The organism is Paucibacter soli, assembly GCF_037482845.1.
Classification (GTDB): Bacteria; Pseudomonadota; Gammaproteobacteria; order Burkholderiales; family Burkholderiaceae_C; genus Paucibacter_B; species Paucibacter_B soli.
The window spans coordinates 228595-454518 of sequence record NZ_JBBHJW010000002.1 but is presented as its reverse complement, the minus strand read 5'-3'; the positions used below and the strand labels follow the sequence as shown (position 1 = coordinate 454518).

The window sequence follows — 225924 nt, the reverse complement described above, 5'->3', positions numbered from 1 at the left end:
GAAGCTGTAGGGCTGCTGGTTGAAGATCAGGGTATCGCCGATGCTCTGACCCGCCCCCACCAGCTCGAACACCTTCTCGGCGCCATGGCTGGCCACGGTGTAGAGCTTGACATGGCCGGTCACCACCAGGTGCACCGCGTCGCAGGCGTCGCCGGCATGCAGCAGCATGGTGCCGCGCTCCAGCCGCAGCGCCGCCACGCCCTCGCGGGCCATACCCTGCAAGTCAGCGTCCGACAGGCCCGCAAACAGCGGCAACACGGCCAGGTAACGCGGCACATCAAATACAGCAGCAGGCATATGGGGCTCCCCGGTGGATGGCGGTTTCTATGGCCGCGATTCTTGCCATCCAGGTCCGCGCCGGGTTGATCCGGATCAAATGTCGAGGGCCGCTAGTTCTTCAGAACTACCTGGCCTCAGCCGCCGACCGATGAATGGCTGGCAAGGCGCTGCGCATCGAGGATGCGAATGTCGCGCTTGTCCACTTCGATCAGGCCCGCCGCCTCCAGCTCATGCAGCACGCGCGAGAAGTATTCGGGCGTGAGCGAGAGCCGCGAGGCCACCGTGGCCTTGCTGACCGGCAGCGAGACGGTGATGACCTCACCGCTGGCGCAGTCTTCAACCGGTTGGTCACGCAGCAGATAGCCGATCACACGCTGCACACCGCTGTGCAGGGCGTAGGCCTGCACATCGTGCACCAGACCATGCAGGCGACGCGAGATGCCGGCCAGCATACGCAGCGCGAAACGCGAGTCGGCCTCGATCTCGCGCAGCACCGCCTCCTTGCTGACGCTCAACACCAGGCTGTCGGTGAGCGCCTGGGCACCAATGATGTAGGGCTTGCCGGTGAACATGAGCGCCTCGGCAAAGCTGTGGCCGGGACCCAGCAGCTCGATCACCTTCTCCTGCCCAGCCGGTGAAATGGCAAACAGCTTGACCTGGCCGGTCACCGTGACATGAAATTCCTCGCAGGGCTGACCCACATGGAAGAGCGATTCGCCGCGCGTGTAACGCCGCAACTGGCAGCCCGTGGCCAGGCGTTGCAGCTCATGGGCACTGAGGTCGTTGAACAGCGGCAGGTTGGCGAGATATCGCGGCAGGTCGAACGCGCGCATGTCCATGGCAAGACTCCATCAAAGCTGGCGCATTGTCGGCCCGTATTTGCCGAGGCAAGCTTGATGTGTGTCAACGATCAACTGCGGCGCGTCAGGCGCGCATAGACCGCCGCCAGGCGCAGCGGCAGCTCGGCCGGCCGGCTCACCTGGGCCCAGCCCTGGCTGCCGAACAGATGCGGCAGATAGTCCTGCGCCTCCTCGTCGATGCTCAGACAGAATGGCGTGAGGCCGGCCTCGCGCGCCTCCTGCACCGCATGGCGGGTGTCCTCGATGCCCCAGCGCCCTTCGTAGACGTCGAGGTCATTGGGCTTGCCGTCGGTGAGTATCAAGAGCAGGCGCTGGCGCTCGGGGCGCTCCTGCAGGCGCTTGGCTGCCAGGCGTATGGCCGCGCCCATGCGGGTGTAGTAACCGGGCTTGATGGCACCCACGCGCGCCTGCACCGCAGGCTTCCAGGCCTCGTCGAAGCCCTTCAGGTGTTGCATGCGCACATGGCTGCGCCGCACCGAGCTGAAACCCAGCATCGCATAGGCGTCGCCCAGGCCGTGCAGGGCCTCGCCAAAGACGTAAAGGCTGTCGCGTATCACGTCGATGACGCGCGCCTCGTTGTTGACATGGGCATCGGTGGAGAGCGAGAGATCGGCCAGCAAGAGCGTCGCCAGGCTGCGCTCGCCGCGCTGGCGGCGCGCGTAGACGGCCGGGTCGCTGAGGCTTGGGCCGCCATCGCAGGCATCGCTGGCATGGCGCACCCAGGCATCCAGGTCGATGGCATCGCCATCGGCGCAGCCGCGCTGCCAGCGCGGCGCGGCGCGCAGCAGCTCAAGGCCACGGCGCACGCGGCGCGCGGTGGCACGCAGCGCAGGTGGCGGCACAAACCCTTGGGCCGGCGTCGCCACCAGGGTCTGCACGGCGCAATGCGCGGGTAGCAGGCGGCGCTGCTTCCAGTCCCATTCGGGCAGCTGCTCGCCGGGGCCCAGGGGGCGGTCGTCGGCGCTGGCGCTGGGCAGGTCGAGATCGAATTTGATGCGCGAGGCCGAGGTCTGCTGGCCGCGTGCCAGCGTCAGCTTTTCCATATCGTCGGCGGCGGCCTCCGACTGATCATCGTCTTCATCGTCGCTGCCGCGATCCACCGGCACATGCTCGCTCCAGGTCAGGATGGACTCGATCTTGGAGGGCAGCAGCAGCGGCGGGCGGTCGGAGCTTTGGCTCTGCTGGCGGGTGCGCCGGCGCGTGTTGTTACGCGGGCGCGGCTTGGCGCCGTCCTCACCCGCCCTGCCCTCGCCCTTCTCGCCGGCATCGGCGCGCGGCGCCGTGGCCGCGGCCTCCGACCAGGGCTCCAGCCACAGCCACACCGGCGCCAGCTGCATGCCGTCCAGCTCGATGCCGCTGAGCTTGCCCTCGGGCGAGCCGTCCAGGCCATGGCGCAGCACCGCCTGCAGCGCCTGTTCGGCACTTGCGGCCATGCCGTGCAGGCGCGCCGGGTCGGGGCGCTGGGCCAGGTGCGCGGCCAGCAGGCGCCGGTAGCTTGGGCGCAGGCCCGGGCAGCGCTCGAGCGCGCGCGCGGTGGCGGCACGGTTGGCGATCACCCAGGTGGCGCCGGGCTCGAAGGCCGCGGCCAGCGCCGCCAGCCAGAGATAGAGCTCCCGATTCAGGCCGGCGTCGTCGAACACATCGATCTGCGGCGGCAGCGCCAGTGTCTCGGCATCCAGGCGCGGACGCGCCGCCCGCTGGCCCGTGCCCGCGATGCGCTGCAGCCAGCCGCGCGGCCCACCCACGCGGGCCTGACCGGCCGGCACGACGCGCACCGCGCTGGCGCCGCCGGCGGCGCGGTAAAGCACCGCCGCGGCGCGCTGCACCGATTCCAGCGCCACCGCCTGCTCGGGATAGCCGCGGTAGGCCGCCCGGCTGATGAGGCGGTGCCATTGCTCGCCGACCCACTCTTCCATGGCTCAGTGCCTATTTTTTTGCTTGAGCGTCTCGCGCAGCGCATCCACGCCCACGGTCCACTCGAGGTTAGGGTTGGCGCCGCGCGGCGCATGCGAGCTTTCGCACTCGGTGACGCATTGCCCGCATTGCACGCAGGAGAACATCAGGCGCTTGATATTGCGCGGCTTCAGCCGCATCGGGCAGGCGACGTCGCAGGCCGCGCCCTCGGGCGCCTTGGCGGTGCTGCAGTCGCGGCAATCGCGCGCGCGCTCGCGCGTGAAGGCCACCACCAGAGCACGCGGGTTGGCCATCCAGGCCAGGCTCTGGAACAGGCCCACGGCGCAGCCGAAGCGGCAGAACAGATGGCGCGCCAGCAGCATTTCGGCGCTGAAGACCGCGCCGCCGATGAAGACGAAGCGCGCCTGGTTGGGCGTCAGCGTGCCATGCACGAGGCCGCCCCAGATCTGCGCCGGCGGCAACAGATAGGTCAGCAGGGTAATGGACCAGGCAAAGCCGAAGAACAGCCCGCTGAACAAGAACAACGGCCACCAGCCCCGGTGTCCCTGGGCATTGCGCTCGCGCTCCCAGAGGCTGTATTTGCCGGTGGCGCGGTGCAGCAGCTCGTTGAGGGTCTCGACCAGCGAGAAATGCGGACACAGCCAGCCGCAGTAGACACGGCCGTAGCGCCAGGCCAGGGTCATGAAACCCACCACGAAGAGCAGCGCCGGCAGGATGCCGCGCAAGAGGATGGACAGCGCCGCCTGGTTGGCCGTGATCTCGCCGCGCATGAAGGCGTCTATGCCCAGCGACCAGCGGAAGCCCAGGAACCAGAGCTGGGTCTCCTGCAGGTCGAAGCGCAACAGGTTCAGCGCCGGCGCCAGCAGGAACAGCGCGAAGAAGCCGAACTGGGTGAAACGCCGCAGGCGCTGCAGGCGGGCCATGCGGCCCGACTGTGCCTGTGCTGACTCGGCGAGCACGATCTCATGCATCGCCGACAACGGCCAATACAACCTCGGCCAGCGCCGCGGCGGTCTCGGCATCGTCGGTGAGTGCATCCACCACGGCGGCCCGGCAGGCCGCGCTGAGCGTCAGGCCGGCCACCGCCAGGCGTGCCGCCATCACCAGCAAGCGGGTGCTGGCGGTTTCTTCCAGATCATGCTCGGTGAGGCGGCGCAGCGCCTGCGCCAGCCGCACCAGGCGTGCCGCCTGCTCGGCCGTGCAGCCGCTCTCGGCGCGCACGATGCGCTGCTCCACTTCCGGTGCCGGATAGTCCAGGCTCAGCGCCACGAAGCGCTGGCGCGTGCTGGGCTTGAGCCCCTTGAGCAGGTTCTGGTAGCCGGGGTTGTAGCTGATCACCAGCATGAAGCCGGGTGCGGCGTCCAGCAGCTCGCCGGTGCGCTCGATGGGCAGCTGGCGGCGGTCGTCGGCCAGCGGGTGCAGCACCACGGTGGTGTCCTTGCGCGCCTCCACCACCTCGTCGAGGTAGAGGATCGCGCCCTGGCGCACCGCACGGGTGAGCGGGCCATCGCACCAGCGCGTATTGCCGCCTTCGATCAGGTGGCGGCCCACCAGGTCGGCGGCGCTGAGGTCGTCGTGGCAACTCACCGTCACCAGCGGGCGGCCCAGGCGCGCGGCCATATGCTCCACCAGCCGCGTCTTGCCGCAGCCGGTGGGCCCCTTGATCAAGAGGGGCAGGCGGCTGGCATGGGTCTGTTCGAAGAGCCGGCATTCATCGCCCTGTGAGGCGTAGAAGGGCAGCTCCTCGCGCAAGCCGCGCGCGCTCAGCATCTCCATCATGCAGCCCTCAGGCGGCCATTCGTCGTCGCCTCGTCGGCCTCATCGGCACCCTCGCCGATGAAGAAGCTGGCCAGATAGGTGAGCAGGCCGCACAGGAACATCACGCCACCGGCCACACGCACCCAGTAGAAGAAGCGCAGCTGGTCTTGCGTGGCCATGAAGCCCATCGCACCCTCGGTGGGCATGCGCTGCAGCCAGATCTGCAGGATGCCGGCGCCGGTCAGGGCCAGCACCATCACCGCCATACCGATGGTCATGATCCAGAAGCTCCACATCTCGACGGCCTGGGCACGGCGCGGATTGGCCTCACGGCCGCGCAGGATAGGCATGGCATAGCTGATCATCGCGATCACCACCAGCACATAGGCACCGTAGAAGGCCAGGTGGCCGTGCGCCGCGGTGATCTGGCTGCCGTGGGTGTAGTAGTTGACCGGGCTGAGCGTGTGGATGAAGCCCCACAGGCCGGCGCCCAGGAAGCCCATCACCGCGCAACCGACGGCCCACAGCACCGCTGCCTGGTTGGGATGCTCGCGCTTGCGACGCTGCACCATATTGAAGGCGAACAGGGTCATCATGAAGAAGGGAATCGGCTCCATCGCGCTGAACACGCTACCCACCCATTGCCAGTAGCCCGGCAGGCCGATGAAGAAGAAGTGGTGGCCGGTACCCAGGATGCCGGTGACCAGGGCCATGGTGATGATCAGGTACAGCCACTTGTCGATCACCTCACGGTCGACGCCGGTGGTCTTGATCAGCACGAAGGCCAAGAGCGCGCCCAGGATCAGCTCCCAGGTGCCTTCCACCCAGAGGTGGACGACGAACCACCAGTACATCTTGTCGCGCACCAGGTTGCTGGGGTTGACGAAGCTGAACAGGAACATCAGCGCCAGGCCCCACAAGCCCATCAGCAGCACCAGGGTGATCGCCGTCTTGCGGCCCTTCAACACCGTCATGCTGATGTTGAATAGGAAGGCCAGCGCCACCACCACGATGCCCAGCTTGGTCGGCAGGGGCTGCTCGAGGAACTCGCGCCCCATGGTGGCCAGCAGGTTGTTGCCGGTCATCTCGGCCAGCGTGGCGTAAGGCACCAGCAGATAGCCCAGGATGGTGGCGCCACCCGCGGCGAGGAAGACCCAGAACAGGATCTTGGCCAGCAGCGGGCTGTAAAGCTCGGTCTCGGCTTCTTCCGGCACCAGGTAATAGGCCGAGCCCATGAAGCCCATCAAGAGCCACACGATGAGCAGGTTCGTGTGCACCATGCGGGCGATGTTGAAGGGGATGGCCGGAAACACCAGGTCGCCGATCAGGTACTGCAGGCCCAGGGTCAGGCCGAACACGATCTGGCCCACGAAGAGTGCGATCGCGCCCATGAAATAGAGCTTGGCGACCGACTGCGATTTGAACTTGAGAGTGGCTGTTTTCATGTCTGTCTCTCCTCAACCTTCAATGTTCGGCGGCCACTTCTCGGTGTCCACGCCATTGGTCCATTTGAGGAACTCGACCAGGTCGTCGAGCTGCTTGTCGTCCAGATGGAAGTTGGGCATCTGGCGGCGGCCCGGCGCACCGGTGGGCTGGGCCTTGATCCAGGCCTTGATGAAGTCGGGCCCGCGGCGGGTGTAGACATTGCCCAGCTCGGGCGCGAAGTAGGCGCCCTCGCCCAGCAAGGTATGGCAACCGATGCAGTTGCGGGTTTCCCAGATATGCTTGCCACGCACCACGGCAGGCGTGATATCGGCGGATTTGGAGCGCTGCGGGATGCGTTGCTCGGTATCGAAGATCAGCACGGCAAACAGCAGCACGAAGAACAGCGAGCCACCGTAGAAGATATTGCGTGCCATCTGGCTGGTGAAGCCTCGGCTCATGGAATGCCTCCGACGTATAGAAAAAAGGAATGTGGGTAGCCTAGGGATTTGCTCGGGAATTTCCTTGAACCGGGATAAGGAAATGCCAACAGGCCTCGCGTCCAATCACATCCAACATGAATATCTCGAACTTTGAAGACCTGCTGCTGGCCGCGCGCCAGCAGCCCGAAGCCCAGCGCCTCTTGCTGGTGTTTGCCGGCGCCAGCCTCAGCCCCGAGGCCACGCCGGCCGAGCGCGCCGCCTTCGAGGCCGGCCATGGCGGCGAGCTGGAGCCGCTGATGTGCGTGGACAAGGACCCGGCCGAGCTGCAGGGCTTTGCCGCCCTGGCCGCCGAGGCCGAAGCCATGGGCCAGCCCTGGGTGCTGGTGTTCGCCGCCGCCCTCTCCGGCCCGGCCGACGCCGCGCGCGTCGACGCCGCGCTCAAGCGCATGGTGGAAAGCGTGCGCAGCGGGCAGCTAGGCAGTTTCATCCCCTTCGACCGGCAGGGGCAGGCGGTGCAGCTGGGCTGATGGAGGGGGCTGATCAGCCGCGCCGCAGCTCCAGCCCCGGCATGCGCTCGCGCAGCTGCGCCAGCAGCGCGGCATCGGGATAGTCGGGCGGCACCGGCGCGAGCGCTTCGCCCGCCACGCCATCGGGGCGCGCGATCTGCAGGGCCCAGCGGCGCACGCCGGTGCCGGCCAGTTGCTCGGCCAGTTGCCGCAGCGCCGCGCCATCGTGCAGGGCCGGATGGATGGTGCTGCGGCATTCATAGCTCAGGCCCGAGGCGGCCAGCAGGGCCAGGCTTTGCGCCACTGCGGCTTCGGCGCCGGGCACGCCGGTGATGCGCCGGTGCAGCGCCGCATCCGCCAGCGGCGCCTTGATGTCCAGCCCCACCCAGTCCAGCAAGGGCAGCAGCGTGGCCAGGCGCTCGGGATAGAGGCCGGCGGTATGCAGGCCGACCTTGAAACCGCGCGCGCGCACCTGCGCGGCGGCGCGCGGCAGGGCCGCGTCCAGCGTGGGTTCGCCGCCGCTGAACACCAGCGCGTCCAGCAGGCCGCGGCGCCGCTCCAGCCAGGCCAGCAGCTCGGTCCAGCCAAGCCGGCCCGGGCCGCGCGGCTGCAGCCCGGGGTTGTGGCAGTAGACGCAGCGCCAGGGGCAGCCCTGCAGAAACACCACCGCGGCGAGTTGGCCCGGATAGTCCAGGCTGCTGAAGGGCGTCAGCCCGGCCACCGCCGGCCCCATCGCCGGCGGCGATGGGGCGCTCAAGCCGCCGTCGCGGCCTGGCCGAGTGGCCGTTCCTGAAAGCACAGCCGCTCCTTGAATTCGCCCTGCTTGCCGGTGTTGAAGGATGCCACCGGCCGGTGGTAGCCCATCACGCGGGTCCAGATCTCGCAGCGCTGACGCTCGTGCTCCTGCAGCTCCGCATGGGTTGTCGTTGGGGTCATGTCTTGCCTCCTTGGCTAGGGTATGGAATTGAACTTCATCAGGCCGCCACCGCGGCCCGATGTTTGCGCGCCAGCGCCTCGGCGTCGCAATGTGGGCAGAACTCGTGGCGCCCGCTCAGATAGCCATGCGTGGGGCAGATCGAGAAGGTGGGCGTCACGGTGATATAGGGCAGCTTGAAACGCGACAGCGAGCGCCGCACCAGCTCGCGGCAGGCCGTGCTGCTGGAGAGCGCCTCGTTCATATACAGGTGCAGCACCGTGCCGCCGGTGTATTTGCGCTGCAGCTCGTCCTGGCGCTCGAGCGCCTCGAAGGGGTCGTCGGTGAAGCCCACCGGCAGCTGCGAGCTGTTGGTGTAGTAGGGCTGCTCGGACGTGCCGGCCTGCAGGATGCCGGGGAAGCGCCGCTTGTCTTCCTTGGCGAAGCGATAGGTCGTGCCCTCGGCCGGCGTGGCCTCGAGGTTGTAGAGATGGCCGGTCTGCTCCTGGAACTCGACCATGCGCGCGCGCACATGGTCCAGGAGGCGCACGGCCAGCGCATGGCCGGCGGGCGTGCTGATGTCGTCCGCATCGGCGCTGAAGTTGCGGATCATCTCGTTGATACCGTTCACGCCCAGGGTCGAGAAATGGTTGCGCAGCGTGCCCAGGTAGCGCTTGGTATAGGGGAACAGGCCCTCGTCCATGAGGCGCTGTATCAGCTTGCGCTTGATCTCCAGGCTGTCGCGCCCCAGCGCCAGCAGCTCGTCGAGGCGGCGCAGCAGGCCGGCCTCGTCGCCGGCGTGCAGATGCCCTAAGCGCGCGCAGTTGATCGTCACCACACCCAGCGAGCCGGTCTGCTCGGCCGAGCCGAACAGGCCGTTGCCACGCTTGAGCAGCTCGCGCAGATCCAGCTGCAGGCGGCAGCACATCGAGCGCACCATATTCGGCTGCAGCTCGGAATTGAGGAAGTTCTGGAAATACGGCAGGCCGTAGCGCGCCGTCATCTCGAACAGGGCCGTCGCGTTGGGGCTGTCCCAGTCGAAATCGGGCGTGATGTTGTAGGTCGGGATCGGAAAGGTGAAGGCCCTGCCCCTGGCATCGCCGGCCATCATCACCTCGATATAGGCACGGTTGATCAGGTCCATCTCGGCCTGCAGCTCGCCATAGCGAAACGGCAGCTCGCGCCCGGCGATCATCGGCACCTGCTCGCGCAGGTCCTCGGGGCAGGTCCAGTCGAAGGTCAGGTTGGTAAAAGGCGTCTGCGTGCCCCAGCGCGAGGGCACGTTGAGGTTGTAGACCAGTTCCTGCATGCACTGGCGCACCTGCTCGTAGCTGAGCCCATCCTGGCGCACATAGGGCGCCAGATAGGTGTCGAAGCTGGAAAAAGCCTGCGCCCCCGCCCACTCGTTCTGCAGCGTGCCCAGGAAATTGACGATCTGGCCTACCGCGCTGGAGAGATGGCGCGGCGGTGCCGATTCGACCTTGCCCGCCACACCGTTCAGCCCCTCGTTGAGCAGGGTGCGCAGCGACCAGCCGGCGCAGTAACCGCTGAGCATGTCGAGGTCGTGGATGTGCAGATCGGCCTCGCGATGCGCGCGCCCCACCGCGGGTGGGTAGACCTGGTCCAGCCAGTAGTTGGCCACCACCTTGCCGGAGACGTTCAGGATCAGCCCGCCCAGGCTCCAGCCCTGGTTGGCATTGGCCTTGATGCGCCAGTCGCGCTGCTGCAGGTATTCGTCCATGGTGGCCTGCACGTCCACCAGGGTCTGGCGCGCGCCGCGCAGCTGGCGGTGCTGCTCGCGGTACACCACATAGGCGCGCAGCGTGTGGCGCAGGCCGGCATCGAACAGCGCCGCCTCGACGGCATCCTGCACCTGCTCGATCTGCGGGCAGGCCAGCCCCTGCAGGCGCGGCAGCACCGCCGCCTGCGTCAGCTGCTGCGCGCGCTGCGCATCCAACTCGCCGGTGGCCGCGCCGGCGCGCGCCAGCGCGCTGGCAATCTTGGCCGCGTCGAAGGCGACGACGCGCCCGTCTCGTTTCATCAGCGCGCTAGGCTGCTGGGTCGCTTGAATGGACATGAAAAACCTATATCTAGTGTCAGGCCGGCAGGATAGACACTAGATATGTGGTCAACAAGACCTGACCCCGGCGATCTGCGCGGGCTTTGCGCCAGCGCAAAATGCGAGGGCGAACTCGGCAACCCTGCGACGGCCATGCAGGCAAAGCCCAGGGCGGGTGGCCGCTGCGGCCCGGATGCGGAGGCCCTCGCTGCGGTGCCGAGCATCGCAGCCGGCCCGAGCTTGCGCATCGCTCAAAGCGATGCGTCGAGCGCCGCAATTGGTCAACGCTGTGCGCCACTACTGCTGAACAGCTTCAAGGCAAGATTGACGATACACCCAGCACCAAGGAAGAACAGGTGCTGCTCGTGAAAGAGCTAAAGGCGGTCAAGAAGGACCTTCAACTGCAAAAGAAGGAACTCGCTGTACGCATGAAGGACATTCGCACCGTAGCACGTCAGCGGTCAGCGAGCGCGGCAACGTCCATTACGGCAATCCTTACTAATCGCAAATACACTGCTGCCGAGCGGCGAAGCATCGTTTACGCAAAGGAGCGTGCGCTGGCCCCTCACGAAGATGCGAAGGCAGCCATTGAGCGCCAGATTCTTGCTATGGAGCACGATATTCTTCGGGTCGAGTCATTTACCTGACGCGCACCGATTGTCGGCGGGCACACGATTGCATTGGACGATGACGGGAACCTGGCGGCGACACCTTTAGATCACTTGGCGGCATTCGCTCTGTCAAATGCATGTTGAATCGTTCCTCTACGCCTTCGGTGCAGCGGCGGTCTTGCCTCACTTTGATGAGTCAACTGCAAGAATTGGCCTTTCGGTGTCGCCGCCTCGCAGACTTGAGTGAGTGAAGAACGTGAGAGTGCTCGAACGGATCGCCATCGTTGCTTACCTGGCCGCGCTTGCGATCACCGGCGTAAAGGCGGCAGCGCAGCAGGAGAAGTGGCCAACGCAAGGCTGGCCCCGTTCCTCACCCGAAGCGCAAGGAATGGACTCGGAAGTCCTCGCCGAAGCATTCGACGAGATTCGCCGGCGCCAGATCGCGATTCACAGCCTAACGATCGTCCGCGATGGATACCTCGTGCTGGATGCGTACTTCTGGCCGTTCCAGGACAACCTCATGCACGACATGGCGTCGGTGACCAAGGGCGTCACCTCCACGCTCGTCGGCGTCGCCATCGGACAGCACAAGGTGAGCAGCGTGGCGCAAGCAATGATGGAGATTCTGGGCGCGCGGGCCACCGCCAAGCTCGACTCGCGCAAGACGCGCTTGACGGTGGAACACCTGCTCACGATGACATCCGGGCTCGACTGCCACCAGCAGCAGGGGGAGATCACTCTGACCCAGATGAGGAAGAGTCCAGATTGGATAGGGTTCATGTTTGATCTCCCGATGGTGGCCGAGCCCGGTAGCGTCTACGAGTACTGCTCCGGCGGCATGCACCTGCTCTCCGGGATCATCACCAAAGCGACCGGCGGGAGCGCGCTCGACTTCGCTCGGCGCACGTTGTTTGCTCCCCTCGGTATTGGCGACGCCGCGTGGCCGTCCGACTCCCAGGGGATTTCGCACGGCTGGGGCGACTTGCACCTTCAGCCTCGCGACATGGCGAAGATCGGCTATCTCTGGCTGCGAGGTGGCCAGTGGGAGGATCGGCAACTCGTTCCAACAGAGTGGATGCGAGCCGCCGTCCAGGCGCACGCTTACCCGGGGAGCAGCACAGCAACGGGGTACGGCTACGGTCTCTGGATCTATCCCGACAGGAGCCCGCCGATGTTCGAAGGACTCGGTCGAGGCGGGCAGCGCATAAGCGTCGTGCCGGCGAAGAACCTCGTTGTCGTGTTCACGGGAGGAGAGTTCGAGCCGGGCGACATCGGCCAGTTCATCGGCCGCGCAATCAAATCCGACCGCGCGTTGCCCGAGAACCCGGCAGGAGCGAGGCGACTCGCGAGTGTCGTACGGGCTGCGACGGAGCCGCCGGCTGCGCGACCGCTCACCCAAGCGCCGCTGTTGGCAGAGGTGATCTCGGGCCGCGCCTACGCGCTCGACGCGAATCCTTTCGACATCAGGTCGTTCTCGCTCACCTTTTCGGGGAGTGGTTCGGCCCAGTTCGAGTTGGAACTGGTTGACCGGCACGACGGACCCCGACCGATCGGCTTGGACGGCGTCCCCCGCGTTTCGCCCGATGGGCGATTCGGACTGCCGGTTGCAGCAAGCGGTGCATGGGAGAACGACAGCACGTTTATCCTCGACTACGACGAGGTGGGGAACATCAATAAACGCCGCTTCCGCCTGACCTTCGCCAATGAAGGGGCCTCCGTCGAACTCACCGACAGGTCCGAGCCGCTGGAAGCGGTGCGGTACCGCGGACGCGCACGCTAGTCGGCAGGCAGACTTCGTCGTGCCATATCAGCTTGAGGCCAGCATAGCGACCTCGGCGACCTCCTGCCGCATCGTTGGCAGCCATCGGCTTCGACCACTGACTGCCCGCTAGTCAGGCGAGTCAACATGACTTGCCGGGACGCTTACGCCGCCGGCTGATCTGGCGGTGTGGGACTTTGCCCGCCCCGCCGGCCAAGAGGTGTTCTGATGGCAGCTGCTTTCGACCGCGGCGACGTGGTGAGCGTGCCCTTGGACCCGGCGCGGGGCCACGAGCAGCGCGGCGCGCGGCCGGCGCTGGTGCTGACCACCAAGGCGTTCAATGTGCTCGGCGATGTGCTGGTGGGACCGATCACGCAGGGTGGCGATTTCGCTCGCTACGCCGGCTTCGCGGTCAGCTTGACCGGCACCGGCTGCAAGACGCAGGGCGTTGCCCTGGTCAACAAGATCCGCATGCTCGACCTAGCGGCCCGCAAGGCGCGCAAGGTCGAGCGTGTGCCTCACGAGGTCATCGACGACGCCATCGCGCGTCTGCTGGCCCTGTTGGGCGACTAAGGCAAGACGCAGGGCCGCCTCCTCGCAAAGCAACCCCGCCCCCCTCACCTCAACCTGAAACTCGCCACCAGCTCCGCCAGCTGCTGCGCCTGGTTGCGCAGGCTTTCGGCCGCGGCGGCGCTTTGTTCGACCAGGGCGGCGTTCTGCTGCGTCACCTGGTCGAGCTGGCCCACCGCCGCGCCCACCTGGGCAATGCCGCGCGACTGCTCGCCGCTGGCGTTGGCGATCTCGGCGATCAGGGTGCTGACGCGGCCCACCTCCTGCACGATGTCCTGCATCGCGCCGCCGGCCTGCTCGGCCAGGCGGTTGCCGTTCTCGACCTTGCTCTGGCTGTCGCCGATCAGCGACTTGATCTCTCGCGCCGCCTCGGCGCTGCGCTGCGCCAGGCTGCGCACCTCGCCCGCCACCACCGCGAAGCCCCGGCCCTGCTCGCCCGCGCGCGCCGCTTCCACGGCGGCGTTCAGCGCCAGGATGTTGGTCTGGAAGGCGATGCCGTCGATCACGCCAATGATCTCGGCAATGCGGTTGGAACTCTGCGAGATCGCCGCCATATTGCTGACCAGATCGCCCACCACGGCGCCGCCGCGGCCGGCCGCGGCGCTGGCGCTGTGGGCCAGCTCGTTGGCCTGGACGGCGGTCTGGGCGTTGTTGCGCACCGTGCTGGAGAGCTGCTCCATGGTGGCGGCGGTCTCTTCCAGATTGCTGGCCTGGGTCTCGGTACGCTGGCTCAGGTCGGCGTTGCCGGTGGCGATCTCGGCCGAGCCGGTGCTGATGCTCTCGCTGCTGTCGCGCACCTGGCCGACGATGGCGCGCAGGCTTTCGGTCATGCGGCCCAGTGCCTGCAGCAGCTGCGCCATCTCGTTGCGGCCCTGGGCCTGCAGCGTGGCGCTGAGGTCGCCCGCGGCGACGCGCTCGGCCAGCTCCAGGGCCTCACGCACCGGCGCGGTGATGGAGCGGCTCACCGCCCAGGCCAAGCTGCTCCCCATGGCGATGGCCAGCAGCGTGCCCAGCAGGCTCACCCACATCACCTTGCTGCTGCCGCGCTGTGCCGCGGCATAGTCCTTGGCGCCCTCGCTGACCTGCAGGCCCTGCAGCGCGTCCATGGCCTCCTGGGTCTGCTTGCCCAGCGGCACGATCTGGTTCGCATAGATCTGGCCGGACTGCTCGGCCGCGCCGGCCTTGACGGCATCGCGCGCGGCCAGCAGGCCGTCCTTGACGTAGCGCCCCCGCATCTCGACGAATTTGGCAGCCAGGCGCGCCTCCTCGGGCGTCATGCCGCTGTCCGCGTAGGCTTTCCAGGCCTTGCTGACCTGCTCGATATTGCCCTGCAAGACCGCGTTCAGCTCGTCCAGCTTGCCCGGCGCCTGCATCATCTCGGTGACCAACACGCGGTTTTGCAGCATCAGCGAATTGACCCGGGCGAGCTGTTGCAGCGGCACGGTGCGGTCTTCGTAGATCTGGCTGGTGCTGGCGGCGATCTCGCGCGCGCCCAGGGCACCCAGCACCGAAATGACGATCAGCAGCACCATCACGGTGCCAAAGCCCATGGCGAGTCGGACTCCGACTCTCAGGTTCTCGAACGAAAGCATCGCGACCTCCCGGACACCATCCTCAAACCGTGACCCCGGCATTGGGGTGCCGGCCAGTATAGGGATGGAGCTCCACACCGACCAGGGTTTCAGATCCTGCAAGCAAGATCTGACCCCGGCCTTGCGGGCCGCTCAGCCGGGCATGGAAAGGCGCTTCACCGCGCCGACGAAGCGCTGCAGGGTGGGCGACAGCACGCCGGGCGCCAACCGCAGGTCCAGCAGTTGGAAGCGGCCGCGCTCGGCCTGGGCGCAGGCCAGCGCCTCGACCAACTGGCCCACCGTGTGGACCTCGTAGCCGCGCCCGCCCATGCCGGCGGCCATGGCGGCGAAGTCCCAGGCACCGCGGTCGTTGTAGCGGCCCTCGGGTTCGAAGGTGCGCAGCATCTCCCAGCTGGCGTTGTTGAGCAGCAGCACGATGGGGTCGCAGCCCAGCGCGCGCGCGTTGCCCAGCTCCCAGCCCGTCATCTGGAAGGCGCCGTCGCCCACCAGCACCAGGGGCCGGCGGCCGGTGGCCACCTGCAGGCCCAATGCCGCCGGTACGCCATAGCCCATGGTGGCGTAGTAGCCGGGGGCGATCAGCTCGGTGGGCGCGAGGTCCATGGCGGTGAACAGGCAGTCGCCCATGTCGCAGGCCACCGGCATGGCACCATGCTTTTGCATCAGGGCATTGGCCGCCGCGGCGATCGCCGCCGGGGTGAGCGGCGCATCCGGCGCGGGCAGCTCGGGCGTGGCGCGCGCCGCCTCGATGAAGGGCTGGGGCGGGCGCGTCATCACGCGCAGCAGCAGCGCCTCCACCAGCTCCTTGATGGGCAACTCGCGATAGACATGGTGGCCCATCTCGACCTCGCCCTGCCAGACCCGGATGGCATGGCGGAAGTCGATGCGCTTGCGCGAGACGGCGAAATTGCTGTCGCTGACGATGGTGCCCAGCAGCAGCAAGGCGTCGGAGCCCTCCACCGCCTCGGTGAGCGCCGGATCGCCGGCCAGGCCCAGATAGCAGCCCAGATGTTGCACGCCGGAGTCCGCCAGCAGGCCGCGGCCCATCAAGGTGGTGGCCACCGGGATGTTGAGGCGGCGCGCCAGTTCGGCCACCTGGGCCTCGATGCCATAACGGCGGATCTCCACGCCCACCAGCAGCAGCGGATGGCGCGCCGCGCGCAGGCGCGCCAGCAGCTCGTCGGCGCAGGCGGCCAGGCGCTCGCGGTCCAGCGGCGGGGGCGGCAACTCGGGCGGCGCGGCACAGGCGCGCTCGGGCATGTCGCGCGGGATCTCCAGGTAGACCGGGCCGGCGCGGTGCAGCGCGCTGTCGAGCACGCGCGCGATCAGCGCCGGCGCGGTGACGGGGTCGTCGAGCCGGGCGCGGTCCACCGTCAGCTCCTCGAAGATGCGCCATTGCGAATCCAGCGCCTTCACCTGGTGGTGCAACAGCAGGCCGCTGGCCGCCTCGTGCGCGGCCGGTGCACCCGACAGCACCACCAGCGGCACGCGCTCGGCAAAGGCGTTGGCCACCGGGTTCACCATATTGAGCGCGCCCGCGCCATAGGTGACCGCGGCCACGCCCAGGCCGCCGCGCACGCGCGCCGCGGCATCGGCAGCAAAGCCCAGGCCCGGCTCATGCGATAGCGTGTGCAGGGGCAGGATGGCGGCGCGCTCGATGGCGCGAAACAGCGGCAGGGCAAAGTCGCCCGGGATGCCGAAGATCTCGGTGGCGCCACGCGCCTTCAACGCATGCAGCAGCTGTTCGGTGAGATTGGTCCACATCATGTCAGGCACGCACGGGCAGCAGCGGCCCGATGGCGTCGAGCGTGTTCTTCAGCATCAGCCCGTACTCGGTGTCGCCCTCCATCACCAGGGCGCGCTCGAAGAACAGGCGATCGGCGTCTTCCTCGCCGCGCAGCAGGCGCCACAGCGCCAGGCTGCGCGCGCGCACCGTGACGGCCGGTTGCGCGCCGCCGGCGGCGGGCATGAAGCCCCTGGGCCCCAGCAGCAGACGCACGCGCAGGCCGGGTTCCAGCAACTCCAGCTCCACCACGCGGCCGGCCAGCAGGCGGCGCTGCTCGGCGTCCAGGCGCGGCAGCAGCAGGCGGTCCAGCGCGCGCGCCGCCACGAAGGAAGGCGGCTGCAGCGGCAGGCGGCGCAGCAGCGCCTTCAGGTTGTGCGGCAGTTCAAACATGAGCCAAATCCTCTTGCACCATACCCGCCTGGCGGTGGGCAAATCCATTCACCAGCGCACCCGGCAGCGGCAGGGCCTGCAGCTCGGCGTGCGCTTCGGCGAGCGGCAGGCCGGCATGCAGCACCGCGTCGAACAGTTCAACGACGCGGGCGAAGCCCTGGCTGCAGGGCGAGAGCCGCAGCCGGTCGACGCCGGCGGCGCGCAAGGCCGCGCCTTCGCCGATCAGGCAATGCAGGGCCGCCGACTGAGTCGAGATGCCGTTCAGCACCAGGAAGGGCTGGCCCTCGGTGGTGGAGAGCAAGAGGCCGTCGGCATCGTCGCGGCAGCGGAATTCGCACTCGTCCTTGCTGAGGCGGTGGTGGCGGGCCGTGAAGCAGCGCGCCGAGAAGGCCAGCGGCATGCGGCCAAAGCCAAACACCTCGGTCTGGATCGCTCCACGCTGCCCCTGCACGCGGGCCTCGGGCGGGTTGATGCGGGCCACCGCGTCCAGCGCCAGTTCCAGCGGCGCCACCCAGGTGTCGGCGCCCAGGCCGGCATGCTCGACCAGGGCCACGCGGCTGTAGATGTTGAGGTGCGGGCCCAGGGTAAATGGCAGGCGCTCAGGCGACGCTTCAGACGACGTTTCAGGTACTTGGGCGAGACGCTGCAGCGCTGCGGCATCGCCCGCCTCGACCGCGAACTCGCCCTGCTCGGCAATGCGGCGCAGCTGGCGCAGCTCGGCCTCGGACATCAGCAGCGGCAGCGTGGCCAGGCGCACGCGCTTGCCGGCGCTGACGAGGTCACGCGCCAGCGCCAGCCAGTCCAGCAGGGTGAACTCGTTGCGCCGCGAGCAGGTCACCTCGCCCAGCACAAAGGTATCGGCCGGCCCCTCCGCCAGCTCGGCATAGGCCTGCAGCATGCTCGTGCGCGGCCACCAGTACTGCAGCGGCCCTATCGTCAGGCCCAGACGTTTTGTTGTTTCCATGATGGATCCCTTAGCGCCAAGGCCGCTCATACGCACCCAGGGTGCTTTGCTGGCCCTCGGCCCAGCGCGCCAGTTCGGCGCTCCAGGCGGGCGCCACGGCATAACGTGCACCCGACGCGGCCATGTCGATGGCCTGACGCCAGACCTTGGTGACACCCGCCACATAGCTGGGGCTGCGCTGCCGCCCCTCGATCTTGATGGCCTTGACGCCGGCCTCGATCAGCTGCGGCAGCAGCGCCAGCGTATTCAGGCTGGTGGGCTCCTCCAGCGCATAGTCGCGCTCGCCCTCCACCAGGAAGCGGCCCTTGCACAGCGTGGGGTAGCCGCGCGGCTCCTGCGGCGCGTAGCGGTCGATCAGCACGCCGGACAGGCGCGCATCCACGCCCTCGGGCCCTTCCAGCCATTGCACCGCCGCGGGTGGCGAGCACACGCCGGCGGTATTGGGCGACTGGCCGGTGACGTAGGACGAGAGCGCACAACGCCCCTCCACCATCACGCATAGGCTGCCGAAGCCGAACACCTCGATCTCCACCCCGGTGTGGCGTATCACATGCTGGACCTGGCTGAGCGTGAGCACGCGCGGCAGCACGGCGCGCTGGATGCCGTAGCGCTCACGGTAGAACTCGATCGCCTCGTAGCTGGTGGCCGAGGCCTGCACCGAGAGATGCAGGCGCAGCTCGGGGTGGTGCGCGCGGGCATAGGCCAGCACCGCGCTGTCGGCCACGATCAGCGCATCGGCGCCGAGTTCGGCGGCGCGGTCGACGGCGCGGCGCCAGGGCCCGTCATCGCGCGCATCGGCGTACGTGTTGAGCGCCATCAGCACCTGGCGGCCTCTGGCATGCGCATAGCTCACGCCCTCGCGCACCTGGGCATCGTCAAAATTCAGGCCGGCGAAATTGCGCGCGTTGGTGGCGTCCTTGAGCCCGAGGTAGACGGCATCGGCACCGGCGTCGATGGCCAGGGTGAGGGCTCGCAGCGAGCCGGCGGGGCAGACGAGATCGGGTTTGTGGTGGGTTGCGGGCGAGGCCATGAATCACAGGTAGTCGCCGCGGCGCGGCAAGGCTGTGAAATCTAGGCGCATGCCCGCGGCATGGTTTTGTGCTGTCTCAACAGCCCGACTTGCTCGCGATCAAGCGCGCCCTCACTGCCCGCTGAACAGGCCCCGTTCGCTGGCCCACACGGCCACCTGCACGCGCGAGCTGAGGTCGAGCTTGCGCAGGATGTGCTGCACATGGATCTTCACGGTGGTCTCGGCGATGTCGAGGGCGCGCGCGATCTCCTTGTTGCTGGCACCGCGCGCGATCTCGCGCAGGATGTCCTGCTCGCGCGGCGAGAGCGTGGCGAGGGCTGCATCGCGTTCGGCCTGGCCGCTGGCCGCCGCGCCCGCCGTCGGCGCGGCCACGCTGGCCTTGAAGGCGCGCACCAGCTTGTGCGTCATCTCGGGGCTGACCACCGATTCGCCGCACACCGCGCGGCGTATCGCCGCGGCGAGCTCCTGGCCGTCGATGGTCTTGAGCAGATAGCCCACCGCACCGGCGCGCAGCGCGGCCGCCAGGTCGTCCTCGTCCTCGCTGACGGTCAGCATGATGAAGCGCGTCTCGGGCGCGGCCTCCAGCAGGCCCGGCAGCAGATCGACGCCACGCACGCCCGGCATATGGTTGTCCAGCAGCATCACGTCGGGCCTGAGCGCGGCCACATGGCGCAGCGCCTCGCTGCCGTCGCTGGCCTCGCCCACCACGTCCAGCCCTTCCTCATGGGCCAGCAGGGCGGTGAGGCCGCGGCGGAACAGGCTGTGGTCATCGACCACCATGACGCGAATCTTCTCGGGCAGCTGGCTCATGCGCTTTCTCGTTGCGGTTCATGCGTGTCGGCCTGGCGCTCCTGGCGCGGCGGCAACAGCAGGCTGACCTGGGTGCCCTGGCCGGCCGAACTGCGGATCTCCAGGCGTGCGCCGATGCGGGCGGCGCGCTCGCGCATGATATGCAGGCCCACATGGGTTTCGTCGGCGGCATTGCCCGACACATCAAAGCCGGCACCATCATCCCAGACCTCGAAGCGCCATTGCGGCCCCGCCAGCACGCGCAACTCGACGCGGCGCGCACCGGCATGCTTGCGCACGTTGGACAGCGCTTCCTGCACGATGTGCAGCACCTGGATCTGCTCGTCGGGCGGCAAGGGCACACCTTGGCCGCTGACCACCAGGCGCGCCGTCAGGCCGCTCTGCAGCTCGAACTTGGAGAGCGTGGTGCGCAGCGCATGCTCGATGTCCTCATGGCCGGCGCGGGTGCGGAAGTGCAAGAGCAGCTCGCGCACATCGGCATAGCTCTCGCGCACGCCGGCATCGATCTCGCCCAGGGTGCGCTCCACTTCCTCGGCACGTTGCTTGGCCAGGGCACTGCGCAGCAGCTGCACCTGGATCTTCAGAAAGGCGAGCGACTGCGCGATCGAATCGTGCAGCTCCTGCGCCAGCAGATTGCGTTCCTCGCTGATCGCCATCTCACGGTCGCGCGCCGCCAGCCGCAGGTTCTCCAGCTGCGAGGCCACCTGGCCCACCAGGGCATCGAGCAGATGCCGCTCGGCGTCGGGGATGGGGCGCTCGCCGTAGAAGAACAGCTCCACCTCGCCATGGGTGCGCTGCTGGGTGCGCATGGGGATGGCGACCACGGTCTGGTAGCCGGCCGCCTCGCAATGCCGCAGCGTGCGCGGGCCCAGCTGGCGGATCGGAATGACGCGCGCACCCGGCGCGGTTTCGAGGTGCTCGCCGCAGGCGCATTCGCCCACGCGCACGCAATGCTCGGCATCGCGCATCTGCTGCGGCAGGCGCACCTGGCCCAGCAGCAGCAGGCGCTCGCCGTCCTCGGTGGCCAGGCGCACGGCGGCGGCGTCGGCCCCGGCGATGCGGCAGATCTTCTGCGCAAAGCTCTGCGCCAGCTCTTCCATGCTGTCGTGGTTCTGCGCGGCCAGCAGGGCCACGTCGTAGAGCGCGGCCAGGCGCTCGTTCTGCTGCGCCAGATTGGCGGTCTTGGCCGCCACCTTGGCCTCCAGGCCCGCATAGGAGCGCTGCAGGGCGTCGGCCATCTGGTTGAAGCCCTGGGCCAGGCTGGCGAACTCCTCGACCGAATTGCGCTCGTCGATGCGCTGCGAGAAGTCACGCGCCGCCATATTGGCCAGGCCGTCGCGCAGGCGCTGCAGCGGCCGCACGATCCACATCAGGGTGCCCGAGACGAACACCACCGAGGCCGCCGCCACCAGCACGACCAGCCCGAAACACAGCCCGCCCAGCAGCGCGGTGCGGGTGGCGATGGCATGCTCGATGGCCGAGACGAAGCCGTCCACCGTGGTGACGAAACGGTCGGCCTGCTGACGCAGCGCAGGCCCGCCCTGCTCCGCCAGCAGCTTTGCGCGCAGCGGTTGCCAGGCGCGTTCAACCTCGGCAAAGCGCTCGACGCAGGCCTCATTGTCGGGAATGAAGAGCGGGCGCGAGGGGTCGCCCTCGCGCAGATTGCGCACCATCGCGTCGAAGGCCGCGACGCCATCGGGCAGCTCGGCCTGGCCGCCAGTCTCGTGCGCCAGCGTCAGGCGGTAGGTCATCATGCGCATGCGCCCGGCCTCGTTGATCGCGCCGGCGCCGCCTTCCAGCTGCCAGGAAACCCAGACAGTGAAGGCGATCGAGGCCAGGGCCACCGTCAGAAAGGTGGTCTGGATCAGGGCGAGCTTGCCCGCCAGGCTACGTAGGAGCGTGCGCATGGCGACACCCTAAGGTGCCGCGCCGGCTTATGGCTTGACGAAGATCAAGCGAGGCTCAGTTGGAGGCAGCGGATGCCGGGGCCTCGGCATGCGGCGCGGCGACCTCGTGCTTCTCGCCACCCATGTCGATATTGCCGCCACTCTTGGTCAGCACGAACAGCGCCAGGGCGGCAAAGATCACGAAGGCGAGGAGCAGTTTCCACATGTCAGAGTTCCCGGCAAAGATTCATGGAGTCGATGCCGCATTCTTGCCGGGCTTGCTGACACCGGGCTGAGCGCGGCCGTCCGATGCCGTCTAGCTGCACATTAGGGTGCCGGTGCGGGGTCGGGGTTGGCCGGGCAATCCGTCGCACGACTGGCGTTGCTGCTGGTGCAGCGCTGATGCAAGGTGGTCGCCAGGCCGCCCACCGTCGGGCAGGAGCCACTGGTGGTCAGGTAGTAGTTCTGCTGATCCAGCGATTCCCGCACATTGCTGTAGGCCTGGACATTGCGCTGGTTGTCGCTCAGGCCATTGGTGGCCGCGTACTGGAACCGGCAGACCAGGTAGTTGCTGCCCGAGGCCATGCCGGCCAGGCGCACCGTGCCGGACCAGGCATCGCCCGCGCTCGCCACCTGCATCACGCACAGGTAGTACTTGTAGCCTGCGATGGCCGCCTGCGTGTTTTGATTGATCGCGTTGCCGAAGCTGCAGTCCACCGCGCCATGCGATGCCGTGCCCGTGAGTCCGCCGAAATTGAGACCGGTGACCGCAGAGTTGGAACCTGACACATAACCCGCCAGGATGTAGGCCGGGTAGTCGCTGCAGACTCCCAGCTGGGCCTCAGAGGCGATCATGTAGGGGCAACGCTTCACCACATAGCCCGAGTCATTGCTGAAGACGATTGCAAAATTGTTCAGAGGCACGGCACTGAAGCCATGCCCGAGGTCGGTCGCGGCAATCGGGATGTTCAGATTGCGGTTTTTAGGCCGTTTGATATTGCCGTTGCCCGGCAGTGGAAAACCCAGCGCCCCCGACAAGGCCGGATCGGTCTTGGCAATATAGGAGTTGAGCGTCACCGTCTTGGTTTCGCCGCTGCGATCGACCCAAGAAACCGCCACCTGGATGGTGCGCTGCGAATCGGCGCTGCTGCCACCCATGGTGACCTGCCGCGTAAAGGTCGCGTTGGAGCCCGTCGTTATCTCGTCCTTGTCGTTCGCCAGTGCATCCCAGGCCTCCTTGCCCGCACCGGTCTCGATCGAATTGAAGGCCCGCAGTTCCTCGATTTTCTCCTGCGCCAGCCTGGTCGCCTCGCTGCGCTGGCGCGCCAGATCGGCGTTGCGAGACATCGCCATCTGCATGCCCGCCAGGCCCAGCATGCAAAACGCCATGATCAGCAAGGCCACCAGCGCCTCGATCAGGGTAAAGCCCCGCTGCCTGGCCGTGGTCTGAAGCCGGTAGGTATTCATCATGAGGGTCTCCACTCACCAATCGCGCCAGCTGCCGGGCACGCGCACGATGGTGCCGTTATTCGCATTCAGGTTGTCCAGCACAGAAGGGTCGTACGCTGCCGTGCCGTTGCCGTTGTTCGAATAGGCCGCGCAACTGACGATGGCACCGTGGATATTTGCCGCACCGGTGCCGAGGTTGTTGTAGTCGGCCGAATTCGAGAACACCATGCCGTAGAGATCCCAGTTCCCGTTCACCTTCAGCGCATTGGGCGTCACGAACACCACGGGGTCGGCCGCCGTGCCCAGGCTGCCGTTGCCGCTCAACTGCACATCGGAGGTGAAGTAGAAGGCGCGTTTGCCCTGGTCGTAGGCCGTCGTCAACTGGTTCTTGCAATCGCTGGCACTGCCGCAGGAGAGCACCGTGGTATTCGGGGACGTCCGGTACTCATCCATGGTGGTACCGAAGTAGGCGTTGAACATGCGCGAATTGCTGCAGGTCGGATCGGCGCTGGCGAGGTCCGCCAGTGACTTGTCGGCACCGACCAGCGCATTGGCAGCGGGTTGGCCCGGAATGGTCGTGAGCGAGGTGCCCGGGCTGGTCGAGATCGTCGTGCCCGCGTTGACCAGCACGCCATTGGTTTCCACATCGTTGTTGACGATGTTGTAGGAGCCGCCGATGGCGCACGAGGTTCCGCAGGTGATGGGTCCGGCGGGTTTGCCAGGCAGCAAGGGGCTGGCCTTGAGCACCGCCCTGACCATCGCACTCGCGTCGGCGCTGCCAGTCTGCCCTTCGCGGCAGGCGTCGGACTGGGCCGTGCAGCCGTAAGAGCTGATTTGAACCGCACCCGGCTGACCCGCCACGGCCGCAAACACGACGGTGAAGCTCCGTTCGCTGGCCGAGCCAAGGCTGGCATTGCCGCTGGTCGGGCAACTGCAGGTCCATGCGCCGCCACTGCGCTTGCAGCCCGCAGTTACCCCGACCAAGGGCGTGAAGGTGGTGCCACTGGGAGCAAGGTAGCGTTTTCGAAACGTGGTCCCAGAACTGGTGGGAACGCAGGCGGTATCGATTTCCTTGGGGGTATTGAGCATGCCCAGCGCCCACTCCATGCCGCCCTCGGCGAGTTCCATGGCCTCGGTGGAACGAATCTGGTTGGCCGCGGTACGCTGCTCAAAAATCACATTGCGGTTCAGATAGAACACGACCAGTGACATGCTGAGCATCAGCGTCAAGGTGACCACCAGGGTGCCGACGCCGCGCTGTCGCGCATTCGATGATGGATGTTGCGTCATGCTTGCTATCCTCACGCCCCACTCAGGGCGGGCATTGGCCCGACATTTGATCGTTGCGAAGCCGCACGCTGGTGCGCAGCGTGCGAACCACGGTGCTGTCCAGCACCGAGCGCCCCGTCAGCACCAGGTCGTAGCGGCGCACCTTGACCTCGGGGCAGTTTGGCGTACCCGCGGCGCAATTCGTCGGGCAGCGGTAGCCAAGCGGGATGCTGGCCGGGCTGGCGTCGCTCAGACTGAGCGCGGTGATGGTGGTGTAGTTCGGATCGTTGAGCTTCTTCCAGGTATCTTTACCTGTCTGCATTTCGACCGTACCGTCCTCGCTGTTGCGCCTGAAACCGAAAATCTCGGCATCGCTCTTTGCATCCTTGAGAGCGTCGGACGCGTTGTCAGCGTCGCGCGAAAAGGAATAGACGATTTGCCCATCCGTTGCCGAACTGGCGGGCGCTACCGACGCATAGGGATTGGACGCCGCGGCCGCTCCGGCGCCGACGGCAAGCGTGCCCTTGATGGCATTGCCCCAATAGCCGGCGCGGCGCAGGTCGCGCGTGATCAGATCCGCGATATTGCGCAGATCCTGCTCCACACGGGCGTTCGCCACCACACGCCGACTCTGCGAGACATTGGTCGCGAACAGCGATATCGCACCGGCCGTCACCATCAGGCCCACCGCCAGCCCGATCATCAGCTCGACCAGGGAAATGCCACGCTCTGGTCGTGCGCGCTGGCTGGTCGACGATCGCGTCGTCATCGTCATGTTCAGCATGGCTTGGCACTCCCCATGAACGTGCCCGCGGCGACGCAGGTGCTCACGCGCCCGACCTCATCCACCGCAAGCCTGAGCCTTCCCGTGCTGCCTGCCGCACTGACGTCGATCGTGCCCGTTGCCGTGGCGCTGCCACGCAGGCTTTCAAACCGAATCGTCACGGCAGCGCTCAGGCTGGTACCGCTGGGCAGGGTCACCGTCTTCAGCATGGTGGCGCTGGGGACTCCGGTCAGAGTGTAGGAACTGCCATCCGCGCTGCTCACCAGGGTGACGTCTTCGCGGCGCCGGATGGACTCGGACCGGGCGTACTGCAGGTCGGTAGCCAGTTCGTTGGCCACACCTTCGACGCGCAGCCGCCTGAACATATCCACCGAACCCGGCACGGCGATCACCAGCAGGATCACGACCACGGCCACGGTCACCATCAGTTCGACCAGCGTCATGCCGCGGTTGCTGGTACGGCGCATCAGCGGCTCCAGCAGGCGGCAGGGGTATAGGCACCATTGCCGGCGGCAACCGTCAACGTCAGCGTGGTGCAGCCGCTGTCGGAGGCCTGGCTACCAAGGCCGGTGAAGGTCAGGGTGTAGCCGGTGGCGGCGACGCCGGAAAGCGCAAAGGAGTAATAGCCCCCGGCAGTGGGCGAGCTGATACTGAGCTGGGCCAGCGTCGCGTAGCTGCTGTTCTCGCTGCGCCAGCGTTCCTGCGCCTGCATAACCCGCGCCGCCATATCGACCGCATCGCTGCGGCGTCCCTTGCGCACCTGGGAGAGGTAGGAGGGTATGGCCACCGCGGCCAGGATGGCCACCACCGCCACCGTGATCATCAACTCGACCAGAGTGAAGCCGGCGACGCGCCGGTCTTGCGTAGAAGAAAAACTGTGCAACATCCACATGTCCCGTCAAAGCGTGGGTGAAACCGCCATCCGTGCAGCGAATTGTCGGCGTCCGCCGCCGGCGCGGCTGTGCATATGGCACGGACCGGACCGCCCAGGCGATGGATGGCCGGCAGGGCAGGACAAGCGGCGGCCCGCTGCTTAAGCTGTGCATCGGCCGGCGGGCCCGGCGCTTGAGCACCATCTGCCAGCGTGAACCATGAAAAAGGGGCAGCCTGAGCTGCCCCTCTTGTATTTGCCTGCAGCCTGGCTGCAGACGCGTCGCGTCGTTCAATCGTGCGCGTAGATATCCACGTCCTTGGTCTCGCGCACAAACAGCAGGCCGATCACCAGGGTCATGGCGGCCACGCCGATGGGGTACCAGAGGCCGTGGTAGATGTTGCCGTTCTGCGCCACCATCGCGAAGGTGATGGAGGGCAGCAGGCCACCGAACCAGCCATTGCCGATGTGGTAGGGCAGGCTCATCGAGGTGTAGCGGATGCGGGTCGGGAACAGTTCCACCAGCATGGCCGCGATCGGGCCGTAGACCATGGTCACGTACAGCACCAGCACGAACAGGATCGCGATCACCATCGGCTGGTTCACCTTGGCCGGATCGGCCTTGGCGGGATAGCCGGCGGCCTTCATCGCGTCGCCCAGTTCCTTCTTGAATGCGGCAATGCCCTTGGCGCTGGCTTCGTCGAACTTGTAGCCGCCGGCCATCAGCGTGGCGTTCAGGCCGTTGATGACCTTGTCGCCCACCTTCACCACCGCCACGCTGCCGGCCGGGCCGGGCAGTGTGTCGTAGCTGGCCGAGGACTGCGCCAGCGCGCGCTTGGCGATGTCGCAGGAGCTGGTGAAGTCCACCTCACGGGCGATCGGGCTGCCCTGGAAGGAGCAGGTGCTCATGTCGACCGTCAGCGAGATCTGCGCCGAGGCCTGCGCGCGGGCCAGATCCGGGTTGGCGGCGTTGGTGAGCGCCTTGAAGAGCGGGAAGTAGGTCACGCAGGCCAGCAGCAGGCCCGCCATGATGATGGGCTTGCGGCCGATCTTGTCGGACAGCGTGCCGAACACCACAAAGAAGGGCGTGCCCAGCAGCAACGAGACCGCCACCATGATGTTGGCGGTGGACGAGTCCACCTTCAACACGCTGGTCAGGAAGAACAGCGCATAGAACTGGCCCGAGTACCAGACCACGCCCTGGCCGGCCACCAGGCCGAACAGCGCCAGTGCCACGATCTTCAGGTTCTTCCATTGGCCGAAGGACTCGGACAGCGGTGCCTTGGAGGTCTTGCCCTCGCTCTTCATCTTCTGGAAGGCGGGCGACTCGTTCATCGACAGCCGGATCCACACGCTGATGGCCAGCAGCAGGATCGAGACGATGAAGGGCACGCGCCAGCCCCAGTCGGCGAAGGCCTGCTCACCGATCGCGGTGCGGGTGCCCAGAATCACCATCAGCGACAGGAACAGGCCCAGCGTGGCGGTGGTCTGGATCCAGGAGGTGTAGGCACCGCGCTTGCCCTGCGGGGCATGCTCGGCCACATAGGTGGCGGCGCCACCATATTCACCGCCCAGCGCCAGGCCCTGCAGCATGCGCAGGCCGATCAGGATCACCGGCGCGGCCGCACCTATGGTGGCATAGGACGGCAGCACGCCGACGATGAAGGTCGACAGACCCATGATCAGGATGGTCACCAGGAAGGTGTACTTGCGGCCGATCATGTCGCCCAGGCGGCCAAACACCAGTGCGCCGAAGGGGCGCACGATGAAGCCCGCGGCGAAGGCCAGCAGCGAGGCGATGAAGGCCGCCTGCGGGTCCAGGCCCGAGAAGAATTGCTTGGCAATGATCGGAGCCAGCGAACCGTAGAGGTAGAAGTCGTACCACTCAAACACCGTGCCGAGGGAAGAGGCGAAGATGACCTTCTTCTCTTCCGCCGTCATCGGCGTGTTGGTCGACACTGCAGCAGCAGTTGCCATGTGAGAAGTCTCCAAATGGTGAATCATGGAGAACCACCGCCCGGTGATCCTTGATGGCGACTGTGTGCCTCTCCTCTGACCCCTCTCTGACGCGGGACTGAACGCTGGCTGACGAAACCCGCAGCAACCCTAGGGCAATATTTCTCCATGCGAAATTTGAGCCCCATCAAGGGTAAGCACCGAGCGCGGCTCATGCCCAGGCGGCTTCCAGTCGCCGGCGCGGCACGAGTTCGCTTGCCACCAGCGCCGCCACCGCCAGCCCCAGATAGGCGAGCGCGCCCGCGGCCAGCGGATCCAAGGGGGTCAGGCCTTGCCATCCGACCATGAGCCATAGCACGCCGACGATCTCGCCCAGCTGCGCACCGCCGCTCCAGGCGCCCAGGCTGAGCAGCAAGGCCGGCAGGAACAGGCAGGCCGCCAGGCTGGCCAACAGCCAATCGATGCGGCCCAGCGCCAGCATGCCCAGCATGGCCCCGCTGCACAGCAACAGGCAGAGCAGGCAGCCCGCCAGCAGCAAGGCCCAGCGCTGCGAACGGGCACCCAGCGAACAGCTCCCCAGCAAGGCGCCCGCGCCATGCGCCGCGGCGCGGCCAGCCGCGGGCGCCAGCATCAGCGTGGCCCAGGCCAGGCTGGCCAGCATCACATCGTGCAGCGCCGCCGGCTGCCTCAGCCAGGCACCCGCGGCCAGCAGCCCCAGCGCGCCCAGCTGCCACCAGCGCGGCTGGCGCAGCAGCAGGCGCAGCTCGGCCCAGCCCAGGCAGGCCAGCGCCAGCGGCCCCGCAAGCAAGCGCTGCGCCCGCATGGCCGCCATGCCTGTGCCGCGCGGCGTTGCCGCGGCCAGCGGCGGCGCCGCGCGCTCGGGCGCATCGAGCCGATCGGCCCACCCGCCAGCCTGACGGCCATGGCCGACGGCGCGCGCATGCAGGCCGGCAGCCAGCAGCAGCAAGGCGCCCGCCGGCAGCAGGAACAGCCACTGCCGCAGCACCTGCGCGGCCGTCCAGCGCATGCCGGTCCACACAAACACCTGCTGAGCGTGCCTGGCATTGGTGAAACCGCCGCCCAGGGTGTAGCCCTGTGTCTTGGCCTGCGGCACTTGGGCGCGCAGCGTGGCCTGCATATCGGGCACCAGCACACCCATGCCCAGGGGTTCGGGCGCAGCACGCTCCGCGCTCATCACGGCCTGGCTCATCAAGAACACCAAGACAAGGAACACCAGCCCATTGCCCAGGGCGCCACGCAGCCAGGCCTGGCTCTCGAACACCAGGCTGAGGGCGGCCAGCAGCGTGGCCAGCGGCAGACACAGGACCACAAACGGCCCGAGCAGCGCCACCGTGGCCTGCCAGGCACTGCCCATGGGCAGGGTCTGCAGGCCGGCGGGCGGCACAAAGAACTGCTGCAGCAGCGCCATCGCCAGCATCACCAGCAGCATGCACAGCAAGAGCATCAGATGGCTGAGCCATTTGCCGGCCATATAGCGCAGCGCCCCCAGGCCGGTGCTGGCAAGAATGTCGGCCAGGCCCGAGGCAGCATCACGCTGCACGCCACCCTTGACCAGGAAGTAGCCGAACAGACTCATCATGGTGTTGAACACCAGCGCCATCTGTGCGCCCACCCAGGCCGCGTTGTGGGCGCCGCGCCAGCCGCCCACGGCCAGCATGATGTCGCCGCGCAGCACCAGGCCGGCGAGCGCGCCGCACAGCAGCAGCGCCAGCACGAAGCCGCGGCCGCGGCTGCGCTCGCGCCAGTCGGCCAGCGCCACCTGCCAGACCGGCGCCAGCCAGCTCCGCGCCCTCATGCCGCCTCCGCCTGGGCGGCGCGCGCCCGCGTGGCCGAGAGATAAGCGTCTTCCAGGTTCGGCTCGGCGGGGCGCGCGTCGATATGCGGCGCCACCGCGCTGATGACGCGCAGCTGCATGCCCTGCGGCCGCTTGAGCATGCCCGCCACCAGCCAGCGCCGGCGCAGCGCCTCCACGTCCTTGAAGGGCACGGTCCAGAGCCAGACCTGGCCCTGCAGCGCCAGCGCCAGCGATTCGGCCGAGTCGCGCGCGAGCAGGCGGCCGCCGGCCATCATCAGGATGTCTTCGGCGCTGGCCTCAAGGTCGGAGACGATGTGGGTGGAGAGCAGAATGATGCGGTCTTGCGCCAGCTCGGCCAGCAACTGGCGCAGCGCCGCCCGCTCGGCCAGATCCAGGCCCATGGTGGGCTCGTCCAGGATCAGCAGCTCGGGGTCGTTCAACAGCGCCTGGGCAATGCCGACGCGCTGGCGCATGCCGCCCGAATAGCCGCCCAGGGCCTGCTTGGCGCAATGCTGCAGATTCAGCAGCGCGAGCAGCTCGTCGATGCGCGCGCGGGCGCCGCGCGGCGACAGGCCCTTGGCCGCGGCCAGGTAGCCGAGGAACTCGATCGCATTGAGCTGCGGGTAGACGCCGAAGTCCTGCGGCAGATAGCCCAGCCGTTCGCGCAAGACCTGACCCCAGTGCAGGCCGGCGGTGGGCACGCGCTCGCCGCGCCAGTTGATCGTGCCGGCGCTGGGCGTGCTGAGCGTGGCCAGCATGCGCAGCAGCGTGGACTTGCCGGCGCCGTTGGGCCCCAGGATGCCGGTGATGCCGGGCCGCAGCGTGGCGCTGAAATCGCGCAGGCCCCACCGGCCGCCGGCGTACTGCTTGCCCAGGCCCTGCAGTTCCAGGCAGGGCGTGGACGGCTGCGCGCGCAGATGAAGATCGGAGGTCTGCATGACGATGGCTCCCAAACGAATGGAGCCATGCTAGGCAGGCAGCCTCCTCAAAGCCCGCGGCTTGCGACCAAATGCAGCAAGCCCCGCATGCGTTGCAGGCTGCGCTGCTTCACCGCCTCTCAGCCGCCTCGCCGGTGCAGCCTGAAATAGCCCACGATCTCGCTCAGGCGGCGCGCCTGCTGGCTCAAACCCGCCGCCGCGGCGGAAGACTCCTCCACCAGCGCGACATTGTGCTGGGTATGCGCATCCAGCTCGCTCAGCGCCATATTGACCTCGCCAATGCCGCGATCCACATGGCCCGAGCTGTGGCTCATCTCCAGGATCAGCGCGTTCACCGCCCGCACCTGTTCGGCCAGCTCCTTCATGCTGACGCCGGCCTCGCCCACCAGGGTGGAGCCATCCTCGACCTGGCTGACGCTGCTGGCGATCAGCGCGCTGATTTCCTGCGCCGCCGCCGCGCAACGCTGTGCCAGGTTGCGCACCTCGCTGGCGACCACCGCAAAGCCCTTGCCCTGCTCGCCCGCGCGGGCCGCCTCCACCGCGGCGTTGAGCGCCAGGATATTGGTCTGGAAGGCGATCGCATCGATCACCGAGGTGATTTCGGCGATGCGCTGGCTGCCCGTGCGTATGCCCTGCATGGTGTCCACCACCTGGCCCACCACCTCAGCGCTGCGGCTGGCGCTCTGCCCCACCGCCTCGGCCAGGCCACGGGCGCGCTGTGCCACATCGGTATTGCCGCGCACATCGCCGGCCATCTTGTCCATGGTGGCGGCGGTCTGCTGCAGGTTCGCCGACTGGCTCTCGGTACGTGCGCTTAGGTCCTGGTTGCCCATCGCGATCTGTTCGGAAGCGCTCGCCACCGAGCCCGAGGCGATGGCGATGTCGCCAATCACCTCGCGCAGCCTTTGCTGCATGCGGCTCATCGCCATCATCACGCTGTCGCCATAGCGATGCGGTGCCTCGATGTCGGCATGCAGCTCGCCGCGTGCAATCGACGCCGCAATATCGGCCACTTGCTCGGGCTCGCCGCCCAGGGCCCGGCTCAACCAGGCCACCACCCACTCCGATGCCAGCCAGCCGACCAGCAGGGTCGCCAGCATCAGTGCTGCCTGGATCCAGCGTGTGTGCTCGTAGCTCTGCTCGCCGCGCGCGAACTCCTGGGCAGCCACGTCTTCCTGCAGGCGTACCAGCGCATCCACGCGTTCGGCGATCGGATCCAGCGCCGGGTACATGCGCTGCGAGGTATAGGCGTGCAAGGCGGCCGCATCGCCGGCGTCCAGCAGCAGCTGCAACTCGTCCAGGCTGGCCTCGGCGCCGCGCATCGCCTGCTCGGTCTGGCGTGCCAGGCCAAGCTCATGTGCATCCATGGAGGTGGCCATATAGGCTTGCCACTCGCGCCCGACCGTCACGCGCGCCCGCTGCAGATTCTTGAGTGCCTGAGCACTGCTCAGGCCACCATGCGCGGCCTTGTGCGCGCTGTCGACGATCTGTACCGCATAGGCGTCCGCCACCGCCTTGAGTTGACGCAATGGCAGCACCCGGTCTTCATAGACGGTTCTGAGGCCCAGCTGCAGCTGATGCATGCGCAGCAGACCCACACCCATCGCCAGCAAGGTAAACACCGTCAAGGCGGCCGCGAACAAACGCATGCGCGCACGCATGCCCAGATTGATTGACATAACTTCTCCCTGTTGTGGCCCGCATGCTGACAGACGAACATGACATGCATCAAGGGAAAAGCCTTAAATCTTGGGCGCAAATTGCGCCCGACCCGTCAAAAAAACGTCATTTCCGCTGCAGGCCCATGGGTGCGGCGGCGGCAGCTTCCCAGCTGCCGCTCTCGAACCAGGCATCGCCGCGCAGGCAGGCCGCCACCATGGGCAGCGCGTCCAGCCCCCAGAACAGCCGGCCGTCGAGTTCCAGCGTGGGCACGCCGAACACGCCCGCCGCCAGCGCTGCGTCGGTGGCGCTGCGCAGCGCCTGCTTGACCGGCTCGCCCTCGGGGTCCTGCACCGGGGCCAGGTCTTGCCGCAGGGCGGCCAGGCGCTGCGGATCGTTGGGGTCGGCACCGGCGCCGCGCCAGACATGGCGGAAGATGCGCTCCACCACCAAACGGCTGGGCGTGCGGCCCGGCTCGGCGCTGGCCCAGGCCAGGCGCAACAGCGCCAGCGGATTGAAGGGATGCGGGGTCGGCAGCTGCATCGGAATCTGCAACTGGTGTGCGTGCCAGGCGATCTGCCGATAGGTCCAGGCGCGCTTGGCCGGGATCTCCGCCGGCCCCTTCTGGCCGCCGGCCTTGAGCAGCGCCGCGAACAGGATGGGCAGGTAATCGACGCTGTAGCTCTGGCCCGCCAGCGCCTCGGGCAGGTGCTCGAAGGCCAGCGCCGCATAGGGCGAGATCGGGTCGAAGTAAAAGCGGATGTGCTTCATAGGGGACGCTCACACATTGGGTTCGGCGGCGCTGTAGATGCCCTGCTCCACCAGCAGCGCGCGGCGCGGCGGCAGCTCGGCGAGGATGGCCAGGCGCGCCGCATCGTCGGCGCGCGACCAGGCGGCGATCTCGGCAATGGTGCGCGCGCAGCCCTCGCAAAAGCCGCTGGCCTCGTGCATGCGGCAGACATTGGTGCAGGGCGAGGCGACGCGTGCGGGCGACTCGTTCATCATCATGCCTGCACCACGTCGATGACCGGCGCGCCGGTGAGCCGCACCAACTCATCCGGGCTCATGCGAAACACGCCATTGGGATGACCGGCGGCGGCCCAGATCAGTTCGAAACGGAACAGCTCGCGGTCGATGAAGAGCAGCGGGGGCGCGGCATCGCCTGCCGGCGCAAAGCCCAGCGGCGAGACGCCACCGATCGAGAAGCCGGTGCGCGCCTTCACATAGTCGGCGTCCGCCCGGCCCAGCGGGCCGGTCAGCTCCTTGAGCCTCTTCTCGTCCACGCGCCGGTCACCCGAGGCGATCACCAGCACCGCCTGTTCGTCGGTCTTGCGGCGGAACACCACGCTCTTGGCAATCTGGCCCAGGCTCACGCCCAGCGCATCGGCGGCCTCTTGGGAGGTACGCGCGGCAACTTCCAGCCACAGCGGTGCATGGCCATGGCGGCGTTCGCGCAGAGCGGCGCCGACGCGCTGAAAGCCTTCGGGACGGGTACTGATATTCGGATCTTGCATGGATGGCATTCTGGCAGGCCTGGGCGGCCCCTGCCGGCGTCGGGCCAAGGCAGAATCGCTCCATGCAAGACGACGAGATTGCCCTACACCTGGAGCAAGCGCGCAAGTCCGGCGAGCTTCGCCAGGCCGAGAGTTTCGGCAAACCGCTGGACGAAGACTTCGGCTATCTGGAGACGCCAGAGGGCCTGCGCATGCCCTTCAAGATCCTCAAGAATGCCGGCTTCGTGCCCCCCGAGGTCGAGCGGCTGCGCGAACGCGCCGCCCTGGCCGATGCCCTGCGCGGCTGCGTCGATCCGGTCGAGAGCCAGGGATTGCAGCAGCGCTTGAGCGAACTCGAACAGGCCATCGCCCTGCGCCTGGAAGCGCTGCGCATCAGCGGCAGCCTTTGACAGGCGGTTAGCAGCCTGTCAGGGCCTGAGCGCGCCCCAGACCATCGCGAAAATGGTGCGTTCGGCTGCACCGAAATCCACCTCGTCCAGCGCCGCCTTGCCCAGCAGCATGGCGTACTGCGGGCCCAGGTCCGCATAGGCCTGGGTGCAGGACCAGATGCTGAACATCAGGTGGCGGAAGTCCAGCCGCGCCACGCGCCGCTCGCGCGCCCAGCGCTCGAAGGTCTGCACGTCCGCGTTCAGCGCCGGCAAGACCTGACCCTCGATCGCATCGCGAAAGCGCGGTGCGCCGGCCATCACCTCGCGCGCAAACACCTGCGAGCCGGCAGGCCGCTCGCGCGAGAAGCGCAGCTTGGCGGCGATGTAGTCGCGCAGCGCCGCCTGCGGGTCGGCGCCACCGACGATGCCGGCCATGCGCTCCAGCCACTCCTTCAACACCTCGTCCAGCACCACGCGATAGAGCGCCTCCTTGCTGGGGTAGTAGTACAGGAGGTTGTGGCGACTCAGTCCCAGGGCGGCAGCGATGTTCTCCAGCGAGGCCCCTTCGAAGCCGTATTGCGCGAACTGGCGCTCGGCCTCGCCGCGGATCTGGGCCTCTTTTTGCAGGCGCGCGGCACGCGGCGCGGTGGCGGGTTTGGCAGGGGCGGCGGACGCGTTGCTTGGCATGGCGCGGATTATCAGAGCGGCCACGGGCGGCGGCATGGCGCTAGGGGAATCTACCAGCTGGTTAGTTTTTACCAGTTGGTAAATCATTACCACGTCGGCTGCTGTTGTCGGCCCGCCCAGACCAGGGAGATCCCATGGAGTCGAGAAGCCCCAGCGGCATACAGGCCGCCCGCCTCAGCGAGGCCGAATACGCGCACAACTTTGCCGATGCGCATCCGCCACTGACGCGCCACCAGGCCCTCATCGAGGCCGAGCGCTGCTACTACTGTTTCGACGCGCCCTGCAGCACCGCCTGCCCCACCGGCATCGACATCCCCAGCTTCATCGCCCGCATCGCACAGGGCAACGAGCGCGGCGCGGCCGAGGCGATCCTGAGCGCCAACCCGCTGGGGGGCATGTGCGCCCGCGTCTGCCCCACCGAGATCCTGTGCGAGCAGGGCTGCGTGCGTCATGGCAATGAGAGCAAGCCGGTCGAGATCGGCCTGCTGCAGCGCTACGCCACCGACGCGTTCTTTGCCAAACCCGTTTCCTCGCAACACCCGCCGCTGTTCACGCGCGCCGCCGCCACTGGCAAGCGCGTGGCCGTGGTCGGCGCCGGGCCGGCCGGCCTGGCCGCCGCCCATGGCCTGGCGCGCGCCGGCCATGCGGTGACGCTGCTGGAGGCCCGCCCCAAGCTGGGCGGCCTGAACGAATACGGCCTGGCCAGCTACAAGACCACCGACGGCTTTGCGCAGCGGGAGGTGCAATGGCTGCTCTCCATCGGCGGCATCACGGCGCAGACCGGCCAGGCGCTGGGGCGCGAGTTCACCCTGCAAGACCTGACCCTGCAGTACGACGCCGTGTTCCTGGGCCTGGGCCTGGCGGGCGTGAACGCGCTGGGCGTGGCCGAGCCGGCGCTGGAGGGGCTCAGGAACGCGGTGGACTTCATCGCCGAGCTGCGCCAGGCCAAGCATCCCCGCGAGCTGGCGGTGGGCCAGCGCGTGCTGGTGATTGGCGGCGGCATGACGGCGGTGGATGCCGCGGTACAAAGCCGGCTGCTGGGGGCGCGCGAGGTCAGCATGGTGTACCGCCGCGGCCAGGCGCAGATGGGGGCATCGGCGCATGAGCAGCAATGGGCGCAGACGCGGGGCGTGACGCTGCGCACTTGGGCGCGGCCGCTGCAGGTCCTGGGTGAGCAAGGCCGCGTGACGGGCATGCGCTTTGCCGTCACCGCCGAGCGCGACGGCCGCCTGGTGGACACGGGCGAGCAGTTCGAGCTGGCCGCCGATATGGTGCTCAAGGCCATAGGCCAGCAGCTCATCTCTGAACCGCTCGCGCCGGCCATCGCCTTGCAGGACGGCCGCATCAAGACCGATGCCGATGGCCGCAGCAGCCACCCCAAGGTCTGGGCCGGCGGCGACTGCCGCCTCGGTGGGCGCGACCTCACGGTCGAAGCCGTGGAGCATGGCAAGCAGGCCGCTGCCTCCATCGATCAATTCCTGAGGGCTTGAACCATGGCCGACATCCGCAGCAATTTCCTGGGCATCCAAAGCCCCAATCCCTTCTGGCTCGCCTCGGCCCCGCCCACCGACAAGGAGATCAACGTCACGCGCGCCTTCGAGGCCGGCTGGGGCGGCGTGGTCTGGAAGACCCTGGGCGAGGATCCGCCGGTGGTGAACGTCAGCGGCCCGCGTTATGCGACGCTGATGAGTCAGGACCGGCGCGTCATCGGCCTCAACAATATCGAGCTGATCACCGACCGGCCGCTGCGCACCAATCTGGAGGAGATCCGCAGGGTCAAGCGCGCCTGGCCCGACCGCGCCATGATCGTCTCGCTGATGGTGCCCTGCACCGAGGCGAGCTGGAAGGCCATCCTGCCCTTGGTCGAGGACACCGGCGCTGACGGCATCGAGCTCAACTTCGGCTGCCCGCATGGCATGAGCGAGCGCGGCATGGGTTCGGCGGTGGGCCAGGTGCCCGAGTACATCCAGATGGTCACGGCCTGGTGCAAGCAGTACACAAGGCTGCCGGTGATCGTCAAGCTCACTCCCAATATCACCGATGTGCGCCAACCTGCGCGCGCCGCCAAGGCCGGCGGTGCCGACGCGGTTTCGCTCATCAACACCATCAACTCGGTGATGGGCGTGGACCTGGAGCGCATGCGCATGAACCCCAGCACCGATGGCTGGGGCTCGCATGGCGGCTACTGCGGGCCGGCGGTGAAACCGATTGCGCAAAACATGGTGGCCGAGATCGCGCGCGACCCCGCCACCGCCGGGCTGCCGATCTCGGGCATAGGCGGCATCGGCAACTGGCGCGACGCGGCCGAGTTCATCGCGCTGGGCTGCGGCACGGTGCAGGTCTGCACCGCCGCCATGGTCTATGGCTTCAAGATCGTGCAGGACATGTGCTCGGGCCTGGCCAACTTCATGGACGAAAAGGGCTACGCCAACATCGACGCGATGACGGGCCTGGCCGTCCCTTCGGTGAAGAACTGGAACCAGCTCAACCTCAACCATGTGGAAAAGGCCGTCATCAGGCAGGAGAGCTGCATCCAGTGCGGGCGCTGCCATGTGGTGTGCGAGGACACCTCGCACCAGGCCATCACCGCGGTGAAGGACGGCCGGCGCCATTTCGAGGTCAAGGAGGCCGACTGCGTGGGCTGCAATTTGTGCGTCTCGATCTGCCCGGTGCCCGACACCATCACGATGCGCGCCTTGGCGCCCGGCGAGATCGACGCGCGCAGCGGCGAGGCGGTGCGCGGCGGCTATGCCAACTGGACCACGCATCCCAACAACCCCATGAGAACGCCCGCCTGACAGGGTTATCCATATGGCGCCTCACGGCGCCCGGGCACAGAGTTTGCTCACCCTGAATACCCACACACGGAGTCAGCAGCATGGTCGAACAAAGAGCGAGCAGCAGCGAATTGTGGAACGAGGACCTGGCCCCCACCAGCGCTGCCCAGCGCACTTGGCGCTGGTACCACTTCGCCGCCCTGTGGGTGGGCATGGTGATGTGCATCCCGGCCTACACCCTGGCGGCCAGCCTGATCGACTCGGGCATGAGCTGGAGCCAGGCGGTGCTGACGGTGTTCCTGGGCAATCTGATCGTGCTGGTGCCCATGCTCTTGATCGGCCATGCCGGTGCCAAGTACGGCATCCCCTATGCGGTGCTGGCGCGCGCCTCCTTCGGCACCCGCGGCGCCAGGCTACCCGCCTTGTTGCGCGCGCTGGTGGCCTGCGGCTGGTACGGCATCCAGACCTGGTTCGGCGGCATGATGATCTACACCCTGGTGGGCGTGCTGATCGGCCAGCCGCTGGACGGCGAGAAACTGCCCGGCCTGGGCATCAACCTGGCGCAGCTGGGCTGTTTTCTGGCCTTCTGGGCGATGCAGTTCTACTACGTGGTGCATGGCATCGACGCGATCCGCAAGCTCGAGACCTACACGGCGCCGGTCAAGATCATCATCTGCTTTGTGCTGCTCTACTGGGCCTACGACAAGGCGGGTGGCTTCGGCCCCATCCTGGATCAGCCCTCGGCCTTTGTGGCCGGCGGCAAGAAGGCCGGCCAGTTCGCGGCGGTGTTCTGGCCCTCGCTGACCGCGATGGTGGGTTTCTGGGCCACGCTGGCGCTCAACATCCCCGACTTCACCCGCTTCGCCAAGTCGCAAGGCGACCAGATCGTCGGCCAGGCCATAGGCCTGCCCGCGCCCATGGGCCTGTTGGCCGCGTTGGCGGTGTTCGTGACCTCGGCCACCGTGGTGATCTACGGCAAGGCGATCTGGGACCCGGTGGACCTGGCCAGCCGCATGAGCGGCGCGGCGGTGCTGATCGCGCTGATCGTGCTGCTGATCGACACCGTGAGCGTCAACCTGGCGGCCAATCTGGTGGGCCCGGCCTACGACTTCTCCGCGCTGGCGCCGCGGGCCATCAGCTACAAGACCGGTGGCTACATCACCGCCGGCATCGCCATCCTGATGATGCCCTGGAAGATCCTGGAGTCCACCCAGGGCTATATCTTCACCTGGCTGATCGGCTACTCGGCCCTCTTGGGCCCGGTGGCGGGCATCCTGATCGTCGACTACTACCTGCTGCGCAAGACCCGGCTGGACGTGGCCCAGCTCTACCAGGAGCGTGGTGCTTACAGCTACGCCTGCGGCTGGAACTGGGCCGCGGTGGCCGCCTTCGTGCTGGGCGTGGCGCCCAATGTGCCGGGCTTTCTGAACGCCGCCTTCCCGGCCGCCTTCCCCGAGGTGGCGGAGGTCTTCAAACAGGTCTATACCTATGCCTGGTTCATCGGCCTGGCCATTGCCGCCCTGGTCTATCGCCTGGCGATGGTGGGCAAGGTCAACGAACATGGGCTGGCGCTCAAGCGCGCCTGACAAGGAGTCATTCATGGCTGCATTGCTGATACGTGGCGGCACCGTCGTCAACGCCGACCGTGAATTTGCTGCCGATGTGTTGTGCGTGGACGGCCGGATCGTCGCCGTGGGCGCGCGCGCGCAAGACCTGGCCCCGGCGGGCGCGGCAACGCTGGATGCCAGCGGCCAGTACCTGCTGCCCGGCGGCATCGACCCGCACACCCATATGCAGCTGCCCTTCATGGGCACGGTGACAATGGACGACTTCTTCAGCGGCACGGCGGCGGGCCTGGCCGGCGGCACCACCTCCATCATCGACTTCGTGATCCCGAATCCGCAGCAGCCCTTGATGGAGGCCTACCGGCAATGGCGCGGCTGGGCCGAGAAGTCGGCCGCCGACTACGGCTTTCACGTCGCCATCACCTGGTGGGGCGAGAGCGTGCATGCCGACATGGCCACCCTGGTGCAGCAGGAAGGCGTGAACAGCTTCAAGCACTTCATGGCCTACAAGAACGCCATCATGTGCGATGACGAGACCCTGGTGAACAGCTTCAAGCGTGCGCTGGAGTTGGGCGCCATGCCCACCGTGCATGCCGAGAACGGCGAGCTGGTCTATCTGCTGCAGCAGGAAATCGTTGCCAAGATGGGAATCAGCGGCCCCGAGGGTCATCCGCTCTCGCGCCCGCCCATGGTGGAGGGCGAGGCAGCGAATCGCGCCATCGCGATTGCCGAAGTGCTGGGCGTGCCGATCTATATCGTGCATGTCAGCTGCATCGAGGCCGCCGAGGCGATTGCGCGGGCACGTGCCCGCGGCCAGCGCGTCTATGGCGAGGTGCTGGCCGGCCATCTGCTGATCGACGACAGCGTCTACCGCCACCCCGATTTCGCCAGCGCCGCGGCCCATGTGATGAGCCCGCCCTTCCGACCCAAGATCCACCAGGAGTTTCTGTGGCGCGGCCTGCAGAGCGGCCAGCTGCACACCACCGCCACCGACCACTGCACCTTCTGCGCCGAGCAAAAGGCCGCCGGGCGCGAAAACTTCGCCAAGATCCCGAACGGCTGCGGCGGCATCGAGGAGCGCATGGCGGTGATCTGGGACGCCGGCGTCAACAGCGGCCGGCTCACGCCCAGTGAGTTCGTGGCCATCACCTCAAGCAACACCGCCAAGCTCTTCAATCTCTATCCCCGCAAGGGCTGCATCGCCGAGGGCGCCGACGCCGACCTGGTGCTGTGGGACCCGCAGGGTACCAAGACGATCTCGGCCAAGACGCAGTATTCCAAGGGCGACTTCAATATCTTCGAGGGCCGCCAGGTGCGCGGCATTCCCAGCCATACCGTCAGCCAGGGCCGCGTGGTCTACGCCCAGGGCGACTTGCGTGCCGAGCCCGGCGCCGGCCGCTACCTCAAGCGCCCCGCCTTCGGACCGAACTTCCAGGCTGCCAAGGCCAGGGCGCAAGACCTGGCCCCGGCGCCGGTGCCGCGTTGAGGAGCAAAGACATGGACAAGCTGCGCATCAACGGCGAGCGCCTCTGGGCCTCGCTGATGGAACTGGCCCAGATCGGCAAGACCGACAAGGGCGGCGTGTGCCGCCTGGCGCTGACCGAGTTGGATCGCCAGGGCCGCGACCTGGTGCTGCGCTGGGCGCGCGAGGCGGGCCTGACGGTGACGATAGACAAGATCGGCAATGCCTTCATGCGCCGACCGGGCCGCAACAACACCCTGCCCCCGGTGGTGACCGGCAGCCATATCGATACGCAACCCACCGGCGGCAAGTTCGACGGCAATTACGGCGTGCTGGCCGGGCTGGAGGTGGTGCGCACGCTCAACGAGCATGGCATAGCGACCGAGGCGCCGATCGAGGTGGCCTTCTGGACCAACGAGGAAGGCTCGCGCTTCGTGCCGGTGATGATGGGCTCGGGCGTGTTCGCCAAGGCCTTCACGCTCGAGCATGCCTATGCCGCCACCGATACCGAGGGCAAGAGCGTCAAGGACGAGCTGGAACGCATCGGCTATATCGGCCCCGAGGAACCCGGCGCCCACCCGATCGGCAGCTATTTCGAGACCCATATCGAGCAGGGGCCGGTGCTGGAGGATCACGATGTCACCATCGGCGTGGTGAGCGGCGTGCTGGGCATCAAGTGGTACGACTGCACCGTCACCGGCATGGAGGCCCATGCCGGCCCTACCCCGATGGCGCTGCGCAAGGATGCGCTGCAGGTGGCCACGCGGCTGATGCAGGACGTGGTGGCGGTGGCGCGCCGGCATCCGCCGCATGGCCGAGGGACGGTCGGAATGGTGCAGGTACACCCCAACAGCCGCAATGTGATACCGGGCCGCGTCAAGTTCAGCATCGACCTGCGCAATGCCAGCGACGCGCTGGTGGACGCGATGGATGCCGACATCCGTGCCTGCGCCCAGCGCATCAGCGCCGAGACCGGCCTGCCGATCCAGATCGAGCTGGTTTCGCATTACCCGGCCCAGCCCTTCCACCCCGACTGCATCGCGGCGGTGGCGCGCGCGGCCGAACGCCTGGGTTACTCGCACATGCCGGCCGTCTCGGGCGCCGGGCACGATGCCGTCTACATGGCGCGCCTGGCGCCGGCAGGCATGATTTTCATCCCCTGCAAGGACGGCATCAGCCACAACGAGATCGAGGACGCCAAGCCCGAACACATCACTGCGGGCTGCAACGTGCTGCTGCAGGCGATGCTGGAGCGGGCCGGCTGATCGTTCAGTCAGTCAGTCATGGCCATGGCCATGCCCGCGGCGGTGCTCGTGGCGGTGCTCCTGGCGATAGTTCTCACGCACCCAGTCATCGCGCACAAAGTAGACCGGGCGGTCGCAGGCGCCGTAGTGATGGCAGTGCCGCGGCCAGTGACGTACCTGCCACTCCGGCGCATAGATGTAGACCGGCCGGTAGCCCAGCTGCGCCGGCTGCACCACCACGGTCTGCGGGTAGTAGACGCGCGGCATCTGCTGCGCTCCGATCTCGATGCGCCCATAGACGCCTGGCTGGGCCAGCGTCAGGCTCAGGCCAAGCTCGGGCGCGCGCCCATACTCATGCGCCTGCGCATGGCCTGCGCCCAAGGCGGCGCAACCTAGCAAAACGTAGGGCAACAGGGGCTTCAATCTCATGGCCATCTCCGGCAGCAATAGCACATCAACGCTGCGGCGCGGGCCTGCGCCGACCGGGGCCAACACTTTCTTACGGATGTAGTCATCGATGCATTCGGACGAGGGCTTCCATGCAAGCAGGCATCGCCTTGCTTGCGCGGTGCCGCCGCGCAAGCACATGCCTAGAGTCGTCGGCCCTACCCGTTCTCGTTCAGATCGCCTGCACGCCCAGCGTCCTGCTCGTCCGATTGGAGCAGGCGCTCGTAACAGACACTGGTCGGATCGTTTGCATACTCGCCAAAGGCAGCAATGCGCGAATATCCGCAGGACTCGTACAAGCGCATGGCCGGCAGCTGCTTGTAGCCGGTCTCCAATACCAGGCGTCGATAGCCGAGGCCGGCCGCCCGCATGGCCAGGTGTGCCAGCAGCGCCTTGGCAAGCCCGGCCCGCCGGTGCTCACGATGCACATAGATGCGACGGATTTCGGCGCTGCCTTGGTCAAGCGGACGAAATGCACCGCAGGCAAGTGGCCGTTCGTCCAGATAGGCCACGACGTAGACCCCGCGCTCTGGCAGCGGCCCGTTCGTCGGTGCCGTGAGCGCCCCGACGAACAACTCCGGGTACAGCGCACGGGCGTCCGCCGCGGCCTCGCGCAGCAAGGCAAGTGCATCTTCGCCCTGCGGGTCGACGTCGCGCATTTCGATCATCGCCATGCCTCAGGAACAGGCCAACGCATGAGTTCGCCGTTCAGGCTTGCTACCCGGTATCGCTGCCCTTCAGCGAAACCGCCGCCGGAATGCCAGCTGGCATGGTTGTATTTCGCCATATTGCCCTTGATACCAAAAGTCTGAACTGAGCCGCGAGTACCGGTTGATGAGCGGCAGCCGGGTGAACTTGTGCAGTGTATTCACAGCCCAATTGGCTGCCCGCACCCAATGTCGCAGCACACCATACGCGTGGACAAAGCGTGCAAACCAATGCAGGTAGCTACCGACTTTGCGGCTGGGCGTGCCGGCCGGCAGCGTCTGAAGTCACGAGCTGCGTGCCAATTCATGTGCTGTCACCTTGGTGTCAGGGCAGCCCCCAGCAGGCAGATGCGCGCGCATGCCTTAGGCTCGACGCAGCTTCGCCAGCACGTCCAACTCAGCAGTCCTCAGCCCAAGCCAGCCCGCCATGTCCGATTGCCACAGCATCTTCGAGCCCGAGTTCACGCAGCGCCTGTGCGAGATCTTCGAAGATCAGATTGCCTTCAACCGCGTGCTGGGCCTGCAGATCGACGCGCTGGAGGCCGAGCAGGTGCTGGCCCATATCGGCATGCGGCCCGAGCTGATCGGCCACTTCACGCATCAGCGCCTGCATGGCGGCGTCATCAGCGCGACGCTGGACGCGATGGGAGGGCTGGCGGTGATGGCCGCGATTGGTGCGCGCCATCTGGACGAGCCGCCGCTGCAGCGCCTGCAGCGCTTCGGCAAGCTGGGCACCATAGACCTGCGCATCGACTATCTGCGCCCCGCCACCGGGCCGCTGTTCCGTGCCAGCGCCCAGGTGTTGCGCCTGGGCAGCCGCGTCGCCAGTACGCGCATGGAATTCCTTGACGCGCAGGGCCGCCTGCTCGCCACCGGCGCCGCGGCCTACATCGTTTCCTGAGCGGCCTGACGCGCGGATGCGGCCGCACGAATGCGATAGGCGCATCGCCTGGCACCGGCCTGCAGCAGGTGCTCGCAGCGCTCCACGCTGGCCGCCTGCGGGCCCAGCAGGGCGCGGAACAGGGCCAGCTCGGAACGGCAGAAGCCCTGGCAGCTGGTGGCCGCGGCACAGATCGGGCAATGGTCCTCGATCAGCAGCCAGTCGCCGCCATCGCGCTCCACGCGCGCCAGGTAGCCCTCCTCGGCACGCAGCTCGGCCAGGCGCCTGAGTCTGGCGGGCAGGCTGCGCGCGCCCGCCAGGCGCTGGCGGTAGCTGGCCAGCATCTCGCGCTCGCGCGCCGCGATCAGCTGCTCCAGCACGGCCGGCCCCAGCAGCTCTGCGGTCTGGCGTATCAGCTGCACCGCGAGCTCGCCATGGCGATCCGGAAAGCGGCCATGCCCGGCCGCGCTGAGCCGCCAGATACGCTTGGGCCGTCCGGCGCCACCACCCGCCTCGTCCTCGGCCTCCACCAGGCCCTGCGCCAGCAGGCCCTGCAACTGCTTGTGCGCGCCCATGGGCGTGATCGCGCAGGCGGCGGCCAGGGTGGCCGCGCTCTGCGGGCCGCGGCTCTTGAGCTGGTAGAGCAGCCTCTCGCTGGTGCTGTTCATGGCCGTAGCGCCCGCGCTTCTTCTTCACGCGCAGCCAGACGCAGCAGCAGCAGCGCGGCCACGCCGCACATCAGGCCACCGAGCGCCATGATCCAGCGCACCGAGAGCAGGGCCAGCGCGCCACCGATCAGCGCAATCGCCACATTCGCCACGCAGAACACCGTCGAGAGCAGGCCCATCACGCGCCCCTGGCCATGCTCGGCAAAGCGCTCGGACATCCAGGCCGGCAGGAAGGCGTTGTAGAGCGACAGCGGCAAGCCGCTGAGCATGATGAGCGCCAGCCCGGCCTGACCGGGCACCAGGGCCAAGGCGCCGATGCAGCAGGCGCCGCTCAGCGCCGCCAGGGCCGAGCTACGCAGCGGGTGGTGGCCCTGGGTCAAGAGGCGCAGCGGCCAGCGCCCGGCCAGCATGCTGGCCGCGGTCATCACCGCGCATTGGCCGGCCGTCACCCAGGCAATGCCGCGACCGTCCAGGCCCAGCTGTTCCAGCATCCACAGGGGCGCGAACTCGTACAGCGAATTCACGCCCAGGGTGAAGCAGAGCTGCAGCGCGAACAGCGCGGCCAGCACCGGGTTGCCCGCCAGCAGGCCCAGCGCCTGCTGCTCGCGCATGGCCTTGAGCAGATGCATGGGGCCGCTGGCGCGTGGCGAGGCCGGCACACCCAGGCTCAGCACTATCAGGCAAGGCAGCATGGCCAGGCCGGCCAGCACAAAGGGCACTGGTTCGCCCCAATGCAGCGTGAGCCCGCCCACCAGCGGGCCCAGCAACCAGCCCATATAGAGAAAGGCGTTGAGCAGCGCGAAGGCGCGCGTGCGATCGATCTGGCCGTGCATATCGGCCAGCAGCGCCCGTGCCACCGCCACATTGCCCTCGGTCAGACCGGTGACAAAGCGCGCCGCAACGAAGAGCAGGTACCAGCGCTGCTGCAGCGCATAGGCGGTGAGCAGATAGCCGCCCAGCGTGGCCAGCAGGGTCACGGCCAGCACGGCGCGGCGGCCATAGCGATCCGACAGCGGCCCGATGAAGAGGCTGCCCAGCAGAATGCCCAGCGGGTTGGCCGCCAGCGCCAGGCCCATCAGCAGCTTGGGGTCCAGGCCCGCAAAGCGGGTGAAGGCATCGGCCGGCCCGTTCACGAAGATGGGCGCCAGGATGGGGTATGGCATGGCCACGCCCATGGTGCTCATCAGGCCGAGCAGGCAGACGGCCCACAGCACCAACTGCGGGTGTTTGATAGGTGGCGGTTCGGCCGCCAGGCTCACGGCAGCAGCCGTCATGACAAATCGCTCCAATAGTTCATCGTGAATTCTCGATCAGGCCGCGGCAGCCGCTGCCTGCAGGCACAGGGCATAGCCCGGCCAGCCGCGCAAGCGCCATTCCTCGCGCGCCGTGTCGGCCAGCTTGATGCGGTGTTCGTCGCCGCTGCGGTGCAGCGCGGGCAGCTGCGCCTGCCAGTCGGCCTCGCTGGCCGTGCCGGCATGCACCAGGGCCCAGGGCAGCGCCGGACGCTCGATCGCCACATAGGCCGCCAGCCAGGCCCGCCACAGGCCACGCAAGACCTGACCCTCGTCGACGGTCAGGCCGCGCTTGCGCACATGCGCCAGCAGCACGCGCAGCGCGTGCACGCCGGTCACCAGGTGCAGGGCCGTGAAATCCCGCCCCGCCAGATAGGCCGCCAGCGAGGCCTCGGCGAGCGCTTCCAGGCTCAGGCGCGGCAGCGCCAGATAGGCCGAGAAGCCCGGCAGGCGCTGGGCGACTTGCAGGTCCGACATGATGGTGGTGCCGATGCGCAGCTGCATCGCCAGCGCCGGGTCGGCGCGCACCCGGTCCAGCGTGTCGCGCAGACTCAGGCTGCCGTCGGCCTGCGACGTGTCCACGGGTGCCGGCACCGCCCCCGCCAGCCAGGCGTCCAGCGCCGCCGCCTGCTCGCCGGCATGGCCGGCATCGAGCGCATAGGCCATGCGGATGGCCCCGTGGAATGCCATCGCCTCGGGCGCTTGCAGCAGCAGCCGCGGCAGCAAGGCGTCGAGGTCCAGACCCGCCCTCAGCGCGCCGGTCGGCTCCAGCCGCGCGGCCCCCTGCCGCAGCTGTGCCTGCAGTTGCGCCGCGTCGGCCCCCAGCCGCGCCAGCGCCGTCAAACGCATGGGCAGGTGGCTGCTCAGGCGCAGGCCCTGTCTGGTATAGCTGGGCCCATAGCGCAGCGCCTCGTCCAGCACCAGGTGCAGCGCGTGGTGCTGCTCAAGCTGCATGATGTTGCGCCTCCGACAGGGTCGTCGCCTTGAGTTCGACACCATTGCCGTCGGGGTCGCGGATGTAGAGCGAAGGGCCTTCGCCTTGCGCACCATAGCGCTGGTCGTAGCTGCCCACCGCGACGCCGGCCGCCTCCAAAGCGCGGCGCAGGCTGGGTTCGTCGAAAGGCCCCACGCGCAAGGCGAAGTGATCCATATTGCGCCCCTCCTCGCCGGCCGCGCCGCCGCCCGCACGGCCCAGCTTGCCGTCCAGCGGCAGCAGGTCGATCAGCGCCGCGCCGGCGCGCAGCTGCACGAGGCCGATCTCGTCCTGCCGGCGCTCCAGCTGGCAGCCGAGCAGGTCCACATAAAAGGCCAGCGAGGCCGCCAGGTCGCGCACCCTCAGCACCACATGGTCCAGCCCCAGCACCTGCAGATTCGCGACGCTCATCACCGCCTCCCACGCTTCACTTCGATGGCCGCATCATGCCTGCGTCACACAAATATATAAACCATCTGTTTATAAACCATGGGCGCAGCAGGTGCTTGCCGGGCTGACAAGCTGTCGCTCTGCAAGAGACAATCCGGCCATGCCATTTCGCTCCCTGCCCCTGCCCTCTGCCATCCGCGGTCGCCTCTGGCTGCAGTCCATGCCCGGCCGCCTGGAGCCCTGGGGCGCTTTTCTCGACGAGGCACGCCAGCGCCAGCTGCATCTGGTGGTGTGCCTGAATCCGCTCGACGAAGTGGCCCAGCTCTCGCCGGCCTATCACAAGGCCATCACCGAGGGCCGCCTGCCGTTCCGCTGGCAGCATATGCCGATGCGCGATTTCGGCCTGGGCGCCGACCCGGCAGCCTTCCGCCAGGGCGTGGAGCAGCTCTCGCACAGCCTGGTGCTGGGCGAGCAGGTGCTGCTGCATTGCGCCGCGGGCATAGGCCGCACCGGCACCGTCGCGGCCTGCGTGCTCAAGGGCCTGGGGCTGGAGCGCGAGGCCGCGCTGGCGGCGGTGCGAGCCGCAGGCTCGAATCCGCAATCGGCCCTGCAGTCCGGCTGGGTCGACCAGTTCTGATGGCACCGCTGCCCCTGGTGCATGCGGACGACAGGCTGGTCGTCGTCCACAAGCCCAGCGGCCTGCTCTCGGTGCCCGGCCGCGGCCCCGACAAGCAGGACTGCGCCAGCGCGCGCGTGCAACAGCAATTCGCCGACGCGCTGATCGTGCACAGGCTGGATCAGGCGACCTCGGGCCTGCTGCTGTTGGCACGCGGGGCCGTGGCGCAGCGCGAGTTGAGCCAGGCCTTCGCCACGCGCCGCGTGGCCAAGCGTTATCTGGCGGTGGTGGCGGGCTGCGTGGCGCAGGACGAGTTGGAGATCGACCTGCCCCTGCTCGCCGACTGGCCCAAGCGGCCGCGGCAGATGGTGGATGCGCAGCGTGGCAAGCCCTCGCAGACGCGGCTGCGCGTGCTGGCGCGCGCGGCCGACCACACGCGCGTGGAGCTCGTACCCCTGACCGGCCGCACCCACCAGCTGCGCGTGCACCTGATGGCGATCGGCCATGCGATCCTGGGTGATGCCCTTTATGCCAGCCCCGCGGACGCGGCGCGCGCAGCGCGCCTGCTGCTGCATGCCAGCGAGCTGCTGCTGGAAGACAGCGGCCAGCGCTTTTACTGCGCGCCGGACTTCTGAACAGTCAGCAGGGGTTCGCGCAGGCGGGCAAACTCAGCCGGCGCGACATACTGCAGCAACTCCCGGCCCTTGGGGTCCAGGCTGATGGCCAGGCCCTGCGCGGGATAGAGCCAATGTTCCAGCCCCTGCAGCGTGAGGCGCTCGGCTGGGGCGCCAAAGCGCTGCGTCACCAGCGCCGCATCCAGCTGCAAGGAGGGAATCAAGCTGATGCCCAGCAACACCGCTTGATCGGCCAGGGCCAGGTCTTGCGCCGCCAGGGTGTAGCGATGCGCCCCACTGGCCAGCGGCTCGATCTTGCTGGCGCGCGCGCGCAAACCCTGCATCTGCGCCGCCGGCAACTGGGCGCTGAAGATCAGGCGGCCGCTGACGAAACCGAGCTGGGCGTTCTCCACATAGGCTTCCAGCGTCGCGGCGTCGCTGCCGTCCACCAGCAGCGCGAGCTCGAAGCTGTCGCTCCAGCGTGCGCGCGCATCGGCCAGCCGGCCGGAGCCCAGCGCCAGTCCGAACACGCGGCTGCTGCCATCGGGCAGGGCCTGCACCTGCCAGGGCAGGTCGCGCTCCGCCACCGCATCGGGCGCCACGCCCCGCAGCATGTGCCAAAAGGCCGGGGCAAAGGCGAGCGCAAAGATCAGGGCCACGATCAGCGCCAGCCAGACGAACAGATTCCGTTTCATGGGCGGCACTGTAGCCTGCTCCAATCAACACGCTCTAACATGCGCCGATGAATACCCTCACCGATCTCACCATCATCACCGGCTCCTCGCGCGGCATGGGCGAGGCGATCGCCCGCCAGCTGCTGGCGCCCTCGCGCCAGCTCATCGGCATCGCGCGCCAGCGCAGCCAGGCCTTGCAGGCCGAGGCGGCGCGCCTGGGCGCACCGCTGCAGCAATGGACGGCCGATCTGTCCGAGCCCCTGCCCGCCGCCGAACAGCTGCGCAGCTGGCTGAGCCAGCAGGACGGCCAGGGCTACCGCAGCCTCACCCTCATCAACAACGCCGCCGCGGTGAGCCCGCCCGGCCCGGTGGACGAATTGCCGCTGGCCGAACTCTCGCGCACCCTGCGCGTCAGCCTGGAGGCCACGCTGCTGCTGAGTGCCGCCTTCCTCGACGCCACGCGCGCCTGGCCGGGCGCCAAGCGCATCCTCAATATCTCATCCGGCCTGGGGCGCCGCGCCATGGCGGCCAGTGCCGGCTACTGTGCCGCCAAGGCCGGCATGGACAATCTGTCCGCCGCGATGGCACTGGACGAGGCCCACAAGCGCGGCCAGGGCTTGAACGGCGCGCAAGTCGTCTCGTTGGCGCCCGGCATCATCGACACCGATATGCAGACCCAGCTGCGCAGCGGCGACCCGAGCAAATTCCCCGATCAGGCACAGTTTGCCGATTTCAAGCGCGAGGGCCTGCTGGCCAGCCCCGACGAGGCGGCCGCGCGCATCCTCAAGTTCCTGGCGCGCCCCGACTTCGGCAGCAAGGTGCTGGCTGATGTGCGCGACGCTTGAATTGCCGCTGACCGACCCCATATGCCCGCCACGGCCGACGATGGCCGCAAGGAGATGAAGACGTGAAACATGGATTGCTGATCGCCACCCTGGTGGCCGCCCTGAGCCTGAGCATGCTGAGCCCGGGCGCCGAAGCCAAGCGCATCGGCGGTGGCGGTTCGGCCGGCATGAAGCGCAGCGTACCCACCCAGCCCGCCAGCCCGGCGCCGCAGCAAGGCGCGGCTCCGCAGGGTGCAGGGGTGCCGGCCCAGCAGGCCGCGCCCAGCCCGGCCCCGGGCGGTGCGGCAGCGCCCGCCGCCGCACCCAAGCGCAGTTGGATGGGCCCGATCGCCGGCCTGGCCGCTGGCCTTGGCATTGCCGCGCTTGCCAGCCATTTCGGCATGGGCGGCGCGCTCGCCAATGTCATGACCATGCTGCTGATCGGCGTGGCGCTGATGCTGCTGGTGGGCTTTGTGATGCGCCGCTTTGCGGCCAAGCCGGCGCAGGGCGCCGGCCTGCAGTATGCGGGTGCGGGTGCGGGTGCTGGCTATGCCCCGGCCGCCGCCGCTGCTGCGACAGCCCCACTCGCTGCGGCGCCGGTGAGCAGTGCCGAAGACGAGGAGTTCGTGCAGGTCGCCAAGCGCGTCTTCATCCGCCTGCAAGCCGCCAACGATGCGGGCGACCAGAATGATTTGCGCAAGTTCACCACGCCGCAGATGTATGCCGCCGTGCAGCAGGATCTGCTGGATCGCAAGGGCGCGCAGCGCACCGACGTGCTCCAGCTGAATGCGCAGCTGCTCGACCGCGCGCAAGAGCAGGATCAGCAGGTGGTGAGCGTGCGCTTCTGGGGCCTGATCCGCGAGGAGAGCGAAGCCGCCGCCGAGTCCTTCGACGAGATCTGGCATCTGGTGCGCCCGCTGGACGGCAGCCGCGAATGGGCGATTGCCGGCATTCAACAGACGCAGTGAGGCAAAACCCGGGGCTCTGACCCAGCTCAGACCCGGCCGCTGTTGCCACAATCACGGGCCGCGCACCGCAGGGGTGGCGCGGCCTTTTCATTTCCGCGTACCCAACATGCCCCACTCCTCTTCCAAGCGCTGCCGCGGCACCGCGCTGATCGCGCTGAGCCTGCTGCTGGCCGGCCTGACCCAGGCCAGCCAGGCGCAGGCGCCCCAGTTCGTGTCACCCAACCCCAAGCTGTTGGCCCAGGGCATCCCGGAGATACCGCAAAGCCTGGCCGACAAGGTCACGGCCTATAACGACTTCCGCGGCCACGCCTTCGTGGCCTGGCATCCCAAGCAACGCGAGATGCTGGTGAGCCACCGCAAGGCCGGCGCCAACACGGCCCAGCTTTACCGCCTGACGAACCCGCAGGGCGAGCTGGAGCAGCTCACCGACGGCGCCGACCCGGTGGGTGAGGCCAGCTACGAACCCAGGCAGGGGCGCTACATCGTGTTCGAACGCAGCAGCGGCGGCTCCGAGGTGGCGCAGCTGTACCGGCTGGATGGCAAGGGCGCCGCCCCGGTGCTGCTGACCAAGCCGGACGAACGCCACCATATGAGCGCCTGGCTGCATCGCAGCGCGCAGCTGGTTTACACCTCGCTGCCGCTGGACCGCACCGCCCAGGGCGGCACACGCGCCCAGGTGACGACCGACATCTGGGTCATGGACCCCGAGAAGCCCGAGGGCAAGCGCCGCCTGGCCCAGCTGGAAGGCGGCGGCTGGGGCGTGCGCTCGGTCTCGCGCGACGACAGGCAGCTCGCGCTGACGCGCTATATCTCGGCCAACGAGTCCGAACTCTGGTTGCTGGACCTCGCCAGCGGCGCGCGGCGCAAGCTGCTGCCGGCCGCCGGCGACAGTGCGCGCGCGGTCTACTTTGCCGGCGAGTTCAGCCACGACAACCGGCAGCTCTGGGTGCTCACCGACCGCCACAGCGAGTTCCGTGAACTGGCGCGCCTGGACCTGCGCAGCGGCAAGCTGGTGCGCGTCTCGGCCGACATTCCCTGGGACGTCAGCGGTGCCACGCTGAGCCGGGATGGCCGCCTGCTGGCCGCGCGCGTGAACGCCGACGGGCGCGGCGAGCTGCGCCTCTTCGACGCGCTGAGCCTCAGGCCTCTGCCCACACCGCCGCTGCCTGCCGGCAGCATCGGTGCGCTGCATTTCGATCAGCAGCGCGGTGAGCTGGTGATGGGCGTCAGCCATGCCCGGAGCCCCAGCCAGGTGTTCAGCATGGCGCGCGCCAAGACCGGCTGGGGCGCGCCCCAGGCCTGGACCCAGGCCTATGTGCCGCGGGGCATCGACACCAGCCGCTTCGGCGAGCAGCAGCTGGTGCGCTGGAAGAGCTTTGACGGCCTCAGCATCTCCGGCCTGCTGAGCCTGCCGCCGGCGCAGTTTGAGGGCAAGCGCCCGGTGCTGATCAGCATCCATGGCGGGCCCGAATCGCAGGCGACGATGGGCTTTCTGGGCCGCAACAACTACTACCTGCAGGAGCTGGGCATGGCCGTGATCCAGCCCAATGTGCGTGGCTCGGCCGGCTACGGCAAGCGCTTTCTGGCGCTGGACAACGGCTTCCAGCGCGAGGACTCGGTGAAGGACATCGGCGCCCTGCTGGACTGGATCGCCACCCAGCCGAACCTGGACGCCTCACGCGTGCTGGTGACGGGCGGCAGCTATGGCGGCTACATGACGCTGGCGGTGGCCACCCATTACGCCGAGCGCATTGCCGGCGCCATCGACGTGGTGGGCATCTCGCACTTCGTGACCTTCCTGCAGAACACCGAGAGCTACCGCCGCGACCTGCGCCGCGTGGAGTACGGCGACGAGCGCGATCCGGCGATGCGCGCGTTCCAGGACAGGATCTCACCGCTCAGCAATGCCGCCAAGATCACCAAGCCCCTGTTCGTGGTGCAGGGCAAGAACGACCCGCGCGTGCCCTATACCGAGGCCGAGCAGATCGTCGCCAAGGTGCGCGAGAACGGCACGCCGGTCTGGTATCTGCGCGCCGAGAACGAGGGCCATGGCTTCGCCCGCAAGGAGAACCAGGACTTCCAGTTCTACGCGACGATCCTGTTCATGCAGCAGACGGTGCTGCGGTAGTTCAGCCGACCAGGTTGGCCAGCGTCAGCAGGGCCAGCAGCAGCATCCACAGCACCACCGAGCGCCACACCAGGCCGACCACGCTCTGCAGCGCGCCCAGCGAGGGTAGTTGGCCGGGCGTGGAGCCATCGGCCAGGGTGGCGTCCATGTCGCCGCCGGCATTGAAGGTCTTGCTGCGGTCGGGCGTGATGCCCGGCGCGGCCGAGCCGCCCAGCTGCACGCCCAGGGCACCGGCTGCCGAGGCCAGGATGATGCCCTCGTTGGCATGCATCCACAGCGCGGCATCGCGCCGCCAGCCGTTCACCGCCTCCTCGAAATTGCCGACGATGGCAAAGCCGGTGGCGGTGAGGCGCGAGGGCACGTAGTCGATCCAGCCGAACAGCTTGCGCGAGAGCTGCATCAGGCGTTCGTTGGTGGGTGCGTCGATGGTGCGGCTCTTGAAGGCCCAGTAGCGGCTGGCGAATTCGGCCATGCGGTAGAGCACCGCGCCGGCCGGGCCCAGGCCCAGGGTGGAGAGCAGGATGAACCAGAAGAACACGCCAAACACATGGCGGTGCGCGGCCAGCAGCGAATGCTCGATGACATGGCGCAGCAGCTCGGTGCGCGGCAGCTCGCTGGCATCCAGGTGGCGCCATTCGGCCAGCAGGCGGCGCGCCTCCAGCTCATCGCCGCGCTCCAGCGCATCGCGGATGTCGGTGAAGTAGTGGCTGAACTGGCGAAAGCCCAGGGTCAAATACAGCACCGCCACATCCATGGCCAGGGCCAGCAGTACGCTGAAGTGGCGCAGCGTGATGTAGAGCAGCGCGGCCAGCAGGGCCGGACCCAACGCGGTGATGCTCCAGACCACCGCCGCATGGTGCTCGCGGCCGGCGTCGAAGTTGCGCCCGGTCCAGCGCACCCAGCCAATCACGCCATGGTGCACCGCGTTGCCATGGGGCAAGGGCTTGAGCTGTTCACAAAGCAGCGCGAACAAGACCGCAAAGAAGTTCATGGCCCGGGATGATAGCGGGCTCAGGCGCGCAAGAAACGATAGAAGTTGCGCAGCATGGCGGCCGTGGCGCCCCAGATGAAGTATTCGCGCGGCTCGCCGCCGCCCTGGCCGGCAAGATCTGACCCCGTCCATGGCATGGAGAGGAAATGGCGCTCGCCGCCCTCCCAGCTGAAGCGGTGGCGGCGATGGTGGGCAGGCGTCATCAGCCAGGCCAGCGGCACCTCGAAGGCCTCGGCCACCTCGAAGGCATCGAGCCTCAATTCGAAATCCGGCCGCACCAGCGCCACCACCGGGGTGACCTGGAAGGCGGTGACGGTGGTGTACAGAGGCAGCTCGCCCATCACCTCGATGTGCTCGGCGCCGAGGCCGATCTCCTCCTCGGCCTCGCGCAGGGCCGTGGCCACCGCGCTGCCGTCCTCGGGCTCGCTACGCCCGCCCGGGAAGCTGATCTGGCCGGCATGGTCGCGCAAGTGAGCGGTGCGCCGTGTCAGCAGCACCTGCAGGCCCTCGGCGCGCTGCACCAGCGGCAGCAGCACCGCGGCGGCACTCGGCTCGCGCTGGCTCCAGGTCCCGCCGTCACCCGGGAACTCGGGTTGCCAGACCGGCGGCGCCGCAAAGCGCTGGCGCAGCGCCTCGGCCTGCATGGCCGCGGCCGGCACGGGCGGCAGATGGGCATCGCTGCCCACCACGGGCACGGCCTGCGCGTTCAGAATCGGCGGTCGGGACATGATGGCTTGAGCATAGGGCGGAAGCGAGCGGCGGCGGCGGCGCGGGGTCAACGGGCAGACAAAACAAAAGCCGCCGAGGCGCTAGGCCCGGGCGGCTTCTGGTTGGGCGCGAACCGCAAGGGTTCGCACCACAAGCTGACCTTAGGCCAACTTCTCCTTGATACGTGCCGACTTGCCCGAACGCTCGCGCAGGTAGTACAGCTTGGCGCGGCGCACATCGCCACGACGCTTGACTTCGATCGATGCGATCAGGGGGCTGTACAGCTGGAAGGTACGCTCCACGCCTTCGCCGCTGGAGATCTTGCGCACGATGAAGCTGCTGTTCAGGCCGCGGTTGCGCTTGGCAATCACGACGCCTTCGTAGGCCTGCACGCGCTTGCGGGTGCCTTCAACGACGTTCACGCTGACGATCACCGTATCGCCAGGGGCGAACACGGGGATGGTCTTGTTCAGGCGAGCAATTTCTTCTTGCTCAAGGGTTTGGATCAAGTCCATGTTTTCACTCCAAGTGATCGTGCCAGCGCTGTGAATATTCAAGGGCGGCGCCCAGATCTTTGACAGATCTTTTTTGCCCGGCAGAGGATCGGAAAAGCCGATCATTATAGCCGAAATTGCTACACGCTCAAGGTGCGCAGGAAGGCTTCGTCCTGTTTGCTCAGCCGGCCAGCGGCCCGTGCGGCCTCGATCAGCTCGGGCCGGCGGCGCCAGGTCAGCTCCAGCGAGCGCTCGCGGCGCCAGCGCGCAATCTGGGCATGGTGGCCGGACAGCAGCACCGGCGGCACCGCAACGCCATCCAGCACCTCGGGGCGGCTGTAATGCGGGCAGTCCAGCAGGCCATCGGAAAAGCTGTCCTGCTGGTGCGAGGCGGCGTCATTCAGTACGCCTTCCTGCAGGCGCGCGATGGCATCGAGCAGGGCCATGGCGGGCAGTTCGCCACCCGAGAGCACGAAGTCACCCAGGCTCAGTTCCAGCGTCACATGCTTGTCGAGAACGCGCTGATCGATGCCCTCGTAGCGGCCGCACAGCAGCACGCCGCCCTGCCCTTGCGCCAGCTCTTGCACCAGCGCCTGGTCGATACGCCGGCCGGTGGGGCTGAAGTGGATGATGGCCGGCGGCCCGGCATCCGCGGCCGCTTCGGCGCGCGCCAGCTTGACCGCCGCGAGCGCGCGTTCCAGTGGTTCGGCCAGCATCAGCATGCCGGGGCCACCACCATAGGGGCGGTCGTCGACGCGGCGGTAGTTGTCTTCGGCGAAGTCGCGCAGTTGCCAGAGCTTCACATCGACCTGGCCGCTCTCATAGGCACGGCGCGTCACGCCTGCCGTCAGCAGCGGGCCGAACAACTCGGGGAACAGGGTGATCAGATCAAAGCGCATTGCGACGCGAAGCCTGCGCTGCAGCGCCTGGACTCAGAAGTCCAGGCCCCAGTCCACCGTGATGACGCGCTGCTCCAGGTCGACCGCGTCGACGAAGGCGGCCACGAAGGGAACCAGGCGCTCCTGGTCGGGCTTGATCGGCGGCGTGAGGCCGGGCGGCGCGATGCGCAGCACGCTGTGCGGGCCGGTTTCCATCAAACCGATCACCTCGCCCAGGGTCTCGCCCTGGCGGTTCAGCACCGTGAGGCCGATCAGATCGACCCAGTAATACTCATCCGGGTCCGAGGAGGGGAATTTGGCGCGGGAGATGTGGATGCTGGCGCCGCGCAGGGCTTCGGCGCCATTGCGATCCGAGATGCCTTCGACTTGGGCCACGATGCCGTCGCCGTGATCTCGTACCGCGAGAATCTTGAGCAGGGAGGGAATGGCTTGAACCTTCGCTCCCAGTGCGGCGTCGCCGGGTTTCAGAAACCAGCGGCGCGACGCGAACAGCGCCTGGGGATCGGTGGAATAGGCCTGGACGCGAATCCAGCCCTTGATACCCCAGGCGTCCAGCACACGCCCGACCTCAACCGCGTCAGCCGGCCACGCCGTCTCGTCAGAGGCGTTCGCGGCGGGGCGGTTGTCAGTGGGCGTCACCGTCAAACTCAGGCTGCGACGACAGCCTTCTTGGCCTGGTCGACCAGACGTGCCACGGTGGGCGACAGCTGGGCGCCAACGCCGGTCCAGTAGGCAACGCGGTCGGTGGCCACGCGCAGCGACTCGGCAGCGCCGGAAGCCACGGGGTTGTAGAAGCCGACCTTCTCGATGAAGCGGCCATCACGGCGCTGCTGGCTGTTGGCCACAACGATGTTGTAGAAGGGGCGCTTCTTGGAGCCGCCGCGTGCAAGTCGAATCACGACCATGATGTTTCCTTTGATCTTTAGCGTTCCACCGCACCAGGAGACACTCAGGGCGAGCAGATCGGGTCGGTGGTCGAAATTGACCACCATGGCATGGCACTGTAGATACGCCGGCGTCCCCACCGACCAGCACCAAAACCCGGCATTATAAACTCGGCCCAGCGATATTCCCCAGCATTCATGCACAAAATCCCATGACAACGCCAGAAAACCCAGGCTCCGGCCTGCTCGTACGCCCCAGCAGCGAGGCCGATCTGGCCGCCATTCAGCAGATTTACCAGGTGGCCGTGCTGGAAGGCACCGGTACCTTCGAGACCGAGGTGCCCGATGTGGCGGAGATGACGCGTCGGCGCGCCGAGGTACTGGGCCGCGGTCTGCCCTATCTGGTGGCCGAGCGCGATGGCCAGGTGCTGGGTTACGCCTATGCGAACTACTTCCGTCCTCGCCTGGCCTACCGTTTCTGCCTGGAGGACTCGATCTACCTGGCCCCCGCCGCCCAGGGCCAGGGTGTTGGCCGCCTGTTGCTGGCCGAACTGATCGCACGCTGCGAGGCGCTGGGCGCGCGCCAGATGCTGGCGGTGATCGGCGATGCCGAGAACCGCGGTTCGGTCGGCCTGCACAAGGCGCTGGGTTTCGAGCACACTGGCCTGCTCAAGTCCACGGGCTGGAAATTCGACCGCTGGCTGGACGTGGTGCTGATGCAGCGCCAACTGGGCCAGGGCGACCAGAGCAGCCCCGCGCAGGGGCAGATATGAGCGAAAACAGCTACAAATCCAAAACCATCGCTACTTGGCTGGCCTTCGCGGGCGGCAGCCTGGGCCTGCATCGCTTCTACCTGCATGGCCTCACCGACAAGTTAGCCTGGCTGCATCCCCTGCCCACCCTGCTGGGCCTGTATGGCGTGCAGCGCATGGATCTGCTGGGTCAGGACGACCGCCTGGCCTGGGTGCTGATGCCCGTGCTGGGACTGATGCTGAGCATCAGCATGCTCACCGGCATCGTCTACGGCCTCACGCCCGATGAAAAATGGGACGCGCAACGCAACCCGGGCCTGCCGCCGCGACCCACCGGCTGGGCTCCCATCATCGGCGTGGTGGGATGCCTGCTGGTGGGCGGCGCATGCCTGATGACCACGATCGCCTTCAGCGCGCAGCGCTACTTCGAAAGCCAGGTCGACGCGGCGCAGGAAATCAGCCAATGACGTGACGAGGGCCCGACGCAGCGGGCCCTTGTTCACCTCAGCAAGGCAGCCGCCGCCGTGCTCAGAACAGCTGGAAGCTTATCCAATAGCACACGCCGGCAACAAAGGCCGAGGCCGGGATGGTGAAGATCCAGGCCCAGACGATGTTGCCCGCCACGCCCCAGCGCACCGCCGAGGCGCGCTGCACCGAGCCCACGCCGACGATGGCGCCGGTGATGGTATGGGTGGTGGACACGGGCACGCCCAGTGCGGTGGCCAGGAACAGCGTGATCGCGCCACCGGTTTCGGCACAGAAGCCGCCCACCGGCTTAAGCTTGGTGATCTTCTGACCCATGGTCTGCACGATGCGCCAACCGCCGAACATAGTGCCCATGCCGATGGCGGTGTAGCAGACCCAGATCACCCAGCTCGGCGGTGCCTTGTCGGCCGCGGCCGCGTAGCCCGAAGCCACCAGCAGCATCCAAATCAGACCGATGGTCTTCTGCGCGTCATTGCCGCCATGACCCAGGCTGTAGAGGCCGGCCGAGACCAGTTGCAGGCGCCGGAACCAGTTGTCCACCCGCAGCGGCGAGCTGCGCCTGAACACCCAGGCCACGATCACCATCAGGATGGAACCCAGCAGGAAACCCAGCAGCGGCGAGAGAAAGATGAACAGCACCGTCTTGCCCACGCCACCGGCCACCAGCGCACCAGCGCCGGATTTGGCGATCACCGCGCCCACGATGCCGCCGATCAGCGCATGCGAGGAGCTGGAGGGGATGCCATACCACCAGGTGATGACGTTCCAGCAAATCGCACCAATGAGCGCGCCGAAGATCACATGGTGATCGACCACGCCGGGGTCGACGATGCCCTTGCCGATGGTGGCCGCCACCTTGAGCTGGAAGAAGGCCACCGCGATGACGTTGAAGAAGGCCGCAAACAAGACCGCCTGCTGCGGCTTCAGCACACCGGTGGACACCACGGTGGCGATCGAGTTGGCCGCGTCGTGAAACCCGTTCATGAAGTCGAACAGCACGGCCAACACGACCAGCACTGCAACGACCCAGAACGCTACCTGTACCGATTCCATGAAGAGGATCCGATCAGGAGTTCTCGAGGACGATGCCCTCGATCAGGTTGGCAACATCCTCGCAACGATCCGAGATCGACTCGAGCTGCTCATAGATGGCCTTGAGCTTGATCAGCTCGCGCACATCCTCCTGCTCGCGGAACAGCTTGGACATGGCGGCACGCATCACGCGGTCGGCGTCAGACTCGAGCTTGTCGATTTCCTCGCAGGTCTTGATGGCGGCCTCGGCGGTCTTGGGCTCGCTCAGCTTGGGCAGCAGGGAAACCGCATGCTGCACGCGCTCGCAGCATTTGGCCGAGAGCTCGCCCAGGCGCAGCACTTCCTCGGGGATGCTGCGCACATCGTAGAGCTGCATGGTTTCGCTGGAGTCCTGCAGCAGGTCCAGGATGTCGTCCATGGCGTTGATCAGGCCATGGATCTGCTCGCGGTCGATCGGTGTGATGAAGGTACGGTGCAGCAGGCGGTTCACCTCGGCGGTGATGCGATCGGCCTGGTGCTCATAGTCGTCGACCTCGATCGCGTATTTCTCGCGCAACTGCGGATCTGCATAGTTCTGGATCATCGACATGAAGGCGCGTGCGCCTAGGGCGATCTTGTCGCCGTGCTCATTGAAGAGCTCGAAAAAATTGCCCTCTCGGGGCAGCAACTTGCCAAACAGCATGGGTTCTCCTGAGGTGCCGGACCAAGGCGTCCAGCTCGCACCAACAACGCAGATTTCTTGGAAATGTCATCGCCGCGTCACGCGGCACGGGCTGGAGTGTAATTGCGAGCAGCGCACAAACGAAATCCGCCGCGTTCAGGCGCCCCTGAAAATAAAGTACACCGCCCCCATCAGGCACAGGCCGGCCCAGAGGAAATCGCTGCGGAAGCCCTGCCCCATATAGAGCATCGAGAAGGGCACGAACATCGCCAGCGTCACCACTTCCTGGGTGATCTTGAGCTGAGCCAGGTCGAAGCCTGCACCATAGCCGATGCGGTTGGCCGGCACCTGCAGCAGGTATTCGAACAAGGCAATGCCCCAGCTCAGCAGGGCGGCGATCCACCAGGGCTTGGCGGCCAGGTCCTTCAGATGCCCATACCAGGCGAAGCTCATGAAGAGGTTGGACAGCATCAGCAGACCCAGGGTCTGCCAGCCGGCGGCAGTGGTGAACATGAGTCTCCTTCAGGTCCAGTTCAGCGGCAGGGGCTCGCGGTCCACGCGCTGGTCGACCAGCCCGGCCAGGCGCGGCGCCAAGGGCCCCAGCACGGGCAGGCTCAAGGCCGGCGCGAGCTCCAGCAGAGGTAGCAACACGAAGGCACGCTCGTGCAGGCGTGGATGCGGCAGCACCAGGCGCGGCCGCTGCATACTGGCATCGCCATGGATCAGCAGGTCCAGGTCCAGGGTGCGCGGCGCGTAGCGGTAGGGCCGCTCGCGCCCGTGCTTGAGCTCGATGGCCTGCATCGCGTCCAGCAACTCTATCGGCGCCAACGCGGTCTCGATGCGGGCCACGGCGTTCAGATAATCGGGCCCGTCGGAGTCCAGGGCAGCGCTGCGGTAGGCGCTGGAGACCGCCAACACGCGCGTCTGCGGCAGCGCGTGCAGATCCCGCAATGCTGCCTCCAGGTTGGCACGCAGCGCGCCGAGGTTGGCACCCAGGCCGATATAGGCCTGTTCCATGCTCAGTCCTGTGCCGGCGCCGCCTTGCTGGCCGGCTTGCGGCGACGGCGACGTTTCTTCGCTGGGGCGCTGGCCCCTTCGGGCTGGGGTTCGCCCCCTTCCTCGGCCTCCGCGGCGGGCGCTTGGCCACTCAGTGCACCGCGCGGCAATTGATGCACCTTGCTGCCGCGGCGCGCCTTGTCGGCTTCGCGGGCCTCGTCGATGAGGGCGCGGCGTTCCTCGTCGCTGCCCAGTGCAAAGTCCTCCCACCAGTCCACCAGGCCCATCTCGACCTCGCCGACCTCGGCGCGCAGCAGCAGGAAATCAAAGCCGGCACGGTAGCGTGGCTGATCCACCAGGCTATAGGGGCCGTTGCCGCTGCGGCGCTCGAAGCGCGGCTGCATCATCCAGATCTCGCGCATGTCGGCGGCCAGCTTGCCGCGACCCGAGATGTCGCCGATGCGGGCATCGAACACCAGGTCAATGCCCTGTTGCAGCGCCGGGATGGGCGACTCACCGGCCTCGCGCAGGCGCTGCCAACGTGACTGCACCTCGTGCCAGAGCATGCAGGCGAGCATGAAGCTCGGTGCCACGCTGCGCCCTTCGGCGACGCGGCGGTCGGTGTCCTCGAAGGCGCGGCGCACGAACTGGCCGCGCGCACCCGCGTGCAGATTGCCCTGCTCGTCCAGCACCGCATCCAAGATGGGGAAGACGCCGCGCGCCAGCCCCTGCTTGCGCAACTCCTCCAGGCTGGCCAGCGAATGGCCGGTCTGCAACAGTTTGATCATCTCGTCGAACAGGCGCGAGATCGGCACATTTGCCAGCAACTGTGCGCAGGCCTTGACCGGCGCGCGCGTCTTGGGCTCCAACTCGAAGCCCAGCTTGGCGGCGAAGCGCACCGCGCGCACGATGCGCACCGGGTCTTCCTTGTAGCGCGTCTCGGGGTCGCCAATCATGCGCAGCACGCGCTTCTTGGCGTCGGCCAGGCCGCCGTGGTAGTCCACCACCATCTGTTTGACCGGCTCGTAATACATCGCATTGACGGTGAAGTCGCGCCGCGCCGCATCCTCGATCTGCGGGCCCCAGACGTTGTCGCGCAGCACCCGGCCGCTGGCGTCCACCACATGGGACTTGCCGGCCAGTTCGTCCCTGGAGGTCTTCTCGTTGCCGGCCACCTGCTCGGCCGACTCGTTGGCCAGCAGGGCGCGGAAGGTCGAGACCTCGATCACCTCATGCTCGCGCCCACGGCCATAGACCACGTGCACGATGCGAAAGCGCCGACCGATGATGAAGGCACGCCGGAACAGGCCCTTGACCTGCTCGGGCGTGGCATTCGTGGCCACGTCGAAATCCTTGGGGCGCCGCCCCAGCAGCAGGTCGCGCACCGCGCCACCGACGATATAGGCCTCGAAACCGCCCTCGGTCAGCGTCTTGACCACGCGCACCGCGCGCTCGTCGAGCAACTCGGGGTCGATGCCGTGTTCGGTCGGCCCCACCTCGATGCGCTTGCCCAGCACGGTCTTGCCGGACTTGGCGGCGCCGGGCTTGCCCAGCAGCTTGTCTATGAATTTCTTGATCATGCAAAGAGCTTCAGTATGGGCCAGCCGCGCTCAAGTGCGAGCGCCTGCAAGGCCGGGGTCGGGTTGGTGGCCACCGGGTGGCTGACCAATTCCAACAAGGGCAAATCATTCATCGAGTCACTGTAAAAGTGCACCTGCTCAAACTCATCCCAGGCCCTGCCCTGCTCCGCCAGCCACTGCCGCACGCGCGTGATCTTGCCGGCCTGGTAGGAGGGCACGCCCTGCACCGCGCCGGTGTAGTGCCCCGCCTCGTCGCGCTGCAATTGCACGGCGATCAGGTGCGGCACGCCAAAGGCCTCGGCGATAGGGGCGGTGACAAATTCATTGGTGGCCGTGACGATGGCCACCAGATCACCCGCCTCCTGATGCTTGCGCACCAGGGCCCGCGCATTGTCGCGCAACATCGGCGCCAGCACCTCGTCCATGAAACGCCGGCGCATCGCCAGCGCCTCGTCCAGGGGGCGCGAGCGCCATACCGAGGTGGCAAAGTCGATGTAGTCGTCCAGGTCCAACCGGCCGGCCTGGTACTGGGCGTAGAACTCGTCATTGCGGGCCGCCCAGCTAGCGCCGTCGGCCCAGCCGATCTCCACCATGAAGCCACCGAAGGCATGGTCGGAGTCCATCGGAATCAGGGTCCCGTCCAGGTCGAAGAGGGTCAGGTTCATTGGGATTGCTCGTCGCTCATTCCATCGGTCAGCATCTGGCGCAGCAGGGGCACGGTGACGGCGCGCTTGCTGGCCATGGCGAATTCATCCAGGCGATCCAGCAAACTCATCAGGTGCTTGAGATCGCGGGCAAACCGGGTCAGCAGGTAGTCCATCACCTCGTCGGCGAGGAAGATACCGCGGCGATCCGCCTCGCGCCGCAGCACCGCGCGCATCTCGGCCTCAGACAGGGCCTGCAGGCCGAAGGTGGGCCCCCAGCCGAGGCGGCTGCGCAAGTCCTCGCGCAACACCAGGTCCACCGGCGGTGCGGTGCCGGTGGCCACCACAGCCAGGCCATGGGTGGCGGCCTCGACGAAGAGCGTGAAGGCCGCATGCTGCTGGCCGGCGTCGAAACGGTCGCAATCATCCAGCAGCAGCAGGCTGGGGTTGGCGGGCAGCTCCCAGGGCAAGGGAGTGTCGGCGTCGTACCAGCCGACCTGGGCACCGCCCTGCTGCCAGCGCTGCGCCAGCGCCTTCAGGGCATGGGTCTTGCCACAGCCCGGCGGTCCCCACAGGAACACCGGCGGCGAGCCGGGCTGCAAGTTGTGCAGCTGCGCCAGCGCCGCGGCATTGGCGCCCGGCATGAAGTTGTCGAAGCTGTAGACCGGCTCGGGGCCGAGGGAGAGAGGGATCTGTTTCAAGAGCGTGGTCACTGCAGGATTGTTGCCACTCAAGCCTTGTAAAGAGGGCTGCGCAGATACAGCTCGCGCACGCGGCGTCCGGCCACCACGCCCAGGGCGCTGACCGGCAGGGCAATCAGCACACCCAGGAAGCCGAACAAATGGCCGAAGGCCAGCAAGGCGAAGATCACCATCAAGGGCGAGAGACCGATGCGCTCGCCCACCAGGCGCGGGGTGAGCGCAAAGCCCTCGATCAGCTGACCAAGACCGAAGATCAGCGCCACCGCGAGCAGGCCGTACAGGCTGGCGAACTGCAGCACGCCGGCCAGCAGGGCCAGCAGCAGCCCCAGGCCGAAGCCCAGATAGGGAATGAAGACGGCCAGGCCGGTGAACACGCCCACCGGCAATGCCAGGTCGAAGCCGGCCAGGGCCAGCGCCACGCTGTAGTAGGCGGCCAGTATCAGCATCACCAGCAATTGGCCACGCAGGTATTGGCCCAGCATCTGGTCGCATTCGCCCAGAAAACCACCGACGCGCTCGCGCATGCGTGGCGGCACCATGGACCAGGCGCGCCGCATCAGCTCGGGCCAGTCGTGCAAGAGGTAGAACAGCACCACCGGCAGCAGCACCGCATTGCCAACGATGGCCAGCAAGAAGCTGCCGCCGATGCGCGCCGAACTCAGCGCCGTGGCCAGCCACTCTTCCAGATTGGCGTCCAGGTACTTGAGCACAAAGCTCTTGATGCTGGCGGTGTCCAGTGCCGCGTTGACGCCATGCTGCTGCAACCAGGGCAGCGCATGGGTGTTGAGGGCGTTGGCCAGCACCGGAATCTGCTCGCGCAGCAGCGGCAGCTCCTTGCTGAGGATGGGTACGATCAGCAGCAGCAGGGCCAGCAACAGCAGCACTGCCACCACTTCCACCAGCAGCACGGCCAGCAGGCGCGGCACCCGGCGGCGCACCAGCAACTCGACCGCTGGCGTAAGCGCATAGGCCAGCACAGCTGCGGCGATGAAGGGCGCCAGCACAGGCTGCAGAAGCCGCAGCAGCGCCAGCGCCAACAGGGCCAGGGCGGCCCAGGCCAGGGCGTGGCGTTGCGGGGTACTGAGCGTCATAGGGGATGGCCGTGGCGGCTGGTGGGTGCTTGCGGCGCGGATTCTAAGTGCGCGGCGCCCCCGCACGCTCAGTGCAAGGTGGGGCCACCCCTGGCGCTTTTGGCGCGCCACTCGTGCAGCATGACCTGCAAGGCCTGCCGGTCCGGCGCGTCCGGCACCTCGGCGAGGTAATGCGCCAGATCCACCGCCGCCGCCTGCAAGTCCCCCAGCGCGAACCAGGTCATGGCGCGGTCGCGGCACTCGGCAGCCTCGCCGGGCAGCAGGGTGACGAGGCGCTGCTGCACCTGCAGCAGGCGCGGCCAGTCCTGGCCCGAACGGTGGATTTCCTTCAGGTTGCGCAGCATGCGGGCCAGCACCTGGCGCGGACTGGCGGCCTGCAGGAACAGCTCCATGGGCAACTCCTGGTCGTCCGGCAGGCCGGCGCCATGCCGGTAGGGCAGCAGGAATTCCTCCAGCGCATTGCGCGTCAGCGAGCGGCCGCTGAAGGGATCCAGCACCACCTCGCCCTGCGGCAGGCGCAGCTTGAGCAGGAAATGCCCGGGGAAGGCCACGCCCTGCACGCGCAGGCCGATCTGCGCCGCCAGCTCCATATAGATCACCGCCAGGGTGATGGGGATGCCGCGCCGGGTGGCCAGCACATGGTGCACAAAGCTGTTGCCCGCCTCGTAGTAGTTGTTGACATTGCCGGCGAAGCCCAGCTCCTGATGGAAATACTGGTTGAGTGCGCGCAGTCGGTAGGCGGCGGCGGCATCGGCCGGCAAACGCCGCTTCAGGCGCTGCGCCAGGGTATCGACCTCGGCCAGCACCTGCTGCACATCCAGCTGCGGGAACTCGTCCTGGGCGATGGTGATCGCCGCCTCAAGCAGGTTCAGGCTCTGCTCATCGGCCACCAGGGCCGCAAAGTATTCCAGCGGCGTTGGTGCACGCAGGCTCAGGGAGGCACTCATGGGCCGAGTTTATGCGCGCCGCACGAATTGGCGCAGCTTCAATCCGCTCAAGATCAGCACCGCGAAGTACAGCAGTGCCGAAGCCACCAGACTGCCCGCCATGTACAGCGCGCGCAAAAGCTCGGTGGCCCCCAGCGCCACCCAGTCCAGCCGTACGGCCAGTTGGTGCTGCAGCAGCCCCATCGCCAGGCTGGCCAGCAGCACGCGCAGGACAAAGGGCCACCAGCCCGGCGCGGGCGTGTAGCTACCGCGCGCGCGCAGCCCGCGCAACAGCAGACCGGCATTCACCAAGGCCGCCAGGCCGATCGACAGCGCCAGCCCGGCCGCGCCCAGCCAGGGCACGAAACAGGTGTTCAGCAGCTGTGTCAGCACCAGCACGCCGACGGCAATGCGCACCGGGGTGCGCGTGTCTTGCCGCGCGTAAAAGCCCGGCGCCAGCACCTTGATCGCGACCAGGCCGATCAGCCCCACGCCATAAGCCATCACCGCGCTGCTGGTATGCAGCACATCGTCAGCCTTGAAGGCACCCCGGTGATACAGCACCGCCACCATCGGCCCGGCAAACAGCAGCAGCGCCACCGCGCAAGGCAGGGCCAGCAGCAGCACCATGCGCAACCCCCAGTCGAGCATGGCCGAGTACTGGGCCGTCTCGCCCTTGGCCTGGGCGGCCGAGAGCTGCGGCGTCAACACCACACCCAGGGCCACACCCAGCAAGGCGATCGGAAACTCCATCAGGCGATCGGCATAGGTCAGCCAGGAGGCGGCGCCGGGCGCCACCCAGATTGCAATCTGTGTATTGATGACCAGGGACAGCTGGGCCACGCCCACGCCCAGCAGCGCCGGCCCCATCTGGCGCAGGATCTGGCCCACGCCCGGGTGCCGCCAGGCGCGCCGCAGCCCACCCCAGCTCAAGCCTAGCCGTGGCAACAGACCCAGCCGTCGCAGCGCCGGAATCTGCACCGCCAGCTGCAGCACCCCGCCGAGCATCACCCCGATGGCCATGGCATAGATGGGTTGGTAGCCCAAGGCCTGCAAGCGCGGCGCTAGCAACCAACCCGCCGCGATCACCGCCAGGTTCAGCAGCACCGGCGTGACCGCCGGCACCATAAAGCGCTTCCAGGTGTTGAGAATGCCCGCCGCCAGCGCCACCAGCGACATGCAGCCGATGTAGGGAAACATCCAGCGCGTCATGACGATGGCGGCGCGGCGCGCATCATCGGCCAGCCCGGCGCCCAGCAGCCACACCAGCAGCGGCGCACCCAGCACGCCCAGCAGGCAGGTCAGCAGCAGCGTCCAGGCCAGCACGGTGGCCACGGCGCTGATGAGCAGCCCGGTGGCGGCATCACCCTCCTTGGCCCGGGTCGCCGCCAGCACCGGCACAAAGGCCTGGGAAAAAGCGCCCTCCGCGAACAGGCGGCGCAGCATATTGGGAATGCGAAAGGCCACCTGAAAGGCGTCGGTGATGGCATTGGCGCCAAACAGCGCCGCCACCATCTGCTCGCGCACCAGTCCGGTGATGCGCGACGCAAGGGTCAGGATGGAAACAAGGGAAGCGGCGCGCAGCAGATTCATGGGGAACTGGGTTTGCCGACCATTCGACGGCCGGCGCATTATCTATTTGTGCCTGGGCTGGTCGACAAATCGCTTCAAGCCTTTGATCATCGCTGGAAAAGTGCTACACTCGCGGTCTTTGCACCAACTGGTAGACCTATAACATGGCAAGCTCTTCCAAAGCCAAGAAGAAAACCGTCCGTTTGGCATCGGGCCGCAAGCGCGCCCGCCAGGACGTCAAGCTCAACGCAGCCAACACGGCGCTGCGTTCCAAATTCCGCACGGTCGTGAAGAACGTGCAAAAGGCCGTGGTCGCTGGCGACAAGACCAAGGCTGCTGAATTGTTCAAGACCGCCCAGCAAGTGATCGACTCGGTCGCTGACAAGGGCATCTTCCACAAGAACAAGGCTGCCCGTCACAAGAGCCGCCTGTCGGCCAAGATCAAGGCCCTGGCCGCCTAATAGCCAGCCTGGTGCAAAGCAAAAGGTCCGCTTCGGCGGACCTTTTTACTTGTGCATCGCGCCCACGGGCGCCAGCACCTGCTGGGCGCGCAACCAATCGGCCACCGAACGCGCGACCCAGTCGCCATCATCCAGCGGCAGGTCGTGTCCCGCGTTGGCATGTAGGCGTAGCGGAACGCCCCAGGCACGGCTGATAGCCTGCGAGCAATGCCAGTCCACCAACTCATCGCCCTTGCTGCACAACAACAAGGTGGGCGCACGCGGACGCGCGTAACTGGCCCGGTAACGCACGGCCGCCAATAGCTGGCGAAGCGCATTGCGCCGCCCCACCGGATGGTTGCGCTGCAGTTCGACCCAGTTGTCGAGCACGGCTTCGGGCCTTTCAAGCAGGCGCGTGGTCAGCGCCAACACCTTGGCCTCACGCCGACGCAGGCTGAGCCTGAACATGCTCAGCAACAGCAGTGGCCAGTAGTTGCTGGGGCGTAAACGCCTGAAAAAGGGACTGAAGGGTCGCAAGCTGGTGTTGATCAGGACCGCGCCCGACACCTCGTCCGGGTAGCAGCGCATCCACTCGCTGACCACCATGGCGCCCAGGGACATCGCAAGCAGGTGGTAAGGCGGCGGCAGGCCGCGCCTGAGCATCTCGTCGCGACAGGCTTCGACCATGTCCGCCACATTGCTGGGGCTGGTCTGGCGATGCAGGCTGCCATTGCCGGGCAGATCAAGCAGCTCAAGCTGCGCCCCGGGTTGCTGTCTCTGCAACTCGGCAGCGAGCACTCCAGGGAAGCGTCCCCAATGCCCGCTCTCCCGGGTCAAACCTCGCAACAGAATCCAGGTAATTGCCCGGGTCATCCCTACCTCTGTACAGCTTCACGCCAACCTCAGCGACGATACCAACGCTGCACCGCCAAGTCGTAGTGCGCGCGCCGCTGATCGCCGCTGGGCAACCACCGCCCGGCGCTGCTGGCAGCGCGGGACATGAAATCCAGCCAGGCCACATGGCGACGCAAGACACGCTGCCGCCGATGCTGGATCTGCGGATTGAAGATGCCCAAGCGCGAGAATAGCTGCCGAGGATTCTTCTTGACCCAGATCCATGAGCCCATTTCCAGGGTCAAGGGTAGCAGCATCCGCCCCGGCTCAGCGCGGGACTGCAGATACAGATAGTCCCAGAGATCACCATGCGTCAGATATTGGCGACTCTGGGGCTCGAACAGGTAACGATGCTGGGCATGGGTTTGATCCATGATCTCGCACAGGGCATGTATTTCCGGCAGATGCTCGATCGGCTTGGCCGTGTGCGCAAACGGAAACCAGATGCGATCACGCAGGCCGAAGCCGGAATGGCAATCCACCGTGATGGCCACCTCATGCGTCAGCAACTCCTCGCGCACCAGCGCGCACAGGGCCAGGCTCTCCGGCGCCATTGATGCACCGAGCGCCCCCCGATACCAGGGCAGGCTGGCACTGAGGCGCTGCCCGGCCACCAGCCACGGCACTGGCCCGAGCGCCTCGACCGGCGCGTTGCGCATCAAGTCCACACCTTGCGGATTGGCCCGGGTGCCACGCTCCAGGCCGCCCGGATTCACCAGCGGCATGAAGACCATGCGCAGCCCCGCTAGTTGCTGGTGCAGCAGCGCGTCCCAGCGCAAACGCACCAACAAACTGCGCAGATAGGCCATCACCACCTCGGTGCCGATGCGTTCCAGCCCGTGCACCCCCCCGAAATAGCCGATTGCCGGCGCATCCGGAGCGCGGCTTCCCAGCATCAATGCCAACAATGGCCAGCGCTGTGCGCCCGCACCCACATCACCCAAATGACGCAACTCGACATGCGGCGCGCCTGCCGCTGCCAATTGCCGCAACTCCTCCACCCACGCCAGCGCCGATGCCACCGGCACGGACTTGCCGTCTCTGTCCATGAGCATGCAAAGCGATGGAGCATAGCCAAGCGCTTCAGCCGGCGCCATGAGCCGACTGGCTCACCCGGACATTCACACTGTCGTCACCGTTGACACTTACGCTGCAGCGCATGGACGAACGCACCGCCACGAACAAGGCACACCTGGCTCTTGCGCTCGCGTTCTGCGCTGGACTGCTGGAGTTGTACGCCCTGCTGCGGGCGCGTTGGCGCGGCTGAATCAGTCGCGAGCGCCACGCTCGGGCAGCAGGCAGGCCTCGGCCACCTGCAGGTGGTTGTCGCGGGCGAAGTTCATTACGAAGTCCCAGGCCATGGGCTCGACATTCTTCAACTCTTCGTTGACGATCACGCACTTCACCCCGTTGATGACGCGCGGCACGCAGTAGGGCGAGTAGCCGATATGGGCGCCGATGCGGCCCTTGGCCCCGCCCGGGCGGAAGCAGGACATCGCCCCTGCGAGCCGCTCGGCCCAGTCGCTCGGCCGGAAGGTGCGTCCCTCCAGGGTCACACCCTGGATGAAGACTTCGCGCGGTTTGGGGGGCTGGCTCATAACGTGAAAGCGGCAACCGCGGCGTTCAAGCGGCCGCGGCGAAAGCGCTATTGTGCCCTGGATGTGTTGCGCCGCAGCACGTGGCATCGCACGCCTCGAACTTTCCAGCGCGCTGCTGCGGCTTTGTACGCGCAAACCCGGGTTTGCTGCGGCGCACACTTAGAATCGATCGCTCCCGGCTGGCGCCGGGTGTCACCTTCCCTCCCCTTTCATGGAGACTTGATGAACGCCGCCGTATCGTCCGTGCCCCCGTCCGAACCGCATGTGATGCAAACCTATGGCCGACTGCCGATCGCGCTGTCGCATGGCCAGGGTTGCTGGGTCTGGGACGTGGACGGCCGACGATACCTGGACGGGCTGGGCGGTATTGCGGTCAACACCCTGGGGCATGCCCATCCCAAGCTGGTGCCGGCGCTGCAGCAACAGATTGCCACGCTGATCCACACCAGCAACTACTACCATGTGCCGCTGCAGGAACAACTGGCCGCCAAGCTCTGCGAGCTCTCCGGCCTGACGAATGTGTTCTTCTGCAATTCCGGCCTGGAAGCGAACGAAGCCGCGCTGAAGATCGCGCGCAAGTTCGGCCACGACCGCGGCAACCACAACCCCGAGCTGCTGGTGTTCGAGGGCGCCTTTCATGGCCGCTCCATCGCGACGCTCTCAGCCACCGCCAATCCCAAGATCCATGCCGGCTTCGGCCCGCTGGTGCCGGGCTTTGTGCGCGTGCCCTTGAACGACATCGGCGCCGTCGAGGCGGCATTGGATGCCCATCCCAACATCACCGGCATCTTCCTGGAGACCATCCAGGGCGAAGGCGGCGTGAATCCGGCGCGCATCGAGTTCCTGCAAGCGCTGCGCCGCGTCTGCGACGCGCGCGACATCCTGCTGATGCTGGACGAGGTGCAATGCGGCATCGGCCGCACCGGCAAGTGGTTTGCCCACCAATGGGCTGGCATCCAGCCGGATGTGATGCCCCTGGCCAAGGGCTTGGGCAGCGGCGTGCCCGTCGGCGCGGTGGTGTGCGGCCCGCGCGCCGCCAAGGTGATGCAGCCCGGCAACCATGGCACCACCTTTGGCGGCAATCCGCTGGCGATGCGCGCCGGCGTCGAGACGCTGCGCCTGATGGAAGAGGAAGGCCTGTTGGCCAACGCTGCCAAGGTCGGTGCCGAACTCAAGGCTAGCCTGGCGCAGGGCCTGGCCGGCGTGGCCGGCGTGGTGGAGATCCGCGGCCAGGGGCTGATGCTGGGCATCGAGCTCGACCGCCCGGCCGGCGCGCTGCTGGCCAAGGCGGCCGAGGCCGGGCTGATGATCAGCGTCACCGCCGACCGCGTGGTGCGCCTGGTGCCTGCACTGATCCTGAGCAGCGACGAGGCCACTCAGATTGCCACCATCCTGGTGCCGCTGATCAAGGAATTTCTGGCGGTGCCAGCATGAAGCCGGGGAACAGCCTGATGCGCCATTACCTGCAATTCCGCGACTTCCGCGCCGAGGAGTACGCCTATCTGTTCGAGCGCGCCGCCATCATCAAGCGGCGTTTCAAGAACTACGAGCAGTACCAGCCGCTCTCCGACCGCACCCTGGCGATGATCTTCGAGAAGGCCAGCACGCGTACGCGCGTGAGCTTCGAGGCCGGCATGTACCAGATGGGCGGCTCGGTGGTGCACCTCACCACCGGGGACAGCCAATTGGGCCGGGCCGAGCCGATCGAGGACAGCGCACGCGTGATCAGCCGCATGGTCGACATCGTCATGATCCGCACCTTCGAGCAGACCAAGATCGAGCGCTTCGCGGCGCATTCGCGCGTGCCGGTCATCAACGGCCTGACCAACGAGTACCACCCCTGCCAGATCCTGGCCGACCTATTCACCTTCATCGAGGCGCGCGGCATGGACCGCCGTGGTGCCATCGACATGGACTGCCTGAAGGGCCGCGTGGTGGCTTGGGTGGGCGACGGCAACAACATGGCCAACACCTGGCTGCAGGCGGCCGAGATCCTCGGCTTCACCGTGCATGTCAGCACCCCCAGCGGCTACGAGGTGGACCCGGCGGTGGCCGGCATCCAGAACCGCGCCTGCTACAAGGTCTTCAAGGACCCCAATGAGGCCTGCCGCGGCGCCGACCTGGTGACCACCGACGTCTGGACCAGCATGGGTTACGAGGCCGAGAACGAGGCACGCCGCAGCGCCTTCGCGGACTGGTGCGTGGACGCCGACATGATGGCCCAGGCCAAGCCGGACGCGCTCTTTATGCACTGCCTGCCGGCGCATCGCGGCGAAGAAGTGACGGCAGACGTGATCGACGGTCCGCAGTCCGTGGTCTGGGACGAGGCGGAAAACAGAATGCACGTGCAAAAGGCACTCATGGAGTACCTTTTGCTCGGCCGCATCGGCTAAGGCTCAACGGGGGCGGATGCTGCCGTTCAGGCTGCCAGCGGGGTAGTTGCGCTGGAACGCCTTCCAGACCTCCCCCGACCTGGCGCTGCGCTCCAGCAGTTCGCGCAGCGTCTCCCGATCGCCCTCGCTCAGGCTTGACCGCGACAGATATGCGCCACTGTCGGCCCAGGGCAGTTCGTCCACCGGTTCATAGCGCAGCCGCTCCAGCATGGCCTGGTAGCGCGGCTCGGTCGAGATCGCACCCACCAGAATCGAAGGTGCCATGATGGTCAGGTCCGACATGCCGCTGCTGAGCGAGCGCGCCACCGCCAGCGCATCCACCTCCAGCGCCAGCCTGCGCTGCTCGCGCAGCTCTGACAGCAGGGAACGGTAGGCATCGCCATAGTCGAAGCCTCGCACCAGGGCTACGCGCAGTTCCTTGCGCTCCAGCAGTTCATCCAGGCTGGCGATGGCAGGGCGATCGCTGCGCAGGGAAATCAGCGTCGCGCGCGCAATGATCAAGGGCACGAACAGGCCAAACTGGTCGCGCCGGGAAGACCGGCTCGCCGGTATCAGCAGGTCCGCCTTGCCGGACTCGAACATGGCCTCCTGGCGCGCCCTTGGCACCGCCCTGAAGGCGAACTCGCAGCCTTCCTTGGCAAAACCGCGCAGCAACTCGGGATAAACGCCCCCTGGCTGAACGCCATCCAGCGTGACGCTCAGTCCCACCGGGGCCAGCGGCGCCTCGATCACGCGACTGCAGGCGGCCAGGCTGGCCACGCTGGCGCCTTGTGCGAGCGCGAAAAGTGCTGTCAATCCAAATGCGCGCCACATGTCTGTACTGCCGTCCTGTTCGGTGCAGGATAACCGAAGCCGCAGGCGGCAAGGATCAGCCAGCCGTCAGTCAAACATGGCAAGCTATGCGGGTCATGAAAATCGCCCTGATCACCGATCTGCACGCCAATCGCGAAGCCTTTAGCGCGGTGCTCGACCATGCCGAGTCGCAGCATGCCGGCCAATATGCCCTGTTGGGCGACTTCGTGGGCTATGGCGGCGATCCTGCCTGGGTGGTGGATCGCGTGCGCCAAATGGTCGCGGCCGGTGCCGTCGCGGTGATGGGCAACCATGACGCCGCCGTGCTGGAAGGCCCGCTGCCCAGCATGCGCGACGATGCCCGCGCAGCCGTGCAATGGACGCGTGCCCAGCTGAATGCCGAGCAACTCGCCTTTCTGGCCGCACTGCCGATCAGCCAGACCCAGCAAGACCGGCTCTATGTGCATGCCAATGCCTACGACCCGCGCGCCTGGGAGTACATCCAGGGGCGCCTGGAGGCAATGCGCAGTCTGCATGCCACCGAATGCCGCTACACCTTTTGCGGCCATATGCACGAGCCCATGCTCTACCACCTCTCCGGGACCGGCAAGGCGGGCGACTTCAAACCAGTGCCTGGCATGTCGATACCGCTGCTGCCCAACCGCCAGTGGTTGGCCATCCCCGGCTCCTGCGGCCAGCCGCGCGACGGTAATCCGGCCGCCTGCTACGCCCTGTTCGACACCGTGAGTCACGAGCTGAGCTTCCAGCGCGTGCCCTACGACCATGATGGTGCCGCCGCACGCATCCGTGCCGCCGGCCTGCCCGAACGCCTGGCGCAGCGCCTGCTCACCGGCGACTAGCGCCCATAGGCCTTTTGATCGAGGAATCCATGCCAGACCAGTCCAGCGGTCCCGCCAGCGTCCCCGCCCCCCTGCCGATCGCCAGCCTAGAGCCCGGCCTGGTGCTGGACGGTTTCCGGCTGGAAGAGCGTCTGCACCAGGGCGGCATGGCCAATCTATGGCGTGTCACGCGACTGGAGCCGGTGCCAGGCGAGGACTTCCCGCTCATCATGAAGGTGCCCCGCATCAAGGGCGGCGAGGACCCCGCCACCATCGTCGGCTTCGAGGTCGAGCAGATGCTGATGCCGGCACTCAAGGGCCCCCATGTGCCGCGTTTCGTGGCGCGCGGCGACTGGACCCGCCAAGCCTATATCGTGATGGAGCAGATCGCCGGCCAGTCGCTGCGTCCGCGCCTGGACGAGGCGCCGCTGCCCTTGGACGAGGTGATCGAGATCGGCTCGCGCGTGGCCACCGCCCTGCATGATCTGCATCGCCAGCATGTGGTGCATCTGGACATCAAGCCCAGCAACATCATGCTGCGCCCCAGCGGCGAGGCGGTGCTGGTGGACTTCGGGCTGTCGCGTCACGATCAGCTGCCCGATCTGCTGGAGGAGGAGTTCTCGCTGCCCATGGGCACCGGGCCCTATATGTCGCCCGAGCAGGTGCAGTTCGTGCGCAATGATCCGCGCAGCGATCTGTTCGCCCTGGGCGTGATGCTCTACCACTTTGCCACCGGCGAGCGTCCCTTCGGCCAGCCCGCCTCGGTGCGCGGCCTGCGCCGCCGCCTCTACGTGGACCCGGTGCCGCCGCGCGCCATCGACGCGAGCATCCCGCCCTGGTTCCAGGAGGTGGTGCTGCGCTGCCTAGAGGTCAAGCCGGAGCGGCGCTACCAGAGCGCCGCCCAGCTGGCGCTGGACCTGCAGCGCCCCGAGGGCATCACCCTCAGCAAGCGCGCCGCACGCCTGCACACCAGCGGCACCATCAAGACCCTCAAGCGCTGGTTCTTCGCGCTCGGCTCCGAACCCACGGCCCAGGCCACGGTCACCGAGCAGGTGGCGCGCAGCCCCATCATCATGGCCGCGGTGGACATCGACCATGCCACCCCGGGCCTGCTAGAGCAATTGCGCGAGACGGTGCGCCGCATTGTGCAGACCGAGCCTGGCGCCCGCCTGGCCTGCGTCAGCGTGATGAAGACCGCCCGTATCGGCATGGACGAGCTGACCGACAAGGACGGCAAGAGCCTGCATGTCAAGCAATTGATCGCCCTCAAGCATTGGGCAAGACCTGTCACCCGCGCGCTCAAGCTCGAGGATGGTCGGCTCACCTTCCATGTACTGGAAGCGCCGGACGCGGCCAATGCCATCATCGAATTTGCCGCCAAGAACCGCGTCGATCATGTGGTGATGGGCGCGCGCGGCAACTCGGCGCTGCGGCGCTATCTGGGCAGCGTCTCGGCCCAGGTGGTGGCGGAATCGGATTGCACCGTCACCGTGGTGCGCGAAGTGGCCAGCGCCTGAGCACCCCTCCTCCGCATTTAGTCACGCTGCTGGTTTGTGCTCGCTTGTTGGGTCGCATGGCCTCGGCCATACTCGCGCGCAGCTAGGCCGCCAGCGCTGCGGCCCCAACACACAAGGGGAAGTCTTGAGTAAGAAATCCAGCCACCGGTCCAAGCTAGGTCTCGCGAGCCTGTCGCTCGCCGCCCTGATCATGTTGTCTGCCTGCGGCGGAAAGACTGAGGCGGAATTGATCACCGCGGCCAAAGAGTATTTGAGCCTGGAGAACTACAGCGCCGCCACCATCCAGCTGAAGAACGTCCTGCAGAAGAATGCCGAGTCGGCGGAGGCGCGCCTGCTGCTGGGCAAGGCCTTGCTGGGCCAGGGCGATGCGGCCGGGGCTGAAATCGAATTGCGCCAGGCGCGCCGCCTGAAAGTGGCCGACGAGCAGGTGATGCCCGAGCTGGCGCGCGCCCTGCTGGCCCAGGGCGAGAGCCGCAAGCTGGTGGACGAGTTTGGCCTGCTTTCCTTCAACGAACCCAAGGCCATGGCCGACTTCAAGACCAGCATTGCCGCGGCCCACGCGGGACTGGGTGCGCGCGAGCGGGCCCAGGCGGCGGTGGACGAGGCGCTCAAGCTCGTGCCCGGTTATGGCGCGGCCATGATTTTGCAGGCCCGGCTGAAGGCGGGCGGCGGCGAGCTCGATGAAGCGCTCAAGCTGATGGATGATCTGACCGCCCGCGAACCCGGCAATGCCCAGGCCTTCATGTTGCGCGGCGACCTGCTGATGGCCAAGGATGACCGCGCCGCTGCACGCACCGCCTTCGAGAAGGCCTTGGCGCTGCGCGGCGACCTGGCACGCGCCCACAGCGCGCTGATGACCATGCACCTGGCGGCCAACGATGTGGACGCCGCCAACAAGCAGTTGGAAGCCATGCGCAAGGCACTGCCGCGCCATCCGGACACGCTGGTGTTCGAAGCCCAGATGATGTTGGGCAAGGGCCAGTACAAGGAGGCGCAGGCGCTGCTGCAAAAGGGCTTGCGTGGCATGCCCGACCATCCGCGCATGCTGCTGCTGGCCGGAGCCGTCGAGTTGCAACTGGGCGCGAGCGCCCCGGCCGAAACCCTGCTGATGCGCGCCGTCCAGGCCATGCCCAATGACCTGGGTGCACGCCGCTTGCTGGCACGCGCCAACATGATGTCCAACCAACCCGACAAGGCCATCAACGCGCTGCGCCCGGTGCTCGAAAGCGGCCATGCGGATGCCGAATCGCTGACCCTGGCGGGCCAGGCCTACCTGGCCATCGGCGACCTGAAGAATGCCGAAACCTACTTTGCCAAGGCGGTGCAGAGCAAGCCCGACAGCGCCAAGGCGCGTACGGCGCTGGCAATGTCCCAGATCGCGCAAGGCAAGACCGACGCCGGCTTCAGCGATCTGCGCAGCATCGCCGCCAGCGATACCGGCGTATCGGCCGACATGGCACTGATCAGCGCCCATGTGCGCCGGCGCGATCTGGACAAGGCGCTGACCGCCATCGATGCGATGGAGCGCAAGCAGGCGGACAAATCGATCGCTGCCAATCTGCGCGGCCAGGTGCTGTTGCTGCGCAAGGACAATGCCGCGGCACGCAAGGCCTTCGAGGCGGCGCTGGCCGCGCGCGCAGACTTCTTCCCGGCCATCGCCAGCCTGGCCGCGCTCGACTTCTTGGAAGGCAAGCCTGACGTCGCCAAGGCACGGCTTGAGGCCGTCGTCAAGGCCGACCCCAAGAGCAGCCGTGCCATGGTTGCGTTGGCGGAGTTGCGTATGCGCTCCGGCGGTTCGCCCAAGGAAGTGGCCGAAATGCTGCGCAACGCGGTGAAGGCCAATCCCTCGGACCCGAATGCGCGCCGCACCTTGATCGAGCACCATCTGGCCCATGAGGAGGCGCAGGAAGCGCTGCTGGCCGCCCAGGCCGCCACGGCGGCCCTGCCCGACAACCCGGAGTTGCAGGAGCGCCTCGGGCGCGCGCAGCTGAACGCCGGCGATGCCAACCAGGCGCTCGCCACCTTCAACAAGCTCATCTCGGTGCAACCGCGCTCGGTGAGCGCCCTGCTGGGCCTGGCCGACACCCAGCTCGCCAGCAAGGATCTGGACGGCGCGGCAAGGTCGGTGAAACGCGCCTTGGATCTGGCTCCCGACGCCTTGCAGACCCAGCGTGCCGCCATCATGTTGGCACTGCGCCAGCAGCGCTTCGATGACGCGTTGAAGGTCGCCCGGCGTGTGCAGCAGAAATTCCCCAACCAGGCGCTGGGCTTCATGCTGGAAGGCGAAATCGAGCAAACCCAGAACCGTCTTGAGCAAGCCGCCGCGGCTTTCCGCAATGCCCTTGGCAAGTCCAATCCGGCGCAAGCGCCGGCCCAGTACCACTTCGTGCTGACCAGGGCCAAGAAGGATGCTGAGGCCGCCAAGTTCGTCGACAGCTGGACCAAGGATCATCCCAAGGACGCCTTGTTCCTGCTCTATCTGAGCGACCAGGCGCTGGCGCGGCAGGACTACGCCAGCGCCGAGAAGCGCCTTGAGCAATTGCTGAGCCTGCGCCCGGACTACCCGATCGCCCTCAACAACCTGGCTTGGACCTATTTCAAGCAGGGTAAGCTCGCGCCCGCCCTGGTCGCGGCCGAGAAGGCCACCAAGGCCGCGCCCGGCCAGCCGGCCCTGATGGACACCTTGGCCACCGTGCTGGGCGCGAACAAGCAAGTCGCCAGGGCGCTGGAAATCCAGAAGCAGGTGGTGGAGATGGCCCCAGCATCGAACGCCTACCGCCTTAACCTGGCAAAGCTGCATGTCTTGTCGGGCGACAAGACCTCAGCGATCACCGAGTTGAAGAACCTCGACAAGCAAGGCAAGAAGAACTATCCGGAGAAGGCCGAGGTCACCAAGCTGCTGGCCGAGCTGGGCTGAGCCGGCGCCGCGTCACTAGGGCTGGGCGCTGGGTGCGGCCGCGGCGCGGCGCGGTGCAATCTGGGTTGGCAGGCTCAGGCTATTGCTTCCGGCACCGAGCTGGATGTTCTGCGCCTGGCCATCCAGCAACTGATCCGGGTGCCAGATCCGCAGCCGGGCGGCTCCCTCGGGCAGGCCGCTGAAACTCAGCCTGCCCTCGGCGTCACTCACCGCCGCCCAGGGCGAATCGCTGACATAGACATGGCCGCGCATCGAGCCATGCAGATGGCAGCCCAACAGCTGCGGTCCTGGCTGGACAAAGGTCTGGCTGGCACTGCTGGGGGCCTTGCCCTCCACCCGGCCGGCCAGGCGCAGCGCAAAGCCCTGGCTGGGGTCCAGATAGACGCCGCCCGGCCCCATCTGGCCGCCGCGCACATGGTGGTCCCAGCGATCCAGGTTGCTGAACACCACCTTGGCGCCCACCGGCACCACCGACAGCGCCGGCACGAACTTCATTTTTTCCTGCGCGATCAGGTATTCGGCCCTGGCCACCGGGCGCGCCCCCTGCTGGCTGCTATCCAGCAGCACCACCGCATCGGGCAGCGGTTTGCCGCTGCGGTCCAGCACCTGCAAGCTCAGGTCGGCGGCACAAAGGCGCGTCGATGCGCCCAGCAACGCCGCAGCAAGGACGGCGGACGGCGGGAATACGTGATGCGACATCGAGGCCTCCTCTGCGCATGATGCGGGGGTTTGGCAAGTGTCGCATTCCTGCGTGCGGTAGGCGGCACGGGCCGGGACAATAGCGCTCGCACTCCTCACGACGGCGTCTGCCCATGCTCAACCCCATCGTCTATGCCGCTCCCGTGTTCGTCCTGATGATCGGACTGGAATTCGCCTGGGGGCGCTGGCGCGGCCAGGCCATCTATCGCGCAGCCGACACCGTCTCCAGCCTCGCGGCCGGCATCACCAGTCAGCTCATCGAGGTGTTCAGCAAGACCTTCACGTTGGGCATTTACACGCTCGCCTGGCAGCAACTGGCGCTGCTGCCGCTGCGCACCGACGCGCTGTGGGTCTGGCCGTTGGCGCTGTTGCTGTACGACCTCTGCTACTACTGGCATCACCGCCTCGGCCATGAGGTGGCCCTGCTATGGGCCGCGCATGCGGTGCATCACAGCTCGGAGGAATACAACCTCAGCACCGCGCTGCGCCAGACCGGCACCGGCTTTCTGTTCGGCTGGATCTTCTACCTGCCGCTGGCCGTGCTGGGCGTGCCGCCGCTGGTGTTCGGCGCGGTAGCGCTGATCGATCTGCTCTACCAGTTCTGGGTGCATACGCGGCTGGTGGGTCGGTTGGGCTGGTTCGACCGGGTCTTCGTCTCGCCCTCCAACCACCGCGTCCACCATGGCCAGAACGCCTATTGCCTGGATCGCAACTACGGCGGCATCCTGATCCTGTGGGACCGCCTGTTCGGCAGCTTCGTCGAGGAGCGCCCGGACGAGCCCATCGTCTACGGCGTGCTGGGTCAGCTGCGGCACTGGAACCCGCTCTCGGCCAATCTGCATGTCTATGCCGAGCGCTGGCGCGATATGCGCATGACCGCGCGCTGGGGCGACAAGCTCGCGCTCTGGTTCCGGCATCCGGGTTGGCGCCCGGCGGATCTCGAGCGGCTGGCGCCCAAGCCGATAGCGGACCTGCGGCAGTTCCAGCGCTACGCACCGCCGCTGCCTGCGGGCCTGCCCGCCTACGGTCTACTGCACCTGTTCATCCAACTGGGCCTGGGCGTGCTGTTCCTGGCGCAGGCGCCGGGCCTGGCGCTGTTCACCGCCCTGCCCCTGGCGCTCGGGCTTGCCGCTAGCCTGGTGCTGCTGACCCAGCTGCTGGAGGACCCGCAGACCAGGCGCGCTGGCGAAATGCTGCGCCTGATCACCAGCGCGCTGGCCTGCGCCTGGCTGTTGCAGGCTGCGCCCTCAGCGGCGATGCAGGCCTTTTGGGCCACCGGCGTGGCGGCCTATGCGCTCAGTGTGCCGCTGCTGGCGGTGCTGCTGCGCCGCCCGGTGGCCGCCGGGGCTGCGCCATGAGCGCGGCCGACAACCCCTGCACCCGCTGCGGCGCCTGCTGCGCGAGCTTTCGCGTCGACTTCGCGCGTGCCGAACTGCTCAGCGAGGGCGGCCAAGTGCCCGACGGCCTGACCGTGGAACTCACCCGCAGCAGCTGCCGCATGCGCGGCACCGATCATGTACAACCGCGTTGCGCCGCCCTGGTGGGCCAGGTGGGCGTGCAAGCCAGTTGCGGCATCTACGAATGGCGGCCAGCGCCCTGCCGCGAGTTCGGGCTGCGCGCGCCGCTGGGCCTGGGCGACGAAGCCTGCACGCGCGCCCGCGCGCGCCATGGCCTGGCGCCGCTCTGATCAATAGCTGCGCTTGACACGCAGGCTGTCGAGCTTGGCGCTGTAGAGCTCGCGGTCGCGCGAGGTGGTGCTGTTGTCCTTGGCCAGGGTCAGCTCGCGCCGCACCTCAGCCATGTCACCCAGCGCATAGTTGGCCAGCGCGAGCCAGAAGTGCAGCTCATGGAAATAGGCGTTGCGTGAGATCTCCCGACGGAAGAGATTGCGCGCGCGCTCGAAGTCGCCCACGCGCATGGCATCTCGACCCTGATCGTAGAACATGAAGGGGGGATAGGGCTGGATCTCGGCCAGGCGCAGGTTCAAGCGATCGGCCTCTTCGGTCTGGCCGGTTTCGCGCAGCACCACCACCAGATTGGCCAGCGCCGGCGTGTTGGCAGGCTCGCGCTGCAGCACCTCTCGGAAAGCACGCGCCGCGGCATCGAGCTCGCCATGGCGGCGGTAGATCACGCCCAGGGTGTTGATGCCGCCCAGATAGCGTGGCTCGTGCAAAACCGCGGCACGCGCCCACCAATAGGCCTGGTCCACCTTGCCCTCGCTGAGCGACTCGGCGGCGCGGTTGTTCATATACATGGCGACGATGGTTGACTCGCTGATGTCGAGGCTGCGCTGGCTGCGGATCTGCGCACCGGGCATGAAATCCACGATCAGGTTCTCGGCCTCATCGCCGAGAATCCTGAAGTCGCTTGGGCGCCGGCCCAGTCGCAAATTCACATGGCCGGAGACAAACTGCAGATTGCCTACCCGGCTCCAGAGCTCGTCCACCAGCACGTTCTGGTAATGCACAGGCAGGCCCAGCTCCTTGGCAAAGGCGGCCGTCATCAGCGTCAGCGACAGGCAGTTGCCGGCGCGTGCCTCGAAGGCCTGCGCCGCCGTGCGCGTCATCGCGGTGTCGTACTCGAGCTTGAGCTGGCTCTTGGCATAGAGCGCATCCAGCAGGCCCTGCCGGGTGCCGCTGCTGCGCAGTTGCGCGCCGAGCTCTCGCCTCAGATAGCCGCGCATCTCGTCGCTCAGCGCCATCACCTGGCCGGCGTCTATGGTCTCGGTGCTGGGCGCAAAGGCCGCGTCGCGCAACAAAGTCTCGGTCGCGATGGTCGGCTGCGGCGCCGTTGCGCAGGCGGCGACGGCACAGGCGAGCAGGAGCGAGATCAGCGTCTTCATGGCGGCCCTCCGGCAGGCAATCGACCCTATGCTAGTGCGATTCGGGACCATCGGTGCGACGAGGCGACGAGCGCCCCCGCCGGGCTGACGAACGACGTGTTTGCGGGACGGAGATCAGTCCAGCACGAAGACGACGGCGCTGCGCGCCGGCAGGCTGAAGCGCCCCTGCGCCGGCGCATAGGCAGCCCCGGTTGCCACGCGCCGGTCCGCAGCAGCGGCGCCGGCCTGCACCGGATGCAGGCGATAGGCCTGGCCTGCCTCGCTCGGCAGCACCAGCTCATGCGCCTGCTTGTCGACGTTGACGAAGTACAGCAGCGCACGCCAGCCGGCGCCTGCATGGCCTCGCCCATCCAGCTTGGCCGCGATCACGACCGGGTTCTGGCTCGGGCCGGTGTTGAGGAACTGCAGACGCTGCCGCACCTCCGCCGCACTGCGCAGACGGAACAGCGTGCTGCTGGCGCGGATGCGCAGCAGGTCGGCCAGCGCGGCATTCGTCCAGGCGATCTCGACGGGCCCCGGCTTGATGGCCGGATCGGCCAGCAGGGGCCGCATCAGCGTGAAGTCGGCGCCGTTGTCGGCCTGGGGCGGCAGTCCGCTGCCGAAGAAGTTGGTCTTGAGGCTCCAGTCGAGCCGGTTGAACCAGTCGCCCGATTCATAGCTGTTGCGGTCCAGCGACTTGGAGCGCAGCAGCTCCAGCCCCGCATGGAAATAGGCCACGCCCTGGCTGAAACTGTTGAGCGCCGCGGCCAGCACCTGCACGCGCGCGCGCTCGGCCGCGCTGGTGGCACGCGGCAGGCGCCAGACGTTGATGTCGAACAGGGTCTGGTTGTCGTGGTTGTCCACGTAGTTCACCACCTCGGCGGGCTGCGAGGCATAGCCGGCGGGCTGGCCGGCATAGTCGATCTGGTCCAGCCTTTTGCGCTCGCCGGTCCAGGTCTCGAGCTCGAACTCGCGCAGCGAGCCGGCCAGGCCCACCCGCACCAGATCGGCAGCCCGCAGCAACTCCTCGGGGTCATGCTGACCATGGCCGTTTGGGTCGTAGACCAGCCCGTTGACATAGCCCTGGCGGGATCGCAAGGCCTCGCCGCTGTCGGCGGCGCTGCCGCCGCGGATGGCGTCGCGCGCGCGGTCGCTGAAGGTACCGATGCCGCTGCCGTTGAGCGAGAGCTGCGAGGCCTGCACAAAGCGTGCACCGTTGGCGACCTCACCGAAATTCCAGCCCTCGCCGATCAGCTGCACCTCACGGCCCAGCTCGCGCCGCAGGCGCGCCTGCAGCTGCTCCATCAGGGCACGCGGCTGGTGGCCCATCAGGTCAAAGCGGAAGGAGGCGATCTTGTACTCGCGCGCCCATAGCAGCACCGAATCCAGCAGCAGCTTGCCCATCATCAGGTGCTCGGTGGCGGTGTTGTCGCAGCAGGTCGAGCGCTCGACCCGTCCGGCCGCATCCAGGCGCTGGTAGTAGCCGGGCACGATGCGATCCAGCACCGACTGCGCCGCCTGGCCCGATGCGGCGCTGTGGTTGTAGACCACGTCCATGCCCACCCGCAGCCCGGCCTGGTGCAGCCCCATCACCATGCGGCGGAACTCCAGCACGCGGCGCGCGCCATCCTCGGCATCGCTGGCATAGCTGCCCTCGGGGGCGTTGTAGTGCCAGGGGTCGTAGCCCCAGTTGTAGCAATCGCGCCCCGCCAGCGCCATCACGGCGGCCTGCTGGCGCTCGCTGTCGGGCGCGGCCTTGGGCACCTTGGGCCGCAGGCAGCCGCGCTCGGGGATGCTGGCGATGTCAAACACCGGCAGCAGGTGCACGTCGGTGATGCCGGCCCGGCGCAGCGCGCGCAGATGGCGCATGCCGCGCGAGCCGCTATCGGTGAAGGCCAGGTATTTGCCACGATGCGCCGCGGGCACGCTGTCGTCGCCAATGGAGAAATCGCGCACATGCAACTCGTAGATCGCCATGTCGGTGGGCGCCTCGACGCCGGCCGGAATGCGGCTGGCGGCCCAGCCGGGCGGCTGCAGACGCGCGGCAGCCAGGTCGGCTATATAGCTGCGCTGCGAGTCGGCGCTCAGGCTGAGCGCATAGGGATCGGTGACGAGGTTGCGCACCAGGCCCACGCCGGGCACAAAGACCTGCAGCAGATAACGGTAATACTGCCCGTCCAGGCGCTGCGCCGGGCCGCCGCTCCAGGCGCCGGTGGCGGCATCCAGGCTCAGCGGCAGCAGCCGGCTGGCCCGGCCCTGCGCGCGCGGGTAGATGCAGACCGACACCGCCTGCGCGGTCGGCGCCCAGAGCTTGAAGCGCGTGCCGGCACCCGTTGGCAGACTCACGCCCAGGTCGGGCAGTTGGGCGGCAGCGGCATACAGATCGTCCAGCGCGCCGGCCAGTTGCAGGCCGGTGGCCTGCGGCGCGGCACCATCGGCAGGCTCGTGGACCAGCAGCAACTGTTGCCTCAGCAGCTCCTGCAGCGTCTCGCGCGGCATGCCGGCGGGCAGGCTCAGGCGCGCACCGGCGCCCAGATGCTGGCGCGGCGTGCCCGCCAGTTCAGCCGAGGTCAGGCCTTGCGCTTGCAGGCTCAGCACGCCGTCGGCTCCGCTCACCCTCCCCTGCGCCAGCGTCAGGCGCCCGGCTGCCGAGTGGTAGAGCTTGTAGCTGCCAGCCACTGCCATGCCGGGCCAGGCGATCTGCCGCGCATCCAGCCAATGCGCCCTGGCCTCGATGGCGGGCGCGGCCTGCAAGAGCTGGTCGGCCGGCGCATCGCAGGCAGCCGCGGCGGTCTCGGCCCGCACGCCACCCGCCATGCTCGCGACGCCCAGGCACAAGCCGATCTGGACGGCCGCCCATTGCTTCACCATCATGTTGCGTCGCATCTCCTCGCCCTCTCAGCCGTTCACGCCACCAAAAACATAGTAGCAAAACTACACACATTTCATAAGCGATGAATTCACCAACACGAAACACCACGATGAATGGCATGCTTGAATCTGAACGGCACATTCAATGAAAAGTATTTTTACTACATTCTCCAGGTCAACATGATGAAGCAATGCGCGCCTCTGAAACTTCTGTCCCTGGGCCTGGCTCTGGCAGCCGCAACAGCCCATGCCGCGCCGGTGGACCTGAGTCCGGTACCGCAGCGCCCCAGCGCCAGCCCCCTGCGGCCCGGCTGGGCCCATGGCGCCTTCATGGAGATCTTTGTGCGCGGCTACCACGACAGCGACGGCGACGGCATAGGCGATCTGCGCGGCCTGACGCAGCGACTGGACTATCTGAAGGAGCTGGGCATCAAGGGCATTTGGTTGATGCCCATCTTCAGCAGCGCCGACCACGACCATGGCTATGCCACCACCGACTTCCGCAGCATCGAACCCGCCTACGGCAGCCTGGCGGACTTCGACGAGTTGATCAAGCAGGCGCATGCGCGCGGCATCGGCGTGATCATCGACTACATCCTCAACCACAGTGCCCAGGCCCATCCCTTGTTCGCCGAGGCGCGCGCCAGCAAGGCGAGCCCCTACCGCGACTGGTTCGTCTGGCGCGAGCCGAGCGAGGATCTGAAGGACTGGGACATCTGGGGCCAAAACCCCTGGTACGCGGAAGGCGGTAGCCACTACTTCGGCACCTTCGGGCCCCATATGCCGGACTTCAATCTGCGCAACCCGGCGGTCGTGGCCTACCACGGCGACAGCCTGCGCTTCTGGCTCAACCGCGGGCTCGACGGCTACCGCCTCGACGCCGTACCGCATCTGATCGAGAACAACGCCCGGGACTGGAACGACCAACCCGAGAGTCGCCGCCTGACCGGCGACTTCAGCCGCCTGATACGCAGCTATGCGCGCCGCCATGTGGTGTGCGAAGCCACCGCCGAGCCCAAGGTCTACGCCGCGCCGTCGATTTGCGGCAGCGCCTTCGCCTTCGGCCTGGAGGGCAAGATCGTCAAGGCCGCCAAGGGCGATGCCGAGGCGATCAAGGCGGTCGGGCAATACTTCGAGAGCGCACCGCTGGACATGGCAACCATGCTCTCCAACCACGACATCTTTGCCGGCGCGCGCGCCTGGGACCAGTTCGGCGGCAACGAGGCGCAGTACAAGCTGGCGGCGGCCACCTACCTGCTGCTGCCAGGCACGCCCTTCATTTACTACGGCGAGGAGGTGGGCATGGCGGGCGTACCAGGGCTGGCGGGTGACGAGCCGCTGCGCAGCCCGATGAGCTGGAGCGCGGATGCCAGCGGCTTCAGCCGCAGCGAGACGCCCTTCCGCCCGGCCTCGCCCAACGCCGCCAGCCACAATGCCCAGCAGCAGCAAGCCGATCCGAACTCGATCCTGAACTTCTACAAGGCCATGCTGAGGCTGCGCAATGGCCGGCCCGAACTGACGCGCGGCAGCTACCGGCTAGCCTTTGCCGATGGCCAGGTGCTGGGCTTCGAGCGCCGCCTCGGCGGCCGCTTGAGCCTGGTGCTGATCAACTATGGCGAGCAGGCGCGGCAGATCGAGCTGGGGCCGCAGCCCGGCGGCCTGACGCGCCAGTATCCGACCGCAGCTACGCGCGCCCAGCAAGGGCGACGCTTCGAGTTGCCGCCGCAATCCGTTCAAGTCTTCTCCAGCAGCCGCGCAAAATGAACCTCCAGAGAGCCAATCTGCTCGCCGCCGCCCTGCTGTGCCTGGCCATGGGCCAGGCTAGCGGCCAGCAACTCGAGCGCATCGAACCCGCCAACTGGTGGGTGGGCATGAAGCAAAAGCGCCTGCAGCTGATGTTGCACGGCCAGGGCATTGCCGAGCTGAAGCCGCGGCTGCGCCCCTATGCCGGCGTGCGCATGCTGGGCAGCCAGCGCAGCGACAGCCCCAACTACCTGTTCCTGGACCTGGAGATCCAGCCCGGCGCCCGCCCCGGCAGCCTGCAGCTGGAACTGCAGCGCGCCGGCAAGGCGGTGCTGAGCCCGGCCTACCCGCTGTGGGCACGCACGCCCGGCTCGGCACGGCGCCAGGGCTTCGGCCCACGCGACGCGATCTACCTGATCGTGCCCGACCGCTTCGCCAATGGCGAGCCGCGCAACGACCAGATGGACGCGCTGGGCGACCGCCTCGACCGCAACAAGCCCGGCGCCCGCCATGGCGGCGACCTGGCCGGCCTGGCCCAGCATCTGGACTACATCGCCGCGATGGGCTTCACCCAGGTCTGGCCCACGCCGCTGCTGGAGAACAAGCAGCCTGAGTACTCCTACCACGGCTATTCGCCCACCGACCTCTACAAGATCGATCCGCGCTTCGGCAGCAACGAGGACTACCGGCAGTTGGTGGCGCGCGCCAAGGCCCTGGGCCTGGGCTTCATCCAGGACATCGTGCCCAACCATATCGGCTCGGGCCATTGGTGGATGCAGGACCCGCCCAGTCGCGACTGGGTCAACCCCGGCCAGCCCTATCTGGAAACCAACCACCGCCACAGCACGGTGCAGGACCCCTATGCGGCCACCAGCGACCGCCGCCACTTCCAGGACGGCTGGTTCGTGCCCAGCATGCCCGACCTGAACCAGCGCCAGCCGCTGCTGGCCACCTATCTGGTGCAGAACGCCATCTGGTGGATCGAGTATGCGGGGCTGAGCGGCCTGCGCGTCGACACCTATCCCTATTCGGACAAGGCCTTCCTGGCGCGCTGGTCGGCCGCCATCATGGCCGAGTATCCCGCCCTCACCATGGTGGGCGAGGAAATGAGCGACAACCCGCTGATGGTGGCGTATTGGCTCAAGGGCCGGCGCAATGCCGACGGCTATGTCTCGGCCATGCCCAGCATGATGGACTTCCCGCTGCATGGCCGCCTGCGCGACGCGCTCAGCGAGCCCGAGGGGCGCGGCTATGGCGTGGGGCTGGGCAAGCTCTACGAGGCCATGATGAACGACGCCCTCTACCCCGATCCCGCTCGCATGGTGCTGTTCGAGGGCAACCACGACACCAACCGCATCTTCTCGGCGCTAGGCGAAGACGAGGCCCTGATGCGCATGGCCGCCGCCGTGATCGCCACCACCCGGCGCACGCCGCAGTTCTTCTACGGCACCGAGCTGTTGATGAAAAGCCCGCTGCAGCGCGATGACGGCGTGGTGCGCAGCGACTTCCCCGGCGGCTGGGCCGGCGATACCAGCAACGGCTTTACCGCCGAAGGCCTGACCCCCGCACAGCGCGAATTCCAGGTCTGGCTGCGCAAGCTGCTGAATTGGCGCAAGAGCGCCAGCGCGGTGCACCAGGGTTCGCTGACACATTACAACCCGCTGGACGGCGTATATGTCTATTTCCGAGCCGACAAGCGGCAGCGGGTGATGGTGGTGCTGAACAAGAACGCCAGCGAAACCCGGCTTGAGCTGGCGCGCTTTGCCGAGCAATGCCAGCCCGGGGCGCAGGTCACCGACGTCATCAGCGGCCAGACCTTTCCCTTGGGCAGCATCCTCAGCCTACCGGCGCGCTCGGCCCAGGTGCTGGAGATAGGCCCGCGCGCGCCCTGAACGAGCAAGAGGCCCTTGCGGGCCTCTTGGCATGCCGTTGGCAGCGCGGGGTCAGGTCTTGCGAGCGCGGCGCTGCACCAGCGCGCCCAGTACCGCCAGTCCCGCCAGCATCAGCGCATAGCTCGCGGGCTCGGGCACGGGATTGGCCACCAGGCCAACCTTGAGCTCGTTTTGCGGCTGCGCCGTGATCGAGGCAAAGGAGTTTGGCCCCGAGGTCGCCGACAGCGTCAGGCTGCCGCCACTGAAGCTGAAGCTGCTGAAAGCGCCGACGGGCTGGCTGCTAGCGGTCGCGTAGTAGCCGGTACTGAAATTGCCGGAACTGTTGGTCACCGTGCGGGTCAAGCTTGGATTGATCGACATGGCATTGCCGTCCAGCATGACCACGCCGCTCACCGAGGCCGAGGTGCTGCCCTTGAACTCACTGAATACCAGATTGCCCAGAAAAGAAGTGAGCGGGCCACTCAAGGTCCAGCCGGGATTGGCGCTCAGCGTGAAGGATGGCAGCTCAAAAACCGCCTCGGCCGGCGTACCCTCGCTGACCACTTGAACAGCGGTCGGCACATTCCAGCCAAAGCCGGTCACGCCACCGCCGGCGCTGAAGCTGAAGCTCGGCGAGCCGAACACCGTGCCGCTGTCGTAATCGAGCCGGAAGGCACCGTAGTCAATCGTTGCGGCACCCGCGCCACCGGCAAAAAGCGCAGCCGCCAGCCCGATGGCGGAAAACAGCCGGGACTTCAATTGCATGACTTCTCCTCTCCAGGCGAATCAGGTGGCGGCACGCGGCCGCGTGCCAAGCCGGCAAAGCCTGACGGAACGCGCACCGCTTGTACACCCCCAAGTTGCAAATGCGGCGCTGCGGGCGCGCCGCCGCGGGCGCGTCCCATGTCCACCCCGCCGCGCCTGTGATGCAATGCACCCACCTTATGGAATCGGGAGCTTGAACATGGGCAGCGGAAAAATCCTTGTCGCGCAGGGCGGTGGCCCCACCGCGGTGATCAACCAGTCGCTGGTGGGCGTGGTGCTGGAGGCGCGCCGCCACAAGAGCGTGAGCCTGGTCTATGGCGCCCGCCAAGGCGTGCGCGGCATCATCAACGAGGACTTTGTCGACCTGACGCAGGAGACCAGCCACAACCTGGAGCTGGTGGCCGGCACGCCGGCCTCGGCGCTGGGCTCCACCCGCGACAAGCCCGACCTCGCCTATTGCCAGCAGATCTTCAAGGTGCTGCAGGCGCATGAGATCGAGCATTTCTTCTACATCGGCGGCAACGACTCCTCCGACACGGTGCGCATCGTCAGCGAGGAGGCCAAAAAGGCCGGCTACCCGCTGCGCTGCATCCACATCCCCAAGACCATAGACAACGACCTGGTCGGCAACGACCACACGCCCGGCTTTCCCTCGGCGGCACGCTTCGTGGCCCAGGCCTTTGCCGGCGCCAACCTCGACAACGCCGCCCTGCCCGGCGTCTATGTGGGCGTGGTGATGGGCCGGCACGCGGGCTTCCTGACCGCCGCCGCCGCCCTGGGCAAGAAGTTCCCCGACGACGGCCCGCACCTGATCTACCTGCCCGAGCGCGTGTTCGAGCTGGAGAAGTTTCTGGCCGACGTGAAGGCCGCCCATGCGCGCCACGGCCGCTGCGTGATCGCCGTCTCCGAGGGCATACACGACGCCAGCGGACAGCCGATCGCGGCGCAGTTGGTGAAGGACCTGGAGCACGATGCGCATGGCAATGTGCAGCTCTCGGGCAGCGGCGCGCTGGCCGACCTGCTGTGCGAGGAGATCAAGAGCAAGCTCGGCATCAAGCGCGTGCGCGGAGACACCTTCGGCTACCTGCAGCGCAGCTTCGTCGGCTGCGTCTCGGATGTGGACCAGCGCGAGGCGCGCGAGGTCGGCGAGAAGGCGGTGCAGTACGCGATCTGGGGCGACCGCGACGGTTCGGTGGCGATCAAACGCAACGGCTATTACTCGGCCGATTACGAGCTGCTGCCGCTGCAGGCGGTGGCCGGCAAGACGCGCGTGATGGAAGACGAGTTCATCAGCCCCTGCGGCACCGACATCACCGACGCCTTCCGCCTCTATCTGCGCCCGCTGCTGGGATCGGGCATGCCCGACGCCTACCGCCTGCGCCCCAACCCGGTGGCCAAGCGCCTGCAGCGGCCGGAATGAAGTCCAGGGGCCTGTGCTCCGAACTGCTGGCCAGGGCCGAAGCCCTGGCCAATATCGGCCAGGCCGCGCAGGCGGTGCAGCTGGCCGAGCAGGCGCTGTCGCTGGGGCAGGAAAGCGGCGACATCGAGACCCAGGCACAGGCGATGCTGTGCCTGTCGAGCTGCCAGCTGCGCCTGCTGGGCGGCTACCGCCAGGCACATGAACTGGCGCAGCGCGCCGCATTGCTGTTTGAACGCTGCGACCTCGCCGCCGACGAGGCGCTCGCGCTGTGCACCCATGCCATCGCCTCCACCCGCCTGGGCCATTACGAGGAGGCGGTGGAAAGTGCCCTGCTGGCAGTGCGCCTGAGCGAGGCGCTGCCGCCGGGCCGCGAGCAGGTGATGGCCCACCATGCGCTGGGGGTGGCCGCGCACAGCGGCCGCAACTATGCCGAGGCCGAGCGCGCCTTCGAGAATGCGGTGGCGATCTCGCGCCGCTGCGAGCCGCCGCTCAACACCTACGAGCTGCACATCAATATGGCCCTGGTGGCGATTGCCGACCATGCCAACGAGCGCCGTCTCGGCCAGACGCCGACGGCGCTGCCGCGCCTGGCCCGCCATTTGGACGATGCCGCCCTCAGCCCGCACCAGGCGCATGAACTCAATGCGATGGCGCCGGGCAGCCTGCATGCGCTGCAGGTCAAGGCCACGCTGGCGCGCGCCCTGCACCATTGCTGGCGGCTCGACACCACACAGGCCCAGGCCGAGCTGAACCGCTTGCGCGACTACGAAAGCAGCTTCGCCCAGGCCTGGGTCAGCGCCGCCGCGCATTGGTGCGTGGCCGAGCTGGCGCTGGCGCGCGGCGAGCTGGCCGGCGCCGAGGGCGCCGCGCGCCTGATGAGCGCCTGCGGCCAGCAGGCACGCCACGAGGGCTTCATACAGCTGGGGCAGAGCCTGGTGAGCTATCTGTGCGAACTGCAGGGCCGCCACCGCGAGGCTCTGGAGGCGTTGCGCGAGCTCTCGCGCCACGAGCAGGAGACGCGCAAGCAAAGCCTGCAGAACCGCGCCCATGTGATCGATTGGCAGCTGCAGCTGCGCCAGCACCGGCGCGATGTCCAGCAGCTGGAGCAGCTGGCGATGCGAGACATGCTCACCGGCCTGCCCAATCGCCGCCACTTCGAGCAGCATCTGCGCCTGCTGCTGCTCAAGGAGCAGCGCATGCCGCCCTGCCTGGCGCTGATCGACGTGGACCATTTCAAGCAGGTGAACGACAACTTCTCGCATGGCGTCGGCGACGCGGTGCTGAAGGCACTGGCCCAGTTGCTGCGCGAGCATGTGCGTGAGCTGGACCTGCCCGCGCGCCTGGCCGGCGACGAATTCGTGCTGCTGCTGGTGGACGCCGGGCTGGGGCGCGCCCAACAGGTTTGCGAGCGCCTGCAGGCCAGCGTGCGTGCCTACGACTGGGGCCGGCTGGCGCCCGGCTTGCAGCTGAGCATCAGCCTGGGCCTGGCCGAGCTGCGCCCTGGCGAGGGCCTGGAAGCGCTGCTGGAGCGCAGCGACGCCGACATGTACCGCGCCAAGCGCGCGCGCTGAGCGCGCGGCTTCAGGCGGAGCGGAAGATCAGCGCCTTCAACCGCTGCAGGCGCGGCGCCACCACCGGCACGGTCAGCATGGTGCTGGCCACGGCCATCAGCAGCAGCGCGGTGAAGGTCTCGCTGGTGATGATCTGCTTGTCCAGCAGGATGTTGGCAAAGATGATCATGATCAGTGCCTTGGTCTGCAGCAGCCAGCCGATGATGGAGGCCTCGCCCGGCTGCCATTTCAGGATGCGGCCGGCCAGGTGCACACCTGCCAGCTTGCCCACCACCGAGGCGAGCAGCAGCGCAGCCGCGGCAACGAACACCGCCGCACCGCCCACGTCCCAGTTGGTACGCAGCCCGGTGCTGAGGAAGAACACCGGCATCAGCACCAAGAGCACATGCTGGCGCAGCAGGTCCATCTGGGCCTGGTCGAACCAGTCGCCGTCCATCACCGCGCCGGCCAGAAAGGCGCCCACCATGAAGTGCAGGCCCGACCAGTCGGCGCCAAAGGCGCACAGGGCCAGCCAGATCAGGCCGACGAACCAGCGGTCGCGCTCGGGGATGGCGCGCATCAGCTTGCGAAAGCCCCAGGTGAGCGCGCCGAAGGCGGCCAGGAACAGCGCCTGCTTGCCCACGCGGCCCCAGTCCATCAGGATCAGCGCCAGCACGCCCCAGATCGCGATGTCGTCCACGCTGGCATAGCGCAGGATGCGCTGGCCTATCGGTTGGCGCAGGATCTCGAGCTTTTCCATCAGCAGTATCAGGATGGGCAGGGCCGTGACCGCGCTGGACATGCCCACGCCCAGCACGAACTGCCAGCTGAGCGCCTTGGCGCCCATCCAGCCCGCGCCGGCCAGCATGCCCAGCGCCACCACGCAGCCCAGCACCAGCGGCGCGCCCAGCGCCAGGCCGGCGGTGATGCCGCTCTCGACGCGGTGCTGCCAGGCCTTCTTGAGATCGAGTTCGATGCCGGCGATCCAGACGAACAGCATCACCGCCCACCAGGCAATGCCGTTGAGCGACTGCACCACCTGGGGGTTGAAGACGAACTGGTAATAGTCGGGGAAGGCGCGGCCCAGCACGCCCGGGCCCAAGAGGATGCCGGCAATGATCTGCACCACCACCAGCGGCGCGAAATAGTCGGTGCCGCCAAGGCGCCAGACCAGATAGGGCACGGTGAAGATGATCGCCATGGCGATCAGGAAGATTTCGGTGGTGTTCACGCTGCGGGCTCGATGATCAAGGCAAATGCAAGAGGGCCAGGGGCGCGCGGCCGCTGGCGGCGCTGATCACCCCCAGCACCCGGCCGGGTTCCGCGCCCAGCATCTCCCAGCCGAAGCGCCAACCCCAGTTGCCGCCCAGGATGCCAGGAATATTCATGCGGTGGGAGCTGGGAAGCCCCAACACATCCTGCATCGGGAATACCGCGATATGGGCCACCGAGTTGCAGCAGGCGCGGATCATGGCCCAGTGCACATCGTGCGCGCCGCAGGCCAGGTAGCTGCCGGCGAAGGCACGCTCGCGCGGGCTGGCGCTGTCCCACCAGCCGCGCACCGTGTCGTTGTCGTGCGTGCCGGTGTAGGCCACGCTGTTGCGCGGCCACATATGGGGCAGGAACTCATGCGTGGCGTCGCCACCAAAGCCGAACTGCAGGATCTTCATGCCGGGGAAGCCGCAGCCGTCGCGCAGTGCATGCACATCGTCGGTGATGAAGCCCAGATCCTCGGCCACGATGGGCAGTTTGCCCAGCGTGGCTTCGATGGCGTCGAACAGCGCCTTGCCCGGGCCCTTGACCCAGCGCCCCTGCTTGGCATCGGGGCTGCTGGCGGGGATCTCGTAATAGCCGGCGAAGCCGCGGAAATGGTCGATGCGGAACACATCGGCCTGGCTCAGCGCGCGCTGCACGCGCGCCGTCCACCAGGCGTAGTTCTCGGCCGCCATGCGGTCCCAGCGGTAGAGCGGGTTGCCCCAGCGTTGGCCCTCGGTGGACATGGCATCGGGCGGCACGCCGGCCACCACCGTGGTCTGGAAGTTCTCGTCGAGGTGATAGAGATCGGGGCGCGACCAGCAGTCGGCGCTGTCATGCGCCACGAAGATGGGCAGGTCGCCCATGATGTGCACGCCCTTGGCATTCGCATAGGCCTTGAGCGCGCCGATCTGCGCATCGAACTGCCATTGCACGAACTGCCAGAACTGGAACTCGGCCGCATGGCTCTGGCGCGCCGCGGCCAGCGCGGCGGGCTCGCGCTTAGCCAGCGCCGACGTCCAGCTCCACCAGGGCTGGCCGTGCAGCGGCGAGCGTATCGCCATGAAGAGCGCGTAATCGTCCAGCCAGCTCGCGTTGGCCTGGCACCAGTCGGCAAAGGCACTGCGGTCGGCGGCATCGGCCTGCGCGAAGAAGCCGGCGGCGGCCAGGCGCAGCTGCTGTTCGCGCCAGGGCAGCACGCGGCCGTAGTCGACACGCTGGGCATCGAAGCCGCCCTCGGGCAGGCGCGGCGGCGCCAGCCAGCCCTTGGCCACCAGGGGCTCGAAGGCCACCATCCACTGGCTGCCGGCAAAGGCCGAGACGCCCTGGTAAGGGCTGTCGCCCGGGCCGATAGGCGTGGTGGGCAGCAGCTGCCACAGGCCCTGGCCGGCGCTGGCCAGCCAGTCCACATAGCGATAGGCGTCGGGACCGAAATCGCCCATGCCATGCGGGCCGGGCAAGGAGGTGATGTGCAGCAGCACACCGGCGGTGCGTTGGGTCAGATCCATAGCGGCTTTCTAGGAGTGCAGCAGCAGCAAGATGCTGCGTGCGGGAACTTGCAGGGTTCTGGCCGGGGTCAGGTCTTGCGGGCTCAGCTCGCCGCTGCTGTCGAGCAGCAGGCGCCAGGGCTGGGGCGTGAGCGTAAAGCCTTGCGGCGCGGCCTCGGGGTTGAAGAGGATGGCCAGGCGGGCCTGGGCAGCGCCGGCGGCGCGCAGCATGCATGCGAAGGCATGCTCGCCGCCATGGTGCCAGTCATGCACCTGCATCTCCTGGCCGGCCGGGCTGTGCCAGCTGATGCAGGCATCCCCTGCCCCGCCGCAGCCCGGGCCCGCATACCAGCGCGCATGGCGCAGCAGGCCATGTTCGCGGCGCAGGCGCAGCAGCTCGCCCACATAGGCGGCGAGCCCGTGGTCGGCGCTGTCCCAGTTGAGCCAGCCGATCGCGTTGTCCTGGCAGTAGGCGTTGTTGTTGCCGCCCTGGCTGTTGGCGATCTCGTCGCCGGCGTTCAGCATCGGCGTGCCCTGGGCCAGCAGCAGGGTAGCCAGCATGGCGCGGCGCACGCGTTCGCGGGTGGCGCGGATGCCGGCATCGTCGCTGGCGCCCTCGGCACCGAAGCCGCTGCTCAGCTCGCCATCGCGGCCGTCGCGGTTGTCTTCGCCGTTGGCGTGGTTGTGCTTGTGGTCGTAGCTCACCACGTCGTTGAGGGTGTAGCCGTCGTGCACGGCGACGAAGTTCACCGAGGCGCTGGGGCTGCGCTGGGCATGGTGGAACAGATCGCTGGAGGCGCTGAAGCGGCGCGCGAACTCGCCGCGGCCGACCTTGCCACTGCCCAACCAGTAGCCGCGCACCGCGTCGCGGAACTTGTCGTTCCACTCCAGGAAGCGGCCCGGAAAGCGGCCCAGCTGGTAGCCGTCATAGCCGGCATCCCAGGGTTCGGCGATCAGGTGCACGCCCGCCAGCACCGGATCCTGGCGCAGCGCGGTGAAGAAGGCGGCATTGCCGTCGAAGCCATGGCGGGTGCGGCCCAGCACCGGCGCGAGGTCGAAGCGGAAACCGTCCACGCCCAGCTCCTGCACCCAGTAGCGCAGCGAATCCAGCACGAACTGGGCCACGCGCGGATGCGCGGTGTTGAGCGTGTTGCCGCAGCCGGTGAGGTTCTCGCAGCGGCTCGCGTCGTCCGGCACCAGGCGGTAGTAGCTGCGGTTGTCCAGGCCCCGGAAGGACAGCGTGGGCCCGAATTCGTTGCCCTCGGGCGTGTGGTTGTAGACCACGTCCAGCACCACCTCCAGCCCATGTTCGTGCAGGGTCTGGACCATGGCGCGGAACTCGGCCACCACGGCGCTCGGGTCCTGGCGGTGCGCGGCCTGCGCCAGGCGCGGGTCGGGTGCGAAGAAGCCCAGGGTGTTGTAGCCCCAGTAGTTGTGCAGGCCCTTGTCGGCCAGATGCGGCTCGTCCACGCAGTACTGCACCGGCAAGAGCGACAGCGTGCTCACGCCCAGGGCCTTGAAATGCGCGATCGCGGCCGGATGCGCCAGCGCCGCATAGCTGCCGCGCAAACGCTCGGGAATGCCGGGGTGCAGCTGCGAGAAGCCCTTCACATGCACCTCGTACAGCACCAGGTCGGCGGCCGCATGGCGCGGCGCGCTGGCGCGCGGGCTCAGGCCTTCGAGCGGCGCCGCCACGCGCGCCTTCAGGGCCTGGGCGGCGTTGTCGCGCGCGTCGAAGGAGCGCGGCCCCTCCGGATGGCCCAGCTCGTAGCCATGGTGCTCGGCATGCCAGCCGAAATGGCCGACGATTTCGCGCGCATAGGGGTCCAGCAGCAGCTTGTGCGGGTTGTAGCGCTGGCCGGCCTCGGGCTGGTAGGGGCCATGCGCGCGCAGGCCGTAGACAAGACCTGGCCCCAGGCCGGGCAGAAAGCCATGGAACACGCCGTCGTGCGGGCCGTCAAGCGCATAGCGGCGCAGCTCGCGCTGGCCGCTGGCGTCAAAGATGCACAGCTCCACGGCCTGCGCGTGCTCGGCAAACACCGCGAAGTTGATGCCGCCGTCGCGCGCCAACGCGCCCAGGGGCTCGTGGCGGCCTGGCTCGATATGGCTGGGCAAAGGGGTGAGCGTCATGCGGGTAGCAGAAACAGGGTCGCCAGCGGCGGCAGACTGAGGGTCAACACGCCCTGCTCCACCGGCAGCGACGCGTCGAGATTGCCGGCATTGCTGCCGCCGTAATGGGCCGAGTCGGTGTTGAGCAGCTCGCGCCAGGCGGTGGCAGCGCCACTGGGCAGGGGCAGCTTGTAGCCATGGCGCGGCACCGGCGTGAAATTGCTCACCACGATCACGCTGCCGCCCGCGCCGTCATGGCGCGCCCAGGCGAACACCGACTGCTCGCGGTCTTGCTGCTGCAGCCACTCGAAACCCGCGGCCTCGCAGTCCAGCTTGTGCAGGGCCGGCTGCTCGCGGTAGATGCGGTTGAGGTCGCGCACCAACTGCTGCACGCCGGCATGGCGCGCATCGTCGAGCAGCTCCCAGGGCAGCGTCGCATCGTGGTTCCATTCGTCGGGCTGGCCGAACTCCTGACCCATGAAGAGCAGTTTCTTGCCCGGGTGGCCCCACATGAAGCCGTAGTAAGCGCGCAGATTGGCGAACTTCTGCCAGTCATCGCCCGGCATCTTGCCCAACATAGACCCCTTGCCATGCACCACCTCGTCGTGCGAGATCGGCAGCACGAAGTTCTCGCTGAAGGCGTAGACCAGGCCGAAGCTCATCTTGTCGTGGTGCCAGCGGCGATGCACCGGTTGCTCGCGCATATAGCCGAGGGTGTCGTTCATCCAGCCCATATTCCACTTGTAGTGGAAGCCCAGGCCGCCGCTGTAGGTGGGCGCCGAGACGCCCGGGAAACTGGTGCTCTCCTCGGCCACCGTGATGGCGCCGGGCGCTTCGCGGCCGAGCAATTCGTTCATCGCGCGCAGCAGCGCGATCGCTTCCAGGTTCTCGCGCCCGCCGTGCACATTGGGCAGCCACTCGCCCGAGGGGCGCGAATAGTCGCGGTAAAGCATCGAAGCCACCGCGTCCACGCGCAGGCCGTCGACGCCCCAGCGCTCGGCCCAAAACAGCGCGTTGCCGGCCAGGAACTGCCGAACCTCGCGGCGCCCGAAGTTGTAGATCAGCGTGTTCCAGTCGCGATGGAAGCCCTCGCGCGGGTCCGCGTACTCGTACAGATGCGTGCCGTCGAATTGCGCCAGGCCATGGGCATCGGCCGGGAAATGCGCCGGCACCCAGTCGAGCAGCAGGCCCAGGCCGCGCGCATGGCAGGCGGCGACGAAGCGTGCAAAACCCTCCGGCGGGCCGAAGCGCGCCGAGGGCGCGTACAGGCCCAGGGTCTGGTAGCCCCAGGAACCATCGAAGGGGTGCTCGCTGATGGGCATCAGCTCCAGGTGCGTGAAGCCCAGGTCCGCCGCGTAGCCGGGCAGGCTGGCGGCCAGCTCGTCCCAGGTCGGGAAGGCGCCGTCGCCGCGGCGCCAGGAGGCCAGGTGCACCTCGTAGATGGCGATGGCGGCATCGCGGCGGTTGGCGGCCGCACGGGCGGCAGGCAAGGCCGTCGGCGCGGGCAGCGCGGCCACCACGCTGGCGGTGTCGGGCCGCAGCTGCGCCGCGCGTGCATAGGGGTCGGCCTTGAGCGGCAGCAGCGTGCCATCGGCGCCCACCAGTTCGTATTTGTAGAGATCACCCGCAGCCGCATGGGGCACGAAGATCTCCCACACGCCGGCCTCGTGGCGCAGGCGCATCGGGTGGCGGCGGCCGTCCCAGCCGTTGAAGCTGCCCACCACGCTGACGCGGCGCGCGTTCGGCGCCCACACGGCAAAGCGCACGCCGGTCACTTCGCCATGCTGCAGCGGCTGCGCACCCAGGGCCAGGTAGGGGCGCGGATGCGTGCCCTCGCGCAGCAGGGTCAGGTCTTGCTCGCCGAGCTGGGGGCCGTAGGCATAGGCGTCGGCCAGTTCGCTGGCGGTACCGTCCGCCCTTTGCACCGCCAGGCGGTAGTCAAAGCGCTTTCTGCGGCGCGGGATCGCGGCTTCGAAGAAGCCCAGCGCGCGCTCGGTCAGCAGCGCCAACGGCCTGCCGCTGCCGGCTTCCAGCACGCTCACCCGCAAAGCACCAGGCAGCAGCGCCCTCAGCCAGAGGCGGCCGCCCGCGTCCTCATGCAGGCCCAGGGCCGCAAAGGGATCGCTGTGGCGCGCCTCCAGCAGCGCGCTGATCTGCTCGGCATCCAGCATCGGATCAGGCTCCGTTCAGCCCAGGCTCTTGACCGACCAGACGCGCTCCACATAGTCGGCGATGGTGCGGTCGGAAGAGAACCAACCCATGCCCGCCACGTTCAGCACCGCGCGCTGCCCCCAGGCCGCCTGGTCCTGGTAGAGCGCATCAACGCGCGCCTGGGTGGCCACGTAGTCGGCAAAGTCGGCCATCAGCATATACGGATCGCTGCCCAGCAGCTTGTCCACCAGCGGGCGGTAGCGGGCGCTGTCGCCGGCCGAGAAATCGCCGTTGGCAATCGCGTCGATCACGGCCTGCAGTTGCTTGTTCTCTTCCACATGCAGGCGCGGGTCGTAGCCCAGCGCCTTGATGCGCGCCACCGCGTCGGTGCGCAGGCCGAAGACGAACATGTTTTCCACGCCCATGGCTTCGGCCATCTCGATATTGGCGCCGTCCCAGGTGCCGATGGTGAGCGCACCGTTCATCGCGAACTTCATATTGCCGGTGCCCGAGGCCTCGGTGCCGGCGGTGGAGATCTGCTCGGAGAGGTCGGCGGCCGGGATGATGGTCTCGGCCACCGAGACGCCGTAGTTGGGCAGGAACACCAGCTTGAGCTTGTCGCCCACGCGCGGGTCGCTGTTGACCACGCGGCCCACGTCGTGCGCCAGCTGGATGATGAGCTTGGCCATGAAGTAGGCCGAGGCCGCCTTGCCGGCGATCACCACGGTGCGCGGGGTCCAGTTGGCGCCTGGGTTGGCGACGATGGCCTGGTAGCGCGCGATCACATGCAGGATGTTGAGCAGTTGGCGCTTGTACTCGTGGATGCGCTTGATCTGCACATCGAACAGGCTGTCGGGGTTCACCGCCAGGCCCAGCTCGCGGCGTATCAGCGCGGCCAGGCCTTCCTTGTTGGCGCGCTTGACGGCCAGGAACTGCTGCACCAGCGTGGCATCCTTGGCCAGGCCCTTGAGCTTGGCCAGCTCGGCGAGGTCCTGGCGCCAGCCCTGGCCGATGCGCTGGTCCAGCAGCGCCGAGAGGCCGGGGTTGCATTGCTGCAGCCAGCGGCGCGGCGTCACACCATTGGTGACGTTATGAAAGCGCTCGGGCCAGATGCGCGCGTAGTCGGCGAAGATGGTCTGCACCATCAGCTCCGAATGCAGGGCCGCCACGCCGTTGACGCGGTGCGAGGCCACGATGGCCAGATGGGCCATGCGCACGCGGCGCTCGCCGCCGCTGCCGTAGCCGCCGTCTTCCTCGATCAGCGAGACGCGGCCCAACAGTGCCTCGTCGCCCGGGAAGCGCTGGCGCAGCTCGTCCATGAAGCGCTGGTTGATCTCGAAGATGATCTCCAGATGGCGCGGCAGCAGCGCTTCCATCATGGCCAGCGGCCATTTCTCCAGCGCCTCCGGCATCAGCGTGTGGTTGGTGTAGGAGACCGCGTCGCGGGTGATGGCCCAGGCCTCGTCCCAGGCCAGGCCATGCTGGTCCAGCAACAGGCGCATCAGCTCGGCCGGCGCCAGGGCCGGGTGCGTGTCGTTCAGATGGATGGCATTGCACTTGCCCAAGTTGTGCAGCGAGCCGAATTCGCGCAGATGACGCGCAATCAGATCCTGCAGCGAGGCGCTCACCAGCAAGGCCTCCTGCTTGAGGCGCAGCTGGCGGCCGGCGTCGGTGGAGTCGTCGGGATAGAGCACCCAGTTGATGGCCTGGGCGGCCACGCGGTGCTGGGCGGCGGCGGCATAGTCGCCGCGGCAGAAGGCGTTGAAGTCGATGGGCGCGACGGCGCTGGCCTGCCACTGGCGCAGCGTCGAGACGCGCTCGCTGTGGTGGGCCGGCACGATGAAGTCCACCGCCTGGGCCAGCAGTTGCTCGGCGGGCTGCCAATGGCGGCTGCCATCGGCCTCGACCACCACGCGGCCGCCAAAGCCCACCGGATAGCGCACTTCGGGGCGCGGCACCTCCCAAGGTTGGCCCAGGGCCAGCCAATCGTCAGGCGCCTCGACCTGGCGGCCGTCCTGGATGGCCTGAGCAAACATGCCGTATTCATAGCGCAGGCCGTAGCCGAAGGATGGCAGGCCCAGCTCGGCAAAGGAATCGAGGAAACAGGCGGCCAGCCGACCCAGGCCACCATTGCCCAGCGCGGCGTCGTGCTCGCGCTCCAGCACATCGGGCAAGGCCTGACCCTGGGCGGCAAAGGCCTCGCGCAGGGTCTCGTCCAGGCCCAGCGCGGCGATCGCATTGCCGAGCGCGCGGCCCATCAGGAATTCCATCGAGAGGTAGTGCACGCGGCGCACCGGCGCCTGCGCGCCGCGCTGGGCGTCGGCCGCCTGGGTCGCGGCCCAGCGCTGGCTCAACAGTTCGCGGCAGGCACAGGCAGCGGCACGCATCAGGGTCTCGCGGCTGGGCGCCTGCGCCGACTGGCTCAGTTCGCGCTGCAGCGCGGCCTTGAATTGGGCTTGCATCTCGGATTGCGGTGTGTTCATCGTGGTGACGCTCTTGAATCTTGCCTTGATGGCGTGGAGGGCGGAGGCGGTCATAGGGTGTTCAGCAATGGGGCCATGACAGCGTCTCCACGAAGATCACCCGCAGGGCGGGCAGCGGAAGCGCGAGCGCTTGGCCGGGGGCACAAGAAGCCGCAGCAGCGGCAGCGATGGGTAAAGTATCGCCCACGACTTGGAATTTGTGTAGTTTCACTACATCTGGTAATCCCGAACGGCATTCTAACCCGTTGATTTGCAATGAATTGATCATCGAACCTAGGGTGCAGCTCTGTTGTATGACTACATTTTGACCTGTATATTCTCTACAAATACAGCGCCACCCGGCCCGGGTGGCACCGCGTGAGACAAGCGCCGGACGCCCCTTGGGACCATGGCGCGGAGGACCGAATGTGGCGGACGTGAAACTGCAAGCCGTGGCCAAGGCCTACGGCGAGACCAAGATCCTGCATGGCATTGACCTGGAGATTCGCGATGGCGAGTTCATGGTCTTTGTCGGCCCCTCGGGCTGCGGCAAGTCCACCCTCTTGCGCAGCATCGCCGGCCTGGAGGAAATCACCGGCGGCGAGCTGCGCATCGGCGGCCGCCTGGTCAACGATGTACCGCCGGCCGAGCGCGGCATTGCCATGGTGTTCCAGTCCTATGCGCTCTACCCGCATATGAATCTGTTCGACAACATGGCCTTCGGCCTCAAGCTGGCCAGGGTGCCCAAGGCCGAGACCGAAGCCCTGGTACGCAACGCCGCCAAGATCCTGCATATCGAGCATCTGCTGGACCGCAAGCCCAAGGACCTGAGCGGCGGCCAGCGCCAGCGCGTCGCGATCGGCCGCGCCATCGTGCGCAAGCCCGATGTCTTTCTGTTCGACGAGCCGCTCTCCAACCTCGACGCCGCGCTGCGCGTGCGCATGCGCTACGAGTTCGCCAAGCTGCACGATGAGCTCAAGACCACCATGGTCTATGTGACCCACGACCAGGTGGAGGCAATGACGCTGGCCGACCGCATCGTGGTGCTCTCGGCCGGCCGTATCGAGCAGGTGGGCACGCCGCTGGAGCTCTACGAGCACCCCGACAATCTGTTCGTCGCCGGCTTCATCGGCAGCCCGAAGATGAATTTCCTGCAGGCGGAGCTGCTCGGTGCCTCGGACAGCGAGGCCGAGCTGAAGCTGGCCGGCGGCGAGACCATGCGCGCACGCGTCGACGCCAGGCGCGCCAAGCCCGGCGCCATGTTGACGCTGGGCATACGCCCCGAACACCTGCGCATCGGCGGTGCGGGCAACCGCCTTGACAGCACCGTCGCCTTCGTCGAGTCGCTGGGCGGCACGACCTTTGCCTACTGCCCCTACCCCGGCCTCGAAGAGCCCCTGACCTGCCAGTTCGAGGGCCGCAATGGCTGCGACCGGCTGCGCACCGGCGATGCGCTGCAGCTGCACCTGCCACCCGAGGCGATCTATCTGTTCGACGCCGAGGGCCGCGCCTTCCAGCGCCTGGCCGCACCGGAGCTGGGGGCATGAGGGCCGGCATCGGCCTGCTGGCCTTGTCGCTGTTGTCGAGCGCGGCGCTGGCACAGACCGCTCCCAAGCTGCTGGTCTGGATCAACGGCGACAAGGCCTACAACGGGCTGCAGAAGGTGGGCAACGCCTTTGAAGAAGTCTCGGGCGTCAAGGTGGTGGTCGAGCATCCGGTCGACGCCACCGACAAGTTCCAGCAGGCCGTGGGTGCCGGCAAGGGGCCGGATGTGTTCTGCTGGCCGCATGACCGCGTGGGTGAGTGGGCCAAGTCCGGCCTGCTCACCGCCATCCGTCCCGGCAAGAAGCTCTACGCCGAGTCCGAGGATTGGGCCTGGAAGGCGCTGGGCTACCAGGGCAAGCTGTGGGGCTACCCGATCGCCATCGAGACCACCGGGCTGATCTACAACAAGGCCCTGGTGCCCAAGCCGCCCGCCAGCTTCGACGAACTGATCGCCTTGGACAAGCAGCTGCAGCGCCAGGGCAAGCACGCCATCCTCTGGGACTACAACAAGAGCTTCTTCAGCTGGCCGCTCCTGGCCGGCGCCGGCGGCGAGATCTTCCCGCGCGACGCCCAGGGCGAGTACGACAGCACCAAGGTAGGCGTCAACAACGCCGGCGCGCTGGCCGGTGCCGGCATGATCAACCGCCTGATCCGCGAGGGCCATATGCCCAAGGGCGCGCGCTACTCGGAGATGGAGACCGGCTTTGCGCGCGGCGAGGTCGCGATGATGATCTCCGGCCCCTGGGCCTGGGACAACGCCAGCAAGGCCAAGATCGACTTCGGCGTCGCGCCGATTCCGGGCGTGGTCGCCGGCAAGCCCTCCAAGCCCTTCGTGGGTGTGCTGGGCTGCATGATTGCCGCCCCCTCCAAGCTCAAGGACATCGCGCGCGAGTTCATCGAGAACCACCTGATGCGCCCCGAGGCGCTGAGAATGCTGGATGCCGATGTGCCGATCGGCGTGCCGGCCAACAAGGCCTTCTATGCCGAGCTGGCGGTGAATCCGCTGATACGCGCCAGCATGGAGAACGCCCGCCTGGGTGAGCCGATCCCGAACGTGCCCGAAGTCGGCCGCTTCTGGACCGCCATGGACGCGGCCCTGGAGGCCATCACCAACGGACTGCAATCGCCCAAGGACGCGCTCGACGGCGCGGCCGGCCGCATGCTGCTGAACAAATGAGCGCCACCCTCCCCTCTGTTGGCTACGGCCGCACGCCGCCATCCGCGTTTGAGAAGGCCGCGCGCCTGCTCAGATGGCCACTGACCGGTGCCGCCATGCTCGCGGCGCTCTACCTCGTCTTCATGATCCACAGCGCCGGCCAGACGCTGTGGGCGGTGGGCGCGCTGATGCTGTTCTCGGCGGGCTTTTATGTCTACGTCTCGAACGCCGGCTTTGCCTATCGCTATCTGTTCCCGGGCCTGGCGGGCATGCTGGTGTTCATCGCCTTTCCGCTGCTCTACACCGCGCAGATCGGCTTCACCAACTACTCCTCGGCGCATCTGCTGAGCCAGGAGCGCGTGCGCGACTACCTGCTGGACCAGCACGAGGCCGTCGAGTCCCAGGTGCAGGGATTCACGCTGCATGCCGACGGGCCGGCCTACCGCTTGGTGCTGCGCGGCGCCGACGACGAGGGCAAGTCTTCTGCCCAATGGGTCTCGCCACCGCTGGCCCTGCTCCCCTCCAAGACGCCGCTGCGCGTGGAGATGATGCAGGCCGCGGCCGATGGCGCGCAGCTGCGCGAGCCCCTGCCGCTGCGCGACTTGATCAGACACCGCGATGCGCTGAAGCAGCTGCAGCTGGTGCTGCCGGCCGCGGCTGGGCTGAGCGAACTGCACTACCTGGGCCTGCGCGAATTCGGACCCATCCGGCGGCACTGGCAGGCGAATGCCGACGGCAGCCTGACGCGCACGAGCGATGGCCAGGTCTACAAGCCGAACCTGGACAGCGGCTACTACGAGAACGCCAAGGGCGAGGCCATGCAACCCGGCTTCAAGGTGCTGGTGGGCTGGCAGAACTACGCCCGCATGGTGCTGGACGCCGAGTTCCGCGGCCCCTTCCTGAGCATCTTCGCCTGGACCGTGATGTTCTCGCTCGCCACCGTGGCCTGCGCCACCGCCATCGGCATGTTCCTGGCGGTAATGCTGAACTGGGAAGACCTCAAGTACCGCACCACCTACCGCACCCTGCTGTTCCTGCCCTATGCGGTGCCGGGCTTCATCTCCATCCTGGTGTTCAAGGGCCTGTTCAACCAGAACTTCGGCGAGATCAACGCCATCCTGGACGCGCTCTTCGGCGTCAAGCCCGCCTGGTTTGCCGACCCGCTGCTGGCCAAGCTGATGCTGCTGATCGTGAACGTCTGGCTGGGCTACCCCTACATCATGATTCTGTGCACCGGTCTCTTGAAGGCCATCCCCTCGGACCTGTACGAGGCCTCGGCCATCGTCGGTGCCGGGCCGCTCACCAATTTCTTCAAGATCACCGCGCCCCTGGTGATCAAGCCTCTGGCACCGCTGCTGGTGAGCGCCTTCGCCTTCAACTTCAACAACTTCGTGCTGATCGCCCTGCTCACCGACGGCCGCCCCGACTACCTCAGCACCAAGATCCCGGCCGGCCAGACCGACATCCTGGTCAGCTACACCTACCGCATCGCCTTCAAGGACTCGGGCTCGGACTTCGGCCTCGCCGCCGCGATCTCGACGCTGATCTTCTTCCTGGTCGCCGCGATGTCCCTCATCAACCTGCGCCTGATGCGCAAGACCCAGCAATAAGGAGCGTCATGGCCATCGTTCGAGGCAAACAGGCGCACTGGCGCGTCTTTGCGGCACATGCCGTGTTGTGGATCTTCCTGGCGCTGACGCTGTTCCCGCTGCTGGCGGTGGTGAGCATCTCGCTGCGGCCGGGCAACTTCGCCACCGGCAGCATCATTCCCACCGAGATCAGCCTGGAGCATTGGAAGCTGGCCCTGGGCCTGCCCTACCAGGCCAGCGACGGCAGCCTGGTTCAGCCGCCCTTCCCGGTGCTGAGCTGGTTGTGGAACTCGATCAAGGTGGCGACGCTCTCGGCCACCCTGATCGTCGCGATCTCGACCACCGCGGCCTATGCCTTTGCGCGCCTGAAGTTCCGCTTCCAGACGCCCATACTGAACAGCATGCTGCTCTTGCAGATGTTCCCGCCGGTGCTGGCCCTGGTGGCCATCTACGCGATCTTCGAGACCATAGGGACTTATGTGCCGGCGCTCGGGCTGGAAACGCATGCGGGCCTGGTGATGGCCTATCTGGGCGGCGTGGCCACGCATATCTGGACCATCAAGGGCTATTTCGAAACCATCCCGATGGAGATCGAGGAATGCGCCAAGGTCGATGGCGCGACGCATTGGCAGGCCTTCCGGCTCGTGCTGCTGCCGATGGCCGTGCCCATCCTGATGGTGGTGTTCGTGCTCGCCTTCATCGGCACCATCATCGAGTACCCGGTGGCCTCGGTGCTGCTGCGCGAGGAGGGCAACCTCACGCTGGCGGTGGGCTCCAAATACTTCCTGCATGACCAGCGCTTCCTGTGGGGCGACTTTGCCGCCGCGGCGGTGCTCTCGGGCCTGCCGATCACGCTGGTGTTCCTGCTCGCGCAGCGCTGGATCGTCTCGGGCCTGACGGCTGGTGGCGTAAAGGGCTGAGATGGGACCGAGCCCAGTCTACTGCGGACTGGGCGACGCCCATCGAAGGACAGCCGGCCTGCAAGCCGGCTGGCTGGGTGGCCGAACAAGGAGCACACAGTCTTGATGAAGAAGCATGTGAAACGCCTCGCGGCGCTGGCGGCAGCCTGCCTGCTGCCCGGCCTGGGCGCGCAAGCGGCCGGCAACAGCGAGCAAAAGATCGTGCAAAGCCTGCGCTTCGACTCGCGCTCGCCGCAGCACAAGAAGCCCTTCGGCGCCGTCACCGCGGGCAGCGAGCTGCGCTTCACGCTGCAGGCCCTGCCCGGCGTGGAGCAGGCTACCCTGGTCGTCGCCAAACGCCGGCTGGAGGGCAACCAGGACCTGATCGAGTATCGCGAGCTGGCCAGGCTGCCGATGCAAAGGCGTGGCCATCGCGGGCTCGACCATTGGAGCGTGCCCTACCGCTTTGCCGAGCCGGCCATCTATGGCTACCACTTCGAGCTGCGCATCGCCGGCCGGCCCTATGTCTACCAGAACAATGCCGAGCCGGTGCACTGGACCAAGGAGGCCGGCAGCATGGGGCTGGGCGTTGCGCAGGTCCAGTCTGCCCTGGCGGCACAGCCGCTGCGCCGCTACCGCCAGACCGTCTACGCCGCCGACTTCAGGGTGCCCGACTGGGCGCGCGACGCGGTCTACTACTACATCTTCCCCGAGCGCTTCCGCAACGGCGACCGCAGCAATGATCCGCGGCCCGGCCGCGACCGCTACCAGGACAAGGACGTCGAGCTGCACGCCAATTGGCTGGACAAGCCCTGGAAACCCGGCACGGGCGATGGCTCGGACGAGGTCTACAACAACGACTTCTTTGGCGGCGACCTCGCCGGCATCATCGAAAAGCTGGACTACATCCAGAGCCTGGGCGCCAACGCGATCTACATGACGCCGATCTTCCGCGCCGCCAGCAACCACAAGTACGACACCGCCGACTACACCCAGGTGGACCCGGCCTTCGGCACGAATGCCGATTTCGCGCGCCTGTGCGCCGAGGCCGCCAGGCGCGGCATCCGCGTCATTCCCGACACCTCGCTGAACCATGTGGGCAGCGACTCGATCTATTTCGACCGCTTCGGCAATTTCAAATCCGGCGGCGCCTTCGAAGGCGCCAAGATCAATCCGGCCTCGCCCTATGCCGGCTGGTTCAGCTTCGACGCCAGCCAGGCCGAGCCAGACAAGCAGTTCAAGGGCTGGGTGGGCGTCAACGACCTGCCCGAGCTCAACAAGGCCTCGCCCGCCTTCCGCGCCTTTGCCTATGGCAACAAGGATTCGGTGATGAAGCAGTGGCTGGACCGCGGCGCGGCCGGCTGGCGCATGGACGTGGCGCCCTGGGTGCCGGACGATTTCTGGCGCGAATGGCGCGCCGCCATCAAGGCGCACAAGCCCGACGCGATCACGATCGCCGAGACCTGGTTCGATGCCAGCAAGTTCTTCCTCGGCGACAGCTTCGACTCGACGATGAACTACATCTTCCGCAACGCCCTGCTGGACTACGCGGCCGGCGGCGACGCGCGCAAGCTGGTGGCCCAGCTGGAGCTGATGCGCGAGGCCTATCCGCCCCAGGCCTTCTACGCGCTGATGAACCTGATCTCCTCGCACGACCAGGCGCGCGCCCTCCATCACTTCGGTTACCGAGATGATGGAGACCATGCCAAGCTCAAGTACTCCAAGCAGCGCCTGCGGCTGGCTCTGTTCTTCCAGATGACCTACCCGGGCGCGCCGGCGATCTACTACGGCGACGAGGTCGGTGTGGCCGGTGGCGACGACCCCTACAACCGCGCCCCCTACCCCTGGGCCGACCAGGGCGGCCGGCCCGACGAGGCGCTGCTGGCCGATTTCAAGCGCCTCACCGCGCTGCGCCATGCGTTGCCGGTGCTGCGCCATGGCAGCATCGACGCACCGCTCTACCAGGACGAGCATGTGATCGTGCTGGCGCGCCGGCATGGCCGGCAATGGGCGATCAGCGCCAGCAACAACGCCGCCACGCCGCGCAACGTCACGCTTCAGCTGCCGCCGGCGCTGGCCCAGGCGGAATTCAGCGACGCGCTGAACCAGGAACGGATCCAGGCCCGCCAGGGCCGCCTGCAACTCACCGTGCCGGCGCTGTTCGGTCGCGTCCTGACGCGGAACTGAATAGCAAACTGGGTCTGAGCTAGCGCCAGGCCGTGCCCTTGCGGTAGGCGGCGCGCGCCAGCAAGCGTGCTTCGCCATCAAGCCAGCGTTCGTAGTAGGCCGCAATCGCCTCGCGCACCTCGGCCCTGGCAAGCACCTCATTGATGCGCCGAATGGCGGCCGTGCCCGCCGCGCCTTGGGCGCAGGCGGCATAGCCGACGATCAGCTCCGGCTGCTCCTGCAGCGGCAGAAAACGCAGGCCGGCACTGTCCTCCGCCTCGGCGGCCTGGAGGTAGGCGGCTTCGTAGGGCAGGCTCGCTACCAGGTCGAGGCGGCCCAGCTTGGTCATCTGCAACATGCTGCGGGTGGGCTGCGCGGCACTGCTCACGAACAGCTGCTTCTGTCCCCGGTAGGGCAGCAGCAAGGCATCGACCGCGGCGCCATAGCTGCGACCGGCAGCAATGCCCAGCGTGAATTCGGCCTCGGCCATCAGCCGCCCCAGGTTCAGCCGCCCTTGCGCATTGAGATAAGGCCTGAACTGCTCGTAGGCGTCGCGCCGCACCAGCACGCCCGGCGGCAGCTGCACCAGAAAGGGTTCCGAGAACAGCAGCTCGCGCTCGCGTTCGGCATTCTTCAGCAAGCCCAGGGCGCAGGCATGGGCCTCCTGCCTGAGGTTCAGCTCCAGGCGCTTGAGCGGCACCTCCTCGACATGGTGCTGGTACTCCGACAAGGCGGGGATGAGCTGCTTCAGCAGCGCCTGGTCTATCACCCCTTCGCCCTTGAGTGCGCCCGCGGAAATATAGAGCGGCGGCAGGTTGAAGGTGTACCAGCGGATCTCGGCCGCGGCACATGAGCCCGCGGCAGCCAGCAGCAACGCCAGCAAGGCCAGGCAGCGCGTCCAGCCGCGCCTCTCAGCCATCCTGATTGATGCGCGCAATCACCGCGCGCAGCACCTCGTCGGCCTGCTCGTTGGCGATCTGGCAGGTGCCCGCTGCCTGGTGGCCGCCGCCGCCATAGGCCAGCATCAGCTCGCCCACATTGGTCTTGCTGCTGCGGTCGAGGATGGACTTGCCGGTGGCCAGCACGGTGTTCTGCTTCTGCACGCCCCACATCACGTGGATGGAGATATTGCACTGCGGGAACAGCGCATAGATCATGAAGCGGTTGGCAGCCCAGATGGTTTCCTCGCCGCGCAGGTCCAGCACGGCTAGATTGCCGTGCACCTGGGTGCAGCGCTGGATCTGTTCCTTGGCGCGCTGGGCATGCTCGAAGTACAGGTCCACGCGCTCCTTCACGTCGGGCAGGGCCAGGATCTCGTCAATGCCGTGGTTCGCGCAGTACTTGATCAGGTCCATCATCAGCGCGTAGTTGCTGATGCGGAAGTCGCGGAAACGGCCCAGGCCGGTGCGCGAATCCATCAGGTAGTTCAGCAGCGGCCAGTCCTTGGGGTCGAGGATCTCGTCGCGCGTGAACTGGGCCGAATCGGCCTTGTCCACCGCGTCCATCATCGCCGCGCTCATGCGCGGAAAGGCCGCCTGGCCGCCGTAATGCTCAAACACCACGCGCGCCGCCGAGGGTGCGTCGGCGCGGATGATGTGGTTGGGGCGCTCACCGGTATTGCGCAGGGTTTCGGACTCGTGGTGGTCGAACACCAGGTGCGCAGCAGCCACATAGGGCAGATTGGTGGTGATGTCGCGCCCGGTGATGGCGATCTTGCCGTCCTGCATGTCCTTGGGGTGGACGAACAGAATGTCGTCGATCATCTCGAGTTCATTGAGCAGCACGGCGCACACCAGGCCGTCGAAATCGCTGCGGGTGACGAGGCGGTACTTTTCTTGCTGACTCATGAATCTTGCTCCTGCGCGGTGTTCGGAGCCCCATGATAGGCACTCAATTCGCTGCTGGCGCAAAACTTGGCGGCACGGCCGGTCGTCATGGCCTTGCCGTGATGGTCCATCTACTGGCCGGTGCAATAGGTTGTCACAAGGGCCGCCCGAGGGGCAGCGGTTTTACTCATCGCGTGGGCAGTCAGCTCGCCACGCGGCTGCAGGTAAAGAACCCGTTCAGGGTCAGCCGCCCACGCCCAGGTTCCCGGTTCAGCAGCTCAGGCCGACGGATGGCGGGCGAATGGAAGATGCTGCCGTCATAGAAGACCATGCGGTTCCACTTCGCCGCCACGCTGCCGGTGTGCGTGAAATAGGCGTTGGAGTCCACCAGATAGGCGCGCTCCACACCGTAGTCCGCCGCAAATCGCGCCGGATCAGCGGTCGCGGCGGTCCGCATCAGCTGTTCGGTCTCCTCGGGCGAACGCCTGGGCTCGAAAAAACTGGTTCCACCCAGGTCCACGTCCTTGAACAGGTAGAGCACCGAGGCGGCGACCGTCTGGTTCGGCAGCACGCCCATGCGATCGCGATGGCACAGCCATTGAATGGGCGCAAGCTCATGCGGTGCCAGCGTGACCTGCGACAGCCGGCTGTACATCGTCAGGGTGCGGCGGCCCTGCATGCGGCGGCGGATGTGCTGCGCGAAAAAGTCAGCCAGATACGCCGACACGTCAGATGGCAGCTCCAGCTCGCGTCCCGGGTAGGCATTGAAGGGCGCGGCCGCAAATGCATGCTGTTGCGCCAGCGCAAACTCAACCCAGCGTTCTGGATCCTGGAGGGCGTCGTCGACAACCAGCGCCTCGCGGCCCGCGCCTATGGACACGCTCACGATGGTGGGCCTGGGATTGAACACGGCCTTGGCTCAGGCGCGGCAGTACTGCTGTACGAAGTCGGCATGCGAGGGCATTACCTCGACGCAGCGCTTCATGGTGGTCTCGACATTGCGCATGAAATCGATGATCTTGCCCTTGTCCATCGCATCCACCAGAGGGTGGTAGCTGCGCGGCACGATGTGCTGGCCAAGGAAAACCTCGACCCAGCTGATCTCCGAGAACATCTCATTGGCCTCGCGAAACACCCGGCCATTGCTTTCGAACAGCTCGATCTTGGCCTGCAAGGTGTCGGGAATCGGCATGTTCCGGCAGTAGTTCCAGAACGCGCTGTCATCGCGACGCGTGGCCTTGTAGTGCAGGATGAGGAAATCGCGAATGCGCTCAAACTCGAAGTCAGCCTGCCGATTGAACTCGTCGATGTCCGCCGGATTGAAACTCTGGTCCGGAAAGAAGGTGGCCAGCCGGGAAATGGTGGACTGGATCAGGTGAATGCTGGTCGACTCCAATGGTTCCATGAAACCACTTGCCAGGCCCACCGCCACGACGTTCTTGTTCCAGAACTTCTTGCGCTTGCCGGTCGTGAAGCGCAGCAGGCGCGGATCGGCCAGCGGCTTGCCGTCCAGATTCGTCAGCAGTTGATCAGCGGCCACTTGATCGGTGGTGAAGCCACTCGCATAGACATGGCCGTTACCGATGCGGTGCTGCAGCGGAATGCGCCACTGCCAGCCGGCGTCGCGTGCCGTCGAGCGCGTGTATGGCGTGAGTGGTTCCACCGATTCGCAGGGCACCGCGAGCGCACGGTCGCAAGGCAGCCAATGCGACCAATCCTCATAGCCGGTCTTGAGGGTCTGCTCGATCAGCAGGCCCCGGAAACCCGAACAATCGATGAACAAGTCGCCCGTGATGCGCTGGCCGCTCTCCATCACGACGGCGTCGACATGGCCGTCGTCGGGTCGGGTGGTGGCGCCGGCAATCTTGCCCTCAATGCGGCGCACGCCGCGCGCCTCGGCATAGCGCCTCAAATACGCGGCATACAGCGACGCATCGAAATGAAAGGCATGCGCAATCTCCGCCAGCGGCGAGTTGCCCATATCCTTGCGCGCGCGCATGAACTTGTTGGCGCGCGCCGCCAGGATGTTGATGGAGTAGTTCTCGAGCGCCGCGGCCTCGCCCGACTGCCTCAGCTTGAGCCAGTATTGATGGAATTTGGTGATGCCGATATCGGGGCCCAGGGGCCCGAAACCGTGAATATAGGAGTCGCCCAACTGCCCCCAGTTCACGAACTCGATGCCCAGCTTGAAGGTCGCCTTGGTCTCGCGCATGAACTCGGCCTCGTCGATTTCGAGGGCCGAGTTGTAGATGTTGATGAGCGGGATCGTAGCCTCTCCCACCCCCACGATGCCGATCTCTTCCGACTCGACCAGCACGATATTCCATGCCGGACTCAGCACCTTGGACAGTGCGGCAGCGGCCATCCATCCAGCGGTGCCGCCACCGACGATGACGATGTCCTTGATGTGAGAGTTGCTCATGCTCTATGTCCCGTGAAGCCAGACGCAAGGCCCACCGTTGGCGAGCCGTTCATTATGTGAAAAACCCGCGTCGGCAGGCATGCCGACGCGGGTGTCAGAAGACTACAGGCTCGCTCAGAACTTGTAGTTGGCGCCGAACAGATAGGTCTTGCCGTAAATGTCGGTCTTGCTGATGAGCTTGGTCACAGGGTCGGTGTACTCCTGGTACTTCGCGTTGTTGGCATTGTTGATTTGCAGCAGGAACGACAAGCCCTTGGCCGGGCCGCTCTGGAATTCGTAGCCCAGTTGCACATCGACGATGGACTCGCCCTTGACATACTTGCCCAGATCCCGATCGCCTCCAAAGCCCTGGATTTCAGCCAGGAAGTCCGAACGCGAGCGCTGTGCCACGCGGGCCGAGAAACCGTACTTCTCGTAGTAGGCGGTCAGCGTCGAGACGCGCTTGGACAAGCCGGGCAGCGAGCGCGTATCGGCATCGCCAAAGGGCTTGATCGCGCTCGAGGTGTTGGCATAGCTGGCCACCACGCCAAAGCCGTCGAGCATGTCGGTGAGCAGATTCAGGGGCACCGACACCGCCAGCTCCACGCCGTTGATCTTGCCACCCTTGCCGTTGCGAGGCTGCGAGTACTCGCCGACGAAGGTCGCCGGCGGAATGCCCGCGCCCTTCAGGTCGGGCAGGTTGGCAAAGTCAAAGGCCATGTCCTTGTAGTCAAAGATATAGCTCTTCAGCGTCTTGTGGAACGCCGCGGCCGAGAAGTAGCCCTTGTTGCCGAAGTATTTCTCGTACGACAGATCGATCGCGTCGGCGCGGAAAGGATCCAGCTTCGGGTTACCGCCGTCGCCCTTGAACTTGCCCGCATCGATGCGGGTGTTCTGCCATGCGCTCAACTGGTCCATGCGAGGCCGCGCAATCACGCGCGCCAGGCCCATACGCAGCGACTGCTGGTTGCCGATGTCCAGATTCAGGTTGGCGCTGGGCAGCACGTCGGTATAGGTCTTGCCGACCGTGACCATGGTGAACTTGGACGCATCTGAGCTGTTGAAAGACGGCGCCGTCGAGCTCTGGTCGGTGTTCAGCACCTGCACGCCCACATTGCCACGCAGGGGCAGGCCCAGGAATTCGGAATCGATGCCGGCCTTCACAAACGCCGTGCTCGTCTTCTCCTTCACATCCCAGCCCTTCTTCAGAATGTCGCCGTGCACATTCGGAGTCAGCGTATAGGCCGACGGATAGACCGACGCCGGATTGAAGGAGATCGAATTGAAGGCAGTGCCACCCACCGCGATGGTGCTCGTCTCGGCAGGCAGCGCGCCACCAGACGAACTGCCGCTGGGCAGGCGCAGGAACTCCTCGGCCGCAGACTTGGCCTTCTTGCGCTCAGCCACGTTGATGCCGAAGTCCACCTTGCTGAAGAAGCCCTCAAGCTCGCGCTCCGCCGTCAGGCGCACCGCATTGATGCGGTCGTCGGTGTGGAAGACCTTGTTGTAGCCATTCTGACCCCAGGATTCCGGGTCGGTCAGGCGGATGATGGCCGGATTGCCATGGTCATACTGCAGCGCCGTGATCTGGTTGTAGTTCGAAACCGTCACCGTTTCGGGCATGGGACGCTTCAGCACCGTGTCGTACACGCCCGCTTCCATTTCGGCAATCTGCTCGACACGGGTGGCCGAGGAATGGCTGAAATCGGCCACACCGGTCCACTTGTCGTCGAAACGCAGCTTGGAGTTCCAGCCCACCGACTTCAGCTCATCCTTGCGAGGCTCCCAAATGTGACGCGACAAGGGGTTGACGTTCTGCCAGGTGCCGCTGATCAGGCGGCCGTCCTGCACCACCGCGCCGGGCGCCAGCGAAGGCACCTGGAAGGCGAGGTTGTCGCAGCAGCTCTTCCAGCTGTCAGCAACCTGGATCTCAAGGCCGCGCTTGACGACGTCCTTGTCGAACTTCGAGTAGTACAGGTCGACCACCGAGTGGAAGTCCTTGTTCGGCTTGAACTCGAACACACCCATCGCCCCGTCGCGGGTCTGCTTGGTATCGTCGTTGAAGAACTTGAAGCCGTTGTTGACCTTGATGGTCGCGCCGTTGTAGCTGAAGTTGTCGTCGGTGCTGTAGGTCTCGTTGCGCGCGGTAGCCACATTGGACTTCAGGCGCGCAAAACCCAGTGCCACGCCAACGGTGCGATCAGCGAATTGGTCGATGTAGGAGAAATTGAAACGGTCACCGGTGCCAGTGAACTCAGTGCCCACGCCCGACTTCTCGCGCCGCAGGTTCACTGCCACCGTACGCTTGCCGAAGTTCAGCGGCCGCACGGTCTGCAGATCCACCGTGCCAGAGAGACCTTGACCGATCAGAGCGCCATCAGGCGTCTTGTAGATCACCACGCCGCTGAGCAACTCGGAGGGGTATTGATCGAATTCGACGCCGCGGTTGTCGCCGGTACTGACCTGTTCGCGGCCGTTCAGCAGCGCGGTCGAAAAGTCCGGCGACATGCCGCGAATGTTGATGCCCGATGCGCGACCAGCAACGCGTTGCGCGGTCAGGCCCGGCAGGCGTGCCATCGATTCCGCAATGCTCGAATCCGGCAGCTTGCCGATGTCTTCGGCCGAGATTGCCTCAACGATGGAATCGGAGTTCCTCTTGACCGAGATCGCTTCCTCGATGCCCTTGCGGATACCGGTCACGACCACGGTGTCGAGCTTGTCGGTGGTCTGCGCTTGCGCCCCACCGGCAGCAATCATCAAGACCATGCAGCCAGCCGTGACGGGATTGACCCGGAACAACTCGCGCTTCGTTATCTGCGAACTCTTCATTGCTTGTCTCCTGAAGCTTCTTGCCACAACAACACATGCCCCTGCTGAGATTCGACGCGCGACGCGCCTACAGGGAATCCAGAACCAACGATGACAGGAATTTTGTACTAAAACTAGATCATAAGACTAGCTAACACAAACCCTTAATCTCACTTTTTCGCCACATTTTTCGAGCATTCCATCCGGTAACCAAGGGTTATTGCCTATATTTCATGACCTTCAGCACCCTTTGTCGGATTTGGCAGGCGTCGCGCATGTACTTTGACTACACGCTTGCCCAGACCCATGCGAACACTGGCCTAAGCCCCCAGCTGCTCGATCGCCAGCGCTGCGCCACCCAGGGCCGCCAGGGTGTCGGTGATCAAGGCACTCGGGATGCCGCGCAGATAGGACTCAAAGCGCCCCTTGGCCTCGAAACGCTGACGGAACTCGGAAGCAAAGAAGCGCTCGCCCAGGCGCGGCACGATGCCGCCACCGATGTAGACGCCGCCGCGCGCGCCGAGCGTGAGCGCCACATTGCCGGCAAAGCCACCCAGGAAGGCACAGAACTGATCCAGCGTGCGTGCGCACAACTCGTCCTGCGCCGCCACCCCGCGCTCGACGATCACCTCAGGGCTCAACGCCTGCAGCGGCGCCTGCCCAAGCAGGCGCGCCATCGCGCCATGCAGCAGCGGCAGGCCAATGCCCGACAGCAGGCGCTCGGCCGACACATGGGCGTACTGCTCGCGCACCAGCGCCAACAACTCACTCTCGAAGTTATTGGTGGCGGCCAGCGTGGCATGCCCGCCCTCACCCGGCAGCGCCACCCAGCCATGCGCCGTCTGCACCACGCCGGCAACACCCAGCCCGGTACCCGGGCCGATGACTGCCAGGCAACCGCTTGGCAGGGGCAGCTCACCATGGGCGCGCAATTGCGCGGCACGCAAGCCTGGCAGCGACAGCGCCAGCGCCTCGAAGTCGTTCAACACCAGCAAGGCCTCCAGCCCCAGCTCCGCCTGCAGCTGCTGGCGCGAGAACGCCCAGTGGCTGTTAGTGAAGTCCACCCAGTCACCGGTGACTGCGGTGGCCACAGCCAGCGCGGCGCGGCGCGGCCGAGTCGCCGGCACCCGGCCCGCCAGCCCGGCCAGATAGGCGCGCGCCGCCTCCGCCAGGCCGTGATGCGCCGGCACCGACAGGGCCTGCACATGCTGCACCCCCGCATCCGGGCCGGCCACCCAGCCAAAGCGGGCATTGGTGCCGCCCACATCGGCGACCAACCAGGGATAGGCCTGAGCGCTCGGGCTTGCGTTGTTCGACAGATGGGGCACGGTCATCAATTCCAGCGGCGTCTTGTGTACGGCCCGAAAGGTAGCAAAACTACATCCCCAACACAAGGGCTGAGCGAGAAATGCAGCCCCAGGCAGCTTCATCTCACGGGTTTTCACTGAAGAAAACGGCCTCTTCACCCCAAACCGCGCCAATATTTCGGCGCTCTCATCACCCGGCTCCATTGAATCCAATCTGTAGTCGCACTACATTTCCATGGCCTGCGCTGCCCGAACCGGCCCTGGGGCGAACCCTTTCGGCAGCACGGACGGGCGCGGCCATAATCACGCGCTCATGGCCCAGCGCCGTTCGCCCTCCAACGCCCGAGCCCGCGCATCACACTTTCATTCATGCTTGATTTCGACAGCCCCCGGTTGATCGCCGACATCGGCGGCACCTATGCCCGCTTCGCGCTGGAGACGGCGCCGGGCGAGTTCGGTCATATCTCATCGCTGCGCTGCGCCGACCACGCCGACTTCCACGCCGCAGTAAGCGCCTACCTGGGCAGCCTGCCGGCGGTGCGCATCGCCCATGCCGCCATCGCCATCGCCAACCCTGTGGAGGGCGACCAGGTACGCATGACCAACTACCACTGGGAGTTCTCGATCGAGGACATGCGCCAGCGCCTCGGCCTGGACACCCTGGTGGTGGTGAATGACTTCACCGCACTGGCGATGGCGCTGCCGCGCCTGCGTGGCAGCGAGCTGCGCCAGGTGGGCGGCGGCGAAGCGCGCCCCAACAGCGTGATCGGCATCCTCGGCTCGGGCTCGGGCCTGGGCGTGTCGGGCCTGATACCGGCCGGCGACGGCTGGATTGCGCTGGGCACCGAGGGTGGTCACACCAGCTTCTCGCCGCGCGACGAGCGCGAGATCGCGCTGCTGCGCCATGCCTGGAAGGAGTTCGAGCATGTCTCGTTCGAGCGCCTGCTCTCCGGCCCCGGCCTGGAGCTGATGTACCGCGCCATGGCCGACTATCTGCAGGCGCCCGCGCAGGAGCTGCATGCGCCCGACATCACCCAACGCGCGCTGGACGCCAGCGACCCGGTGTGCGTGCAGACCCTGGAGCTGTTCTGCGCACTCTTGGGCACGGCCGCGGCCAACCTCGCGGTGACGCTGGGCGCCCTGGGCGGCATCTATATCGGCGGCGGCATCGTGCCGCGCCTGGGCGAGTATTTCGACCGTTCGCAGTTCCGCGCCCGTTTCGAGCAAAAGGGCCGCTTCAGCGCCTATGTGGCGCAGATCCCGACCTTTGTGATCACCGCCGAGCATGCCACCTTCAAGGGCGCCTCGGCGATCCTGCAGGCGCAGTTGCGCAGCCTCGAGCAAGCGCCGGGCTCGGCCATCCTGGAGCAGATCCGGCGCGCCCGCAGCGAGCTCTCGCCGGCCGAGCTGCGCGTGGCCGAGCATGTCCTGGCGCATCCGCGCAAGGCGCTCAACGACCCGATCGCCGAGATCGCGCGCGCCGCGGCGGTGAGCCAGCCCACCGTGATCCGCTTCTGCCGCTCGCTCGGCTGCGAGGGTCTGTCTGACTTCAAGCTGCGCCTGGCCTCGGGCCTCACCGGCACGGTGCCGCTCACGCACACCCAGGTCACCAACGACGACAGCATGATCGAGCTGGGCGCCAAGGTGCTGGGCAATACCGCCTCGGCGATCCTGCAGGTGCGCAGCCAGCTGAACCGCGACATGATTGACCGCGCCATCGAGCTGCTGGTGCACGCGCCGCGCGTGGAGTTCTTCGCCGTCGGCCATTACGGCGTGGTAGCGCAGGATGCGCAGTTCAAGTTCCTGCGCTTCGGCATCTCCAGCGGCGCCTACACCGATCCGCGCCTGCAGCTGCTGGCCGCGCAGACGCTCAAGCCCAAGGACGTGGCGGTCATCATCAGCAGCAGCGGCAAGCTGCCCGAACTGATGGCGGTGGCCGAGGCGGCACGCGAACGCGGTGCCGCCATCCTGGCCATCACCGCCAGCCAGTCGCCACTGGCGCGCAAGGCCGATGCGGCCCTGATCGTCGACCATGTGGAAGACGTCTCCACCCATCTGCCCATGGTCAGCCGCATCCTGCACCTGCTGGTGATCGACATCCTCACCGTGGGCGTGGCGATGCGCCGCAGCCCCGACGGCGTGGGCCTGCTGCTGAGCGGCTCGGCGCAGGCCGACCTGGATGAGCAGGATCCCACCCCCAGCCCGCAACGCGCACGCCGCGCCGCACCCGGCATCAGCCTGGCATCACCGCTGGCCAAGCTGACCTCGCACAGCCGCTGAACGCGCAAACATCCGGTTCACGCATGGCGTTGAAGAGGCATTGCACAAGCGGAATGCACTGCCGCAGGGCCGGGTTGATATTGCTGCTCGCGGCGAGCTGCGCCGCCGCGGCCCCCAGGTCACCGCATGCAGCCCAAGGCGGTGCAGCCGCGCAAGTCCTGCGTGTTTGCTACAACGAAACCCTCGGGCCGGTGGACTCGACGCAGATTGGCTTTGCCATCATGCAGGCCGCCTCGCAACGCTGGAGCGGCTTGAAGCTGAGGTTTGAGGCCATGCCCTGGCTGCGTTGCCTGCGTGACGTCGCTGCGGGCGAACAAGACGCTGTGATGGGCGCCAGCATCACCGCGGAGCGTGCGTCCACCATGGTCTTTCCGGCCTTGGCCGACGGCAGCGAAGACCGCAGCAAACGCATGTACAGCCTTGGCTACGTGCTGCTGCGCCCGCGTGGCAGCAGTCTGAGCTGGGACGGCCAGCAATTCCGGAATCTGCAAGGGGCCCTGGGGGCCCAGCATGGCTATTCCATTGCCGAGCATGTGCGGGCCATGGGCCTGAAGGTTGACGACGGCGCCCTGACAGCTGCCGCCTTGCTGAAGAAGTTCGAACTCGGTCGCGTGGAGGGTCTGCTGATGAGTCAATCGCATATGGCGGGCCGCACCACGCCGCCCGAATGGCCCGAAGGGGCCGAGCTCGCCGGCCCACCCTTGCTGCAAAAGAACTATTTCCTCGCCTTCTCGAAGGCATTCATGCAGCAGTATGCGAGCCAAGCTCGGCAGCTCTGGCAGGCCGTGGAGCAAGCCCGCGACAGCGAAGACATGCGGCGCCGTTTCGTGCTCAACGACTGAGCGCTTGCGCCCTCATTGGCCGGGATCAAGGGCGGCGCAGTCCTAGGGAAAATGGTGGCTTTGTGCCGGTGGCCCGGTGCTAGCATGGCCCATCAATACTCTGGAGCCTGCGATGAGCGCTGCCATGGCCATGGATGTAGTTTTGAACTCGTTGCCCGACCGCAAGGCCATGCTGGAACAACTGGAGCAAGCCGCGACGCAGGCGCGCAGCAGTGGCAAGGCGCTCTCCCTGCTGACACTGGACCTGGACCATTTCAAGGCCTATCAGGACAGCCAGGGCAGCGAAGCCGCACAGGCGGCGTTGCTGAAATTGGCCCAGACCCTGGCCGCCCACACTCCCGCGGGCGCCACGCTGAGTCACCTTGGCGGCGACGAATTCGTGTTGCTGCTGCCTGGCCATGACGTGGTGGCGGCCTCGGCCGTGGCAGAGCAGCTGCGAGCCACCGTCGAGGCCACGTTTGCAGCTACCGAGAGCCCGGCGCGCCTGACCATCACCTTGGGCGTGGCCGCCAGCCCGGCCGGCAAGGACTGGAGCGCACGCAGCCTGCTCTCGCTGGCCGATGCGCGCATGACCTTTGCCAAGAAGCGCCTGCTGCCGCACCACAACCTGGTCTGGGCCGGCACCCTGCCCTCCGACTGGTACACACGCCTGGATGTGCAGGCTGGGGTGTGGCCGAGCGTCTGAGTCAGCGCTTGTGCGACAGGGCTTGACGCAGGCGCGCTAGCGCCAATGCGTCCAGGCGACCGGCCTGCTCGGCCAGGCTGAGCTGGCGCAGCGCCAACTGCCGATAAAAGTCCGCATGGCCCAGGGGCTGCAGCGCCTGCAGGTGGCCGGCCACCACGGCCGCATCGCCGCGCGAGATCGGGCCTGAGAGCGCACCCGCCAGGCCGCGCTGCTGTGCTGCCGCCAAGGTGCCGCACGAGAGCGGCAGCAAGGCCTGCAGCGCCTGCTCGGCCGGCAGGCCGGCCGCGGCCCAGACCTGGCAGGCCTCGTCCAGCAGTGAGAGCATAAAGCTGGCCGCCAGATTGGCCGCCGCGTGATAGGCCGCACGACTGCCAGCCGGCAAGCCGAAGGGCTTCATGCCCATGTCATGCGCGAGCCGATGCAGCAGCGCCCGCAAGCCTTCGTCCTCGGCCTCGATCGCCACGCTGGTGCCGGCCAGCAGGGCACGCGCGCTCTCGGGGTCGGAAAAGATCTGTAGCGGGTGAAAGCCGCCCGCCAGCGCGCCGGCGGCGCGCGCCGCGTCGAGTGCGTCCAGCGGCGTGGCGCCGCTGCAATGCACCACCATCTGGCCGCGCCGCCAGGGCAAGGCGGCCACCGTGTCGGCGATCGCGTCGTCGGGCGTGGTGATGAAGACCAACTCGGCCGTGGCCGCCGCCTGTGCCATCGGCAGTGCCTGGCAATCGGGCAGGCGCGCGGCCAGCGCCAGCGCCGTCTCGCTGCGCCGGCTGCCCACCGCCAGCACCGGCCAGCCCGCCGCGGCAAGCGCCGGTGCCAGGCATTGCGCCAGGCGGCCGGCCCCTATGAAGGCAATGCTTGATGTTGTTGTCATGGTGAACTCGCTTTCGCTGGCTGGCGGCGCGCCGAGGTTGCCCGGCCTCTTGCCACTACACTGATTCAGGCCCTGGTCATCGACTTGCATTCCATGCACCCGCCAAACCATTCAGCACGCTGGCGCCTTGGCCTACTGCTCGCCACCCTGTGCCTGCCTTCGCTGGGTTCGCATGCGCAGCCACCCATGCGCGTACTGCTCAATGACGTGGCGCCCTACACCATGCGCGCCGAAGCGGCCCTCTACGGCATGCATCATGACATCCTGCACCTGCTGGAGGACAAGCTGGGGCTCGCATTCGATGTCAACGTGGGCCCCTATGTGCGCCTGCCTGCATCCCTGGCGGATGGCAGCGCCGATATGGTGGTGGCGGTGGAGGGGCCGGATCTGGATGCCATCGGCAAGCGGGTGGCGCCGTTTCACGAATTCAAGTTCGTGGTGTTGAGCAAGAAGGCCTCTGCCATCGCTGGCGTGGCCGACTTGCGCGGCAAGCTGCTGGGTGTGGCGCGCGGAGCCTTCTACGCCGACAGCATCAACAACGACCCCGAGATCCGCAAGTTCGGCATCACCGACCCGTTCCAGGGCGTGCGCATGCTGGCACTGGACCGCCTGGACGCGGTGATCTCGTCGGACTATCTGCTCAGCCACGCGATGCGCCAGGCACGCGTGGTCACGGCCGACTTCGGCACGCCCTTCGTGGTCAACGAAAAGCGCTACACCCTCTACGCGCGCAAGGACCTGAGCGAGCAGGCGGTGCAGCGGATGCAGGCGGCCATGGAGGCGCTGCGCGCCTCCGGACGTATCGCCGAGGTATTGGCGCGCTACAAATAGCTGGCCTGACGTTTACTCAGAACGCCGCGATGCCCGTCATCGCGCGGCCCAGGATCAGCGCATGGATATCGTGCGTGCCCTCGTAGGTGTTCACCACTTCCAGGTTCACCAGATGGCGGGCGATGCCGAATTCATCGCTGATGCCGTTGCCGCCCAACATGTCGCGCGCCGTGCGGGCGATCTCCAGGCTCTTGCCGCAGCTGTTGCGCTTCATGATGGAGGTGATCTCCACCGCCGCCGTGCCTTCGTCCTTCATGCGACCCAGGCGCAGGCAACCCTGCAGGCCCAGGGTGATCTCGGTCTGCATATCGGCCAGCTTCTTCTGCACCAACTGGTTCGCGGCCAGCGGCTTGCCGAACTGCTTGCGGTCCAGCACATATTGGCGGGCCTTGTGCCAGCAATCCTCGGCCGCACCCAGGGCGCCCCAGGCGATGCCGTAGCGCGCGCTGTTCAGGCAGGTGAACGGGCCCTTCAGGCCGCGCACCTCGGGGAAGGCGTTCTCCTCGGGGCAGAACACCTCGTCCATCACGATCTCGCCGGTGATGGAGGCGCGCAGGCCCACCTTGCCGTGGATGGCGGGGGCGCTCAAGCCCTTCCAGCCCTTTTCCAAGACAAAACCCCGAATTTGTCCAACGCCGTTGGCGTCGGACTCCTTCGCCCAGACCACGAAAACATCAGCGATGGGGCTGTTGGTAATCCACATCTTGGAACCCGACAGGCTGTAGCCACCCGCCACCTTCTTGGCGCGCGTGACCATGGAGCCGGGGTCGGAGCCATGGTTGGGCTCGGTCAGGCCGAAGCAGCCTATCCACTCGCCGCTGGCGAGCTTGGGCAGGTATTTCTGCTTGGTGGCCTCGTTGCCGAATTCATTGATGGGCACCATCACCAGCGAGCTCTGCACGCTCATCATCGAACGGTAGCCCGAGTCCACGCGCTCGACCTCGCGGGCGATCAGGCCGTAGGCCACGTAGTTGAGGCCGGGGCCGCCGTACTCGGGGGCGATGGTGGGGCCCAGCAGGCCGATCGCGCCCATCTCGCGGAAGATCTCCGCATCGGTGCGCTCATGGCGGAAGGCCTCCAGCACGCGCGGCGCCAGACGCTCCTGGCAGTAGGCGGCGGCGGCGTCGCGCACCATGCGCTCGTCGTCGCTGAGCTGCTCGTTCAGCAGCAGCGGGTCGTCCCAATGGAAGCTTGCCTTGCTGGCCATGATGTTCGTCTCCTGTGAGGTCTGCCCTGCACCAGGGCTTGGCCCGGTGCTCGTCTGCGCGCCAGTATTCCCCGCGCGACGATTCGTGTCCAATACTCTCTAACCATTCAACGATAGGCAAGGAATATGGTCACCTCCGCCGCTGCCGCCGCCCTGTCCCGCGTGGAACTGCGCCATCTGCGCTACTTCCTGGCCCTTGCCGAGGAGCTGCATTTCGGCCGAGCGGCGCAGCGCCTGGCGATGTCGCAGCCGCCACTGTCGGTGGCGCTGCAGCAGCTCGAAGCGGTGGTGGGCGCGCGCCTGCTGGACCGCGACAGCAAGGGCGTGCGCCTGACGCCAGCGGGCGCAAGCTTTCGCAGCAGCGCCCAGGCCCTGCTGGGGCGCTTCGAGGACGCCTGCGCCCAGGCCCGCGAGGTGCAGGCCGGCGAGGTGGGCCGGCTGCGCCTGGGCTTCGTCGGCTCCACCCTCTTCCATGGCCTGCCGGCCTGGCTGCAGGCCTTCCAGGCCTCGCATCCGCGCGTGGAGGTGGTGGTGATCGAGCTGAACTCGCAGGACCAGATCCAGGCCTTGCTGCAGGAGGAGCTGGATCTGGCCCTGCTGCACACCGACCGCCTGCCGCAGGCTCTGGCCTGCGAGGCGCTCTATGACGAGCCCTTCCTGGCCTGCCTGCCGGCGACGCATGCGGCCGCGGCCAGGCGCCGCGTGGCGCTGGCCAGTCTCAGCGAGCAGCCCTTCATCCTGTTCTCGCGCCGCGGCTCGCCCGACTATCACGCCCGCATCATCGAGATGTGCCGCCAGCAGGGCTTCTACCCACGCCTGCAGCACGAGGGCCGGCATTGGCTCTCGGTGGTGTCGCTGGTGGCGCGCGGCCTGGGCGTGTCCATCGTGCCGGCGGCCTTCAAGGACGCCGGCATCCAGGGCGCGGTGTTCAAGCCGCTGGCCGAGACCATCGAACGCAGCCGCGTCTTTGCGGCCTGGCGGCAGAACTCGGCACCGGCGCTGCGGGAGGCGTTTCTGGCGGCCAGGCGTGGCGGCTGAAGCTGGGGCGGCCCGCGGTCGTGGCAGCGCCCTGTCCAGTCTTGCTTTGCGCCGGCAGTGCCGCAGGCTAGCATCGCATGGTCGCCCCTGTCGGCGTCGTCGAATTGACGGCGCCGCCTGGCGCAACGCGAAAGGTGGGCCATGTCGTTCAAGCGAACTGCCGTTAGCTTTCTTTTCTCGCTGCTGATCGCTGCCTGCGCAGTCAGCCCAGAGGTTCCAGGCGAAGCGGCCCGCCGTGCGCTCGCGCCGACGGGGGCGCTCCGCGTCGGGCTCATCAGCGTTCCGGTCCACGCCATTCGTCACCCCTACTCCGGTGAGTTGAGGGGCGTGTCGCATGACTTGGGGCGGGAACTCGCCGCGCGTCTGGGTGTGGCCTACCAGCCCATCGTGTATCCCAATCCAAAGGCGTACCTGGCGGCAGGCCAAGCGGGGGAATGGGACGTCGGCTCCCTGGGGGTGATGCAGGAACGTCAGTCCCTGTTTGACTTTGCTCAGCCACACCTCGTGGTTGAATACGGCTACCTCGTGCCGGCAGGAACAGGCATCGGATCGCTCAGCGAGGTCGACCGTCAGGGTGTACGTCTGGCGCTCGTGGCGAGCAGCTCCTCCGACCTCGCTCTCACCGGAACGGTTATGCACGCTTCGATCGTTCGCGGTCGCGACTTGTCGGCCTTGATCGAGTTGCTCAGGCAGGGCGATGCCGACGTCATAGGCGCCCAGAAGACGAACCTGTACGACATCGCTCCGCGCATCCCTGGATCGCTGGTGCTGGACGGACGCCCCGGCACGGAGGAACAGGCGCTGTCGATCCCGAAGGGCCGCGATCCGGCCGGCCTGGCCTACCTCCGGGCATTCGTGGACGAGGCAAAGAAGCGCGGGCTGGTTCAGCGCGCGATCGAGGGGGCCGGCGTTCGCGGCGTGCTCGTTGCACCTTGACAAGGTTCGGCCTGCCAATGTGAAACGGCGGCTCAGCCCCCCGCCTTGCGAAACGCCATCGGCGCACGCCCCAGCAGGCGCTGGAAGGAACGCCGCATGCGCTCGGTGTTGCCAAAACCCGCGGCCGCGGCGATGCGCTGTACCGAGGGCTGGCCCGCCTCCAGCGCCACGCGGGCGGACTCGACCCGCAGCCGCTCCACCACCTGGGCAGGCGTGGCGCCGGTCTCGGCGCGGAAGCAGCGCGCAAAGTGGCGCGGGCTCATGCACATGCGCTCGGCCAGCTGCTCGACGCGGTGTTCCAGGCCGATGTTGAGCCGGATGTAGTCCAGCAGCTCGCCAAAGCGCCCCTCGGCCTGGCGCAGCTCAAGCAGGGGCGAGAACTGCGACTGTCCGCCGGGCCGGCGGCGCTCCACGACCAGCTGACGCGCGGCCTCGCGCGCCACCTCTTCGCCGCAGTCATGCGCCACCAGGGCCAGGCAGAGGTCGATGCCGGCCGTCATGCCGGCACTGGTCCAGAGCTCGGGCCGCACCTTCGCGTGGCCATGCGCGGCGGGCTCGCGCACATAGATGCGATCCGGCTGCAGGCGCACCGAGGGGAACTCGCTCGCGAACTGGCGGCTGCGTGACCAATGCGTGGTGGCGCTGCGCTGGTCCAGCAGACCAGCGGCCGCCAACAGCAGGCTGCCGCTGCATATGCTGGCGATGCGCGCGCCGCGCTGGGCGGCGCGCTGCAGCCAACGCAGCAGCTGCGCGTCACGGCAGGCAGTGTCCACGCCGTCACCACCGATCGCCATCACCAGATCGACATTGCCGCATGAGCGCGGCAGCGACTGAACGGGCCAGTCCACGCCCGCCGAGCTGCGCACGCTGCCCGCCTTGCTCGCCGCCAAACGCCAGCTGTAGCTGCCCGGCCGCTGCAGGCGCGCCAGCTCGAACACGGCCATGGGCCCCGCCAGGTCCAGCTGCTGAAAGCCGGGGAACAAGAGGAACACGATGCGACAGCCCATGGCGCATTCTGCCAGCCCTGGCTGCCGCCACCTTGGCAGAAAAGGTGGGAACAGCGTCATGGCTGCCAAGGCCTGCTTTGCGCACACTGCGGGCCTGCCGCCTACCGCCCCGCAGTGCAAACGCAAAGGACAGCCCGAGCCATGACAGCCATCGACCAAGCCCTCATCACCATCACCGCACGCCCCGAGATCGTGTTCGCCGAAGGCCAGGGCAGCTGGCTGCGCGATGAAAACGGCAAGCGCTACCTGGACCTGGTACAGGGCTGGGCCGTCAACAGTCTCGGCCACAGCCCGGCCGTGGTGGCGCAGGCCTTGGCAGCGCAGGCCCAGCGCCTGCTCAATCCCAGCCCGGCTTTCTACAGCCGGCCCATGCTGGAGCTGGCGCAACGGCTCACCGAGCTGAGCTGTTTTGACCGCGTGTTCCTGGCCAACACCGGCGCCGAGGCCAACGAGGGCGCGGTCAAGCTGGCGCGGCGCTGGGGCCGCAAGATGCGCGGCGGCGCGCACCAGATCATCGGCTTCGAGCAAGGCTTTCATGGCCGCACCCTGGCCATGATGAGCGCCTCGGGCAAGCCGGGCTGGGACCAGATCTATGCGCCCATGCCGGGCGGCTTTGCCAAGGCCAGGCTCAACGACATCGAGTCGGTCGCGCGCGCCATCACGCCCGACAGCGTCGCCGTGATGATCGAGTTCGTGCAGGGCGAGGCCGGGGTGAATCTCGCCGATCCCGGCTTTGTGCGGGAGCTGCGCGCACTCTGCAGCGAGCGCCAGCTGCTGCTGATCGCCGACGAAGTGCAGACCGGCATAGGCCGCTGCGGCCAGGCCTTTGCCTACGAGCTGTTCGATATCGAACCGGACCTGATGACGCTGGCCAAGGGCCTGGGCGGCGGCGTGCCGCTGTCCGCGCTGCTTTGCAGGGAGCGGCTGAACTGCTTCGAGCCGGGCGACCAGGGCGGCACCTTTTGCGGCAATCCGCTGATGGCCGCGGTGGGCCTGGCGGTGGTGGGCGAGGTCTGCCGGCCCGACTTCCTCGCCCAGGTCCGGGAGTCCGCCGCCTATCTGGCCGAAGGGCTGCGGCACATCGTGCGCGAGCATGGCCTGGTCGCCGAGCGCGGCGCCGGCCTGTTGCGCGCGCTGGAGCTGCCGGTCGAGAGGGCCGACGCGGTGGTGGCCGCGGCGCGTGAGCTGAGCCCGGTCGGGCTCTTGATCAACGCGCCGCGCCCGCATCTGCTGCGCCTCATGCCGGCCTTGAACATCGCCCGCGGCGAGATCGACGCGGCGCTGGAGCTGCTCAGGGCGGCCTTGCGCCTGGCGCTGGACTAGGACCAGCGCGGCGGCTTGGGATGCAGGCGCGCCATCGCCAGGGTATCCACATAGGCACCGTCGCGCAGCGCATAGGCCTTCATGCGCCCCTCCTGCACAAAGCCGAAGCGCTCGTACAGGCGGATGGCGCGGGCGTTGTCGGCGTAGACGGTCAGCTCGACGCGCAAGACCTGGCCCCAGTTGTCGGCAAAGTCCAGCAGGGCCTGCAGGATGGCGCTGCCGACACCCTGGCCTTGGGCGTCACGCGCCACCGCGATGCCCAGGGCCATGACATGGCGCCGGCGCAGGGCCGCGCCCACCGAGTGCAAACCAGCGCTGGCCACCAGCCTGCCCTCGGCATTGAGCGCCACCAGCTGCAGATCCGCCTTGCCCGGCGCGGCGCCGTCCTGCAGGCGATGCGTCCACTGCTCTTGCGTCGGGTACGGAGTCTGCAGCAGTGCGCCAAACACCTCGGGATGGCTCATCAGTTCGGCAAACCCGGCGGCATCGCTGACTTGGGCGCGGCGGATGGTGATCTGCATTTGTCTCTGGCTCCTGGTGTTGCGGGGTTGAAGGAAATATGGAAAGGCCTTCAGCCCAGCACCGCCGTGACCTCGATCTCCACCTTGGCGCGGTCTTCCATCAGCGCCGCCACCTGCACCGCGCTCATCGCCACGCCGAACTCGCGGCCCATCACCTCGCGGTAGGCCTGGCCCACCTCGCGGCCACGCGCCTGGTACTCGTGCTTGTCGATCACATACCAGGTCATGCGCGTCATATGCTCGGGCCCGGCGCCGGCCTCGGCCAGCACCGTCTTAATGTTCACCAGCGTCTGGCGCACCTGGTCGACGAAATCGTCGCTCTCGAACTGGCATTGGCCGTTCCAGCCGATCTGGCCGGCCACGAAGACCTGCCGCCCGGATGCGGCGACGCCATTGGCATAGCCGCGCGGGGTGGCCCAGCCGACGGGTTGAAGAACGATCTTGTTGTTGTCAGTCATGATTCAGGGCTCCTTGGGCGCACTCGCAAGGCACAGCTCCAATGCGGCGCGCAGGTCATCGGGAAAGGTTTGGGGCAGGTGGCTGTGCAGCGAGGTGCACACCAGCACCTGGTGAAAGGCGACGCGCTCGTCGCCGCCGGCGCCGGCAAAGCGGATGTCCAGCGTCAGCGAGGTGCGGCCCAGCTTGCGGATGGTGACGGTCTGGGTCAGCAGATCGCCCATGCGGCTGACGCGCTTGAACTCGGTGTTCAGCTGCACGGTGGGCATGCCCACGCGGCGCGGGCCCAGCAGCTCCGCATAGTCGATGCCCAGGCCCTGCGTGAACCAGTCTTCCACGCAGGCGTTGAGCATCTCGAAATAGCGCGGGTAGAAGACGATGCCGGCCGGGTCGCAATGGCCGAAGCGCACCAGTTCCTGTCGTTGGTAGCTCATGCTTGTTCAGACTCCGAGATAACGCTGCCAGAGCGTGTGATCGGCATCCAGCGCCGTGGAGTCGCCGCTCCACACCACCCGGCCGCGTTCGACGATATGGTGCTGGTCGGCCAGCGCGATCAGGCGCTTCACATATTTGTCCACCACCAGAATGGTCTGCCCGGCCTCGCGCAGGGTGCGCAGGCAGCGCCAGATCTCCTCGCGTATCAGCGGCGCCAGGCCTTCGGTGGCCTCGTCCAGCACCAGCAGGTGCGGGTTGGTGACGAGGGCGCGGCCGATCGCGAGCATCTGCTGCTCGCCGCCGGAGAGCTGGTTGCCCATATTGGCGCTGCGCTCCTTGAGGCGCGGGAACAGCGCATAGACGCGCTCCAGATCCCAGGGCTCGCGGGCCGCGCAGCGGTTGCCGGCAAAGGCCTCGAGGTTCTCGCGCACGCTCAGGTTCGGAAAAATCTGCCGGCCCTCGGGCACGATGGCCAGCCCCAGGCGCGCGATGCGGTCGGCACTCCAACCGGTGACGTCCGCGCCGGCAAAGCGGATGCGCCCGCCCCTGGGCGCGAGCCAGCCGGTCAGGCATTTCAAGAGGCTGCTCTTGCCCATGCCATTGCGGCCCAAGAGCGTCACCACCTCGCCCTGGCGGATGCGCAAATCAATGCCGAACAGCACCTGGCTGCTGCCATAGGCGGCCTCCAGGCCATCGATCTCAAGCACGGCGCTCATAGATTCTCCAACTCGTCACCGAGGTAGGCGCGTCTGACCTCGGGATGCTCGCGGATCTCGTCCGGGCTGCCGGTGGCGATGATGCGGCCGAACACCAGGGTGGAGATGCGATCGGCGAGCTTGAACACCGCGGCCATATCGTGCTCCACCAGCAGCAGCGTGTGCTTCTCGCGCAGCAGCTGCAGCAGCTCCACCATGCGCTCGGATTCGTCCGGCCCCATGCCGGCCATGGGCTCGTCCAGCAGCAGCAGGCGCGGCTCGGCCGCCAGCGCCAGGCCCAGCTCCAGCTGGCGCTGCTCGCCATGACCCAGGCTGCCGGCGGCGCGGTCCAGCTGGGCGGTCAGGCCCACGCGCTGGGCCAGGGCCTCGGCGCGCGCATGCGCCACATGGTCGCGGCAAGCCACGCGCCAGGCGCTGCGCTGGCCGCCCTGGCGCGCCAGCACCGCCAGCAGCAGGTTGTCCAGCACGCTATAGCGCTTGAAGATGCTGGTGATCTGGTAGGAGCGCACCAGGCCGGCGCGCACATGGCTGTCGACGCTCGCCAGGGTCAGGTCTTGCCCGGCGAACAGCACCCGGCCGGCGTCGGGCCTGAGCGCGCCCGAGATCTGGTGGATCAGCGTGGTCTTGCCGGCGCCGTTGGGGCCGATCAGCGCATGCACCTCGCCGCGGCGCACCTCGAAGCTGGCATGGTCGGTGGCGGCCAGCGCGCCAAAGCGCTTCACCAGGCCCTGCACTTCCAGCAACTCAGCCATGGCGCACCCTTCTGTGGATAAGGCCAGTGAGCCCCTGCGGCGCAAACAGCACCACCGCCAGCAAGAGCAGGCCCAGCGCCATCTGCCAATGCAGGGTATAGCCCGAGAGCAGTTCCTCCAGCAACAGCAGCACCACCGCGCCCAAGGCGCCACCCCACAGCGCACCGGCGCCGCCGATGATGACCATGATCATCAGCTGACCGGATTGCGACCAATGCATCAGGTGCGGCGTCACCAGCCCGTTCAGATTCACCAGCAGCGCGCCGGCCAGGCCGGCGATCGCGCCTGCCAGCACGAAGGCCTGCCATTGCAGCGCAAACACGCGCGTGCCCACCGCCGCCATGCGGGTCTCGTTTTCCTTGACGCCCTGCAGCAGCCAGCCAAAGGGCGAGTTCAGGAGGCGCTGCACGCCCGCCATCACCAGGGCGGCCAGCAGCAGCACGGTGAAGTAAAAGCTCTGGTCGTTCTTCAGGTCCAGGCCAAGCAGGGCCGAACGCTGCGGCAGCGGCAGGCCGTCGTCGCCGCCATAGGCCTTCAGCGAGACCATCAGGTAATAGAACATCTGGGCAAAGGCCAGCGTGATCATGATGAAGTAGACGCCGCGCGTGCGCAGGCTCACCGCACCGATCAGCGCCGCTGCGATGGCGCTCACCGCCATCGCGGCCGGCCAGGCGATCCAGGCGCTCGTCACGCCCGCGTCCATCAGGATGCCCACGGTGTAGGCGCCCAGGCCCACAAAGGCCGCATGGCCAAAGCTCACCATGCCGCCAAAGCCCAGGATCAGATTCAGGCTGGTGGCGGCCATCGCGAAGATCAGCACGCGCGTGGCCACGCCGGTGTAGAACTCCCAGCCCAGCGCCCCGAGCGCAAAGGGCAAGGCGGCCAGCGCCAGCAGCAGGGCCGGCGCGCCCCAGGGGCCAAGGCCGGCGTGGTGCAAGGATGCTGAAGACGAACTGCTATGACTCATGCATCAACCCCTGGCCGGGAACAGGCCTTGCGGTTTCCAAAAGAGGACGGCCGCCATCAGCACATAGATCAGGATGGAGGCCAGCGCCGGGCCCAGGTTGGAGGCCACCTCGGGCGTGGCCAGCTGGCGCATCACGGCGGGCAGCAGGGTGCGGCTGAGCGTGTCCACCAGGCCCACCAGCAGGGCGCCCACCAGGGCGCCGCGGATCGAGCCGATGCCACCGATCACGATCACCACAAAGGCCAGAATCAGGATGCTCTCACCCATGCCCACCTGCACCGCCAGCAAGGGCCCCAGCAGCGCACCGGCCAGCGCACACAGCGCCGCACCGAAGCCGAACACCAGGGTGAAGAGGCGCTTGATATCGACGCCCATGGCGGTGGCCATGGCGCGGTTCGAGGCGCCGGCGCGCACCCACATGCCGATGCGGGTGCGCGTCACCAGCAGGAACAGCAGCATGGCCACGGCCAGGCCCACGCCAATGATGAGCAGGCGGTAGGCCGGGTACATCAGCCCCGGCAACAGCTCCACCGGGCCCGAGAGCGCGGCCGGCGTGTTGAGCATCAGCGGCTGCTCGCCCCAGATCATGCGCACGCCCTCGTTGCTGATCAGGATCAGTGCAAAGGTGGCCAGCACCTGGCTGAGGTGGTCGCGCTGGTAGAGGCGGCGCAACAGCGCCAGCTCCAGCAGCATGCCCAGCAGCGCGGTGCCCAGCACCGCGGCCGCCACGGCCAGCACAAAAGACCCCGTCGCCAGCGCCGTGGCGGCGGCCAGATAGGCCCCCACCATGTAGAGCGAGCCATGGGCCAGGTTGATCATGTCCATGATGCCGAACACGAGCGTGAGCCCGGCCGCCAAGAGGAACAGCATCAGCCCGAACTGCAGGCCGTTCAAGGCCTGCTCGGCAACGAGGATCCAGTCCATGGCGCGCTTCTTCTTCCGCTCACTTCATCTTGCAGGAAGCGGCGTAGGCATCCGCATGGCTGGTGAAAATCTTGCCCAGGGTCTTGTTGGTGACGCGGCCCTGCGCGTCCTTGCCGATCACGCGCAGGTAGTAGTCCTGGATCGGGTACTGGTTGTTGTTGAACTTGAAGGGGCCGCGCACCGATTCGAACCTGGCCGCCTTGAGCGCCTTCAGCAGCGCGTCCTTGTCCTCGATCTTGCCCTTCACGTCGCGCACCGCGGCGCTGATCAGCTGCGCCGCGTCATAGCCCTGGCTGGCATAGAGCGAGGGCAGGCGCTTGTACTCGGCCTGGAAGTCCGCCACGAACTTCTTGTTGGCGGCGTTGTCCATGTCGTGCGCCCAATGCGAGCTGTTGAACATGCCCAGCATGGGCTCGCCCACCGCCTTGATGACATCCTCATCGGCAGAGAAGCCGGGGCCGAACAGGGTGATGTCCTTGGACAGGCCGGCGCCGACGAACTGCTTGATGAAGTTGATGCCCATGCCGCCGGGCAGGAAGATGTACATCGCGTCGGGCTTGGCGGCGCGCGCCTGGGCCAGCTCGGCGGCATAGTCCAGCTGGCCGAGCTTGGTGTAGATCTCCTCCGCCACCACCGCATTCGGCCCCTTGTAGAAGCGCTTGAAGCCGCTGATGGCGTCCTTGCCGGCGGGGTAGTTGGGCGCCAGCACCACCACCTTCTTGAAGCCCTTGTCCAGCACCGTCTTGCCCACCGCCTCGTGCAGGTTGTCGTTCTGCCAGGCGACGTTGAAGAAGAAGGGGTTGCACTGCTCGCCCGCGTATTGCGAGGGGCCGGCATTGGCGCTGATATAGGGCGTCTTGCTGTCAAACACGCCCTGGCCCACCGCCAGCATGATGTTGGAGAACACGATGCCGGTCATGAAATCGACCTTGTCGCGCTTGAGCAGACGGTCGGTGGTCTGCTTGGCCACATCGGGGTTCTGCTGGTCGTCGGCCGTGATCACCTCGGCGGGCAGGCCGCCGAGCTTGCCGCCCTGGGCCTTCAGCGCCAGGTTGAAACCGTCGCGTATGTCCACGCCCAGGCCGGCGCCGGGACCCGAGAGCGTGCTGAGCATGCCCACCTTGACCTTGTCGGCGGCATGAGCCGCTTGTTGAGCCGCCAGCAGCGCCACGGCGGCGCAAAGCATCGTCCTCGTCTTGGTCATCGTCTTGGTCTCCTGAAGGGTCAGATGGATTGCTTCAACTTGAAACGTTGCAGCTTGCCCGTCTCGGTGCGCGGCAGGCTGGCGCGGAACTCTATCGCACGGGGGTATTTGTAGGGCGCCACCGTCGCCTTGACGAAGTCCTGCAGGGTCTTGACCATGGCCGCGTCCTCCGCATGGCCGGGGCGCAGCACCACGAAGGCCTTGACGATCTGGCCGCGCTCCTCGTCGGCCACGCCAATCACGCCGCATTCGGCCACCGCCGGGTGCGCCAGCAGCGCCGCCTCCACCTCGGGGCCGGCGATGTTGTAGCCGCCGGAGATGATCATGTCGTCGGTGCGCGCCTGGTAGACGAAATAGCCGTCGGCGTCGATCAGATAGGCGTCGCCGGTGAGGTTCCAGCCCTTCATCACATAGCCGCGCTGGCGCTCGTCGGCCAGGTAGCGGCAACCGGTCGGTCCCTTGACTGCCAGCTTGCCCACCTGGCCGGCCGGCAAGACCTGACCCTCGTCGCTCATCACGCAGGCCTGGTAGCCCGGCACAGGCTTGCCGGTGGCGCCCGGGCGGGCCTCGTCTTCGGTGTGCGAGATGAAGATGTGCAGCATCTCGGTGGCGCCGATGCCGTCGATCATCTCGATGCCGGTGCTTTCCTTCCAGAGCTTGCGCGTGGCGGCCGGCAGGGCCTCGCCGGCGCTGACGCATTTGCGCAGGCTGGAGAGATCATGCTGGGGAACCTGCAAGTCGTTCGCCGGGCCGCTCCCAAGAACGACTTGGCCCCCTCGGGGGGCCGCCTGCGTACCCGCAGGCGAGGGGCCCAACATCCCCGCCATGGCTCGGTAGGCCGTCGGCGCGGTGAAGCAGACCGTCGCGCGGTACTGCGCGATGGCGGCCAGCAGCGCATCGGGCCCGGCCTTTTCCAGCAGCACGGTGGAGGCGCCCACGCTCATCGGGAACAGCAGCAGGCCGCCAAGCCCGAACGTGAAGGCAAGCGGCGGGCTGCCAATGAAGATGTCGTCGGCCACCGGCTTCAACACATGCGGCGGCCAGCAGGCACAGATAGCCATCACATCGCGATGGAAGTGCATGGTGCCTTTGGGCTGGCCGGTGGTGCCCGAGGTGAAGGCGATGATGCAGCAGTCGTCCGCCGCGGTGTCGACGTTGCGGAAGTCCGAAGGTTTGGCGGCGGCGCGCGCCTCGATGCCGCCCGCGGCCTCGCTCATGTAATGCCCCACGGTCTTGAGCACCGGGCATTGCGCCTGCGCCAGGCTGAGCTCTTCGGCCAGACGCGCATCGCACAGCGCATGGCTGACCTGCGCCTTGTCTATCACCTGGGCGAGTTCCTTGGCGCGCAGCAGCGGCATGGTGGCCACCGCGATCGCGCCCACCTTCATGATGGCGAACCAGCAGGCCGCCATCATCGGCGTGTTGGCGCCGCGCAGGAGCACGCGGTTGCCGGGCTGCACGCCCAGCTCATCGACCAGCACATGGGCGATGCGGTTGGCCTGGGCCTGCAGATCGGCATAGCTCCAGCGCAGGCCCGGGCCCTGCATGCACAGGCGATCGCCCTGCCCCTCGGCCACCCAGCGGTCCAGCAGTTCGCTGGCACAGTTCAGGCGCGCGGGGAATTGCAGCTCGGGCAACTCGAAGACCAGCTCGGGCCATTGCTCGCGTGGCGGCAGGTTGTCGCGCGCAAAGGTATCGACATGTGCGGTGGTGCTCATGATTGTTTCTAGCCGTTCTTCAACAGGTCTCGACCGATGATCAGCTGCTGTACCTCGCTGGCGCCCTCGTAGATGCGCAGCGCGCGGATCTCGCGGTAGAGCGACTCGACCATCTCGCCGCTCTTCACGCCACGGCCGCCGAACAGCTGCACCGCGGCGTCGATGACGCGCTGTGCGCCCTCGGTGGCCATCAGCTTGGCCATGGCGGCCTCGCGCGTGACGTTCTGGCCCTGGTCGCGCTGCCAGGCGGCGCGGTAGACCAGGAGTGCCGAGCTGTCCACCGTGCAGGCCATATCGGCCAGCTTGGCCTGGGTGAGCGGCAGGTCGGCCAGGGTGGCGCCGAACATCCTTCTTTCCCTGGCCTGCTGCAGGCCTTCCTGCAGCGCACGCCGCGCAAAGCCCAGCGAGGCCGCGGCCACCGAGGTGCGGAACACATCCAGGGTGCGCATCGCCAGCTTGAAGCCCTCGCCCGGCGCGCCAATCATCTGGCTCTTGGCCACGCGGCAATTCGTGAACTTCAGGCGCGCCAGCGGATGCGGCGCGATCACCTCAATGCGTTCGGCGATCTCGAAACCCGGCAGCCCGGCATCCACGATGAAGGCGCTAATGCCGCGCGAACCCGCAGCCTCGCCCGTGCGGGCAAACAGCACATAAAAATCCGCGATGCCGCCGTTGGAGATCCAGGTCTTCTCGCCATTCAGCACATAGGCGTCACCGTCCTCCACCGCGCTGCACTGCATCGCCGCCACGTCGGAGCCGGCCTCGGGCTCGGACAAGGCAAAGGCCGCCAGGGCCTCGCCGCGCGCCACGCGCGGCAGATAGCGTTCGCGCTGTGCCGGGGTGCCGGCCAGCGAGATCGCGCCCGAGCCCAGGCCCTGCATCGCAAAGGCGAAATCGGCCAGGCCGTTGTAACGCGCCAGGGTCTCGCGCAGCAGGCAGATGGCGCGGGTGTCTATGCTGTCGGCCGCGCCGCCGAGTTGCACGCCGGCAATCGCATGCTTGAGCCAGCCCGCCTGGCCCAGCGCCTTGACCAGGCTGCGGCATTCGGCATCCACATCGGTGCCATGGCCGGCGTGCAGATATTGCGCGCACCAGGCGTCCAACTCATCGGCGAGCCGGCGATGCTTGTCGTCGAAGAACGGCCATTCGAGATGCGTGAGATGCACGATCAGTCTCCTTCGAAGACGGGCTTTTGCTTCGCTACGAACGCGTGATACGCGCGATGGAAATCCTGCGTCATCATGCAGATCGCCTGGGCCTGGGCCTCGGACTCGATCGCCTCGTCCACGCTCATGGACCATTCCTGGTGCAGCATCTTCTTGGTCATGGCGTGGCCGAACGTGGGGCCAGCAGCAATTTCCTGCGCCCATTGCAGGGCCGTGGCTTCCAAGGCATCGGGCTCGGCCAGGCGGTTGTGAAAGCCCCATTGCAAGGCCTCCTCGCCGCCCAGCGAACGGCCCGAGTACAGCAGGTCCGAGGCACGGCCCTGGCCGACGATGCGCGGCAGGATGGCGCAGGCGCCCATATCGCAGCCGGCCAGGCCCACGCGGGTGAACAAGAAGGCCAGCTTGGAGCGCGCGGTGCCGACGCGCAGGTCGGCGGCCATCGCCATGATGGCGCCGGCGCCGGCACACACGCCGTCGATCGCCGCCACGATGGGCTGCGGGCAGGCGCGCATGGCCTTGACCAGATCGCCGGTCATGCGGGTAAAGGCCAAGAGGTCCGGCATCGTCATCTGGGTCAGCGGGCCGATGATCTCGTGGACATCGCCACCCGAGCAGAAGTTGCCGCCGGCGCCCTGCACCACCAGGGTCTTGACCTCGTCCGCATAGCAGAGCGCACGGAACAGATCGCGCAGCTCGGCGTAGGAGTCGAAGGTCAGGGGATTCTTGCGCTCCGGGCGGTTCAGCGTGATCACGCCCACGCCGCCCTCCTGGCGCCAGAGGAAATGCGCGGGCTGGTAGCCGGCCAGGCTGCGGCGGTTGCCGCCGGCCAGATGGGCGTCTATGGGTCGGCTCATGCTGCGGTCTTCCTTTTTCTGGCTTGCTTGGGGGCGATGGCCGGAGCGGTCTCCAGCGTGCCCAGGTGTTGCTTGAGGTCGGCCAGCAGGGCATAGACCTGGGCCTTCTGCTCGGGCGCCCAGCCGCCCAACAGCTCGACGATCCAGCCCTCGTGGGTGGCCGCCATCTTCTTGAACTGGCGCCGCCCGGCGGGCGTGAGCCTGACGCTGAAGGAGCGCCGGTCGCTCGGGTGCGGCACGCGCAGCACCAGGCCTTCGGCCTCCAGCTGGTCGGTGATGCCGGTGATATTGCCGCCGGTGACCATCAGGCGCTGCGAAAGCTCGCGCATCGCCAGGCCATCGGGGTGGCGCTCCAGCTGGGCCAGCAGGTCGAAGCGCGGCAGCGTGGTGGCGAAATCCTGGCTCAGGCGCTTGCGGATCTGGCCCTCGATGCGGGTGGTGCAGGCCAGCAGGCGCAGCCAGAGCTTGAGCGCCTGGTGATCGTCGGCCACCACGCGCGACTCCAGGTCGGGACCCAGGCCTTCGATGGCGTCGAGCGCATTCATCATCATGACCATTCGCCTCCGCACACCGCAATCGCCTGGCCCGTGATCGCGCTGGCGCCGCGCGAGGATAACCAGGCCACCGTGTGCGCCACTTCCTCGGGCTGCACCAGGCGGCCCTGCGGATTGCCCGCGGCGAGCTGCTGGCGCGCGGCCTCGGCCGTGCGGCCGGTCTTGGCGACGATGTTGGCCACCGCCTGCTCGACGATCTCGGTCTCGGTATAGCCGGGGCAGACCGCATTCACGGTCACGCCCTGCTTGGCCATTTCCAGCGCCAGCGCGCGCGTCAGGCCCAGCACCCCATGCTTGGCGGCGCAATAGGCCGATACATAGGCATAACCCTTCAGTGAGGCGGTGCTGGCCACATTGATGATGCGGCCAAAGCCGCGCTCGGCCATGCCCGCCACCACCTGCTGGGTGCACAAAAAGGTGCCGGTGAGGTTGACCTGCAGCATCTGCTGCCACTGTGCCAGCGAGGTCTTCACAAAGGGCGCGGTCTGCGCCTGGCCGGCGTTGTTGACCAGGATGTCCAGCGGCCCCAGTTCCGATTGCGCGCTCTCGAAAGCCGTCTTGACGGAGGCCTCGTCGGCGACGTCACAGCGCTCGACGGCAAGCTCGCCAAGTGCCGCCAGCCGTTCTCGCTGCGCCTCCAGCCTGGCGAGATCCCGCCCCATCAGCGTGACGCGGGCACCGCGCTGCGCGAGCTCGCGCGCCACCGCCGCACCTATGCCCGAGCCGCCACCCGTCACCACCGCATGCAGGCCTTGCAGCTCGCTGTTCATGACTGGGCCTTCGCACGCGCGAACAGGCTCTCCATCTGCGGCTTGGCCGAGCGGTACTGCTTGGGCCAGGCGAGCTCGGTGAAGCCGATCTTGGCCGCCTCGGTGAGCGTCCAGGCCGGGTTGGCCAGGTGCGGGCGGGCCACGGCGCAGAGGTCGGCGCGGCCGGCGGCGATGATGGAGTTCACATGGTCGGCCTCGCTGATCGCGCCCACCGCGATGGTGGGGATGCCGGCCTCCTGGCGCACGCGGTCGGCAAACGGGGTCTGGAACATGCGACCGAAGCTGACTTTTTCCTGCTTGCTGACCTGGCCCGATGAGCAGTCGATCAGGTCGGCGCCCGCCGCCTTGAAGGCCTTGGCAATCTGCACCGCGTCGGCCGGGGTGATGCCACCCTCCACCCAGTCATGCGCCGAGATGCGCACCGACATCGGCAGCTTCTCCGGCCAGGCGGCGCGCACCGCGGCAAACACCTCCAGCGGATAGCTCAGGCGGTTTTCCAGGCTGCCGCCGTACTCGTCCGCGCGCTGGTTGGTGAGCGGCGAGATGAAGGACGAGAGCAGGTAGCCGTGCGCGCAATGCAGCTCCAGCCAGTCGAAGCCGGCCGCGGCGGCGCGCTGCGTGGCGGCCACGAAATCGGCCTTTACACGGTCCATATCGGCGCGCGTCATGGCCCGCGAGGTCTGGCTCACGCCCTCCAGGTATTGCTGCGGCGAGGCGCTGATCAGCGGCCAGTTTGCCTCGGCATCTGGCAGCGGCCGGTCTATGCCCTCCCAGGCCAGGCGGGTCGAGCCCTTGGCGCCGGCATGGCCCAGCTGCACCGCCATCCTGGCATCGCTGTTGGCATGGACCCAGGCCACGATGCGCTGCCAGGCCTGGCCCTGCTGGTCGTTCCACAGGCCCGGGCAGCCGGGGGTGATGCGCGCATCGGGGCTGACGCAGGTCATCTCGGCAAACACCAGGCCGGCGCCGCCCATGGCGCGCGCGCCCAGGTGCACCAGGTGGTAGTCGCCGGCGATGCCGTCCACCGCCGAGTACTGCGCCATCGGCGAGACCACGACGCGATTCTTCAGCGTCACCGAGCGCAGCGTGTAGGGCGTGAACATGGGCGGGATGGCCGGCTGGGCCGGGTCGCGCTCCAGGCCGGCGCGCGCGGCAAACCAGCGCTCGTAGCCCTCCAGCCAGGCCTTGTCGCGCAGGCGCAGGTTCTCGTGGCTGATGCGCTGGCTGCGCGTCAGCATCGAGTACATGAATTGCTCGGGTTCCAGCTGGTCGCAGTAGCGCAGGCCGCAGACCTCGAACCACTCCATCGCGTTCCAGGCCGCGTTCTGCAGGCGCAGGGTCTCGATGCGGCGCGCCGCCTGGTAGTCGGCCAGCACCTGCGGGATGTGTGCCGCGTCGTCGCCCTGCTGCTTGAACAGCCGCGTCAGCTCGATTGCATCCTCGATCGCCAGCTTGGTGCCCGAGCCGATGGCGAAATGCGCCGTGTGCACCGCATCCCCCATCAGCACCACATGGCTGCCATGCTTGTTCTGCAGCGACCATTGCTCGCACACCACGCGCTGGAAGTTCAGCCAGGCCGAGCCGCGCAGATGGCGCGCATTCGTCATCAGCCTGGCGCCCTGCAGGTTCTTGGCGAAAAGCTGCTCGCAAAACGCGATCGACTGCTCCTGGTCGGCACGGTCCAGGCCATGGGCCAGCCAGACATGCTCGGGGCATTCGACGATGAAGGTGGTGGTCTGCTCGTCGAATTTGTAGACATGGGCCTGGAACCAGCCATGCTCGGTCTTCTCGAACAGGAAGTTGAAGGCGTCGTAGTTCTTGTGCGTGCCCAGCCAGATATAGCGGTTCGGGCGCGTCACGATGTCGGGCTTGAAGACTTGCTCGTAGCGGCCGCGGATGCGCGAGTTGATGCCGTCGCTGGCGATGATGAGGTCGGAGTCGGCGTAGTCCTCGTCGGACTGCGCGTCGCACTCGAACACCAGCTTCACGCCCAGCGCCTCGCAGCGCGCCTGCAGGATGTTGAGCAGCTTCTTGCGGCCTATGCCCACGAAGCCATGGCCGCCCGAGCGGATCGCACGGCCCTTGAAGTGCAGCTCGATATCGTCCCAGTGGTTGAAGGCCTCCTGGATCTCTGCGGCGGTCTCGGCGTCCCACTCGCGCATATTGTCCATGGTGGCATCGGAGAACACCACGCCCCAGCCAAAGGTGTCATAGGGCTTGTTGCGCTCGACCACGGTGATCTCGTGCGCCGGGTTGAGCTTCTTCATCAGCAAGCCGAAATACAGGCCAGCGGGCCCTCCGCCAATGCAGGTGATACGCATGATCCACAACCTTGCTTTTTGCTGAGCTTGCGGTTAACTTTAGGCCTAGATCGTTTAGGTGTCAATTAACTTGAAAACATGCCAGACTAGGGACATTCCCGCAGTCGCAGCGCGCGGCGAGCGGGGCTTTCCAGCCACCGCGTTTCCTGTTGGAATTAACCGACACCACGCCGCCGCAAGCCTTGATAAGGTGCGCGCCGATCGAAGGAATCCCGATGAATAAACGACTCTGGGACATCTCCCCGCTGGTCAGCCCCGAGGCGCCCATCTTCCCCGGTGACGAGCCCTATGCGCTGCGCTGGACCGCACGCCTCTCGCCCGGCTGCCCGGTGAACCTGAGCGCCGTCACCATGTCTCCGCATGTGGGCGCGCATGCCGATGCGCCGCTGCACTATGCCGAGGGCGAGGCCGCGGTCGCCGAGCTGGACCTGCATCCCTATCTGGGCCCCTGCCGCGTCATCCACGCGATCGGCTGCGGGCCGCTGATCCGCATCGAGCACCTGCAGCATGCGCTAGCCGCCGCGCCCCTGCCCGAGCGCGTGCTGGTGCGCTGCTGCGAGCGCGCCGATACGGTGTGGAACCCCGACTTCACCGCCTATGCGCCCGAGACCGTGGCCTGGCTGGCCGCGCAGGGCGTCAGGCTGATCGGCCTGGACACGCCCTCGGTGGACCCGGCCAGCAGCAAGAGCCTTGACAGCCACCAGCAGCTGCTGCGCCTGAAGCTGCGCGTGCTGGAGAACCTGGTGCTCGACGAGGTGCCCGAAGGCGACTACGAACTCATCGCCCTGCCGCTCAAGCTGGCCGGGGCCTGTGCATCACCCGTGCGCGCCGTGCTGCGCGAACTCTGAAGGAGACCCAGAAGTGACCACGAGACAAGACTGCGACGTCCGCGACGCCGAAGACCCCTTGCGCGAGCTGCGCCACCAGTTCGATCTGCCGCCCGGCGTGATCTATCTGGACGGCAATTCGCTCGGCGTGCTGCCCCGCGCCACCCTGGGCCGGGTGCAGCAAGTCATCACCAAGGAATGGGGTCAGGACCTGATCAAGAGCTGGAACAGCGCCGGCTGGATAGACCTGCCGGCTCGCATCGGCGACAAGATCGCGCGCCTGGTGGGCGCCGATGCCGGCGAGCTGGTGGTGGCCGATTCCACCTCGCTGAACCTCTACAAGGTGCTCTCGGCCGCGCTGCGCATCAGCATGGCCAATCAAGGCGACGCGCCCGCGCGCAAGCTGATCGTCTCCGAGCGCAGCAACTTCCCCACCGATCTCTACATCGCCGAGAGCCTGGCCCAGCAGCATGGCCTGACGCTGAAGCTGGTGGACAGCGTGGACGAGATCCCCGCCATGCTCAATGGCGAACTCGCGGTGCTGATGCTCACCGGCGTGAACTATCGCACCGGTTACCAGCACGATATGCAGGCCATCACCGCCGCGGCCCATGCCGCCGGTGCGCTGGTGATCTGGGACCTGGCCCATTCGGCCGGCGCGGTGCCGGTGGATCTGAAGGGCGCGGACGCCGATTTCGCCATCGGCTGCGGCTACAAATACCTCAACGGCGGCCCCGGCGCTCCCGCCTTTGTGTGGGCGCATCCGCGTCATGCGGACCGATTCTGGCAGCCACTCTCGGGCTGGATGGGCCATGCTGCGCCCTTCCAGTTCACGCCCGACTACCGGCCCGCGCCCGGCATCCAGCGCTATCTCTGCGGCACGCCGGCCCTGCTCTCGATGGCGGCGCTGGAATGCGGCGTCGACACCCTGCTTGCGGCCGAGCCCATGGGCGGCATGCAGGCGCTGCGCCAGAAGTCTGTGGCATTGACCGAGCTCTTCATCGAGCTGGTGGACGAGCGCTGCGCCAAGCTGGGCGTGCGCGTGGCCTCGCCGCGCCAGGCCGCGCAACGCGGCAGCCAGGTCTGCCTGAGCCTTGCGCCCCCGCTGGAACATGCCAGCTATGCGGTGGTGCAGGCCCTGATCGCGCGCGGCGTGATCGGCGACTTCCGCGCCGGCGACCCGGCCGACCTGGCGGCCATGCCGCACATCCTGCGCTTTGGCTTCACCCCGCTCTACATCGGCTACACCGAGGTCTATGACGCGGTGGAGCACCTCGTGCAAGTGCTTGCTACCCAGGAGTGGAAGCAGGAGCAATTCAACCAGAAGGCTGCAGTGACATGACTTGCCCACATCACCTGACCGAGACCATCGTCCAACAAGAGGGCGCGCAGCTCGACTTCTCCAAGGACATGAGCTACGGCGACTACCTCAAGCTCGACCAGGTGCTCTCCGCCCAGCACCCGCTCTCGCCCGAGCACAACGAGATGCTCTTCATCGTGCAGCACCAGACCTCGGAGCTGTGGATGAAGCTGATGCTGCACGAGCTGCACGCCGCCGTGGCCTGCGTGGCCGAGGCGCGCCTGCCCGAGGCATTCAAGATGCTGGCGCGCGTCTCGCGCATCATGGAGCAGCTGGTGCATGCCTGGGATGTGCTGGCCACCATGACGCCCCCCGAGTACACCGCGATCCGTCCCTACCTCTCCAACAGCAGCGGCTTCCAGAGCTGGCAGTACCGCGAGATCGAGTTCATGCTCGGCAACAAGAATGCCGCCATGCTCAAGCCGCATGCGCACCGCCCCGACCTGCTGAACCAGGTACAGGCCGCCTACCAAGCCCCCTCGCTCTACGACGTGGTGCTGCAGCTGTTGGCCAAGCGCGGCATCGCCGTGCCGCAGAGCCACCTGCAGCGCGACTGGACCGAGCCCTACGCCGCCAGCGAGGGCGTCAAGCAGGCCTGGCTGCAGGTCTACCGCGACCCCCAGGCGCATTGGGATCTCTACCAGATGGCCGAAGAGCTGGTGGACCTGGAAGACGCCTTCCGCCTCTGGCGCTTCCGCCATGTCACCACGGTGGAACGCGTGATCGGCTTCAAGCGCGGCACCGGCGGCACCTCGGGCGTGGGCTATCTGCGCAAGATGCTGGACGTGGTGCTGTTTCCGGAGCTGTGGGCGGTGAGGACGGAGCTGTGAGCAGGGCGCGCGCGGATCAGGGATCCCGCAGTCGTTACTTCGGTAACGCCAGTCGGGCGCGGTCTTGCGTTTGCTTACCGGCGGGAAATGCAAGCTGGGAGATCTGACCCCCAGAGCGCTCTGAGCACGGCGCCCACTGGACGCACTGAGCACGAGCTGACAGAGTCTCATGTTTTGCGCTCCACCACCCTGCCTATGCTCGCCATCACGAACACAAACTCAGCCTGGTTGGTCATCCTGGCTTCTGGCCTACTGGAGATCGCCTTCTCCGTCAGCATGAAGCTCTCAGACAGCTTTACACGGCCGCTTCCTTCGGTCATCTCGGTCGTGGCTGCCATCCTCAGCGTCTGGCTCATGAGCCTCACGCTCAGGATCCTTCCGGTGGGCACCGGCTATGCCGTCTGGGCTGGCATTGGCGCGGCTGGTACAGCAGTCGTCGGCATGCTCTTCTTCCAAGAGCCAGCCAATCTCGCTCGCATTGCCTGCATTGGAATGGTCGTCGCGGGCATTGTCGGTTTGCAGCTTCAGACTCCGGCCTAGAGGGTCGCCCGAGGGGCAGGTCTCGCGCCTTGCATTTCTTCCCAAGACAAATGCGTTCCTCCTCGCCTGCCAACCTGCAACAGGCAAGCATGAGATGAGGAAGGCGCACCCCCGGCAGCAGCCTACCGCCCCCTGGGCAATTCAAGCTGCCCCGCGCCCATCTGCCTGGCCACCCCGCGCGGGCAGCCGCCGGCGGATTCGGTCGAACACTTGGCCCGAGGCAGAAGTAGGCCCAGGGCGCGCATGGCGCGTTCAACGCCATCCAGCTTGAGCGGAGGCACGAAGCCGTCGATGCCCGCCGCGCGCGCGGCACTCATCTCGGGCGTGACGGACAGCGCGGCACGTCGAAGCTTTTCCAGCACGGCCTGCGATGCGTGCGAAGCGCTCACAAGAATCCATTCGGGATACAGGTCGGTGCTGTGGCGCTCCGCCAGGAGATCCCGCCTTTCGTCCAACACGCGGATCCGGCTTGTGTCGAGGCGACCTTCGCGCTGCAACGCCTCCAGGATGCCACTGCGTACAAAGCCCACGTCCACGCGTTGCTCGGCAACCAAGATGGGAATGATGTCCTGATTGATGCCTTGCCGAACCCGCCCCAGAAAGACACGCGGGTCGTAGCCACTCTGGATCAGGTGGTACATCTGAAAAAGGTAAGCGCCTGCCGAGCGCTCCTGATACGCCAGTACCTGCCTGCCGCGAAGGTCATGGACGCTTTGGATGGGGCTGTCGCGATGCACGATGATGGCCCCGGCGAATTGTGTTGAGCCGTTGAGCTTCAAGGACGCGATCGGCACCGCCGTGCCGCCCTGAATCAGTTCCACCGCCGTCACCGGATTGACCAGGGCAAAGTCCAGATGGCCCGTCGCGAGTTCACGCCCAATGCGATTGGGCGGCTGGCCGACGACCTTGACCGGCTGACCCAGCCATGCCGCAAAGTGATTGGCCAGCTCCTCCCATTGAGCGCCCTTGTTGCCGAGCCTTGGCGCATTGACCGCGAAGGCATAGTCGCAATGTCCGAGCACCGGCCACAGCAGGAGCAGGCCCAACAAGGCCCTGAGCATGGCCCGGATTGCCCCTCGGCCGGCGCCGCACCAAGACTGCCAGGCAAGGCGGCTGCTCGCTGGGCAGTTGGCGCCGCGCTTCGCACATTTCATGTGGCCCCCAGGCACGGTCACGGCGAGCTCCTGCTGACCCGTCCGGTCCCGCTCAGACGCGGAACCGGCCCACCACGGCGACGAGTTGGTCCGCCTGGCTCTTCAAACTCTCGGCCGCTGCAGCAGACTCTTCGACCAGTGCGGCGTTCTGCTGCGTCATGGTGTCAAGATGCGCCACGGCGGAGCCGACTTCGCTGATGCCGCGGCTTTGCTCGGACGCTCCTCGGCTGATGAGCTCGATCACATCGCGAACCTCGATTACGCTGGACTCGAGCTCGCCTATCGTCGCCCCGGTCGAACGCACGAGCTGTGTACCCGCTGCCACCCGCTCCACGCTACCGCCAATCAGGCTGCGGATTTCCTTGGCCGCCGCCGCACTGCGCTGCGCGAGGGTGCGCACTTCGCTCGCCACCACCGCGAATCCGCGCCCCTGTTCGCCCGCACGAGCCGCCTCCACCGCAGCGTTCAGAGCCAGGATGTTGGTCTGAAATGCAATGCCATCGATCGTCGCGATGATGTCGGCGATCTGGCGCGAGCTCTGATCAATGGCATCCATGGTGGCCACCACATTGCTCACCGCGGCCCGGCCGCGCTGGGCCAGGTCGGCGGCGTCCTGAACCCGCCTTGCCGCTTCGGCCGCGCCATTGGCGTTGTCCCGAACTGCCGAGGTCAGACTCTCCATCGATGCCGCCGTCTGCTGCAGACTGCTGGCCGCGCTTTCGGTTCGCGATGACAAATCGTGGTTGCCCTGGGCAACCTCCGCGCTGGCCTGCTCGATCTGGTCGGCGCACTGGCGCACGGAATGAACGATGTCGCGCAGCGCCTGACGCGTCTGTTCGATGGTGGCCATCAGACTTTCCTCGGCCCCTGACGCAAGCGACAGGACCGACTGCAGGTCGCCGCCAGAGATGCGCTGCAAAGCCAGGCGTGCTTGCGCCGGTTCGCCGCCCAGCTCGCGCGCCGAACTTCGCCTCATCCACACCAGGAACGCAAAGCAGAGCAAGCTGCATGCAAGCGCCAGCGACAGCACGAAGATCCCCGCCTGCCGCAGCCGGGCCTGGCTTAGGCGCTGCACCTCGTCCTTCTCATGACCCGCGGACTTCTTGAGATCCATGAGGATCTCGCGCATCTTTCGCCACACCGGCGTTTCCTTCTTCACCACCAGATCCTTGACGGTGTCCGGCTCCGAGCCTGCGAGACTCATCACCCTGTATTGCAGATCCGCTTGTTCGCGCCGCAAGGCCGCAATCTGCTCGAGCTGCGCAAGTTCTGCCCCGCTGGGCGCGGCTTGCCTGGCCATTCGTGCCGCCTCGTCCCAGGCCTTCGCCGCCGCACGAAGGTTGTCAAAGGCCTTGGCATTGGACGGCTCAAGAACCACGTTTCGTAGCGCCTGGCCCATTTGCAGGCCCTGCGCATACAACTCGGCCGTGCTTTCAGCGAAAGCGTCGGTCTGCGCAAAATAGCGGCCGACATAGCCGGCCCCCCAGAACGTGCCAGCGGCAACGAACAGCCCCGCAGCCAGCACGACCAGGGCGGGAATGAGAAGCGACAGAGTCAATTGGCGGGAATAGTTCATCGACGCCTCCATAAGCTTGGTTGTCAGGTGACCCGCGCTGGTCCGGCGCAGCGGGGCTGAAAGCTTGTCATGGAGGGTGCTGCTTCAAGACCCGTCGAAGGGCTGCCGCAAGCGGATCCGCCAACTCGGCGTGGCGCTTGTTCAGGTAGTGAAAGACCGGGAAAGCCGCCAGTGGTGGTTCAAGCGCCACCACGCGATCCGCCCCCAGGCTGTGCGCGATGGTCATGCCACTGACGCGATTGGCAAGCACCAGGTCGACACGCCCCCTTCGAAGCATTTGGAAAGCCTGCGTCAGCGACGCGACCGGCATTGGCTGCATGTCGGCAAGATGTTCTTCCACGATGCGCATGCCGCGCACATACGCCACCCTAAGCAGTCTCAGGCGATGCCAGTCGCTCACGTCGAGATCTGGGTCGCGGGCAAAGGCGACCAGCTCATACTGCTGCAAGGCGACCGGCACCCGGATCAGGTTGGGGTAGTCATGCTCCAAGCCGGCCTTGCGGTGCAGTTCGCCATCGGTCGCTCCGGAGTTGGCGCTCAGCAGCGAACGCGCGCCGGGCATGCGTTCGATCCGGATCTCGATGCCGAGTTGCCGGTAGGCGTCCCGCAGCAATTGCTCGGATGCCAAGGAGGCTGGTTCCGGATCTGCAAGGGTTGAAATATGCAGGACGGCGTACCGGGCCAACGCCACATGAGGCAGTCCGATTGCAGCCAGTATCAGAACCCTGCGGTTCATCATCCGTCACCACCACTGAGTACATTGCTTCGCCAATTGTGCGACGTATCCACCAGAAGACTTCAAGCTCACAAAGCCATCGAGTCATCACTGAATAACAGCCGATGCAAGATTCCTGGGTATCGAACCCCAGCTAAAGCACTTACGGAGCTCAAGCTCCGCGCCCCGGGCGGTCTCGCACTTCAACCTTGAAACCCCACGAACCGACGTGGGGAGCACACCGAAACACCCCCCGCGTTTCGGGGGGTGCCATGAACACCCAGCGGTGCTAGAAGACCCCGGGTAATGCGCTTTGATTTGGTCGGTCCTCGTCGCTTTGCACTCTTGAGGAGTTACCCGATGAAGTATTCAAGAAATAGACTGATTGCAGTCGCTGCAGCAAGCGTGATGCTTGGCTCCGGAAGTCCAGCGTCAGCGGTTTCAATCGTTTACCAGGTGAGCGCAGTTGCGTCCGGCACTCTTGGCGGCTCCCCATTTTCCAACTCGCTTGTCACACTGAGTCTGACGGCCGACACGTCCAGCGTTGCTGCCTCGCCAATATGTCCGACTTGCGTCGCCAATTTGGGAACTACAACGGTAAACGTCGCAGGCATTGGCACCGGCACAGTGACAGACGCAACCGCGGTCTTCGCGACGGTCACACCCTTCGATCCTGGCAGTCCGGGATTTCCGAATCTGCCCTATATATCCATAGCGGTCTTGGACCATCCGCCGTCAACCGCCACAAACAATGACATCGGCATCATTGGAACCAATAACCTGCTTGGTTATGACCTTCGATCTCCCATCGGGCCAATTGCCGGCTCCGGGGGCTTGCTTTACGATCCGGGCCTTCTCCACACCACACTTGGAAATCTTTCCTTTGCGTCTCCGATCCTGCCGGCTAGCCAGGGAACCTTTGTTGCTACGGCGGTGCCAGAGCCCTCCAATTGGATACTGATGTGTCTAGGCCTCGCGGCCATCGCCGCCGAATTGAGGCCGCGGCGGACGATGAGTCGAGGCGAGCCGCACTTCGATGGGTGGCGGCACATAGGAACCTGAGGGTCAGATACCCTCTTGCGTTGCCAGCCGACCGGCAGGCGCAAGACAGAAAACCCTCAACCTGCCATCTGCGCCTGAACGCAGACCGTGTACGGGGCCGTGACGAATCCATAGCCGCAAGCCTCCAGCAGCGCGGGCGGCACGCCTTCCTACTGCGGAGTGCCACGGGCCGACGCACATCATTGGGCCTCGCGAATCAACGCGGAAATCCCGCCACAGTTCGCAGCCCTTTCCGGATGGCTTGCCAGGCGCCTGGCGAAATTCCTGGCTTACCTCCCCAATACACCTGGGCAGCCGGCAGCAAGCAGCGGGCTTTGCGCCATCACCCTCCCCATGACCCCTGGTACAGCAGGCCCACCCTCCCGCCCCCTACAATGCGCCACCTTGATATATCAAGGCCGGCGCATGCCCAAGAGGTGGGCGTTACGGCCTGACGACGGAGCAGACAAACGCCATGGACACCCGCACCCACACCATCACCCTGCGCATCGCCGCCCTGCGCGATGCCATGAGCGCCGCCGGCGTGCATGCCTGCCTGGTGCCCAGCGCCGACCCGCATCTCTCCGAATACCTGCCCGAGCGCTGGCAGGCGCGGCAATGGCTGTCGGGCTTCACCGGCTCGGTGGCCACCCTGGTGGTGACGCTGGACCGCGCCTTGCTGTTTGCCGACAGCCGCTACTGGACCCAGGCCGAGGCCGAGCTGGACGGCACCGGCATTGAGCTCTTCAAGGTCAACAGCGCCGCCGCCGCCAACCATATCGAATGGATCGCCGAGCAGCTCAAGCGCGGTGAAACCCTGGCGGTGGACGGCCAGGTGCTGGGCCTGGGCCTGGCGCAGCAGCTGCGCGCCGCCATGCTCAAGGCCGGCATCACGCTGCGCACCGATCTCGACCTGATCGAGCGCATCTGGCCAGGCCGGCCCGGCCTGCCCGGCGCGCCGGTGTACGAGCACCTGCCGCCGCAAGCCAGCGTCACGCGCGCCGACAAGCTGGCCCAGCTACGCGCCGCCATGGCCCGCCATGGCGCCAGCCATCATTTCATCTCCAGCGTCGACGACGTGGCCTGGCTCTTGAACCTGCGCGGCGCCGATGTCTCCTACAACCCGGTGTTCATCGCCCATGCGCTGCTGGATGCCAGCACCCTGACCCTGTTCATCGCCCCCGGCAAGGTCGACGCCGCCCTGCAGGCACAACTGGCCAAGGACGGCGTGAGCCTGGCCGACTATGACAAGGCGCCCGCCGCCCTGGCCGCCCTGCCGGTCGGCGCCACGGTGCTGATGGACCCGCGCCGCGTCACCCTGGGCCTGCGCGAGGCGGTTGCGGCCGGCGCGCGCGTGATCGAGGCCATCAACCCCAGCACCCTGGCCAAGAGCCGCAAGTCCGAGGCCGAGGCCCGCTTCGTGCGCGAGGCCATGGAGCAGGACGGCGCGGCCATGTGCGAGTTCTACGCCTGGTTCGAGGCCGCGCTGGCCAACAAGGAACAAGGCATCACCGAGCTCACCATCGACGAGCAGCTCAGCGCCGCGCGCGCGAAACGCCCGGGCTTCAAGGGCCTGAGCTTCTCCACCATCGCCGGCTTCAATGCCAACGGCGCCCTGCCTCACTACCGCGCCACCGAGGAAGCACATGCGGTGATCGAGGGCGACGGCCTGCTGCTGATCGACTCGGGCGGCCAGTACCTGGGCGGCACCACCGACATCACACGCGTCTGGCCGATCGGCGAAGTCACGCCGGCGCAGCGGCGCGACTTCACCCTGGTGCTCAAGGGCACCATCGCGCTCTCGCGCACCTGCTTCCCGCGCGGCACGCTGAGCCCCATGCTGGACGCGATCGCGCGCGCGCCGATGTGGGCCCATGGCCTGGACTACGGCCATGGCACCGGCCATGGCGTGGGTTACTTCATGAATGTGCATGAGGGCCCGCAAAGCATCTCCAAGGCGGTACCCGACGCCAATATGGCGATGGAGCCCGGCATGATCACCTCGATCGAGCCCGGCCTCTACCGCAGCGGCCAATGGGGCGTGCGCATCGAGAACCTGGTGCTGAACGTGGCGCTGGACACGCCCGAACGCGGCGCCTTTGGCGAGATGCTGGCCTTCGAAACCCTGACCCTGTGCCCGATCGACACGCGCTGCATCGCGCGCGAGCTGCTGGGCGCCGAGGACATCGCCTGGTTGAACCAGTACCACGCCGAGGTGCGCCGGCGCCTGCAGCCGCTGGTCGCCGGCGCGGCGCTGGACTGGCTGCTGCTGCGCACCGAAGCGATCTAAGCCAAGCTGCCAAGCCCCCTCAGGGGTTGGCATCCGAAGCGCGCTGAGCCCCCAGCTCCAGCGCGCCTTGCACTTGTTGACCCACCGCTTGCGGCGCCGGCAGGCCGCCAGGCGCGCTGGCGGCCACGGCGGATGGCGCGGGCTTGTTGAGCTGCTGCACCTGCTTCTTCATCACGAACATGACGACGGCAAAGGCGATCACGAGGCCGAGGATGCTGAGGGCGGCGCGCATAGGGATAGCTCCGATGGTTTGTTGCGGGTGAAGCGTCGGTCAGCCAAGGCTGCCGGTCTGCCGCGGCAGCGGCGCCACGCGAGGCAGCTCGATACAAAAACTCGTGCCCACGCCGAGCGCTGACTCCACATCCAGCCTGCCGCCCAGGGGCGACTCGACCAGGCGCCGTGCATAGGCCAGGCCCACCCCCGAGCCGCCCCGATCCGGCTTGGTGGTGAAAAAGGGTTTGAAGACCTGTGCCAGCACCTCTGGCGCCATGCCACGGCCGTCGTCGCGCAACAGGATGCGGATGGTCCCCGCCGCGTCGGCCTGCGCCTCGATCAGCAGCAGCCCGCTGCTTCTGCCCTCGAAGGCATGGGTGGCAGCGTTCTGTATCAGATTGAGCAAGACCTGACCCAAGGGGCCAGGATAACTGTCAAATTGCAGGCCCTGCTGCAGGCGGCGCTCGATGCGCCAGCTCGCATTGGCAAGCGTGGGCTTGAGCAGGGTCAGCACCTCGTCCAGCAATTGCTCCAGCTCGAACACGCGCCGGCGCTCGGAGACCTGGTCGATGGACAGCTGTTTCAGCTGCGTGGCCAACTCGCCGCTGCGCTGGCCCGCGCTTTCGATGATGGCCACACCCTCTTGCACCTGACGCAAGAACGCCTCCAGCTCCGATTTGCGCAGGCTGCCGTCCTGCAACTTGCCCTGAAAGGCATTCGCCTTCTCGGTCAGGGTGCTGGCCGCGAGTCGGGTGTTGCCAATCGGGGTGACGAGGTCATGCGCGATGGATGGCACGAGTGCGGCCAGCACCGCCTGCGACTGCGCGCGCTCATAGCTGGCCTGCACCTCCAGCAGGGCCGTGTCGCGTTGATGCAGCTGGTGGGTGCGCGCGGCCAGTTGCTCGCCCATATGGTTGAAGCTGGCCGCCACCAGTTGCAGCTCGTCGCGGGCCTGCAGCTCGATGGGGGTGGTGAGGTCGCCCGTGGCCATGCGATCCGCCCCGGTGCGCAGGGTCTGTACCGAGGCCATCACCACCAGATAGGCCGCCGCGGCGAGGTAGGCGAACACCAGCATGGACGCGGCGGTCAGCAGGGCCGCCTGCCTGAGTTCGGCGTCCAGGCCTTCGGCGCGCTGCTCCAGCAAGCCCTGCAGGCGCGGCAGCAGGAGGTTCTGCGCCTGCTCGAAGCCCAGATCTATGGCCTTGCTGGCAATCTCGACATAGCGCTCCGGTGGCGTGGCCCTGTCGCCTTTGACAATGTCCTCGTTGACCACGCTCAAGAGGGCGTCGATGGCGGCATTGAACTGGGTGGAGAACTGCAGCAGCGGCTCGGCCAGTTGCGGGCTGCTGCGCGCCACCTTGCCCAGGCTGACTTCCAGCGCTTCGCGCTTGCTGCGCAGCACCGCCAGCTCGCCCGCAAAGCTCAGCCGGCTGCTGTCGTCCACGGTCTTGCTGGCCAGCACCGCGGCACCATGGGCGCGCAGCTGGCCCAGCAGCTCCAGCGTACCCGGCATATTGAGGGTGGCCGCGTCTATCAGGTGGTAGCTGGCAGCCCCGGAATCCAGCACCAGCGAGCTGGTATCGCCCAGCTTGGCCACCATGTCGAGCAGCAGCTGTATGAAGGCCGTATGCGCCCGGCGGTTCTCGGCCGCGCCCATCTTCAGGCCCGCGGCGCCGCGCAGCAGCTCCCACCGAACCCTTGCCTCCTGCCATTGCGCATCCAGCTGCAGGCCCGCGCCATACCGAGCCAGCGCCAGGTCTGCCTCAGCCAGGGCGCGCTCCACCTCCTCCTGCTTGGCGTCGCGCCGGCCGCTGAAGCTGGCCGTACCGCCCAGCATGCCGGCCGACAAGCCGCGATGCTGCTGCGCTAGCTGAATCAACGCGAGCAGGGCGCGGTCAAGCGCCACGCCATTGAGCTCAAGCCGGGTCAGCTCCCGGCTGCGCTGCAGATTGCGCGCCAGCGGGTAGAACAGGAACAGGATCTCGCTCAGCGCCAACACCCCGATAAGCGCAAACTTGTAGGGGTAGCGCAGCCGGCGCATGAGGGCGACCGCCGGGGCCAGCAGATGTTTGACGAACACAAGCATGCGAGATGGGCGTGATGCGGTCTGGCAGCAAGTGTCGCATCAGATGCCCGCGCCTTTGGCCCCGCCTGAGAGGCAGATCCGGCGACCTACGATGCGCCCGCACCCGCATCCGCCGCAAGGCCAGGGGGCGCGGGCATCGGCCTGGCCAGCAGACCATAGGCGGCAATGCCGCCATAGCACAGCGCCGGGATGAGCAGGCTGGCCGCAAGCCCCGCCGCGTCGGCCAACGCCCCCACCGCCACCGGCACGATGGCGCCGCCCACAATCGCCATGCACAGCAGGCCCGAGCCTTGCGCGACGCGCGCCCCCAGGCCCTCGACGGCCAGGCTGAAGATGGTCGGGAACATGATGGCATTCATCAGCCCAATGCTCAGCAGCGCCCAAGCAGCCGGCGGCCCGCTGGCGAAGGCGGCGACCAAGGCCAACGCGCCAGCACCCAGGGCCACGGCCGCCAGCGCCACGCCGGGGGCAATGCGGCGCAGCAGGGCCGCACCGGCAAAGCGCCCCAGCATGGCGCCACCCCAGTACAGGGCGATGGCGGAACCTGCGCGGCGCTCATCCAGGGCCAGGGTATCCGGCTGCATCAGGAAGTTGACCAGCAGGCTGCCGATCGCCACCTCGGCGCCCACGTACAGGAACATCGCCAGCACGCCCAGGCCCAGGCGCGGCCGAGCCAGCAGGCGCCAGGAGGCACCGCCCAGCATGGGCTCGGCCATCAGGCTGCTTGCCAAACGTCCGCGCACCCACCAGAAGCCGACCGCCATCAGCAACAGGAGCGTGGCAATGCCCAGGTAGCTGCGGCCGATCAGCTGCGTGGCGGCGGCGCCGCCAGCGTCATGCTCGCCGCCCAGCAGCAGCTGGGCGCCAAGCAGGGGCAGCAGGGTCGTGCCCAGGGAATTGAAGGCCTGCGCGAGCGTCAGGCGGCTGTGCGAGCTCGCGGCGCTGCCCAGGCCGGCGATCAGGGGGTTGGCCGCCACCTGCAAGATGGTGATGCCGGCGGCCAGCACGAACAGCGCCAGCAGGAACACCGCATAGACCGCATAGACCGCGGCCGGCAGGAACAGCAGACAACCCAGCGCCATCACGACCAGGCCGATCACGATGCCGCGGCCGAAGCCGAGCCGGGCCAGCAAGCGCCCGGCCGGCACCGACACCAGGGCATAGGCGGCAAAGAAGGCGAACTGGACCAGCATGGCCTCGGCATAGCTGAGGACGAACACGCTTTTCAGCTTGGGCAGCAACACATCGTTCAGGCTGGTGATGCCGCCCCAAAGAAAGAACAGGGCCGTCACTGCGGATTGCAGCGACGCTGCGCCGGGCGAGGCTTGGGATGCACGCATGCGAAAGGTTCTCGGATGAAATGGCAATGGGCGGGCCCGGGGCCCGCCGCGAACAAGCAGCCGGGCTCAGCCCTTGCCGCCGAGGCGCCAGGTCGCGCTGATGCCGAAGCTGCGATAGGCGTTGCGGCTCAGGTACTGCAGCACGCCCGAGGCAGGGGCCAGGTAGTAAGGCACGAGCGTCTCGGCGTACCACTGATTGCCCAGGTTCTTGCCGAACACCGAGACCTCCCAACGCCCGTCGGATGGGCCGATGCCAACGCTGGCGTTGAGCAAGCCATAGGCGGGCTGCACCAGGCGCTGGTCGCCCGTCGCCGAGAAACTCACGCGGTCGCGCCAGTTGTAGTTCAGCTGGCCGAACACCTTGCGGTCGCCGATCCTGGTGTCATAGCGCGCACCCAGGTTGTAGCTGAGCTTGGGCGCATTGGTCAGCGCCATGCCGCTGACGTTCTTGGCCGGTGTCAGGCCTGGGGCCGGTGCGGCGCAGCCGGTTTCGGCGCCGGTGCATTGCGCGATGTAGTCGCCATAGCTCGCGTCCACATAGGCCAGCGCGGCATTCAGCATCCAGCCAGCGCCGACACGGGCCTTGAACTCCAGCTCGACCCCCTGGGTGTTGAGACGGTCCGCGTTGGCGGTCACGAACTTGCTGGTGGTGACGCCCGTCGCCGCATCCACCTGCTGCACAAAGGCCTGGGTCTGGAAGTTGTCGAAGTGCGTCTTGAAGACGGCGGCGTTGATGGCCGCCTGGCCATCGAACAGGCTGGCGCGCAGACCCGCCTCCAGCGTGGTCGGGATCTCGGGGCGCACCAGGTCCACCGGCTTGGAGCCGAGGTCGGAGAAATTCAGACCCGGCCCCTTGTAGCCGCGCGCGGCGGTGGCATAACCCATCACATCGCGGCTGAAATCGGCCTGGGCAGTGAGGCGCCAGGACAGGTTGTTGTCGCTCACCCGGCCCAAGGTCTGGCCGGTGCCGAAGCCGGGTCTGACCTTGGCCATGGGCGCGCCGTTCACCAGCGCGGGGCGCCCCTGCCAGTCGATCGAGGCGGCCTCATGCGTGTAGCGCGCACCGGCCGAGAGCTTGAGCTTGCCCAGGCGCACGCCGGCCTGGCCAAACAGGGCCGAGCCCGAATTCTTGCTCAGCGACTCCTGGCCCCAACCGCCTGAGACGGAGGCGAGATACATGGGCAGGGTCACGCCCGGCGCCACCGGAATCGCGGGCGGATTGAGGGCCAGCAGATTCAGGGTCTTGTCGTCGCTGCCCTGGTTGCGCTGGTCGTAGGCGAACACGCCGCCCACCCATTCGAAGCGTCCGCCGCTGGGCGAGGTCAGGCGCAGCTCCTGCGAGCGCTGTTTGAGATCACCGGTGCCGCGGTTGTAGTCCACCAGGCTGAGCGGCAGCATGTCCACATCGTTGTTGGAGCTGGTTTTCCAGGTGCGCAGCGCAGAGATCGAGGTCAGCGAGGCCCAGCCGAGGTCGTACTCCAGTTCCACCGACAGGCCGGTGCCACGGGTCGCCTGGCTAAAATCGCTGCCGCCCGCATTGGTGGCGGCATTGCGCGGCCCGGCCACGATGCCGTTCAGGCCCAGCTGCCCCGCCAGGCTGGGGGCGAAGCCGGACAGCGGTGGGCTTTGCTGGGTACGCCCGGTCGCCTCGCGCAGCGTCGGCGCACAGCAGTCGGCGGCGCTGCGTGACCAGTCGGCGATCACATAGACATCCAGCCCATTGCTCAGATTGAAGAGCGCCTTGGCGCGCAGCATCTGCTCGTCCTGGTTGTTGAGGGCCTTGCCGCTGGGGGCATGGGTGATGAAGCCGTCCGCGGTGTTGGACGCATAGGCCAGGCGCAGCGCGCCGGTCTCGCCCATCGGGGTGTTGGCGACCAGCTGCGTCTTCAGCTCGCCGAATTTTTCACCATAGGACAGCGACATCTCGGCCGAGACCTCGCCCAGGCGCGGGCGCTTGCCCACCACCGAGATCAGGCCGGCCGAGGCGTTCTTGCCGAACAGCAGGCCCTGGGGCCCGCGCATCACCTCGATGCGCTCGACGTCGATCAGACCGCCGGAGCCCTGGCCCGAGCGCGCCAGCGGCACGCCATCCACCACCATGCCGACGCTCTGCTCGATGGTGTTGGCAAACACCGAGGTGCCCACACCACGCATCTGGAAGCCCTGGTTCGACGAGTCGGCGCCCGACACGAACTGCAGGCTGGGGGAGATCTGGCGCAGCTCGGTGGCCGCAGCAATACCCTGGCTCTTCAGCTCGTTGGCGCCATAGGCGCTCACCGCCTGCGGCACGTCCTTGAGTTGCTCCAGGCGCTTTTGCGAGCTCACCACCACCAGCTCCAGCTTCTGCGTCTCGGCGGCGTCCGCGCTCTTGGGCTCGGCCGCCTGGGCCTGTGCGCCGGTGACCGCCAGCGGGCCGCAAAGCAGCAGGCTGGCACAGGCGGCGCCGATGGCGTGGCGCGGCCAATGAGGGGAATGATGCATGGCTTGTCTCCGTCTTGGGTTGCAGTTCGACCGATGCTCTTACTTTGCTACTCATAAGTAAATCAAGCAAGTTAGAACTTACCCCGAAGCGTGGTCGCCTCGGCGACAGGGCCAGGATCAGGCCCTATAGCGCATCCAGCACCAGTCGCCTGACGATGGCATGCTGCGCGGCAAAGCTGGGCGCATCGCCCACCATGGAGCGGCACACCGTCATGCCGCGGTACAGCGAGACGCCGAAATCCCGCAACAGTTCCAGCCGCTCCGCACTGACCGACAGTTGCTCGACGATGGCCTGCCAGCTGGCCTGAAACTCAAGGTCACGCCGCGCGATCACCGGTGCCACCGCCTCGCGGCACTGCGGGTCCCGGTGCGCCGCCAGCAGCAGCTCGACCAGCGCCATCTGATTCACCGAGCCGCTCTGGTGAAACGCCGCCTCGAACACCGCCAGGATGCGCTCCGCCGCGGTCAGCGAGGCCGGCGCCACGACCCGGAAATCGGCCGCCATCTCGTCGTAAATGCTGTTGGCCACGGCCGCCATCAGCTGGAACTTGTTGGCGAAGTGGTAGGACAAGGCTGGCTGGGTCAGGCCCAGGCGCTTGGCCACGCCGGTCAGCGTGGTGCCCGCATAGCCAAGCTCAGCCAGACAGAGCTTGGTGGTCTGCAGGATGCGCGCCTGGGTCTGGGCGGTCATCTCGGCATTGGTGGTGCGGATCTTCTTGTGGCCTGCGGTGGTCTTGGTGCTCATGGCATGCATTTTGGTGGACAGGGTCGCCATCGGCCGCGGCTCAGCAGAAACCCCAGGCTGGCTCGACACAACAACAGCAACATACTAATATGTCGCAAAGTAAGTTACAAGAAACCAGGCATGACAGTTTCCAGATTGCGCGTGCGCGCAGACCAGTTCCTCGACGAGCACGGCCGCCAGATCATGCTGCGCGGCGTCTGCCTTGGCGGCGACAGCAAGGTGCCCGCACCCGATGGCGGCACCCAGTATCCCAGCGACTTTGCCGATCACCGCACGGTGAGTTTTGTGGGCCGGCCCTTCCCCTTGAGCGAGGCGGCCGCGCATTTCACGCGCCTGCGCGCCTGGGGCTTCAACTGCCTGCGCCTGATCGTGACCTGGGAGGCCATCAACCATGCAGGGCCCGGCGCGCATGACCAGGCCTACCTCAGCTATATCCGCGCGCTGTGCCAGCTCGCCGGCCAGCATGGCTTCTACGTCATCGCCGACATGCACCAGGACGCCTGGTCGCGCATGAGTGGCGGCAGCGGCGCGCCCGGCTGGGTGTTCGAGGCCGTGGGCCTGGACTTCCGCTGCTTCGACGCGGCCGACGCCGCCTGGGTGATGCAGCAGCGTTTCGACTACAGCCAGACGAGCGACCGCCAGCCCGGCTACCCGCAGATGAGCTGGCACCTCAACTATCGGCTGCCGGCCAACGGCCTGATGTGGACGCTGTTCTGGGCCGGTCGCAGCATCACACCGGACTTCCGCATCGACGGCCAGAACGTGCAGAACTACTTGCAGGGCCATTTTCTCGCCGCCGCCACGGCGCTGGCCGGCGTGCTCGCCGATCTGCCCCAGGTCATCGGCTTCGACCTGCTGAATGAACCCGGCCTGGGCTGGCTGGGCCAGCCGCTGTCCAAGCGCAGCCGCGCCGGCGCCATGCATGCGCCGCGTTTGAGCCCGCTCGATGCCCTGGCCATGGCCAGCGGCCTGCCCGTGGACGTGCCCATGGAGGGAGCCGGGCCGGACGGCGAGCGCCAGCTGCGGCGCCTCAACAAGGCCGGGCGCTCGATCTGGCGCAGCGGCGCCCGCTGCCCCTTCGAAGCGGCCGGCGTCTACCGCCTGCACGAGGGCCGTGCCGAGGCAATGGACGAGCAGGCCTTCCAACGCCTCTCGATCAACGACGAGGTGTTCGCGCCCTTCTACGCCAAGGCCAGCGCGCAGCTGCGGCAGTGCCGCGCCGATTGGCTGGTGCTGCTGCAGATCGATGCGCTCAGCGCCTTGACCAACCATCCCCTGCCGGCACGCCTGCCGGCGCAGGCGGTGAATGCCAGCCATTGGTATGACGTGAGCATGCTGGTGAGCAAGCGCTTCGATCCGCATGACTCGGTCGATCTGCTCAGCGGCGAGCATGCCGACAGCCCGGCGGCCCTGCGCGCGCGCCACCGCCGCCAACTGGCCGCCATCCAGGCGGCATCGGCCCAGGCCGGCGAACAGGGTCTGCCGACGCTGATAGGCGAATTCGGCATCCCCTACGACCTCGACGAAGGCCTGGCCTATCGCCAATGGGCGGCGGGCGCGCACGACAGCGCCTTTGCCCCGCATGTGCAGGCGCTGGAGCTGATGTACGAGGCCCTGGACGAGCTGCTGCTCAGCGCCACGCAATGGAACTACTCGGCCGGCAACCGCAACGAGCTGCGCATCGGCGATCAATGGAACCAGGAAGACCTCTCCATCTATTCGCGCGACCAGGCCGTGGCCGGCGACCCGCTGTCCGGCGGACGCGCCGTGCTGGGCTTTGCCCGGCCCTATGCCGCCGCCACCCAGGGTCGTCTGCTGACGCAGCGCTTCGAGCGCACCAGCGGCCGCTTCGAGATCAGCTACAGCGCCGACCCTTCGATCGACGCCCCCACCCTGCTGATGCTGCCGGCCATGCAATTCCCCAGGGGTTATGAGCTCAGCATCGAGGGGCCGGCGCGCGCCGCCGAACCCGGCCAGGGCCACAGCCTGCAGGTCTGGGCCCTGGGCGCCGCAACCGTGCGCATCATTTGCCAACGCAAGCCTTGAAGGTCAACGTCATGAGTCACACCAAGTCCCCCCGCCTGACGCTGATCATGCTGGCCCTGGGCGCCAGCAGCCTCGCGATGGCGCAGCGCGAACCCAGCCCGGACGCGCGCGCGGCCGCCACCGAGGCGCAGATGAGCGACGCCGAGCGTCTGCAGCTGCTGGTCGGGCACATCCCGCTGCCCATCCCCGAGCTGCCGCCGCTGCGTCCCGGCTGGAAGGTTTCCTCGGGCCGCGTGCCGGGCATAGCGCGCCTGGGCATTCCCGATCTGGCGGAAACCGACGCCAGCCTGGGCATCATCAACCCCTTCGGCCTGCGCAAGGGCGATGTGGCCACCGCCCTGCCCTCGGGCCTGGCCATGGCCTCCAGCTTCAATCCCGAGCTCGCACATGCGATGGGCGTGATGCTGGGCGTGGAGGCTCGCTCCAAGGGCTTCAATGTGCTGCTGGGCGGCGGTGCGAATCTGAGCCGCGACTACTACGGCGGGCGCAATTTCGAATACCTGGGCGAAGACCCCTTGCTGGCCGGCACCCTGGCTGGCGCATCGATACGCGGCACGCAGAGCCAGCGCGTGATCGCCACGCTCAAGCATTTTTCGCTCAACGCGCAGGAAACGCTGCGCGACTGGTCGGATGCGCGCATTACCGAGGCCGCGCACCGCGAATCCGATCTGCTGGCCTTCCAGCTCGCCATCGAGCGCGGCCAACCCGGCTCCGTGATGTGCGCCTACAACCGCGTCAACGGGCCCTATGCCTGCGGCAGCGAACACCTGCTCACCCAGGTGCTCAAAAAGGACTGGGGCTACCCGGGCTGGGTGATGTCGGACTGGGGCGCCGTGCATGGCGTGGAGGACTTCAACGCCGGCCTGGACCAGCAAAGCGGCGCCGTACTCGACAAGCAGATCTGGTTCGACGCGCCGCTCAAGGCCGAGCTGGCGGCCGGCCGCGTCAGCCGTGCCCGCCTGTCGGATGCGGTGCGGCGCATCCTGCGCTCCATGTACGCGGTGGGTGCCGACGCGCCGCTGGCCGAGGCCGAGATCGACTACCCGGCACATGCCAAGCTCGCCCGCGAAGCCGCCACCCAGGGCATGGTGCTGCTGAAGAACGAGGGCGGCACCCTGCCGCTGGCCGATCTGCCGCGCCGCGTGCTGCTGGTGGGCGGGCAGGCGCATATCGGCGTGCTGTCGGGTTTCGGTTCCAGCCAGGTCACGCCGGTCAACGGCGTGGCGGCGACGATTCCGGTCAGCGCGCCCAGCGGTTTCGCCGCGCGCAGCCGGCAGACCTACTTCGCCTCGTCGCCGCTGAAGGCCCTGGCCGCGGCCCTGCCGCAGTCGCGCTTCAGCTACGACAGCGGCTACTTTCCCGAGGCCGCGGCGGCGCTGGCCGCGCGCGCCGATCTGGTGATCGTGTTCGCCACCCAATGGCAGACCGAGGGCATGGACGCCACCAGCCTGAGCCTGCCGCAGGGGCAGGACGCGCTGATTGCCGGCATTGCGCGCGCCAACCCCAACACCGTGGTCGTGCTGGAAACCGGCAACCCGGTCAAGATGCCCTGGCTGGGCCAGGTCAAGGCGGTGCTGCAGGCCTGGTATCCGGGCCAGGAGGGCGGGCCGGTCATCGCCGATGTGCTGAGCGGCCGCGTCAACCCCTCGGGGCGCCTGCCCATCAGCTTTCCGGCCGATGAGAGCCAGGCGGCGCGGCCCCTGCCGCCGGGTCTGGGCGAGCCCGATGGCACGGCCCTGGCCATCGACTACCACGAGGGCTCGGACGTCGGTTACCGCGGCCTGGCGGCGCGCGGCCAGACCCCGCTGTTCGCCTTCGGCCATGGCCTGTCCTACACCCGCTTCGAGCATGCCGGGCTGCGCCTGCAGCGCGAGGGCCAGCGCCTGCTGGCCCGCTTCAGCGTGCGCAACCTCGGCCCCAGGGCCGGCGCGGACGTGCCCCAGCTCTACCTCGTCGAGGCCGCCGGTGCCAGGCGCTTGCGGCTGGCCGCCTTCCAGCGCGTGGAACTGCAGCCGGGCGAGCAACGCGAGCTGAGCCTGGAGCTGGACCCGCGCCTGCTGGCCGACTGGAGCGAGCGAGGCTGGCGCCTGCGCGCCGGCAGCTACCGCTTCGCATTAGGCAGCTCGGCCAACACCCTGGGCGCCCCGGCCGAGCTCGCCGTGGCCGAGCGGACCATCAAGCCATGAGCGCAGCTGCCATACAAGCGCGCCTGGTGGGCGATATCGGCGGCACCCACGCGCGCTTTGCCTACCAGGCCGCGCCCGGCGAGGCGCTGCGCTTTGTGAGCCGTTTCGACTGTGCCAGCTTTGCCGGCCTGGCCGAGGCCCTGCTCCATTTCCTGGCGCAGCATGGCCTGGCGATGCCGCGCGAGCTGGCGCTGGGCGTGGCCACCCCGGTGCAGGGCGATCAGCTGCGTTTCGTCAACAACCACTGGCGCTTCTCCATCGAGGCGCTGCGCGCCCAACTCGGCCTGCGGCGCCTGCTGGTGCTGAATGACTTCGCGGCGCTGGCCCTCTCCTTGCCGACGCTCGGCAGCGCCGAGCTGGAGCCCCTGGGCGCCGGCACGGCGCTGGCCGGCGCCACCCAGCTCTGCCTGGGCCCCGGCACCGGGCTGGGGGTGGCCGCGCTGCTGCACGAGGGCAGCGGGGGCCTGCGCGTGCTGGCCAGCGAGGGCGGCCACGCCAGCCTGGCGGCCGGCAATGCGCGCGAGGCCGAGCTGCTGGAGCTGCTGCGCAAGCGCTTCGGCCATGCCTCGGCCGAGCGCGCGCTGTCGGGGCCAGGTCTTGCCAATCTGTATGCGGCGCTGGCCGAGCAGGAAGGCGGGCGCCCCTGCGAGCTCAGCCCGGCCGAGATCGTGGCGCGCGCGCGCGCCGGCAGCGATGCCCGCGCGCTGCAGGCCTGCCAGGTCTTCGTCGATCTGCTGGGCGGTTTTGCCGGCAGCCTGGCGCTGACCTTCGGCGCCAGCGGCGGCGTGTACCTGGGCGGCGGGGTGCTGGATCACTTCGGCCCGCTGCTGGACCACGCCCGCTTCCGCGCCCGTTTCGAAGCCAAGGGGCGCTTTCGCGAGCATCTGGCGGGCCTGCCCTGCTGGCGCATCGTCGCCCCCCATGCCGCCTTGCGCGGCGCCATCAACGCGCTGGACCAGCCATGAACGCCCCCCGAGAACAAGTCAGCCTCGACGACAAATACCTGGTGCAGGAGGGTTGGATCTACCTGACCGGCACCCAGGCGCTCACCCGCCTGCCGCTGCAACAGCGCCAGCGCGACAGCGCCGCCGGCCTCAACACCGGCGGCTATATCTCCGGCTACCGCGGCTCGCCGCTGGGCCGCTACGACATGGAGCTGTGGTCGCAGGCCAAGCTGCTGCAGGCCGCCAACATCAAGTTCCAGCCCGCCGTCAACGAAGACCTGGCGGTCACGGCCATCTGGGGCTCGCAATACCTGGGCGTGCTGCCCGGCGCCAAGGTCGATGGCGTGTTCGGCATCTGGTACGGCAAGGGCCCGGGCACCGACCGCAGCGGCGACGCCTTCCGCCATGTCGGCGTGGCCGGCACCGGCAAGTTCGGCGGCGCCCTGGCCCTGGCCGGTGACGACCACGGCTGCAAGAGCTCGACCATCTACAACTTCTCGGACCCGATCTTCATCGCCGCCGGCATGCCGGTGCTCTACCCCTCCAACACCCAGGAGCTGCTGGACTTCGGCCTGCATGGCCTGGCGATGAGCCGCTTCTCGGGCTGCTGGGTCGGCATGAAGGTGCATAACGATGTGGTGGAGGGGGGCGGTTCGGTCTATGTGGCGCCCGACTCCCCCGCCATCGTGCTGCCCGATGTAAAGCCCGCGGCCCACCTCGGCCCGCAGGGTTTCAATGCCCGCGTGCTGGATCTGCCGCTGATGGGCGAGGAGCGCCTGTACCACCACAAGCTGCCGGCCGTGCTGGACTATGTGCGCGCCAACCAGCTCAACCGCGTGATGCTGGATGCGCCGCGGGCACGCCTGGGCGTGTTGTCGGCGGGCAAGTCCTACCAGGACGTGATGCAGGCGCTGGCCGAGCTGGGCGTGGATGCGGCGCGTGCCGAGGCGCTGGGCCTGCGAGTGGGCAAGCTGGGCCTGGTGTGGCCGCTCGAGACGCAGTTCATCGCCGAGTTCGCTGCCGGCCTGGAGGCCATTCTGGTGGTGGAGGAAAAACGCCCGCTGATCGAGGAACAACTCAAGGCCATCCTCTACGACCTGCCCCAGGCTGACAAGCCGCGCATCATCGGCAAATACGACGGCGCCAACCAGTACGCGCCCGAGCGAGGCGCCAGCGTGCTGCAGGGCTGGGGCGAACTCTCGCCCCCGCTGATCGCCCGGGTGCTGGTGGATGCGCTGCGCCGCCTAGACCCGGCCTGCCCGCTGACCCTGCCCGAGCAGGCGGCCAGCAAGCTGCCGCCGGGCCTGCCCAATCCCGCCGCGCCGACGCGCAACCCGGGCTTCTGCTCGGGCTGCCCGCACAACCGTTCCACCAAGGTGCCCGACGGTTCGCGGGCCATGATAGGCATAGGCTGCCACGGCATGGCGGCGCTAAACGACCCGCTGAAGACGCCGCCCATGTTCACCCAGATGGGCGCCGAGGGCATGCACTGGCTGGGCCAGCATTGCTTCACCCACGAGCAGCATGTGTTCGTGAACATGGGCGACGGCACCTACTTCCACTCGGGCTTTCTGGCGATCCGCCAGGCCCTGGCCGCCAAGGCCACCATGACCTACAAGATCCTGGTCAACGGCTTTGTCTCCATGACCGGCGGCCAGCCCATCGACGGCGAACTGAGCGTCAAGCAGATCGTCACCGAGCTGCGCGCCGAGGGCGTGCGCGACATCGTCGTGCTGAGCGACGACGTCGCCAGGCATGCGCAGTCCGATATGGGTGTGCCGGTGCTCGACCGCCGCGAGCTTGAGGCGCAGATGGAGCGCATGCGCCGCGTGCCGGGCCTCACGGTGATCGTCTACGACCAGGCATGCGCGACCGAGCGCCGCCGCCTGCGCAAGCGCGGCAAGTGGGTCGATCCGGCCAAGCGCAGCTTCATCAACGCGGCCGTGTGCGAGGGCTGCGGCGATTGCAGCAAGGCCTCGAACTGCCTCTCGGTCGAGCCGCTGGAGACCCCCTTCGGCCGCAAGCGCCAGATCAACCAGAGCAGCTGCAACAAGGACTTCTCCTGCCTGGACGGCTTCTGTCCCAGCTTCGTGAGCGTGCATGGCGGCCAGCTGCGCAAGGCCAAGACGGCCTCGGGCAGCGCGGCGGGGCAGGCGTTCCCGGCCCTGGCCGAGCCGACGCTGCCGGCCCTGAGCCGCGACTTCTCGGTGCTGATCACCGGCGTGGGCGGCACCGGCGTGGTGACCATAGGCCAGGTGCTGGGCATGGCCGCCCATCTGGACGGCCTGGCCTGCTCGGTGCTGGACGTGACCGGCCTGGCGCAGAAGTACGGCGCCGTGATGTCGCATGTGCGCCTGGCCCCCGACGCGACGCAGTTGCACGCCAGCCGCATCGCGGCCGGCGAGGCCGACACCCTGATCGGCTGCGACCTGGTGGTGAGCGCCGGCGACGAGGCGCTGGCGCGCGTGCGCGCCGGCCGCAGCCATGTCTTTGTGGCCACCGACCTGGTGCCCACCAGCGAGTTCTCGCGCAACCCCGACTGGCAGATGGATGCCGGCGCCCTGCTCGGCCGCATCCGTGCGCGCTGCGGCGCCGACGAGCAGCTGTTCGCCGTGGATGGCCTGCGCATCGCCAAGGCGCTGATGGGCGATGCCATTGCGGCCAATATGTTCATGCTGGGTGCGGCCTGGCAGCGCGGCCGCGTGCCGGTCTCGCATGCGGCGCTGATGCGCGCCATCGAGCTCAACAAGGTGCAGATCGACTTCAACAAGGCCGCGTTCCTGTGGGGCCGGCGCGCCGCGCAGGATCTGGCAGCGGTGGAGGAGGCCGCCGCGGCTGGCAGCGGCAGCATCGTGCGCTTTGTGCCGCGCCCGGACATGTCCTATGCCGCGGTGCTGGAGCGTTCGGTGGCGGCGCTGACCGAGTACCAGGACGCGGCCTATGCGCGGCGCTACCGCAGCCTGGTCGAACGTGTCGCCACTGCCGAGCAGGGCCTGGGCCTGGGCGAACGCCTGGCCGCCACGGTGGCGCGTTACTACTTCAAGCTGCTGGCGCACAAGGACGAGTTCGAGGTGGCGCGCCTGTACGCCTCGCCGCAGTTCCGCCAGGCGCTCGACGCCCAGTTCGAGGGCGACTACCGGCTGCGCTTTCACGTCGGCGCCTGGCCCTTTGGCGGCACCGACGCGAGCGGCAAGCCGGTCAAGAAGGAGGTCGGTGCCTGGCTGATGCCGGCCTTCCGGCTGCTGGCGCGCTGCAAGGGCCTGCGCGGCACCTGGCTGGACCCCTTCCGTGGCAACGCCGAGCGCCAGCTGGCCCGCCAGCTGCTGGCCCAGTACGAGGCCGACGTCGAGGCCTTGCTGGCCGGCCTGAGCGCCCAGACGCATGAGCACGCCCTCCAGATCGCGGCCCTGCCCGAAAAGATACGCGGCTACGGCCATGTGCGCGCACGCCACGCCGAGGCCGTGGCCGCCGAACGCGCCAGGCTGCTGGCTTGAGGAACGAAGCGATGACATTGATCGACGAACTGCGCGCCCTGCTCGGCGAGGCCGGCGTGCTGGATGCCGAGGCCTTGGCCACACGCACGGCCGGCGCCTTCCGCCGCGACAATCTGCAGGCCCTGGCGCTGGCGCGGCCGGCCAGCACCGAGGAGGTCTCCAAGCTGCTGCGTTTTTGCAGCGCGCGCCAGATCAGGGTGGTGCCGCAGGGCGGACTGACCGGCCTGGTGCATGGCGCCGACGCGGCGCCGCAGGAGCTGATCCTGTCGCTGGAGCGCATGCGCCGCATCGAGCGCATTGACGTGCTGCAGCGCGTGGCCGTGGCCGAGGCCGGCGTGACCCTGCAGGCGCTGCAGGAGGCCGTGGAGGCCCAGGGCCTGGCCTTTGCGCTGGACCTGGGCGCGCGCGGCACCGCCACCCTGGGCGGCAATGCGGCCACCAATGCGGGCGGCAACCGGGTGCTGCGCTACGGCATGATGCGCGACATGGTGCTGGGCCTGGAGGTGGTGCTGGCCGACGGCACGGTGCTCAGCTCCATGAACGAGCTGATCAAGAACAACAGCGGCTATGACCTCAAGCAACTCTTCATCGGCTCCGAGGGCACGCTGGGCGTGATCACGCGACTGGTGCTGCGTCTGCGCGAGCAGCCCGGCAGCAGCCAGCTGGCGCTGGCCGGCCTGGCGCGCTTCGGCGACCTGCCCCTGCTGCTCAAGCATCTGGAGCGCGAACTGGGCGGCGAGCTCACGGCCTTCGAGGTGATGTGGCAGGACTACTACCGCCTCGTCAGCACCGCGCCGGCGCGCGGCCAGCCGCCCATCTCGCAGCAATACCCCTTCTATGCCCTGGTCGAGGCGCGCGGCGTGGCGCCGGAGCGCTTCCAGGCCGTGCTGGCCCTGGCCATGGAGGCCGGCCTGGTGGCCGACGCGGCACTGGCCCAGAGCGAGGCGGATGCGCTGGCCTTCTGGGCGCTGCGCGAGGATGTCGAACAGGTGGCGCGCGACGGCATGCCGCTGGTCTACGACATCTCGCTGCCTATCGGCGCGATGGAGGCCTATACGCGCGAGCTCGCCGCGGCCCTGTCCCGGCTGCTGGGCGACGCGCACCGGCTGTGGATCTTCGGCCATCTGGGCGACGGCAATCTGCACCTGGTGGTGCAGTTGCAGCCGCAGGCCTACACGGCCGCGCGCCCCCAGGTGGACGCCCTGGTCTACGCGCCGCTGGCGGCGCTGCGTGGCTCGGTCTCGGCCGAGCATGGCATAGGCCTGGAGAAGAAGCCCTGGCTGGCCCATTGCCGCAACGACGCCGAACTGCGCCTGATGCGCACGCTCAAGACCGCCCTCGATCCGCAAGGCCTGCTCAACCCCGGCAAGATTCTCTGAAGCGATACCCCATGCACACCAAGACCCTCGCCCCGGCCGCAACGGCCCATGCGGCCGACCCGCTCGAGCCGCTGTACCGCAAGATCACGCGCCGGCTGATCCCGCTGCTCTTCATCTGCTATGTGATCAACTTCATCGACCGCTCCAACATCGGCTACGCGCAGCTGCAGATGAAGGACGCGCTGGGCTTTGGCGACGCGGTCTACGGCCTGGGCGCAGGCATGTTCTTCGTCGGCTACTTCCTGTTCGAGCTGCCCAGCAATTTGCTGCTCAAGCGCATCGGCGCACGCCTGACCCTGCTGCGCATCATGCTGCTGTGGGGCGCGGCGTCGGCGGCCACCCTGCTGGTGCGCACGCCCGAGCAGTTCTATCTGGCGCGCTTTCTGCTCGGTGTCTTCGAGGCGGGCTTCTTCCCGGGCGTCATGCTTTATCTCAGCACCTGGTACCCGCAGCGCCGCCGCGCCGCCGTGGTGGCCCTGTTCATGGTGGCCACCGTGGTGGCGGCCTTCATCACCGGGCCGGTCTCGGGCTGGATTCTGCACAGCATGAACGGCGTGCAGGGTCTGCAGGGCTGGCAATGGATGTTTCTGCTGGAGGGCCTGCCCGCCATGCTGCTCGGCCTGGTGGTCTATCTGCGCCTGCCCAACCGGCCCGAAGACGCGGCCTGGCTGAGCGAGGCCGAGCGCGCGGCCCTGCAGGCCGATCTGGCCGCCGATCCGGGCGATCCCGACGCCGGCGCCAGCCTGCGCCAGGTCTTCAGCGATCCCAAGATCTATCTGCTGAGCCTGATTTCCTTCTGCGGCGTCTGCGGCGCCTATGTGCTGGCCTTCTGGACGCCTACCCTGGTGCAGAGCCTGGGCGTGAGCGATCTGCGCCTGGTGGGCCTGTATTCGGTTGTGCCGAATGTCCTGGGCACCATCGTCATGATTGCCTGGGGCCGCCACTCGGACCGCAGCGGTGAACGCCGCTGGCACTATGCGCTGGCGGCGACCCTGGGCGCTATCGGCCTCGCCGCAACCACGCTGACCGCGCCCAGCCTGGGCCTGTCGCTGGCGGCGCTCGCGCTGGGCGGCTCGGGCATCGTCAGCGCGATGCCGATCTTCTGGGCGGTGGCCACGGCCCAGCTTTCCAAGCAGGCCGCGCCGGCCGCCATCGCCGTGATCACCAGCATCGCCAACCTGGCCGGGGTCGCCGCGCCGGCGCTGATCGGCCTGCTGAAGGCGCGCACCGGTTCGCTGGACGCCGGCCTGCTGCTCTGCGCCGGCCTGCTGCTGCTGGCCGCCCTGCTGATGCTGGCCTTCACACGCCCCGCGAGGCGCGCATGAACCTGCCGCTGCCCCTGCTCTTGCTGCTGCTGCGCCTGAGCGGCCGGCGGCGGCGTTACGAAAGCGTCGAGGGCCTCAGACGGGCGCATGCCCAGGACCGCCGCCGCCGCGACGTGGCGCCGCCTGCCTCGCTGCGCCGGCATGTCGCGCTGAGCGAGCGCTTGGTGGCCGGGCGCCCCTGCTACACGCTGGCGCCGCGGGCCGGCCAGGCGCCCAGCGCCACGCGCCTGCTCTATCTGCATGGCGGTGCCTTCGTCAGCCAGATCGTGCCCCAGCATTGGCAGCTGGTGGCCGAGTTGGTGCGGGCAAGCGGCTGCACCGCCAGCGTGCCGCTCTACCCGCTGGCGCCCGAACATGCGCATGGCGCCGCCTTTGCGATGTTGGAAGCGCTGTACCGCGAGCTGGCCGCAGCCCCCGGCCCCCTGGTGCTGATGGGCGATTCGGCGGGGGCAGGTCTGGCCCTGGCCCTGGTGCAGGGGCTGGCCGAAGCCGGTGTTCCGGCACCGCGCGAGCTGGTCATGCTCTCACCCTGGCTGGACCTCAGCCTGGCATCGGCACGCCGCACCGCCGGCACGATGACCGACCCCTGGCTGGCGCTGCCCGGCATGGCCGAGGCGGCACGCTGGTGGGCTGGCGGCAGCGACCCGGCCGCGCCCAGGCTCAGCCCCCTGCATGGCCGGCTGCAAGGCATAGGCCGACTGAGCCTGTACATAGGCCAGCGCGACCTGCTCCTCGGCGAGGCAAGGGCGCTGCGCGATCGCGCCGCCGCCGAGGGCGTGGCAATCGAGTACCACGAGGCGCCGCGCATGCCGCATGTCTGGCCCCTGCTGCCGCTGCGCGAGGCCGCCCCGGTGCGCCAGCGGCTGGCGCAACTGCTGCGAGCCGAGACATGATGATCAAGTTACTCAAACGCGCCCTGCTGGGCCTCGCCCTGCTCGTGCTGGCCAGTTGGGCCGCCTTCGAGCTGAGCCCCTGGCCCTCGGCCTGGCTGTTGCGCCAGCTGTTCGAGATGCCCGGCCGCGCCACCGACCGGGCGCTGGCCCCCATGGCCCCGCGCGACCTCGAAGAGCGCCTGGACCTCGCCTACGACGCACAGGATGCCGATGCCTGGCTGGACCTGTACCGGCCACACGCTGCGCCCGCCCTGCCGGTGATCGTCTGGGTGCATGGCGGGGGCTGGATTTCCGGCGGCAAGGGACTGATCGCCAACTACCTGCGCATCCTGGCGGCGCGCGGCTATGCGGTGGTGGGCGTCGACTATTCGCTGGCGCCAGCGCGGCAATTCCCGACCCCCTTGCGCCAGCTCGACAGCGCGCTGGCCTATCTGCAGCAGCATGCCCAGGCTCTGCAGATCGACGCCGACCGCATCGTGCTGGCCGGCGACTCGGCCGGCGCGCAAATCGTCGCGCAGTACGCCAATCTGATGACGCGCCCTGCCTATGCGGCCGAACTGGGCCTGCGGCCGCGGCTGCCCCGGGCAAGGCTGCAGGCCCTGCTGCTGTTCTGCGGCGCCTTCGATCCGGCGCAAATGAACTTGGACGGGCCCTATCGCCTGCCACTGCGCACCATGTTCTGGTCCTACCTCGGTCGCAAGGACTTCCGCGCCAGCCCCGAGCTGCTGGCCCGGCTGTCGGTGAGCGCACAGCTGAATCCGGCCCTGCCCCCCTTGTTCATCACGGCCGGCAGCGCCGATCCGCTGGAGGTCCAGTCGCGCCGCCTGGCCGCCGAAGCGGCGGCCCAGGGCTTGCACGTCCAGACACTGTTCTTTCCCGGCACCGAGCAACCCCGCAGCGAGCATGTCTACCAGTTCAAGCTGCAGGACCCGCCGGCGCGGCAGGCGCTGGAGCAAATGCTTCAGTTCCTCGCCCGCCTCGGCCTGCCCGCGCATGGGGTGTAGACGCGCTACCATGCGAAACGCCTTCGCACGCCGCGACGGCAAGCTCGTCCGATGCTGCCACGCCACCTCATTGCCAGCTTGGTATTCGCGCTGCTGGGCCTGAGCTCGCCAGCGCTGCAGGCGCTGCGCATGTGCGCCCCCATACTGAACGTCGAAGTGGAGTCCGCCAGCGCGCGGGAGCGCTTTGCCCGGCTCGAGGCGCCGGTGCGCGAGGCCGCCCGCAACGTCGGGCTGGGCGAGCTCGAAATCACCCGCATGCCCGCCGCGCGCTGCCGGCTTGAAACCGAACAGGGCAAGTTCGATGTGCTGATCGCCTCCTTCACCAGCGCCGATACCGCCAACTTCGAGCTGCCGCTGCGCCATGGCCAGCTCGACCCGGAACGCCGCGTGCTCAGTGTGGACTTTGTGCTGATCAGGCGGCGCGGCAGCCCGGCGGATTGGGACGGCGGCCGGTTTTCGCGCGTCCAGCGTGTCGGTCTGAAACGCGGCGTCCCCCTGCTGGTCAATGCATTACGCAGCCATGCCGAGATCGAGATCGACGATCTCAGCTTCACTGCCGAGCAATTGCTGCGCAAGCTCGCGGCCGGGCGCATCGATCTGGCCTTGGTGATGCGTGAGGAGTACGAGGTCGCGCGGTCCGGCACCGAGTCGCGCCTGGAGGTGCTGGCCCATCCCTTCGCCAATATGGACATCTACCTGGGCTTCAGCAAGAAGGCGCCACCGGAGCTGCTGGCGCGCGCGCCAGCCTGGTGGGAGCAGGTTGCCGAGCAGTTGCGGCACGGGCTGGCCGGGCGGCGCTAGCCGCGCCGCAGCGCCGCCTGGTAGGCGTCGATCAGCGGCTGCAGGGCGGCGCGCCTGGCCAGGCTCGCGGCCGGCCACAGCCGTTCGCGCTCGTAGTATTCGGCAAAGGCAGGCACCGCGCCCGAGAGCTGCAGCCAGGGCTGCTTGCTGGCGGTAAAGATGTGGGCGTCGGGCCCGAGCAGGTCGGGGTTGTCGAGCGTGCCCACGCGCACGAAGCGCAGCGCAGGCCCGGCGCCGCCGTAATTGCTCCACAGCGCGATCCGGCAACGCGGGCAGCGCGCGATCAGCTGGCCCGCACCGCTCGCCGAGGGCGTGTTCACCAGCTCGGGCGCCAGGCCCAGGGCATGCACCCGGTCGGCCTCGATGATGGCGTTGAGCGCAAAGGCCGAGCCGGTTTCGCGCTGACACCAGCGGCAATGACAGCAATGCACGAACATCGGCGCGCTCGCGAGGCGGTAGCGCACCGCGCGGCAGTCGCAGCCGCCCTCGGCGGGGAAATCGCTGGGCCCTGGCGGCTTGGAGAGGGCTTTCAGTGGCATGACAAGGCTCCGGTGGCTGGGGAGTTTCGCACCCTGGCGCGATCGCGCAAGCACCATGGCATCAAGAAGCAAGCCAGCCGGGGCGCGAGTCCCTATGCTTGCGGCTGGCAGATCCATGAGGACGAAGGGACAAGCATGCGACGCTGGAATGGCTGGGGCGATGACACCATCAACGCCGAATTGAACCCCGACGCGCTGGCCTTTCTGCGCCAGCAGATCGGCGCCAGCGAGGCGCCGCAGGACGCCGCACTGGAGGCCGCGCTGGCCCAGGTGGCCGCGCAGCCGGCGCGCCTGCCGCCGCACCCGCTGGTGAGCAGCGCGCCCGAGCACCGACTGCAGGCCAGCTTCGGCCAGAGCATGGGCGACTGGCTGCGCCTGCGTTTTGGCCGCATAGGCCGCGTCAGCGATGGCGTGGCCTGGCCCGAGAGTTCGGCCCAGGTGCGCGAACTGCTGGACTGGGCCGCCGCGGTGGGCGCGATCGTGATTCCCTGCGGCGGCGCCACCAGCGTGGTGGGCCATCTGAGCCCGCCCGAGCATCCAGACAAACCCGTGCTGACGCTGATGCTCACGCGCCTGCGCAAATTGCTGCAGCTGGACACCGTCTCGCAGCTGGCGACCTTCCAGGCCGGCGTGGCCGGGCCGGACCTTGAAGCCCAGCTGCGCGCCCAGGGCTGGATGCTGGGCCATTACCCGCAGAGTTTTGAATACGCCACCCTGGGCGGCTGGATCGTGACGCGCAGCTCGGGCCAGCAATCGGCGCGTTACGGCCGCATTGAGGCGATGTTTGCCGGCGGCAGGCTGGAGACACCCTGCGGCACGCTGGACATCCCCACCTTCCCGGCCAGCGCCGCTGGGCCCGATCTGCGCGAATGGGTGCTGGGCTCGGAAGGCCGGCTGGGCGTGCTGACCGAGGCCACCGTGCGTGTGCACCGCCTGCCCGAATGCGAGCGCTTTGTGGGCGTGTTCCTGCCCGGCTGGGCCGCGGGCGAGGCGGCGGCGCGCGAGCTGGCGCAGGCGCGCCTGGGCTTGTCGATGCTGCGCCTCTCGAACCCGATCGAGACCCTCACCACCCTGCGCCTGGCCGGCCATGCCAAGGCCATCGCCTGGCTGGAGCGCTACCTGGCGCTGCGCGGCTGCGCGGCCGGCGAGAAAAAAGTGCTGCTGATGATGGGCCTCACCGGCAGCAAGGCCCAGGTGGCGGCGATGCAGGCCCAGGCGCGCGCCATCCTCAAGCGCCATGGTGGCGTCTCGACCGGCACGCTGCTGGGTGCCAAATGGCAGGCGAACCGCTTCCGCGGCGTCTATCTGCGCAATGCGCTGTGGGCCCAGGGCTATGCGGTGGACACCATGGAAACCGCGGTGGACTGGCCGCGCGTGCCGGCCACCATGGCGGCCATCGAGGCGGCCGGGCGCGAGGCGCTGGCAGCCCTGGGCGAGCGCTGCCATGCCTACACCCATCTCTCGCATGTCTATGCCCAGGGTTCCAGCGTCTACAGCACCTTTGTGTTTCGCATCGGCCCCGATTTCGAGAGTGCCTGGGCGCGCTGGCAGGCGCTCAAGGGCGCGGTCTGCCAGGCCATCGTCGCCAGCGGCGGCACCATCAGCCACCAGCATGGCGTGGGCAAGGACCATGCACCCTATCTGGCCCAAGAGAAGGGCGCGCGCGGCATGCAGGGCCTGCGGGCGCTGGTGGCGCATTTCGATCCGCAGGGCGTGATGGCGAGCGGCAACCTCCTGCCGCAGGACGCCGAATGAATCGCCAGCAAGACCTGACCCTGCTGGGCGGCGGCGCGCCGCTGGACCTGCTGGTGGTGGGCGGCGGCATTGCCGGCGCCGGCATCGCGCTGGAGGCGGCGCGCGCCGGCCTGCGCGTGGCCCTGGTGGAGGCCCGGGACTTTGCCAGCGGCACCTCCTCGCGCTCGTCCAAGCTGGTGCATGGCGGCCTGCGCTACCTGGCCCAGGGCCGTATCGGCCTGACACGCGAATCGCTGCATGAACGCCAGGCCCTGCTGCGCGACGCGCCGGGGCTGGTGACGCCGCTGCGCTTTGTGCTGCCGGTGCGGCGCGGCGATGCCAATGGCCGGCGCAAGCTGGGCCTGGGACTGGCGCTGTACGACCGCCTGGCCGGCCAGCGCAGCCGCCAATGGCATGACGCAGCCGCGCTGCTGGCGGCGGCGCCGGGCCTGCAGGGCGCCGGCCTGCTGGGCGGCTGGAGCTATCTGGACGCCCAGGTGGACGATGCCCGCCTGGTGCTGCGCGTGCTGGCCGAGGCTGAAGCGCATGGTGCGCTGCTGCTCAACCATCTGCGCGTCGAGAGCCTGCTGCGCGAGGCGCAGCAGGTAGCCGGCGCCTGCCTGGTCGACGCGCTGGACGGCGGCCGCCTGACGGTGCGGGCCCGCTGCGTCGTCAACGCCACCGGCGCCTGGGCCGATGGCTTGCGTGGCAGCCTGGGTGCGAAGCCGCTGCTGCGCCCGCTGCGCGGCAGCCACTTGCTGTTCCCCGACTGGCGGCTGCCGGTGGCCCAGGCCATCACCTTCTACCACCCCGAGGATGGCCGGCCGGTCTATGCCCTGCCCTGGGAGGGCGCCACCCTGGTGGGCACCACCGATGTGGATCACCGCGATGATCTTGCGCAGGAGCCGGGCATCACGCAGCGGGAGTTCGACTACCTGCTGGGCGCCATGCAGCAGGCCTTCCCCGCCTTGGGGCTCACGCGCGCCGATGTCTGTTCCACCTGGGCCGGGGTGCGGCCGGTGGTGGCATCGGGCAAGCATGTGGCGCCCTCGAAGGAACCGCGCGAGCATCTGATCGTCGACGAACAGGGGCTGATCACCGTCACCGGCGGCAAACTCACCACCTTTCGCTCCACCGCCCTGCTGGCCTTGCGCCAAGCGGTCAAATATGTCCCGGCCTTGGCCGGGCTGGCCGCGCCGGCCCGCATCTTTGACCCCACGCCGGCCAGCACGGCCCAAGCCCTGCAAGACCTGACCCCGGCGCTGCGCGAACGCTGGCTGGCACGCTTTGGCGCACGCGCGCCCGCGGTGCTGGCCTGCGCCCAGGCCGGCGAGCTGCAGACCATCGCCCACACCGGCATCGCCCTGGCCGAGCTGCGCTGGGCCTGCCGCGCCGAGGGCGTGGCGCATCTGGACGATCTGCTGCTGCGCCGTACCCGCCTGGGCCTGCTGCTGCCGCGCGGGGGCGAGGCCCTGCTGCCGCAATGGCGCGCCCTGGTGCAGGCCGAACTGCACTGGGATGATGGGCGCTGGCATGAAGAATGCGCCCGCTACCTGGCCCTGATCCAACGTTGCTACTGCCTGCCATGACATCATCCACCGAGCCCCTGCTGCTGTCCCTGGACCTGGGCACGCAAAGCGTGCGCGCCCTGCTGATCGATCTGCGCGGCAACATCCTGGGCAAGGCCCAGCATGCCTTCGGCGACTACATCAGCCATCACGAGGGCTGGCACGAGCATGAGGCCGAGGGCTTCTGGCAGGCCAGCGCCCTGGTCTGCCGGCAGCTGCTGGCCGCCCACCCCGAGGCCCTGGCCCGCGTCAAGGGCATGGCGGTCACCACCCAGCGCGGCACCCTGGTGCCGGTGGACGCCGCCGGCGTGCCGCTGCGCCCCGCCATCACCTGGTTGGACCAGCGCCGCGCCACGCGCACGCGGCCCATCAACGCGCTGTGGCGCAGCGCCTTTCGCCTTGCCGGCGTGAGCGACACCATCGACTACTTCATGCACGAGGCCGAGGTGAACTGGATGGCCGAGCACGAGCCTGCGCTGCTGGCGCGCACCCACAAGGTGCTGCTGGTGTCGGGCTGGCTCAACTACAAGCTCACCGGCCGCTATGCCGATTCCATCGCCTCGCAGGTGGGCTACCTGCCCTTTGACTTCAAGGGCCAGCGCTGGGCGCCCGACTGGGACTGGAAATGGCAGGCCCTGGCGCTGCGGCGCGAGCAATTGCCCGAGCTGCTGCCGGTGGGCGAAACCATTGCCGGCCTCTCGCGCGAGGCCGCCGAGGCCACCGGCCTGCCGCAGGGCCTGCCGGTGCTGGCGGGCGCGGCCGACAAGGCCTGCGAGATCGTCGGCGCTGGCGCCATCAGGCCCGACATCGCCGCGATCTCCTACGGCACCACCGCCACCGTGGACATCACCACGCCGCGTTATGTCGAGGCCTCGCCCTTCATCCCGCCCTACCCGGCCCTGCTGCCGGGCCAGTACAACTGCGAGGTGCAGATCTTCCGCGGCTTCTGGCTGGTGCGCTGGTTCAAGGAGCAGTTCGGCCACCCCGAGCTGGCCCAGGCCGAGGCCGCCGGCGTGGCGGTGGAGACCCTGTTCGACCGCCTGGTGGCCGCCGTGCCGCCAGGCTCGCAGGGCCTGATGCTGCAGCCCTACTGGACCCCCGGCATCCGCCACCCCGGGCCCGACGCGCGCGGCGCCATCATCGGTTTTTCCGACGTGCACACCCGCGCCCATCTCTACCGCGCCATCCTCGAGGGCCTGGCCTATGCGCTGCGTGAGGGCAAGGAGCGCATCGAGAAGCGCAGCGGCGTGCCCATCACCCAGCTGCGCGTCTCGGGCGGCGGCGCGCAGTCCGACGCCGCGATGCAGCTCACCGCCGACATCTTCGGCCTGCCGGCGGCGCGCCCGCACACCTTCGAGACCTCGGGCCTGGGCGCGGCCATCGCCAGCGCCGTGGGCCTGGGCCTGCACAGCGACTACGCCAGCGCGGTGGCGGCGATGACGCGCATCGGCCGCCAGTTCGAACCCAACCCCGCGCATCGGCGGCTCTACGACGAGCTCTACCGCGGCACCTACTTGCGCATGTACAAGCGGCTGGAGCCGCTCTATGCGCAGCTGCAGAAGGTGCTGCGGCCCTAGGCATACTCTCGGCCATGTCCACCCATGGCCTGCCCACCCTCGAACATGCCCGCGTCGCCGGCGCCTATGCCGCCACCGCGCTGGAGACGGCGCGCGAGCTGGGCGCCGACATGGCGGTCCTGCATGCCAGCTGTGCGCTGCCCCAGGAACCACAGGCCACGCTCAGCGTCAGGCAATACCTGACCCTGCTGGACTGCGCCGCCGCGCAGCTGGACGAACCGGCCTTCGGCCTGCAGGTGGGCGCGCGCATGCGCCTGGCCACCTTTGCAGGCTATGGCCTGGTGCTGTGCACCTGCGCCGACTTCCGCAGCGCGGCCGCGCAGACCTGCCGCTTCGAGGGCCTGGCCCATGACCTGGGCCGCTCGGAGATCATCGAGCAGGGGCCGCTGGCGAGCTACCGTTGGCATTCGCCCTGGCTGGCGCTGCCGGGCGGCCGCCACCTGGCCGAGAGCGTGCTGGTGGGCATACGCAGCTTTGCCGTCTGGCTGGCCGGGCGCGATCTGCCCGGCGTCGACATCGGCTTCACCCACGCCCGGCCCGACACGCTGACGCAGGCCGACTACGAAACCCTGCTGGGCGTGCCGGTGCGCTTCGGGGCCGCGGCCAACGAGTTGCGCTTCCCGGCCCAGCTGCTGGACGCCCAGATCGCCAACGCCGACACCAGCCTCTTTCCCGCGCTGGAGCGCCTGGCCCATGAGCGCCTGCTATCGCGCGAGCGCGAGGCCAGGCAAGGCCCGGCCATCGTTGGCCAGGTGCGCGAACGCATCCAGGCCCAGCTGATGCATGAGCGCGCCTCGCTGGCCGAGGTGGCGGCGGCTCTGCATCTCTCCGCCCGCTCGCTGCAGCGCAAGCTGGCCGAGGCCGGCAGCCCGCCCTTCAGCGAACTGGTGGATCAGACCCGGCGCGAGCTGGTGCAGCGCTATCTGCGCGAGCCCGGGCTCTCGCTCACAGAGGTGGCCTTTCTGCTTGGTTTTCGCCAGCAAAGCAGCTTCAACCATGCCTTCCGCGCCTGGTTCGGCTGCACGCCGGCGCAATGGCGGGGGCAGGCCGTCTAGAGACAGGTCAAGGCGATAGCCACGTTGGAACGTCGGATTTTTTTACATCTACCTCCGATGCCCGGCGCGCGCGAAATCTAAGCCGCTGTTTTTGCAAGCATCTTTTCAAGTGGCGCGAAAATTGCTCAGCCTAGATGTCTTCTTTGCCTTCTATCGGCGACGGGGAGGCTTGGCGGCTTGTGCCGCGCCTGGACGATTGTCAGGTGCGCTGCCCGGGTGGGTCGCGCGCAGTTGAGTTCAATTCAGTTTCCGAAAGGACTGTTATGTTGAAATTTCTCAGCCCTGTGAACACACCAGTCTTGCGCGCGGCCATCGCTGCGCTGCTGTCGATTGGTACCGCGGGGGCGGCGCAGGCCGCCACCCCGTTCGAGATGGACGTCTCCACAGCGATTGACCGAGGCATCAATTACCTCGCCACCGCTGGCGCCTTCAGCAATCCGAGCTCGGCGGGCGACGCATCCGGCCTGCCGATGCTGGTACTGCTCGAAAAACGCGCCAGCGGCATCGCCACCGACCCCCCTCAGGGCTATATCGGCGCCAGCGCCACCGATCAGGGTCGCCTGCGCACAGCGGCCGCGTACATCCTGGACCGGGCCAACGACACCTCCTTCTACGCCTACCGCGATGGCGCATGGATGTTCGCGTTGGCGGAATACGCCTTGACCGACGGGCCCGACAAGAGCGTGCTCGCGCCGGGGAATCCGGGCTATGAGACCATCAAGCAGACCATGGACAGACTGGTTGATCGCTCACTGGCGAACCAACGCAAGGCGGCCACCGGCTACCCGGCCGCCATCAACCAGGGCTACTGGTGCTACACGAATAGCGGTTGCGAAGACTCGTCGACGACGCAGTTCGTCGTCGCCGGCCTCGCCTCGGCCAAGGCCTTCTACTCGTCGGCCAAGAGCGGCGATGCCCCCTTCGCCGACCCGGCCCGGGTTGCTGCGATCGACGCCGCGCTGCTGCTCGCAAAGAACGCCTATGAACTGAACGCGAAGACCGGATCGGACAACGGCAGTTGCGCCACCATGACGGCGAGCGAACGTGGCCATGGCTACAACGCCAAGTCCTATAACCCGTCGCTGCAGCAAACGGCCTCGGGCGTGTATATCCAGCTGTTCGGCGGTTCGACCGTCAACACGCCGATGGTGCAGCAATACCTTGAATGGCTGCGCAACCGCTATCGCTGGCAGGACCTGGACAGCCTCGGCAACTTCTGGCCGGGCAACTCATGGGCCTACTACCTGTGGAGTTCGTTCAAGGGCATGGAGTTGATCCGCAAGTCGGCCATCGCCCCGGCCGCCGGCAATATCGGCCCGAACGATCTCGGCACCTTGCCTGCTGGCAGTCTGCCGGTTTGCGTGGTGCGCCAGGAAAACAAGGATCCCGCCTTGGTGGCGAGGCCGGCCAGTTTTGGAGCTGGTGGCGTTGGCTTCTACGCCGGCGAGCCCAAGGGCCAGTACTTTGACTATGCGCACCAGATCATTGGACTGCAATGCGCCAATGGTTACTTCGGTTGCAACGGCTCCCCCGGCGCCTGGGAAACCTGGTCGCATCAATCGTATCAGTTGCTTGTTCTGCAGCGCTCCACCGGCGGTGGTTGCGTTGATACCGATGGCGACGGCGTCTGCGACGCTGTTGACAATTGCCCGACCGTTGCCAACCCGGACCAGAAGGACAGCAACCGCAACGGTATCGGCGACGCCTGCGAGCCCCCGATCGCGAAATGCGACGTGGATGGCGACGGCGATATCGACTCCGTGGACATCTTGCTCATTCGCGCCGGCGTCGGCCAGGTTCCCGTAGCCGGCGACAAGCGTGACGCGGACGGCGACGGCAAGATCACCGGCCTTGACGTGCGAGCCTGCACGCTCAAGTGCACCCGCGCCAAGTGCGCCACGAGCTGACAACAGATGCCTTCAACACCTCTCACATCCAAACATTGAAAGGTATCGTTTATGAAAGCCCTACTCTCCTCCATCAGCCTGGCCGCGGCCGCCCTGTGCGTGTCGATGCCGGCCAGCGCGGGCGTCGTTGTGAGCTTTGCGCCCTCCACCTCGCATATCGGCATCGGCGACTCGGTGGTCATCAACGTGTCCATCAGCGGCCTGGGCGCCGAGATCCTGTCCTTAGTGGACCTCAACTTCATGTTCTCTAGCACCGCGGCCACGCGTTCCATGGCCGATTTCAGCTCGATGCGCAGTGCGCTAAACCTGGGCACCCCTGGCGATGAGTATTACGACGAGGACGTCAATACTGCGGCCGAGTTTGGCATCTTCGCCCACACCTGGTTAGACGATGCAACCATGGCCGCGGGTCAGGCCGATAACTTCGTGCTGGGCTCGTTCACGATGTTGGGGGCCTTCGATGGCGTGACGAAGATCTCGCTCGGACCCGATCCAGATTTCGAACGCCTCTTCGTCGGCCTGAATGCCGCCCGCCTGGATGTCGCGATCGGCTCGGCCTGCATAGGCGTGGGTAACGGCAAGTGCGAAGTGCCGGAACCTTCCAGCTATGGCCTGGCCGGGGTGGCCCTGCTGGCAGCGGGTATGGCGGCCCGCAAGCGTCGCCGCTCGGACGCCTGCGCCTGAACCGGCGGTTTGTCCGTCAACCGAAGGGCCGGCACTGCCGGCCCTTTTTATTGCATGGCTGCGAGCCGGGCCGGCAGCGTCAGCTGGCCGTCCACCCGGAAATGGCGGTCACCGGCACGATCACGGTCTCGGTAAAGCGCTCGAACGGGGCCTGGAGGCGGCGCACGGCATCGATGTCGGGCGCCTCCAACAACGTGTAGTTATGCGACTGGTCGATGGCGGCCCACTCGCCGCGCAGGCTCACATCGGCAGGGATGGCCGCGTAGAACTGCTTCGCAAGCGCGGCGAGTTCGCCGTACTGCGCGGCAGTCAGATCGGGGCGGGTTCGATTGGTGAGAAGGAACAGCATGGCGTCAGTCTCCAGGTTTGTTGCCACGGCCAAGCTTGCGCCAGATCAACCATCCACCAACCGGCAGCAACATGGGCAGCAAAAGGCCGGGGCCGAGCGGATCGCCGGGCAGCAGCTGGGAGCCATTCAGCGCGAGCGCGCCAGCATAGATCAAGTTACCTGCGCCGCAGCTCATCAGGAATTGCGGCCAGCTGAGGCGTGCCGCGCCGGCGGCGAAGGTCAGCGCCTCCGCCAGCACCGGCACGGGCCGACTCAGGAATAAGGCAGCCAATGTCGGCGCATCAGGTAATGCACCCATGCGCGCGCGCAGCAGATGGCGGCTTGCTCCATACGCGAGGCAATGCCCGACCATCATGCCGGCAAACGCTGCAGCGCAACCCGCGCCAAAACCGAGGCGCGCGCCAAGCATGGTGCCGACGATGCTGGACGGGATGGGCAAGAGCACATCGGCCGCAAGCAGGCCGGCGCCAAGCAGCGCGAAGTGCAGGGAATTGGCGTCGTTGGCGGACAGCCAACGCTCGCCGGGCAGTTCGCCGATAACGGCGAAAGGGAGCAGCGGCACACAAATGGCTGCAGCGAGAATTAGCGCGGCCCGGCCGCTTGTTCGTGGCATGATCATGGCACCATAGTAGAACTTCCCCATGGACGGCTCGGTCCGATTTTTCCCAGGGGACGCAACACGCTGGAATAGGGGAATTGCCGACATGATCATGCTCTCAGGCTCGCCGGCGCTGAAGGTTCGTGTGATGTGCGAGGGGATCCGCTACACGGCGGCGCTAGGCCAGGCGGCCCTGCACTCGATGCCCAATTACTACCCCTACCGCTTCAAGGAGGGTGAGCATGACCCGACCGGCCGAGGGATCGCCGCCATCCCCTATCTGATCAACACGGCGGATGGCACCGAGATCCGCATCCTGGGCAATGGCGACTCGCCATGGCATGTGGAAGGCGACTCACAACAGGGTTATCTCCTGGTCGACGATCGCGATGGCCAGCGCGTGCCGATCGAGTTCGAACCGCTGCGGCCATGGTTGACGCAGAAGACGGCGGACGGCATGCCTTTCGCGCAAGCGGGCGTGACGACGCACGGTGACATGCTGGTGATCAACGTCGCACCGGGCTGTGAGTACTTCCTCCACAAGCACGATGGTGTGTCCATGCGCTGCGGCTTCTGTGCCTATGGCGCGCCCGATGAACGCACCGTGCATCTTGGCCAGAAGACGGGTCAGGTCGAGATTCCGCCACCCACGCTTGAGCGCATGAGCGAGGCCTTGCGCGCCGTGATCGATCAGACCGAGATCCGTCACATCTACCTGGTGGGCGGGTCGCTCACCGACGCGCGCAAGGAAGGCGAGCGCTTCCTGCAGCTTGCGCGCTACGTGAAGCAGGTGAACACGCGCGGCATCCCGGTCGCGCTCGGCTCCGGCGCGCTGCCCGACGACCTGATTGCACAGTTCCACGCCGAGCAGCTGGTGCAGCATGTCTGCTTCAATCTGGAGATGTGGTCAGAGCCGCTGTTTGCAAAGGTCTGCCCCGGCAAGAACCGCTATGTGGGCTACCACCGATGGATAGCGGCGCTCGAGACCGCGGTGCGCCACTGGGGCCGCGGCAACGTCTACTCGGCCATGGTGGCCGGCATCGAGCTCGAGCCCGAACATGGCCTGGAATGGGAGGAGGCCGCGCGCATCGCCCTTGAAGGCGCGCAAGACCTCTGCAGCCGCGGCATCATCCCGATCTACTCGCTCGTCTGGCCGGTCGGCGGCCGCCAGCGGGCCGACTACCACGCCCGCATCCGCAACTATTTCGAGACGCTGAGCGCCGGCTACCAGGCGATCCGCAAGCGGCATGGGCTCGCGGTCTCGGACGGCTTTATGTGCCATCGCTGCGCCTATATGCAGCTTGAGTGCGATCTCGATCGTCATGCGCAGCTAGCGCCCGCGTGAGACGTCCGTTGTCTAGCAACTCGACCAAAGAGGGAAACTCATGGGCGTAACACAGAACGCGCAGCCCGCCGCAACGGCGCCGGATGCATCGTTGATCGTGCGGATGAGCACGGCGTATTGGGAAAGCCAGACGCTGCTGACGGCGAACCGGCTGCGACTCTTCGACTTTCTTGCCGATGGCGCCCGCTCTGCCGAGGAGGTCTCAGCCGGGCTGCAACTCGACCCTCGCAGCACGACCCTGTTCTTGCGTGCCTGCGTCGGGCTTGGCTTCCTCACGGAAACCTCCGGCCGCTTCGACAACGCGCCGGTCGCCGCCATATTCCTGGTCTCGCGCAGCCCTGGCTTCATGGGCAACGTCATCCGCTACAGCGATCAGCTCTACGCGACCTGGGGTGGCCTTGAGGAAGCGCTGCGCAGCGGCAAGCCGGCACTTCCCGCGCAGACCTATCTGGGCGACGACCCCGCGCGCACGCGCGCTTTCGTGCAGGCCATGCATGAGCGTGCCCAGGGCATCGCCCGCGCCCTGGTGGGCATGCTGGATCTGAGCGGCCGCAGCAGCATGCTCGACGTCGGTGGCGGGCCGGGAACCTACTCGGTGCTGCTCACCGAGCGTTTTCCCGGCCTGCACTCCGAGGTGCTTGAGTTGCCCGGTGTCGCAGCGGTTGCGCGCGAGCTCGTCGCCGCTGCGGGGGCGAGCGAGCGCGTGAGCCTGCGCGACGGCGATTACCACGTCGCCGATTTCGGCTCGGGCAAGGATGTTGTGCTGATGTCCGGGATGTTCCATCGTGAATCCGAGCTTGCCTGCCGCCGCCTGATCGAGCGTGCCGCGAACTGCCTGAACCCCGGCGGCCTGCTGGTGGTCAGCGATGTGTTCACCGATGCCGACGGCAGCCATCCGAGCTTCGCCGCGATGTTCGGCCTCAACATGATGCTGACCGCCGCCGACGGCGGTGTGCACGCCGACGCGGACGTGATGCGCTGGATGTCGGAATGTGGATTTGGCGACACACGCATGATGCCACTGCCGCCGCCGATGCCGCACCGGGTCGTGCTGGGCGTAAAGCAATCATGATGATGAGGCGTCGCCGGGGCCTGCTGACCCTCGCCGCTTGCTTGACCCTCGGCTGGTCCGCGACGCTCAGTGGCGCGCAGACGCCGGCAAGCCGTGTGGGCGAACTCAGGCCGCTGGGCCAGGACCGTTTTCAGATTGGGCGCATCGTCGTGGACAAGCGCGCCGGCCGCTTCAGCGTGCCTGGCCGCGTGCATGTGCTGGGCAAGCCGCTCGAATACCTTGCCACCAGCCCGGGCGGCCTGAAGGCCTACGAAACCATGCTGGAGCTCGACGCCAGTGGCAGCGAATTCAACCTCGCTTGCATCCTGCTCGGCCTTGAGCGCGACGCCAACGAGGTGCCCTGGCGCCAGTACAGGCAGGTGCCACGCCTGGTCGGCGCTCGCGTCGCCCTGTTCATTGCCTGGTCGGAGGGCGGCAAGCGGCGCCAGGTCTCGGCCGCGCAGGCGCTGCTCAATGCGGACGCCGGCGTGCAGCCCGATTCGGTCGAATGGGTCTACACCGGCTCCCCGGTATCGGAAGGCAATGCGCGCTTCGCGGCCGATGACACCGGCACCTTGATTGGCTTCGTGCATGACGCCAGCAGCATCATTGAAGCCGCTGCGCCCATCGGCATCGGGGCCTATGGATCGGTACGAGGCCATGCTATGGTGCCCCCTGTCGGCACGGCCATCGAACTGGTCGTCGAACTGGCGAGCGGCGCCAAGTGATGGTCTTGCGCTGGTGCATGCTGACGCTGAGCGCCTCGCTGCTGCTCGTCGCCCTGGGCGCGACGGCGGCAGAGCTGCAGCCTTCCGCCCAGCGGGTGGCGGTAACGGGCGTCGTCGGGCTGCTCGCACCGCTATTCTGGCCGGGCAACGCCGGCACGCCGGCACGCAATGCGATGCGTATCGCTGCCTGGTCGGGCGCCGCGGCCGGCCTGGCGGCCCTCCTGCTGCGCGGCCTCGGCCCACCGGCGCAGCCGCTTGCGCGCATCCTCGCCAGCTGCGCGATGCTGCTGCCCATCATGCTCGTGACGCATGCGATGCTGGCGCTGCTCGAGCGGCACTGGTGCGATATGTCGGTGGACATGCACGCCGCCCGCGAAATGGCCGGCCGCACCATGTGCGCCGCACTGGCCCTCCTGGGCACAGTGCCGCTGTGGCTGGGCCCGCTTGGCGAGCTGCTGTCGGCGCGTCATGACTGGCTCATCAATATGCTCGTTAGCACCAGCCCGCTCACCCACCTTGCGGTGGCCAGCGACAACGACTTGTTGCGCAATCAGTGGTTCTACCAGCACTCGAACCTTGCCAATCTGCAATTCTCGTATCCCGGCATTGCGACATTGAGCTGGTCCTACGGCACGGTCCTTTCACTGCTCGCGTGCATCGCACTGATGCAGCGGCGCTCGCGTCGACCGCTGGCCCGCAAGGACTCCTGCACCGATTCAACCCCGAAGGAGAACGCGCCATGATGATGAAGCGACATTTCCTGGCTGTGCTGGCTTGCGCCGCCATCGCCGTGCCCACGGCCCACGCCGCGGACGGGCTGGATCCGGCCCTGCGCGAGAAGGCACGGCGTGCGGTCGATGCGGGCCTGCACTATTTGCGCGGCCAGCAGGCGGCAGACGGTTCGGTGGCCAGGTCGGTTGGCATCACGGCCTTGTCGCTGCGTGCCTTTCTCGAAAGCCATCGAGGCTATAACGAAGGCGACGGCGCCTTCATCACGCGGCAGGTCGATTTCGTGCTCTCCAAGGTCCAGAGCGATGGCTCGATCAGCGAGTCGCTGCAGAACACCAGCTACAACACCGCAGTCTCACTGAATGCCTTGGCGGCAACGAAGAACCCGAAGTACGAGGCGGTAATCGCGGCCGCCCGCAAATTCCTGACCCAGCACCAGATCGACGAAGGGGAAGGCTACAAGCAGGACCACCGCTACTACGGCGGGATCGGCTATGGCGGCGATGAGCGGCCCGATATGTCCAATGTCTACCTCGCCGTGGAGGGTCTCAAGGCGGCATCGACCGACCCAAAGGATCCCGTGTGGCAGAAGGCGCTGGTGTTCGTGAACCGATCGCAGAATCGCAGCGAGAGCAATGACCAGAAATGGGCCGGCAACGACGGCGGCTTCGTCTACATGCCCGGCTGGAACCCACCCGAGTTCGAGAACGGGACCGGGTCCTACGGCGGCATGACCGCCGCTGGCCTGCTCAGCCTGCTGTTCGCCGGGGTGGACAAGAACGACCCGCGTGTGCAGGCCGCCTACAAGTGGATGACGACGAACTACACGCTCGAACTCAACCCCGGCACGACCAAGAAGCACGGCCTGTTCTACTTCTACAACGCCTTCGCCAAGGTGATGACGGCCTATGGCGAGGACAACTTCACCGATGGCAAGGGCCTCAAACATAACTGGAAGCGTGAGCTCGCCGAAAAGCTTGTCAGCCTGCAGGGCGCGGACGGCAGCTGGTTCAATCCCGATTCAAAAGCCTGGTGGGAAGACAAGCCGCAGTTGGTCACCGCCTGGTCCGTGATCGCCCTCGAACACGCGCTCAAGTGACATAGTGCTGCGCCGCCTGCTGCTGCCGCTCGGACTTGCGCTGTGCGGCATCGCGCAGGCGGGCCAGCAGCAGCCGCTGCTCGACCTGACGGTAACGCCGGCCTGGCAGGGCTGGAGCCGGCCCGGGCGGGCGACCGAGCTCGACATCCGGCTGAGCACAAGCGCCCCGACGCGAGCAAGGCTCGAACTGCTGGCCGGGCAGCAAACCCTGAGCACCGAGCTCGAACTCCAGCCCGGCAGGGTGCAGCGACTGCATCTTCCGCTGGGCCCCACGGTCGGTCGTGCCACCGTCGTCGCGAGCGTCACGACTGCCACGACGCCGGCCGCGCCGCCGCTGCGGCACGATATCGAAATGGCGCAGTCGGAGTCGCCCTTGCTGGGCCTGGCCCTGGTGGGCGAGGCGGGGCTACAACTCGAAGGATTTCACGCCGTCGCACTGGCGGCCGACGACCTGCCGCGCAATGCCTCGGCCTATGCCAGCATGGATGCGCTGATCCTGGACGCAACGACACTTGGCGCGCTCGATCAACGCCAACTCGGCGCCTTGCTCTCGCATGTGGCGCAATGCGGCCGTGTCGTGGTCTTGAGCACCGAAGCTCAGGTACGCCGCGTGCTGGACGGCATGGCGGGCTGCTCAGGGCAGGCGCTGATGATGGCGCCATCGCTGCGAGAGGCCAGGCGCCAGCTCGAAGCGTCACTGGCGGCGCGCGTGCCGGTGGCGGGTGCCGACATCGGCACGCTGGCACAGGCGGATCAGCTCGGCTGGCAGCGCGTGAGCCTGCTTGTCGCCTTCTACTTCGCCGCGGCGGCCTTGGCGCTCATCTACCTCGCCTCCCGGCCGCTGCTGTTGCTGCTGACGCCCGCACTGGCCACCGTGGCGGTGCTGGCGCTGCTGCCCGTCATGCCGTCCGCCGCAGAACTCGTGGTCTGGAGCGAGGGCGAGACCGGCGTGCCCGTCGCCCGCTACCAGGCCTGGCAGCGCTTCCCGGGCCGCGTGCGCGAACGCAGCCGTGTGCCCATCCCGCCGCAGCTGGCATCCGCCGCGCAGCCCTGCGACGCCAGGCAGGCGATGCAATTCGACTACGACGCCAGCCGCGCACAGCCTAGCCATGCCGAGTTCGAGACCCGGCTGTTCCACCAGGTCTGGCTGTGCTATGCGGGTAGCTTTCCGATCGCCAGGGCGATCGCGACCCAACGGCAGCCCGACGGTGTGCAGCAGGTCCGCAATGCCGGCACGCGCGCCTGGCCGCAAGGCTGGCTGCTGCTGACCGGCCGCGCCCATGATTTGCCAGCCCTTGGTCCCGGTGGCAGCGCGCTCGTCGGCACGCCGACCGCCCGGCCGCCGCGCGACGGGGTGATTCGAACGGCGCTGGCGCGCACTCCAGCCGGCGCCGCGGCCGCGCTGTGGGAGCTCGAACTCGCCGCGGTTGCGGACGCACCGCTTGCATCGCAAGGCTGGCTTCTCGTCGGCATGCCACCGCCATGAAAGAAGAAGCTCTGCCCCTGCATCGACAGGCCGCGACGACAGGCCTGGCAGTCGCCGCGGCCATCGCCCTGTGGTGGCTGGGCAGCACCCGCCTGGCCCTGGACAGCGGCGCGAATCCGGGCCGCAGTGCGCAGGCAGCGCTGCAGGCGCTGCTGCTTGCGCGCGGGCTCGCGCTTGCGCTGCTGAGCTTGCGCGCGAGCGCCCTGCACGGTTGGCGGGCGGGCGCATGGGCTGCGTTCGCGCTGGTCGCGCCGGCCTGGCCGGTGGTGGCGCTGGCCTGGTCCGCCAGCACCGCGCCGCTGGTGCAGCTGCTGGGCGCCGAATGCCTGCTGCTGGCCGGATGCCTGGCATTGCCGCTGCTTGGATGGGGCTTGCGTTGCGCGCTGCGCGGCAGGGCCGAACTTGCCGAGCTGCTGGCCACGCTGGGCGCGGCCGCGCTGGCGGCGTCATGGTGGTTCGCGCTGGGCCCGGCGGGTCATTGGCCCCTGCTGCGCTACTGAGTTGGCCATGCTCACCCCCTCCTCTGTGCAGACCCTGCTCAAGGCCGTGCGCCGGCATTTGTGGCGCCAGCGATGCATCGCGGCCATCCGGTGCAGCATGTGGAGCTCGTCCGGCCTGATGCTGCTCGTGGCGGCGCTGCACCTGAGCATTCGAGCCCTGCCCGTCGAGGCCCTTCCGCTGGGCCTGGCCCTGATCTGGCTCGCGGCGCTGGCCTGGGCGGCCTGGCAACGGCCCGCCCTGCCGGCCTGCGCCATCTGGGCGGATTGCGAGCTCGGCGGTGCATCCGCGTTCAGCACCCTGCTCGAAGCAGGGCCAGACGCTCATCCGCAGGCACTGCGCTGGCTTGAGCAATGGGCCGTGGCGCGGGTGCCGCAGGGCATGAGCCAGCTCGCCCAGCGACCGGCGGCGACGCCGTGGTTGCGCGCGCTGCTGTCCTTGGCGGTCTGCGCAAGCTTGGCCGCCCTGGTGCTGTCGCTGCCGAGCCGCGCGCCTGCCGCGCGGCCCGGTACTGCCCCAGCCTCGACCACCGTCGAGCCCGCCCTGGCGCTTGCCGACCCGGCGGCGGCCGAGGCGCCGGATGCGGCGCAGCGGCTCAACGATATCGCTGGCGCCTTGCGCGCCTCCGCCGCGCGGGCGGTGGCCGAGCGCCGCGAGTCCGGCCCTGCGCCGGCGTCGCAGGCCGGCAACAGCACAGACGCGCCAGCATCCGCACCGGCCCGGGCCGACGCCGAGCAGGCATCGGCCAGCGCAGCGCAGGCGAGCCCGGCGCTCACGGCAGGGGCAGGTACTGGCAATGCCTCGGGGCGCGAGGCCGGTTCCGGCCCGGGTGTTCCTGGCGCGAATGAAGCGCGCGAGGCGCGCATCGATGCTGGCGGCGCGCGACCTCGGCAGGGTAGGATGAACACGCAAGAAAAGAAAGGATCGGCGTCGAGTGCCCGCGCTGCAGCGAGCGAACTGCAGGCCGACATGGACGGCCTGGCCAGTTACGAGCCGGCCAGGCCCGAGGCGCAAGGCGCTGCGGTGTCGCGACTCGGGGAAGCCGCGGCCGCCACCCCGCCTGCGGCCCTTGCGGGCACCGAACTGAGCCCCACCGAGACGAGCTATGTACAAGCATGGATGAAAAAGTCGAGCGGACGAACACGATGAGTGCGGCAACCGTCGCCGATAGCGCCTACGCCGACGCCCATCGTCGACTGCAGGATGTGCGCTCACTGCTAACCCGCGTGATCGTCGGCCAGGAAGAACTCGTCACCCAGCTGATCACCGCGGTATTCGCGGGCGGGCATGTGCTCATCGAAGGGCTGCCCGGGCTCGGCAAGACCCACCTCGCCAAGGCGCTCGCCGCTGCGCTGGGGCTGCAGTGGGCGCGCGTGCAATGCACGCCCGACCTGATGCCTGCGGACGTCACGGGCGCGGAGGTCTACGCCACGGCGGCGGGGGGCGCGTCGTCCTTCGTGTTTCGGCCCGGCCCGGTGTTTGCGCAGCTCGTGCTGGTCGACGAGATCAATCGAGCGACACCCCGCACCCAGGCCGCCCTGCTGGAAGCGATGCAGGAAAACCAGGTCACGCACGCGGGTGCCACCCACCGCCTGCCGCGCCCGTTTTGCGTGCTGGCAACGCAGAATCCGATCGAGCTCGAAGGCACTTACCCGCTGCCCGAGGCGCAGCTGGACCGCTTCATGTGCAAGCTCACGGTGCCCTTTCCAAGCCGCGCCACGCTGCGCGAGATGTTGGAGGTGTCGCTCGATGCCGAGCCCTCCGACACGCTGGCGCCGATCGCCGGCCCCGCCGATGTGCTGCGCATCACCGAGCTCTGCCGCACGGTGCTGCTCGGTGAACGCTGCAAGGACGCGGCGGTCGAGCTGATCATGGCCACGCAGGCGAGCGAGGGGGGTGGCGCATCCGGCCCCTCCGACCAGGCCCGCCGACATATCCGCTACGGTGCGAGCCCGCGCGCCTTGCAGGCGCTGATCCGGGCCGCGCGCGTGCGCGCGCTGATGGCGGGGCGCTCGCATATCGACGTTGACGACCTCGCGGTGAATGCCCTGCCGGTGCTGCGCCACCGCATCCTGCTGCGTCTGGAGAGCGAGCTCGACGGGCTCGACGCGGACGGCGTGCTGTCCTCGATCATCGACGGATGGCAACGCCGACTCTGATGCGCGCCGTGCTGCCCAGCGAGGCGGAGCTGCAGGTGTTCGCGTCCGCCGTCGCGCAGTTGTTGATCGAGCGGCTGGCACGCACGCAAGGTGCGCGCACCGTACGCCGCAGGGCTGGCATCGGCAGCCAGTTTTTCGATCACCGCGACTATGCACCGGGCGACGAAGTGCGGCATATCGACTGGCGGCAGACGGCGCGTCGGCGGCGGCCCATCATGCGCCGCTTCGAAGCCGAATCGGTGTCCGACTGGACCCTGCTGCTGGACCTCAGCTCGTCGATGGCGGCGCATGGCGGCGCCAAGTGGCGGGCCGCGGTCCGCATGGGTGCGGCCTTGAGCTATGCGCTGCTCCAGCTCGGCCATCGGGTGGGCCTGCTGGCCTTTGGCACGCGCGTGCTGGCGCAATGCCCGCGCGGCCGTGGATCCCAGCATTACGCTGCGATCGCAGCCCTGTTGTCCAGCCTGCAGCCGGCGCGCAGCGGCGAGCGTTCCGAACTCGGGGTTTGCGCCCAGCATCTGCACGGCGCCGCATCGGTCTTCACGCTCAGCGACTTCTTGGCGGACGCGGAGATGTGCAGGGATCTGAGCGCATTGCGCCAGCGCTGCACCGCCCTGCATGTCGTGCAGCTCAGCGATGGCGCCGAGACCCGGCTGCAGGAGGCGGGTGAGGTCGATCTGCTGGACGTCGAAACCGGCGCGCGCATGCCCATGCTGGCCGGCGCAGAGGCGAACCGGCTCGCCGCAATTGAGCGTGCGGCGATGACGGCCCGGCTGCGTCGTTTCTGCGCCAGCAGCGGCCTGCCATTCACCGACTGGGACGTCGCCCTGCCCTGGCAGCAAGGCTTGCTGCAGCATCTTGTGCAGGCGCGTTCGCAATGCTGATCAGCCTGGTCGCGCCGGTGTTTCTGCTCGGCCTGGGGCTGCTGCCGCTGATACGCTGGCTGCATCGGGGCGGGCGCCACCGTCGCACCCTGCCCGTCAGCCATCTGGGCCTGTGGCGCGGCGCGACCGCTACCCAGAGCATGGCAGGCCTGCGCCGCCCGCCCGACCCGGCATGGCGCCGCCGCGCGCTCCTGGCAGCGCTGCTCTGCCTGGCGCTGGCCGAGCCGCAGCTGACGGCGCCACGCACCCTGCTCACGCTGTGGGTCGATGACTCCATCAGCATGTTGACGCGCGAGGCGCAGGGCAGCCGGCTCAGCGAGGGTCTGGCCCAGGCGCGAGCACAGTTGGCCGAACTCGGGGCCGCCGCCGACGTTGAGGTCCGCACGCTCTCGCAGCCTTGGCTCAAGCAGGACGCGCTCACCGCGGCGAGTGCCGCAGGGATTGCCGCCGGCGCCGCGCGCCAGACACCCCCAGCAGCGCCGCCGGCGGCCCTGTTGCATGGCGAGCGCCAGCATTGGCTGCTGACCGATGGCGCCAATGCCGCGCTACTCGACTGGCCCGAGGGCCGGCGCCCGGACCGCATCATCCAGGTGGGCGATGTCCAGCGTAACGTCGGGCTGGAGCGGCTGTCGGCGCGCCGCAGGCTGCAGGATCCGGGCAGTTTCGACCTGCTGCTCAAGCTCAGCAATGGCGGCAACGCCGCCGAGACGCGGCTGCTCGTGATCGCGACCGAAGCGGGCGAGGCATACCGATCGACCCAGCATATCGATGCCGGCGCAGCGGTTCTCGTGCATGCGCTGATACCGGCCGCGGCCCAGGTGCGCGCGACGCTGCAACCCGGCGATGCGCTTGTCGAGGACGACACCCTCCAGCTCGATCTGGCCGCGCTGCGCCGACATCGGGTCGCCACCGACCCGGCCTGCCCCAGTGCGCTGCTGGCCGCGCTGGCCACACACCCTGCGCTGGCGCTGGCGGCCGAGGACGCCAGCGATGTGGAGGCCCAGCTGGACTGCGGCTCGCGCCGCGCGAACCAGGGCCGGGCAACGCTGCGCGTGCTTGCGGACAGCCTGCCGCAGCGGCTGCCCGGCGCGCTGCAATGGTCCCCCGCCCTGGCCGAGGCGCGGCGCAGGGGTTTCGACATCGCCCGCCCTCAGTTGGCGGCGCGGCTGCAGGCCCAGCCGGCGGATGCCGTCCTGCTCGCGCTGGGTGGCTCGCCGCTCATCATCGAGCGGGCTGGCGCATCACCACTGATCGAAACCTCGCTGGACTTCACCGCGGCAGCGCGCGACCCGGCGATCCCGCTGCTGGTGAACCTGCTGTTCGAGCGCTTGCTGGGCCAGCGTCTGCTCGACGCGACCGCAGTCACCGAGCGCGGCGCGAACGCGTCCAGGGTGGTGCCGGCGGCGCGCGCCAGCGCGGCTGCCACGGCCGGCGCCCAGTTGCCCAGCGCCGCGCGCATCGAGCAGGAGTTGGCGCGGCCCTTGCTCGCCATCGCCCTGCTGGTGCTGCTGTGGGAAATCGGCGCCCTGGCCCAGCAATGGCTTCGCCTGCGCGAGCAGCCAGGGCGGGCGGGGTCCGCATGAGCGCGGCCAGGACCCTTGCCGCGCTGGCCCTGCAGATGGCGGCGCTGGTCGCGCTTGGCCTGGCCCTGCTGGGTCACACATGGCTGGACCTGCGCCACCAGCCGCGCGTGTGGGTGCTGGTGGATCGATCGCAAAGCATGCCGCGCGCGGAGACCGACCAGGCCATCGCGGCGGTCGTGCAAGCAGCGGCAGCTACGCAGGACTTGCAGCTGCTCGAATTCGCCGGCAAGCCTGACGCGCCGGCCGCGGCAAGCAGCGCCGCAGCGTCCGCCCTCGATCCGTTGGCGACCAATATCGAGGCCGCGCTGGAAGCAGCCCTGGCCGCCCATGCCAAAGCGCCGCTCGCGGGCGTCGTCGTGATCTCGGATGGCCAGGAGAACGCGGGCGACCTGGCCCGCGCCTTGCGGGCCGCGCGCGCGGCGGGCCTGCCGCTGCAGTGGCTCGCGGTGGGCCGAACGCCGCCGCCAACCCGCATCGCCGAGGTGCTGGCGCCGCACCGCGCCCTGCTTGGCCAGCGTCTGCAGCTCACGGTGCAATTGGCCGGTGCCCTGGACCCGACGCTGCGCATCCAGGCCAGCGCGCGCAGCAGCAAGGGCGATATCCAGACCGCCAGCGGCCAGGCCGATGCGGACGGCCGGGCGACGCTAGAACTCGAGGCCAGCCACAGCGGCGCCATGCTCGTCGATGTGATGCTGCAGGAGGACGATGGAGGCGCGCTGCGTGCTCTGGATGCCCAGACGGGCGCCGCCGTCATCGACGTGGCACCGCGCGCCTCGATGCTCTACGTGCAGGGGGCCAACGGCGGCACGCTGGCGTCCAGCCTGCGGCGGGGCGGCTGGGCGCTCGACGTCGTCGCCGCGGCGCGGCTTGATGCCCTTGCCGACGGGCTCGACGGCTACCGCGCCATCGTGCTGGACAACGTTGCCATCCAGGATGCCGGCACACGCTTCTGGCGTGCGCTGGTGGACGCCGTGCAGCAGCGCGGCCTCGGCCTGATGGTGCTGGGCGGCGAGCGTTCCTTTGCCTTGGGCGGCTACCGGCAGTCGGCGCTCGAGTCGGTATTGCCCCTGCTGTCGGAGCCGGCGTCGCTGGATCAGCCGGCGGCAATCATGTTCGTCGTGGACAAGTCGGGCAGCATGGGCCAGTCCAGCGGCGGTGTGGATCGCTTTGCACTCGCCCAACGCGCGGTGCGCGAGACCGCGCGCGAGCTCAGCGGGCGCGATCAGCTGGGCCTGCTGGTCTTCGACGTCGCGCCGCGCCTGCTGCTTCCGCTCGGCGACGCCGCGGCCGGCACCCTGGCCATCGAGCGCGATTGGCAGACCAGCCCAAGCGGCGGCACCAAACTCGCACCGGCGCTGGAAGCGGCAATTGGCGAACTCGAACGCGCCGGCGCCGCGCGCCGCATGCTGGTGGTCGTCACCGACGGTTTTCTCGATGATGCGCCGCTCGCCGAGCTGCGCGCGCGGCTCGAACGCGCGCGCATCGAGACGATCGCGCTGGCCGTCGGGCCGGATGCCGACGTCCAGGCCATGCGGCGGCTGATTGACCCGGCAGCGGGTCAGGTGCTGCATGTGGATCAGGCCGCCGAGCTCCCGCTTGCGATGCGCGCGGGGGTCGAGCGCCGTCGGGCCCGGGTCGAGCGTGGAGCTATCGCCGTGGCGCAGCGCGCCGCCCTGCCGTTCGCGCCCGAAGCGCTGCAGGATTGGCCCGCCGTTGCGGCCCACCACGTTACCCGCGCACGTGCCGAGGCCGTGGTGGCGGTGCAGAGCGAGCGCGGCGATCCGCTGCTGGCCTTCCAGCGGGTCGGTCGCGGCCGCGTGGTCGCGCTGAGCTGCGGACTGGGGCCGTGGACCCCGCAATGGCTGGCGTGGCGCGCCTGGCCGCGCTTGGCCGGTGGGCTGGCCGATTGGATCAGCGGCACGCCGCCAGGCGGGGCAGCGGCGCTGACGGTGAGCGATCTGCCGCTCGGGCTGCAGCTCGAGGCCGAGGTCCCGCCCGGATCGGACGCCGGCATCGCCAGCATGGCCATCGCGGTGACCGGCCCGGGCACGCCGGGCGAACGCCGGCTGACCATGGACCTGGTCGCCCCGGGACGCTTGCGAGCGACGCTGCCCGACACGGCCCCCGGGCTCTACACCTTGCTGAGCACGACGCAGCAGGGTCTGCAACGCCAATTGCACCTGCGCCGCCAGCGAGCCGAATCCGAAACCTGGGGCCTGAACCCGGCCTTGGATAGCTGGCGCAAGGCGGGGCTCATCGCAGCCTGGCGGCCGGGCTTGCCGGCGCCGGATCGCGAGCAGGCGCCGCGCCCGCCCGATCGCACGCTGCTAGCGCTGGCCCTGGCGCTCTTCGTGGCAGGCGTTCTGCTCGACCGGCTGGGCGTGGGCGCCGCCAGAACAACGGCGCGGGCATGGCTGCAGCGGTGGCGAACACGCCCGCGCTAAGGCCACACAGCGCAGGCCTCAGCTCCAGAACAGCACGCGCTCAAGCGCCTTGTCCAGCGCCAGAAACCCGCCCATCGTGATGCGTGCCTGCGGCCCGCCGACGCGGCCGACCCGGTGCAGGCAGCGTCCGGCGGCCAGCAGGAACAAATCCCCGGCCTTGGTCACGAAGCGCGCGCAGTCATAGCGCGCCTCGATGGCCGGCAGGTCGTAGGCATAGCCATTGGGCAGCTTGGGCAGGTCGCCGGCGTCCGAGGTGGCACCGTAGACGAAGAGTTCACCGCCCTCCTGTGGGGCGCGCAAGGTGGCCACATGGCTGATCAAGGTTCGCGTGTCGAGCCGCTCCGACAGCTCCCGGTACAGCTCGAGCCGGTAGTGGTAATCGTGATGGATGCCGATCTGTTTGCCGTCGACCAGGCGGCGGATGGTGAAGGGCACATACGAGCGGCCGTCGCTCGCACGCGGCACCTCAACGGGCCGCCCGCCCGAGAAACGGCTCAAGGCGGCGCGGATCTCGGCGCTGGCATCGAAATCCGGTTTGAAGACCGCAGCGGCAGCGCGGGCATGCCTGGCCGCGCTGCCGAGGTAGGCCTCCAGCGACGCGCCCAGCGGCGCCTGAAAGGTCGGCGTCGCCGGGTTATCCGTGCCCAGCAGCTGCAGGTCTTCCACCGGCATCTTCGCGTTCGGGCGCGACCAGTCGAGCGCATGCGTGTCCGCGTCGAGCCATGCTCCCGCCTCGGCCAAGGTCGCGGCATCGAAGGCACCCCGGACAAGGATCACATCAAGAGCGTCGTCATACATATCCTCGATGCCGTTGGCGAGCCCGGCAAGGTCGCGCGCATCGACGTCCAGCCAGCGGACCGGCCGGCGCGAGCTTGGGTCTGCAGGGAGTGAAGGGACTGGTGTGGGCATGGCCAAGGCCTCGCGTCAAGCTGTTGGATAGGGAGCGAGCCGTATGGCGTCCTCGGGACAGGCCTGCACGCACGACTGGCAGGCATGGCAGGCGTCGGGGCGAAGCACATAGGCTTGCCGGTTGCCGTGCGCCCAGGCCTTGATGCTGCCGAAAAAAGAGAGCGCCGCGCGGTCGGACGGCTCCAGGGGCCTGATCTCGAACACATCGAAGGGGCAAACCTCGACACATCCCCCCTTGGCTTCGCAACGATTGCGGTCAATCACCGGCGCAACGCGCCCAGGCTCGCCCTTGCAGTTGATGTTGGTGTCTGCTGGCATGGCCATCAACTGCTTGTTCATGTCCCCGACACCCATTTCTGCAAGGCCAGCGTGAGCACGAACGCCGCCATCGCGAGCACCGCAGGCAGCATCTGCCCGTTGCCAGCGAGCATGAGCGCGTCCAGCACCGACATGCCGGCGATCAGCGTCACGACGGCGCGCGGCACGTCGCCGCGCGCACGGCGACGCAGCAGATTCAGGGCGAAGGCCAGCACCGCCACATAGATCAGCAGCGGCAGCCAAACGAGCGGCGCCGCCACCGCCAGCGTGCCTCCGTACAGCACCGGCACGGCAAGAAAACCAAGCGGCCAGAGCGCGCCGATGCGATCCAGGTGTTCCTGCTTGGCGATATAGGTGAGCCCGATCAAATGGCATAGCAAGGCGAACGCTGCCAGGTACAGGGCAGTCGGCAGCACCGTCGCCAGGCTGAACCCAGCGGTCAGATACACCAGCACACGACACAGGCCCATCAGCAGCGGGCTCAATGGATTGCCCTTGTGATGCCTGTTGTAGAGCACGATGGCCGCGGCAAGTGCGGCGCTTGCGGCGAGCGCCCGCCAAGCGGGGACGCCGTCGGGGCCGCGGCTGGCCCAGGCCACCCCCGCCATGCCCAGCGCCAGCAGTGCGAAACCGACGACGAAGACCTGGCGCGCCGATACCTGCCCTGCCGGAATCGGGCGCTCGGGCCGATGCCTCGCGTCGAACTCCCGGTCAAAGGCATCGTTGAGGAACATCCCACCGACATAGAACATCGAAAGCGCCAGCATCAGCAGCAGGAGAAGCAGCGGCGCGCTCGAGCCGCCACCGGCCAGCATGGCCCCCACCAGGACATTGCTCCAAACCGTGGGCAGATTCGAGATACGCCCAAGCCGTAATGCAATGGTCAGATTCAAACGCCTAACTCCGTTCTTACCCAGGCGAGCTCGCGCGCCACGTCCGCGTCCACCGTGCCGCAGCGAAACGCCTCGGGCAGCACGCCCCAAGTGTAGGTCTCGACCTCCAAATGCGCCGACACCGGCCTGACGCGCTGGATCGCCAGCATGTCGCGCACAAAGGACTGCGTCGACGCAAACGGCGCCAGCCGGTCGAGGAAGATGGGCACATGAAAATGCACGCGCCATTCCAGCTCGGCCGAGGCATGCGTCAGCGAGGCAAATGCGGCCGGCAGATCGGCGAAGCGCGTGAGTCCGTCGGGTCCCTGTTGCACCACCTGGTGCAGATAGACGGGATCGTCGAAACGCCGCAGCGCCTCGAGCGCATCGGCGTCAAGCGTGGGCAGACGCAGGCCGGCGCTGATCTGCATCTTGTGCACCCGTATGCCAGCCAGCTCGAGCTGGCATATGCAGTCCGCCGGACGCTCAAACTCCACCGCGGCATGACAGAGGTCGAGGCACAAGCCCAGATGCTCGTGCAGGGCCAGCTCCGCCGCGGCCGCTTCGAGTCCGGTGAGCTGCATGGTTCGCTGCACCGCCGCGTGGCCATGAAGCTCGCGCTCGAAAAAGGCCACGGCTTCGGCGATGGTCTCCAAAAAGCAGTCCGGCTCGGGTTCGAGCGCGAGGGCGATATGCCGCCCGGTGCGCGCGCGCAAGGCCACCAGATGGGCCACATGACGCAGCAGGTGTTCGACCATCAGAACCACATCAGCAGCACCACCGAGCGCTGCCTTGTACGCCCCGGGGACGGTACTCACGCTGCCCTGCAGCTCGGCATCGGCGGGCAGCAGTGCGGCGAGCAGGTCGGCCAGCTGATTGCTGTAGCGCAGCCGCTCAGGATCCCGCCAATCCGGTTGGTACACCTCCTCCTTCACCCGGGTGCCGTGGAAGGTGCCATAGGGGAAGCCATTGATGGTGAAGACATACATGCGGCTGCGCACGAGAAAGTCCCGCAACTCGGCCAGCACGGCGGGCTCGGACAGCTCGGCGGCGGCGCGCGCCGACAGCCTCAGGCCCACGCCGAATTCGTCGTCCGGCACCAGGCGTGCGCGTACGGCCAGCACATAACGCTCAAGGTTGGCGCGCACCTCGGCCCAGGATTCGCCCGGATGGATATTGCTGCAATAGGTGAGGTGGACGCCGGCACCCAGATTCATGCGCCGTACTCCTGGCGCCGCAGCCAGGTCAAGGCGCGCAAGATTTCATCGGCATCCATTTGATGCACCTCTTCGCCGACGCCGAGCTCGCGCAGCAGCGTGATGGTGAGTTCGCCGCCCAGATGCTCGCGAAACTCCTTGAGACCGCGCAGCAGCTGCCATTGGCCGTCGGTGTCGCGGGATTCCAGCGCCGGATGCCACAGATGAAAACCGAGCCGCTTCAGCAAGGCATACACCCGGTCCTCGCCGCCCGCCGCCAGCATGCCGATCTGGACCGAGTAGCGGGCGTCCAGCGCCAGCCCGATGGCCACCGCCTCACCGTGGCGCAGTTCGTGCGCGGTGAGCGCCTCCAGCTTGTGGGCCGACCAATGCCCGTAGTCGAGTGGCCGGGCGCTGCCGGTCTCGAATGGATCGCCGCCCTGCGCGATCTGGCGCATATGCAGTTCCGCGCAGCGCCGAATCATCCGACTCATGGCCGCGGGTTCGCAGTCGCGCAAGGCGGCGGCACTGGCCTCCAGCCATTCGAAGAACATGCGGTCGCGGATCAGCGCCACCTTCACGGCCTCGGCCACGCCCGCGATCTTGTCGCGCGGCTGCAGTGTGCGCAGAAAATCGGCATCGTTCAACACCGCAAATGGCGGCGCAAAGCAGCCGAGCAGGTTCTTCACTCCGAAGGCATTGACGCCGTTCTTCACGCCCACGCCGGAGTCGTTTTGCGCCAGCACGGTGGTGGGCACGCGGATGTGGCGAATGCCACGGTGCGTGGTTGCCGCGGCGTAGCCGATCAGGTCGAGAAATGCGCCGCCACCGATGCCGACCACGAAGGCATGCCGGTCGACCCCAAGCTCCACCAGCCGGTGCTGCAGGCGGGTGAGCAGCGCCGGTTCGTTCTTGACATGCTCGCCGCCAGGCACCACCTCGGGATGGGCCAGCAGTTCCATGGCCTCGGCATGCTGGCCCGCATAACCGGCGATGTCATGGCCAAGCGACGCAAAGGAGGCGGCGACGTTGGCGTCGATGAAGACGACGAATCGATGGCGCCGCCCCGGTTCGCGCCGCAACAGCGTGTCGCGGAACACCGGGTTGTCGCGCGCGAACAGATGCTGCGTGAAGCAAACCGGGTATTCGTAGCGAACCGAGAAGGTCTGCAAATAGACCGCGGAACTATCCTCGCTGCGCATTGGCAGGCTGGTGATCTGGGCGCTCATGATCGCAGGGCTCCTGTGCCGGCTGGCGACGACGGGTCTACTTGATGGCCACGGTATCCAGCATTTGCGCGCTCTCGGGCAACTCGCCCACGCGCGGGGTCTGGCCGCGCAGCACGGTGTTGCCCTCGAACAGCGAGCGCTGGTCGACGGTGTTGGGGCCTTGCCAGTGCGACTCCAGCATCTGGCCGCTTTGCCCATAGGCGGCGAGCGCATTGCCGTAGCAGGTGGCCTGCACATGCTCGGGCGCGATACCGCGCTCGAGCATGAGTTGTGCGGTCCTGGGCACGGCGAGCGGATCGGAGACCCCCCAATCGGCGCTGGAGTCGATGAAGATGCGTTCGCTGCCGTATTGGCGCACGATCTCCACCATCCGCTCACTGCCCATCTTGGTGTTGGGATAGAGGGTGAAGCCGGCCCAGAAGCCGCGGTCGAGCACATCGCGCACGGTCTCCTCGTTGTTGTGGTCGATGACCACGCGGTTCGGCGCCAGGCCCATTTCCACGGCGACCTCCATGCTGCGGATCGTGCCCGCTCTCTTGTCGCGATGCGGGGTATGCACCATCACCAGCATGTCGAACTCGCGCGCAAGCAGCAGCTGTGCCCGGTAGTACTTGTCCTCGATGGCGGTCTGATCGTCGTAGCCGATCTCGCCCACCGCCACCACGCCCTCCTTGGCGAGGTAGCGCGGCAATATGTCCAGCACCGCCTCGGCGAGGGCCTCGTTGTTGGCCTCCTTGCTGTTGAGCCCGATGGTGCAGTAATGGCGGATGCCGAATTGCGAAGCCCGGAAGCGCTCCCATCCGACGATGCTCGACAAATAGTCGATATAGCTGCCGACATTGGTGCGCGGCTGCCCGAGCCAGAAGGCCGGTTCGATGACGGCGACGATGCCCGCGGCCTTCATGCGCTCGTAGTCGTCGGTGGTGCGCGAGGACATGTGGATGTGGGGGTCGATGAACTGCATGATGGCGTCTCCCTTCGTCAGTTGAACTCGTGGACCGATGCCCAGTCGGTGCCGCGCGCGAGCACCGCATCGCGCAGGGCGCCATGCTGCGCAAGAAGTTGGCGTGCTTGCGCGTCATCGGCGCTGCGCAAGGCAAGCACCGCGGCCGCGCGCTCGGGTGGCGTACCCAATTCGAGCACCCGCGCGAGATCCTCAAGCAGCGCGCCGGTCGCGAACGGGCCCACGCAGCGCCACAGCTCCGGACTCACCGGCCGGGCCGCCGACCAGCGCTCGTGCGCATAGTCATGCAGCATGCGCGCCAGCCCTGCATTGGCACGGGCGTCCAGGCCGACGATGGGCGCCAGCTTGCTGCCCACGAAGAGCGCCTTGAGCACCATTTGATTCCAGGCGTCGTCGGGCAACTGCTCGGCCGGATAGGGGTTGTGGTGCGCGACCGCCTCGAATACCACCTTCATATTCGTGCGCACGCCTTCGGCCGCGCGCAGGCGGTGCCGCGGTGGATCCGGATAGAGCGGCAGGCCGCGGTAGAACGCCACCAACTCGTCCAGGTCCGCGGTGGCACAGAGCTGGTCGAGGCGACGCACAAAGGTGTCGCTGTCGACCGTGGACGCGAGCAGCAGCCGGATGCGGCCGGCCTGATCGACCGTCCACGACGCGGGATTCCAGCCCGGGCGCGCCTGCTCGGCCATGGCGAGTGCCGCCGCATCCGGCGCGAGCTCGGCCTTGCCGAGCTTGCGCGCGACCAGGCTCACACAGCGAAACAGCTCGCGCTCCGTGCCGCCGTCCGCCAGGCTCGCCGCGGACTCGCGCAACCACTGCGCCGCGGCCGTATCCAGGCGCCGCTCCAAGCAATGCTGCAAAACCGCTTCACCAGGACTCATGCCTCGCCTCCCGTTTGCTTGCCGCGCGCCAATTGCTCATGCCGCGCCCGAAAACACATGGTCGAGCAGCAGTTGCTTCACCGCCGCGGCGGGCACCGGCCCCGGCGCCTGCAGCAGCTCGGGCGCGCTGCTGATGAACAGCGGGCCGTCCTGCGCCCGATCGGTGGGGCGACCATGCGATCCCCGCACCACCGTCGCGTCGAGCCCGATGACATCCATCAGATAGCGCATGCCGATCGCCTTGCGCGCCAGGCGCGACGCCACGGTCAGTCGCGGGAACCGGATGCGGCGGTCGATGAACAGCTCGACAGGGTCGTAGCCGGGCTTGCGGTGGATGTCCACGGTGCGCGCGAAGTCCGGCGCGCGGGCGTCGTCCATGAAGTGGTAGTAGGTGAACCAGCTGTCTGCCTTGGCAACGGCGACCAGCTCGCCCGAGCGTGCATGGTCCAGTCCCGCCGCTCGTTGGCCGCTTGCGTCCAGCACCGTTTCCACGCCATCCAGCGCCGCCAGACACTCTGCCACGGCGGGCAGCAGCTCCGGGCGCGCCACATACACATGCGCGAGCTGGTGATCCGCCACCGCGAATGCATCGCTGGCCCCCGCGTCGAGTTGCTCGCGCCCCTGCTCGATCCGCACCTTGAGCCAGCCCGCCTCGCGCAGGGCCCGATTGATATGCACCGGGCGTGACACCTCGGTGATCCCGTACTCGGACAGCACCACCACATGGGCGCCAAGCGCGCGGGCCTTTTCGAGCAGCGGCTCGCAAAGCGCGTCGACGGCAGCCACCTGCGCGGGGATGTCCGGATGATTGGGGCCCAAGCGCTGCAGGTCGTAGTCCAGGTGCGGCAGATAGACGAGCGTGAGCGTCGGCCGTTGGCGCTCCAGAACATGCAGCGCGCTGCGCGCGATCCATCGGCTCGATTCGATGTCGGCGCCCGGTCCCCAGAAGCGAAACAACGGGAACTGGCCCAGGGCGCCCTGCAGTTCGTCGCGCAGCTCGCTTGGGTAGGTGTGAATGTCCGGCAACTTGCGGCCGTCCGCCAGGTACATGGGCCGCGGCGTGACCGCGAAGTCGACGCTCGCGTACATGTTGTACCACCAGAACAACTGGGCGCAGGTGAAGGCGGGGTCGCGCCGCTTCGCCGCCTCCCAGACCTTCTCGCCCCCCACGAGGCGGTTCGATTGGCGCCACAGCCAAACCTCGGACAGCTCGCGGAAGTACCAGCCATTGGCCACGATGCCATGATCCCGCGGCGCCAAACCGGTGAGCATGGTCGACTGGACCGTGGTGGTGACGGCTGGCAGGACGGTGGTGAGCGGGCGCATCGCCCCTGCATCCGCCAGCGCCTGCAGCCGCGGTGCATGCTGCAGCAAGGTGGGCGTCAGGCCCACGACGTTGAGCACCAGGGTCGGCGTCATGCCGCGCGCGGCTTGCCTGCCGCAGCACCAGTCCCGCACCGGCAAGCAGCACCGCCGGGCGCCGATCGGGCCTTCGGGTACTGCCGGGTGCAAGCTGAAGCTGCATATTCCTCGACCAGTTGCGTCGCGCCGCGCTGGTTCGGCGCAGCAGCGTTGGATGCTTGGTGCAATTGCGTACTCCCGTCGCCGCGACGCCCCCCCGGCGGACCCGTGTAGGGCATCTGCCATTGCAGTGTAGCGGGCGATTCGGGCTTGGCGAACCTGCAGGTCGGGGGGGGCAAGAGGCGGCCCCAACGGCCGCGTGGATGCAGCGTCGCGCCACAAATTCACGGGTTTACCCGAAGTGACCTTGGCCTGGGTCAAGAGGCTTCCAGGCCGGCACACCAAGAATCACAGACTGTTTCTGCCGCAATGCCGGCATGTCCGCGATTTCCCGATGAGGCCCCCATGTCTTCGTTCATGCACCAGCTGAGCCTGGCTCGAAAATTCCTGTTGCTCGGCATCGTCGCCCTGGTGATGATCATCCTGCCGACCCTGCTGTATCTGAAGCAGAGCTCGGCCGAGATTGCCACCGCCCAACTGGAAGCACGCGGGGCCGCGCCGGTGATGGCGCTGCAGCAGGTGATACGCATGACGCAGCAACACCGTGGCCTCTCGGCCAGCATGCTGGCCGGCAATGAGACGCTGGCGGCCAAGCGGCCGCAGACCGCCGAAGCACTGAGCAAGGCCTATGCCCTGCTGGAATCCAGCCTGCAAGCAGCGGGCGCATCGGCATCGCTGCAGGCGGCCACGGCCGAACGCAAGCGCGGCTTCGCCGCTCTGGAGCAGGCGGTGGCCGGGCGCACGCTCAAGGCCGCCGAGAGTTCGGGCCAGCACACCCAACTGATCGAACAGCTGATGGCGCTGGGCGACGGCATGCTGGATGAATTTGCGCTCAGCCTGGAGGCCAAGCCCGAGCTCTACGCGCTGGTGATGGCCAGCTTTGTGCAAGCACCCGGCCTCACCGAGCGGCTGGGCCTGTTGCGCGCCCAGGGCAGCATGTACCTGAGCGCCGGCAGCGTGCCGCCCGAAGGCAAGCTGGCCCTGCATGCGCTGCAGCTGCGCGCCCAGGAATACTTGAGCACCCAGTTTGTCGAGCTGAGCAAGGCGACCAAGGGCAGCCCCGAGCTGAAGACCGCCCTCGCCAGCAAGGCCGAGGCCCTGAAGGCCCAGGTCAGCAAGACCCTGAGCCTGGCCAGGCAGGAGGTGATCGACGCCAGTGAGCTGAAGCTCGCCGCCCCCGAGTACTTCCAGAACCTCACCGACACGATCGACGCGGTCTACGCCTTCAATGCCCAGGCCTGCGAGCTGCTCACCCAGCAGCTGGAGCAGCGCGCCAGCGGCCTGCAGCGCGCCCGTCTGCTCATCCTGCTGGCGCTGAGCCTGCTGATGGCCGCCTCGGTGGCGCTGTCGGTGGCGATCGTGCGCAGCATCACGCTGCCGATCAAGGAGGCGGTGCAGGTGGCGCGCGCCGCGGCGGTGGGCGACCTCAGCGTGGCGGTAAGAGTGCGCGGCAGCAACGAGATCGGCCAGCTGATGCAGGCGCTGGCCGACATGAACGCGCAGCTGAGCCATATCGTCGGCAAGGTGCGCCAGAGCGCCGACAGCGTGGCCACCGCCTCGCACCAGATCGCCCAGGGCAACAACGACCTCTCCAGCCGCACCGAACAGGAGGCCAGCGCGCTGGAGCAGACCGCCGCAGCGATGGAGCAGCTGGGCGCCACCGTCAAGCAGAACGCCGACAACGCCAAGGAGGCGAATCAGCTGGCCCACGAAGCCTCGACCGTGGCGGTGGCTGGCGGCAGCGTGGTGAGCCAGGTAGTGGACACCATGCGCGACATCAACGACAGCAGCAAGCAGATCTCCGACATCATCGGCACCATCGACAGCATCGCCTTCCAGACCAATATCCTCGCCTTGAATGCCGCGGTGGAAGCCGCGCGCGCCGGCGAGCAGGGGCGCGGTTTCGCGGTGGTGGCCAGCGAGGTGCGCAGCCTGGCGCAGCGCAGCGCGCAGGCGGCCAAGGAGATCAAGAGCCTGATCTCGGCCAGCGTCGAACGGGTGGAACAAGGCACGCTGCTGGTGGACCGGGCCGGCAGCACCATGACCGAGGTGGTGGCCTCCATCAAGCGCGTTTCCGAGATCGTCGCGGCCATCAGCACCGCCAGCGCCGAACAGAGCACCGGCGTCTCGCAGGTGGGCGAGGCCGTCAGCCAGATGGACCGAACCACCCAGGAGAACGCCGCACTGGTCGAGGAAAGCGCCGCAGCGGCGGAGAGCCTGCAGAACCAGGCCCAGGAACTTGTAGGCGCAGCGGCCGTGTTCAAGCTGGCCGCCTGAGCGTCCTAGGTGCCGATCTCGCCCTTCAGCGCATTGACGTGGTTCATCAGCTGCATGGCCAGCTTGGGATCGCGGCGTATGCGCGCCCTGATCTTCAGGTAGGCGGGTATCGGTTTGGGGCTGCTGGTAACGACAATCACCGGCACGTCCTTGTTGCAACGGCCGGATTCGCGCACGGCAGCGGTCAGCGCCAGGGCGTTGAGATCAGGCAACTCGCGCGAGGCCACCAGCAGGTCGAAGGGTTCGTGCAGCAGCCGCTCCAGCGCCGACACGCCGGTGTCGAGCACGACCAGATGCACCGAAGGTCGGCTGGCGAAGATCTGCTGGTAGAGGCGGCGCATGGCGGCCGAACCCTCCACCGCCAGCACCGAGAAGCGCCCGCCCATATTGCGCGCGCGCAGCTGCTCCAGCACTTGCTCTATGCCTGCCACGCCGACGCTGTCACGCCCCTCCGGCGCTATCGTCCTGCGCAGCAGGTCGACATAGCGCAGCGCAATGCCGGACTCGGCCTGCCTGAAGTCCGCATGGGCCAGGCTCAGAAAGGTTTCGAACTGGTGGCAGATCGTGCTGATCACCGTCACGCCGAACATGCCACCGGAGCCCTTCAGGCTATGCACCTGCCGATACAGCTCGTCGAACGCGCTGGCCTCGCCGCGCTCCAGCGCCAACACCTGGGATTCCAGCTGCGCGCAGCGCTCGGGCAGTTCATCGATGAAACCGGCCTGCAAAACGGCCAGGATCGACGCAAAGTCGCGGCTCATTGACGGGCCTCTCCGCTATCCGTACCAGATACGCGATTGCGCCCGCCATGCTTGGCACGGTAGAGCGCCGCATCGGCGGCGGCGAGCAGCTCCTGTGCCTGGGTGGCAGACGCCGAAGACACCACGCCTGCGCTGAGTGTCGCGCCAAACGTCTCATCGCGGCAGGCAAAGCGGACGTTGCCGAAGGCCATGCGAATGTCCTCGATCAGCGCGAGGGCGTCGCTCTCACTGCACTCGGGAAGGATGGCCAGGAATTCCTCGCCCCCGTAACGGCCCACGCTGTCTTGCCGGCGCAGACGGTGGCGCAGCAGATGGCCCAGCGTCATGATGACCTGGTCGCCCGTCGGATGGCCCCAGCGGTCGTTGACACTCTTGAAAAAGTCAATGTCGGCCATGACGACGGAGACCGGCTTGCCCGAACGCAGCGCGCGCTCCAGCTCGTGGCTCAGCCTGTCCTTGATGCTGCCGTGCTTGAGCAGGCCGGTCAGGCTGTCCTGACTCATCAGCTCGGCCAGGCGGCGCGCGCGCGCGGTGCGTGCGCGCACGCCGGCAACCAGCTGCATGTCCGAGATGGGCTTGACCAGGAAGTCGTCGGCAATCGTGCCCATCGCCTTCATCTGCAGGTTCAGGTCGGCCTCGGCCGACAGGAAGACGATGGGCAGGCCCTGCCAGTGCTCGTCGTAGCGGATCGCCTGCGCCAGTTCCGCGCCGCTGAAGTCGGGCATATAGAGGTCCATCAGCAGCACATCGGGACGCAGCCGCTCAAGCGCCGCCGGCACGTCGAGCGGGTTGCTGAGCCACTCGGCCAGCATGCCCGCCCGGCTGAGCACCAGCCGGTAATGCTCGGCCAGCTCCACATCGTCATCGACAATCAGCACCCGGCAAGGCGGGCGGTCGCGCTCGCGCAGCAGGCGTTCGACGCTGGCAGCGAGCGTCGGGGCATCGATGGGCAGCGGCAGCAACTCGTCGCCACCGGCATGCGCCGCCCCCAGCTTGGCGGCAAACGAGGCCTCCGCGGCCATCAGCACGACGGGGGCACGGCTCCCAGGGCCTTCGTCGCGCAGCAGCGCGATCAGCCGCGCCGCCGCAGGGCCCTGCTCCAGCAGCACGACATCGGGACGTGCCCCCGCCAGCAGGGCGGATTCGGCAGCGGCTGCATCGGCAAAGGGCAGCAAGGCATAACCAAACTGGCTCAGCCCATCGCCGAGACTGGCGCGCAGCGCCGCATCGGCATGCATCAACAGCAGACGTACCTTGTCGTCCGCGTCCGGCGCTGCGCCGCCGCCGCGACGACCGTCAGGCAGCGGCGCGGCAGCGTCCTGCACCCCTATGCTCCGGTCCAGCGCGCTCAGGCCCTGGCGGAACGCCAGCCAGTCGGCCGGCGCGATGCGCGGATGCATCCAGGCATGGAGCTGCTGAGCCAGGAGCGAGGCCTGCGCCGACAATTCGGCAAAGCCGAAGGTGCCCCCCGCCCCCGCCAGCCGATGCAGGCGCGCATGCAGTTGCTCGAGGACCAGTGACGCCGCTGGCTCGCCCTCCGCCAGCTCACGGATTTCGCGCAAGGTCTGCTGCAGGTTCAGCGCAAACTGCGCGCGCAAGGCCGCCAGCTGTTCCTCGATGCTCGCGGGCGTCATGCCTGGCTCAGTCATGGGCGGCCTTCCAGCAGGCGCGCACCTGCTCCGACAGCAGCATCGGGTTGAAGGGCTTGGCAATCACGTCCAGGGCGCCCAAGGCCTTGTACTCCTCGATCTCGGCGCCCTGCACCTTGGCCGTCAGAAACACCACCGGGATCGCCGCGGTGCGTGGGTTCGCGCGCAGGTGGGCAAGCGTGGTCGGCCCGTCCATGCCGGGCATCATCACATCCAGCAGGATCAGTTGTGGCGCGAAATCGGCCACACGTTCAAGTGCCTCTGCGCCGTTGCCGCAGATCAGCACCTCGAACTTGCCGACCATTTCCAGCGCCAGCTTCGCGACGGCCTGGATGTCCGGCTCGTCCTCGGCGTAGAGGATCCTCTTCAATTCCATCAGCATCTTCCTTCGATTCAATTCGTGGTCCGGCGCTCCATGGCGCGCAGCACCGCCCGGATCAAGCGCTGCTCATCGATGGGCTTGGAAATCCAATCGACGGGCGCCAACTCCCGATTCAGGCTGTGCCGACCATCTGCGGTGTGGGCCGACACCACCACCACGGGCAGGTTGACAAGGCCGGGCAGGTCACGGATATGGCGCATCAGCACCAGACCGCTCTGGTCCGGCAGCAGCAGGTCCAGGGTCATGGCCGCATAGCGCGACTGTTGCAGTGCCTCGATTGCCTGCAGCGCCGTGCCGGCCACGTCCGCGGCCATGCCGGCGCGGTTGAGCATCAGGACGATCAACTGGGCGATGTCGTGATCGTCCTCCACCACCAGCACCCTGGGTGCATCGGCCGGTGCTGCGTCGACGATGGCGGGAAAGTCGCGCGCGGCCTGCACGATGGGCAGTTGGAAATGAAAGCGCGTACCGGCGCCAGGCGCCGAGTCGTAACCGATCAGGCCGTTCATGTGTTCGACCAAATCCTTGCAGATCGCCAGCCCGAGCCCGGTGCCGCCCTTCTGGCGCGTATCGGATGAGTCCGCCTGCGAGAACTTGTGGAAAATGCGCGAGCGAAACTGCTCCGGAATGCCCGGGCCATGGTCGCTCACCGTGACCCGCGCCGCCGCGCCGACCTGCTCGACGCCGATCTCGACCTGCGCGCCGCGAGGCGAGAACTTGGCAGCGTTGGACAGGAAGTTGACGATGACCTGTTGCAGCCGTTCCGCGTCCACGCGCACCTGCAGCTCATCTGCCCGCGCCACCACAACAAGACGCACCTCGCAGCTGCGCGCCTGCTCAGCCACGGCCTCGATGGCACGCTCGACCAAGGGCATCAGCGCCTGCACCTGCATATCGAAGCGCATTTTCCCCGAAGCCAAGCGCTCCATATCGAGCAGATCGTCGATCAGATAGCCCAGGCGCAGGCTGTTCTTGTGGGCAATCTCCAGCATCGGCAACACCGGTTCGGGCAGTGGCCCGCAGGCGCCGCCACGGACCAGCCCGAGGGCACCGCTGATCGCCGTCAGCGGCGTGCGCAACTCGTGGCTGACGGTCGAGATGAACTCGGCCTTGAGCTGGTCGAGCCGGCGCCGCTCGGTGATGTCCAACGCCGTGCCCACATAGCCCACCACCTCATGCGCGGCGTCGCGCAGCTCGGCCACCGTCAGCAGCGTCGGTACAGTCTGGCCGCCTTTGCGTCGCAGCTGCCATTCCTGCAGCGACGGGTCCGAACCCGGCTCAAGGGCGGCAATGGCCTGCCAGACACAGGCGCGTTCATCGCCCCGCCAGGCCAGCAGCGCCAATCTGGACGCCAGCTCGCCGTCCAGATGCAGGGCGTTCACGTTCAGGCGCCCCCGAACCTCCGCGGCCCGGTATCCCAGCATCCGCTCCGCCGCCGGATTGAAGCTGGTGATGAGCCCTTCCCGGTTCGTTGCAATCACCGGTGCCGGCGTGTTGTCAAGAACGCTCTCAAGAAAACAGGCCTTGCGAGCCTGTTCCTGCTGCGCTGCCGACAACAAGGCCTGGTCTGCCGGGACCGGCTCGCCGGTCGGAGGCGGGCTTGCGTCCGGCTTCAAAATGTTTCCCATGCGGCATCATCTCCCGCGACGGCCACGTGCGCCAGTGGTTTCACCGCTGCCGTTGGCCTAGTTGGCACCTTGGCTGCCTGCACCTGGCGGGGCGCTCGATCGCTCTCCTGGATGCGGAAGGCCGACGCCAACTGCGGACCAGCGCCCCAGCACCCGATGGCTGCGGCGGCCAATCAGGCTGTGGATCAGCAGGAACTCGTCGGCGCGCCAGCGCAGCGGCGCAATCGGCTGCGGGGCGAGCGCATGGTCGTCATAGCCCAGCGTGAGATGGGGTGTAAAACCGCCTGCGGCGGGCGCCAGGCCGATGGCGATCAGGGCCTGGTCCAGCTCGGCCTGGAAAGCCCGCAGCGGCGCCAGGGACTCGCCGGCCAGCAAGACCAGCGGGAAGTTGCGGTGCCGCCGTTGCGTGAAGCTCTGCAGCCGGTCCAGCGCCAGTTCCAGCGCCGGCATGTGCAGCAGGCCAGCCTGGGCGCACAGGGCCTCGACCAGCGCCAGCGGCAGGCCCGAGAAATCGCCCACCATGCGCAGCGTGAGATGGAAATGCTCGGGCCGGCTGGCCCGGCCACGCAGGCCATGCTCGGCGCGCAAGGCCTGCTGCAGCGCGGCGATGCGCTCGCAGGTCGCGGCGTCGGGGCGCAGCGCGAAGAACAGGCGGTCGGTGGGATGTGGCTTGCCGTCATCCATCACCGGCCTCGCGTCCCCCTAAGCCCTCACTCCCATTCGATGGTGGCAGGCGGCTTGCTGGAGACGTCGTAGGTGACGCGGTTGATGCCGCGCACCTCGTTGATGATGCGCCCCGAGGTGCGCTTCAGCAGGCTGTAGGGCAGCTCGGCCCAGTCGGCGGTCATGAAATCGCTGGTCTGCACGGCGCGCAGCGCCACCACATAGTCGTAGGTGCGGCCGTCGCCCATCACGCCCACGCTCTTCACCGGCAAGAACACGGTGAAGGCCTGGCTGGTCAGCTCGTACCACGTCTTGCCCGTCGCTTCGTCGCGGGTGTTGCGCAGTTCCTCGATGAAGATCGCGTCGGCACGGCGCAGCAGGTCGGCGTAGTCCTTCTTGACCTCGCCGAGGATGCGCACGCCCAGGCCCGGGCCCGGGAAGGGATGGCGGTACACCATATCGTGCGGCAGGCCCAGGGCCTCGCCGAGCTCGCGCACCTCGTCCTTGAAGAGCTCGCGCAGCGGCTCCAGGAGCTTCAGGCCGAGCTGCTCGGGCAGGCCGCCCACATTGTGGTGGCTCTTGATGGTGACGGCCTTCTTGGTCTTGGTGCCGCCGCTCTCCACCACATCGGGGTAGATGGTGCCCTGGGCCAGGAAGGTCGCGCCCTTATGACCTTGGTCGCCCGCTTTGAGCTTGGCGGCCTCGGCCTTGAACACATCGACGAACAGGCCGCCGATGATCTTGCGCTTTTGCTCGGGGTCGCTCACACCGGCCAACTTGCCCAGGAAGAGCTCGCTGGCATCCACACGTATGACCTTGGCATGCAGCTTGCCCGCGAACATGTCCATCACCATATCGCCCTCGTTCAGGCGCAGCAGGCCATGGTCCACGAACACGCAGGTGAGCTGGTCGCCGATGGCGCGGTGGATCAGGGCCGCGGCCACCGAGGAGTCCACGCCGCCCGACAGGCCCAGGATGACCTCTTCGTCGCCGACCTGCTCGCGTATCCGGGCCACCGCCTCGTCGATATAGCCGGTCATCACCCAGTCGCCCTTGCAGCCGGCGATGTCGCGCACAAAGCGCGTCAGCATGGCCTGGCCCTGCAGGGTGTGAGTCACCTCGGGGTGGAACTGCACCGCGTAATAGCCCTTCTCCTCGTTCGCCATGGCGGCGATCGGGCAGCTGGGCGTGGAGGCCATCAGCTTGAAGCCCGGCGGCAGCGCGGCGACCTTGTCGCCATGGCTCATCCAGACCTTGAGCATGCCGTGGCCCTCGGCCGTGGCGAAATCCTCGATGCCATCCAGCAGCTTGGTGTGACCATGGGCGCGCACCTCGGCGTAGCCGAATTCGCGGTGGTCGCTCCATTCGACCTGGCCGCCCAGTTGCACGGCCATGGTCTGCATGCCGTAGCAGATGCCCAGCACCGGCACGCCCAGCTCCCACACCGCCTGCGGCGCACGCAGCTCGTGGTCTTCGTAGGTGGAGGCATGGCTGCCCGAGAGAATGATGGCCTTGGGTGCGAAGGCGCGGATGAATTCATCCGTCACATCGTTGGGATGGATTTCGCAGAACACATGGGCCTCGCGCACGCGGCGCGCGATCAGCTGGGTGACCTGGGAACCGAAATCGAGGATCAGGATCTTGTCATGCATGGCGTGGCAACTCTCAAGGCTTGGTAACTGACGCGGGCGCGGCGGCGGCGTTGGCCGCAGGGCCCGACACATGCACGCGGTGGAAGTGCCGCCATGCGAAGAAGAGCGCGCAGGCTTGCAGCAGCGCGCAGAAGTAGAAGGGGGCGCCGATGCGCCAGTCGCCCTTGGGCAGCTCGGACACCAGGCCCAGCAGGCCCGCGCCAATGACGGGCGCGAACACCGCCATCAGGCTGTTCAACGAGGCCACCGCGCCCATGGTCTGACCCTGGGTCCTGGCATCGGCGGCGTTGGAGATCATGCCCTGGATGGCGGCGCTGGCGGCAAAGCCCAACAGATTGCAGGCGATCACCGCATACATCATCCAGCCCTCGCTGGCCGCGCCCCAACCGGCAAAGGCCAGCACCGAGGAGATCAGGCCCAGCATGGCGAGGCGCTCGGACGAAAACAGCTTCAGCAGCCTGGTGAGCAGAAAGCCCTGCACCAGCACCGACATCACGCCCACCGCAAACATCGACCACCCGTTTTCCTTGGGGCCCCAGCCGAACTTGAAGCTGGTGTAGAGCACCCAGCTGCTGTGCAGGATGAACTGCGCCAGTGCCGACAGGCCGATCACATAGACCAGCGGGCCCACGCCCTTGAGCGAGGCCAGCTTTTTCAGCGAGGCCACCGGATTGGCCTGGCGCCAGCTGAAGGGCCGGCGGCTCTCGGGCTTGAGCGACTCGGGCAGCACGAAGAAGCCGTAGAGCCAATTCGTCAGCGCCAAGCAGCCCGCCACCACAAAGGGCAGGTGCAGATTGATGGCACCCAGCAGGCCGCCCATCACCGGGCCCAGGATGAAGCCCAGGCCGAAGGCCGCGCCCAGCATGCCGAAGCGCTTGGCGCGCTCCTCGGGGGCCGAGATGTCGGCCACATAGGCATTCGCCACCGCGGCATTGCTCTGCATCGCGCCACTGACCAGGCGCACCGCGATCAGCATCCACAGCGCGGTGGCCATGGCGGTGACGAAGAAGCTCAGCGCCAGGCCGCAAAAGCCGATCAGGAGCACCGGCCGGCGGCCGTAGCGGTCGGACAGCGCGCCCAGGATGGGCGAGCCCAGGAAGTTAGCAAAACCGAAGGCAAAGGCCACCACGCCGTACCAGAAGGCATGGTCGGCCTGCGAGCCGGTGAAGGTGCCCACCAGCGGCGGCAGCACCGGGATGATGAGGCCGATGGCGATCATGTCGATCAGCACCGTGACCATGATGAAGCCCATGCCGGCGGCGCGCTTCGCGGGTTGGCCGGCTGCTGCGGAGTCACTCACTGCGTTGATTTCCTTAAGTGAGGAACGGGGCACAAGGCCCCGTTCGTCAAGCCGCTAACGCTTATTCAGAGCGGTAGTTGGGCGCTTCCTTGGTGATCTGCACGTCGTGCACATGGCTTTCGCGCATGCCCGCCGAGGTGATCTCCACGAACTCGGCCTTGTTCTGCATATCGGCGATGGTGGCGCAACCGCAGTAATGCATCGAGGCCTTCAGTCCCCCGGCCATCTGGAAGATGACCTGCACCACCGAGCCCTTGTAGGGCACCTGGCCCTCGATGCCCTCGGGCACCAGCTTGGAGGTGTTGGGGTTGTTGGCCGAGGTGTCCTGGAAGTAGCGATCCGCCGAACCCTTGGCCATCGCACCCATCGAGCCCATGCCGCGGTAGCTCTTGTAGCTGCGGCCCTGGTAGAGGATCAGGTCGCCAGGCGCTTCCTCGGTGCCGGCGAAGGCACCGCCCATCATCACGCAGTCGGCGCCCGCGGCGATGGCCTTGGCCAGGTCGCCCGAGAAGCGCACACCGCCGTCGGCGATCACCGGCACACCGGTGCCGCGCAAGGCGGTGGCCACATTGTCGATGGCGGTGATCTGGGGCACGCCCACACCGGCGACGATGCGGGTGGTGCAGATCGAACCCGGGCCGATGCCGACCTTGACGCCATCGGCGCCGGCCTCCACCAGGGCCAGGGCGGCCGCGCCGGTGGCGATATTGCCGCCGATCACGTCCACGCCGGGGAAGTTCTGCTTCACCCAGCGCACCCGCTCCAGCACGCCGGCGCTATGGCCATGGGCGGTGTCGACGATCAGTGCGTCCACGCCGGCCTTCACCAGCATGGTCACGCGCTCTTCGGTATCGTCACCAAAGCCCACCGCGGCGCCCACGCGCAGCTTGCCCTGGGCATCGCGCGCAGCATTCGGGAAGCTGGTCTGCTTGGTGATGTCCTTCACCGTCATCAGGCCGCGCAGCTCGAAGGCGTCGTTGACGACCACCACGCGCTCCAGCTTGTGCTTGTGCATCAAGGCCTTGGCCTCTTCAAGCGAAGCGCCCTCCTTGACGGTGACGAGACGCTCGGCCGGCGTCATGATCTCGCGCACCGCGACATCCATGCGCGTCTCGAAGCGCAGATCGCGGCCGGTGACGATGCCCACCACCTTCTTGCCATCCAGCACCGGGAAGCCCGACACGCCATGCTGCTGCTGCAGCTCCACCACCTCGCGCACGGTGGCGCTGGGAGTGATGGTGAAGGGTTCGCGCACCACGCCCGATTCGTAGCGCTTCACGCGCGCCACTTCCCGGGCCTGTTGCTCGGCCGAGAGGTTTTTGTGGACGATACCGATGCCGCCCTCTTGCGCGATGGCGATGGCCAGACGCGCCTCGGTGACCGTGTCCATGGCGGCGGACACGAGCGGCAGGTTCAGTTGGATATTGCGCGACAGACGGGTCGCAAGACTGGTGTCGCGAGGCAACACCTGGGAGAACGCTGGCACCAACAACACATCATCGAAGGTGAGCGCTTTTCCTAGAAGGCGCATGAGGGAAGCTCCAGACGCAAAGCGGCATTATACGGAGTTCCGCGCCGGGCGTCCGGCGCTACACTGAAGCCCTCCTCTCGCACCCGATGGCGCCCATGTCCGCACCGCGTATTGCCAACCCGCCGGCCGGGTTCCGCCGCCTCATCGTCTGCCTGGCCCTGCTGGCCCTGGCGGGCACGGCACAGGCACAGTGGAAGTGGCGCGATGCCGCGGGCAATGTGCAGTACAGCGACCTGCCCCCGCCGGCCGGCGTGGCGGAAAAAGACATCCTGCAGCGCCCGCCCAATCAGCGCCCGCGCATCGTCGTGACGGCAGTGGGCGCAAATGCCGCCAGCGCCCCCGCGGCCGCGGCAAGCACCGCCGCAAGACCTGACCCTGACGTTTCCTCGCGCAAGAAGCTGGAGCTGGAGCAGACCGCGCAGCGCGCCGAGGAGGAGCGCAAGATCAAGGCCCAGAAAGCCGAGAACTGCAAAACCGCGCAGGACCAGCTGCGCCTGCTCGAGGACGGGGTGCGCATCAGCCGCAAGGACGAGCGTGGCGAACGCGTGTATCTGGACGACCAGCAGCGCGCCACCGAGGCCAAGCGCGCGCGCGCCGTCATTGCGGTTGATTGCCCGCGCTGACGATCAGCGCGAGTTCAACGCGCGATCAACGCGAAGTCTTGCCTGCCAGCGGCCGATGCCGCGAGACGATGCGCTCGCCCTTGGCGCGATAGCGTTCACGCCGCGCCTCCTTGGGGTCCACGGTGAGCGGGCGGTAGATCTCGATGCGGTCGCGCGGACGCAGCAGCGTGTCCAGCCCCTGCAGCCGACCCCAGACGCCGACCTTTTGCCCCGGCGCCAGGCCGGGAAAGTCCGGGCAGGCGCTCAGGGCCTGAGCCACGGTGCTGCCCGCCGCGAGCCGCAGCAAGCGGTGGCACACCTCGCCGCGCGCCGGGCTCCAGACCAACTCCACAGTGAAGCCATCGTCAGCGTGGCCCATAGACCGCCTCGGCACGCTGCACAAAGCTGTCGACAAAGGTGTTGGCGATGCGGTCGAACACCGGGCTCACCACCGCCTCCAACGCCAGGCTGGAGAAGGCATAGCTGAGCTCGAACTCGATCTTGCACGCCAGTTGCTCGCCCTCGCCGCCCGGCTTGCCCAGGGGCAGAAAGCTCCACACCCCGTCCAGCGAGGAGAACGGCCCGTCGACCAGGCTCATCTGCACGCGATGCGGTGCCTCGTGAGTGTTGCGGGTGGTGAAGGCATGGCGCACCCCGGCATAGGCCAGGGCCAGGCGAGCGGTCATGCCGGCCTCATGTTCGTCGCTGACCTCGGCGCGTTCGCACCAGGGCAGAAACTCCGGATAGCGGGTGACGGCCGTCACCAACTCGTACATCTCGCGCGGCGAGTACCAGAGCAGAACGGATTTCTTGACGTGCTTCATACAATGGCCGGATTGTATTGGCCCGAGCCGGGCCCAGATTGAGCCCATGTCCATTGCAGAAAATCGCCGCGCCCGTTTCGAGTACCACATCGAGGAACAGTTCGAGGCCGGCATGGTGCTGGAGGGCTGGGAGGTCAAGGCGGTGCGCGCCGGCCAGGTCCAGCTGACTGACGGCTATGTGATGATCCGCGACGGCGAGCTGTTCCTGATCGGCTGCCGCATCAACCCGCTGCGCACCGCCTCCACCCACGTCAACCCCTTGGCCGACCGCACCAAGAAGCTGTTGATGAAGAAGGAGGAGATCCGGCGCCTGATCGGCAAGGTCGAGCAAAAGGGCTTCACCCTGGTGCCGCTGAACCTGCATTACAAGGGTGGGCGCGTGAAGTGCGACATCGCCCTGGCCAAGGGCAAGGACCTGCACGACAAGCGCGAGACCGAGAAGAAGCGCGATTGGGAGCGCGAGAAGGGGCGGCTGATGCGGCACGCCGTGCCGTCCAATAAGCGTTCAAGCGGCAAGGACTGAGAGCGCCTGCTCCAGATCGGCGCGCAGATCGGCCTCGGCCTCCAGGCCAATGGCGAAACGCACGATCTGCCCTTCGGCATAGGGAAGGCCCAGGGTGCGGCTGCGGCTCATGTCGTAGGGCACGGCCAGGCTCATCGGGCCGGCCCAGGAATAGCCGATGCCGAAGAGCCGCAGCGCGTCCACAAAGGCGTCCACCTCACGCTGACCGTACTGCGGCTTGAACACCGCGGAGAACAGGCAGGCGGCGCCGGCCGAACTGGTCTGCAGCCAATACTCATGCCCCGGCGAGCCGGGCAAGGCGGGATGCAGCACCCGCGCCACCTCGGGCCGCGCCTGCATCCACGCCGCCAGCGCGCGCGTGCAGGCATCCTGGGCCCGGTAGCGCAGCTCCAGCGTGGGCAGGCCGCGCAGCACCAGCTCCACATCGTTCTGGCCCAGGCCGTAGCCCAGGTGTTCGTGCGTGTGATTGAGGCGTTCGTGCAGGGCATGGTCGCGGGTACAGACCGAGCCCATCAGCACATCGGCGCCGCCCGAGGGGTATTTGGTGAGCGCCTGCATGACGATGTCGCAGCCCAGACCAGGATGCGTCTGCGGCGCAATCTCGAAGGCATTGAAGGCAAGACCTGCCCCCCAGGTGTTGTCCATGGCGGTCAGCACGCCATGCGACTTGCAGGCCTGGAGGATGCCGATCAGATCGGGGAATTCCAGCGTGATCGAGCCGGCCGCCTCCAGCCAGACCAGCTTGGTCTGCGGCCCCAGCAGGGCCTTGAAGCCCGCCGCATCGAGCGGGTCGTAGAAGCGGTGCGTGATGCCGAACTGCGGCAGGAAGGACTCGCTCAGATAGCGGTTCTGGCCGTAGACGTTGTCTGGCACCAGCACCTCGTCGCCGGGACGCAGCAGGCCCAGGCTCACCAGGGTCACGGCCGCCAGGCCGCTGGGCACCAGCAGGCAATGCTCGGCATGCTCCAGCGTGGCCAGGCGCGCCGCCAGGGTGTAGCTGGTGGGCGTGCCATGCAGGCCGTAGCGGTAGCTGTGACCATCGCGCGGGCGCGGCGTGCGCAGGTCGGCGGTGTTCTTGAACAGCACCGTCGAGGCCTTGTAGACGCCCACCGGCACCGCCTCCCAGCCCGCCGGCGCGCGATAGGGATGGTGGATTTGCTGGGTGCTGACGGACAGCGGCTTGCTCATATGGGCATGGCGATCAGGTCATGCCCCTCGGTGGCGACGATGCGCGCACGCGTGAACTCGCCCACCTTGAGCTGCTTGCTGGCCTTCTCGGGCGGCAAGAGGCGCACGGTGCCGTCGATTTCGGGCGCATCGGCGTACGACCGCCCCACCCCACCCTTGCGGCCCAGGGCCGGGGCGGAATCCACCAGCACCTGCATGGTGGCGCCGACACGGCGCGCCAGCTTGGCGGCGGAAACACGCTCGGCCACCTCCATGAAGCGGGCACGGCGCTCCTCGCGCACCGCGTCGGGCAAGGCACAGTCGAGCTCGTTGGCGCTGGCGCCTTCCACCGGCGAATAGGCGAAGCAGCCGGCGCGGTCGATCTGGGCCTCCTGCATGAAGTCGAGCAGGTACTGGAATTCGGCCTCGGTCTCACCTGGGAAACCGGCGATAAAGGTGGAGCGGATCACGATGTCCGGGCAGCTCTCGCGCCAGCGCAGGATGCGCTCCATATTCTTCTCGCCGTTGGCGGGGCGCTTCATGCGCTTGAGCACGTCCGGATGGGCATGCTGGAAGGGCACGTCCAGATAGGGCAGCACCAGGCCTTCGGCCATCAGCGGCAGCACCTCGTCCACATGCGGATAGGGGTAGACATAGTGCAGGCGCACCCAAGCGCCATATTGCTTGGCCAACTCGCCCATCTGCGCCACCAGATCCAGCATGCGGGTCTTGACCGGCTTGCCATCCCAGAAACCCATGCGGTATTTGACGTCCACGCCATAGGCGCTGGTGTCCTGGCTCACCACCAGCAACTCCTTCACGCCCGACTCGAACAGCGCGCGCGCCTCGTTCAGCACATCACCGATCGGGCGCGACACCAGGTCGCCGCGCATGCTGGGGATGATGCAGAAGCTGCAGCGGTGGTTACAGCCCTCGCTGATCTTCAGATAGGCGTAATGCTTGGGCGTGAGCTTGATGCCGGCCACGCCGCGCGCCTCGGGCACCAGGTCCAGGAAGGGGTCATGCGGCTTGGGCACATGGGTGTGCACCGCGTCCATCACCTCCTGGGTGGCATGCGGGCCGGTCACGGCCAGCACGCTGGGATGCATCTCGCGCACCAGGCTGCCGGCATCCGAGCTGGCATGGCCGGCCTTGGCGCCCAGGCAGCCGGTGACGATGACCTTGCCGTTCTCGGCCAGGGCCTCGCCGATGGTGTCCAGGCTCTCCTTCACCGCGTCGTCGATGAAGCCGCAGGTGTTGACGATCACCAGGTCGGCGCCGGCAAAGGTCTTGGAGGTTTCATACCCCTCCGCACGCAGCTGCGTGAGGATGAGCTCGGAGTCGGTCAGCGCCTTGGGGCAGCCGAGGCTCACGAAGCCGATCTTGGGGGCGGAGTTCTGGACGGGTGCTTCATTCATCCCGCGATTATCTCAGCCCCGACCGGCGCCACTATTTCTTGGGCGGAAATCCCGGCATGCCAGGCATGCCGGGGAAGGCCTTCTGCATCTGCTCGGTCATCTGCTCGATCAGGTTCTTGGACTGCTCGACATAGTTGCCCATCAGGCCCTGCATCACCGGCGACTGGCCGCTGAGAAACTGCGACCACAGCTCGGGGCTGAAGGGCAGGCCCTTGCTCTGTTCGGTGAACTTGCTCTGCAGCTCGCCAAAGGTCTGCATATTCTTTTCCAGATAGGCGCCCATCACGCCCTGCATCGCATTGCCATAGAAGCGGATGATCTGCTCCAGCAGCTGGGTGGTGAACATGGGCATGCCGCCGGTCTCCTCCTCCAGGATGATCTGCAGCAGGATGGAGCGCGTCAGGTCCTCGGCCGTCTTGGCGTCGCGCACCTCGAAGGCAATGCCTTCCAGCACCATTTTCTTGACATCGCTGAGGGTGATGTAGCTGCTGGTATGGGTGTCGTAGAGGCGGCGGTTCGGGTACTTCTTGAGTACGCGCGGACCGGCAACTGTGCCTTCCGCAGAGGCAGACTTGCCGCGACGGGCAGTGACCATGTATGAAAACTCCCAGGAAAACTCTTGCTGTACTGCAGCAGATTCTAGGAGTCGGCGGCCGGCGGGGCTGACGGGTTTACCCCTGCGCGGGCGGCGTTCGCGCAGGGCCGGCCCCAAAAGAAGCCACCGCAGCAACGCTGCGGTGGCTTGTCGCAGGCCGACGCGGATCAGGGCGTGACCAGCACGATGTCGGACTCGCGTCCGGTCTTGGCGCTTGTGTGCAGCAGCAGGAAACCCGTCTGAGACGGAGAGGCCAGGCTGCCGCCGGCCGGGCTGCTGATGCCGATGCTGCCGCTGCCGCCGATAGGCGTCGATACCGCCGCGCTGCTGGCGGCATAACGCGGCGTGTCCAGGGTATGGACCATGTTCACGATCGAGTCGGTCAGGTCACCGGTGAAGTAGTTGTCGAAGGCGTAGACCGAGAACCTGAACTTCTGCGCCGCGCTGGTGATGCCGACGTCGGAGGCCAGCACGGTCGCCACCAGGTTTGGCGAGTTCAGGTCCGCGTTCGCGAAGAAGCGCGTGACCGCGCTGTTGTTGCTCAGGTTGAGCACCGTGACGACGGTCTGTCCCGTCACGCCGAAGCCGCCGTTCTCGGTGTTGTAGATCACGTAGTCATCCACGCCATCATTGTTGGCATCCACATAGATGTCGAACTCGGCCGGATAGGCCGGATGGGCACGCGAGCCAAAGCCTGCCACGGCAAACTGCACCGCCAGGCTACCGCTCGCACTCGCCGGACGCACCCCCACCGCCTTGAGGTCCACCAGCACCTGCCCGCCACCATAGGGCGGCAGCACGGTGCTGCTCTGGGCACTGGTGCCGGTGAGCGCAAACACGTCGGTCTGCCCGGCAATGGCGCCGGTCGCGTTGCCGAGCGTCATCGCGCCGCTGCCGGTGCCGCCTAGATTCACGCTGGTGCTGGCGCTCACCCCCGCGCTCTTGCGCGGCAGCACATGCCAGGGCACGGCAGCGCTCTCCGTGCCGTCGGACACGCTGATGTAGCCGTCGAACTCGGCCTGTTGCAGCAAGGCACCCGTACCCTGACTGGAGGCCGCCCCAAGGGGCCAGCTCGCCAGCTTGGACGCATCGATGCTGAGGCTCAGGGCAAAGGCCGCCGTGCCGTTGGCGGGCACCGTGATGCTGGCAGGTGCGCTCAGGGTCACCGCGCCGCTGGCCGCATCGTTGGCATAGCGGAAGGCGCGCGTGATCTGGTAGGTGCGCGGCGACGGGCTGTAGTTGCGCACCGCTACCTTCTTGCTCAGCGTGCTGATGCCGGTGGCATTCACGGCGCCGAACGAGAGGCCGACGCTGTAGGGATTGCTGGCATCCCAGATCCCGGTGTTCAGCGCGGCCGCCGCATCCACGCGCAACTCGCCCGCGCCGATGCGCGACACCGGCGCCAACTCGCCCGGCACGGTGGCCGGATTGGTGTACACGGCCCGGTTCGCCGCATTCATCAGGCGCGCCTTGATCTCGGCAGGGCTGGCGCTCGGGAACTTCTGCAGCAGCAGGGCGGCCGAACCGGCAATCATCGGTGTGGCACCCGAGGTGCCGCCAAAGCCACCCTCGTCGGCACCGGTGCCGTTGAGCGCGGACACCGAGGCGCCTGGCGCGCCGATCTCGGGCTTGATTTGCGAGAAGTTGTAGCTAGGCCCGCGCGCCGAGGTACTGGCCATGCTGCCCACCAGGGGGATCGATACCGCCGGGCTGACGCTGACCAGCACCGCCGAGCCGGCCAAGGCCGACTTCAGCATATTGCCTATGGTCTGCGTCACCACCAGGGTCTCGACCAGGGGCGAGCCGCCACCAAAGCTGAAGCTGGGCGCATCGCCCGAGGCATTGTTGGCGATCAGCACGCCGATCGCACCCTTGGCGGCCGCATTCGCGACCTTGATGCTGACCGCGCAACTGCCGCGGTCGATGAGGGCCACCATGCCGGTGAAATCGATGGTGTCGACCGCCGTGCAGGCCAGCGCCGCGGCCGTTCCGGAAGCACCGGCGCGACGCACCCCACCCGAGAAGCCGCTCACGATCGGCGCCCAGTCCACCGTGGCGGTATTGCCGTAGGTGCCGGCAATCGTGGGCGGCGAGTTCACCACCAGCGGAATCGCCTTGGCCGCGGGCATGGCGGTCTGCGCCACGCTGATGGCCTCGGGCGCATTGGACGGCGAACTGACGATGTAGGGTCGGTCGCCGGCATTGCCAGCGGCCACCGCCGCCACGATGCCGAAACGCACCAGATTGGAAACCGCCTCGGTGGAGGGATTCTCGCGCTGGCCATAGTTGGCGCCGAGCGAGAGGTTCACCACATCGGCAGCATCGGCGAAGCTGAGGTCGCCGCGCGGGTCCATGGCCCAATCCAGGCCCTGCAGGATCGCAATACCGCTGCAACTGGTGGCCACACTGCTGCACACCTTCACCGCATACAGCTTGGCGCCTGGCGCCACGCCCTTGTGCAGGCCGTCCTGGCTGGCGCCGGCGGCGATATCGGCCACATGCGTGCCATGGCCCGATCCGGTGCCGGCGTCGATCGGGTTCGGGTCGGGTGCCAGCGCGCCACTCGGCCAGGTCTCGCCCACAAAGTCATAACCACCGATCACCTTGGCCGAGGGGAACAATCCGGCCGGCGCCGCCCCGGCCGCGGCCGCTGCCGCCGCCGTGAAATCGGCCAACTGCCCGGAGCCGCCCAGATTCCGATGTGTGTAGTCGATGCCGGAATCCAGCACCGCGATCTTCACACCGCTGCCGGTGAGGCCGAGGCTGTGCAGTGCCGCGGCACCGACATAGGGCACCGTGGTCGCGAGCGAGATCTGGTGATCCACCACGGGGCGCACCGCCGTCACGCCGGCCAGCCTGGCCACCTGCGGCAGCTTGGAGGCATCCACCGAGATCACCAGGGCGTTGTAGGCCTTGCTGACACGCGCCAGCTCGCGCCCACCCAGGCCGCGCACCTGCGCCGCCAGACTGTCCTGCTTGCTCTTGATGCCGGCCATATAGGCCTGCCGCTGCGCCAGCGTCATGCTGGAACCCAGGCGCTTGGCATTCGCGCCCGCGGCCAGGGCCAGCGGCGGGTCGCTAAGGCGCAGGGCCACTTGCACGGCCCCGCTCTGCTGTTGCAACCTGGGTCCCTGGTCGGCCGCCAGCACCGGGCTGGGCAGCGCCAGAGCATCCACGGACAAGGGCTGCTGCGCCTGTGCGCTCAGTTGCGCGGCCAGCAGGGCCGCCAACGAAAGCAGCGGGCGGAAGAAGTGATGACGATGACGACGCGTATTCATGACTGCAGCTCCTTCAGCTGGCGCGGCTGACGCCGCCCCTTCACACAGGCACCCAGGCCCGCCAGCAAGACCAGGGCCAGGCTGGCAGGCTCGGGGATGGCGGCGTTGGTCGCACCGGTCAGGAAGATGTCGTAGCTGTAGGCCGATTCGGTGCCGGCAGCGAAGCCGGGCATCCAGCCGTTCAAGGCCCCGCTGCCGGGGGCAGCGGTCAGCAGATCGGTAAAGGCCCCGGCGGAAAACACCGACTGGCTGGCGCCGTCCAGCGCGCTGAAGCCGCCAAAGGCGATGGCGAGGTAGTACAGCCCAGCCGCCAGCAGATTGCCCGGGTC

General features: G+C 67.6%; 202 protein-coding genes (2 of these 202 cut by a window edge). 77 read left to right on the top strand and 125 right to left on the bottom strand.

Annotated elements, in window-relative coordinates:
* From WG898_RS06780 to WG898_RS06750, 7 genes are all read right to left on the bottom strand, one after another.
* On the bottom strand, positions 1–297 hold the 5' end (the start) of the coding sequence (locus WG898_RS06780) for a Crp/Fnr family transcriptional regulator (protein WP_339601995.1). Its footprint begins 405 nt before the window's first position; the window shows 297 of its 702 coding nt (coding positions 1–297); its start codon is at positions 295–297; the stop codon falls past the left edge of the window.
* A 116-nt stretch (positions 298–413) separates the two neighbouring features.
* Positions 414–1118: a Crp/Fnr family transcriptional regulator gene (locus tag WG898_RS06775; RefSeq protein ID WP_339601994.1), complete on the bottom strand. Its 705-nt coding sequence runs from the start codon at positions 1116–1118 to the stop codon at positions 414–416.
* A 71-nt stretch (positions 1119–1189) separates the two neighbouring features.
* Entirely contained in the window at positions 1190–3055 is a 1866-nt protein-coding gene (locus tag WG898_RS06770) for a nitric oxide reductase activation protein NorD (protein ID WP_339601993.1), read from the bottom strand.
* A 3-nt stretch (positions 3056–3058) separates the two neighbouring features.
* The gene (locus WG898_RS06765) at positions 3059–4024 is read right to left on the bottom strand and encodes a 4Fe-4S binding protein (RefSeq protein WP_339601992.1); all 966 of its coding nucleotides are present in this window, start codon (positions 4022–4024) and stop codon (positions 3059–3061) included.
* Complete coding sequence (locus tag WG898_RS06760; RefSeq protein ID WP_444718915.1) at positions 4017–4832, bottom strand: CbbQ/NirQ/NorQ/GpvN family protein; 816 nt, start codon at positions 4830–4832, stop codon at positions 4017–4019. The genes WG898_RS06765 and WG898_RS06760 overlap by 8 nt, the downstream gene beginning before the upstream one ends.
* Positions 4829–6256: a cbb3-type cytochrome c oxidase subunit I gene (locus WG898_RS06755; RefSeq protein ID WP_339601991.1), complete on the bottom strand. Its 1428-nt coding sequence runs from the start codon at positions 6254–6256 to the stop codon at positions 4829–4831. Before WG898_RS06755 ends, WG898_RS06760 begins: the two co-directional genes overlap by 4 nt.
* Positions 6257–6268: 12 nt before the next feature.
* Positions 6269–6694 (bottom strand): c-type cytochrome, encoded by a 426-nt coding sequence (locus tag WG898_RS06750; RefSeq protein ID WP_339601990.1) that lies wholly within the window; start codon positions 6692–6694, stop codon positions 6269–6271.
* Positions 6695–6810: 116 nt separating this feature from the next.
* On the opposite strand from WG898_RS06750, the gene WG898_RS06745 reads away from it, so the two are divergent.
* A complete protein-coding gene (locus WG898_RS06745; RefSeq protein WP_339601989.1) occupies positions 6811–7203 on the top strand; it encodes a ribonucleotide reductase subunit alpha in 393 nt (130 codons plus the stop codon).
* Positions 7204–7216: 13 nt separating this feature from the next.
* Here WG898_RS06745 and WG898_RS06740 read toward each other — a convergent pair whose 3' ends face one another.
* The 3 genes from WG898_RS06740 to WG898_RS06730 are packed head-to-tail and all read right to left on the bottom strand — an operon-like array spanning position 7217 to position 10172.
* Positions 7217–7915: an anaerobic ribonucleoside-triphosphate reductase activating protein gene (locus tag WG898_RS06740; protein WP_339602253.1), complete on the bottom strand. Its 699-nt coding sequence runs from the start codon at positions 7913–7915 to the stop codon at positions 7217–7219.
* A 20-nt stretch (positions 7916–7935) separates the two neighbouring features.
* Complete coding sequence (nrdD, locus tag WG898_RS06735; protein WP_339601988.1) at positions 7936–8118, bottom strand: anaerobic ribonucleoside-triphosphate reductase; 183 nt, start codon at positions 8116–8118, stop codon at positions 7936–7938.
* Positions 8119–8156: 38 nt separating this feature from the next.
* Positions 8157–10172: a ribonucleoside triphosphate reductase gene (locus WG898_RS06730; RefSeq protein WP_339601987.1), complete on the bottom strand. Its 2016-nt coding sequence runs from the start codon at positions 10170–10172 to the stop codon at positions 8157–8159.
* 338 nt (positions 10173–10510) lie between these two features.
* Here WG898_RS06730 and WG898_RS06725 point away from each other — a divergent pair, with 338 nt between their 5' ends.
* The 3 genes from WG898_RS06725 (at position 10511) to WG898_RS06715 (ending at position 13097) form a co-directional block, all read left to right on the top strand.
* Positions 10511–10801: a hypothetical protein gene (locus WG898_RS06725; RefSeq protein WP_339601986.1), complete on the top strand. Its 291-nt coding sequence runs from the start codon at positions 10511–10513 to the stop codon at positions 10799–10801.
* A gap of 211 nt (positions 10802–11012) precedes the next feature.
* Complete coding sequence (locus WG898_RS06720) at positions 11013–12545, top strand: serine hydrolase domain-containing protein (RefSeq protein WP_339601985.1); 1533 nt, start codon at positions 11013–11015, stop codon at positions 12543–12545.
* A 207-nt stretch (positions 12546–12752) separates the two neighbouring features.
* Complete coding sequence (locus WG898_RS06715; RefSeq protein ID WP_339601984.1) at positions 12753–13097, top strand: type II toxin-antitoxin system ChpB family toxin; 345 nt, start codon at positions 12753–12755, stop codon at positions 13095–13097.
* Positions 13098–13141: 44 nt separating this feature from the next.
* Here WG898_RS06715 and WG898_RS06710 read toward each other — a convergent pair whose 3' ends face one another.
* From WG898_RS06710 to WG898_RS06615, 20 genes are all read right to left on the bottom strand, one after another.
* Complete coding sequence (locus WG898_RS06710) at positions 13142–14686, bottom strand: methyl-accepting chemotaxis protein (RefSeq protein ID WP_339601983.1); 1545 nt, start codon at positions 14684–14686, stop codon at positions 13142–13144.
* 132 nt (positions 14687–14818) lie between these two features.
* Positions 14819–16450 (bottom strand): indolepyruvate/phenylpyruvate decarboxylase, encoded by a 1632-nt coding sequence (ipdC, locus tag WG898_RS06705; protein WP_339601982.1) that lies wholly within the window; start codon positions 16448–16450, stop codon positions 14819–14821.
* Position 16451: 1 nt separating this feature from the next.
* Complete coding sequence (gene ubiT / locus WG898_RS06700; RefSeq protein ID WP_339601981.1) at positions 16452–16859, bottom strand: ubiquinone anaerobic biosynthesis accessory factor UbiT; 408 nt, start codon at positions 16857–16859, stop codon at positions 16452–16454.
* Positions 16852–17823 (bottom strand): U32 family peptidase, encoded by a 972-nt coding sequence (locus WG898_RS06695; RefSeq protein WP_339601980.1) that lies wholly within the window; start codon positions 17821–17823, stop codon positions 16852–16854. Before WG898_RS06695 ends, ubiT begins: the two co-directional genes overlap by 8 nt.
* 10 nt (positions 17824–17833) lie before the next feature.
* Entirely contained in the window at positions 17834–18853 is a 1020-nt protein-coding gene (gene ubiU, locus WG898_RS06690; protein WP_339601979.1) for a ubiquinone anaerobic biosynthesis protein UbiU, read from the bottom strand.
* A 111-nt stretch (positions 18854–18964) separates the two neighbouring features.
* The gene (locus WG898_RS06685; RefSeq protein ID WP_339601978.1) at positions 18965–19663 is read right to left on the bottom strand and encodes a response regulator; all 699 of its coding nucleotides are present in this window, start codon (positions 19661–19663) and stop codon (positions 18965–18967) included.
* Positions 19660–21570, bottom strand: a complete 1911-nt coding sequence (locus tag WG898_RS06680; RefSeq protein WP_339601977.1) for a type IV pili methyl-accepting chemotaxis transducer N-terminal domain-containing protein — start codon at positions 21568–21570, stop codon at positions 19660–19662. Before WG898_RS06680 ends, WG898_RS06685 begins: the two co-directional genes overlap by 4 nt.
* A 55-nt stretch (positions 21571–21625) precedes the next feature.
* On the bottom strand, positions 21626–21775 hold the full coding sequence (locus WG898_RS06675) for a hypothetical protein (RefSeq protein WP_339601976.1): 150 nt from the start codon (positions 21773–21775) through the stop codon (positions 21626–21628).
* A 101-nt stretch (positions 21776–21876) separates the two neighbouring features.
* Positions 21877–23019 carry a prepilin-type N-terminal cleavage/methylation domain-containing protein gene (locus WG898_RS06670; protein ID WP_339601975.1) on the bottom strand — a complete coding sequence of 381 codons (1143 nt, stop codon included), beginning with the start codon at positions 23017–23019 and terminating at the stop codon, positions 21877–21879.
* Between the two features lie 12 nt (positions 23020–23031).
* A complete protein-coding gene (locus WG898_RS06665) occupies positions 23032–24288 on the bottom strand; it encodes a pilus assembly PilX family protein (protein WP_339601974.1) in 1257 nt (418 codons plus the stop codon).
* Positions 24289–24310: 22 nt separating this feature from the next.
* Positions 24311–25051 (bottom strand): PilW family protein, encoded by a 741-nt coding sequence (locus WG898_RS06660; RefSeq protein WP_339601973.1) that lies wholly within the window; start codon positions 25049–25051, stop codon positions 24311–24313.
* Entirely contained in the window at positions 25045–25518 is a 474-nt protein-coding gene (locus WG898_RS06655) for a GspH/FimT family pseudopilin (protein WP_339601972.1), read from the bottom strand. The genes WG898_RS06660 and WG898_RS06655 overlap by 7 nt, the downstream gene beginning before the upstream one ends.
* Positions 25518–25943, bottom strand: coding sequence for a type IV pilin protein (locus tag WG898_RS06650; protein ID WP_339601971.1), 426 nt, complete (start codon positions 25941–25943; stop codon positions 25518–25520). Before WG898_RS06650 ends, WG898_RS06655 begins: the two co-directional genes overlap by 1 nt.
* A 270-nt stretch (positions 25944–26213) precedes the next feature.
* Positions 26214–27899, bottom strand: coding sequence for an MFS transporter (locus WG898_RS06645; protein ID WP_339601970.1), 1686 nt, complete (start codon positions 27897–27899; stop codon positions 26214–26216).
* Between the two features lie 190 nt (positions 27900–28089).
* Entirely contained in the window at positions 28090–29694 is a 1605-nt protein-coding gene (locus WG898_RS06640) for a hypothetical protein (protein ID WP_339601969.1), read from the bottom strand.
* A complete protein-coding gene (locus WG898_RS06635; protein ID WP_339601968.1) occupies positions 29691–30632 on the bottom strand; it encodes an ATP-binding cassette domain-containing protein in 942 nt (313 codons plus the stop codon). Before WG898_RS06635 ends, WG898_RS06640 begins: the two co-directional genes overlap by 4 nt.
* A gap of 119 nt (positions 30633–30751) precedes the next feature.
* A complete protein-coding gene (locus WG898_RS06630; RefSeq protein WP_339601967.1) occupies positions 30752–32311 on the bottom strand; it encodes a methyl-accepting chemotaxis protein in 1560 nt (519 codons plus the stop codon).
* 106 nt (positions 32312–32417) lie between these two features.
* Positions 32418–33062 (bottom strand): 2-hydroxychromene-2-carboxylate isomerase, encoded by a 645-nt coding sequence (locus WG898_RS06625; RefSeq protein ID WP_339601966.1) that lies wholly within the window; start codon positions 33060–33062, stop codon positions 32418–32420.
* A 9-nt stretch (positions 33063–33071) separates the two neighbouring features.
* On the bottom strand, positions 33072–33296 hold the full coding sequence (locus tag WG898_RS06620; protein WP_339602252.1) for a DUF1289 domain-containing protein: 225 nt from the start codon (positions 33294–33296) through the stop codon (positions 33072–33074).
* The gene (locus WG898_RS06615; protein WP_339601965.1) at positions 33296–33805 is read right to left on the bottom strand and encodes a YbaK/EbsC family protein; all 510 of its coding nucleotides are present in this window, start codon (positions 33803–33805) and stop codon (positions 33296–33298) included. Before WG898_RS06615 ends, WG898_RS06620 begins: the two co-directional genes overlap by 1 nt.
* Before the next feature lie 62 nt (positions 33806–33867).
* Between WG898_RS06615 and WG898_RS06610 the strand changes: the two genes are divergently transcribed.
* Positions 33868–34194: a DnaJ family domain-containing protein gene (locus WG898_RS06610; protein WP_339601964.1), complete on the top strand. Its 327-nt coding sequence runs from the start codon at positions 33868–33870 to the stop codon at positions 34192–34194.
* Positions 34195–34212: 18 nt separating this feature from the next.
* Here WG898_RS06610 and WG898_RS06605 read toward each other — a convergent pair whose 3' ends face one another.
* The gene (locus WG898_RS06605; RefSeq protein WP_339601963.1) at positions 34213–34860 is read right to left on the bottom strand and encodes a TetR/AcrR family transcriptional regulator; all 648 of its coding nucleotides are present in this window, start codon (positions 34858–34860) and stop codon (positions 34213–34215) included.
* Between the two features lie 134 nt (positions 34861–34994).
* On the opposite strand from WG898_RS06605, the gene WG898_RS06600 reads away from it, so the two are divergent.
* The 5 genes from WG898_RS06600 (at position 34995) to WG898_RS06580 (ending at position 41929) form a co-directional block, all read left to right on the top strand.
* On the top strand, positions 34995–36350 hold the full coding sequence (locus WG898_RS06600; protein WP_339601962.1) for an NAD(P)-dependent oxidoreductase: 1356 nt from the start codon (positions 34995–34997) through the stop codon (positions 36348–36350).
* Between the two features lie 3 nt (positions 36351–36353).
* Entirely contained in the window at positions 36354–37658 is a 1305-nt protein-coding gene (preA, locus tag WG898_RS06595) for an NAD-dependent dihydropyrimidine dehydrogenase subunit PreA (protein WP_339601961.1), read from the top strand.
* Positions 37659–37738: 80 nt separating this feature from the next.
* Positions 37739–39223 (top strand): NCS1 family nucleobase:cation symporter-1, encoded by a 1485-nt coding sequence (locus WG898_RS06590; protein ID WP_339601960.1) that lies wholly within the window; start codon positions 37739–37741, stop codon positions 39221–39223.
* Between the two features lie 13 nt (positions 39224–39236).
* A complete protein-coding gene (hydA, locus tag WG898_RS06585) occupies positions 39237–40688 on the top strand; it encodes a dihydropyrimidinase (RefSeq protein ID WP_339601959.1) in 1452 nt (483 codons plus the stop codon).
* An 11-nt stretch (positions 40689–40699) separates the two neighbouring features.
* Positions 40700–41929 carry a Zn-dependent hydrolase gene (locus tag WG898_RS06580; protein WP_339601958.1) on the top strand — a complete coding sequence of 410 codons (1230 nt, stop codon included), beginning with the start codon at positions 40700–40702 and terminating at the stop codon, positions 41927–41929.
* 12 nt (positions 41930–41941) lie between these two features.
* Here the strand turns inward: WG898_RS06580 and WG898_RS06575 are convergent, their stop codons facing one another.
* Positions 41942–42337 (bottom strand): hypothetical protein, encoded by a 396-nt coding sequence (locus WG898_RS06575; RefSeq protein WP_339601957.1) that lies wholly within the window; start codon positions 42335–42337, stop codon positions 41942–41944.
* Between the two features lie 176 nt (positions 42338–42513).
* Positions 42514–43029, bottom strand: a complete 516-nt coding sequence (locus tag WG898_RS06570; protein WP_339601956.1) for a GNAT family N-acetyltransferase — start codon at positions 43027–43029, stop codon at positions 42514–42516.
* Between the two features lie 460 nt (positions 43030–43489).
* Here WG898_RS06570 and WG898_RS06565 point away from each other — a divergent pair, with 460 nt between their 5' ends.
* A complete protein-coding gene (locus WG898_RS06565; RefSeq protein ID WP_339601955.1) occupies positions 43490–43963 on the top strand; it encodes a thioesterase family protein in 474 nt (157 codons plus the stop codon).
* On the opposite strand, the gene WG898_RS06560 is transcribed toward WG898_RS06565, so the two are convergent.
* From WG898_RS06560 to WG898_RS06545, 4 genes are read right to left on the bottom strand one after another with little or no spacing between them, the layout of a single operon-like run.
* Positions 43948–44610: a helix-turn-helix transcriptional regulator gene (locus WG898_RS06560; RefSeq protein WP_339601954.1), complete on the bottom strand. Its 663-nt coding sequence runs from the start codon at positions 44608–44610 to the stop codon at positions 43948–43950. The two genes, WG898_RS06565 and WG898_RS06560, sit on opposite strands and share 16 nt — an antisense overlap.
* A complete protein-coding gene (locus WG898_RS06555; protein ID WP_339601953.1) occupies positions 44607–45884 on the bottom strand; it encodes an MFS transporter in 1278 nt (425 codons plus the stop codon). Before WG898_RS06555 ends, WG898_RS06560 begins: the two co-directional genes overlap by 4 nt.
* A gap of 36 nt (positions 45885–45920) precedes the next feature.
* Positions 45921–46856 (bottom strand): questin oxidase family protein, encoded by a 936-nt coding sequence (locus tag WG898_RS06550; protein WP_339601952.1) that lies wholly within the window; start codon positions 46854–46856, stop codon positions 45921–45923.
* Positions 46846–47286, bottom strand: coding sequence for a VOC family protein (locus WG898_RS06545; RefSeq protein WP_339601951.1), 441 nt, complete (start codon positions 47284–47286; stop codon positions 46846–46848). The genes WG898_RS06550 and WG898_RS06545 overlap by 11 nt, the downstream gene beginning before the upstream one ends.
* Before the next feature lie 139 nt (positions 47287–47425).
* On the opposite strand from WG898_RS06545, the gene WG898_RS06540 reads away from it, so the two are divergent.
* Both WG898_RS06540 and WG898_RS06535 read left to right on the top strand, forming a co-directional pair.
* Complete coding sequence (locus WG898_RS06540; RefSeq protein ID WP_339601950.1) at positions 47426–47902, top strand: protein-tyrosine phosphatase family protein; 477 nt, start codon at positions 47426–47428, stop codon at positions 47900–47902.
* Positions 47902–48516, top strand: a complete 615-nt coding sequence (locus WG898_RS06535; protein WP_339601949.1) for an RluA family pseudouridine synthase — start codon at positions 47902–47904, stop codon at positions 48514–48516. Before WG898_RS06540 ends, WG898_RS06535 begins: the two co-directional genes overlap by 1 nt.
* Here the strand turns inward: WG898_RS06535 and WG898_RS06530 are convergent.
* Entirely contained in the window at positions 48495–49190 is a 696-nt protein-coding gene (locus WG898_RS06530) for a hypothetical protein (RefSeq protein WP_339601948.1), read from the bottom strand. The genes WG898_RS06535 and WG898_RS06530 overlap by 22 nt on opposite strands.
* A 47-nt stretch (positions 49191–49237) precedes the next feature.
* Between WG898_RS06530 and WG898_RS06525 the strand changes: the two genes are divergently transcribed.
* The 3 genes from WG898_RS06525 (at position 49238) to WG898_RS06515 (ending at position 53089) form a co-directional block, all read left to right on the top strand.
* A complete protein-coding gene (locus tag WG898_RS06525; protein ID WP_339601947.1) occupies positions 49238–50014 on the top strand; it encodes an SDR family NAD(P)-dependent oxidoreductase in 777 nt (258 codons plus the stop codon).
* Between the two features lie 62 nt (positions 50015–50076).
* Entirely contained in the window at positions 50077–50961 is an 885-nt protein-coding gene (locus tag WG898_RS06520) for a Tim44 domain-containing protein (protein WP_339601946.1), read from the top strand.
* Between the two features lie 106 nt (positions 50962–51067).
* Complete coding sequence (locus WG898_RS06515) at positions 51068–53089, top strand: S9 family peptidase (protein ID WP_339601945.1); 2022 nt, start codon at positions 51068–51070, stop codon at positions 53087–53089.
* A 1-nt stretch (position 53090) separates the two neighbouring features.
* On the opposite strand, the gene WG898_RS06510 is transcribed toward WG898_RS06515, so the two are convergent.
* From WG898_RS06510 to rpsP, 6 genes are all read right to left on the bottom strand, one after another.
* On the bottom strand, positions 53091–54080 hold the full coding sequence (locus tag WG898_RS06510) for a CobD/CbiB family protein (protein ID WP_285231642.1): 990 nt from the start codon (positions 54078–54080) through the stop codon (positions 53091–53093).
* Between the two features lie 20 nt (positions 54081–54100).
* On the bottom strand, positions 54101–54808 hold the full coding sequence (locus WG898_RS06505) for a CoA pyrophosphatase (protein ID WP_339601944.1): 708 nt from the start codon (positions 54806–54808) through the stop codon (positions 54101–54103).
* A 141-nt stretch (positions 54809–54949) separates the two neighbouring features.
* Positions 54950–55303, bottom strand: coding sequence for a 50S ribosomal protein L19 (gene rplS / locus WG898_RS06500; RefSeq protein ID WP_285231640.1), 354 nt, complete (start codon positions 55301–55303; stop codon positions 54950–54952).
* A 119-nt stretch (positions 55304–55422) separates the two neighbouring features.
* Positions 55423–56181, bottom strand: a complete 759-nt coding sequence (trmD, locus tag WG898_RS06495; protein ID WP_339601943.1) for a tRNA (guanosine(37)-N1)-methyltransferase TrmD — start codon at positions 56179–56181, stop codon at positions 55423–55425.
* 33 nt (positions 56182–56214) lie between these two features.
* A complete protein-coding gene (rimM, locus tag WG898_RS06490) occupies positions 56215–56826 on the bottom strand; it encodes a ribosome maturation factor RimM (RefSeq protein WP_339601942.1) in 612 nt (203 codons plus the stop codon).
* 2 nt (positions 56827–56828) lie between these two features.
* Positions 56829–57086: a 30S ribosomal protein S16 gene (gene rpsP, locus WG898_RS06485; RefSeq protein WP_285231637.1), complete on the bottom strand. Its 258-nt coding sequence runs from the start codon at positions 57084–57086 to the stop codon at positions 56829–56831.
* Between the two features lie 191 nt (positions 57087–57277).
* Here rpsP and WG898_RS06480 point away from each other — a divergent pair, with 191 nt between their 5' ends.
* Both WG898_RS06480 and WG898_RS06475 read left to right on the top strand, forming a co-directional pair.
* Positions 57278–57838: a GNAT family N-acetyltransferase gene (locus WG898_RS06480; protein ID WP_339601941.1), complete on the top strand. Its 561-nt coding sequence runs from the start codon at positions 57278–57280 to the stop codon at positions 57836–57838.
* Positions 57835–58284, top strand: a complete 450-nt coding sequence (locus tag WG898_RS06475) for a TM2 domain-containing protein (protein ID WP_339601940.1) — start codon at positions 57835–57837, stop codon at positions 58282–58284. Before WG898_RS06480 ends, WG898_RS06475 begins: the two co-directional genes overlap by 4 nt.
* Before the next feature lie 61 nt (positions 58285–58345).
* On the opposite strand, the gene WG898_RS06470 is transcribed toward WG898_RS06475, so the two are convergent.
* The 10 genes from WG898_RS06470 to murJ all read right to left on the bottom strand — a co-directional run bounded on the left by WG898_RS06470 (position 58346) and on the right by murJ (position 67527).
* A complete protein-coding gene (locus tag WG898_RS06470) occupies positions 58346–59356 on the bottom strand; it encodes an inorganic phosphate transporter (protein WP_339601939.1) in 1011 nt (336 codons plus the stop codon).
* Between the two features lie 13 nt (positions 59357–59369).
* Positions 59370–60017, bottom strand: coding sequence for a DUF47 domain-containing protein (locus WG898_RS06465; protein WP_285231633.1), 648 nt, complete (start codon positions 60015–60017; stop codon positions 59370–59372).
* A 135-nt stretch (positions 60018–60152) separates the two neighbouring features.
* Entirely contained in the window at positions 60153–60509 is a 357-nt protein-coding gene (locus WG898_RS06460) for a DMT family protein (RefSeq protein WP_339601938.1), read from the bottom strand.
* A gap of 9 nt (positions 60510–60518) precedes the next feature.
* The gene (gene folK, locus WG898_RS06455) at positions 60519–61013 is read right to left on the bottom strand and encodes a 2-amino-4-hydroxy-6-hydroxymethyldihydropteridine diphosphokinase (protein ID WP_339601937.1); all 495 of its coding nucleotides are present in this window, start codon (positions 61011–61013) and stop codon (positions 60519–60521) included.
* A 2-nt stretch (positions 61014–61015) separates the two neighbouring features.
* On the bottom strand, positions 61016–62572 hold the full coding sequence (gene pcnB, locus WG898_RS06450; protein ID WP_339601936.1) for a polynucleotide adenylyltransferase PcnB: 1557 nt from the start codon (positions 62570–62572) through the stop codon (positions 61016–61018).
* A complete protein-coding gene (locus WG898_RS06445) occupies positions 62569–63237 on the bottom strand; it encodes a histidinol-phosphatase (protein WP_339601935.1) in 669 nt (222 codons plus the stop codon). The genes pcnB and WG898_RS06445 overlap by 4 nt, the downstream gene beginning before the upstream one ends.
* Positions 63234–63917 carry a DnaA regulatory inactivator Hda gene (gene hda / locus WG898_RS06440; protein ID WP_339601934.1) on the bottom strand — a complete coding sequence of 228 codons (684 nt, stop codon included), beginning with the start codon at positions 63915–63917 and terminating at the stop codon, positions 63234–63236. The genes WG898_RS06445 and hda overlap by 4 nt, the downstream gene beginning before the upstream one ends.
* A gap of 29 nt (positions 63918–63946) precedes the next feature.
* Positions 63947–65008, bottom strand: coding sequence for an AI-2E family transporter (locus WG898_RS06435; RefSeq protein ID WP_339601933.1), 1062 nt, complete (start codon positions 65006–65008; stop codon positions 63947–63949).
* A gap of 68 nt (positions 65009–65076) precedes the next feature.
* Positions 65077–65955 carry a SirB1 family protein gene (locus tag WG898_RS06430; protein ID WP_339601932.1) on the bottom strand — a complete coding sequence of 293 codons (879 nt, stop codon included), beginning with the start codon at positions 65953–65955 and terminating at the stop codon, positions 65077–65079.
* A gap of 9 nt (positions 65956–65964) precedes the next feature.
* On the bottom strand, positions 65965–67527 hold the full coding sequence (gene murJ, locus WG898_RS06425; protein ID WP_339601931.1) for a murein biosynthesis integral membrane protein MurJ: 1563 nt from the start codon (positions 67525–67527) through the stop codon (positions 65965–65967).
* 143 nt (positions 67528–67670) lie between these two features.
* On the opposite strand from murJ, the gene rpsT reads away from it, so the two are divergent.
* Positions 67671–67967 (top strand): 30S ribosomal protein S20, encoded by a 297-nt coding sequence (rpsT, locus tag WG898_RS06420; protein ID WP_285231624.1) that lies wholly within the window; start codon positions 67671–67673, stop codon positions 67965–67967.
* Between the two features lie 45 nt (positions 67968–68012).
* Here the strand turns inward: rpsT and WG898_RS06415 are convergent, their stop codons facing one another.
* The 3 genes from WG898_RS06415 to WG898_RS06405 all read right to left on the bottom strand — a co-directional run bounded on the left by WG898_RS06415 (position 68013) and on the right by WG898_RS06405 (position 70438).
* Positions 68013–68819 carry an alpha/beta fold hydrolase gene (locus tag WG898_RS06415; protein WP_339601930.1) on the bottom strand — a complete coding sequence of 269 codons (807 nt, stop codon included), beginning with the start codon at positions 68817–68819 and terminating at the stop codon, positions 68013–68015.
* A 29-nt stretch (positions 68820–68848) separates the two neighbouring features.
* Positions 68849–69889, bottom strand: a complete 1041-nt coding sequence (locus tag WG898_RS06410) for a M14 family zinc carboxypeptidase (RefSeq protein WP_444718921.1) — start codon at positions 69887–69889, stop codon at positions 68849–68851.
* A 219-nt stretch (positions 69890–70108) separates the two neighbouring features.
* A complete protein-coding gene (locus WG898_RS06405) occupies positions 70109–70438 on the bottom strand; it encodes a DUF3579 domain-containing protein (protein ID WP_339601928.1) in 330 nt (109 codons plus the stop codon).
* Between the two features lie 222 nt (positions 70439–70660).
* Here WG898_RS06405 and WG898_RS06400 point away from each other — a divergent pair, with 222 nt between their 5' ends.
* Together WG898_RS06400 and argF are read left to right on the top strand one after the other, a co-directional pair.
* A complete protein-coding gene (locus tag WG898_RS06400; protein ID WP_339601927.1) occupies positions 70661–71872 on the top strand; it encodes an aspartate aminotransferase family protein in 1212 nt (403 codons plus the stop codon).
* Positions 71869–72831, top strand: a complete 963-nt coding sequence (gene argF, locus WG898_RS06395; RefSeq protein ID WP_339601926.1) for an ornithine carbamoyltransferase — start codon at positions 71869–71871, stop codon at positions 72829–72831. Before WG898_RS06400 ends, argF begins: the two co-directional genes overlap by 4 nt.
* Positions 72832–72834: 3 nt before the next feature.
* Here the strand turns inward: argF and WG898_RS06390 are convergent, their stop codons facing one another.
* The gene (locus tag WG898_RS06390) at positions 72835–73626 is read right to left on the bottom strand and encodes a substrate-binding periplasmic protein (RefSeq protein WP_339601925.1); all 792 of its coding nucleotides are present in this window, start codon (positions 73624–73626) and stop codon (positions 72835–72837) included.
* 113 nt (positions 73627–73739) lie between these two features.
* On the opposite strand from WG898_RS06390, the gene WG898_RS06385 reads away from it, so the two are divergent.
* From WG898_RS06385 to prsT, 3 genes are read left to right on the top strand one after another with little or no spacing between them, the layout of a single operon-like run.
* Positions 73740–74483: a metallophosphoesterase family protein gene (locus WG898_RS06385; RefSeq protein WP_339601924.1), complete on the top strand. Its 744-nt coding sequence runs from the start codon at positions 73740–73742 to the stop codon at positions 74481–74483.
* Between the two features lie 29 nt (positions 74484–74512).
* Positions 74513–75979 carry a protein kinase domain-containing protein gene (locus WG898_RS06380; protein WP_339601923.1) on the top strand — a complete coding sequence of 489 codons (1467 nt, stop codon included), beginning with the start codon at positions 74513–74515 and terminating at the stop codon, positions 75977–75979.
* 34 nt (positions 75980–76013) lie between these two features.
* Positions 76014–78896: an XrtA/PEP-CTERM system TPR-repeat protein PrsT gene (gene prsT, locus WG898_RS06375; protein ID WP_339601922.1), complete on the top strand. Its 2883-nt coding sequence runs from the start codon at positions 76014–76016 to the stop codon at positions 78894–78896.
* Positions 78897–78911: 15 nt separating this feature from the next.
* On the opposite strand, the gene WG898_RS06370 is transcribed toward prsT, so the two are convergent.
* On the bottom strand, positions 78912–79595 hold the full coding sequence (locus tag WG898_RS06370) for a cupredoxin domain-containing protein (RefSeq protein WP_339601921.1): 684 nt from the start codon (positions 79593–79595) through the stop codon (positions 78912–78914).
* A gap of 113 nt (positions 79596–79708) precedes the next feature.
* On the opposite strand from WG898_RS06370, the gene WG898_RS06365 reads away from it, so the two are divergent.
* Both WG898_RS06365 and WG898_RS06360 read left to right on the top strand, forming a co-directional pair.
* A complete protein-coding gene (locus WG898_RS06365; RefSeq protein WP_339601920.1) occupies positions 79709–80953 on the top strand; it encodes a sterol desaturase family protein in 1245 nt (414 codons plus the stop codon).
* On the top strand, positions 80950–81282 hold the full coding sequence (locus WG898_RS06360; RefSeq protein ID WP_339601919.1) for a YkgJ family cysteine cluster protein: 333 nt from the start codon (positions 80950–80952) through the stop codon (positions 81280–81282). Before WG898_RS06365 ends, WG898_RS06360 begins: the two co-directional genes overlap by 4 nt.
* Here the strand turns inward: WG898_RS06360 and WG898_RS06355 are convergent, their stop codons facing one another.
* Positions 81283–82437 (bottom strand): tetratricopeptide repeat protein, encoded by a 1155-nt coding sequence (locus WG898_RS06355; RefSeq protein ID WP_339601918.1) that lies wholly within the window; start codon positions 82435–82437, stop codon positions 81283–81285.
* Positions 82438–82551: 114 nt separating this feature from the next.
* Positions 82552–85290, bottom strand: coding sequence for an alpha-1,6-glucosidase domain-containing protein (locus WG898_RS06350; RefSeq protein ID WP_339601917.1), 2739 nt, complete (start codon positions 85288–85290; stop codon positions 82552–82554).
* Between the two features lie 177 nt (positions 85291–85467).
* On the opposite strand from WG898_RS06350, the gene WG898_RS06345 reads away from it, so the two are divergent.
* Both WG898_RS06345 and WG898_RS06340 read left to right on the top strand, forming a co-directional pair.
* Entirely contained in the window at positions 85468–87051 is a 1584-nt protein-coding gene (locus WG898_RS06345) for an alpha-amylase family glycosyl hydrolase (protein WP_339601916.1), read from the top strand.
* Positions 87048–88922, top strand: coding sequence for a glycoside hydrolase family 13 protein (locus WG898_RS06340; RefSeq protein WP_339601915.1), 1875 nt, complete (start codon positions 87048–87050; stop codon positions 88920–88922). Before WG898_RS06345 ends, WG898_RS06340 begins: the two co-directional genes overlap by 4 nt.
* Positions 88923–88973: 51 nt before the next feature.
* On the opposite strand, the gene WG898_RS06335 is transcribed toward WG898_RS06340, so the two are convergent.
* Positions 88974–89666: a PEP-CTERM sorting domain-containing protein gene (locus tag WG898_RS06335; protein WP_339601914.1), complete on the bottom strand. Its 693-nt coding sequence runs from the start codon at positions 89664–89666 to the stop codon at positions 88974–88976.
* A 199-nt stretch (positions 89667–89865) separates the two neighbouring features.
* On the opposite strand from WG898_RS06335, the gene WG898_RS06330 reads away from it, so the two are divergent.
* Both WG898_RS06330 and WG898_RS06325 read left to right on the top strand, forming a co-directional pair.
* Positions 89866–91086 carry a 6-phosphofructokinase gene (locus tag WG898_RS06330; protein ID WP_339601913.1) on the top strand — a complete coding sequence of 407 codons (1221 nt, stop codon included), beginning with the start codon at positions 89866–89868 and terminating at the stop codon, positions 91084–91086.
* Positions 91083–92657 carry a tetratricopeptide repeat-containing diguanylate cyclase gene (locus tag WG898_RS06325; RefSeq protein ID WP_339601912.1) on the top strand — a complete coding sequence of 525 codons (1575 nt, stop codon included), beginning with the start codon at positions 91083–91085 and terminating at the stop codon, positions 92655–92657. Before WG898_RS06330 ends, WG898_RS06325 begins: the two co-directional genes overlap by 4 nt.
* A 10-nt stretch (positions 92658–92667) precedes the next feature.
* On the opposite strand, the gene WG898_RS06320 is transcribed toward WG898_RS06325, so the two are convergent.
* From WG898_RS06320 to WG898_RS06300, 5 genes are read right to left on the bottom strand one after another with little or no spacing between them, the layout of a single operon-like run.
* Entirely contained in the window at positions 92668–93867 is a 1200-nt protein-coding gene (locus WG898_RS06320) for a cation:proton antiporter (protein WP_339601911.1), read from the bottom strand.
* A 16-nt stretch (positions 93868–93883) separates the two neighbouring features.
* On the bottom strand, positions 93884–95398 hold the full coding sequence (gene malQ / locus WG898_RS06315) for a 4-alpha-glucanotransferase (RefSeq protein ID WP_339601910.1): 1515 nt from the start codon (positions 95396–95398) through the stop codon (positions 93884–93886).
* A gap of 9 nt (positions 95399–95407) precedes the next feature.
* Positions 95408–97507, bottom strand: a complete 2100-nt coding sequence (gene glgX, locus WG898_RS06310) for a glycogen debranching protein GlgX (protein ID WP_339601909.1) — start codon at positions 97505–97507, stop codon at positions 95408–95410.
* Positions 97504–99657: a 1,4-alpha-glucan branching protein GlgB gene (glgB, locus tag WG898_RS06305; protein ID WP_339601908.1), complete on the bottom strand. Its 2154-nt coding sequence runs from the start codon at positions 99655–99657 to the stop codon at positions 97504–97506. Before glgB ends, glgX begins: the two co-directional genes overlap by 4 nt.
* A 15-nt stretch (positions 99658–99672) precedes the next feature.
* Complete coding sequence (locus WG898_RS06300) at positions 99673–102120, bottom strand: glycogen/starch/alpha-glucan phosphorylase (RefSeq protein ID WP_339601907.1); 2448 nt, start codon at positions 102118–102120, stop codon at positions 99673–99675.
* A 407-nt stretch (positions 102121–102527) separates the two neighbouring features.
* Between WG898_RS06300 and WG898_RS06295 the strand changes: the two genes are divergently transcribed.
* The 5 genes from WG898_RS06295 to WG898_RS06275 all read left to right on the top strand — a co-directional run bounded on the left by WG898_RS06295 (position 102528) and on the right by WG898_RS06275 (position 109475).
* A complete protein-coding gene (locus WG898_RS06295; protein WP_339601906.1) occupies positions 102528–103646 on the top strand; it encodes an ABC transporter ATP-binding protein in 1119 nt (372 codons plus the stop codon).
* Positions 103643–104821, top strand: coding sequence for a maltose/maltodextrin ABC transporter substrate-binding protein MalE (gene malE, locus WG898_RS06290; RefSeq protein WP_339601905.1), 1179 nt, complete (start codon positions 103643–103645; stop codon positions 104819–104821). Before WG898_RS06295 ends, malE begins: the two co-directional genes overlap by 4 nt.
* Complete coding sequence (gene malF / locus WG898_RS06285; protein WP_339601904.1) at positions 104818–106410, top strand: maltose ABC transporter permease MalF; 1593 nt, start codon at positions 104818–104820, stop codon at positions 106408–106410. Before malE ends, malF begins: the two co-directional genes overlap by 4 nt.
* 8 nt (positions 106411–106418) lie before the next feature.
* Positions 106419–107309, top strand: coding sequence for a maltose ABC transporter permease MalG (gene malG, locus WG898_RS06280; RefSeq protein ID WP_339601903.1), 891 nt, complete (start codon positions 106419–106421; stop codon positions 107307–107309).
* Between the two features lie 105 nt (positions 107310–107414).
* Positions 107415–109475 (top strand): glycoside hydrolase family 13 protein, encoded by a 2061-nt coding sequence (locus WG898_RS06275; RefSeq protein ID WP_339602251.1) that lies wholly within the window; start codon positions 107415–107417, stop codon positions 109473–109475.
* Between the two features lie 19 nt (positions 109476–109494).
* Here WG898_RS06275 and WG898_RS06270 read toward each other — a convergent pair whose 3' ends face one another.
* The 6 genes from WG898_RS06270 to glk (WG898_RS06245) form a co-directional block, all read right to left on the bottom strand.
* A complete protein-coding gene (locus WG898_RS06270) occupies positions 109495–110373 on the bottom strand; it encodes a TIGR02285 family protein (protein ID WP_339601902.1) in 879 nt (292 codons plus the stop codon).
* Positions 110366–111301 carry an exopolyphosphatase gene (locus tag WG898_RS06265; RefSeq protein WP_339601901.1) on the bottom strand — a complete coding sequence of 312 codons (936 nt, stop codon included), beginning with the start codon at positions 111299–111301 and terminating at the stop codon, positions 110366–110368. Before WG898_RS06265 ends, WG898_RS06270 begins: the two co-directional genes overlap by 8 nt.
* A gap of 181 nt (positions 111302–111482) precedes the next feature.
* Positions 111483–112190, bottom strand: coding sequence for a DUF6445 family protein (locus tag WG898_RS06260; RefSeq protein ID WP_339601900.1), 708 nt, complete (start codon positions 112188–112190; stop codon positions 111483–111485).
* 9 nt (positions 112191–112199) lie between these two features.
* Positions 112200–113702: a tryptophan halogenase family protein gene (locus WG898_RS06255; RefSeq protein WP_339601899.1), complete on the bottom strand. Its 1503-nt coding sequence runs from the start codon at positions 113700–113702 to the stop codon at positions 112200–112202.
* Between the two features lie 114 nt (positions 113703–113816).
* Positions 113817–116510: a TonB-dependent receptor gene (locus WG898_RS06250; protein WP_339601898.1), complete on the bottom strand. Its 2694-nt coding sequence runs from the start codon at positions 116508–116510 to the stop codon at positions 113817–113819.
* A gap of 299 nt (positions 116511–116809) precedes the next feature.
* On the bottom strand, positions 116810–117823 hold the full coding sequence (glk, locus tag WG898_RS06245; protein ID WP_339601897.1) for a glucokinase: 1014 nt from the start codon (positions 117821–117823) through the stop codon (positions 116810–116812).
* Positions 117824–118165: 342 nt separating this feature from the next.
* Here glk (WG898_RS06245) and WG898_RS06240 point away from each other — a divergent pair, with 342 nt between their 5' ends.
* The 3 genes from WG898_RS06240 to WG898_RS06230 all read left to right on the top strand — a co-directional run bounded on the left by WG898_RS06240 (position 118166) and on the right by WG898_RS06230 (position 121603).
* Complete coding sequence (locus WG898_RS06240) at positions 118166–120076, top strand: glucokinase (RefSeq protein ID WP_339601896.1); 1911 nt, start codon at positions 118166–118168, stop codon at positions 120074–120076.
* 191 nt (positions 120077–120267) lie between these two features.
* Positions 120268–120918 carry a substrate-binding periplasmic protein gene (locus WG898_RS06235; protein ID WP_339601895.1) on the top strand — a complete coding sequence of 217 codons (651 nt, stop codon included), beginning with the start codon at positions 120268–120270 and terminating at the stop codon, positions 120916–120918.
* A 112-nt stretch (positions 120919–121030) separates the two neighbouring features.
* Positions 121031–121603, top strand: coding sequence for a GGDEF domain-containing protein (locus tag WG898_RS06230; protein ID WP_339601894.1), 573 nt, complete (start codon positions 121031–121033; stop codon positions 121601–121603).
* Position 121604: 1 nt separating this feature from the next.
* Here WG898_RS06230 and WG898_RS06225 read toward each other — a convergent pair whose 3' ends face one another.
* Positions 121605–122471 carry a Rossmann-like and DUF2520 domain-containing protein gene (locus WG898_RS06225; protein ID WP_339601893.1) on the bottom strand — a complete coding sequence of 289 codons (867 nt, stop codon included), beginning with the start codon at positions 122469–122471 and terminating at the stop codon, positions 121605–121607.
* Between the two features lie 186 nt (positions 122472–122657).
* On the opposite strand from WG898_RS06225, the gene WG898_RS06220 reads away from it, so the two are divergent.
* Positions 122658–123302 carry a substrate-binding periplasmic protein gene (locus WG898_RS06220; RefSeq protein WP_339601892.1) on the top strand — a complete coding sequence of 215 codons (645 nt, stop codon included), beginning with the start codon at positions 122658–122660 and terminating at the stop codon, positions 123300–123302.
* 16 nt (positions 123303–123318) lie between these two features.
* Here the strand turns inward: WG898_RS06220 and WG898_RS06215 are convergent, their stop codons facing one another.
* On the bottom strand, positions 123319–124509 hold the full coding sequence (locus WG898_RS06215) for an acyl-CoA dehydrogenase (protein ID WP_339601891.1): 1191 nt from the start codon (positions 124507–124509) through the stop codon (positions 123319–123321).
* Positions 124510–124635: 126 nt separating this feature from the next.
* Here WG898_RS06215 and WG898_RS06210 point away from each other — a divergent pair, with 126 nt between their 5' ends.
* Both WG898_RS06210 and WG898_RS06205 read left to right on the top strand, forming a co-directional pair.
* Positions 124636–125547 carry a LysR substrate-binding domain-containing protein gene (locus WG898_RS06210; RefSeq protein WP_339601890.1) on the top strand — a complete coding sequence of 304 codons (912 nt, stop codon included), beginning with the start codon at positions 124636–124638 and terminating at the stop codon, positions 125545–125547.
* Positions 125548–125688: 141 nt separating this feature from the next.
* Positions 125689–126483, top strand: coding sequence for a transporter substrate-binding domain-containing protein (locus WG898_RS06205; RefSeq protein ID WP_339601889.1), 795 nt, complete (start codon positions 125689–125691; stop codon positions 126481–126483).
* 32 nt (positions 126484–126515) lie between these two features.
* Here WG898_RS06205 and WG898_RS06200 read toward each other — a convergent pair whose 3' ends face one another.
* A complete protein-coding gene (locus WG898_RS06200) occupies positions 126516–127490 on the bottom strand; it encodes a GlxA family transcriptional regulator (RefSeq protein WP_339601888.1) in 975 nt (324 codons plus the stop codon).
* A gap of 141 nt (positions 127491–127631) precedes the next feature.
* Here WG898_RS06200 and WG898_RS06195 point away from each other — a divergent pair, with 141 nt between their 5' ends.
* Entirely contained in the window at positions 127632–128813 is a 1182-nt protein-coding gene (locus tag WG898_RS06195) for an acetylornithine transaminase (RefSeq protein ID WP_339601887.1), read from the top strand.
* Here WG898_RS06195 and WG898_RS06190 read toward each other — a convergent pair.
* Genes WG898_RS06190 through WG898_RS06125 form a run of 14 tightly spaced genes read right to left on the bottom strand, consistent with a single transcriptional unit; the run spans position 128810 to position 142171 of the window.
* Positions 128810–129334: a GNAT family N-acetyltransferase gene (locus WG898_RS06190; RefSeq protein WP_339601886.1), complete on the bottom strand. Its 525-nt coding sequence runs from the start codon at positions 129332–129334 to the stop codon at positions 128810–128812. The two genes, WG898_RS06195 and WG898_RS06190, sit on opposite strands and share 4 nt — an antisense overlap.
* A gap of 50 nt (positions 129335–129384) precedes the next feature.
* Positions 129385–129792 carry a RidA family protein gene (locus WG898_RS06185; protein ID WP_339601885.1) on the bottom strand — a complete coding sequence of 136 codons (408 nt, stop codon included), beginning with the start codon at positions 129790–129792 and terminating at the stop codon, positions 129385–129387.
* A 3-nt stretch (positions 129793–129795) separates the two neighbouring features.
* The gene (locus WG898_RS06180; RefSeq protein WP_339601884.1) at positions 129796–130224 is read right to left on the bottom strand and encodes an acyl-CoA thioesterase; all 429 of its coding nucleotides are present in this window, start codon (positions 130222–130224) and stop codon (positions 129796–129798) included.
* 6 nt (positions 130225–130230) lie between these two features.
* Positions 130231–130941 carry an ABC transporter ATP-binding protein gene (locus tag WG898_RS06175; RefSeq protein ID WP_444718914.1) on the bottom strand — a complete coding sequence of 237 codons (711 nt, stop codon included), beginning with the start codon at positions 130939–130941 and terminating at the stop codon, positions 130231–130233.
* Positions 130938–131693: an ABC transporter ATP-binding protein gene (locus WG898_RS06170; RefSeq protein ID WP_339601883.1), complete on the bottom strand. Its 756-nt coding sequence runs from the start codon at positions 131691–131693 to the stop codon at positions 130938–130940. The genes WG898_RS06175 and WG898_RS06170 overlap by 4 nt, the downstream gene beginning before the upstream one ends.
* Positions 131686–132660, bottom strand: coding sequence for a branched-chain amino acid ABC transporter permease (locus WG898_RS06165; protein ID WP_339601882.1), 975 nt, complete (start codon positions 132658–132660; stop codon positions 131686–131688). The genes WG898_RS06170 and WG898_RS06165 overlap by 8 nt, the downstream gene beginning before the upstream one ends.
* A 3-nt stretch (positions 132661–132663) precedes the next feature.
* Positions 132664–133584, bottom strand: coding sequence for a branched-chain amino acid ABC transporter permease (locus tag WG898_RS06160; protein WP_339601881.1), 921 nt, complete (start codon positions 133582–133584; stop codon positions 132664–132666).
* A gap of 19 nt (positions 133585–133603) precedes the next feature.
* Positions 133604–134788, bottom strand: coding sequence for an ABC transporter substrate-binding protein (locus WG898_RS06155; RefSeq protein ID WP_444718913.1), 1185 nt, complete (start codon positions 134786–134788; stop codon positions 133604–133606).
* Between the two features lie 20 nt (positions 134789–134808).
* Complete coding sequence (locus WG898_RS06150; protein ID WP_339601880.1) at positions 134809–136506, bottom strand: AMP-binding protein; 1698 nt, start codon at positions 136504–136506, stop codon at positions 134809–134811.
* An 8-nt stretch (positions 136507–136514) separates the two neighbouring features.
* Entirely contained in the window at positions 136515–137672 is a 1158-nt protein-coding gene (locus WG898_RS06145; RefSeq protein WP_444718912.1) for an acyl-CoA dehydrogenase family protein, read from the bottom strand.
* A 2-nt stretch (positions 137673–137674) separates the two neighbouring features.
* The gene (locus WG898_RS06140; RefSeq protein ID WP_339601879.1) at positions 137675–138526 is read right to left on the bottom strand and encodes an enoyl-CoA hydratase family protein; all 852 of its coding nucleotides are present in this window, start codon (positions 138524–138526) and stop codon (positions 137675–137677) included.
* Positions 138523–139077, bottom strand: a complete 555-nt coding sequence (locus WG898_RS06135; RefSeq protein ID WP_444718911.1) for a MarR family winged helix-turn-helix transcriptional regulator — start codon at positions 139075–139077, stop codon at positions 138523–138525. Before WG898_RS06135 ends, WG898_RS06140 begins: the two co-directional genes overlap by 4 nt.
* Positions 139074–139850, bottom strand: coding sequence for an SDR family NAD(P)-dependent oxidoreductase (locus WG898_RS06130; protein WP_339601878.1), 777 nt, complete (start codon positions 139848–139850; stop codon positions 139074–139076). The genes WG898_RS06135 and WG898_RS06130 overlap by 4 nt, the downstream gene beginning before the upstream one ends.
* Positions 139847–142171, bottom strand: a complete 2325-nt coding sequence (locus tag WG898_RS06125) for a bifunctional salicylyl-CoA 5-hydroxylase/oxidoreductase (RefSeq protein WP_339601877.1) — start codon at positions 142169–142171, stop codon at positions 139847–139849. Before WG898_RS06125 ends, WG898_RS06130 begins: the two co-directional genes overlap by 4 nt.
* 215 nt (positions 142172–142386) lie before the next feature.
* Between WG898_RS06125 and kynB the strand changes: the two genes are divergently transcribed.
* From kynB to kynA, 3 genes are read left to right on the top strand one after another with little or no spacing between them, the layout of a single operon-like run.
* Positions 142387–143019 carry an arylformamidase gene (gene kynB / locus WG898_RS06120; protein WP_339601876.1) on the top strand — a complete coding sequence of 211 codons (633 nt, stop codon included), beginning with the start codon at positions 142387–142389 and terminating at the stop codon, positions 143017–143019.
* Positions 143020–143032: 13 nt separating this feature from the next.
* Positions 143033–144340, top strand: coding sequence for a kynureninase (gene kynU / locus WG898_RS06115; protein ID WP_339601875.1), 1308 nt, complete (start codon positions 143033–143035; stop codon positions 144338–144340).
* Positions 144337–145188 carry a tryptophan 2,3-dioxygenase gene (gene kynA / locus WG898_RS06110; protein ID WP_339601874.1) on the top strand — a complete coding sequence of 284 codons (852 nt, stop codon included), beginning with the start codon at positions 144337–144339 and terminating at the stop codon, positions 145186–145188. The genes kynU and kynA overlap by 4 nt, the downstream gene beginning before the upstream one ends.
* 167 nt (positions 145189–145355) lie before the next feature.
* On the opposite strand, the gene WG898_RS06105 is transcribed toward kynA, so the two are convergent.
* On the bottom strand, positions 145356–145544 hold the full coding sequence (locus tag WG898_RS06105; protein ID WP_339602264.1) for a hypothetical protein: 189 nt from the start codon (positions 145542–145544) through the stop codon (positions 145356–145358).
* On the opposite strand from WG898_RS06105, the gene WG898_RS06100 reads away from it, so the two are divergent.
* Complete coding sequence (locus WG898_RS06100; RefSeq protein ID WP_339602246.1) at positions 145465–145728, top strand: DMT family transporter; 264 nt, start codon at positions 145465–145467, stop codon at positions 145726–145728. The two genes, WG898_RS06105 and WG898_RS06100, sit on opposite strands and share 80 nt — an antisense overlap.
* Positions 145729–145850: 122 nt before the next feature.
* Here the strand turns inward: WG898_RS06100 and WG898_RS06095 are convergent, their stop codons facing one another.
* From WG898_RS06095 to WG898_RS06085, 3 genes are all read right to left on the bottom strand, one after another.
* On the bottom strand, positions 145851–146789 hold the full coding sequence (locus tag WG898_RS06095; RefSeq protein WP_339601873.1) for a phosphate/phosphite/phosphonate ABC transporter substrate-binding protein: 939 nt from the start codon (positions 146787–146789) through the stop codon (positions 145851–145853).
* 145 nt (positions 146790–146934) lie between these two features.
* Complete coding sequence (locus WG898_RS06090) at positions 146935–148458, bottom strand: methyl-accepting chemotaxis protein (protein WP_339601872.1); 1524 nt, start codon at positions 148456–148458, stop codon at positions 146935–146937.
* Between the two features lie 67 nt (positions 148459–148525).
* On the bottom strand, positions 148526–149197 hold the full coding sequence (locus tag WG898_RS06085; RefSeq protein WP_339601871.1) for a substrate-binding periplasmic protein: 672 nt from the start codon (positions 149195–149197) through the stop codon (positions 148526–148528).
* Positions 149198–150689: 1492 nt separating this feature from the next.
* Here WG898_RS06085 and WG898_RS06080 point away from each other — a divergent pair.
* Positions 150690–152504 (top strand): aminopeptidase P family protein, encoded by a 1815-nt coding sequence (locus WG898_RS06080; protein ID WP_339601870.1) that lies wholly within the window; start codon positions 150690–150692, stop codon positions 152502–152504.
* Between the two features lie 19 nt (positions 152505–152523).
* Here the strand turns inward: WG898_RS06080 and WG898_RS06075 are convergent, their stop codons facing one another.
* From WG898_RS06075 to WG898_RS06055, 5 genes are all read right to left on the bottom strand, one after another.
* Entirely contained in the window at positions 152524–152736 is a 213-nt protein-coding gene (locus tag WG898_RS06075) for a hypothetical protein (protein ID WP_339601869.1), read from the bottom strand.
* Between the two features lie 39 nt (positions 152737–152775).
* The gene (locus WG898_RS06070; protein ID WP_339601868.1) at positions 152776–154803 is read right to left on the bottom strand and encodes an ATP-binding protein; all 2028 of its coding nucleotides are present in this window, start codon (positions 154801–154803) and stop codon (positions 152776–152778) included.
* A gap of 86 nt (positions 154804–154889) precedes the next feature.
* Positions 154890–156143, bottom strand: a complete 1254-nt coding sequence (locus WG898_RS06065) for a sugar MFS transporter (protein ID WP_339601867.1) — start codon at positions 156141–156143, stop codon at positions 154890–154892.
* 66 nt (positions 156144–156209) lie between these two features.
* A complete protein-coding gene (locus WG898_RS06060; RefSeq protein WP_339601866.1) occupies positions 156210–158624 on the bottom strand; it encodes a TonB-dependent receptor in 2415 nt (804 codons plus the stop codon).
* A 124-nt stretch (positions 158625–158748) separates the two neighbouring features.
* Entirely contained in the window at positions 158749–159369 is a 621-nt protein-coding gene (locus tag WG898_RS06055; protein ID WP_339601865.1) for a TetR/AcrR family transcriptional regulator, read from the bottom strand.
* A gap of 120 nt (positions 159370–159489) precedes the next feature.
* Here WG898_RS06055 and WG898_RS06050 point away from each other — a divergent pair, with 120 nt between their 5' ends.
* The 9 genes from WG898_RS06050 to WG898_RS06010 are packed head-to-tail and all read left to right on the top strand — an operon-like array spanning position 159490 to position 173441.
* Positions 159490–161415 (top strand): glycoside hydrolase family 5 protein, encoded by a 1926-nt coding sequence (locus WG898_RS06050; RefSeq protein WP_339601864.1) that lies wholly within the window; start codon positions 159490–159492, stop codon positions 161413–161415.
* Between the two features lie 11 nt (positions 161416–161426).
* On the top strand, positions 161427–163601 hold the full coding sequence (locus WG898_RS06045; protein ID WP_339601863.1) for a beta-glucosidase: 2175 nt from the start codon (positions 161427–161429) through the stop codon (positions 163599–163601).
* Positions 163598–164566: a glucokinase gene (gene glk / locus WG898_RS06040; protein WP_339601862.1), complete on the top strand. Its 969-nt coding sequence runs from the start codon at positions 163598–163600 to the stop codon at positions 164564–164566. Before WG898_RS06045 ends, glk (WG898_RS06040) begins: the two co-directional genes overlap by 4 nt.
* Positions 164563–168039 carry an indolepyruvate ferredoxin oxidoreductase family protein gene (locus WG898_RS06035; protein ID WP_339601861.1) on the top strand — a complete coding sequence of 1159 codons (3477 nt, stop codon included), beginning with the start codon at positions 164563–164565 and terminating at the stop codon, positions 168037–168039. Before glk (WG898_RS06040) ends, WG898_RS06035 begins: the two co-directional genes overlap by 4 nt.
* 11 nt (positions 168040–168050) lie before the next feature.
* A complete protein-coding gene (locus WG898_RS06030) occupies positions 168051–169418 on the top strand; it encodes an FAD-binding oxidoreductase (protein WP_339601860.1) in 1368 nt (455 codons plus the stop codon).
* Positions 169419–169429: 11 nt separating this feature from the next.
* The gene (locus WG898_RS06025; protein WP_339601859.1) at positions 169430–170743 is read left to right on the top strand and encodes an MFS transporter; all 1314 of its coding nucleotides are present in this window, start codon (positions 169430–169432) and stop codon (positions 170741–170743) included.
* Complete coding sequence (locus WG898_RS06020) at positions 170740–171636, top strand: alpha/beta hydrolase fold domain-containing protein (protein WP_339601858.1); 897 nt, start codon at positions 170740–170742, stop codon at positions 171634–171636. Before WG898_RS06025 ends, WG898_RS06020 begins: the two co-directional genes overlap by 4 nt.
* A complete protein-coding gene (locus tag WG898_RS06015) occupies positions 171633–172640 on the top strand; it encodes an alpha/beta hydrolase (protein ID WP_339601857.1) in 1008 nt (335 codons plus the stop codon). Before WG898_RS06020 ends, WG898_RS06015 begins: the two co-directional genes overlap by 4 nt.
* Before the next feature lie 51 nt (positions 172641–172691).
* Positions 172692–173441 carry a substrate-binding periplasmic protein gene (locus WG898_RS06010; RefSeq protein ID WP_339601856.1) on the top strand — a complete coding sequence of 250 codons (750 nt, stop codon included), beginning with the start codon at positions 172692–172694 and terminating at the stop codon, positions 173439–173441.
* On the opposite strand, the gene WG898_RS06005 is transcribed toward WG898_RS06010, so the two are convergent.
* Entirely contained in the window at positions 173438–173980 is a 543-nt protein-coding gene (locus WG898_RS06005; RefSeq protein WP_339601855.1) for a GFA family protein, read from the bottom strand. The genes WG898_RS06010 and WG898_RS06005 overlap by 4 nt on opposite strands.
* A gap of 135 nt (positions 173981–174115) precedes the next feature.
* Here WG898_RS06005 and WG898_RS06000 point away from each other — a divergent pair, with 135 nt between their 5' ends.
* From WG898_RS06000 to WG898_RS05975, 6 genes are all read left to right on the top strand, one after another.
* Positions 174116–175735 carry an FAD-binding oxidoreductase gene (locus tag WG898_RS06000; protein WP_339601854.1) on the top strand — a complete coding sequence of 540 codons (1620 nt, stop codon included), beginning with the start codon at positions 174116–174118 and terminating at the stop codon, positions 175733–175735.
* The gene (locus WG898_RS05995; RefSeq protein ID WP_339601853.1) at positions 175732–177303 is read left to right on the top strand and encodes a glycerol-3-phosphate dehydrogenase/oxidase; all 1572 of its coding nucleotides are present in this window, start codon (positions 175732–175734) and stop codon (positions 177301–177303) included. The genes WG898_RS06000 and WG898_RS05995 overlap by 4 nt, the downstream gene beginning before the upstream one ends.
* On the top strand, positions 177300–178859 hold the full coding sequence (locus WG898_RS05990; RefSeq protein ID WP_339601852.1) for an FGGY-family carbohydrate kinase: 1560 nt from the start codon (positions 177300–177302) through the stop codon (positions 178857–178859). Before WG898_RS05995 ends, WG898_RS05990 begins: the two co-directional genes overlap by 4 nt.
* A gap of 14 nt (positions 178860–178873) precedes the next feature.
* Positions 178874–179914 (top strand): AraC family transcriptional regulator, encoded by a 1041-nt coding sequence (locus WG898_RS05985; protein ID WP_339601851.1) that lies wholly within the window; start codon positions 178874–178876, stop codon positions 179912–179914.
* A 263-nt stretch (positions 179915–180177) separates the two neighbouring features.
* Positions 180178–181821: a thrombospondin type 3 repeat-containing protein gene (locus tag WG898_RS05980; RefSeq protein WP_339601850.1), complete on the top strand. Its 1644-nt coding sequence runs from the start codon at positions 180178–180180 to the stop codon at positions 181819–181821.
* 51 nt (positions 181822–181872) lie between these two features.
* Complete coding sequence (locus tag WG898_RS05975; protein ID WP_339601849.1) at positions 181873–182505, top strand: PEP-CTERM sorting domain-containing protein; 633 nt, start codon at positions 181873–181875, stop codon at positions 182503–182505.
* A 79-nt stretch (positions 182506–182584) separates the two neighbouring features.
* Here the strand turns inward: WG898_RS05975 and WG898_RS05970 are convergent, their stop codons facing one another.
* Both WG898_RS05970 and WG898_RS05965 read right to left on the bottom strand, forming a co-directional pair.
* Positions 182585–182854 (bottom strand): DUF3303 domain-containing protein, encoded by a 270-nt coding sequence (locus WG898_RS05970; RefSeq protein ID WP_339601848.1) that lies wholly within the window; start codon positions 182852–182854, stop codon positions 182585–182587.
* 4 nt (positions 182855–182858) lie between these two features.
* A complete protein-coding gene (locus WG898_RS05965) occupies positions 182859–183566 on the bottom strand; it encodes a hypothetical protein (protein ID WP_339601847.1) in 708 nt (235 codons plus the stop codon).
* On the opposite strand from WG898_RS05965, the gene WG898_RS05960 reads away from it, so the two are divergent.
* The 12 genes from WG898_RS05960 to WG898_RS05905 are packed head-to-tail and all read left to right on the top strand — an operon-like array spanning position 183559 to position 197455.
* On the top strand, positions 183559–184797 hold the full coding sequence (locus WG898_RS05960; RefSeq protein WP_339601846.1) for a radical SAM protein: 1239 nt from the start codon (positions 183559–183561) through the stop codon (positions 184795–184797). The genes WG898_RS05965 and WG898_RS05960 overlap by 8 nt on opposite strands.
* A gap of 40 nt (positions 184798–184837) precedes the next feature.
* Entirely contained in the window at positions 184838–185869 is a 1032-nt protein-coding gene (locus WG898_RS05955) for a methyltransferase (protein WP_339601845.1), read from the top strand.
* Positions 185866–186576 carry a YdjY domain-containing protein gene (locus WG898_RS05950; RefSeq protein ID WP_339601844.1) on the top strand — a complete coding sequence of 237 codons (711 nt, stop codon included), beginning with the start codon at positions 185866–185868 and terminating at the stop codon, positions 186574–186576. Before WG898_RS05955 ends, WG898_RS05950 begins: the two co-directional genes overlap by 4 nt.
* A 17-nt stretch (positions 186577–186593) precedes the next feature.
* On the top strand, positions 186594–187319 hold the full coding sequence (locus tag WG898_RS05945) for a hypothetical protein (RefSeq protein ID WP_339601843.1): 726 nt from the start codon (positions 186594–186596) through the stop codon (positions 187317–187319).
* Positions 187316–188404: a prenyltransferase/squalene oxidase repeat-containing protein gene (locus WG898_RS05940; protein ID WP_339601842.1), complete on the top strand. Its 1089-nt coding sequence runs from the start codon at positions 187316–187318 to the stop codon at positions 188402–188404. Before WG898_RS05945 ends, WG898_RS05940 begins: the two co-directional genes overlap by 4 nt.
* Positions 188405–188408: 4 nt before the next feature.
* Positions 188409–189890 carry a hypothetical protein gene (locus tag WG898_RS05935; protein WP_339601841.1) on the top strand — a complete coding sequence of 494 codons (1482 nt, stop codon included), beginning with the start codon at positions 188409–188411 and terminating at the stop codon, positions 189888–189890.
* Positions 189887–190390, top strand: a complete 504-nt coding sequence (locus tag WG898_RS05930; RefSeq protein WP_339601840.1) for a hypothetical protein — start codon at positions 189887–189889, stop codon at positions 190388–190390. The genes WG898_RS05935 and WG898_RS05930 overlap by 4 nt, the downstream gene beginning before the upstream one ends.
* A gap of 7 nt (positions 190391–190397) precedes the next feature.
* Positions 190398–191537: a hypothetical protein gene (locus WG898_RS05925; protein WP_339601839.1), complete on the top strand. Its 1140-nt coding sequence runs from the start codon at positions 190398–190400 to the stop codon at positions 191535–191537.
* Positions 191504–192547 carry an AAA family ATPase gene (locus WG898_RS05920; protein WP_339601838.1) on the top strand — a complete coding sequence of 348 codons (1044 nt, stop codon included), beginning with the start codon at positions 191504–191506 and terminating at the stop codon, positions 192545–192547. Before WG898_RS05925 ends, WG898_RS05920 begins: the two co-directional genes overlap by 34 nt.
* Positions 192529–193428, top strand: coding sequence for a DUF58 domain-containing protein (locus WG898_RS05915; RefSeq protein ID WP_339601837.1), 900 nt, complete (start codon positions 192529–192531; stop codon positions 193426–193428). Before WG898_RS05920 ends, WG898_RS05915 begins: the two co-directional genes overlap by 19 nt.
* The gene (locus WG898_RS05910) at positions 193422–195011 is read left to right on the top strand and encodes a hypothetical protein (RefSeq protein WP_339601836.1); all 1590 of its coding nucleotides are present in this window, start codon (positions 193422–193424) and stop codon (positions 195009–195011) included. The genes WG898_RS05915 and WG898_RS05910 overlap by 7 nt, the downstream gene beginning before the upstream one ends.
* On the top strand, positions 195008–197455 hold the full coding sequence (locus tag WG898_RS05905) for a VWA domain-containing protein (RefSeq protein ID WP_339601835.1): 2448 nt from the start codon (positions 195008–195010) through the stop codon (positions 197453–197455). The genes WG898_RS05910 and WG898_RS05905 overlap by 4 nt, the downstream gene beginning before the upstream one ends.
* A gap of 18 nt (positions 197456–197473) precedes the next feature.
* Here the strand turns inward: WG898_RS05905 and WG898_RS05900 are convergent, their stop codons facing one another.
* From WG898_RS05900 to WG898_RS05865, 8 genes are read right to left on the bottom strand one after another with little or no spacing between them, the layout of a single operon-like run.
* Positions 197474–198364: a 2OG-Fe(II)-dependent halogenase WelO5 family protein gene (locus tag WG898_RS05900; RefSeq protein WP_339601834.1), complete on the bottom strand. Its 891-nt coding sequence runs from the start codon at positions 198362–198364 to the stop codon at positions 197474–197476.
* 15 nt (positions 198365–198379) lie between these two features.
* Positions 198380–198703, bottom strand: a complete 324-nt coding sequence (locus tag WG898_RS05895) for a 4Fe-4S dicluster domain-containing protein (protein WP_339601833.1) — start codon at positions 198701–198703, stop codon at positions 198380–198382.
* Positions 198700–199575 carry a UbiA family prenyltransferase gene (locus WG898_RS05890; protein WP_339601832.1) on the bottom strand — a complete coding sequence of 292 codons (876 nt, stop codon included), beginning with the start codon at positions 199573–199575 and terminating at the stop codon, positions 198700–198702. The genes WG898_RS05895 and WG898_RS05890 overlap by 4 nt, the downstream gene beginning before the upstream one ends.
* The gene (eboE, locus tag WG898_RS05885; protein WP_339601831.1) at positions 199572–200771 is read right to left on the bottom strand and encodes a metabolite traffic protein EboE; all 1200 of its coding nucleotides are present in this window, start codon (positions 200769–200771) and stop codon (positions 199572–199574) included. Before eboE ends, WG898_RS05890 begins: the two co-directional genes overlap by 4 nt.
* Positions 200768–201979, bottom strand: coding sequence for a 3-dehydroquinate synthase (locus tag WG898_RS05880; RefSeq protein ID WP_339601830.1), 1212 nt, complete (start codon positions 201977–201979; stop codon positions 200768–200770). Before WG898_RS05880 ends, eboE begins: the two co-directional genes overlap by 4 nt.
* 37 nt (positions 201980–202016) lie before the next feature.
* Positions 202017–202943, bottom strand: coding sequence for a TatD family hydrolase (locus WG898_RS05875; protein ID WP_339601829.1), 927 nt, complete (start codon positions 202941–202943; stop codon positions 202017–202019).
* Positions 202944–202960: 17 nt separating this feature from the next.
* The gene (locus WG898_RS05870; RefSeq protein ID WP_339601828.1) at positions 202961–203824 is read right to left on the bottom strand and encodes an EboA domain-containing protein; all 864 of its coding nucleotides are present in this window, start codon (positions 203822–203824) and stop codon (positions 202961–202963) included.
* 36 nt (positions 203825–203860) lie between these two features.
* Entirely contained in the window at positions 203861–205243 is a 1383-nt protein-coding gene (locus WG898_RS05865) for an alkaline phosphatase family protein (RefSeq protein ID WP_339601827.1), read from the bottom strand.
* 447 nt (positions 205244–205690) lie between these two features.
* On the opposite strand from WG898_RS05865, the gene WG898_RS05860 reads away from it, so the two are divergent.
* Positions 205691–207622, top strand: a complete 1932-nt coding sequence (locus WG898_RS05860) for a methyl-accepting chemotaxis protein (RefSeq protein ID WP_339601826.1) — start codon at positions 205691–205693, stop codon at positions 207620–207622.
* Between the two features lie 5 nt (positions 207623–207627).
* Here WG898_RS05860 and WG898_RS05855 read toward each other — a convergent pair whose 3' ends face one another.
* The 8 genes from WG898_RS05855 to guaB form a co-directional block, all read right to left on the bottom strand.
* Positions 207628–208383 (bottom strand): Hpt domain-containing protein, encoded by a 756-nt coding sequence (locus WG898_RS05855; RefSeq protein ID WP_339601825.1) that lies wholly within the window; start codon positions 208381–208383, stop codon positions 207628–207630.
* A complete protein-coding gene (locus WG898_RS05850; protein WP_339601824.1) occupies positions 208380–210032 on the bottom strand; it encodes a diguanylate cyclase in 1653 nt (550 codons plus the stop codon). The genes WG898_RS05855 and WG898_RS05850 overlap by 4 nt, the downstream gene beginning before the upstream one ends.
* Positions 210025–210408 carry a response regulator gene (locus WG898_RS05845; protein ID WP_339601823.1) on the bottom strand — a complete coding sequence of 128 codons (384 nt, stop codon included), beginning with the start codon at positions 210406–210408 and terminating at the stop codon, positions 210025–210027. The genes WG898_RS05850 and WG898_RS05845 overlap by 8 nt, the downstream gene beginning before the upstream one ends.
* Before the next feature lie 17 nt (positions 210409–210425).
* On the bottom strand, positions 210426–212030 hold the full coding sequence (locus tag WG898_RS05840) for a hybrid sensor histidine kinase/response regulator (RefSeq protein ID WP_339601822.1): 1605 nt from the start codon (positions 212028–212030) through the stop codon (positions 210426–210428).
* Between the two features lie 69 nt (positions 212031–212099).
* The gene (locus WG898_RS05835) at positions 212100–212726 is read right to left on the bottom strand and encodes a 2'-5' RNA ligase family protein (RefSeq protein WP_339601821.1); all 627 of its coding nucleotides are present in this window, start codon (positions 212724–212726) and stop codon (positions 212100–212102) included.
* A 26-nt stretch (positions 212727–212752) separates the two neighbouring features.
* Positions 212753–214357: a glutamine-hydrolyzing GMP synthase gene (gene guaA / locus WG898_RS05830; protein ID WP_339601820.1), complete on the bottom strand. Its 1605-nt coding sequence runs from the start codon at positions 214355–214357 to the stop codon at positions 212753–212755.
* 13 nt (positions 214358–214370) lie between these two features.
* The gene (locus WG898_RS05825; RefSeq protein WP_339601819.1) at positions 214371–215657 is read right to left on the bottom strand and encodes an MFS transporter; all 1287 of its coding nucleotides are present in this window, start codon (positions 215655–215657) and stop codon (positions 214371–214373) included.
* A 61-nt stretch (positions 215658–215718) separates the two neighbouring features.
* The gene (gene guaB, locus WG898_RS05820; protein WP_339601818.1) at positions 215719–217188 is read right to left on the bottom strand and encodes an IMP dehydrogenase; all 1470 of its coding nucleotides are present in this window, start codon (positions 217186–217188) and stop codon (positions 215719–215721) included.
* Positions 217189–217283: 95 nt separating this feature from the next.
* Here guaB and WG898_RS05815 point away from each other — a divergent pair, with 95 nt between their 5' ends.
* Positions 217284–217811 carry a DUF4124 domain-containing protein gene (locus tag WG898_RS05815; protein WP_339601817.1) on the top strand — a complete coding sequence of 176 codons (528 nt, stop codon included), beginning with the start codon at positions 217284–217286 and terminating at the stop codon, positions 217809–217811.
* A gap of 25 nt (positions 217812–217836) precedes the next feature.
* Here WG898_RS05815 and WG898_RS05810 read toward each other — a convergent pair whose 3' ends face one another.
* Entirely contained in the window at positions 217837–218169 is a 333-nt protein-coding gene (locus tag WG898_RS05810) for an RnfH family protein (RefSeq protein ID WP_339601816.1), read from the bottom strand.
* A complete protein-coding gene (locus WG898_RS05805) occupies positions 218156–218614 on the bottom strand; it encodes a type II toxin-antitoxin system RatA family toxin (RefSeq protein ID WP_339601815.1) in 459 nt (152 codons plus the stop codon). The genes WG898_RS05810 and WG898_RS05805 overlap by 14 nt, the downstream gene beginning before the upstream one ends.
* Before the next feature lie 37 nt (positions 218615–218651).
* Between WG898_RS05805 and smpB the strand changes: the two genes are divergently transcribed.
* Entirely contained in the window at positions 218652–219137 is a 486-nt protein-coding gene (smpB, locus tag WG898_RS05800; protein WP_339602245.1) for an SsrA-binding protein SmpB, read from the top strand.
* Here smpB and WG898_RS05795 read toward each other — a convergent pair.
* The 5 genes from WG898_RS05795 to WG898_RS05775 form a co-directional block, all read right to left on the bottom strand.
* On the bottom strand, positions 219120–220325 hold the full coding sequence (locus WG898_RS05795) for a PLP-dependent transferase (protein WP_339601814.1): 1206 nt from the start codon (positions 220323–220325) through the stop codon (positions 219120–219122). The genes smpB and WG898_RS05795 overlap by 18 nt on opposite strands.
* On the bottom strand, positions 220322–221722 hold the full coding sequence (rimO, locus tag WG898_RS05790; RefSeq protein WP_339601813.1) for a 30S ribosomal protein S12 methylthiotransferase RimO: 1401 nt from the start codon (positions 221720–221722) through the stop codon (positions 220322–220324). The genes WG898_RS05795 and rimO overlap by 4 nt, the downstream gene beginning before the upstream one ends.
* A gap of 31 nt (positions 221723–221753) precedes the next feature.
* On the bottom strand, positions 221754–222317 hold the full coding sequence (gene phaR, locus WG898_RS05785; RefSeq protein WP_339601812.1) for a polyhydroxyalkanoate synthesis repressor PhaR: 564 nt from the start codon (positions 222315–222317) through the stop codon (positions 221754–221756).
* A gap of 167 nt (positions 222318–222484) precedes the next feature.
* Positions 222485–225595, bottom strand: coding sequence for a DUF8811 domain-containing protein (locus tag WG898_RS05780; protein ID WP_339601811.1), 3111 nt, complete (start codon positions 225593–225595; stop codon positions 222485–222487).
* Positions 225592–225924 carry the 3' end of a PEP-CTERM sorting domain-containing protein gene (locus WG898_RS05775; protein WP_339601810.1) on the bottom strand. Its footprint extends 396 nt past the window's final position, so the window shows 333 of its 729 coding nt (coding positions 397–729); its start codon lies off the right edge, out of view; it ends in the stop codon at positions 225592–225594. The genes WG898_RS05780 and WG898_RS05775 overlap by 4 nt, the downstream gene beginning before the upstream one ends.

What these genes read in the sequence shown, in the direction of transcription:
- WG898_RS06775 (WP_339601994.1), bottom strand. Translation starts at nt 1,118, where the DNA reads ATGGACATGCGCGCGTTCGACCTGCCGCGATATCTCGCCAACCTGCCG.
- WG898_RS06770 (WP_339601993.1), bottom strand. Translation starts at nt 3,055, where the DNA reads ATGGAAGAGTGGGTCGGCGAGCAATGGCACCGCCTCATCAGCCGGGCG.
- WG898_RS06765 (WP_339601992.1), bottom strand. Translation starts at nt 4,024, where the DNA reads ATGCATGAGATCGTGCTCGCCGAGTCAGCACAGGCACAGTCGGGCCGC.
- WG898_RS06760 (WP_444718915.1), bottom strand. Translation starts at nt 4,832, where the DNA reads ATGATGGAGATGCTGAGCGCGCGCGGCTTGCGCGAGGAGCTGCCCTTC.
- WG898_RS06755 (WP_339601991.1), bottom strand. Translation starts at nt 6,256, where the DNA reads ATGAAAACAGCCACTCTCAAGTTCAAATCGCAGTCGGTCGCCAAGCTC.
- WG898_RS06750 (WP_339601990.1), bottom strand. Translation starts at nt 6,694, where the DNA reads ATGAGCCGAGGCTTCACCAGCCAGATGGCACGCAATATCTTCTACGGT.
- WG898_RS06745 (WP_339601989.1), top strand. Translation starts at nt 6,811, where the DNA reads ATGAATATCTCGAACTTTGAAGACCTGCTGCTGGCCGCGCGCCAGCAG.
- WG898_RS06740 (WP_339602253.1), bottom strand. Translation starts at nt 7,915, where the DNA reads ATGGGGCCGGCGGTGGCCGGGCTGACGCCCTTCAGCAGCCTGGACTAT.
- nrdD (WP_339601988.1), bottom strand. Translation starts at nt 8,118, where the DNA reads ATGACCCCAACGACAACCCATGCGGAGCTGCAGGAGCACGAGCGTCAG.
- WG898_RS06730 (WP_339601987.1), bottom strand. Translation starts at nt 10,172, where the DNA reads ATGTCCATTCAAGCGACCCAGCAGCCTAGCGCGCTGATGAAACGAGAC.
- WG898_RS06715 (WP_339601984.1), top strand. Translation starts at nt 12,753, where the DNA reads ATGGCAGCTGCTTTCGACCGCGGCGACGTGGTGAGCGTGCCCTTGGAC.
- WG898_RS06710 (WP_339601983.1), bottom strand. Translation starts at nt 14,686, where the DNA reads ATGCTTTCGTTCGAGAACCTGAGAGTCGGAGTCCGACTCGCCATGGGC.
- ipdC (WP_339601982.1), bottom strand. Translation starts at nt 16,450, where the DNA reads ATGATGTGGACCAATCTCACCGAACAGCTGCTGCATGCGTTGAAGGCG.
- ubiT (WP_339601981.1), bottom strand. Translation starts at nt 16,859, where the DNA reads ATGTTTGAACTGCCGCACAACCTGAAGGCGCTGCTGCGCCGCCTGCCG.
- WG898_RS06695 (WP_339601980.1), bottom strand. Translation starts at nt 17,823, where the DNA reads ATGGAAACAACAAAACGTCTGGGCCTGACGATAGGGCCGCTGCAGTAC.
- ubiU (WP_339601979.1), bottom strand. Translation starts at nt 18,853, where the DNA reads ATGGCCTCGCCCGCAACCCACCACAAACCCGATCTCGTCTGCCCCGCC.
- WG898_RS06685 (WP_339601978.1), bottom strand. Translation starts at nt 19,663, where the DNA reads ATGAGCCAGCTGCCCGAGAAGATTCGCGTCATGGTGGTCGATGACCAC.
- WG898_RS06680 (WP_339601977.1), bottom strand. Translation starts at nt 21,570, where the DNA reads ATGCGCACGCTCCTACGTAGCCTGGCGGGCAAGCTCGCCCTGATCCAG.
- WG898_RS06675 (WP_339601976.1), bottom strand. Translation starts at nt 21,775, where the DNA reads ATGTGGAAACTGCTCCTCGCCTTCGTGATCTTTGCCGCCCTGGCGCTG.
- WG898_RS06670 (WP_339601975.1), bottom strand. Translation starts at nt 23,019, where the DNA reads ATGATGAATACCTACCGGCTTCAGACCACGGCCAGGCAGCGGGGCTTT.
- WG898_RS06665 (WP_339601974.1), bottom strand. Translation starts at nt 24,288, where the DNA reads ATGACGCAACATCCATCATCGAATGCGCGACAGCGCGGCGTCGGCACC.
- WG898_RS06660 (WP_339601973.1), bottom strand. Translation starts at nt 25,051, where the DNA reads ATGCTGAACATGACGATGACGACGCGATCGTCGACCAGCCAGCGCGCA.
- WG898_RS06655 (WP_339601972.1), bottom strand. Translation starts at nt 25,518, where the DNA reads ATGCGCCGTACCAGCAACCGCGGCATGACGCTGGTCGAACTGATGGTG.
- WG898_RS06650 (WP_339601971.1), bottom strand. Translation starts at nt 25,943, where the DNA reads ATGTGGATGTTGCACAGTTTTTCTTCTACGCAAGACCGGCGCGTCGCC.
- WG898_RS06645 (WP_339601970.1), bottom strand. Translation starts at nt 27,899, where the DNA reads ATGGCAACTGCTGCTGCAGTGTCGACCAACACGCCGATGACGGCGGAA.
- WG898_RS06640 (WP_339601969.1), bottom strand. Translation starts at nt 29,694, where the DNA reads ATGAGGGCGCGGAGCTGGCTGGCGCCGGTCTGGCAGGTGGCGCTGGCC.
- WG898_RS06635 (WP_339601968.1), bottom strand. Translation starts at nt 30,632, where the DNA reads ATGCAGACCTCCGATCTTCATCTGCGCGCGCAGCCGTCCACGCCCTGC.
- WG898_RS06630 (WP_339601967.1), bottom strand. Translation starts at nt 32,311, where the DNA reads ATGTCAATCAATCTGGGCATGCGTGCGCGCATGCGTTTGTTCGCGGCC.
- WG898_RS06625 (WP_339601966.1), bottom strand. Translation starts at nt 33,062, where the DNA reads ATGAAGCACATCCGCTTTTACTTCGACCCGATCTCGCCCTATGCGGCG.
- WG898_RS06620 (WP_339602252.1), bottom strand. Translation starts at nt 33,296, where the DNA reads ATGATGAACGAGTCGCCCGCACGCGTCGCCTCGCCCTGCACCAATGTC.
- WG898_RS06615 (WP_339601965.1), bottom strand. Translation starts at nt 33,805, where the DNA reads ATGCAAGATCCGAATATCAGTACCCGTCCCGAAGGCTTTCAGCGCGTC.
- WG898_RS06610 (WP_339601964.1), top strand. Translation starts at nt 33,868, where the DNA reads ATGCAAGACGACGAGATTGCCCTACACCTGGAGCAAGCGCGCAAGTCC.
- WG898_RS06605 (WP_339601963.1), bottom strand. Translation starts at nt 34,860, where the DNA reads ATGCCAAGCAACGCGTCCGCCGCCCCTGCCAAACCCGCCACCGCGCCG.
- WG898_RS06600 (WP_339601962.1), top strand. Translation starts at nt 34,995, where the DNA reads ATGGAGTCGAGAAGCCCCAGCGGCATACAGGCCGCCCGCCTCAGCGAG.
- preA (WP_339601961.1), top strand. Translation starts at nt 36,354, where the DNA reads ATGGCCGACATCCGCAGCAATTTCCTGGGCATCCAAAGCCCCAATCCC.
- WG898_RS06590 (WP_339601960.1), top strand. Translation starts at nt 37,739, where the DNA reads ATGGTCGAACAAAGAGCGAGCAGCAGCGAATTGTGGAACGAGGACCTG.
- hydA (WP_339601959.1), top strand. Translation starts at nt 39,237, where the DNA reads ATGGCTGCATTGCTGATACGTGGCGGCACCGTCGTCAACGCCGACCGT.
- WG898_RS06580 (WP_339601958.1), top strand. Translation starts at nt 40,700, where the DNA reads ATGGACAAGCTGCGCATCAACGGCGAGCGCCTCTGGGCCTCGCTGATG.
- WG898_RS06575 (WP_339601957.1), bottom strand. Translation starts at nt 42,337, where the DNA reads ATGAGATTGAAGCCCCTGTTGCCCTACGTTTTGCTAGGTTGCGCCGCC.
- WG898_RS06570 (WP_339601956.1), bottom strand. Translation starts at nt 43,029, where the DNA reads ATGGCGATGATCGAAATGCGCGACGTCGACCCGCAGGGCGAAGATGCA.
- WG898_RS06565 (WP_339601955.1), top strand. Translation starts at nt 43,490, where the DNA reads ATGTCCGATTGCCACAGCATCTTCGAGCCCGAGTTCACGCAGCGCCTG.
- WG898_RS06560 (WP_339601954.1), bottom strand. Translation starts at nt 44,610, where the DNA reads ATGAACAGCACCAGCGAGAGGCTGCTCTACCAGCTCAAGAGCCGCGGC.
- WG898_RS06555 (WP_339601953.1), bottom strand. Translation starts at nt 45,884, where the DNA reads ATGACGGCTGCTGCCGTGAGCCTGGCGGCCGAACCGCCACCTATCAAA.
- WG898_RS06550 (WP_339601952.1), bottom strand. Translation starts at nt 46,856, where the DNA reads ATGCAGCTTGAGCAGCACCACGCGCTGCACCTGGTGCTGGACGAGGCG.
- WG898_RS06545 (WP_339601951.1), bottom strand. Translation starts at nt 47,286, where the DNA reads ATGAGCGTCGCGAATCTGCAGGTGCTGGGGCTGGACCATGTGGTGCTG.
- WG898_RS06540 (WP_339601950.1), top strand. Translation starts at nt 47,426, where the DNA reads ATGCCATTTCGCTCCCTGCCCCTGCCCTCTGCCATCCGCGGTCGCCTC.
- WG898_RS06535 (WP_339601949.1), top strand. Translation starts at nt 47,902, where the DNA reads ATGGCACCGCTGCCCCTGGTGCATGCGGACGACAGGCTGGTCGTCGTC.
- WG898_RS06530 (WP_339601948.1), bottom strand. Translation starts at nt 49,190, where the DNA reads ATGAAACGGAATCTGTTCGTCTGGCTGGCGCTGATCGTGGCCCTGATC.
- WG898_RS06525 (WP_339601947.1), top strand. Translation starts at nt 49,238, where the DNA reads ATGAATACCCTCACCGATCTCACCATCATCACCGGCTCCTCGCGCGGC.
- WG898_RS06515 (WP_339601945.1), top strand. Translation starts at nt 51,068, where the DNA reads ATGCCCCACTCCTCTTCCAAGCGCTGCCGCGGCACCGCGCTGATCGCG.
- WG898_RS06510 (WP_285231642.1), bottom strand. Translation starts at nt 54,080, where the DNA reads ATGAACTTCTTTGCGGTCTTGTTCGCGCTGCTTTGTGAACAGCTCAAG.
- WG898_RS06505 (WP_339601944.1), bottom strand. Translation starts at nt 54,808, where the DNA reads ATGTCCCGACCGCCGATTCTGAACGCGCAGGCCGTGCCCGTGGTGGGC.
- rplS (WP_285231640.1), bottom strand. Translation starts at nt 55,303, where the DNA reads ATGGACTTGATCCAAACCCTTGAGCAAGAAGAAATTGCTCGCCTGAAC.
- trmD (WP_339601943.1), bottom strand. Translation starts at nt 56,181, where the DNA reads ATGCGCTTTGATCTGATCACCCTGTTCCCCGAGTTGTTCGGCCCGCTG.
- rpsP (WP_285231637.1), bottom strand. Translation starts at nt 57,086, where the DNA reads ATGGTCGTGATTCGACTTGCACGCGGCGGCTCCAAGAAGCGCCCCTTC.
- WG898_RS06480 (WP_339601941.1), top strand. Translation starts at nt 57,278, where the DNA reads ATGACAACGCCAGAAAACCCAGGCTCCGGCCTGCTCGTACGCCCCAGC.
- WG898_RS06475 (WP_339601940.1), top strand. Translation starts at nt 57,835, where the DNA reads ATGAGCGAAAACAGCTACAAATCCAAAACCATCGCTACTTGGCTGGCC.
- WG898_RS06470 (WP_339601939.1), bottom strand. Translation starts at nt 59,356, where the DNA reads ATGGAATCGGTACAGGTAGCGTTCTGGGTCGTTGCAGTGCTGGTCGTG.
- WG898_RS06465 (WP_285231633.1), bottom strand. Translation starts at nt 60,017, where the DNA reads ATGCTGTTTGGCAAGTTGCTGCCCCGAGAGGGCAATTTTTTCGAGCTC.
- WG898_RS06460 (WP_339601938.1), bottom strand. Translation starts at nt 60,509, where the DNA reads ATGTTCACCACTGCCGCCGGCTGGCAGACCCTGGGTCTGCTGATGCTG.
- folK (WP_339601937.1), bottom strand. Translation starts at nt 61,013, where the DNA reads ATGGAACAGGCCTATATCGGCCTGGGTGCCAACCTCGGCGCGCTGCGT.
- pcnB (WP_339601936.1), bottom strand. Translation starts at nt 62,572, where the DNA reads ATGATCAAGAAATTCATAGACAAGCTGCTGGGCAAGCCCGGCGCCGCC.
- WG898_RS06445 (WP_339601935.1), bottom strand. Translation starts at nt 63,237, where the DNA reads ATGAACCTGACCCTCTTCGACCTGGACGGGACCCTGATTCCGATGGAC.
- WG898_RS06435 (WP_339601933.1), bottom strand. Translation starts at nt 65,008, where the DNA reads ATGACGCTCAGTACCCCGCAACGCCACGCCCTGGCCTGGGCCGCCCTG.
- WG898_RS06430 (WP_339601932.1), bottom strand. Translation starts at nt 65,955, where the DNA reads ATGAGTGCCTCCCTGAGCCTGCGTGCACCAACGCCGCTGGAATACTTT.
- murJ (WP_339601931.1), bottom strand. Translation starts at nt 67,527, where the DNA reads ATGAATCTGCTGCGCGCCGCTTCCCTTGTTTCCATCCTGACCCTTGCG.
- rpsT (WP_285231624.1), top strand. Translation starts at nt 67,671, where the DNA reads ATGGCAAGCTCTTCCAAAGCCAAGAAGAAAACCGTCCGTTTGGCATCG.
- WG898_RS06415 (WP_339601930.1), bottom strand. Translation starts at nt 68,819, where the DNA reads ATGACCCGGGCAATTACCTGGATTCTGTTGCGAGGTTTGACCCGGGAG.
- WG898_RS06410 (WP_444718921.1), bottom strand. Translation starts at nt 69,889, where the DNA reads ATGGACAGAGACGGCAAGTCCGTGCCGGTGGCATCGGCGCTGGCGTGG.
- WG898_RS06405 (WP_339601928.1), bottom strand. Translation starts at nt 70,438, where the DNA reads ATGAGCCAGCCCCCCAAACCGCGCGAAGTCTTCATCCAGGGTGTGACC.
- WG898_RS06400 (WP_339601927.1), top strand. Translation starts at nt 70,661, where the DNA reads ATGAACGCCGCCGTATCGTCCGTGCCCCCGTCCGAACCGCATGTGATG.
- argF (WP_339601926.1), top strand. Translation starts at nt 71,869, where the DNA reads ATGAAGCCGGGGAACAGCCTGATGCGCCATTACCTGCAATTCCGCGAC.
- WG898_RS06385 (WP_339601924.1), top strand. Translation starts at nt 73,740, where the DNA reads ATGAAAATCGCCCTGATCACCGATCTGCACGCCAATCGCGAAGCCTTT.
- WG898_RS06380 (WP_339601923.1), top strand. Translation starts at nt 74,513, where the DNA reads ATGCCAGACCAGTCCAGCGGTCCCGCCAGCGTCCCCGCCCCCCTGCCG.
- WG898_RS06370 (WP_339601921.1), bottom strand. Translation starts at nt 79,595, where the DNA reads ATGTCGCATCACGTATTCCCGCCGTCCGCCGTCCTTGCTGCGGCGTTG.
- WG898_RS06365 (WP_339601920.1), top strand. Translation starts at nt 79,709, where the DNA reads ATGCTCAACCCCATCGTCTATGCCGCTCCCGTGTTCGTCCTGATGATC.
- WG898_RS06360 (WP_339601919.1), top strand. Translation starts at nt 80,950, where the DNA reads ATGAGCGCGGCCGACAACCCCTGCACCCGCTGCGGCGCCTGCTGCGCG.
- WG898_RS06355 (WP_339601918.1), bottom strand. Translation starts at nt 82,437, where the DNA reads ATGAAGACGCTGATCTCGCTCCTGCTCGCCTGTGCCGTCGCCGCCTGC.
- WG898_RS06350 (WP_339601917.1), bottom strand. Translation starts at nt 85,290, where the DNA reads ATGATGGTGAAGCAATGGGCGGCCGTCCAGATCGGCTTGTGCCTGGGC.
- WG898_RS06345 (WP_339601916.1), top strand. Translation starts at nt 85,468, where the DNA reads ATGATGAAGCAATGCGCGCCTCTGAAACTTCTGTCCCTGGGCCTGGCT.
- WG898_RS06340 (WP_339601915.1), top strand. Translation starts at nt 87,048, where the DNA reads ATGAACCTCCAGAGAGCCAATCTGCTCGCCGCCGCCCTGCTGTGCCTG.
- WG898_RS06335 (WP_339601914.1), bottom strand. Translation starts at nt 89,666, where the DNA reads ATGCAATTGAAGTCCCGGCTGTTTTCCGCCATCGGGCTGGCGGCTGCG.
- WG898_RS06330 (WP_339601913.1), top strand. Translation starts at nt 89,866, where the DNA reads ATGGGCAGCGGAAAAATCCTTGTCGCGCAGGGCGGTGGCCCCACCGCG.
- WG898_RS06325 (WP_339601912.1), top strand. Translation starts at nt 91,083, where the DNA reads ATGAAGTCCAGGGGCCTGTGCTCCGAACTGCTGGCCAGGGCCGAAGCC.
- malQ (WP_339601910.1), bottom strand. Translation starts at nt 95,398, where the DNA reads ATGGATCTGACCCAACGCACCGCCGGTGTGCTGCTGCACATCACCTCC.
- glgX (WP_339601909.1), bottom strand. Translation starts at nt 97,507, where the DNA reads ATGACGCTCACCCCTTTGCCCAGCCATATCGAGCCAGGCCGCCACGAG.
- glgB (WP_339601908.1), bottom strand. Translation starts at nt 99,657, where the DNA reads ATGCTGGATGCCGAGCAGATCAGCGCGCTGCTGGAGGCGCGCCACAGC.
- WG898_RS06300 (WP_339601907.1), bottom strand. Translation starts at nt 102,120, where the DNA reads ATGAACACACCGCAATCCGAGATGCAAGCCCAATTCAAGGCCGCGCTG.
- malE (WP_339601905.1), top strand. Translation starts at nt 103,643, where the DNA reads ATGAGGGCCGGCATCGGCCTGCTGGCCTTGTCGCTGTTGTCGAGCGCG.
- malF (WP_339601904.1), top strand. Translation starts at nt 104,818, where the DNA reads ATGAGCGCCACCCTCCCCTCTGTTGGCTACGGCCGCACGCCGCCATCC.
- malG (WP_339601903.1), top strand. Translation starts at nt 106,419, where the DNA reads ATGGCCATCGTTCGAGGCAAACAGGCGCACTGGCGCGTCTTTGCGGCA.
- WG898_RS06275 (WP_339602251.1), top strand. Translation starts at nt 107,415, where the DNA reads ATGAAGAAGCATGTGAAACGCCTCGCGGCGCTGGCGGCAGCCTGCCTG.
- WG898_RS06270 (WP_339601902.1), bottom strand. Translation starts at nt 110,373, where the DNA reads ATGGCTGAGAGGCGCGGCTGGACGCGCTGCCTGGCCTTGCTGGCGTTG.
- WG898_RS06265 (WP_339601901.1), bottom strand. Translation starts at nt 111,301, where the DNA reads ATGAGTCAGCAAGAAAAGTACCGCCTCGTCACCCGCAGCGATTTCGAC.
- WG898_RS06255 (WP_339601899.1), bottom strand. Translation starts at nt 113,702, where the DNA reads ATGAGCAACTCTCACATCAAGGACATCGTCATCGTCGGTGGCGGCACC.
- WG898_RS06250 (WP_339601898.1), bottom strand. Translation starts at nt 116,510, where the DNA reads ATGAAGAGTTCGCAGATAACGAAGCGCGAGTTGTTCCGGGTCAATCCC.
- glk (WP_339601897.1), bottom strand. Translation starts at nt 117,823, where the DNA reads ATGACCGTGCCCCATCTGTCGAACAACGCAAGCCCGAGCGCTCAGGCC.
- WG898_RS06240 (WP_339601896.1), top strand. Translation starts at nt 118,166, where the DNA reads ATGCTTGATTTCGACAGCCCCCGGTTGATCGCCGACATCGGCGGCACC.
- WG898_RS06230 (WP_339601894.1), top strand. Translation starts at nt 121,031, where the DNA reads ATGAGCGCTGCCATGGCCATGGATGTAGTTTTGAACTCGTTGCCCGAC.
- WG898_RS06225 (WP_339601893.1), bottom strand. Translation starts at nt 122,471, where the DNA reads ATGACAACAACATCAAGCATTGCCTTCATAGGGGCCGGCCGCCTGGCG.
- WG898_RS06220 (WP_339601892.1), top strand. Translation starts at nt 122,658, where the DNA reads ATGCGCGTACTGCTCAATGACGTGGCGCCCTACACCATGCGCGCCGAA.
- WG898_RS06215 (WP_339601891.1), bottom strand. Translation starts at nt 124,509, where the DNA reads ATGGCCAGCAAGGCAAGCTTCCATTGGGACGACCCGCTGCTGCTGAAC.
- WG898_RS06210 (WP_339601890.1), top strand. Translation starts at nt 124,636, where the DNA reads ATGGTCACCTCCGCCGCTGCCGCCGCCCTGTCCCGCGTGGAACTGCGC.
- WG898_RS06205 (WP_339601889.1), top strand. Translation starts at nt 125,689, where the DNA reads ATGTCGTTCAAGCGAACTGCCGTTAGCTTTCTTTTCTCGCTGCTGATC.
- WG898_RS06200 (WP_339601888.1), bottom strand. Translation starts at nt 127,490, where the DNA reads ATGGGCTGTCGCATCGTGTTCCTCTTGTTCCCCGGCTTTCAGCAGCTG.
- WG898_RS06195 (WP_339601887.1), top strand. Translation starts at nt 127,632, where the DNA reads ATGACAGCCATCGACCAAGCCCTCATCACCATCACCGCACGCCCCGAG.
- WG898_RS06190 (WP_339601886.1), bottom strand. Translation starts at nt 129,334, where the DNA reads ATGCAGATCACCATCCGCCGCGCCCAAGTCAGCGATGCCGCCGGGTTT.
- WG898_RS06185 (WP_339601885.1), bottom strand. Translation starts at nt 129,792, where the DNA reads ATGACTGACAACAACAAGATCGTTCTTCAACCCGTCGGCTGGGCCACC.
- WG898_RS06180 (WP_339601884.1), bottom strand. Translation starts at nt 130,224, where the DNA reads ATGAGCTACCAACGACAGGAACTGGTGCGCTTCGGCCATTGCGACCCG.
- WG898_RS06175 (WP_444718914.1), bottom strand. Translation starts at nt 130,941, where the DNA reads ATGAGCGCCGTGCTTGAGATCGATGGCCTGGAGGCCGCCTATGGCAGC.
- WG898_RS06170 (WP_339601883.1), bottom strand. Translation starts at nt 131,693, where the DNA reads ATGGCTGAGTTGCTGGAAGTGCAGGGCCTGGTGAAGCGCTTTGGCGCG.
- WG898_RS06165 (WP_339601882.1), bottom strand. Translation starts at nt 132,660, where the DNA reads ATGAGTCATAGCAGTTCGTCTTCAGCATCCTTGCACCACGCCGGCCTT.
- WG898_RS06160 (WP_339601881.1), bottom strand. Translation starts at nt 133,584, where the DNA reads ATGGACTGGATCCTCGTTGCCGAGCAGGCCTTGAACGGCCTGCAGTTC.
- WG898_RS06155 (WP_444718913.1), bottom strand. Translation starts at nt 134,788, where the DNA reads ATGACCAAGACGAGGACGATGCTTTGCGCCGCCGTGGCGCTGCTGGCG.
- WG898_RS06150 (WP_339601880.1), bottom strand. Translation starts at nt 136,506, where the DNA reads ATGAGCACCACCGCACATGTCGATACCTTTGCGCGCGACAACCTGCCG.
- WG898_RS06140 (WP_339601879.1), bottom strand. Translation starts at nt 138,526, where the DNA reads ATGAGCCGACCCATAGACGCCCATCTGGCCGGCGGCAACCGCCGCAGC.
- WG898_RS06135 (WP_444718911.1), bottom strand. Translation starts at nt 139,077, where the DNA reads ATGATGATGAATGCGCTCGACGCCATCGAAGGCCTGGGTCCCGACCTG.
- WG898_RS06130 (WP_339601878.1), bottom strand. Translation starts at nt 139,850, where the DNA reads ATGAACAGCGAGCTGCAAGGCCTGCATGCGGTGGTGACGGGTGGCGGC.
- WG898_RS06125 (WP_339601877.1), bottom strand. Translation starts at nt 142,171, where the DNA reads ATGCGTATCACCTGCATTGGCGGAGGGCCCGCTGGCCTGTATTTCGGC.
- kynB (WP_339601876.1), top strand. Translation starts at nt 142,387, where the DNA reads ATGAATAAACGACTCTGGGACATCTCCCCGCTGGTCAGCCCCGAGGCG.
- kynA (WP_339601874.1), top strand. Translation starts at nt 144,337, where the DNA reads ATGACTTGCCCACATCACCTGACCGAGACCATCGTCCAACAAGAGGGC.
- WG898_RS06100 (WP_339602246.1), top strand. Translation starts at nt 145,465, where the DNA reads ATGAAGCTCTCAGACAGCTTTACACGGCCGCTTCCTTCGGTCATCTCG.
- WG898_RS06105 (WP_339602264.1), bottom strand. Translation starts at nt 145,544, where the DNA reads ATGAGCCAGACGCTGAGGATGGCAGCCACGACCGAGATGACCGAAGGA.
- WG898_RS06095 (WP_339601873.1), bottom strand. Translation starts at nt 146,789, where the DNA reads ATGCTCAGGGCCTTGTTGGGCCTGCTCCTGCTGTGGCCGGTGCTCGGA.
- WG898_RS06090 (WP_339601872.1), bottom strand. Translation starts at nt 148,458, where the DNA reads ATGAACTATTCCCGCCAATTGACTCTGTCGCTTCTCATTCCCGCCCTG.
- WG898_RS06085 (WP_339601871.1), bottom strand. Translation starts at nt 149,197, where the DNA reads ATGATGAACCGCAGGGTTCTGATACTGGCTGCAATCGGACTGCCTCAT.
- WG898_RS06080 (WP_339601870.1), top strand. Translation starts at nt 150,690, where the DNA reads ATGGACACCCGCACCCACACCATCACCCTGCGCATCGCCGCCCTGCGC.
- WG898_RS06075 (WP_339601869.1), bottom strand. Translation starts at nt 152,736, where the DNA reads ATGCGCGCCGCCCTCAGCATCCTCGGCCTCGTGATCGCCTTTGCCGTC.
- WG898_RS06070 (WP_339601868.1), bottom strand. Translation starts at nt 154,803, where the DNA reads ATGCTTGTGTTCGTCAAACATCTGCTGGCCCCGGCGGTCGCCCTCATG.
- WG898_RS06065 (WP_339601867.1), bottom strand. Translation starts at nt 156,143, where the DNA reads ATGCGTGCATCCCAAGCCTCGCCCGGCGCAGCGTCGCTGCAATCCGCA.
- WG898_RS06060 (WP_339601866.1), bottom strand. Translation starts at nt 158,624, where the DNA reads ATGCATCATTCCCCTCATTGGCCGCGCCACGCCATCGGCGCCGCCTGT.
- WG898_RS06055 (WP_339601865.1), bottom strand. Translation starts at nt 159,369, where the DNA reads ATGAGCACCAAGACCACCGCAGGCCACAAGAAGATCCGCACCACCAAT.
- WG898_RS06050 (WP_339601864.1), top strand. Translation starts at nt 159,490, where the DNA reads ATGACAGTTTCCAGATTGCGCGTGCGCGCAGACCAGTTCCTCGACGAG.
- WG898_RS06045 (WP_339601863.1), top strand. Translation starts at nt 161,427, where the DNA reads ATGAGTCACACCAAGTCCCCCCGCCTGACGCTGATCATGCTGGCCCTG.
- glk (WP_339601862.1), top strand. Translation starts at nt 163,598, where the DNA reads ATGAGCGCAGCTGCCATACAAGCGCGCCTGGTGGGCGATATCGGCGGC.
- WG898_RS06035 (WP_339601861.1), top strand. Translation starts at nt 164,563, where the DNA reads ATGAACGCCCCCCGAGAACAAGTCAGCCTCGACGACAAATACCTGGTG.
- WG898_RS06030 (WP_339601860.1), top strand. Translation starts at nt 168,051, where the DNA reads ATGACATTGATCGACGAACTGCGCGCCCTGCTCGGCGAGGCCGGCGTG.
- WG898_RS06025 (WP_339601859.1), top strand. Translation starts at nt 169,430, where the DNA reads ATGCACACCAAGACCCTCGCCCCGGCCGCAACGGCCCATGCGGCCGAC.
- WG898_RS06020 (WP_339601858.1), top strand. Translation starts at nt 170,740, where the DNA reads ATGAACCTGCCGCTGCCCCTGCTCTTGCTGCTGCTGCGCCTGAGCGGC.
- WG898_RS06015 (WP_339601857.1), top strand. Translation starts at nt 171,633, where the DNA reads ATGATGATCAAGTTACTCAAACGCGCCCTGCTGGGCCTCGCCCTGCTC.
- WG898_RS06010 (WP_339601856.1), top strand. Translation starts at nt 172,692, where the DNA reads ATGCTGCCACGCCACCTCATTGCCAGCTTGGTATTCGCGCTGCTGGGC.
- WG898_RS06005 (WP_339601855.1), bottom strand. Translation starts at nt 173,980, where the DNA reads ATGCCACTGAAAGCCCTCTCCAAGCCGCCAGGGCCCAGCGATTTCCCC.
- WG898_RS06000 (WP_339601854.1), top strand. Translation starts at nt 174,116, where the DNA reads ATGCGACGCTGGAATGGCTGGGGCGATGACACCATCAACGCCGAATTG.
- WG898_RS05995 (WP_339601853.1), top strand. Translation starts at nt 175,732, where the DNA reads ATGAATCGCCAGCAAGACCTGACCCTGCTGGGCGGCGGCGCGCCGCTG.
- WG898_RS05990 (WP_339601852.1), top strand. Translation starts at nt 177,300, where the DNA reads ATGACATCATCCACCGAGCCCCTGCTGCTGTCCCTGGACCTGGGCACG.
- WG898_RS05985 (WP_339601851.1), top strand. Translation starts at nt 178,874, where the DNA reads ATGTCCACCCATGGCCTGCCCACCCTCGAACATGCCCGCGTCGCCGGC.
- WG898_RS05980 (WP_339601850.1), top strand. Translation starts at nt 180,178, where the DNA reads ATGTTGAAATTTCTCAGCCCTGTGAACACACCAGTCTTGCGCGCGGCC.
- WG898_RS05975 (WP_339601849.1), top strand. Translation starts at nt 181,873, where the DNA reads ATGAAAGCCCTACTCTCCTCCATCAGCCTGGCCGCGGCCGCCCTGTGC.
- WG898_RS05970 (WP_339601848.1), bottom strand. Translation starts at nt 182,854, where the DNA reads ATGCTGTTCCTTCTCACCAATCGAACCCGCCCCGATCTGACTGCCGCG.
- WG898_RS05960 (WP_339601846.1), top strand. Translation starts at nt 183,559, where the DNA reads ATGATCATGCTCTCAGGCTCGCCGGCGCTGAAGGTTCGTGTGATGTGC.
- WG898_RS05965 (WP_339601847.1), bottom strand. Translation starts at nt 183,566, where the DNA reads ATGATCATGTCGGCAATTCCCCTATTCCAGCGTGTTGCGTCCCCTGGG.
- WG898_RS05955 (WP_339601845.1), top strand. Translation starts at nt 184,838, where the DNA reads ATGGGCGTAACACAGAACGCGCAGCCCGCCGCAACGGCGCCGGATGCA.
- WG898_RS05950 (WP_339601844.1), top strand. Translation starts at nt 185,866, where the DNA reads ATGATGATGAGGCGTCGCCGGGGCCTGCTGACCCTCGCCGCTTGCTTG.
- WG898_RS05945 (WP_339601843.1), top strand. Translation starts at nt 186,594, where the DNA reads ATGCTGACGCTGAGCGCCTCGCTGCTGCTCGTCGCCCTGGGCGCGACG.
- WG898_RS05940 (WP_339601842.1), top strand. Translation starts at nt 187,316, where the DNA reads ATGATGATGAAGCGACATTTCCTGGCTGTGCTGGCTTGCGCCGCCATC.
- WG898_RS05930 (WP_339601840.1), top strand. Translation starts at nt 189,887, where the DNA reads ATGAAAGAAGAAGCTCTGCCCCTGCATCGACAGGCCGCGACGACAGGC.
- WG898_RS05925 (WP_339601839.1), top strand. Translation starts at nt 190,398, where the DNA reads ATGCTCACCCCCTCCTCTGTGCAGACCCTGCTCAAGGCCGTGCGCCGG.
- WG898_RS05920 (WP_339601838.1), top strand. Translation starts at nt 191,504, where the DNA reads ATGGATGAAAAAGTCGAGCGGACGAACACGATGAGTGCGGCAACCGTC.
- WG898_RS05915 (WP_339601837.1), top strand. Translation starts at nt 192,529, where the DNA reads ATGGCAACGCCGACTCTGATGCGCGCCGTGCTGCCCAGCGAGGCGGAG.
- WG898_RS05910 (WP_339601836.1), top strand. Translation starts at nt 193,422, where the DNA reads ATGCTGATCAGCCTGGTCGCGCCGGTGTTTCTGCTCGGCCTGGGGCTG.
- WG898_RS05905 (WP_339601835.1), top strand. Translation starts at nt 195,008, where the DNA reads ATGAGCGCGGCCAGGACCCTTGCCGCGCTGGCCCTGCAGATGGCGGCG.
- WG898_RS05900 (WP_339601834.1), bottom strand. Translation starts at nt 198,364, where the DNA reads ATGCCCACACCAGTCCCTTCACTCCCTGCAGACCCAAGCTCGCGCCGG.
- WG898_RS05895 (WP_339601833.1), bottom strand. Translation starts at nt 198,703, where the DNA reads ATGAACAAGCAGTTGATGGCCATGCCAGCAGACACCAACATCAACTGC.
- eboE (WP_339601831.1), bottom strand. Translation starts at nt 200,771, where the DNA reads ATGAATCTGGGTGCCGGCGTCCACCTCACCTATTGCAGCAATATCCAT.
- WG898_RS05880 (WP_339601830.1), bottom strand. Translation starts at nt 201,979, where the DNA reads ATGAGCGCCCAGATCACCAGCCTGCCAATGCGCAGCGAGGATAGTTCC.
- WG898_RS05875 (WP_339601829.1), bottom strand. Translation starts at nt 202,943, where the DNA reads ATGCAGTTCATCGACCCCCACATCCACATGTCCTCGCGCACCACCGAC.
- WG898_RS05870 (WP_339601828.1), bottom strand. Translation starts at nt 203,824, where the DNA reads ATGAGTCCTGGTGAAGCGGTTTTGCAGCATTGCTTGGAGCGGCGCCTG.
- WG898_RS05865 (WP_339601827.1), bottom strand. Translation starts at nt 205,243, where the DNA reads ATGACGCCGACCCTGGTGCTCAACGTCGTGGGCCTGACGCCCACCTTG.
- WG898_RS05860 (WP_339601826.1), top strand. Translation starts at nt 205,691, where the DNA reads ATGTCTTCGTTCATGCACCAGCTGAGCCTGGCTCGAAAATTCCTGTTG.
- WG898_RS05855 (WP_339601825.1), bottom strand. Translation starts at nt 208,383, where the DNA reads ATGAGCCGCGACTTTGCGTCGATCCTGGCCGTTTTGCAGGCCGGTTTC.
- WG898_RS05850 (WP_339601824.1), bottom strand. Translation starts at nt 210,032, where the DNA reads ATGACTGAGCCAGGCATGACGCCCGCGAGCATCGAGGAACAGCTGGCG.
- WG898_RS05845 (WP_339601823.1), bottom strand. Translation starts at nt 210,408, where the DNA reads ATGGAATTGAAGAGGATCCTCTACGCCGAGGACGAGCCGGACATCCAG.
- WG898_RS05835 (WP_339601821.1), bottom strand. Translation starts at nt 212,726, where the DNA reads ATGGATGACGGCAAGCCACATCCCACCGACCGCCTGTTCTTCGCGCTG.
- guaA (WP_339601820.1), bottom strand. Translation starts at nt 214,357, where the DNA reads ATGCATGACAAGATCCTGATCCTCGATTTCGGTTCCCAGGTCACCCAG.
- guaB (WP_339601818.1), bottom strand. Translation starts at nt 217,188, where the DNA reads ATGCGCCTTCTAGGAAAAGCGCTCACCTTCGATGATGTGTTGTTGGTG.
- WG898_RS05815 (WP_339601817.1), top strand. Translation starts at nt 217,284, where the DNA reads ATGTCCGCACCGCGTATTGCCAACCCGCCGGCCGGGTTCCGCCGCCTC.
- WG898_RS05810 (WP_339601816.1), bottom strand. Translation starts at nt 218,169, where the DNA reads ATGGGCCACGCTGACGATGGCTTCACTGTGGAGTTGGTCTGGAGCCCG.
- WG898_RS05805 (WP_339601815.1), bottom strand. Translation starts at nt 218,614, where the DNA reads ATGAAGCACGTCAAGAAATCCGTTCTGCTCTGGTACTCGCCGCGCGAG.
- WG898_RS05795 (WP_339601814.1), bottom strand. Translation starts at nt 220,325, where the DNA reads ATGAGCAAGCCGCTGTCCGTCAGCACCCAGCAAATCCACCATCCCTAT.
- rimO (WP_339601813.1), bottom strand. Translation starts at nt 221,722, where the DNA reads ATGAATGAAGCACCCGTCCAGAACTCCGCCCCCAAGATCGGCTTCGTG.
- phaR (WP_339601812.1), bottom strand. Translation starts at nt 222,317, where the DNA reads ATGGTCACTGCCCGTCGCGGCAAGTCTGCCTCTGCGGAAGGCACAGTT.
- WG898_RS05780 (WP_339601811.1), bottom strand. Translation starts at nt 225,595, where the DNA reads ATGAATACGCGTCGTCATCGTCATCACTTCTTCCGCCCGCTGCTTTCG.